This is a genomic window from Roseateles sp. GW821-FHT09G03 (assembly GCF_059416045.1).
In genome coordinates, this window is sequence record NZ_JBWKOK010000004.1 from 296978 (window position 1) to 517101 (window position 220124).

Annotated in this window: 225 protein-coding genes, 7 tRNA genes and 1 pseudogene (2 of these 233 running past the window's edge); 75 read left to right on the forward strand and 158 right to left on the reverse strand. The window is 67.4% G+C overall.

Features of this window, described 5'->3' with window-relative positions; genetic code table 11:
* Positions 1–154, forward strand: partial view of a hypothetical protein gene (locus AC07OZ_RS16785; RefSeq protein ID WP_495468232.1) — the end only. It extends 713 nt beyond the left edge of the window; the window shows 154 of its 867 coding nt (coding positions 714–867); its start codon lies beyond the left edge, outside the window; its stop codon occupies positions 152–154.
* Between the two features lie 73 nt (positions 155–227).
* On the opposite strand, the gene AC07OZ_RS16790 is transcribed toward AC07OZ_RS16785, so the two are convergent.
* Positions 228–953 (reverse strand): SDR family oxidoreductase, encoded by a 726-nt coding sequence (locus AC07OZ_RS16790; protein ID WP_495468233.1) that lies wholly within the window; start codon positions 951–953, stop codon positions 228–230.
* Positions 954–1163: 210 nt separating this feature from the next.
* Here AC07OZ_RS16790 and AC07OZ_RS16795 point away from each other — a divergent pair, with 210 nt between their 5' ends.
* The gene (locus AC07OZ_RS16795) at positions 1164–1790 is read left to right on the forward strand and encodes a TetR/AcrR family transcriptional regulator (protein ID WP_495468234.1); all 627 of its coding nucleotides are present in this window, start codon (positions 1164–1166) and stop codon (positions 1788–1790) included.
* 61 nt (positions 1791–1851) lie between these two features.
* Here AC07OZ_RS16795 and AC07OZ_RS16800 read toward each other — a convergent pair whose 3' ends face one another.
* The 6 genes from AC07OZ_RS16800 to AC07OZ_RS16825 form a co-directional block, all read right to left on the reverse strand.
* A complete protein-coding gene (locus AC07OZ_RS16800; RefSeq protein ID WP_495468235.1) occupies positions 1852–2772 on the reverse strand; it encodes an alpha/beta fold hydrolase in 921 nt (306 codons plus the stop codon).
* A gap of 226 nt (positions 2773–2998) precedes the next feature.
* Positions 2999–3418 carry an acyl-CoA thioesterase gene (locus tag AC07OZ_RS16805; RefSeq protein WP_495468236.1) on the reverse strand — a complete coding sequence of 140 codons (420 nt, stop codon included), beginning with the start codon at positions 3416–3418 and terminating at the stop codon, positions 2999–3001.
* Positions 3419–3431: 13 nt separating this feature from the next.
* Positions 3432–3989, reverse strand: a complete 558-nt coding sequence (locus AC07OZ_RS16810; RefSeq protein WP_495468237.1) for an isochorismatase family protein — start codon at positions 3987–3989, stop codon at positions 3432–3434.
* A 72-nt stretch (positions 3990–4061) separates the two neighbouring features.
* Positions 4062–5231, reverse strand: a complete 1170-nt coding sequence (locus AC07OZ_RS16815) for an epoxide hydrolase family protein (protein ID WP_495468238.1) — start codon at positions 5229–5231, stop codon at positions 4062–4064.
* A 171-nt stretch (positions 5232–5402) separates the two neighbouring features.
* Positions 5403–6614, reverse strand: coding sequence for a hypothetical protein (locus AC07OZ_RS16820; RefSeq protein ID WP_495468239.1), 1212 nt, complete (start codon positions 6612–6614; stop codon positions 5403–5405).
* 162 nt (positions 6615–6776) lie between these two features.
* Complete coding sequence (locus tag AC07OZ_RS16825; protein WP_495468240.1) at positions 6777–6986, reverse strand: hypothetical protein; 210 nt, start codon at positions 6984–6986, stop codon at positions 6777–6779.
* 467 nt (positions 6987–7453) lie between these two features.
* Here AC07OZ_RS16825 and AC07OZ_RS16830 point away from each other — a divergent pair, with 467 nt between their 5' ends.
* The 6 genes from AC07OZ_RS16830 to AC07OZ_RS16855 all read left to right on the forward strand — a co-directional run bounded on the left by AC07OZ_RS16830 (position 7454) and on the right by AC07OZ_RS16855 (position 13253).
* Positions 7454–7738, forward strand: a complete 285-nt coding sequence (locus AC07OZ_RS16830) for a hypothetical protein (protein ID WP_495468241.1) — start codon at positions 7454–7456, stop codon at positions 7736–7738.
* A 68-nt stretch (positions 7739–7806) separates the two neighbouring features.
* Positions 7807–9222, forward strand: a complete 1416-nt coding sequence (locus AC07OZ_RS16835) for a M20/M25/M40 family metallo-hydrolase (RefSeq protein ID WP_495468242.1) — start codon at positions 7807–7809, stop codon at positions 9220–9222.
* On the forward strand, positions 9219–10154 hold the full coding sequence (locus AC07OZ_RS16840; protein WP_495468243.1) for a LysR family transcriptional regulator: 936 nt from the start codon (positions 9219–9221) through the stop codon (positions 10152–10154). Before AC07OZ_RS16835 ends, AC07OZ_RS16840 begins: the two co-directional genes overlap by 4 nt.
* A gap of 68 nt (positions 10155–10222) precedes the next feature.
* A complete protein-coding gene (locus tag AC07OZ_RS16845) occupies positions 10223–11206 on the forward strand; it encodes a Bug family tripartite tricarboxylate transporter substrate binding protein (protein ID WP_495468244.1) in 984 nt (327 codons plus the stop codon).
* An 11-nt stretch (positions 11207–11217) separates the two neighbouring features.
* A complete protein-coding gene (locus AC07OZ_RS16850) occupies positions 11218–12456 on the forward strand; it encodes a CaiB/BaiF CoA transferase family protein (protein WP_495468245.1) in 1239 nt (412 codons plus the stop codon).
* Positions 12453–13253, forward strand: a complete 801-nt coding sequence (locus AC07OZ_RS16855; protein ID WP_495468246.1) for an enoyl-CoA hydratase/isomerase family protein — start codon at positions 12453–12455, stop codon at positions 13251–13253. Before AC07OZ_RS16850 ends, AC07OZ_RS16855 begins: the two co-directional genes overlap by 4 nt.
* On the opposite strand, the gene gcvA is transcribed toward AC07OZ_RS16855, so the two are convergent.
* Positions 13216–14154 (reverse strand): transcriptional regulator GcvA, encoded by a 939-nt coding sequence (gene gcvA / locus AC07OZ_RS16860; protein ID WP_495468247.1) that lies wholly within the window; start codon positions 14152–14154, stop codon positions 13216–13218. The genes AC07OZ_RS16855 and gcvA overlap by 38 nt on opposite strands.
* A 154-nt stretch (positions 14155–14308) precedes the next feature.
* On the opposite strand from gcvA, the gene AC07OZ_RS16865 reads away from it, so the two are divergent.
* Positions 14309–15082: an SDR family NAD(P)-dependent oxidoreductase gene (locus AC07OZ_RS16865; protein ID WP_495468248.1), complete on the forward strand. Its 774-nt coding sequence runs from the start codon at positions 14309–14311 to the stop codon at positions 15080–15082.
* Positions 15083–15163: 81 nt separating this feature from the next.
* On the opposite strand, the gene AC07OZ_RS16870 is transcribed toward AC07OZ_RS16865, so the two are convergent.
* The 3 genes from AC07OZ_RS16870 to AC07OZ_RS16880 form a co-directional block, all read right to left on the reverse strand.
* Positions 15164–15814, reverse strand: a complete 651-nt coding sequence (locus AC07OZ_RS16870) for a YceH family protein (protein WP_495468249.1) — start codon at positions 15812–15814, stop codon at positions 15164–15166.
* A gap of 16 nt (positions 15815–15830) precedes the next feature.
* The gene (locus AC07OZ_RS16875) at positions 15831–16613 is read right to left on the reverse strand and encodes an SDR family oxidoreductase (protein WP_495468250.1); all 783 of its coding nucleotides are present in this window, start codon (positions 16611–16613) and stop codon (positions 15831–15833) included.
* A gap of 178 nt (positions 16614–16791) precedes the next feature.
* Complete coding sequence (locus tag AC07OZ_RS16880; RefSeq protein ID WP_495468251.1) at positions 16792–17193, reverse strand: OsmC family protein; 402 nt, start codon at positions 17191–17193, stop codon at positions 16792–16794.
* 257 nt (positions 17194–17450) lie between these two features.
* Between AC07OZ_RS16880 and AC07OZ_RS16885 the strand changes: the two genes are divergently transcribed.
* A complete protein-coding gene (locus tag AC07OZ_RS16885) occupies positions 17451–19136 on the forward strand; it encodes an electron transfer flavoprotein-ubiquinone oxidoreductase (RefSeq protein ID WP_495468547.1) in 1686 nt (561 codons plus the stop codon).
* 88 nt (positions 19137–19224) lie between these two features.
* On the opposite strand, the gene AC07OZ_RS16890 is transcribed toward AC07OZ_RS16885, so the two are convergent.
* The 10 genes from AC07OZ_RS16890 to cysS all read right to left on the reverse strand — a co-directional run bounded on the left by AC07OZ_RS16890 (position 19225) and on the right by cysS (position 28094).
* Positions 19225–19476 (reverse strand): hypothetical protein, encoded by a 252-nt coding sequence (locus AC07OZ_RS16890; protein ID WP_495468252.1) that lies wholly within the window; start codon positions 19474–19476, stop codon positions 19225–19227.
* A 202-nt stretch (positions 19477–19678) separates the two neighbouring features.
* Positions 19679–20515: a hypothetical protein gene (locus tag AC07OZ_RS16895; protein ID WP_495468253.1), complete on the reverse strand. Its 837-nt coding sequence runs from the start codon at positions 20513–20515 to the stop codon at positions 19679–19681.
* 117 nt (positions 20516–20632) lie between these two features.
* Positions 20633–21277 (reverse strand): hypothetical protein, encoded by a 645-nt coding sequence (locus AC07OZ_RS16900; protein WP_495468254.1) that lies wholly within the window; start codon positions 21275–21277, stop codon positions 20633–20635.
* Positions 21278–21358: 81 nt separating this feature from the next.
* On the reverse strand, positions 21359–22000 hold the full coding sequence (locus tag AC07OZ_RS16905) for an FMN-binding negative transcriptional regulator (protein ID WP_495468255.1): 642 nt from the start codon (positions 21998–22000) through the stop codon (positions 21359–21361).
* A 132-nt stretch (positions 22001–22132) separates the two neighbouring features.
* Positions 22133–22225: transfer RNA gene (locus AC07OZ_RS16910), tRNA-Ser, on the reverse strand.
* A gap of 69 nt (positions 22226–22294) precedes the next feature.
* Entirely contained in the window at positions 22295–23566 is a 1272-nt protein-coding gene (locus tag AC07OZ_RS16915) for an aspartate kinase (RefSeq protein WP_067269429.1), read from the reverse strand.
* Positions 23567–23604: 38 nt separating this feature from the next.
* On the reverse strand, positions 23605–24996 hold the full coding sequence (gene tilS / locus AC07OZ_RS16920) for a tRNA lysidine(34) synthetase TilS (RefSeq protein WP_495468256.1): 1392 nt from the start codon (positions 24994–24996) through the stop codon (positions 23605–23607).
* A gap of 73 nt (positions 24997–25069) precedes the next feature.
* Positions 25070–26041, reverse strand: coding sequence for an acetyl-CoA carboxylase carboxyltransferase subunit alpha (locus tag AC07OZ_RS16925; protein WP_495468257.1), 972 nt, complete (start codon positions 26039–26041; stop codon positions 25070–25072).
* A 2-nt stretch (positions 26042–26043) separates the two neighbouring features.
* A complete protein-coding gene (locus AC07OZ_RS16930) occupies positions 26044–26697 on the reverse strand; it encodes a DNA-3-methyladenine glycosylase family protein (protein WP_495468258.1) in 654 nt (217 codons plus the stop codon).
* Positions 26697–28094, reverse strand: a complete 1398-nt coding sequence (gene cysS, locus AC07OZ_RS16935; RefSeq protein ID WP_495468259.1) for a cysteine--tRNA ligase — start codon at positions 28092–28094, stop codon at positions 26697–26699. Before cysS ends, AC07OZ_RS16930 begins: the two co-directional genes overlap by 1 nt.
* Positions 28095–28249: 155 nt before the next feature.
* On the opposite strand from cysS, the gene AC07OZ_RS16940 reads away from it, so the two are divergent.
* The 5 genes from AC07OZ_RS16940 to AC07OZ_RS16960 all read left to right on the forward strand — a co-directional run bounded on the left by AC07OZ_RS16940 (position 28250) and on the right by AC07OZ_RS16960 (position 31572).
* Positions 28250–28783 carry a tetratricopeptide repeat protein gene (locus AC07OZ_RS16940; protein WP_495468260.1) on the forward strand — a complete coding sequence of 178 codons (534 nt, stop codon included), beginning with the start codon at positions 28250–28252 and terminating at the stop codon, positions 28781–28783.
* A gap of 70 nt (positions 28784–28853) precedes the next feature.
* Entirely contained in the window at positions 28854–29429 is a 576-nt protein-coding gene (locus AC07OZ_RS16945) for a peptidylprolyl isomerase (protein WP_495468261.1), read from the forward strand.
* 12 nt (positions 29430–29441) lie between these two features.
* The gene (locus AC07OZ_RS16950; protein ID WP_495468262.1) at positions 29442–29945 is read left to right on the forward strand and encodes a peptidylprolyl isomerase; all 504 of its coding nucleotides are present in this window, start codon (positions 29442–29444) and stop codon (positions 29943–29945) included.
* The gene (locus AC07OZ_RS16955; RefSeq protein WP_495468263.1) at positions 29942–30781 is read left to right on the forward strand and encodes a UDP-2,3-diacylglucosamine diphosphatase; all 840 of its coding nucleotides are present in this window, start codon (positions 29942–29944) and stop codon (positions 30779–30781) included. The genes AC07OZ_RS16950 and AC07OZ_RS16955 overlap by 4 nt, the downstream gene beginning before the upstream one ends.
* Positions 30778–31572 carry a M90 family metallopeptidase gene (locus tag AC07OZ_RS16960; RefSeq protein WP_495468264.1) on the forward strand — a complete coding sequence of 265 codons (795 nt, stop codon included), beginning with the start codon at positions 30778–30780 and terminating at the stop codon, positions 31570–31572. Before AC07OZ_RS16955 ends, AC07OZ_RS16960 begins: the two co-directional genes overlap by 4 nt.
* Before the next feature lie 182 nt (positions 31573–31754).
* Here AC07OZ_RS16960 and clpA read toward each other — a convergent pair whose 3' ends face one another.
* Complete coding sequence (gene clpA, locus AC07OZ_RS16965; protein WP_495468265.1) at positions 31755–34079, reverse strand: ATP-dependent Clp protease ATP-binding subunit ClpA; 2325 nt, start codon at positions 34077–34079, stop codon at positions 31755–31757.
* Positions 34076–34444 (reverse strand): ATP-dependent Clp protease adapter ClpS, encoded by a 369-nt coding sequence (clpS, locus tag AC07OZ_RS16970; protein ID WP_088405224.1) that lies wholly within the window; start codon positions 34442–34444, stop codon positions 34076–34078. The genes clpA and clpS overlap by 4 nt, the downstream gene beginning before the upstream one ends.
* Before the next feature lie 177 nt (positions 34445–34621).
* Between clpS and AC07OZ_RS16975 the strand changes: the two genes are divergently transcribed.
* Positions 34622–34915, forward strand: a complete 294-nt coding sequence (locus tag AC07OZ_RS16975) for a cold-shock protein (RefSeq protein WP_495468548.1) — start codon at positions 34622–34624, stop codon at positions 34913–34915.
* A gap of 197 nt (positions 34916–35112) precedes the next feature.
* On the opposite strand, the gene AC07OZ_RS16980 is transcribed toward AC07OZ_RS16975, so the two are convergent.
* The 5 genes from AC07OZ_RS16980 to hemN form a co-directional block, all read right to left on the reverse strand.
* A complete protein-coding gene (locus AC07OZ_RS16980; RefSeq protein WP_495468266.1) occupies positions 35113–35982 on the reverse strand; it encodes an OmpA family protein in 870 nt (289 codons plus the stop codon).
* 32 nt (positions 35983–36014) lie between these two features.
* Positions 36015–36413 carry a hypothetical protein gene (locus tag AC07OZ_RS16985; protein WP_495468267.1) on the reverse strand — a complete coding sequence of 133 codons (399 nt, stop codon included), beginning with the start codon at positions 36411–36413 and terminating at the stop codon, positions 36015–36017.
* A 138-nt stretch (positions 36414–36551) separates the two neighbouring features.
* A complete protein-coding gene (gene icd / locus AC07OZ_RS16990; protein ID WP_495468268.1) occupies positions 36552–37805 on the reverse strand; it encodes an NADP-dependent isocitrate dehydrogenase in 1254 nt (417 codons plus the stop codon).
* Between the two features lie 109 nt (positions 37806–37914).
* Complete coding sequence (locus AC07OZ_RS16995; protein ID WP_495468269.1) at positions 37915–38637, reverse strand: urease accessory protein UreH domain-containing protein; 723 nt, start codon at positions 38635–38637, stop codon at positions 37915–37917.
* A 19-nt stretch (positions 38638–38656) separates the two neighbouring features.
* Positions 38657–40084 carry an oxygen-independent coproporphyrinogen III oxidase gene (gene hemN / locus AC07OZ_RS17000; protein ID WP_495468270.1) on the reverse strand — a complete coding sequence of 476 codons (1428 nt, stop codon included), beginning with the start codon at positions 40082–40084 and terminating at the stop codon, positions 38657–38659.
* Positions 40085–40428: 344 nt separating this feature from the next.
* Between hemN and AC07OZ_RS17005 the strand changes: the two genes are divergently transcribed.
* Positions 40429–41100, forward strand: coding sequence for a cyclic nucleotide-binding domain-containing protein (locus AC07OZ_RS17005; RefSeq protein ID WP_495468271.1), 672 nt, complete (start codon positions 40429–40431; stop codon positions 41098–41100).
* Positions 41101–41114: 14 nt separating this feature from the next.
* Here AC07OZ_RS17005 and AC07OZ_RS17010 read toward each other — a convergent pair whose 3' ends face one another.
* From AC07OZ_RS17010 to AC07OZ_RS17045, 8 genes are all read right to left on the reverse strand, one after another.
* Positions 41115–41387, reverse strand: a complete 273-nt coding sequence (locus AC07OZ_RS17010; RefSeq protein WP_495468272.1) for a hypothetical protein — start codon at positions 41385–41387, stop codon at positions 41115–41117.
* 49 nt (positions 41388–41436) lie between these two features.
* Positions 41437–42873, reverse strand: a complete 1437-nt coding sequence (ccoG, locus tag AC07OZ_RS17015; protein WP_495468273.1) for a cytochrome c oxidase accessory protein CcoG — start codon at positions 42871–42873, stop codon at positions 41437–41439.
* A 3-nt stretch (positions 42874–42876) separates the two neighbouring features.
* Positions 42877–43779 (reverse strand): cytochrome-c oxidase, cbb3-type subunit III, encoded by a 903-nt coding sequence (gene ccoP, locus AC07OZ_RS17020; protein ID WP_495468274.1) that lies wholly within the window; start codon positions 43777–43779, stop codon positions 42877–42879.
* On the reverse strand, positions 43772–43948 hold the full coding sequence (locus AC07OZ_RS17025; RefSeq protein WP_495468275.1) for a cbb3-type cytochrome oxidase subunit 3: 177 nt from the start codon (positions 43946–43948) through the stop codon (positions 43772–43774). Before AC07OZ_RS17025 ends, ccoP begins: the two co-directional genes overlap by 8 nt.
* Before the next feature lie 12 nt (positions 43949–43960).
* Entirely contained in the window at positions 43961–44587 is a 627-nt protein-coding gene (ccoO, locus tag AC07OZ_RS17030) for a cytochrome-c oxidase, cbb3-type subunit II (protein ID WP_495468276.1), read from the reverse strand.
* Positions 44588–44609: 22 nt separating this feature from the next.
* Positions 44610–46094, reverse strand: coding sequence for a cytochrome-c oxidase, cbb3-type subunit I (gene ccoN, locus AC07OZ_RS17035; protein WP_495468277.1), 1485 nt, complete (start codon positions 46092–46094; stop codon positions 44610–44612).
* A gap of 76 nt (positions 46095–46170) precedes the next feature.
* Positions 46171–46317 carry a cbb3-type cytochrome oxidase assembly protein CcoS gene (gene ccoS / locus AC07OZ_RS17040; RefSeq protein ID WP_331613852.1) on the reverse strand — a complete coding sequence of 49 codons (147 nt, stop codon included), beginning with the start codon at positions 46315–46317 and terminating at the stop codon, positions 46171–46173.
* A 13-nt stretch (positions 46318–46330) separates the two neighbouring features.
* Positions 46331–48703: a heavy metal translocating P-type ATPase gene (locus AC07OZ_RS17045; RefSeq protein WP_495468278.1), complete on the reverse strand. Its 2373-nt coding sequence runs from the start codon at positions 48701–48703 to the stop codon at positions 46331–46333.
* 35 nt (positions 48704–48738) lie between these two features.
* Here AC07OZ_RS17045 and AC07OZ_RS17050 point away from each other — a divergent pair, with 35 nt between their 5' ends.
* Positions 48739–49251, forward strand: a complete 513-nt coding sequence (locus AC07OZ_RS17050; protein WP_495468279.1) for a DUF192 domain-containing protein — start codon at positions 48739–48741, stop codon at positions 49249–49251.
* 141 nt (positions 49252–49392) lie between these two features.
* Here the strand turns inward: AC07OZ_RS17050 and AC07OZ_RS17055 are convergent, their stop codons facing one another.
* Both AC07OZ_RS17055 and xseA read right to left on the reverse strand, forming a co-directional pair.
* Positions 49393–49977, reverse strand: a complete 585-nt coding sequence (locus AC07OZ_RS17055; protein WP_495468280.1) for a superoxide dismutase — start codon at positions 49975–49977, stop codon at positions 49393–49395.
* A gap of 117 nt (positions 49978–50094) precedes the next feature.
* Positions 50095–51459 carry an exodeoxyribonuclease VII large subunit gene (gene xseA / locus AC07OZ_RS17060; RefSeq protein ID WP_495468281.1) on the reverse strand — a complete coding sequence of 455 codons (1365 nt, stop codon included), beginning with the start codon at positions 51457–51459 and terminating at the stop codon, positions 50095–50097.
* A 328-nt stretch (positions 51460–51787) separates the two neighbouring features.
* Here xseA and AC07OZ_RS17065 point away from each other — a divergent pair, with 328 nt between their 5' ends.
* The 7 genes from AC07OZ_RS17065 (at position 51788) to AC07OZ_RS17095 (ending at position 56588) form a co-directional block, all read left to right on the forward strand.
* Complete coding sequence (locus tag AC07OZ_RS17065; RefSeq protein ID WP_495468282.1) at positions 51788–52495, forward strand: MotA/TolQ/ExbB proton channel family protein; 708 nt, start codon at positions 51788–51790, stop codon at positions 52493–52495.
* Positions 52492–52905 (forward strand): ExbD/TolR family protein, encoded by a 414-nt coding sequence (locus tag AC07OZ_RS17070; protein ID WP_088405204.1) that lies wholly within the window; start codon positions 52492–52494, stop codon positions 52903–52905. Before AC07OZ_RS17065 ends, AC07OZ_RS17070 begins: the two co-directional genes overlap by 4 nt.
* A gap of 25 nt (positions 52906–52930) precedes the next feature.
* Complete coding sequence (lpxK, locus tag AC07OZ_RS17075; RefSeq protein WP_495468283.1) at positions 52931–53986, forward strand: tetraacyldisaccharide 4'-kinase; 1056 nt, start codon at positions 52931–52933, stop codon at positions 53984–53986.
* Entirely contained in the window at positions 53967–54170 is a 204-nt protein-coding gene (locus AC07OZ_RS17080; RefSeq protein ID WP_495468284.1) for a Trm112 family protein, read from the forward strand. The genes lpxK and AC07OZ_RS17080 overlap by 20 nt, the downstream gene beginning before the upstream one ends.
* Entirely contained in the window at positions 54167–54925 is a 759-nt protein-coding gene (gene kdsB / locus AC07OZ_RS17085) for a 3-deoxy-manno-octulosonate cytidylyltransferase (RefSeq protein ID WP_495468285.1), read from the forward strand. Before AC07OZ_RS17080 ends, kdsB begins: the two co-directional genes overlap by 4 nt.
* Positions 54926–55072: 147 nt before the next feature.
* On the forward strand, positions 55073–55726 hold the full coding sequence (gene adk, locus AC07OZ_RS17090) for an adenylate kinase (RefSeq protein WP_495468286.1): 654 nt from the start codon (positions 55073–55075) through the stop codon (positions 55724–55726).
* A 103-nt stretch (positions 55727–55829) separates the two neighbouring features.
* Positions 55830–56588 (forward strand): 3-hydroxyacyl-CoA dehydrogenase, encoded by a 759-nt coding sequence (locus AC07OZ_RS17095; protein WP_088405199.1) that lies wholly within the window; start codon positions 55830–55832, stop codon positions 56586–56588.
* 93 nt (positions 56589–56681) lie between these two features.
* Here AC07OZ_RS17095 and AC07OZ_RS17100 read toward each other — a convergent pair whose 3' ends face one another.
* From AC07OZ_RS17100 to tadA, 13 genes and pseudogenes are all read right to left on the reverse strand, one after another.
* Positions 56682–57932, reverse strand: a complete 1251-nt coding sequence (locus AC07OZ_RS17100) for a hypothetical protein (RefSeq protein ID WP_495468287.1) — start codon at positions 57930–57932, stop codon at positions 56682–56684.
* Positions 57933–58016: 84 nt separating this feature from the next.
* Entirely contained in the window at positions 58017–58448 is a 432-nt protein-coding gene (locus AC07OZ_RS17105) for an ExbD/TolR family protein (RefSeq protein WP_197507166.1), read from the reverse strand.
* A gap of 12 nt (positions 58449–58460) precedes the next feature.
* Positions 58461–58889: an ExbD/TolR family protein gene (locus AC07OZ_RS17110; protein ID WP_431265835.1), complete on the reverse strand. Its 429-nt coding sequence runs from the start codon at positions 58887–58889 to the stop codon at positions 58461–58463.
* Between the two features lie 28 nt (positions 58890–58917).
* Positions 58918–59769: a MotA/TolQ/ExbB proton channel family protein gene (locus tag AC07OZ_RS17115; RefSeq protein WP_067269348.1), complete on the reverse strand. Its 852-nt coding sequence runs from the start codon at positions 59767–59769 to the stop codon at positions 58918–58920.
* Between the two features lie 101 nt (positions 59770–59870).
* On the reverse strand, positions 59871–60509 hold the full coding sequence (locus AC07OZ_RS17120; RefSeq protein WP_495468288.1) for an energy transducer TonB: 639 nt from the start codon (positions 60507–60509) through the stop codon (positions 59871–59873).
* 588 nt (positions 60510–61097) lie between these two features.
* Positions 61098–61799: a 2OG-Fe(II) oxygenase gene (locus AC07OZ_RS17125; protein WP_495468289.1), complete on the reverse strand. Its 702-nt coding sequence runs from the start codon at positions 61797–61799 to the stop codon at positions 61098–61100.
* Between the two features lie 76 nt (positions 61800–61875).
* The gene (locus AC07OZ_RS17130; RefSeq protein ID WP_495468290.1) at positions 61876–64554 is read right to left on the reverse strand and encodes a TonB-dependent receptor; all 2679 of its coding nucleotides are present in this window, start codon (positions 64552–64554) and stop codon (positions 61876–61878) included.
* Positions 64555–65081: 527 nt separating this feature from the next.
* Positions 65082–67007 (reverse strand): ABC transporter ATP-binding protein, encoded by a 1926-nt coding sequence (locus tag AC07OZ_RS17135; RefSeq protein WP_495468291.1) that lies wholly within the window; start codon positions 67005–67007, stop codon positions 65082–65084.
* 13 nt (positions 67008–67020) lie between these two features.
* Positions 67021–68502: an ABC transporter permease gene (locus AC07OZ_RS17140; RefSeq protein ID WP_495468292.1), complete on the reverse strand. Its 1482-nt coding sequence runs from the start codon at positions 68500–68502 to the stop codon at positions 67021–67023.
* A gap of 55 nt (positions 68503–68557) precedes the next feature.
* The gene (locus AC07OZ_RS17145) at positions 68558–69541 is read right to left on the reverse strand and encodes an ABC transporter permease (RefSeq protein WP_495468293.1); all 984 of its coding nucleotides are present in this window, start codon (positions 69539–69541) and stop codon (positions 68558–68560) included.
* A complete protein-coding gene (locus tag AC07OZ_RS17150) occupies positions 69541–71853 on the reverse strand; it encodes an ABC transporter substrate-binding protein (RefSeq protein WP_495468549.1) in 2313 nt (770 codons plus the stop codon). The genes AC07OZ_RS17145 and AC07OZ_RS17150 overlap by 1 nt, the downstream gene beginning before the upstream one ends.
* Before the next feature lie 141 nt (positions 71854–71994).
* Positions 71995–73005: an LD-carboxypeptidase gene (locus AC07OZ_RS17155; protein WP_495468294.1), complete on the reverse strand. Its 1011-nt coding sequence runs from the start codon at positions 73003–73005 to the stop codon at positions 71995–71997.
* A 167-nt stretch (positions 73006–73172) separates the two neighbouring features.
* Positions 73173–73700: pseudogene (tadA, locus tag AC07OZ_RS17160) on the reverse strand (tRNA adenosine(34) deaminase TadA); the annotation flags it as partial.
* Between the two features lie 48 nt (positions 73701–73748).
* Between tadA and AC07OZ_RS17165 the strand changes: the two are divergent.
* Positions 73749–74882: a DUF72 domain-containing protein gene (locus AC07OZ_RS17165; RefSeq protein ID WP_495468295.1), complete on the forward strand. Its 1134-nt coding sequence runs from the start codon at positions 73749–73751 to the stop codon at positions 74880–74882.
* Positions 74883–74916: 34 nt separating this feature from the next.
* On the opposite strand, the gene AC07OZ_RS17170 is transcribed toward AC07OZ_RS17165, so the two are convergent.
* The 3 genes from AC07OZ_RS17170 to AC07OZ_RS17180 all read right to left on the reverse strand — a co-directional run bounded on the left by AC07OZ_RS17170 (position 74917) and on the right by AC07OZ_RS17180 (position 76537).
* Entirely contained in the window at positions 74917–75468 is a 552-nt protein-coding gene (locus AC07OZ_RS17170) for a 2'-5' RNA ligase family protein (RefSeq protein ID WP_495468296.1), read from the reverse strand.
* A 40-nt stretch (positions 75469–75508) separates the two neighbouring features.
* Positions 75509–75721: a hypothetical protein gene (locus AC07OZ_RS17175; protein ID WP_495468297.1), complete on the reverse strand. Its 213-nt coding sequence runs from the start codon at positions 75719–75721 to the stop codon at positions 75509–75511.
* Between the two features lie 75 nt (positions 75722–75796).
* Positions 75797–76537 (reverse strand): NIPSNAP family protein, encoded by a 741-nt coding sequence (locus AC07OZ_RS17180; RefSeq protein WP_495468298.1) that lies wholly within the window; start codon positions 76535–76537, stop codon positions 75797–75799.
* Between the two features lie 245 nt (positions 76538–76782).
* Between AC07OZ_RS17180 and AC07OZ_RS17185 the strand changes: the two genes are divergently transcribed.
* Both AC07OZ_RS17185 and AC07OZ_RS17190 read left to right on the forward strand, forming a co-directional pair.
* Positions 76783–76998 carry a hypothetical protein gene (locus AC07OZ_RS17185; protein WP_495468299.1) on the forward strand — a complete coding sequence of 72 codons (216 nt, stop codon included), beginning with the start codon at positions 76783–76785 and terminating at the stop codon, positions 76996–76998.
* 28 nt (positions 76999–77026) lie between these two features.
* Complete coding sequence (locus tag AC07OZ_RS17190) at positions 77027–77503, forward strand: type II toxin-antitoxin system VapC family toxin (RefSeq protein ID WP_495468300.1); 477 nt, start codon at positions 77027–77029, stop codon at positions 77501–77503.
* 351 nt (positions 77504–77854) lie between these two features.
* On the opposite strand, the gene guaA is transcribed toward AC07OZ_RS17190, so the two are convergent.
* Genes guaA through guaB form a run of 3 tightly spaced genes read right to left on the reverse strand, consistent with a single transcriptional unit; the run spans position 77855 to position 82284 of the window.
* Entirely contained in the window at positions 77855–79459 is a 1605-nt protein-coding gene (gene guaA / locus AC07OZ_RS17195; RefSeq protein ID WP_495468301.1) for a glutamine-hydrolyzing GMP synthase, read from the reverse strand.
* 51 nt (positions 79460–79510) lie between these two features.
* Positions 79511–80806 (reverse strand): MFS transporter, encoded by a 1296-nt coding sequence (locus AC07OZ_RS17200; RefSeq protein WP_495468302.1) that lies wholly within the window; start codon positions 80804–80806, stop codon positions 79511–79513.
* A 5-nt stretch (positions 80807–80811) separates the two neighbouring features.
* Positions 80812–82284 (reverse strand): IMP dehydrogenase, encoded by a 1473-nt coding sequence (gene guaB / locus AC07OZ_RS17205; RefSeq protein ID WP_495468303.1) that lies wholly within the window; start codon positions 82282–82284, stop codon positions 80812–80814.
* A gap of 63 nt (positions 82285–82347) precedes the next feature.
* Between guaB and AC07OZ_RS17210 the strand changes: the two genes are divergently transcribed.
* The gene (locus AC07OZ_RS17210) at positions 82348–82854 is read left to right on the forward strand and encodes a DUF4124 domain-containing protein (RefSeq protein ID WP_495468304.1); all 507 of its coding nucleotides are present in this window, start codon (positions 82348–82350) and stop codon (positions 82852–82854) included.
* A gap of 133 nt (positions 82855–82987) precedes the next feature.
* Here AC07OZ_RS17210 and AC07OZ_RS17215 read toward each other — a convergent pair whose 3' ends face one another.
* Both AC07OZ_RS17215 and AC07OZ_RS17220 read right to left on the reverse strand, forming a co-directional pair.
* Positions 82988–83311 carry an RnfH family protein gene (locus tag AC07OZ_RS17215; protein WP_495468305.1) on the reverse strand — a complete coding sequence of 108 codons (324 nt, stop codon included), beginning with the start codon at positions 83309–83311 and terminating at the stop codon, positions 82988–82990.
* Positions 83298–83762, reverse strand: a complete 465-nt coding sequence (locus AC07OZ_RS17220) for a type II toxin-antitoxin system RatA family toxin (RefSeq protein WP_495468306.1) — start codon at positions 83760–83762, stop codon at positions 83298–83300. Before AC07OZ_RS17220 ends, AC07OZ_RS17215 begins: the two co-directional genes overlap by 14 nt.
* Positions 83763–83919: 157 nt before the next feature.
* Between AC07OZ_RS17220 and smpB the strand changes: the two genes are divergently transcribed.
* On the forward strand, positions 83920–84384 hold the full coding sequence (gene smpB, locus AC07OZ_RS17225; RefSeq protein ID WP_067269311.1) for an SsrA-binding protein SmpB: 465 nt from the start codon (positions 83920–83922) through the stop codon (positions 84382–84384).
* A 25-nt stretch (positions 84385–84409) separates the two neighbouring features.
* On the opposite strand, the gene AC07OZ_RS17230 is transcribed toward smpB, so the two are convergent.
* Both AC07OZ_RS17230 and rimO read right to left on the reverse strand, forming a co-directional pair.
* On the reverse strand, positions 84410–85657 hold the full coding sequence (locus tag AC07OZ_RS17230; protein WP_495468307.1) for a PLP-dependent transferase: 1248 nt from the start codon (positions 85655–85657) through the stop codon (positions 84410–84412).
* A 78-nt stretch (positions 85658–85735) separates the two neighbouring features.
* Positions 85736–87163: a 30S ribosomal protein S12 methylthiotransferase RimO gene (gene rimO, locus AC07OZ_RS17235; protein WP_495468308.1), complete on the reverse strand. Its 1428-nt coding sequence runs from the start codon at positions 87161–87163 to the stop codon at positions 85736–85738.
* Between the two features lie 223 nt (positions 87164–87386).
* On the opposite strand from rimO, the gene AC07OZ_RS17240 reads away from it, so the two are divergent.
* Complete coding sequence (locus AC07OZ_RS17240) at positions 87387–89138, forward strand: sensor histidine kinase (protein WP_495468309.1); 1752 nt, start codon at positions 87387–87389, stop codon at positions 89136–89138.
* Between the two features lie 65 nt (positions 89139–89203).
* On the forward strand, positions 89204–89671 hold the full coding sequence (locus tag AC07OZ_RS17245; protein WP_495468310.1) for a GFA family protein: 468 nt from the start codon (positions 89204–89206) through the stop codon (positions 89669–89671).
* A 43-nt stretch (positions 89672–89714) separates the two neighbouring features.
* Here AC07OZ_RS17245 and phaR read toward each other — a convergent pair whose 3' ends face one another.
* From phaR to AC07OZ_RS17290, 9 genes are all read right to left on the reverse strand, one after another.
* Positions 89715–90305: a polyhydroxyalkanoate synthesis repressor PhaR gene (gene phaR, locus AC07OZ_RS17250; protein WP_495468311.1), complete on the reverse strand. Its 591-nt coding sequence runs from the start codon at positions 90303–90305 to the stop codon at positions 89715–89717.
* 105 nt (positions 90306–90410) lie between these two features.
* On the reverse strand, positions 90411–91415 hold the full coding sequence (locus AC07OZ_RS17255; protein ID WP_495468312.1) for a tripartite tricarboxylate transporter substrate binding protein: 1005 nt from the start codon (positions 91413–91415) through the stop codon (positions 90411–90413).
* 182 nt (positions 91416–91597) lie between these two features.
* Entirely contained in the window at positions 91598–92629 is a 1032-nt protein-coding gene (locus AC07OZ_RS17260) for a LacI family DNA-binding transcriptional regulator (protein ID WP_495468313.1), read from the reverse strand.
* Between the two features lie 71 nt (positions 92630–92700).
* Positions 92701–93072, reverse strand: coding sequence for a PIN domain-containing protein (locus tag AC07OZ_RS17265; protein ID WP_495468314.1), 372 nt, complete (start codon positions 93070–93072; stop codon positions 92701–92703).
* Positions 93069–93353, reverse strand: a complete 285-nt coding sequence (locus AC07OZ_RS17270) for a ribbon-helix-helix protein, CopG family (RefSeq protein ID WP_495468315.1) — start codon at positions 93351–93353, stop codon at positions 93069–93071. Before AC07OZ_RS17270 ends, AC07OZ_RS17265 begins: the two co-directional genes overlap by 4 nt.
* A gap of 14 nt (positions 93354–93367) precedes the next feature.
* Positions 93368–94000, reverse strand: coding sequence for a hypothetical protein (locus AC07OZ_RS17275; protein WP_495468316.1), 633 nt, complete (start codon positions 93998–94000; stop codon positions 93368–93370).
* Positions 94001–94016: 16 nt separating this feature from the next.
* On the reverse strand, positions 94017–95633 hold the full coding sequence (locus tag AC07OZ_RS17280) for a vWA domain-containing protein (RefSeq protein WP_495468317.1): 1617 nt from the start codon (positions 95631–95633) through the stop codon (positions 94017–94019).
* On the reverse strand, positions 95630–96874 hold the full coding sequence (locus AC07OZ_RS17285) for a toxic anion resistance protein (RefSeq protein ID WP_495468318.1): 1245 nt from the start codon (positions 96872–96874) through the stop codon (positions 95630–95632). The genes AC07OZ_RS17280 and AC07OZ_RS17285 overlap by 4 nt, the downstream gene beginning before the upstream one ends.
* Positions 96875–96897: 23 nt before the next feature.
* Entirely contained in the window at positions 96898–98022 is a 1125-nt protein-coding gene (locus tag AC07OZ_RS17290; protein ID WP_495468319.1) for a hypothetical protein, read from the reverse strand.
* A 249-nt stretch (positions 98023–98271) separates the two neighbouring features.
* Here AC07OZ_RS17290 and AC07OZ_RS17295 point away from each other — a divergent pair, with 249 nt between their 5' ends.
* Positions 98272–98799 (forward strand): Csu type fimbrial protein, encoded by a 528-nt coding sequence (locus AC07OZ_RS17295; protein WP_495468320.1) that lies wholly within the window; start codon positions 98272–98274, stop codon positions 98797–98799.
* Between the two features lie 86 nt (positions 98800–98885).
* Here AC07OZ_RS17295 and AC07OZ_RS17300 read toward each other — a convergent pair whose 3' ends face one another.
* The 5 genes from AC07OZ_RS17300 to AC07OZ_RS17320 all read right to left on the reverse strand — a co-directional run bounded on the left by AC07OZ_RS17300 (position 98886) and on the right by AC07OZ_RS17320 (position 103713).
* The gene (locus AC07OZ_RS17300; RefSeq protein WP_495468321.1) at positions 98886–100040 is read right to left on the reverse strand and encodes a GGDEF domain-containing protein; all 1155 of its coding nucleotides are present in this window, start codon (positions 100038–100040) and stop codon (positions 98886–98888) included.
* Positions 100041–100153: 113 nt separating this feature from the next.
* A tRNA-Val gene (locus tag AC07OZ_RS17305) sits at positions 100154–100230 on the reverse strand.
* A gap of 105 nt (positions 100231–100335) precedes the next feature.
* A tRNA-Val gene (locus AC07OZ_RS17310) sits at positions 100336–100412 on the reverse strand.
* Between the two features lie 115 nt (positions 100413–100527).
* Positions 100528–102801 carry a RelA/SpoT family protein gene (locus tag AC07OZ_RS17315; RefSeq protein WP_495468322.1) on the reverse strand — a complete coding sequence of 758 codons (2274 nt, stop codon included), beginning with the start codon at positions 102799–102801 and terminating at the stop codon, positions 100528–100530.
* A 45-nt stretch (positions 102802–102846) separates the two neighbouring features.
* Entirely contained in the window at positions 102847–103713 is an 867-nt protein-coding gene (locus tag AC07OZ_RS17320) for an alpha/beta fold hydrolase (protein ID WP_495468323.1), read from the reverse strand.
* Between the two features lie 48 nt (positions 103714–103761).
* Here AC07OZ_RS17320 and AC07OZ_RS17325 point away from each other — a divergent pair, with 48 nt between their 5' ends.
* The gene (locus tag AC07OZ_RS17325; protein WP_495468324.1) at positions 103762–104532 is read left to right on the forward strand and encodes a 3-hydroxybutyrate dehydrogenase; all 771 of its coding nucleotides are present in this window, start codon (positions 103762–103764) and stop codon (positions 104530–104532) included.
* 100 nt (positions 104533–104632) lie between these two features.
* On the opposite strand, the gene AC07OZ_RS17330 is transcribed toward AC07OZ_RS17325, so the two are convergent.
* Positions 104633–105370, reverse strand: coding sequence for an SIMPL domain-containing protein (locus AC07OZ_RS17330; protein ID WP_495468325.1), 738 nt, complete (start codon positions 105368–105370; stop codon positions 104633–104635).
* A 237-nt stretch (positions 105371–105607) separates the two neighbouring features.
* On the opposite strand from AC07OZ_RS17330, the gene ompR reads away from it, so the two are divergent.
* Positions 105608–106336 (forward strand): osmolarity response regulator transcription factor OmpR, encoded by a 729-nt coding sequence (gene ompR, locus AC07OZ_RS17335; RefSeq protein WP_067269272.1) that lies wholly within the window; start codon positions 105608–105610, stop codon positions 106334–106336.
* Between the two features lie 4 nt (positions 106337–106340).
* Positions 106341–107666, forward strand: coding sequence for an ATP-binding protein (locus tag AC07OZ_RS17340; protein WP_495468326.1), 1326 nt, complete (start codon positions 106341–106343; stop codon positions 107664–107666).
* A gap of 123 nt (positions 107667–107789) precedes the next feature.
* On the opposite strand, the gene ispF is transcribed toward AC07OZ_RS17340, so the two are convergent.
* The 3 genes from ispF to ispD are packed head-to-tail and all read right to left on the reverse strand — an operon-like array spanning position 107790 to position 109803.
* Positions 107790–108278, reverse strand: a complete 489-nt coding sequence (ispF, locus tag AC07OZ_RS17345) for a 2-C-methyl-D-erythritol 2,4-cyclodiphosphate synthase (protein WP_495468327.1) — start codon at positions 108276–108278, stop codon at positions 107790–107792.
* Between the two features lie 23 nt (positions 108279–108301).
* On the reverse strand, positions 108302–109057 hold the full coding sequence (gene map, locus AC07OZ_RS17350) for a type I methionyl aminopeptidase (RefSeq protein WP_495468328.1): 756 nt from the start codon (positions 109055–109057) through the stop codon (positions 108302–108304).
* Positions 109054–109803 (reverse strand): 2-C-methyl-D-erythritol 4-phosphate cytidylyltransferase, encoded by a 750-nt coding sequence (gene ispD, locus AC07OZ_RS17355; RefSeq protein WP_495468329.1) that lies wholly within the window; start codon positions 109801–109803, stop codon positions 109054–109056. Before ispD ends, map begins: the two co-directional genes overlap by 4 nt.
* A 78-nt stretch (positions 109804–109881) precedes the next feature.
* Between ispD and AC07OZ_RS17360 the strand changes: the two genes are divergently transcribed.
* The 6 genes from AC07OZ_RS17360 (at position 109882) to AC07OZ_RS17385 (ending at position 118466) form a co-directional block, all read left to right on the forward strand.
* The gene (locus tag AC07OZ_RS17360) at positions 109882–110952 is read left to right on the forward strand and encodes an RNA methyltransferase (protein WP_495468330.1); all 1071 of its coding nucleotides are present in this window, start codon (positions 109882–109884) and stop codon (positions 110950–110952) included.
* Between the two features lie 140 nt (positions 110953–111092).
* Positions 111093–114560, forward strand: coding sequence for a transcription-repair coupling factor (gene mfd / locus AC07OZ_RS17365; protein ID WP_495468331.1), 3468 nt, complete (start codon positions 111093–111095; stop codon positions 114558–114560).
* Between the two features lie 195 nt (positions 114561–114755).
* Positions 114756–115175 carry a hypothetical protein gene (locus tag AC07OZ_RS17370; protein WP_495468332.1) on the forward strand — a complete coding sequence of 140 codons (420 nt, stop codon included), beginning with the start codon at positions 114756–114758 and terminating at the stop codon, positions 115173–115175.
* Complete coding sequence (locus AC07OZ_RS17375; RefSeq protein ID WP_495468333.1) at positions 115162–115752, forward strand: PIN domain-containing protein; 591 nt, start codon at positions 115162–115164, stop codon at positions 115750–115752. Before AC07OZ_RS17370 ends, AC07OZ_RS17375 begins: the two co-directional genes overlap by 14 nt.
* A 97-nt stretch (positions 115753–115849) precedes the next feature.
* Positions 115850–116572, forward strand: coding sequence for a phosphoserine phosphatase SerB (serB, locus tag AC07OZ_RS17380; RefSeq protein ID WP_495468334.1), 723 nt, complete (start codon positions 115850–115852; stop codon positions 116570–116572).
* 55 nt (positions 116573–116627) lie between these two features.
* On the forward strand, positions 116628–118466 hold the full coding sequence (locus AC07OZ_RS17385; protein ID WP_495468335.1) for a putative bifunctional diguanylate cyclase/phosphodiesterase: 1839 nt from the start codon (positions 116628–116630) through the stop codon (positions 118464–118466).
* Between the two features lie 91 nt (positions 118467–118557).
* On the opposite strand, the gene rraA is transcribed toward AC07OZ_RS17385, so the two are convergent.
* From rraA to AC07OZ_RS17400, 3 genes are read right to left on the reverse strand one after another with little or no spacing between them, the layout of a single operon-like run.
* A complete protein-coding gene (rraA, locus tag AC07OZ_RS17390; RefSeq protein ID WP_495468336.1) occupies positions 118558–119094 on the reverse strand; it encodes a ribonuclease E activity regulator RraA in 537 nt (178 codons plus the stop codon).
* Positions 119095–119098: 4 nt separating this feature from the next.
* Positions 119099–119329 carry an RNA-binding S4 domain-containing protein gene (locus AC07OZ_RS17395; RefSeq protein WP_495468337.1) on the reverse strand — a complete coding sequence of 77 codons (231 nt, stop codon included), beginning with the start codon at positions 119327–119329 and terminating at the stop codon, positions 119099–119101.
* 36 nt (positions 119330–119365) lie between these two features.
* Positions 119366–121069, reverse strand: a complete 1704-nt coding sequence (locus AC07OZ_RS17400) for a thiamine pyrophosphate-binding protein (RefSeq protein ID WP_495468550.1) — start codon at positions 121067–121069, stop codon at positions 119366–119368.
* Positions 121070–121074: 5 nt separating this feature from the next.
* On the opposite strand from AC07OZ_RS17400, the gene AC07OZ_RS17405 reads away from it, so the two are divergent.
* The 3 genes from AC07OZ_RS17405 to AC07OZ_RS17415 all read left to right on the forward strand — a co-directional run bounded on the left by AC07OZ_RS17405 (position 121075) and on the right by AC07OZ_RS17415 (position 123537).
* Entirely contained in the window at positions 121075–122715 is a 1641-nt protein-coding gene (locus tag AC07OZ_RS17405; protein ID WP_495468338.1) for a recombinase family protein, read from the forward strand.
* Positions 122716–122740: 25 nt separating this feature from the next.
* Positions 122741–123169, forward strand: coding sequence for a hypothetical protein (locus AC07OZ_RS17410; protein ID WP_495468339.1), 429 nt, complete (start codon positions 122741–122743; stop codon positions 123167–123169).
* Positions 123170–123279: 110 nt separating this feature from the next.
* Positions 123280–123537, forward strand: coding sequence for a hypothetical protein (locus AC07OZ_RS17415; RefSeq protein ID WP_495468340.1), 258 nt, complete (start codon positions 123280–123282; stop codon positions 123535–123537).
* A gap of 146 nt (positions 123538–123683) precedes the next feature.
* Here AC07OZ_RS17415 and AC07OZ_RS17420 read toward each other — a convergent pair whose 3' ends face one another.
* From AC07OZ_RS17420 to AC07OZ_RS17530, 23 genes are all read right to left on the reverse strand, one after another.
* The gene (locus tag AC07OZ_RS17420) at positions 123684–124043 is read right to left on the reverse strand and encodes a hypothetical protein (protein ID WP_495468341.1); all 360 of its coding nucleotides are present in this window, start codon (positions 124041–124043) and stop codon (positions 123684–123686) included.
* Positions 124044–124253: 210 nt separating this feature from the next.
* Positions 124254–124766: a hypothetical protein gene (locus AC07OZ_RS17425; RefSeq protein WP_495468342.1), complete on the reverse strand. Its 513-nt coding sequence runs from the start codon at positions 124764–124766 to the stop codon at positions 124254–124256.
* Positions 124763–125176: a hypothetical protein gene (locus tag AC07OZ_RS17430; protein WP_495468343.1), complete on the reverse strand. Its 414-nt coding sequence runs from the start codon at positions 125174–125176 to the stop codon at positions 124763–124765. Before AC07OZ_RS17430 ends, AC07OZ_RS17425 begins: the two co-directional genes overlap by 4 nt.
* Positions 125177–125244: 68 nt before the next feature.
* Positions 125245–125946, reverse strand: coding sequence for a DUF4376 domain-containing protein (locus AC07OZ_RS17435; RefSeq protein ID WP_495468344.1), 702 nt, complete (start codon positions 125944–125946; stop codon positions 125245–125247).
* A gap of 2 nt (positions 125947–125948) precedes the next feature.
* Positions 125949–126929, reverse strand: a complete 981-nt coding sequence (locus AC07OZ_RS17440) for a hypothetical protein (protein WP_495468345.1) — start codon at positions 126927–126929, stop codon at positions 125949–125951.
* Between the two features lie 40 nt (positions 126930–126969).
* Complete coding sequence (locus AC07OZ_RS17445) at positions 126970–131079, reverse strand: phage tail protein (protein WP_495468346.1); 4110 nt, start codon at positions 131077–131079, stop codon at positions 126970–126972.
* Positions 131080–131502: a C40 family peptidase gene (locus AC07OZ_RS17450; protein ID WP_495468347.1), complete on the reverse strand. Its 423-nt coding sequence runs from the start codon at positions 131500–131502 to the stop codon at positions 131080–131082.
* Positions 131499–132380, reverse strand: coding sequence for a phage/gene transfer agent baseplate hub protein (locus AC07OZ_RS17455; protein ID WP_495468348.1), 882 nt, complete (start codon positions 132378–132380; stop codon positions 131499–131501). The genes AC07OZ_RS17450 and AC07OZ_RS17455 overlap by 4 nt, the downstream gene beginning before the upstream one ends.
* On the reverse strand, positions 132377–132973 hold the full coding sequence (locus AC07OZ_RS17460; protein WP_495468349.1) for a DUF2460 domain-containing protein: 597 nt from the start codon (positions 132971–132973) through the stop codon (positions 132377–132379). Before AC07OZ_RS17460 ends, AC07OZ_RS17455 begins: the two co-directional genes overlap by 4 nt.
* Positions 132970–135345 (reverse strand): hypothetical protein, encoded by a 2376-nt coding sequence (locus AC07OZ_RS17465; protein WP_495468350.1) that lies wholly within the window; start codon positions 135343–135345, stop codon positions 132970–132972. The genes AC07OZ_RS17460 and AC07OZ_RS17465 overlap by 4 nt, the downstream gene beginning before the upstream one ends.
* Positions 135342–135719: a hypothetical protein gene (locus AC07OZ_RS17470; RefSeq protein ID WP_495468351.1), complete on the reverse strand. Its 378-nt coding sequence runs from the start codon at positions 135717–135719 to the stop codon at positions 135342–135344. Before AC07OZ_RS17470 ends, AC07OZ_RS17465 begins: the two co-directional genes overlap by 4 nt.
* Positions 135650–135967, reverse strand: a complete 318-nt coding sequence (locus tag AC07OZ_RS17475) for a hypothetical protein (RefSeq protein WP_495468352.1) — start codon at positions 135965–135967, stop codon at positions 135650–135652. Before AC07OZ_RS17475 ends, AC07OZ_RS17470 begins: the two co-directional genes overlap by 70 nt.
* Positions 135968–135971: 4 nt before the next feature.
* The gene (locus tag AC07OZ_RS17480) at positions 135972–136736 is read right to left on the reverse strand and encodes a hypothetical protein (RefSeq protein ID WP_495468353.1); all 765 of its coding nucleotides are present in this window, start codon (positions 136734–136736) and stop codon (positions 135972–135974) included.
* Between the two features lie 23 nt (positions 136737–136759).
* The gene (locus tag AC07OZ_RS17485; RefSeq protein WP_495468354.1) at positions 136760–137194 is read right to left on the reverse strand and encodes a hypothetical protein; all 435 of its coding nucleotides are present in this window, start codon (positions 137192–137194) and stop codon (positions 136760–136762) included.
* Entirely contained in the window at positions 137187–137363 is a 177-nt protein-coding gene (locus AC07OZ_RS17490; protein ID WP_495468355.1) for a hypothetical protein, read from the reverse strand. Before AC07OZ_RS17490 ends, AC07OZ_RS17485 begins: the two co-directional genes overlap by 8 nt.
* Before the next feature lie 10 nt (positions 137364–137373).
* Entirely contained in the window at positions 137374–137682 is a 309-nt protein-coding gene (locus AC07OZ_RS17495; protein WP_495468356.1) for a head-tail joining protein, read from the reverse strand.
* A gap of 6 nt (positions 137683–137688) precedes the next feature.
* Positions 137689–138039, reverse strand: a complete 351-nt coding sequence (locus AC07OZ_RS17500) for a hypothetical protein (RefSeq protein WP_495468357.1) — start codon at positions 138037–138039, stop codon at positions 137689–137691.
* A 101-nt stretch (positions 138040–138140) separates the two neighbouring features.
* Positions 138141–140294 carry a phage major capsid protein gene (locus tag AC07OZ_RS17505; protein ID WP_495468358.1) on the reverse strand — a complete coding sequence of 718 codons (2154 nt, stop codon included), beginning with the start codon at positions 140292–140294 and terminating at the stop codon, positions 138141–138143.
* Positions 140295–140351: 57 nt separating this feature from the next.
* Positions 140352–141839 (reverse strand): SGNH/GDSL hydrolase family protein, encoded by a 1488-nt coding sequence (locus AC07OZ_RS17510; RefSeq protein WP_495468359.1) that lies wholly within the window; start codon positions 141837–141839, stop codon positions 140352–140354.
* Entirely contained in the window at positions 141836–143548 is a 1713-nt protein-coding gene (locus AC07OZ_RS17515; protein WP_495468360.1) for a phage portal protein, read from the reverse strand. The genes AC07OZ_RS17510 and AC07OZ_RS17515 overlap by 4 nt, the downstream gene beginning before the upstream one ends.
* Complete coding sequence (locus tag AC07OZ_RS17520; protein WP_495468361.1) at positions 143545–144126, reverse strand: hypothetical protein; 582 nt, start codon at positions 144124–144126, stop codon at positions 143545–143547. Before AC07OZ_RS17520 ends, AC07OZ_RS17515 begins: the two co-directional genes overlap by 4 nt.
* 4 nt (positions 144127–144130) lie before the next feature.
* Entirely contained in the window at positions 144131–146269 is a 2139-nt protein-coding gene (locus tag AC07OZ_RS17525; protein WP_495468362.1) for a phage terminase large subunit family protein, read from the reverse strand.
* A complete protein-coding gene (locus AC07OZ_RS17530) occupies positions 146166–146675 on the reverse strand; it encodes a MarR family transcriptional regulator (RefSeq protein WP_495468363.1) in 510 nt (169 codons plus the stop codon). Before AC07OZ_RS17530 ends, AC07OZ_RS17525 begins: the two co-directional genes overlap by 104 nt.
* 22 nt (positions 146676–146697) lie before the next feature.
* On the opposite strand from AC07OZ_RS17530, the gene AC07OZ_RS17535 reads away from it, so the two are divergent.
* Complete coding sequence (locus tag AC07OZ_RS17535; protein ID WP_495468364.1) at positions 146698–147312, forward strand: hypothetical protein; 615 nt, start codon at positions 146698–146700, stop codon at positions 147310–147312.
* A 118-nt stretch (positions 147313–147430) separates the two neighbouring features.
* On the opposite strand, the gene AC07OZ_RS17540 is transcribed toward AC07OZ_RS17535, so the two are convergent.
* The 6 genes from AC07OZ_RS17540 to AC07OZ_RS17565 form a co-directional block, all read right to left on the reverse strand.
* A complete protein-coding gene (locus AC07OZ_RS17540) occupies positions 147431–148027 on the reverse strand; it encodes a phage tail protein (RefSeq protein WP_495468365.1) in 597 nt (198 codons plus the stop codon).
* A gap of 297 nt (positions 148028–148324) precedes the next feature.
* Positions 148325–148795: a hypothetical protein gene (locus tag AC07OZ_RS17545; RefSeq protein ID WP_495468366.1), complete on the reverse strand. Its 471-nt coding sequence runs from the start codon at positions 148793–148795 to the stop codon at positions 148325–148327.
* Positions 148795–149124 (reverse strand): hypothetical protein, encoded by a 330-nt coding sequence (locus tag AC07OZ_RS17550; protein WP_495468367.1) that lies wholly within the window; start codon positions 149122–149124, stop codon positions 148795–148797. Before AC07OZ_RS17550 ends, AC07OZ_RS17545 begins: the two co-directional genes overlap by 1 nt.
* 278 nt (positions 149125–149402) lie before the next feature.
* Entirely contained in the window at positions 149403–152087 is a 2685-nt protein-coding gene (locus AC07OZ_RS17555; protein WP_495468368.1) for a VapE domain-containing protein, read from the reverse strand.
* Positions 152087–152455: a hypothetical protein gene (locus AC07OZ_RS17560; RefSeq protein ID WP_495468369.1), complete on the reverse strand. Its 369-nt coding sequence runs from the start codon at positions 152453–152455 to the stop codon at positions 152087–152089. The genes AC07OZ_RS17555 and AC07OZ_RS17560 overlap by 1 nt, the downstream gene beginning before the upstream one ends.
* Entirely contained in the window at positions 152410–152580 is a 171-nt protein-coding gene (locus tag AC07OZ_RS17565; RefSeq protein WP_495468370.1) for a hypothetical protein, read from the reverse strand. Before AC07OZ_RS17565 ends, AC07OZ_RS17560 begins: the two co-directional genes overlap by 46 nt.
* A gap of 140 nt (positions 152581–152720) precedes the next feature.
* Between AC07OZ_RS17565 and AC07OZ_RS17570 the strand changes: the two genes are divergently transcribed.
* Positions 152721–153293, forward strand: coding sequence for a hypothetical protein (locus tag AC07OZ_RS17570; protein WP_495468371.1), 573 nt, complete (start codon positions 152721–152723; stop codon positions 153291–153293).
* Between the two features lie 8 nt (positions 153294–153301).
* Here AC07OZ_RS17570 and AC07OZ_RS17575 read toward each other — a convergent pair whose 3' ends face one another.
* Entirely contained in the window at positions 153302–153733 is a 432-nt protein-coding gene (locus AC07OZ_RS17575; protein ID WP_495468372.1) for a DUF4902 domain-containing protein, read from the reverse strand.
* A 97-nt stretch (positions 153734–153830) separates the two neighbouring features.
* On the opposite strand from AC07OZ_RS17575, the gene AC07OZ_RS17580 reads away from it, so the two are divergent.
* The 10 genes from AC07OZ_RS17580 (at position 153831) to AC07OZ_RS17625 (ending at position 159566) form a co-directional block, all read left to right on the forward strand.
* Positions 153831–154574 carry an autoinducer binding domain-containing protein gene (locus AC07OZ_RS17580; RefSeq protein WP_495468373.1) on the forward strand — a complete coding sequence of 248 codons (744 nt, stop codon included), beginning with the start codon at positions 153831–153833 and terminating at the stop codon, positions 154572–154574.
* A gap of 21 nt (positions 154575–154595) precedes the next feature.
* Positions 154596–154775: a hypothetical protein gene (locus AC07OZ_RS17585; protein WP_495468374.1), complete on the forward strand. Its 180-nt coding sequence runs from the start codon at positions 154596–154598 to the stop codon at positions 154773–154775.
* Positions 154776–154905: 130 nt separating this feature from the next.
* Positions 154906–155175 carry a hypothetical protein gene (locus AC07OZ_RS17590; protein WP_495468375.1) on the forward strand — a complete coding sequence of 90 codons (270 nt, stop codon included), beginning with the start codon at positions 154906–154908 and terminating at the stop codon, positions 155173–155175.
* Entirely contained in the window at positions 155172–155420 is a 249-nt protein-coding gene (locus AC07OZ_RS17595; RefSeq protein ID WP_495468376.1) for a hypothetical protein, read from the forward strand. The genes AC07OZ_RS17590 and AC07OZ_RS17595 overlap by 4 nt, the downstream gene beginning before the upstream one ends.
* Positions 155413–155745, forward strand: coding sequence for a hypothetical protein (locus AC07OZ_RS17600; RefSeq protein ID WP_495468377.1), 333 nt, complete (start codon positions 155413–155415; stop codon positions 155743–155745). The genes AC07OZ_RS17595 and AC07OZ_RS17600 overlap by 8 nt, the downstream gene beginning before the upstream one ends.
* On the forward strand, positions 155735–156190 hold the full coding sequence (locus AC07OZ_RS17605; protein ID WP_495468378.1) for a hypothetical protein: 456 nt from the start codon (positions 155735–155737) through the stop codon (positions 156188–156190). Before AC07OZ_RS17600 ends, AC07OZ_RS17605 begins: the two co-directional genes overlap by 11 nt.
* 2 nt (positions 156191–156192) lie before the next feature.
* Positions 156193–158067, forward strand: a complete 1875-nt coding sequence (locus AC07OZ_RS17610) for a ParB/RepB/Spo0J family partition protein (protein WP_495468379.1) — start codon at positions 156193–156195, stop codon at positions 158065–158067.
* A complete protein-coding gene (locus AC07OZ_RS17615) occupies positions 158064–158537 on the forward strand; it encodes a hypothetical protein (RefSeq protein WP_495468380.1) in 474 nt (157 codons plus the stop codon). The genes AC07OZ_RS17610 and AC07OZ_RS17615 overlap by 4 nt, the downstream gene beginning before the upstream one ends.
* 109 nt (positions 158538–158646) lie before the next feature.
* The gene (locus AC07OZ_RS17620) at positions 158647–158910 is read left to right on the forward strand and encodes a hypothetical protein (RefSeq protein WP_495468381.1); all 264 of its coding nucleotides are present in this window, start codon (positions 158647–158649) and stop codon (positions 158908–158910) included.
* Positions 158907–159566 (forward strand): hypothetical protein, encoded by a 660-nt coding sequence (locus AC07OZ_RS17625; RefSeq protein ID WP_495468382.1) that lies wholly within the window; start codon positions 158907–158909, stop codon positions 159564–159566. Before AC07OZ_RS17620 ends, AC07OZ_RS17625 begins: the two co-directional genes overlap by 4 nt.
* Positions 159567–159647: 81 nt before the next feature.
* On the opposite strand, the gene AC07OZ_RS17630 is transcribed toward AC07OZ_RS17625, so the two are convergent.
* From AC07OZ_RS17630 to AC07OZ_RS17645, 4 genes are all read right to left on the reverse strand, one after another.
* Positions 159648–160172, reverse strand: a complete 525-nt coding sequence (locus tag AC07OZ_RS17630; RefSeq protein ID WP_495468383.1) for a YfbU family protein — start codon at positions 160170–160172, stop codon at positions 159648–159650.
* Positions 160173–160518: 346 nt separating this feature from the next.
* The gene (locus AC07OZ_RS17635; RefSeq protein WP_495468384.1) at positions 160519–160986 is read right to left on the reverse strand and encodes a hypothetical protein; all 468 of its coding nucleotides are present in this window, start codon (positions 160984–160986) and stop codon (positions 160519–160521) included.
* Positions 160983–161456, reverse strand: a complete 474-nt coding sequence (locus AC07OZ_RS17640) for a Panacea domain-containing protein (protein WP_495468385.1) — start codon at positions 161454–161456, stop codon at positions 160983–160985. The genes AC07OZ_RS17635 and AC07OZ_RS17640 overlap by 4 nt, the downstream gene beginning before the upstream one ends.
* Before the next feature lie 184 nt (positions 161457–161640).
* Positions 161641–162894 (reverse strand): MFS transporter, encoded by a 1254-nt coding sequence (locus tag AC07OZ_RS17645; RefSeq protein ID WP_495468386.1) that lies wholly within the window; start codon positions 162892–162894, stop codon positions 161641–161643.
* Positions 162895–162963: 69 nt separating this feature from the next.
* Here AC07OZ_RS17645 and AC07OZ_RS17650 point away from each other — a divergent pair, with 69 nt between their 5' ends.
* The 3 genes from AC07OZ_RS17650 (at position 162964) to AC07OZ_RS17660 (ending at position 165338) form a co-directional block, all read left to right on the forward strand.
* A complete protein-coding gene (locus tag AC07OZ_RS17650) occupies positions 162964–163815 on the forward strand; it encodes an AraC family transcriptional regulator (protein ID WP_495468387.1) in 852 nt (283 codons plus the stop codon).
* 12 nt (positions 163816–163827) lie between these two features.
* Positions 163828–164940 carry a quinolinate synthase NadA gene (nadA, locus tag AC07OZ_RS17655; protein WP_495468388.1) on the forward strand — a complete coding sequence of 371 codons (1113 nt, stop codon included), beginning with the start codon at positions 163828–163830 and terminating at the stop codon, positions 164938–164940.
* Between the two features lie 110 nt (positions 164941–165050).
* On the forward strand, positions 165051–165338 hold the full coding sequence (locus AC07OZ_RS17660; protein WP_495468389.1) for a late competence development ComFB family protein: 288 nt from the start codon (positions 165051–165053) through the stop codon (positions 165336–165338).
* Positions 165339–165514: 176 nt separating this feature from the next.
* On the opposite strand, the gene nadB is transcribed toward AC07OZ_RS17660, so the two are convergent.
* Complete coding sequence (gene nadB / locus AC07OZ_RS17665) at positions 165515–167128, reverse strand: L-aspartate oxidase (protein WP_495468390.1); 1614 nt, start codon at positions 167126–167128, stop codon at positions 165515–165517.
* 46 nt (positions 167129–167174) lie between these two features.
* The gene (locus AC07OZ_RS17670; RefSeq protein ID WP_495468391.1) at positions 167175–168155 is read right to left on the reverse strand and encodes a GlxA family transcriptional regulator; all 981 of its coding nucleotides are present in this window, start codon (positions 168153–168155) and stop codon (positions 167175–167177) included.
* Positions 168156–168291: 136 nt separating this feature from the next.
* On the opposite strand from AC07OZ_RS17670, the gene AC07OZ_RS17675 reads away from it, so the two are divergent.
* The 5 genes from AC07OZ_RS17675 to AC07OZ_RS17695 are packed head-to-tail and all read left to right on the forward strand — an operon-like array spanning position 168292 to position 172435.
* Positions 168292–168876 (forward strand): GNAT family N-acetyltransferase, encoded by a 585-nt coding sequence (locus AC07OZ_RS17675; RefSeq protein ID WP_495468392.1) that lies wholly within the window; start codon positions 168292–168294, stop codon positions 168874–168876.
* Positions 168877–168895: 19 nt separating this feature from the next.
* Positions 168896–169636: an iron-containing redox enzyme family protein gene (locus AC07OZ_RS17680; protein ID WP_495468393.1), complete on the forward strand. Its 741-nt coding sequence runs from the start codon at positions 168896–168898 to the stop codon at positions 169634–169636.
* Positions 169633–170958 carry an MFS transporter gene (locus AC07OZ_RS17685; RefSeq protein ID WP_495468394.1) on the forward strand — a complete coding sequence of 442 codons (1326 nt, stop codon included), beginning with the start codon at positions 169633–169635 and terminating at the stop codon, positions 170956–170958. Before AC07OZ_RS17680 ends, AC07OZ_RS17685 begins: the two co-directional genes overlap by 4 nt.
* Before the next feature lie 28 nt (positions 170959–170986).
* Positions 170987–172207 carry an aminotransferase class V-fold PLP-dependent enzyme gene (locus tag AC07OZ_RS17690; protein WP_495468395.1) on the forward strand — a complete coding sequence of 407 codons (1221 nt, stop codon included), beginning with the start codon at positions 170987–170989 and terminating at the stop codon, positions 172205–172207.
* Between the two features lie 9 nt (positions 172208–172216).
* Entirely contained in the window at positions 172217–172435 is a 219-nt protein-coding gene (locus AC07OZ_RS17695) for a hypothetical protein (RefSeq protein ID WP_495468396.1), read from the forward strand.
* Positions 172436–172512: 77 nt separating this feature from the next.
* On the opposite strand, the gene AC07OZ_RS17700 is transcribed toward AC07OZ_RS17695, so the two are convergent.
* From AC07OZ_RS17700 to AC07OZ_RS17715, 4 genes are all read right to left on the reverse strand, one after another.
* Complete coding sequence (locus AC07OZ_RS17700) at positions 172513–172887, reverse strand: response regulator (protein WP_495468397.1); 375 nt, start codon at positions 172885–172887, stop codon at positions 172513–172515.
* Between the two features lie 133 nt (positions 172888–173020).
* Complete coding sequence (locus tag AC07OZ_RS17705; protein ID WP_495468398.1) at positions 173021–173188, reverse strand: hypothetical protein; 168 nt, start codon at positions 173186–173188, stop codon at positions 173021–173023.
* A 112-nt stretch (positions 173189–173300) separates the two neighbouring features.
* The gene (locus AC07OZ_RS17710; RefSeq protein ID WP_495468399.1) at positions 173301–173918 is read right to left on the reverse strand and encodes a hypothetical protein; all 618 of its coding nucleotides are present in this window, start codon (positions 173916–173918) and stop codon (positions 173301–173303) included.
* Between the two features lie 153 nt (positions 173919–174071).
* On the reverse strand, positions 174072–175490 hold the full coding sequence (locus AC07OZ_RS17715) for an aldehyde dehydrogenase family protein (protein WP_495468400.1): 1419 nt from the start codon (positions 175488–175490) through the stop codon (positions 174072–174074).
* A gap of 129 nt (positions 175491–175619) precedes the next feature.
* On the opposite strand from AC07OZ_RS17715, the gene AC07OZ_RS17720 reads away from it, so the two are divergent.
* Positions 175620–176528 (forward strand): LysR family transcriptional regulator, encoded by a 909-nt coding sequence (locus AC07OZ_RS17720; RefSeq protein WP_495468401.1) that lies wholly within the window; start codon positions 175620–175622, stop codon positions 176526–176528.
* A 150-nt stretch (positions 176529–176678) separates the two neighbouring features.
* On the opposite strand, the gene paaZ is transcribed toward AC07OZ_RS17720, so the two are convergent.
* From paaZ to AC07OZ_RS17775, 11 genes are all read right to left on the reverse strand, one after another.
* On the reverse strand, positions 176679–178727 hold the full coding sequence (paaZ, locus tag AC07OZ_RS17725) for a phenylacetic acid degradation bifunctional protein PaaZ (RefSeq protein WP_495468402.1): 2049 nt from the start codon (positions 178725–178727) through the stop codon (positions 176679–176681).
* 82 nt (positions 178728–178809) lie between these two features.
* Positions 178810–179973, reverse strand: coding sequence for an ABC transporter substrate-binding protein (locus AC07OZ_RS17730; RefSeq protein WP_495468403.1), 1164 nt, complete (start codon positions 179971–179973; stop codon positions 178810–178812).
* Between the two features lie 117 nt (positions 179974–180090).
* Entirely contained in the window at positions 180091–180753 is a 663-nt protein-coding gene (locus tag AC07OZ_RS17735; RefSeq protein WP_495468404.1) for a TetR/AcrR family transcriptional regulator, read from the reverse strand.
* Between the two features lie 21 nt (positions 180754–180774).
* Entirely contained in the window at positions 180775–181854 is a 1080-nt protein-coding gene (gene paaE, locus AC07OZ_RS17740) for a 1,2-phenylacetyl-CoA epoxidase subunit PaaE (protein ID WP_495468405.1), read from the reverse strand.
* Between the two features lie 9 nt (positions 181855–181863).
* Positions 181864–182454 (reverse strand): 1,2-phenylacetyl-CoA epoxidase subunit PaaD, encoded by a 591-nt coding sequence (gene paaD / locus AC07OZ_RS17745; RefSeq protein ID WP_495468406.1) that lies wholly within the window; start codon positions 182452–182454, stop codon positions 181864–181866.
* 42 nt (positions 182455–182496) lie between these two features.
* A complete protein-coding gene (gene paaC / locus AC07OZ_RS17750; protein WP_495468407.1) occupies positions 182497–183270 on the reverse strand; it encodes a 1,2-phenylacetyl-CoA epoxidase subunit PaaC in 774 nt (257 codons plus the stop codon).
* Positions 183271–183280: 10 nt separating this feature from the next.
* Entirely contained in the window at positions 183281–183586 is a 306-nt protein-coding gene (paaB, locus tag AC07OZ_RS17755; protein ID WP_495468408.1) for a 1,2-phenylacetyl-CoA epoxidase subunit PaaB, read from the reverse strand.
* A 61-nt stretch (positions 183587–183647) separates the two neighbouring features.
* Positions 183648–184649 carry a 1,2-phenylacetyl-CoA epoxidase subunit PaaA gene (gene paaA / locus AC07OZ_RS17760; protein WP_495468409.1) on the reverse strand — a complete coding sequence of 334 codons (1002 nt, stop codon included), beginning with the start codon at positions 184647–184649 and terminating at the stop codon, positions 183648–183650.
* Positions 184650–184728: 79 nt separating this feature from the next.
* Positions 184729–186039 (reverse strand): phenylacetate--CoA ligase PaaK, encoded by a 1311-nt coding sequence (paaK, locus tag AC07OZ_RS17765; RefSeq protein ID WP_495468410.1) that lies wholly within the window; start codon positions 186037–186039, stop codon positions 184729–184731.
* Positions 186040–186086: 47 nt separating this feature from the next.
* The gene (paaI, locus tag AC07OZ_RS17770; RefSeq protein WP_495468411.1) at positions 186087–186554 is read right to left on the reverse strand and encodes a hydroxyphenylacetyl-CoA thioesterase PaaI; all 468 of its coding nucleotides are present in this window, start codon (positions 186552–186554) and stop codon (positions 186087–186089) included.
* Positions 186554–187417, reverse strand: coding sequence for an enoyl-CoA hydratase-related protein (locus AC07OZ_RS17775; protein WP_495468412.1), 864 nt, complete (start codon positions 187415–187417; stop codon positions 186554–186556). The genes paaI and AC07OZ_RS17775 overlap by 1 nt, the downstream gene beginning before the upstream one ends.
* A gap of 162 nt (positions 187418–187579) precedes the next feature.
* Between AC07OZ_RS17775 and AC07OZ_RS17780 the strand changes: the two genes are divergently transcribed.
* Both AC07OZ_RS17780 and AC07OZ_RS17785 read left to right on the forward strand, forming a co-directional pair.
* Positions 187580–188191: a phenylacetic acid degradation protein PaaY gene (locus AC07OZ_RS17780; protein ID WP_495468413.1), complete on the forward strand. Its 612-nt coding sequence runs from the start codon at positions 187580–187582 to the stop codon at positions 188189–188191.
* A 162-nt stretch (positions 188192–188353) separates the two neighbouring features.
* Positions 188354–189580, forward strand: a complete 1227-nt coding sequence (locus tag AC07OZ_RS17785) for a multidrug effflux MFS transporter (protein ID WP_495468414.1) — start codon at positions 188354–188356, stop codon at positions 189578–189580.
* Here AC07OZ_RS17785 and AC07OZ_RS17790 read toward each other — a convergent pair.
* On the reverse strand, positions 189558–190520 hold the full coding sequence (locus tag AC07OZ_RS17790) for a carbohydrate kinase family protein (RefSeq protein ID WP_495468415.1): 963 nt from the start codon (positions 190518–190520) through the stop codon (positions 189558–189560). The two genes, AC07OZ_RS17785 and AC07OZ_RS17790, sit on opposite strands and share 23 nt — an antisense overlap.
* A 169-nt stretch (positions 190521–190689) precedes the next feature.
* Between AC07OZ_RS17790 and moaA the strand changes: the two genes are divergently transcribed.
* Genes moaA through AC07OZ_RS17805 form a run of 3 tightly spaced genes read left to right on the forward strand, consistent with a single transcriptional unit; the run spans position 190690 to position 193059 of the window.
* Complete coding sequence (moaA, locus tag AC07OZ_RS17795) at positions 190690–191838, forward strand: GTP 3',8-cyclase MoaA (protein WP_495468416.1); 1149 nt, start codon at positions 190690–190692, stop codon at positions 191836–191838.
* Positions 191838–192512, forward strand: coding sequence for a molybdenum cofactor guanylyltransferase MobA (gene mobA / locus AC07OZ_RS17800; protein ID WP_495468417.1), 675 nt, complete (start codon positions 191838–191840; stop codon positions 192510–192512). The genes moaA and mobA overlap by 1 nt, the downstream gene beginning before the upstream one ends.
* Positions 192487–193059: a GNAT family N-acetyltransferase gene (locus AC07OZ_RS17805; protein ID WP_495468418.1), complete on the forward strand. Its 573-nt coding sequence runs from the start codon at positions 192487–192489 to the stop codon at positions 193057–193059. Before mobA ends, AC07OZ_RS17805 begins: the two co-directional genes overlap by 26 nt.
* Before the next feature lie 175 nt (positions 193060–193234).
* Here the strand turns inward: AC07OZ_RS17805 and AC07OZ_RS17810 are convergent, their stop codons facing one another.
* Complete coding sequence (locus AC07OZ_RS17810; protein ID WP_495468419.1) at positions 193235–193993, reverse strand: YceI family protein; 759 nt, start codon at positions 193991–193993, stop codon at positions 193235–193237.
* 187 nt (positions 193994–194180) lie between these two features.
* Here AC07OZ_RS17810 and AC07OZ_RS17815 point away from each other — a divergent pair, with 187 nt between their 5' ends.
* Both AC07OZ_RS17815 and AC07OZ_RS17820 read left to right on the forward strand, forming a co-directional pair.
* The gene (locus AC07OZ_RS17815) at positions 194181–194711 is read left to right on the forward strand and encodes an Mpo1 family 2-hydroxy fatty acid dioxygenase (RefSeq protein ID WP_495468420.1); all 531 of its coding nucleotides are present in this window, start codon (positions 194181–194183) and stop codon (positions 194709–194711) included.
* Between the two features lie 149 nt (positions 194712–194860).
* The gene (locus tag AC07OZ_RS17820) at positions 194861–195289 is read left to right on the forward strand and encodes a CBS domain-containing protein (RefSeq protein ID WP_495468421.1); all 429 of its coding nucleotides are present in this window, start codon (positions 194861–194863) and stop codon (positions 195287–195289) included.
* A gap of 12 nt (positions 195290–195301) precedes the next feature.
* On the opposite strand, the gene AC07OZ_RS17825 is transcribed toward AC07OZ_RS17820, so the two are convergent.
* The 20 genes from AC07OZ_RS17825 to tolB form a co-directional block, all read right to left on the reverse strand.
* A complete protein-coding gene (locus tag AC07OZ_RS17825; RefSeq protein WP_495468422.1) occupies positions 195302–195880 on the reverse strand; it encodes a nitroreductase family protein in 579 nt (192 codons plus the stop codon).
* A 22-nt stretch (positions 195881–195902) separates the two neighbouring features.
* Positions 195903–197618, reverse strand: coding sequence for a phosphonate ABC transporter, permease protein PhnE (phnE, locus tag AC07OZ_RS17830; RefSeq protein WP_495468423.1), 1716 nt, complete (start codon positions 197616–197618; stop codon positions 195903–195905).
* On the reverse strand, positions 197615–198430 hold the full coding sequence (locus AC07OZ_RS17835; protein WP_495468424.1) for a phosphonate ABC transporter ATP-binding protein: 816 nt from the start codon (positions 198428–198430) through the stop codon (positions 197615–197617). Before AC07OZ_RS17835 ends, phnE begins: the two co-directional genes overlap by 4 nt.
* A 15-nt stretch (positions 198431–198445) precedes the next feature.
* Positions 198446–199285, reverse strand: coding sequence for a putative selenate ABC transporter substrate-binding protein (locus AC07OZ_RS17840; protein ID WP_495468551.1), 840 nt, complete (start codon positions 199283–199285; stop codon positions 198446–198448).
* Positions 199286–199374: 89 nt separating this feature from the next.
* Entirely contained in the window at positions 199375–200244 is an 870-nt protein-coding gene (locus AC07OZ_RS17845; protein WP_495468425.1) for a putative selenate ABC transporter substrate-binding protein, read from the reverse strand.
* A gap of 185 nt (positions 200245–200429) precedes the next feature.
* Positions 200430–200525, reverse strand: a tRNA-Sec gene (locus tag AC07OZ_RS17850).
* A gap of 16 nt (positions 200526–200541) precedes the next feature.
* Positions 200542–202617, reverse strand: coding sequence for a selenocysteine-specific translation elongation factor (selB, locus tag AC07OZ_RS17855; RefSeq protein ID WP_495468426.1), 2076 nt, complete (start codon positions 202615–202617; stop codon positions 200542–200544).
* Entirely contained in the window at positions 202614–204152 is a 1539-nt protein-coding gene (selA, locus tag AC07OZ_RS17860; RefSeq protein WP_495468427.1) for an L-seryl-tRNA(Sec) selenium transferase, read from the reverse strand. The genes selB and selA overlap by 4 nt, the downstream gene beginning before the upstream one ends.
* A gap of 2 nt (positions 204153–204154) precedes the next feature.
* Positions 204155–205198 carry a formate dehydrogenase accessory protein FdhE gene (fdhE, locus tag AC07OZ_RS17865; RefSeq protein ID WP_495468428.1) on the reverse strand — a complete coding sequence of 348 codons (1044 nt, stop codon included), beginning with the start codon at positions 205196–205198 and terminating at the stop codon, positions 204155–204157.
* Positions 205195–205815 (reverse strand): formate dehydrogenase subunit gamma, encoded by a 621-nt coding sequence (locus tag AC07OZ_RS17870; protein WP_495468429.1) that lies wholly within the window; start codon positions 205813–205815, stop codon positions 205195–205197. Before AC07OZ_RS17870 ends, fdhE begins: the two co-directional genes overlap by 4 nt.
* A 17-nt stretch (positions 205816–205832) precedes the next feature.
* Positions 205833–206813, reverse strand: coding sequence for a formate dehydrogenase subunit beta (gene fdxH, locus AC07OZ_RS17875; RefSeq protein ID WP_495468430.1), 981 nt, complete (start codon positions 206811–206813; stop codon positions 205833–205835).
* A 9-nt stretch (positions 206814–206822) separates the two neighbouring features.
* A complete protein-coding gene (fdnG, locus tag AC07OZ_RS17880; protein ID WP_495468431.1) occupies positions 206823–209891 on the reverse strand; it encodes a formate dehydrogenase-N subunit alpha in 3069 nt (1022 codons plus the stop codon).
* 341 nt (positions 209892–210232) lie between these two features.
* A complete protein-coding gene (gene apbC, locus AC07OZ_RS17885; protein WP_495468432.1) occupies positions 210233–211336 on the reverse strand; it encodes an iron-sulfur cluster carrier protein ApbC in 1104 nt (367 codons plus the stop codon).
* Positions 211337–211484: 148 nt separating this feature from the next.
* Positions 211485–211560 (reverse strand) — tRNA-Lys (locus AC07OZ_RS17890).
* Positions 211561–211724: 164 nt separating this feature from the next.
* A tRNA-Lys gene (locus AC07OZ_RS17895) sits at positions 211725–211800 on the reverse strand.
* Positions 211801–211848: 48 nt separating this feature from the next.
* Positions 211849–211924: transfer RNA gene (locus tag AC07OZ_RS17900), tRNA-Lys, on the reverse strand.
* An 85-nt stretch (positions 211925–212009) separates the two neighbouring features.
* Complete coding sequence (locus tag AC07OZ_RS17905) at positions 212010–212822, reverse strand: tRNA threonylcarbamoyladenosine dehydratase (RefSeq protein WP_067269160.1); 813 nt, start codon at positions 212820–212822, stop codon at positions 212010–212012.
* A 63-nt stretch (positions 212823–212885) separates the two neighbouring features.
* Entirely contained in the window at positions 212886–213689 is an 804-nt protein-coding gene (ybgF, locus tag AC07OZ_RS17910; RefSeq protein ID WP_495468433.1) for a tol-pal system protein YbgF, read from the reverse strand.
* A gap of 15 nt (positions 213690–213704) precedes the next feature.
* Complete coding sequence (gene pal / locus AC07OZ_RS17915; protein ID WP_495468434.1) at positions 213705–214235, reverse strand: peptidoglycan-associated lipoprotein Pal; 531 nt, start codon at positions 214233–214235, stop codon at positions 213705–213707.
* A 274-nt stretch (positions 214236–214509) separates the two neighbouring features.
* Positions 214510–215835 carry a Tol-Pal system beta propeller repeat protein TolB gene (gene tolB / locus AC07OZ_RS17920; protein WP_495468435.1) on the reverse strand — a complete coding sequence of 442 codons (1326 nt, stop codon included), beginning with the start codon at positions 215833–215835 and terminating at the stop codon, positions 214510–214512.
* Positions 215836–216095: 260 nt separating this feature from the next.
* Between tolB and AC07OZ_RS17925 the strand changes: the two genes are divergently transcribed.
* Together AC07OZ_RS17925 and AC07OZ_RS17930 are read left to right on the forward strand one after the other, a co-directional pair.
* Entirely contained in the window at positions 216096–216974 is an 879-nt protein-coding gene (locus AC07OZ_RS17925) for a hypothetical protein (protein ID WP_495468436.1), read from the forward strand.
* Positions 216971–217570, forward strand: a complete 600-nt coding sequence (locus tag AC07OZ_RS17930) for a hypothetical protein (protein ID WP_495468437.1) — start codon at positions 216971–216973, stop codon at positions 217568–217570. Before AC07OZ_RS17925 ends, AC07OZ_RS17930 begins: the two co-directional genes overlap by 4 nt.
* Here the strand turns inward: AC07OZ_RS17930 and rng are convergent.
* The 3 genes from rng to rlmH form a co-directional block, all read right to left on the reverse strand.
* Complete coding sequence (gene rng, locus AC07OZ_RS17935; protein WP_495468438.1) at positions 217549–219042, reverse strand: ribonuclease G; 1494 nt, start codon at positions 219040–219042, stop codon at positions 217549–217551. The two genes, AC07OZ_RS17930 and rng, sit on opposite strands and share 22 nt — an antisense overlap.
* A 114-nt stretch (positions 219043–219156) precedes the next feature.
* On the reverse strand, positions 219157–219765 hold the full coding sequence (locus tag AC07OZ_RS17940) for a Maf family protein (RefSeq protein ID WP_495468439.1): 609 nt from the start codon (positions 219763–219765) through the stop codon (positions 219157–219159).
* Positions 219766–219772: 7 nt separating this feature from the next.
* Positions 219773–220124, reverse strand: partial view of a 23S rRNA (pseudouridine(1915)-N(3))-methyltransferase RlmH gene (gene rlmH, locus AC07OZ_RS17945; RefSeq protein ID WP_495468440.1) — the 3' portion only. Its footprint extends 119 nt past the window's final position; 352 of the gene's 471 nt are visible here — the last part of the coding sequence; its start codon lies off the right edge, out of view; its stop codon occupies positions 219773–219775.

Genomic DNA, 220124 nt, shown 5'->3' on the forward strand with positions numbered 1-220124 from the left:
TCACTTCTGCGACTTCAACTGGGATGCGCGCAGTGGCTCGCCGTCATTCGTCAGCGAGCGACCGGGCGACGGGATGCAGCGCCATCCGGAGGCGCTGCGGTCGACGCAGCAGTATGTGCAGAACGTGGCGCGGTGGCTTGGGGGCAAGGACTGACCCTGGGAGCTGGACGCCCCGGGGCGCGTGGCGGAAACGCCAAGGTCCGGTGTCGAGGAGCCGGGTCGGTCTCTCAGCCGCCGAGGTGCAGCGAGCGGTCCTCCAGCTTGCGGTTGTCCGTCGACCACAGCTGCTCAGCCTGTTGTGCCATCGGGTCCGGGAAGATGTACGCCTGCCCGTCGGCAATGCCCTTCACGATGTTGGCTGCGGCATGTTCCGGTGTCGCCTTGTCCGGATACGGCACGACCTTTGCAAGCTCGGTGGCGACCGGACCCGGATAGATGCCGAGGACTGTGACCTGGTGTTTCTCCATGCTCCCGCGAAGCGATTGGGTGAGGGAGTGCAGCGCCGCCTTGGAGGCGGAGTAGCCCGCCATCAAAGGAATGGCAGACAGACCGACCACGCTGACCACGTTCGCGATCGTGCCGGATCGCCGGGCGATGAACTGCGGAGCGAATGCACGCAGCACGCGCAGCGTTCCGAAGTAATTGGTCTGCATGTCGTCGTCGAAGGTCGTCCAACCGCTCTCCAGCAGGTTCCCGAATGCCAGCGACCCTGCGTTGTTGACAAGCACATCCACGTCCGTCGCTGCCGTCGCCGCGGCGATCACGGAGGCGTCGCTGCGGATGTCGAGCTGCAAAGGAACCACTCGCCCGTCGGCGAACGACGGCAAGGTCTTGGGGTCACGCGCGGCGGCATAGATCTTCCTTGCACCCGACGTCAGCATCTCGCGCACGATGGCCGCACCGATGCCGCGGTTGGCGCCCGTCACCAGGACAACCTTGTTTGAGATAGTCATCAAATTCTCCAGAATAAGCAGATCGCGTCAGTGGCCGGCCAGGGAACGGCCGGGAGGCCATGGCCAGCGGCACATCGCCAAAGCGTAAACGAATTCGTTTACTGCCCATGAACAGTAAACGAACACGTTTACATCGTCAACCGGGCGGGGAGTGGCGGCTTGTAAACGGATACGTTTACTCTGTGAATGAAATCTGCTATAACGGATCGCATGAACCATCCAGAGATCGGTGCGGCGGCGGCGGACATCGAGGTCTCGGGCAAGAAGCTCGAGATCGTGAGATTTGCTTTCCAGCGCTTCTACGAAGACGGCTTCCATGCGACGAGCATGGAGGCGGCGCTGGCTGGGAGCGGAATCTCCAAGCGCACGCTCTACAAGTACTTTCCGTCCAAGGAAGTCCTGATCGAAGCCGTGCTTCACCTCTACAGTGAGTCCGTGATCCAGGAGCTTTTCGATCCTGTCGCCGGCATCAGCGATCCGCGCGAGCAGATCGTCGAATTCTTCGACGTGCGCAAGATCACGGGCCGGATGCTCACGCGCGGCTGCCTCGGGATGAAGGCGGCACAGGAATTTGCCGGCAAGCACGACGACATCGTGAAGCTGGGCGTACAAGCCAATTCGCTTGGCGAGACCCGCTTCCTGGAGCTCTGCAAGCGCGCGGGCTTCGCGAAGCCGCAGATCCTGGCGAAGCAGCTCAACCTGATACTCCAGGGTGCACTGGCGCTTTCACACGCCACGGGCAACCCCTCCCCTTTCATGCTGGCAAAAGACACCGCCGCCGCAGTGCTCAAGAATGCCGCGCTCGCACCGCGCACGGACAGCAAGGGCAAGCATTAGGACAGGCGATGGACTGCCCCCTTCCACCCTGGCAAGGAGGCAGCAGCAACCGCATCCGGCGTCAGAGCACGCGTGCCAGGAAGGTATGCACCTGGCGGGCGATCTCTTCCCCCTTGTCAGCCAACGCACAGTGGCCGCTGTCGAGCAGATGGAGTTCGGCCTTGGGCAGCACGCCGAGGTACTTCTGCTGGTTGTCGCCGTTGAACAGGATGTCGTTCTTCCCGGTCACGATGAGGGTCGGCGGCTGCTGGGCCTTCAGATAGCCTTGCGCATTCTGGAGGACGGGACCGTTCGTGCGGATGTCATAGAGCAGGTCGAGCGAGGCGTCGGCGGCGCCGGGGCGGAGCAGCATCGCGTATTCCGACTGGTACTGCTCGGGGTCGATCGCGGACGGATCGCTGACGCCGTCGACATAGAGCCCGCGGACCACGTCGAGGGTGTGATAGTGCGCGGCCGCCTTCTGGCGGCTGTCGGCCGAACCGGTCTGCCAGTACGGCACGATGGGTCCAAACCAGGGACTTTCGGCAAAGAACAGCGGATTGTTCTGGGCGATCAATGCCTTCATGCGGTTTGGCGACTTCATTGCCACGCGATAACCGACGAGCCCGCCGAAGTCGGTCGCGTAGAGGGCGTACGCCTTGATGCCGACCTTGTCGATGAACTTGCTGATCACATCGCCGAGGCTGTCGAACGTGTACTTGAAGCTCGATCGGTCGGGAATGGCGCTGTTGCCGAAACCGGGATAGTCAGGCGCGAAGACGTGATAGTCGGCGGAGAGCTCCTGGATGAGATCGCGGAACATGGCCGATGACGACGGCCAGCCGTGCAGCATGAGGACCACCGGGGCGCCCGGCCTGCCGGCTTCGCGATAGAAGACCGAGACGCCGTCGACATCCACCGTCCGATAGCGCGTCGGGAATGCCGTGGTCTTGTTCGCGGTGGCGGCCCCGGCCTTGGCCGACGTTGTGTTGGCGACGACCATGGCCGCGGAACCAGCGAGCAAGGTCGCTGTGAAGGAACGACGCGTTGGCATGAATGCTTTCCTTTGGGAGTTGAACGGGGATGGCACCGTAGACCTTCCGTCAAAGGCTGGCCGATGCAGTAAACGATTTCGTTTACTTCCTGCGTTGTAAACGATGACGTTTACCGTGTCAACGAGTGCGTGCGCATCCGCCAGCGCTGGCCCCTTCAACCGTCCACGATTGCCGTCACTCGAGGTGCCGCCTCAACCACTCCGGCAACGGCACCGACTTCTGGATGGTGGCGTCCTGCCACACGGTCGTCGCACCGCCCGAGGCGTAGATGACGCCAGGTTCGTCGAGCCGCTCCAGTGTGATCCACGTGTCGAAGCTCGAGCGGCCCGGATTGGAGACGTAGTGCTTCGCCAGGATCTCGCCTGGATACGCGAGCTGCCGGTGGAAGTTGCAGAACGCGTTGACGATCACCGGCCCCTGGCCATCGGGGCTCGGCGGATGACCGAGGCTGTCCAGCCACTCCACGCGCACGATCTCGAGGTAGCGGAAGTAGACCGTGTTGTTCACATGACCCATCGCGTCCATGTCGCCCCAGCGGATCTGGATGCGGGTTTCATGGACGAGCTTCTTGTCGTCGGGGAGTTCGAATCGCATGCGCCTGACCGGTTCAGAGGAAGGTGAGCTCGTCGCACGACGCCACCCGGCTGATGCGCGGGAAGATGTGCTGGAACGCGAAGTCGTTCATCGCGGTGGAAAACGCGGTGGTCGCGTCGGAGGCCACGACGACGTCGTAGCCGTGCTCGTGAGCACTCCGGACCGTCGACTCCACGCCCATGTTCGTGGCGATCCCGGCCACGACAACGGTCTTGATGCCGCGTCGCCGCAGTTCCAGATCGAGGGACGTGCCGTGGAAGCTCCCCCAATGGCGCTTGGTCACGACGACGTCTTCGGCGGGCAAGGGCTCGTCGGGGAACTGCGAGAAGTCGGCCGGCCGCACGGACGAAGACGGCTGGTCCACGAGTCCTGGCGGCGAGAGATGGCCCTTGTCGCCAAAGTCGACTTTCACGCGGACGACCTGGCCGCCGGCGGAGCGGAGTCGCGATGCCAACTGGAGGCCTCGATCAAACACCTGCTGCCCGGTCCATGGCGCCAACGACAGGCTCAGGATGCCTCGCTGAAGATCGACAAGGACCAACGCGGTGGTCTTGGCTGAGAGTTCAATCATCGGTTGTCTCCAGGAAGCTTCGTCAGCACGCCGTCCAGCACCATTGGAATCGCAGTCCGCGTCCCATGCCAGTCATCCTTGCTTCAGTCGCGCGCGCAGCGGACGGAAGAACGCGCGGATCTCGGCGGCCATCAGCTCGGGTTGCTCCAATGCCGCGAAGTGCCCGCCACGCGGCATCACTTCCCATCGCTTCACGTCATACGCGCGTTCCACCCACGAGCGCGGCGGCGTCGGCAGCTCCTTCGGGAACAGCGCCATGCCCATCGGCGGCATCACGCGCTCGCCGGGCTCGAAGACATGCGGTCGCGCGCGGTTCTCCTTGTAGAGCCGCAGCGACGCCGTGATGCTGTCGTTGAACCAGTACAGCGAGATGTCGGTGAGCAGCTCGTCCATGGTCACCACGCTCTCGAGGTCGCCGCCGCAATCGCTCCACGAGCGGAACTTCTCGGCGATCCACGCCGCCAGGCCCACGGGCGAGTCCGCCAGCGAATACGCCAGCGTCTGCGGCTTGGTGCCTTGCAATGCGGCGTATGCGCCCTCCTCCGCGTACCAGCCGGCTGCCATCGTCTGGAAGGCGCGTTCCTCGTCCGTGACGGGCGCAGTCTGCTCGTCGACATGCGGCCGGAAACCGCCTGGGATGTAGTTCAGATGGATGCCGACGACGTCCTCCGGGAAGCGTCGCGCGAGCCATGTCGACACACCCGCGCCGATGTCACCGCCCTGCGCGCCGAAGCGCTCGTATCCGAGGCCTTGCATCAGGCCGTGCCACAAACCCGCGATCTCGCGCGAGCCGACGCCGGCGGTCTTGGGCGCGGGAGAGAAGCCGTAGCCAGGCAGTGAAGGCACGACAACATGGAACGCATCGGTAGGATCGGCGCCGTGCGCGGCCGGGTCAGTGAGCAGGCCGACGATGTCCGTCATCTCCACGACGGAGCCAGGCCAGCCGTGCGTCAGCACCAGCGGGAATGCGTTCGCGGAGGCGCTCTTCTGATGGATGTAGTGCACGTCGGCGCCGTCGACTGTGGCCATGAAGTGGCTGAGCGTGTTCAGCCGCTCCTCTTGCTGGCGCCAGTTGAAGTGATCGCGCCAATGCGTCACGAGGCGCTGCATGAAAGCGAGCGACGTTCCGTCCGACCAGCCTGCCTCGTCCAGCGACGCGGGCCAGCGAACGCGAGACAGTCGCTCGCGCAGATCGGTCAGGCGGTCTTCGGGGACATGGATCTTGAACGGAACAACGTGCATGGGATCTCCGAGCCAGCACCACGAAGTGGCAAGCTGATTGTGATGCCGATGCCGCTGGCTTCGCCGAAGGGATTGGGATGCTCAAGCTGCAGTCGATACTGAGATCCGCGACTTCAAGGGTCAGCAACGACTCTCGTAGCAAGACCTGACGCCGCCCCCAAGCCCAAGCGCTCAGGGTGGAACGCCAGTAACGGTCGCTCCCAAGCAGGGCGCAGTCGCCCCCTCCGCAGAGGTGATTGCTTCAAGCGCAAGCCGCCACTCTGGCGTCTTGACGAGTGCCGCGGCGTCATCGCTGGAGATGGACGTATGCGCCGTCACCGCCACGAACGCCGACTGCTTGGCCGCGACCTCCAGAAACGGCGCCGGGTGCCCTTGCCCATCTCTAACCGCGTCGATAGTCAGGGTCACCCAACCCTTCTCGCATTTCGGGTCATCCGACGCAGCCGGACCTGCCGCTGCGCGGAACGTCAGCCGCCTGGTAAGCCAAGACAACGCCTGGTCCGAGCGATTGGTGAACAGGATATCGGCGTGTATCGCGAGCACGCTTTCCTGCTTTTCGGCCTTTACCGATTCAACGCTCAGAGTCGGCGCCGTTGAACCTTTTGCAAGGCTGATGAGTCTTGTGGGAGCTCTGGCGCCGTGGAGAACAAGAACAAATCCCACCAGCGCGCACAAGATCAGCCAGGACCTGAAAGCAATCTTGCGTACCCGAGTCAGTCCCGACGTAGGCCCTCGAATGCGGAGGCTACGCAGGACAAAAAGGAGTGGACAAATGAAGGCTCCCGCGAGCAGTCCGATCGCGAGGCCGGCAGCGGTCACGATGACGACTGGAGCCGCGACCTGCGCTGGAATTCCAGTGGGATTCCACCACTCCAGCCAGTAGCTCAGCGCGACCAGGCTGAAGACCAAGACGAACAGGATGATGAACTGGGTTCCAAGCGCATAGGCGAGGCTTGGCATCACCAGGCGCGCCGATATCGTCCACGGTCGGGCCAGCAGGTGAGCGACGCCCGCCAACAAGAGTACGACGACCATCCCCGGAACCGCTTGGGCGACAACTGAAGCGAGCGAGAACTCTTTTCTAAGTGCATCAGTGACCTTGAGGCCAATTTCCTCGGCGAACCAGACCCAATCCAGTGGATTCGGTCCTGCGGTCTGCCCGAGCAGAGATAGAAGGAAGATGCCAACCGCCAAGTAGGTCAGTGGCAGCACGAACCTGGGTCGCTCGCGCCTGCGATCGGCGAGCAACTCGCGGATGCCTCGGCGCGGCCGAGTTGCAACTCGGAGCGTGGTGCTGAAGAGCCGTTGGAGGAATGTCAGAAGGCCTTCTACTCCTGTCTCGACGGCCTCGGCCACTCGAATCTTCTTCGCCTTCTTCGGCACCCGATATGAGGGCGCCCTCCTCAGACGAAGCGGCACCCGCAGGGCTGGATCAAGCTTGGAAGCCCCAGGAGACGGTCCAGTCTCAGCCGGGTCTGAGCTGCCTGCCGTCGTCGCTGGGGCCTCATCTGTTCTTGCGTCGGCGGCCTTTGGTTCGGCCATACGCTATGCATGCACCGGCGGCGGTGCGGGCGGCGTGATGTCGACGCCTATGCGCGGTTGTCCGCTCGCGTCCCAGGCGTGCATCACCGCGGTGACGAGCCAAGGAAGCCCGCCTTTCAGCACGAGGTACTCGCCGCGGCGGGGCAACTCGACAAAGGGCAAGTCGCCCAGGATCTGCCCCGTCGAGGCGTTGCGAATGGTGGCGGTGACCATTACCGCCCTACGGCTGACGCGGGTGAGGGCACGGTCACGAGTCGACCATAGCGGTCTACCAGAACGTCTGTGAGCATGCACACGCCAGGCTGGTCTTGCGACTTCTGACAGCCCTTCAGTTGAACGGCCTGGACATCCATCCGATTGCCGGCTGCATGCGCGGGTGCAATAGAAAAAGCGCCGTTGCCCTGTAGCAGAAGCAAGACGAGAAGCGTTGCGACGACGACAAGCAGCGCGTTCGTGAGACGCTGGGAATGCATGGCCTACTCCCTGGAGGCCCGATGCGCCTCCGTGTACGCCTTTTACTAGGTCGGGGCACAGCTCGCATCGTCAAGTTGGTGGACACGACGCGGATCGTCGCCATCGCGACCCGTGTCACGTCTCAACTTCACGGTCACTTCACCGCCAGCCTTCATGCTCCTCATCACCGCGCACGTGACCGTGCGTCCCGCACCGAGGAGCCGCCGATGAACCCTTCCACCCGCCGATCTCCGTCGTGGCGCCTTGCCCTCTGGGGCGGCGCGCTGCTCCTGCTCATGCTGCCCTGGGCGGCCATGCAGGTCACCGCCGAAGTCCGCTGGGACCTGGCCGACTTCCTCGTGTTCGGCGCCATGCTCGCCGCGGCTTGTGGCGCGTTCGAAGGGGCCGTGCGTCTCACCGCCGACCGGCGTCGCCGCGGGTGGGCCGGCGCCGCGATCCTGGTCGTCTTCCTGCTCGTGTGGGCGGAGCTGGCGGTCGGCATCTTCCACTGACAAGACCTGGCGTCTCCGGGTCGGGCGCGGGCGTATCCTTCGCGCGCCACCACCGAAGGGAGACGCTCATGACCCGTGCCTGGTCGACGCTCGCCGTCGCGCTCGCGATCCTGATTCCCCACGCCGCCGCGCTCGCCACGGACGCGACGCCGGCGCGCGAGCTGCGCCGCTTCCACGAGATCTTCAAGGAGCTCGTCGAGACCAACACGACGAACTCCTCGGGCAGTTGCACCGTCGCCGCGGAGGCGATGGCCCGGCGCCTCAAGCAGGCGGGCTACGCCGACGCCGACATGCAGGTCATCGTCCCGCCCGACGCGCCGACGAAGGGCAACCTCGTCGTGCGCCTGAAGGGCAGCGGCGAGAAGCGCCCGCTGCTGCTGGTCGCGCACCTCGACGTCGTCGAAGCGAAGCGCGAGGACTGGACGCGCGATCCCTTCAAGCTCATCGAGGAGAACGGCGTCTACTACGGCCGCGGCACCTCCGACGACAAGTCGCAGGTCGCCACGCATGTGAGCAACCTGATCCGCTACAAGGAAGAGAAGCTCGTCCCCAAGCGCGACATCATCATGGCGCTCACCTGCGACGAGGAGATCATCCCGTCGAAGTGGGACGGCCTGGACTACCTGCTCAAGCACCACCGCGCACTGATCGACGCCGAGCTCGCGCTCAACGAGGGCGGCGGCGGGACGCTCGACAAGGACGAGCGACCGGTCTCCTACAGCCTGCAGATCGGCGAGAAGGTCTTCGTCGGCTACGAGCTCGAAGTGACGCACCCCGGCGGACACAGCGCCGTCCCCGTGCGGGACAACGCCATCTACCGGCTCGCCGAAGGTCTGGCGCGGCTGTCGAAGTTCGACTTCCCCATCCAGTTCAACGACACGACCCGCGCCTACTTCGAACGCGTCGCCCAGCTCGACGGCAACAAGGACATCGCCACCGACCTGCGCGGCCTGCTCGCGAAGCCGACCGACACCGCGGCGCTGGAGCGGCTGTGGGCCAAGTCGCCGGTCTACAACTCGAGCGTGCGCACGACCTGCGTGGCGACGATGGTCGATGCCGGTCACGCGACGAATGCCCTGCCGCAGCGCGCCCGCGCCACGGTGAACTGCCGCATCCTGCCGGGCCAGCCGGCCGAGGAGGTGCGGCAGACGCTCGTGAAGGTGATGGCCGATGAGCGCATCACGGTGCGCGCCACCAACGAGGCGCTGGCCTCGCCGCAGCCGCCCATGTCGCCGCTCGTGATCCAAGCGGTCGAGAGTACCGCCGCGGAGTTCTGGCCCGGCGTGCCGGTGATCCCGACGATGCTGGTCGCGACGACCGACGGTCGCTTCCTCAACAACGCGGGCATCTGGACCTACGGCGTCGGCACCTTCTCCGGCGTGGAGCCCAGCGGCGTGCATGGGCTCAACGAGCACATCCGCGTGAAATCGCTGAACGACTTCCAGGAATTCATGTACCGGTTGGGGAAGAAACTCGCCTCATGACGCTGAAGCTCCCCGCACGCCCGCACTTCGACCTCACGACGGTGCACCTGTTCATCGCCACGGCCGAGCTCGGCAGTGTCACGCGCGCCGCGGAGCGCCTGCACATCGCTCCGGCCGCAGCGTCTCGGCGCATCGCCGAGCTCGAAGCGCAGTTCGGTCTGCCGCTGTTCCTGCGGCGCCCGCACGGCATGGCGCTGACCGACGCGGGCCGCGCGATGCTGGCCCACGCCCGCAACATCACCCACACCGTGCTGCGCATGCAGGACGACGCCGCGTCCTTCGTCGGCGGTGCGCAGGGCGTGGTCCGCCTCGCTGCGCCGAAGTCGGCCGTGCTGCAGTTCGTCCCCGCCGACATCGAGCGCTGCGCCGCCGCGTGCCCCGGCGTGAGCATCGACCTGCAGGAGATGAACAGCCTCAACGTCCAGCAGGCGCTCACGCGCGGCACCGCCGACATCGGCATCTTCGAAGCCTCGCTCGGAGCCGTCGACCTGCCGACGATGCCGTATCGCGGCGATGAACTCGTGCTGGTCGCACCGCGCGGTCATGCGCTGTTCTCGCACGCGCCCGCGACCTTGGACAACATCCTCTCCTGCGACGTCATCGGACTCGGTGAAGGCTCCGCCATCTCCGCGTTGCTCGAGAAACTCGCCAACGAGTCCGGACGCCTGCTGCGCATGCGCATGCGCGTCGGCGGCTTCGACAGCATCGCGGCGTTGATCGCACAGGGACTCGGCGTCGGCGTCATGCCCAAGGCCGTCGCGAAGACCGTCGCGGGCGACGCCCGCTTCCTGCGGGTGGAGATCCACGAGCCCTGGGCGCTGCGCCAGTTCGTGCTGTGCTGCCGCCCCGCCGCGAGCCTCTCGCCGGCGGCGGTGAGCGTCGCCGAAGTCTTCGCGCGTACGAATTTCACGAAACCTGCTCCGCCGAATTAGCGATGGCCGGCGGCCCCTCGTTGCTCAATAGTCGTCCCCACAGACCAACGACAACGACGGAGACAACGATGCGCCGCAGAACCTTCACCTGCGCCGGGATAGGCGCCCTCGCCCTGCCCGCGCTCACGCCCACCGCCCTGCGCGCGGCCCCGCTGCCCACCACGCCCGTGCGGATCATCGTCGGCTTCGCCGCCGGCGGCGGCACCGACGTGCTGGCGCGCGTGCTCGCGCAGAAGCTCAGTGTCATGTGGGGCACGCAGGTGCTGGTCGAGAACAAGCCCGGCGCCACCGGCGTCATCGCCGCGGACTACGTGGCCAAGCAGCCCGCGGACGGCACCACCCTGCTGATGGCCCACGTCAACAGCAACGCCATCGCGCCGGCGCTGATGCCCAACGTCAAGTACGACCCGCGCCGCGACTTCTCGCCCATCGTCATGGTCGGCGTCACGCCCAACGTGCTGACCTGCGTGGACACGCAGAAGGTGCGCACGGTGCCGGAGATCGTCGAGCTCTGCCGCAGCAGGCCGGGCCAGGTCTCCTTCGGCTCGTCGGGCATCGGCTCGGCGCAACACCTGGCCCTCGAGATGTTCATGCTGGCCACCAAAGTCAAGGCCACGCACGTGCCCTACAAGGGATCGTCCGCGCTGCTGGTCGACCTGATGGGCGGCCAGATCGACTTCGCCTTCGACACGATGACCGCGGCCACGCCGTTCATCAAGCAGGGCAAGGTCACGGCGATCGCGCAGACACGGATCAAGCGCGCACGGAGCTACCCCAACGTCCCCACGCTGGCGGAGTCCGGTTGCCCCGGCCTGGACGCGGCGTCGTGGTACGGCCTGGTCGGTCCCAAGGGCATGCCCGCCGAGATGGTCCTGCGCATGAACCAGGACGTGAACAAGGTTCTCGCGTTGCCCGAGATCGCCGCGAAGCTCGATGAATTCGGCGCGGAAGACGCCGGCGGCAGCAGCGAGAAGTTCGGCGCCTACATCCAGGCCGAGTGCACGAAATGGGCGAAGGTCGTGAAGGACGCGAACGTCCGCGTCGAAGCCTGAAGGGAGTACCGATGACTGCATCGACTGGATCCACGCGGCCGTTGCCGCTCAAGGGCGTACGCGTCCTCGACATCAGCCAGGTCATGGCCGGCCCGTATGCCTGCATGCTGCTGGCCGACCTCGGCGCCGACGTCGTGAAGATCGAGCCGCCCGAGGGCGACCAGACGCGCGGCGCCATGGGATTCAAGATGAAGGGGCCCGACAGCATGGGCTTCCTCAACATGAACCGCAACAAGCGCAGCGTGACGCTGGACCTGAAGTCCGAGGCCGGCAAGCAGGTGCTGCACCGCATGGCCAAGGAGGCGGACATCCTCATCGAGAACTACCGGCCCGGCGCGATGAAGCGGCTGGGCATGGACTACGAGACGCTGAGCGCGATCAATCCGGCGCTGGTCTACGTGAGCATCTCGGGTTTCGGCCAGTCGGGGCCGTGGTCGGAACGGCCGGGCTTCGACCTGATGGCGCAGGCGATGTCGGGCGTGATGAGCGTGACCGGGTATGCCGACGGGCCGCCGGTGAAGGCTGGCGTGCCGGTGGCCGACATCGGCTGCGCGCTGTTCGCGGTCTACGGCGCGCTGTCCGCGTACATCGGCGCGAAGGCCACCGGGCGCGGCCAGTACGTGGATGCGTCGCTGTTCGATTCGGCGCTGGCGTTCTCGGTGTGGGACACCTGCGAGTACTGGGGCACCGGGCGTGAACCGACGCCGCTGGGAACCTCCAACCGCATGAGCGCGCCGTACCAGGCGGTGAAGGCGTCGGATGGCTACTTCGTGATGGGCGCGACGAATCAGAAACTGTGGACGAAGCTCTGCACGCTGCTGGAGCGTCCCGATCTGCTGGCGGAGGAGCGCTTCGGCTCCGTGGCCTTGCGGCTCGCGAATCGCGAAGAGCTCATCGAGTCGCTGGAACGCAGCTTCGCGCAGGACACCACCGAGCACTGGATCGACCGGATGCTCGCTGCTGGCATTCCCGCGGGTCCGATCCTCACCTACCCGCAGGCGTTCAACAGCGAGCATGGCAAGCACCGCAAGATGCGCATCGAGATCGAGCATCCGAACGAAGGCAGCGTGCCCAACATCGGCTTCGCGGTAAAGCTGCTGGGCACGCCGCAGGAAGTGCGGCATCCGCCGCCGCTGCTGGGTCAGCACATCGACGAGGTGATGGCGGAGTACGGGATCGGAGCGACGGAACTGCGCGCGCTTGCAGACGCCGGCGCCTTCGGGGAGAAGCGCGCGAAGGCGAGCGCATGAGCGAGAGCACAAGCCAAGGCACCACCCGATTGAGCCGCGAAGGCTCAATCGCCACGATCACCTTCGACCGGCCCGAGGCGCGCAATGCGATGACATGGGAGATGTACGGGCAGCTCGCGAGTCACTGCGAAGCGCTCGCGCAGGATCGGGAGATCCGCGTCGTCGTGTTCCGCGGCACGGGCGGCCAGGCGTTCGTCGCTGGCACGGACATCGCGCAGTTCCTCGCGTTCCGGGACGGCGCACTCGGCGGAGACGACGGCGTCGCCTACGAGCAGCGTATCGACCACGGCATCCAGCTCATCGAGCAACTGCCGATGCCGACGGTCGCGGTGATCGAAGGCTGGGCAGTCGGCGGCGGGCTGGCGATCGCGACGGCTTGCGACTTCCGCATCGCGACGACGGATGCCAAGTTCGCCGTGCCCATCGCGAAGACCTTGGGCAACACGCTCTCAGCCGCCAACGTCGCGCGCCTGCAGGCCGCGTGGGGGCAGCAGCGCGTGCGGCGCATGCTGCTGCTCGCCGAGTCGATCCTCGCGGACGAGGCGCTCGCGTGCGGCTATCTGCAGGCGGTCTGCGCCGCGGGCGAGCTGGACGCTGCGCGGGATGCGCTCTGCGAGCGCTTGAGCCCGCTGGCGCCGGTGACGCAGGCGGTCAGCAAGGAGATCCTGCGACGCCTCACGTCAAGCAACCTGCCCGACGTCGACGACCTGATCCGGCAGTGCTACGGCAGCGCGGACTTCCGCGAGGGCGTGGGAGCGTTCACCGAGCGGAGGAAGCCGGCGTGGCGCGGGGAATGACCTCCGCCATGAGCCACGCCCGGAACGCCGCCACCTTCGGCAGCGCCGCGCACTCTCGGCGATAGACAACGAAGTAGGCGAGTTCCGACTCGAAGGCGATCTCCGGGAAAAGCCGCACCAGACGTCCGGCATCGATGTCGTCGCGCGCCATCACGCTGCGCGCAAGCGCCACGCCGTGTCCGTCGATCGCGGCCTGCAGCACGGCGGCGGAACTGTTGATCTTCATGCCGCGTTTGGCGGACACCTCGTTCGCCCCCGCCGTGCGCAGCCAGGCCGCCCATGAAGGAAAGCCGGCGTCGGTGTCCATCGAGAGATCATGGATCAAGGTCTCGTTCGCCAAGTCGGCGGGCTTGCGGAGTCGCCCCCGCTCACGCGACAGCATCGGTGAACGCACGGGGAACACGTCCTCATCCATCAGGTGCTCCGCCGAAAGCCCTGGCCATGAGCCCTTGCCGTAACGCACGCCGACATCGATCCGCTGTGCCGCGAAGTCCACGGGCTTGAGGCTGGTGTCCAGGCGCACGTCCAGGTCGGGCCACGCGGTCTGGAAACGATCGATGCGCGGCAGCAGCCATTTCGACGCGAAGGCCGGGCTGACCGTCACCGTCAGCACGCCGCCGGTCGTGTCTTCCTTGAGCCGTGCCAGGCCCGAGGCCAAGCGATCCAGGCCCAAGCGGATGTCGGGAAGCGCGCGCTCCGCCGTCTCGGTCGGAACAAGACGAGCGCGGCCCGCGCTGCCGCGCACGAACAGCGGCGTGCCGAGCCAGTCCTCCAGCGTCCGCACGAGCTGTCCCACCGCCGCTGGCGTGACGTGGAGCTCTTCGGCAGCCACAGAGAAGCTCTGATGCCGTGCGCTGGCCTCGAAGGCCCGCAGGGCGTTCAGATGGGCAAGAGACTTCATGACGGAAAAGTTTTTCTATCTGTCAGAGACACATTATCTGATTTGCCCTCATGGTGCATTAATCAAAGAATTCTCTCCACGCGCGGTCGGCCAAGTTTTTCTTCCTGATCGCTTCGTTCACACGATTCCGCCCGCGTGCGGATGGAGAGACTTCATGAGCCAATCATTCAACGGCAAGAAGCTGCTGGTCGTCGGCGGCACCAGCGGAATGGGACTGGAGACGGCGCGCGTAGTGCTCGCGGGCGGCGGCAGTGCCGTGATCGTCGGGCATCGGCCGGATAAGACTGAGAGCGCGCGCCGGGAGCTGGCGGCGCTGGGACCGGTGGCTGCGCTGACGTCGGATCTCACGAGCGACGAGGGTCGTGCCGCGTTGATCGCGGCCATCGACACGCAGCACCGCGACATCGATCTGCTCGTCAACGCCGCCGGGGTGTTCTTCCCCAAGCCCTTCCTCGAGCACGGCGATGCCGACTACGACCAGTACATGGCGTTGAACAAGGCGTTCTTCTTCGTCACGCAGAAGGTCGCCGCCGATCTGGTCGCCGCGGGACGTCCGGGCGCGATCGTCAACATCGGATCGATGTGGGCCAAGCAGGCCATCGCGGCAACGCCGTCGTCGGCGTACTCGATGGCCAAGGCGGGACTGCATGCGCTCACGCAACACCTCGCGATGGAGCTGGCGCCCAAGGGCATCCGCGTCAACGCGGTGTCCCCGGCCGTCGTGCAGACGCCGATCTATGAAGGTTTCATCCCGAAAGACGAGATCCACGGCGCGCTGCAGGGCTTCAACGGCTTCCATCCGATCGGGCGCATCGGGACGCCGCAGGATGTGGCCGAGACCATTGCCTTCCTGTTGTCGGACAAGGCCGGCTGGGTCACTGGCGCGGTGTGGGATGTGGACGGCGGGGTGATGGCGGGAAGGAACTGAAGGCTTCGGTACTTCCACCGCCGCCGGCCCTCACCCTACCCTCTCCCGCAAGCGGGAGAGGGAGTAAGAAGGGTGGCGCCGTCAGTCGGAAATACCGAGTTCCGATTGGATGCGGGCGACGATCGCCTTCAGTTGATCCACCTCGGCGCGCAGCGCGGCGATCTCTTCGTCGCGCGCGCTGTTGGATGACGAGCTTGAGCCGGAAGAGGACGCCGACGCCACGTACACCGGCACCGCCGGCTCACCGCTCAGCAGATGCGCCCATCGCGCCTCGCGCGCGCCGGGCGCCTTCGCCAGCTTCACCGCCAGCGCCGGTTCGCGCGCCGCGAGTTCGTCGAGGAATCCCTCCACCGACGACACATCCGCAAAGCGGTGGATACGTTCGCAGTTCAGCCGCAATTCCGCCGAGGTCTGCGGACCGCGCAAGATCAGCACTGTCAGCAGCGCCTCCGCCTGCCCCGGCACGCCCAGCACCCGCTTCATGTTGTGCTCGAAACGCGCCACGCGGCTGCCGCTCACCGTGTTGACCAGGCTCATCGCCTTCAACTCGTCCAGCACCGCGGCCACATCCGACTCGCTCGCGTTCATCACCGGATCGCGCGCGGTCTTCTGGTTCACGCCCAAGGTCAGGCTGTTCAGCGACATCGGGTAGCTGTCCGGCACCGTGGACTCCTTCTCCACCAGCACCGCCAGCACGCGCGCTTCCAGCGCGCTCAGTTCTCTCACAGCCATCGGCTCGCTTCTTTCCTCAAACTCCGAATCCGTCGTCCGCCTGGATGATCGCGCCGTTGATGAAGCGGCTCTCCTTCGCACACAGCATCAGCAGCGTCGTGTCCAGGTCCTGCGGCGTGCCCACGCGCTTGCGCGGCAGCAGCTCCACCAATTTGCGTCCCTGGTCGGTCTGCCAGTGGTGGTGGTTGATCTCCGTGTCGATGTAGCCGGGGCAGATGGCGTTGACGTTGATGTCGAACTTGCCCCACTCCAGCGCCATCGCCTTGGTCATGTGGATGACGGCCGCCTTGCTCATCGCATAGACGCCGATCTGCGACAGTACCCGCAACCCCGCCATCGACGCGATGTTGACGATGCGCCCGCCCGTGTAGGTGCCCGGCGCCGCGCCGCGCGCCCGCGCCAGCATGCGCTTGCCCACTTCCTGCGCGACGAAGAACGCGCCGCGCACGTTCGTGTCCATCACGAAGTCGAAATCCTCCGGCGACACGTCGACCAGCCGCTGCGTCGTGCTGACGCCGGAGTTGTTGATCAGGATGTCCAGCGTGCCGACTTCCGTCTCCGCCCGCGCCACCGCCGCGGCGATGCTCTCCAGGTCGGTGACGTCCATCTGCACCACGTGCGCGTCGCCGCCGCCGGCCTCGATCTCCGCGCGCAAATCCTTCAGGCGGTCCACGCGTCTGGCCGCCAGCACCACGCAGGCGCCCGACTTCGCCAGGGTCTTGGCGAACTGCGCGCCCAATCCGCTGGACGCGCCCGTGACGAGGGCCACTCGGCCCTCCAGATCGATGCTGTAGCTCATGGCAAGGTCTCTCGCAAAACTTCTCGTGTGACCGGACAGGTGCCGATCACGATAGCACGCAAGACCCGCCCCACGATGATCCTCTCGCGACAGCGCCCGTCGCCGAACCGATCGCGCGCCGGATGCACGCGACGCGTGCTGCCGGCGCCCCGATGGCTGGCGAGAGGATCGCCGCGATTCAGCCTGCCATCACGGTCTCGATCTCCGTCGTCACCTGCGTCATCAGCTTGTGCACCGGACACTTCTCGGCCACGGCCAGCAGCTGCTGGCGCTCCTCGTCGCTCAGGTTGCCGACGAAGGTCAGGGACGCCTTCAGCTTGTACACGCCCTGGCGCTCCTGCGAGTTGTCGCTCTCCACGTCCACCAGCACGTCCTCCAGCGCCATGCCCTTGCGCTGTGCGTACCAGAGCACCGTCAGCGCCTTGCAGGCGCCCAGGGCGGCGTCGTAGAGCTCGTGCGGATCCGGGCCCGCGTCTTCGCCGCCGCCCGACACCGGCTGGTCCGCCGTCAGCACATGGTTGCGGATGCTCACCGTCTGGCGCATCGGACCGGTCTTGTCGCGTTGGATGTGGAGGGTCATGGGACTGTTCCGTCAGGGAGATTGAATCGCGGCCATGGTACGCGCGCGTGCCGATGACGGCGGAGCCTCCTTCGGGTCGACCCGGACGGACATCGCGCTGTCGACCCGCCTCTCTATTTCATAAATAGCACGACCGTTCTTTTTTCAGATCACGCGGCTAGAATGCGCCGCAAACCGCCCCAGCCAGACAGCGAGCCGGCCCCCGCCGATCCGCGCGTGCACGGCCAGGACTCCGACTAGAACGAGCAAGGATGACCATGACCTCCGAAGAACTCATCGCCCAGTACGGTCCGCGCGACAGCATGGACTACGACGTGGTCGTCGTCGGCGGCGGCCCCGCCGGCCTCGCGACCGCGATCCGGCTCAAGCAGATCGCCGCGGAGAAGGGCCAGGAGATCTCGGTGGTGGTGCTCGAGAAGGGCTCGGAGGCCGGCGCGCACATCCTGTCCGGCGCGGTCATGGACCCGCGCGCGATCACCGAGTTGTTCCCCAACTGGAAGGAGCTCGGCGCGCCGCTGAGCCAGCCGGTCACCGGCGACCAGGTGTTGTTCCTGAGCGAGTCCGGCCACACCGACACGCCGCAGGCGCTGATCCCCCGCTGCTTCCACAACCACGGCAACTACGTCATCTCGCTGGGCAACGTCACGAAGTGGCTGGCGCAGCAGGCCGAGGCGCTGGGCGTGGAGATCTTCGCCGGCTTCGCCGCCGCCGAGGTCGTCTACGACGAGCAGGGTCGCGTGAAGGGCGTCGCGACGGGCAACGTCGGCCTCGGCAAGGACGGCGAACCGCACGAGGGCTTCCAGCTCGGCATGGAGCTGCACGGCAAGTACACGATCTTCGCGGAGGGCGCGCGCGGCCACCTGGGCAAGCAGCTGATCGCGAAGTACCAGCTCGACGCCGGCAAGGATCCGCAGACCTACGGCATCGGCATCAAGGAGCTGTGGGAAGTGCCGGCCGACAAGGCGCAGCCCGGCCTGGTGGTGCACACGGCCGGCTGGCCGATGGACAACTCGACCTACGGCGGCGGCTTCCTGTACCACCTCGAAGGCAACAAGGTGACGCTGGGCTTCGTGGTCGGCCTCGACTACCAGAACCCGTGGCTGTCGCCCTTCGAGGAAATGCAGCGCTGGAAGACGCACCCCGCGATCCGCAAGCACATCGAAGGCGGCAAGCGCCTGGGCTACGGCGCCCGCGCGATCACCGCCGGCGGCCTGCTGAGCCTGCCCAAGCAGGTCTTCCCGGGCGGCGCGCTGGTCGGCGACGACGCCGGCTACCTGAACGCCGCGCGCATCAAGGGCAGCCATGCCGCGATCAAGTCCGGGATGATGTGCGCCGACGCCATCGCCGAGGCGCTGGCCGCGGGCCGTTCGTTCGACGAGTTGAGCGCCTACCCGGCGGCCTTCGAGAAGAGCTGGCTGCGCGAGGAGCTGGATCAATCGCGCAACTTCAAGACCTGGTTCAAGAAGGGCACGATCGTCGGCTCGCTGATGACGGGCATCGAGCAATGGCTGCTGCCCAAGCTGGGCATCAAGAGCCCGCCGTGGACGCTGCACCGCGACAAGCCCGATCACGTGTTCCTGCGTCCCGCGTCGGAGATGCCGAAGATCGAGTATCCGAAGCCGGATGGCAAGCTGACCTTCGACCGGTTGTCGTCGGTGTTCGTGTCCAACACGAACCATGAGGAGAACCAGCCGGCCCATCTGACGCTGAAGGACAACAGCGTGCCGGTGCAGGTCAACCTGGCGAAGTACGCGGGTCCGGAAGCCCGCTACTGCCCGGCCGGCGTCTACGAGTTCGTGAAGACCGACGACAACGTCGAGCGCCTGCAGATCAACGCGCAGAACTGCGTGCACTGCAAGACCTGCGACATCAAGGACCCGACGCAGAACATCGTCTGGGTCACGCCGGAAGGCGGCGGCGGGCCGAACTATGTGAGCATGTGATCGAAGGCGGCTTCAAAACCGCCTCTCCCGACGAAGAGAAGGCCCGCTTGCAGCGGGCCTTCGTGCTTCTGGTCGACGCGTCTTCGGTTCAGGATCGAATCCGATCGTTTTCGCCATGGACCTTGCGACCGTCCAATCGTCGTTGCCGCCACGTCACGATCAAGGCTTCGAGGACGAGCACAGCACAACTGGCACCGCTCACTGCGAAGAAGACTCGCGGGTTCTTGCCCTCAAACAGCACCCAGGTCACGAACGCGTTGGCGAAGATCAGCCAAGCGCAACGGAGTGGAAGCGTCTTCCATAGTCGCTTGGGTGAACGATCCCGAACCTTGCCTGCCATGCATCCTGTCCTTGCTGATTTCGAGGAGCAAGGCTACGGCGACGTCAGTTGAAGATCACTGACCCAAAGTTGCTGGGCGTGTTCGGGGAAGTCCTAGCTGGCAGGCTGAGCACTATCAGGCAAGACCTGACCCCGTGAGTGCTTGCTTGTTCAGAAGAACGAGGGACAGGAACGCCAGGCGGGACTGCGAACACTTCGGCGCTCACGCGCCCGTCAAGATTTCGCCCAGCGGCTGCGCCAAGCTCGTGCACGCCACGCCACATACTTCCAGCACGGTCAGGTAGTAGCTCAGCGCCTCGATGAACGCGTCGCGACCCAGCCCTTGCCGGTACAGGCCGACGCCGTGTTCCAGGCGCAGTTCGAAGATCTCGTAGGCGTCGGCCACGATGCGGAAGAGCGCCTCGCTCTCGACCGCACGACCGGTGCCGATCAGGATCTTGACGTTCAGCGTCCACTGTTCGCCGAACAAGAGCTTCGGTTGCGCCAGCAGGCACAGGACACCCGTGTCCAACGGGATCGACAGCGACACCAGACGCTCTTTCGCATCCCAGCGGGGCGTCATGCGGGCGGACATCTCCGGCATCAGCGCGGCGGCCAATTCGCTCATCAGCTTCACCATGCCGCGGCCTTGCACCGCTGTCTCGAGCGGAGGCGGAAGCAGGTTCGGCAAGGCCGTCGCGATAAAGGAGGTTGCCATCCGCAGGCGCTGCGGCTTCATCACGCGTTCCCGGTAGTCGTCCCAGGAATGCGTCGAGCGCCAGCGTTGCTCCGCAGGACCGATCGGCACGCTGCCCGAGATCACGCAAGGCGCGGCAAGCACTCGATCCTGACGGTCGATCCGCAAGGTCGTCGCCCCGTTCCGGATCGCATCGATCAGCGGACTGCGCGACGTGGCCCCCTCGCCTGTCGCCGGGTTGTGGATGCCGATCCAACCGAAGGCCTCGCGACGGAAGGCGGCGTCGATGGCGAGGTCGATGTCGGATTGCGGGTCCCCGTCCGATGTGGCCAGGTGGAAGGGCAGCAGGCGGTGCGACTGCAAGCCGAGGCGATCGAGCGCTCGACAGGTCTCGTCTGCGAAGCGAGGAAATCCCGCCGCCATCAATTGGCCCAATGCCAGCCGACCGTCGACTCCCAGAACCGTCCGAACCGTCATCGTTCAGAAGTACGGCTGGTAGCCGAGAAACTTCAGGCGGTCGATCTCGCCCTCAAAGGTCAGCGAGCCGATGGACTGGTTGTCGACGCAGCTCGATCGCACGTGCACGCCGAAGTAGGTCGGACTTCCGAGCATCGCGGGAATCTTCGAGAGGTCGCCGATCGTCGACGGCGTTTTGGGTTGCCTCCGGCAGAAGAAGAGATCCCGTCCCAGAACCTTCTCGTTCAGCATCGCCGTCGCCTTGGGATATACCACCGCGAACTCCGCGGGCGTCAGACCCGTGGCCGAGACGTAAGAGTCGCTGCCTGGCTCAGGACATCCGTCGACGGCGACGGCCATGTGATCGGCCAACATCCGGCCGTGGTCAGTCCAATGGCCCGTCTTCGCGTCACGCATGGCCATGATCACGCGAGTGATGCAGACCTGACCCTCTCGCCGAGCGGCGAAATGGTAGAACTCGAGCGCATCAGGTGAGCCATCGTAGACGCACGATCGTCCGACCACCGCGTCCTTCACGGGATCGCTCGCCTGGGTCATGTCGACGACCGTGCAGACGATCGATCGGGAGAGTTGGCTGGCACGCGAAGGCACTGGCATGAGCGCCATCAAGAACAGCGCAGCCACGATGAGTCGAGCGAATTGAAGCATCACGAAAGTATCCGGATGCGATCGTGACAACACGCTGAGGATTCGATGACGGCCAGGCGCTCCCATGTCTGCCGTCGCGCATCAACGCGGCGCCAGCTCCCGCACCCATCTCGCGAGGATCTGCTCCTCCAGCGAGCCATGGTGCTCCTGATGCGCCAGGATGCGCTCGCGCTCGACGGCGCTGCGGTTCTGGCTGATCTTGGCCTTCATCGTCCAGCGCTCCACCGGCACGCGGAAGCCGACGATCGCGCCCAGCATCTTGCGTTGGAAGTCTTCCGGCAGACCGCGCCATTGCGCGGCGTAGTCGGGTTCCTGCGTCGCGATGAGGCGCTTGAGCAGCGCGTCCTTCGCGTGCTCCTCGTCGATGATCTGCACGCGGCCATGGACCTGCAGGGTCAGGTAGTTCCACGTCGGCACCGACAGCGGCGTGTCGTAGTGGCTCGGCGAGATGTAAGCGCCCGGACCGTTGAACTGCACGAGCACTTCGCCCAGCTCCGGCGACTTCAGCGCGGCCACATGCGGGTTCGCGCGCGCCAGGTGGCCTTCGAGCCACCAGCCCTCGCCGTCGGCGGGATCGGTCGGCGCGCCCCAGATCATCGGCACCGGCGTCGCCGACAGGCCGTGCGTCGGATCGATCAGCATCAGCGTCGACAGCGGATGCTCCTGGATCATCAGCCGCGCATGCGACAGGTCCGGCAGGTCGAAATGCTTGGGCGTGTACATGCGATGACTTTAGGACACATCCCCGGGAGACCGCTGAAAGTTTTCCTGACCTACTCCAGTAGTCTGAAATGCATTCAGCAATCCAGAATGCAAAAACCCTCGCAGCTTGCGCTGCGAGGGTTTGCATCTGGTTGGCGGAGACGGAGGGATTCGAACCCTCGATGCAGGTTTTGCCCACATACTCCCTTAGCAGGGGAGCACCTTCGGCCACTCGGTCACGTCTCCAACCGGAGAAGCAGCGACTATAGCATGGCTTTTCGCGGCTCCAAGTGAAACGCCGGCGTCATTCCTGCATCAGGCCTCGATGTCCTGGTCCAGATCGAACGCGCGATGCAAGGCGCGCACCGCCAGCTCCATGTACTTCTCGTCGATGACGACGGAGGTCTTGATCTCGCTGGTCGTGATCATCTGGATGTTGATGCCCTCTTCCGACAGCGAGCGGAACATCTTCGACGCCACGCCCACGTGCGAGCGCATGCCGATGCCCACGATGGACACCTTGCAGATGCGCTGGTCGCCGGTCACCTTGGCGGCCTGCACCGCCGGTCCCACGACCTTCTCCAGCAACTCCATCGCGCGCTGGTAGTCGTTGCGGTGCACGGTGAACGAGAAGTCGGTCTTCCCGTCCTGCGACACGTTCTGGATGATCACGTCGACGTCGATGTTGGCGTCGGCCACCGGTCCCAGGATCTGGAACGCGATGCCGGGCTTGTCCGGCACGCCGAGCAGCGTCACCTTGGCCTCGTCGCGGTTGAAGGCAATGCCGGAGACGACGGCTTGTTCCATTTGTTCGTCCTCTTCAAAAGTGATCAGGGTGCCGGACTTGGCTTCTTCGTCGATGTCGATGTCCCAGGGCGTGAAGCTGCTCAGCACGCGCATCGGGACGCGGTACTTGCCCGCGAATTCCACCGAGCGGATCTGCAGCACCTTGGAGCCGAGCGAGGCCATCTCCAGCATCTCCTCGAAGCTGATGGTGCTCATGCGGCGCGCCTCGGGCACGACGCGCGGATCGGTCGTGTAGACGCCGTCGACGTCGGTGTAGATCAGGCACTCGTCGGCCTTGATCGCTGCGGCGATCGCCACCGCCGAGGTGTCCGAACCGCCGCGTCCCAGCGTCGTGATGTTGCGGTCCTCGTCCACGCCCTGGAAGCCGGTGATGACGACCACGCGGCCGGCGTCGAGGTCGGCCTTGACCTTGGCGTCGTCGATGCTCTCGATGCGGGCCTTGGTGTACGAGTTGTCCGTCGACACGCCGACCTGCCAGCCGGTGTAGCTGACGGCGTCCATGCCCTCGGCCTGCAGCGCGATCGCCAGCAGGCCGACGGAGACCTGCTCGCCGGTGGAGGCGATCATGTCGAGCTCGCGCATCAGCGACGGCGACGAACTGCCGGGCGACAGCTCCTTGGCCAGGCCGAGCAGGCGGTTGGTCTCGCCGCTCATCGCCGAGGGGACCACCACCATCTGGTGTCCCGCCCGCGCCCATTTGGCGACGCGCTTGGCCACGTTGCGGATGCGGTCGGTCGACCCCATCGAGGTGCCGCCGTACTTGTGAACGATCAATGCCATGGGAGTGTCAGAGGCCTGCTGCGGGTGGATCGGCGATTCTAAGACGCGCCCTTGCCCGCAACGTCGCTGCCCATGCGGGATCCGCATGCCTCGGGCACCCATCGGAGCGCCATTTGTGCTTCATCGGTGGGCGCGATCCAGCGCGCGTCGATGCCCAGACCGGGCGCGAAGAGCAGCGTTCCATCGACGTAGATCAGCGGCCCTTCCCTCTGGACAGCGGGGATTCCGGCGGTCTGCCAGCATTTCCTGAGCGCACGCGCCAGGCCTTTGGCATGCGCCTGGAACTGCTCGCCGCCTTCGCGCGGGCGCAACTCGACATTGCTGAGCGCAGAAAGCGCGACGCCCCCTGTGGTCACGGGTTCGACATGGAAAGCGCCGCCCCACGCGGCCACCGGATGAAGTCCGGGCCGGGAGAGATCCATGCACAGCCGCAGATCGTCGCCGTCGGCCGCGGCGGCGGCGACACCGAGCCCCAGCAACGATTCCGGCAGCGCCTCCGCTCGAGCGGGACTACGCACCCGCGGTGGCGCCTGCACGAAGAGCCTGCCGCGATAGAGATGCAGTTCGGTGTCGCCCAGCGGCCAACGCGCCACGGTCGCGGCCGGCGCCTCCGCCATGAGGCGGCGGACCAGCGTCGCGGGCGCGGTGCGGCCCGCCTCGCGATGCAGCCAGGCGCGCAACGCGTTCGATGCGCGCGGCGCGCTGAGCGTGCCCAACATGGATTGAGACAAGCCATCAGCCTCGGACCAGCGGGCGAGGTCTTCCTCGGCGATCTCACGCTGGAGTTCGGCCGCCTCCTGCGCCCACGCGGCGGCCTGCGCCAACGCTGCTTCCGCGCCGGGGGTCTCCGCCGTCAGCGCGGACCAGGCGGTCAATCGCAGGCGATTGCGGGCGAAGCGCGCGTCGACGTTGCTGTCGTCCTCGATGAAGCGCAGGTCGTGCTCGGCGATGTAAGCCTCGATGGACTCGCGCCGACGATCGAGCCAGGGGCGTGCCCAGCACACCCCATCGCGCCATTGCATGCGCGGCATCGCCGACAGGCCTGCCACGCCGGCGCCGCGCATCGCCTGAAGCAGGAAGGTCTCGGCCTGGTCGCGCCGATGGTGCGCCAGCAGCAGCAGGTCGGCGCCCGCTTCGAGGGTCAGGCGTTGCAGCGCCTGGTGGCGTCCGGCGCGGGCCCAGGCCTCGATGCTGTCGCCGGGTCCGGGCGCGCTGCTCAGGCGTTCATGGACCAGTGACACAGGCAGGCCTTCGGCGGCCCAGCCGTCGACCTGCGCCTGCAGATGCGCCAGCCACGCGTCGGCGTGGACGCTCAGGCCATGATGGATGTGCAACGCCACCACGCGCAGTCCGAGCGGGCGGGCTGCAACAGCGGTGGCGTGGAGGAGCGCCGTCGAATCACGGCCGCCACTGGTGGCGACCGCAATCACGCGGCGGGTCAGATCGGGTCCGGCCGGAACGCCCGGATCAATGCCGGCATCAGCGCCTGTATCGGCGCCGGGATCACCGGCTCTTGGTGTCGCTGAATCGACCATAGGCCTGCAGTCGCTCGTAGCGGCGATCCAGCAGTTCCTTGGTCTTCAGATCGGAGACTTGGCGGAGCGCATCGCCCAGCGCGCGCTTCAGGCTGGACGCCATCAGCTTGGGATCGCGGTGCGCGCCGCCGACGGGCTCGCTGACGATCTTGTCGATCAGGCCCAGTGCCTTCAGTCGGTGTGCGGTGATGCCCAGTGCTTCAGCCGCTTCAGGCGCGCGCGCGGCGGTCTTCCACAGGATCGACGCGCAGCCTTCCGGCGAGATCACCGAATAGGCCGAGAACTGCAGCATCAGCACCTGGTCGGCCACGCCGATCGCCAGCGCGCCGCCGGAGCCGCCTTCGCCGATGACCGTCGCGATGATGGGCACTTCCAGCTGCGCCATCTCGAAGATGTTGCGGCCGATCGCTTCGGACTGGCTGCGCTCTTCCGCGCCGATGCCCGGGTACGCGCCCATCGTGTCGATGAAGGTGAACACCGGCAGGCCGAACTTCTCGGCCAGCTTCAGCAGGCGCAGCGCCTTGCGGTAGCCCTCGGGACGCGGCATGCCGAAGTTGCGCAGCGTGCGCTCCTTCGCGTCGGAACCGCGCTGATGGCCGATGACCATGCAGGCCTGGCCGTTGAAGCGTGCGAGACCGCCGACGATCGCGGCGTCGTCCGCGAAGTGCCGGTCGCCGTGCAGCTCCTGGAACTCGGTGAAGACCTCCGCGCAATAGTCCAGCGTCTGCGGACGTTGCGGGTGGCGGGCGACCTGGTAGACCTGCCACGGCAGGACATTCGAATAGATGTCCTTCGTGAGCTGCAGGCTCTTCTTGCCGAGGCGGTCGATCTCTTCCGAGATGTCCACCGCGGACTCGCTCTGCACGTAGCGGAGCTCGTCGATCTTGGTTTCGAGCTCGGCGATCGGCTGCTCGAATTCGAGGAAGTGTTTCTTGCTCATTCTCAGTAATCCACGGGTAGCGGATCGAGGCTCCGCCAAATGTACCATGTGGCCACCGAGCGATACGGGGCCCAGCCCTCGCCCAGCTCTCGGGCCTCCGCGCGCGACACCGGCTCGTCGCTGAAGTAGTGCTGGCTGATGCCTTTCAGCAGTCCCAGATCGTCCAGCGGCAGCACGTTCGGCCGCATCAGGTGGAAGATCAGGAACATCTCCGCCGTCCAGCGGCCAATGCCGCGGATGGCGACCAGCTCGTCGATGATGGCTTCGTCTTCCATCTGCGCCCACTGACGCACATGGACCTGACCGGTTTCGAAATGTTGCGCCAGGTCGCAGAGGTACTCGACCTTGCGCACCGACAGACCGACGGCGCGCAACGCCGTCTTCTCCAGGCCCAGCACCTCGGTCGGCTTGATGCGGTTGGAAGGTCCCGAGGTCAGCTCGGCGAACTTGTCCCACACGCTCTGCGCCGCCTTCACGGAGATCTGCTGTCCGACGATCGAACGCGCCAGCGTCGTGAACGCGTCGCCGCGGCTCTGCAGCCGCGCCTCGCCGAATTGCGGGATCAGCTTCTTCATCACCCGGTCGCGTTTGCCCAGGTGTCTGCAAGCCTCGTCCCAATAGTCCGGGGTCACCCCGGCGGTCGCCACACGCGCCATCAGGCCTGCTCTCCCACCTTCGAAACGCGAACCCAGGCCGTGCCGGACGGGGAATCCTTCAACTCGATGCCTTGGTCGGCAAGCGACTTGCGGATGCGGTCGGCCTCGGCGAAATCGCGGCCGGCCTTGGCAGCGGCGCGCGCGGCGATCTGCGCCTCGATCGCAGCCTCGTCCAGGCCCGCGCCCGCTTGCAGGAAGGTCTTCGGCGACTGCTGCAGCACGCCCAGCACGCCGCCCAGCGCCCTCAGCAGACCGGCGTCCTGTGCGGACCGGTCACGGTTGACCTGGTTGGCCAGCTCGAACAGCACGGCCAATGCGCCAGGGGTATTGAAGTCGTCGTCCATCGCGGCCTTGAATGCCGCGGCGGGACCTTGCGCCCAATCGATGGTCACGTCCGCCGGCGCCACGGCGTCCAGCGCCGTGTACAACCGGCGCAGCGCGGTGCGCGCATCGTCCAGGCTGAGGTCGCTGAAGTTGAACGGGCTGCGGTACTGCGTGCGCAGCATGAAGAAGCGGATCGATTCGCCGTCGAACTTCTCCAGCACTTCCTGGATGGTGAAGAAGTTGCCCAGGCTCTTGGACATCTTCTCGCCGTCGATGTTCAGGAAGCCGTTGTGCAGCCAGTAGTTGACGAAGTGGCCGAAGGCGCCCTCGCTCTGCGCGATCTCGTTCTCATGGTGCGGGAACTGCAGGTCCATGCCGCCGCCGTGGATGTCGAAGCGTTCGCCCAGCAGCGCGCAGCTCATCGCCGAGCACTCGATGTGCCAGCCGGGACGGCCCTCGCCCCAGGGGCTGGCCCACTTGGCCTCGACGGGCTCCTCGGCCTTGGCCGATTTCCACAGCACGAAGTCCAGCGGATCGCGCTTGCCGTCGTCGACCGCGACGCGTTCGCCGGCGCGCAGCTGGTCCGGCGACTTGCCGCTGAGCTTGCCGTAGCCGTCGAACTTGCGCACCGCGTAGTTCACGTCGCCGCCGCCGTCGGCCTGGTAGGCCAGGCCCTTCGTTTCCAGCTTGCCGATGATGTCCAGCATCTGCGGGACGTACTCGGTGGCGCGCGGTTCATGCGTCGGCTTGGCGATGCCCAGCGCGTCGAAGTCGCGATGCATCGCGGCGATCGTGTCGCTGGTGAGCTGGCCGATCGTGATGCCGCGCTCCAGCGCGCGGCGGATGATCTTGTCGTCGATGTCGGTGATGTTGCGCACGTACGTGACGTCGAAACCGCTGGCCTGGAGCCACCGGTAGACGATGTCGAACGCGATGTTCATGCGCGCATGGCCCATGTGGCACAGGTCGTAGACCGTGATGCCGCAGACGTACATGCGGACCTTGCCCGGCTCGATCGGTTGGAAATCCTGGAGCTGGCGGTCCAGCGTGTTGTAGATGCGCAAGGAAGACATACGGGGCTCGCGCCGCACCGGCGACGGGTCGCGAGGTTCGGCGCATTCGACGGTGCGGTGCGGGTGGGCCGGGGAGCCGGCCGGGAGGCGAGCGGACGACGAGCGAGACACGAAAGCTCGCTCTAGAATGCCTGCCAGTATAGCGGCCCGACCCCATGCCAAGACTTCCTGCCCTGATCCGCTTCTGCTGTGTCGCCCTGGCGATGACCGGCGCTACCCTGACGCACGCTGCGGCGCTCGACGACGCGCAAGGTCTCTGGGCTGCCGGCAAACGCGACCAGGCGATCCAGACCGCCGAGGCCGGTCTGAAGACCACACCCGACGATCCGCGCCTGCGCTTCGCGCTGGGCACGATGCTGCTCGAGCAGCAGCAGCTCGAGCGAGCCCGCGCGCTCTTCACCAGCCTGACCGAGGACTTCCCCGACCTGGCCGATCCCTACAACAACCTGGCCGTGATCCACGCGGCGCGGGGCGAGTACGAAGCCGCGCGCCAGTCGCTGACCCGCGCCCTGGACCTGCAGCCCGACCACGCGCAGGCGCAGGAGAACATGGGCGACGTGCTGATGCGCCTGGCCCAGCAGTCCTACGAACGCGCACTGAAGCAGGCGCTCGGCGACGACACCGCGCTGAAGGTCAAGTTGCAACGTGTCACCGCGTTCAACAACGCCAAGGGCGTCCAGGCGCGATGATCCCGGGCGGCGCGCCGACGGCGCGTCGTCGAACACCGCCTTCCCCTCCCCTCACACAGACATCAGGACCATGCGGACATCCAAATTCCTGCTCGCCGCCGGCGCCGCCGTGCTGGGCTTCGCCGCGTCGCTTGCCCAGGCCCAGGTCGTCAAGCTGAGCACCACCGCCGGCGACATCAAGATCAAGCTGGACGCGGAGAAGGCGCCGAAGTCGGTCGCCAACTTCCTCGCCTACGTGAAGGCCGGCCACTACAACGGCGTGATCTTCCATCGCGTCATCGGCGACTTCATGATCCAGACCGGCGGCTACACGGCCGACCTGAAGCAGCGCCCGACGCGTCCGCCGATCCCGCTGGAGGCCGGCAACGGCCTGATGAACATCCGCGGCTCGATCGCGATGGCGCGCACCAACGATCCGAACTCGGCGACCTCGCAGTTCTTCATCAACACCGTGGACAACCCGGGGCTGGATCCGGGCTTCGCGTCCGATGGCCGCGGCTACGCCGTGTTCGGCTATGTCACCGAGGGCATGGACGTGGTCGACAAGATCCGCGCGGTGCCGACCGCGCCGTCGCCGAAGAATCCGGCGTTCCAGAACCTGCCCAACACCCCCGTCCTGATCAAGCAGGCCACCGTCGAGAAATAAGGAGTTGACGACATGAGCAAGAAAGTCGAACTGCATACCAACCATGGTCTGATCACCGTGGAACTGGATGACGCGAAGGCCCCCAAGAGCGTCGAGAACTTCCTGGCGTACGTCGCCAAGGGCCACTACGACGGCACCATCTTCCACCGCGTGATCAAGGGCTTCATGGCCCAGGGCGGCGGCTTCGAGGAAGGCATGAAGCAGAAGCCGGCCGACGCGCCGATCCAGAACGAGGCCAACAATGGCCTGAAGAACGACAAGTACACGCTGGCGATGGCGCGCACGAACGCGCCGCATTCGGCCAGCGCCCAGTTCTTCATCAACACGGTCGACAACGACTTCCTGAACTTCAAGAGCGAAAGCCCGTCGGGCTGGGGCTACGCGGTGTTCGGCAAGGTCATCGCCGGCCAGGACGTCGTGGACAAGATCGAGAAGGTCAAGACCAGCCGCTCGGGCTTCCACGACGACGTGCCGGTCGATCCGGTGATCATCGAGCGCGCCGTCGCGGTCGAGTGAGTCCCGGGTCCGCCGTCCTTCCGCTGCCCCGCGCGGTGGTGCCGCTGGTACCGCTGCGGGCGGCGGCAGGCTGGCGGCGGATCGACCTGCTGTCCGACCTGCACCTGTCGCCGGACATGCCGGCGACGTTGGCGCGATTCCGCGCCCACCTGGCGGCCACGCCGGCCGATGCGATCTTCCTGCTCGGCGACATCTTCGAGGCCTGGATCGGCGACGACGCGCGCTGGCAGGCCGGGACCTTCGAGCAGTTCGCGCTCGATCTGCTGCGCGATGTCTCGTCGCGCAAGACCCTCTTCTTCATGCATGGCAACCGCGACTTCGCGCTGGGCGAGGCGATGGCGGCGGATGCCGGCATGCGGCTGCTGAACGATCCGACACGGCTGGAGGCGTTCGGGCGCTCCTGGCTGCTGAGCCATGGCGATCAGCTCTGTCTGGGCGACGTCGGCTACCTGAAGGCCCGCGCGATCGTGCGCCGGCCCGATGTGCTGGCAGCGCTGCGGGCGATGCCACTCTTCGCGCGACGCGCACTGGCGCGGCATCTGCGCGCAAAGAGCCGGATGCATCAGACCGATCCTTCCACCTGGGCGGACGTCGATGACGACGCGGCGCGCTCATGGCTGCGCGCGTCGGGCTGCGACACGCTGATCCACGGTCACACGCACCGACCCGCGACGCACGATCTCGGCAACGGGCTCACGCGCGCCGTGCTGTCCGATTGGGACTACGACCATGTCGGCCAGGGTTCCGGGCGCGGCGATGTCTTCGTGCTGGACACCGACGGCCTGCGCCGGATCGCCCCGATGACCTCGGCGACCGAGGTTGCCCTCGGCGCATGATCGGCGGTCTGCTTCAACGCTGGCGCGAACGCCGCGAGCGCAAGCTGCTCGACCAGTTCGCGATTCCCGACCCACTGTGGGAGCTCACACTCACGCAGTACCCCTTCATCGCCCGTCGCAGCGAGGCGGACCGCGCCGAGCTGCGCCGGCTGTGCTCGCTCTTCCTGGCGGCGAAGGAATTCCACGGCGTCAACGGCTTCGAGGTCACCGACGAGGTCGCGGTGGCGGTGGCCGCGCAAGCCTGCCTGCCGGTGCTGCGTCTGGGGCTCGAGTGGTATGACGGCTTCGTCGGCATCGTCATGCACGAGGGCGAGGTCGTCGCCGCGCGCGAGACGATGGACGAGGACGGCGTCGTCCACGAATACGACGAGACACTGGCCGGCGAGGCGATGGAAGGCGGGCCGCTGATGCTCGCCTGGAGCGAGATCGCGCCCGAAGCCGCCGATCGCGTCGAGGGTCACGACTCCGTCTACAACGTCGTGATCCACGAGTTCGCGCACGTGCTCGACATGCGAGACGGCGAACCCGACGGGGCGCCGACCATCGACGATCCGACGCTGCGCCAGCAGTGGGGTGCGACGATGGAAGCGGAGTGGCACTGGTTCTGCGATCAGGTCGACGCGGGCGTCGCGACGCTCATCGATCCCTATGGCGCGGAAGCGCCCGAGGAGTTCTTCGCCGTCGCGGTCGAGGCCTTCTTCGTCGCGCCGCGCGAGCTGCTCGTCGAACAGCCCCGGCTCTATCGGCTGCTCGCCGGGTTCTTCAGGCAAGACCCGGCACTCGAAGACTGAGCACCATCGGGAGAGCCCGGGCCCCGTCTCCTCCGTCTCCCTCCTTTGTCGGCCGCCCCGGCCGACAAATTCCCTCCTTAAGCTGCGGAGACGGGGCCCGGGCTCTCCCGATGCGAAACAGCGAGGTCCGCACCAATGAAAAAGCCCGCGTGAGCGGGCTTTGGGGTCAGGCGTTGCCGGGGTCAGTCCGCCGTGGCCGGCTCGGACTTGGGCTTGTTGTCCTTCTTGTTGGGCGTGATGTCCAACAGGACCTCGCCCTTGTCGTCGACGTCGACGCTGAGGCGGCCGCCGTCGATCAGGCGACCGAACAGCAGTTCGTCGGCCAGGGCACGACGAATCGTGTCCTGGATCAGGCGCTGCATCGGGCGGGCGCCCATCTGCGGATCGAAGCCCTTGGCGGCGAGATGCTTGCGCAGCGCGTCGCTGAAGGTGACCTCGACCTTCTTCTCGGCCAGCTGGCTTTCGAGCTGCAGCAGGAACTTGTCCACCACCCGCAGGATGATGTCCTCGTTCAGCGCGCCGAAGTTGACGATCGCGTCGAGACGGTTGCGGAACTCCGGCGTGAACAGGCGCTTGATGTCGGCCATTTCGTCGCCTTGCTCGCGCTTGGTCGTGAAGCCGATCGTCGACTTGTTCATCGCCTCGGCGCCCGCGTTCGTGGTCATGATGATGATCACGTTGCGGAAGTCGGCCTTGCGTCCGTTGTTGTCCGTCAGCGTGCCGTGGTCCATGACCTGCAGCAGCACGTTGAAGACGTCCGGATGCGCCTTCTCGATCTCGTCGAGCAGCAGCACCGAGTGCGGCTTCTTCGTGATCGCCTCGGTCAGCAGACCGCCCTGGTCGAAGCCCACGTAGCCCGGAGGCGCGCCGATCAGGCGGCTGACGGCGTGACGCTCCATGTACTCGGACATGTCGAAGCGGATCAGCTCGATGCCCAGGATGTAGGCCAGCTGCTTCGCGACTTCCGTCTTGCCCACGCCCGTCGGGCCGCTGAACAGGAAGGAGCCGATCGGCTTGTCCGGCTTGCCCAGGCCCGAGCGCGCCATCTTGATGGCCGCAGCCAAGGCATCGATGGACGGATCCTGGCCGAAGACGACGCTCTTGAGGTCGCGGTCCAGGCTCTTGAGCTTGCCACGATCGTCCGACGACACCGAGGCCGGCGGGATGCGCGCGATCTTGGCGACGATGTCCTCGACCTCCGCGCGGGTGATCGTCTTCTTCTGCTTGCTCTTCGGGAGCACGCGTTGCGCGGCACCGGCCTCGTCGATGACGTCGATCGCCTTGTCGGGCAGGTGACGGTCATTGATGTACTTGGCCGAGAGCTCCGCCGCCGCCTGCAGCGCGGTCAGCGCGTACTTGACGCTGTGGTGCTCCTCGAAGCGCGACTTCAGGCCCTTGAGGATCTCGACGGTCTGGTCGACGGTCGGCTCGACCACGTCGATCTTCTGGAAGCGCCGCGACAGCGCCGCGTCCTTCTCGAAGATGCCGCGGTACTCGCTGAAGGTGGTCGCGCCGATGCACTTCAGCTGACCCGACGACAGTGCCGGCTTCAGCAGGTTGCTCGCGTCCAGCGTGCCGCCCGACGCCGCGCCGGCGCCGATCAGGGTGTGGATCTCGTCGATGAAGAGGATCGCGCCGGGCTGGTCCTTCAGCTGCTTGATCACCGCCTTGAGGCGCTGCTCGAAGTCGCCGCGGTACTTGGTGCCCGCCAGCAGCGCGCCCATGTCCAGCGAATAGACCACCGCCTCGGCCAGCACGTCGGGCACCTGGCCCTCGGTGATGCGCCAGGCCAGGCCCTCGGCGATCGCGGTCTTGCCCACGCCGGCCTCGCCGACCAGCAGCGGGTTGTTCTTGCGGCGGCGGCACAGCACCTGCACCACGCGCTCGACCTCGAGCTCGCGGCCGATCAGCGGATCGATCTTGCCGTCGCGGGCCAGCTGGTTGAGGTTCTGGGTGAACTGCTCGAGCGGACTGCCCTTGCCGCCGCCCTGGCCCTGCCCGCCCTCGCCTTCCTCGCGCTCGGACTCGCCGCCGCTGCCTTCCGGACCCTTCGGGGGCTCGGGCGGCTCGCTCTTCTTGATGCCGTGGGCGATGAAGTTCACGACGTCCAGGCGCGTCACGCCCTGCTGGTGCAGGTAGTAGACGGCGTGGGAGTCCTTCTCGCCGAAGATCGCGACCAGCACGTTGGCGCCGGTCACTTCCTTCTTGCCGTTGCCGGTCGACTGGACGTGCATGATCGCGCGCTGGATCACGCGCTGGAATCCCAGCGTGGGCTGAGTGTCCACCTCGTCGGTGCCGCCGACGGTCGGCGTGTTCTCCTTGATGAACTGCGCAAGCGACTTGCGCAGGTCCTCGATATTCGCTGCGCATGCGCGCAGCACCTCTGCCGCGGACGGGTTGTCCAGCAGCGCCATCAGCAGGTGTTCCACGGTGATGAACTCGTGGCGCTGCTGGCGCGCTTCGACAAACGCCATGTGCAGGCTGACTTCAAGCTCTTGCGCAATCATGCGGCCTCCATAATGCACTGCAGGGGGTGACCGGCGCGCCGTGCGGCCGCCAGCACCATTTCGACCTTGGTGGCCGCGACGTCCTTGGTGAAAACACCGCAGACGCCACGACCGTCGTGATGGATCTTCAACATGATCTGGGTGGCCGTATCCAGGTCATGGCGGAAGTACTCCTGCAAGACCATCACCACAAACTCCATCGGTGTGAAGTCGTCATTGAGCATCAGCACCTGATACAGGCGCGGGGGCTCCGTCTTCTGAGCGACACGCTCCAGCGTGGTCGAATTCCCACCGTCCTCCGGACCCGGCGGCTGAGGGCCGGGCGGTGGTCCCGCGGGTGGGGGCTGTTGGGCAAACAATGGCATGAACCGATTCTATAAACAGCGGGAGCACCCTACATGGGGACAGGCTTCCGCCTGTCAATGCCCCGAGTTTGTCACCTTCGCGGCTCCGTACCCCGGGGAGTTCCTCAATTGACACTGACTTGACACGGATTTGAGAATCCGCCCCGGTGCGAGAAAGACACCGGGATGGAGAAGAACATGGCAACAGGCACGGTCAAGTGGTTCAACGATGCCAAAGGGTTTGGCTTCATTGAGCCCGAACAAGGCGGAGGCGACGTTTTCGCGCACTTCTCAGCCATTCAGATGGACGGCTTCCGGACGCTCAAGCAGGGCGGCAAGGTGAGCTACGAGCTGGTGCAAGGCCCCAAGGGCCAGCTGGCGCAGAACATCCGTCCGCTGGACGGCGGCGATGGCTCGGACGTCCCCCTGGACGCGCCGATCGGGATGCCGCTGATGGCGGACACCCACGCGGGGCAGCAGGCGGCGGCTTGAACATTCGCCGCTGATCTTCCTCGCACACAAGAAAGCCCGCGCAAGCGGGCTTTCTGCATTGCGGCCGCCAGATGCCAAGCCGCGTGACGACACGCAACGCTGTGGTCAAGAGGAAACAGCAGTCACGAATCGGTCAAGGAATCGATCGAGGGGTCGCACGGCAAGCCGGCCGATGCCCGGGACCGAGTCCCTCGCCGTCAACGCACGCCAGCAAACATGCCGCGTTCGTCGGAGAACACGATCTCCACACGCCGGTTCTGCTGACGTCCGGCGGCGTTGGCATTGGAGGCCACCGGTCGCGCTTCCCCATTGCCGCGGACATCGATCCGCTCGGCCGTGACGCCGCGCTTCACCAGCGCATCCCGCACCGACTCCGCGCGAGCGCGGGACAGGGCGAGGTTGGCTTCCGCTCCTCCGGTGCTGTCGGTGAAGCCCTCGATCAGGATGCGGCGTTCCGGGTGGTTGCGCAGCGCCGAGGACAGGGTGTCCAGGCGGCTGTAGGCGCCCTCCTTCAACGTCGCCCTGCCAGTGTCGAACAGGACGTCCTGCAGCATGACGACAAGGCCCTGCGGCGTCGGCTTGGCCTGGATCTCGGCGAGCTCACGCTGAAGTCGGTTGGCGCGATCGGAGGCCGCGATCGCCGCCGCTTCAGCGGTGGCCGCCTGGCCCTGCGCCACCTGAGCCTGGCCTTGCGCGACCTGGGCCTGGCGGGTGCGGACCTCGGCGCGCATGCGCTCGCGTTCGAGCCCGGCCGATTCGACCTTCGCGTCGGCGGCGCGTGCGGCCCCGAGGTTCAGCGCGGTCTGCGCGCGCTGGGAAGCGACCGTGGCGGCGCTGTCCACCTCGGACGGGTCCTTGCGTTCCCGCCAAGCGAAGTCGGCGCGGTCCAGGGACTCCCTGGCCTTCGCGAGTTCCGTCGAGGCATAGCGGCTGGTGTTGGGGTCACTGCTGGCCTGCGAGTAATCGCGCTTGGCCGCCTCCAGGCCCGCGTGCGGGACAGGGACGGACGAGCAGGCGGCCAGCGCCAGGGCCGTGAGTCCGCCGGCGATATTCCAGTATCGATTCATGGTGTCTCCTTGGAGTGGAAGTCGCTGACGGGTCAACGGGCAGGCGCGGCCGATGCCGGGCCTCGATTGAGTTCCTCACGCAGCGTGGAGAGGCTGCGATCCAGTTCGGCGGCGGCCTTCTCCGAACGGTCGCGCGCGGACTTGGATCTCGCCAGCGCGGCGGAGGCCTCGGCCTCGTCGGCCTTGCGGCGCGCGAGCGCGTGGTCGCCCTTCTTCTGGGCGTCCTGGGCTTCCGCCAGACGCGCGCGGGCCACGACGAGATCGGGTGAATCGCCGGCGCCGATGCTGGTCTGCGCGGCTTCGAGGGCGCCGCGGCTTTCGCCGAGCTGGGAGGCGGTCTCGACCTTGTTGGTCGAGCAGCCGGTCAGCGCGACGGCGGCAAAAACGCCGGCGACGATGAGGACGCTCCTGGAGAAGGGTTGGTGTCGCATGAACAGTCCTTTGATGTCTGGATGTCCATGGACTGGCAAGCGCGGGTCCCGCACCGCCCAGGAATGAAAAAACCCCAGGGCGCTCTCGCGCACTGGGGTTCTTGATCGCCGCCCGGGCCAAGCCCGGGCTGGCGGCGATCACATGTTCTCGATCATCACCTGACCGAAGCCCGAGCACGACACTTGGGTCGCGCCGTCCAGCAGGCGGGCGAAGTCGTACGTGACCTTCTTCGACAGGATCGACTTCTCGATCGACGAGATGATCAGGTCGGCCGCTTCGGTCCAGCCCATGTGACGCAGCATCATTTCAGCCGACAGGATCTCGGAACCGGGGTTCACGTAGTCCTTGCCCGCGTACTTCGGCGCCGTGCCGTGGGTGGCTTCGAACATCGCGACGGAGTCGCTCAGGTTCGCGCCCGGGGCGATGCCGATGCCGCCGACCTGCGCCGCCAGCGCGTCGGAGATGTAGTCGCCGTTCAGGTTCAGCGTCGCCACGACCGAGTACTCGGCCGGACGCAGCAGGATCTGCTGCAGGAAGGCGTCAGCGATGCTGTCCTTGACCACGATGTCCTTGCCGGTCTTCGGGTTCTTGAACTTGCACCACGGGCCGCCGTCGATCAGCTCGGCGCCGAATTCCTTCTGGGCCAGGGCATAGGCCCAGTCACGGAAGCCACCTTCGGTGAACTTCATGATGTTGCCCTTGTGGACGATCGTGACGCTCGGCTTGTCGTTGTCGATCGCGTACTGGATCGCCTTGCGGACCAGACGCTCCGTGCCTTCGCGCGAGACCGGCTTGACGCCGATGCCCGAGGTCTCCGGGAAGCGGATCTTCTTGACGCCGAATTCCTCTTGCAGGATCTTGATCAGCTTCTTGGCCTTCTCGCTCTCGGCTTCGAATTCGATGCCGGCGTAGATGTCTTCCGAGTTCTCACGGAAGATGACCATGTCCGTCTTGTGCGGTTCCTTGACCGGCGACGGGACGCCTTCGAACCAGCGCACCGGGCGCAGGCAGACGTACAGGTCCAGCTCCTGGCGCAGCGCGACGTTCAGCGAGCGGATGCCGCCGCCGACCGGCGTCGTCAGCGGGCCCTTGATCGAGACCACGTAGTCCTTCAGGACCTGCAGCGTCTCTTCGGGCAGCCACACGTCGGGGCCGTAGACCTTCGTCGACTTCTCGCCGGCGTAGATCTCCATCCAATGGATCTTCTTGGCGCCGCCGTAAGCCTTCGCCACGGCCGCGTCCACCACCTTGATCATCACCGGGGTGATGTCAAAGCCGGTGCCGTCACCCTCGATGTAAGGAATGATCGGGTTGTTCGGAACGTTGAGCGAGAAGTCGGTGTTGACCGTGATCTTCTGGCCGCCCTCGGGCACCTTGATGTGCTGGTACATGGAGTCGTCTCCGCGAGTCGCGTGGGTGGTTTGGGGTAAACCGGAAGCGCTGATTCTATGACAGCGAAACTTTCAATCGGCTGATGCCGGCGCCATGTCCCTAGGAGCTTCAGCCGCAGTACGCGCGGATCTGCGCCCACAGGCCGTGACCGAGCGCCCAGAGCGACCCCGCCGCCAGCATGGCGCCGGACAGACGGGTTGCGATTCGCACAGCGCCGCCGCCCGCCGGTGCGCCCGATCCGCCCCATCCGCCCAGGCGGGCCAGCAGCCAGGGCCCCGCGATCAGACCCGGCGAGGACCCGAACGCAAACGCCGCCATCACGCCGGCCCCCTGCCACGGGCCTTCCGCGAGCGCGGCGACCGTCAGCGCGGACTGCAGCAGCCCGCAGGGCCAGGCGAGCCACGCCAACCCGGCCAGGCCCGCGCCGGCCGTGCGCGCCGGAGACAGCGCGATGCCGCCTCCGCCCAGCGCGAGGACCGGGATGCCGGCCGCCGCCGGCGCCCGGGTCGTCCACAGTCTCAGTACCCAGCGCGGCGGCTCCGCCCGCCAGAGCAGGAAGGCGCCGAGCGCCAGCGCCGCCAGGTGCACCATCAGCCACAAGGGCCTCAGCGCCCCGGACGTCCCTTCCCATCGCAGCAGGCCGCCGACGCTGGCCGCGACGACGGCACCACCCGCCGCATAACCGACCAGTCTCCCCAGTTGAAAGGCCACGACGCCGCCGCGCCGACCTCCGGTCACCGCCGCGCAGGGCGCGACGCACATCGCCGCGCAGTGCAGGCCGCCGGCGGCGCCCATCACGAACGCAGTCCCGGCGAGCGCAAGCGACAGCATCCCTGTCCTTCCGCCGCGTTCAGAGGATGCGCGAGAAGCGCACCGGCGTTTCGGCCGACGCGGCCGGGACGCCGTCCGGCTTCAGATAGCGGTCGAACACCATCGCCACCGCCCGCACGAAGAACCACCCCATCGAGGTGACCTGCACGGCGCGCGGCTCGATCGTGACGAGTCCGTCCGCCGCCATCTGGCGCAGGCGATCGAGCTCCCTCGCGAAATACTCGGTCGCGACGATCCCGTGCGAGCGCTCGATCGGCTCGAAGTCGAGCCGTCCCTGGCACATCAGCGCCATGATCGCGTCGCGCCGCACGAGGTCGTCCTGGTCGAGCACCAGACCCCGCTCGACCGGCAGCCGACCTTCGTTCAGCGCGGCGTAGTACTCGGGCAGCGTCTTCACGTTCTGCGCGAACGAGGCGCCCACCTTCGAGATCGCCGAGACGCCCAGCGCCACCAGATCGCAGTCCGGCTGCGTGCTGTAGCCCTGGAAGTTGCGATGCAGCCGCCCTTCCCGCTTGGCGACGGCCAGCGGATCGTCCGCGAGCGCGAAGTGATCCATGCCGATGTAGCTGTAGCCGCGCGCGATGAAACCGGCGATGGCGCCGGACAGCATCTGGAGCTTGTCTCCCGGCGGCGGCAGCGCGGCAGGTTCGATGCGGCGCTGCGGCTTGAAGCGGTGCGGCAGGTGCGCATAGCCGTAGAGCGCGATGCGGTCCGGCCGCAGCGCGGCGACCTGCTCGACTGTCCGCGCGAACGAGGTCGGTGTCTGCAGCGGCAGGCCGTAGATGAGGTCGACATTGATCGAGCGGAATCCCAGGTCGCGCGAGGCGCCGATCAACGCGGCGACGCTCTCCAGGCTCTGCTCGCGGTGCACCGCGCGCTGCACGTCGGGATCGAAGTCCTGCACGCCGAAGCTCAGGCGATTGAAACCCAGCGTGCGCAGGTGCCGCAGACGCGCGACGTCGATGGTGCGCGGGTCCACCTCGATCGAGATCTCGGCATCCGCGGCCAGGCGGAAGTGGCGATGCAGCAGCGCCATCAGCATCGACAGCTCGCGGTCGGCGAGGAAGGTCGGCGTGCCGCCGCCGAAGTGCAGCTGCGACACCAGCGCCCGGTCGCCGAGCCGGCGATGCACCAGCCCCATCTCGCGCTCCAGCGCGTCGACGTAGGCCGCGGCGCGCTCATGGTGGCGCGTGACCACCTTGTTGCAGGCGCAGTAGTAGCAGACCGAGGCGCAGAACGGGATGTGCACGTAGACCGACAACGGCTGACGCGCCGCGGGGCCGAAGGCGCGCAGCGCCAGCATCTCGCCATGACGCTCGGCATCGACGCCCGCATGGAAGCGGTCCGCGGTCGGGTACGAGGTGTAGCGCGGTCCCGCGATGTCGAAACGGCGCAGCAGGTCGGCGTCGGGGATGCTGCAGCCCGAAGGGGTCAGGTCTTGGCACATGGACGCGATCCTCACCCTTTGTTGGCAAAGCGTCATTGATTGATGTCATTGCCGGCGTCGATGGCCGGACAAAGAATTCGCCGCTTCCTCGCATGCCCGACGAACCCATGCCGAGCGCCACCCTGACCACCCCCTCCCCTGCTCCCCCACTGCCCCCGCCACCGCCTGCACCGGTGGCTGCGGCCGAGGCGACCGCTCTGCCCGCTCTGCCCGCTCTGCCCGCTCTGCCCGAACTATCCGCTCTGCCCGCCCTATCCGCTCTGTCCGCTCTGTCCGCTCTGTCCGCCCTGTCCGCTCATTCCGCGCCGCCCGACTCGACCCGCATCACCTGCGCGACCTGCTCGGTGCGGCAGGTCTGTCTGCCGACGGGCCTGCCGGCCGCCGACGTCCATCAGCTGGAGCGGATGATCTCGGACCGACGGCAGGTCGCGCGAGGCACGGTGCTGTTCAAGCGCGGCGACCCGTTCGAGGCCCTCTACATCGTTCGCACAGGATTCTTCAAGACCTCGGCGTCGGCCGAGGACGGCCGCGACCAGATCACCGGCTTCCACATGGCCGGCGAGATGCTCGGCCTGGACGGCATCTTCAGCGGCGCCTACGCCAGCCAGGCGGTGGCCCTGGAGGACTCGCACATCTGCGTCGTGCCCTATGGCCGGATCGACGACATGACCCGCGAGGTCGACCGCCTCCGCCGCCAGTTCCATCGCCTGATGAGCCGCGAGATCGTCCGCGACCAGGGCGTGATGATGCTGCTCGGCGCGGTGAGCGCGGAGCAGCGCGTGGCCACCTTCCTCATCAACCTGATGCGGCGCTTGCGGGCGCGGGGCTTCTCGTCGTCGAGCGTCGTCCTGCGGATGACCCGTGACGAGATCGGCAGCTACCTCGGCCTCTCGCTAGAGACGGTGAGCCGTACCTTCTCGCGGATGCAGGACGACGGTCTGCTCGAAGTCCGGGCGCGTGAGGTGCGCGTGCTCAAGCCGAGACAGTTGCTGCAGCTGGTCCGGCGCTCGGCGTGACGCCGCCCGCGCGCTCAGCGTGCCTGTCCGCCGGTCGCCGCATGGTTGCGGGCCTTCATCGCGGGTGTCCTGGCGGCATCGGCGATCTCATCGGCGGCGACGCCACTGCGATCGACGGCACTGGTCGACTGCACCACGGGATCAGGATGCGTGATCGCCAGCGTCAGCGTCGCCATCGAGGCCACCACCACGAGGGTCGGCCCTCCGATCACCAGCCACATCATCGGATGCCGCCACCAGGGACCGCTGGTCGGCAGATCCGCCTCGCTCCAGCGCGTTGTCGTCATGTCCGTTCCTTGTGAAGAGGGAAAGCTTGAAGGATCGATCCGACCGCGCTCATCGCGGCACCACGAAAGTGGATTTCTCGAGCAGCACGCGTTCGGACGGCGCGGCGGATCCAGGCGGCTCGCCGGACGAGGCCACGCGTCGGATGGAGAAATGCATCGGATGCGCGCCGGAGCCCAGCGCCCGGGCGGCTTCCGGCGGCAGGCGCAGGGCGACCGTGACCCATCGGCCCTCGGCGGGCCCGAGCGTCAAGTCGCCAGAGGGCGACGCCACGCGCAGGCCCTCGATGCCCTGCACATCGAGGACGAAGCGCTGCGTCGATTCCGCGGCGTTCATGAGCTGGAGCCGATAGAGGTTCTCGACAACGCCGTCCTCGACCTCGCGCGCCAGGGTCGCACGGTCGCGCACGACGTCGACCTTGAACGGCGGACGGACGGCGAGGCTCCAGACCAGGCCACCCGACACCAGCAGCAGGATCGCGCCATAGACCAGCACGCGCGGTCTCAGCACACGACGCCACTGCTGCGCGGCAGTCCAGCGGTGGCGCATGCCGTTCTGCGTCGCGTAGCGGATCAAGCCACGCTCGTAGCCGAACTTGTCCATCACGTCGTTGCAGACATCGATGCATGCGGCACAGCCGATGCATTCGTACTGGAGGCCTCGGCGGATGTCGATGCCGGTGGGACAGACGTGGACGCACTGGTGGCAATCCACACAGGCACCAAGACCCAGGGTCGATGCGTCGACCTTCTTCGAGCGGGGGCCCCGCGGATCCCCGCGTGCGCTGTCGTAGCTGATGATCAGCGTGTCGCGATCGAGCATCGCGCTCTGGAAACGCGCATACGGGCACATGTACTTGCAGACCTGCTCGCGCAGGTAGCCGGCGTTGCCGTAGGTCGCCAGCCCGTAGAACAGGACCCAGAAGAGCTCCCACCCGCCGAGCGCGAGTGCCGCCGCATTCGCACCCAGCGCGCGGATGGGCTCGAAGTAGCCGACGAAGGTGAAGCCCGTCCACAGCGAGACCGCGAGCCACGCCGCGTGTTTGCCGCCCTTGCGCAGCAGCTTCTCCGCGGTCCAGCCGGCGCGGTCAAGCCGGATGCGCGCGGCGCGGTCACCTTCGGTGTGGCGCTCTATCCAGAGGAAGATCTCGGTGTAGACCGTCTGCGGGCAGGCGTAGCCGCACCACAGCCGTCCCGCCACGGCCGTGAAGAAGAACAGGCCGAAGGCCGAGACCACCAGCAGCGCCGTCAGGTAGATGAAGTCCTGCGGATACAGGATCAGGTCGAAGATCAGGAAGCGGCGCGCCTCCAGGTCGAACAGCACCGCTTGACGCCCGTTCCACTGCAGCCACGGCAGGCCGTAGAACAGCAGCTGCGTGGCCCACACCAGCGCCCAGCGCCACACGGCGAACCAGCCGTGGACGGCGCGGGGATAGATCTTCGCTTCGGCGGCGTAGAGCGAGACCGCCCGGACCTCAGGGTTGCGCATGGCTCAGGGCTGCTCGTGGGAGAGGCCCCAGACGTAGCCCGCGAGCACGCGGATCTGTTCCGGGCTCAGGCGGGAGCCGTGCTCGGGCATGTGGCTGTGCTTGCCGTTGTTGACCATCGCGACGATGGCGGACTCGCCCCAGCCGTGCAGCCAGACCTTGTCGGTGAGGTTCGGCGCACCCAGGGCCTGGTTGCCCTTGCCGTCCATGCCGTGGCAGGCCGCGCAGGCGCTGAACTTCGACTTGCCCAGCGCCGCCGCCACGGAGTTGTGCGGGCTGCCCGACAGGCTCAGCACGTAGTGCGCGAGGTTGCGCACGTCCTCGCCGTTGCCCACGGCCGCGGCCATCGGCGGCATCGTGCCCTCGCGCCCCTGCGTGATGGTCTGGACGATGGTCTCGCCATTGCCGCCGTAGAGCCAGTCGTTGTCGGTCAGGTTGGGAAAGCCCTTCGAACCCTTGGCGTCCGAGCCGTGGCAGGTCGCGCAGTTGTTGGCGAAGAGCCGCTCGCCGATCGCCCTCGCCTGCGGATCCGCGGCCAGCGATTCCACCGGCTTCCCGTCGAACCGGGCGTAGATCGTGTGCATGGCCGATCGCGCCTGGGCCTGCTCGGCCTCGTACTGCCCGGTGCTCGACCAGCTCAGCGATCCCGCATACGCGCCGAGGCCGGGATACAGCGCCAGATAGAGCCCCGAAAACACCACCGTCAGCACGAACAGCACCATCCACCAGCGCGGCAGCGGGTTGTTGAGCTCGCGGATGTCCTCGTCCCAGACATGGCCCGTGGAGTTGTCCTCGGCCATCACCTTGCGGCGGCTGGCGATGATCAGCAGCGCCAGGCACAGCGCCAGGCCGAGCACCGTCGCCGCGGCCACGAACAGCGACCAGCCGTTCGACACGAAATCACTCATGACGACCTCCTCGGGGCGCGCGCTCTTCGTCCGTCAGGACGAGCGCGCCCAGGTCTTCGAAACGTTCGCGGTTGTGCCGGGCATAGGCCCAGATCACGATGCCGACGAACACCAGGAGCGACACCACGGTCACCGCGGAGCGCAATGCATTCAGGTCCATGTCGGGCATGACGACCTCCGCTCAGGGCTTCAGCGCGGTGCCCAGCACCTGCAGGTAGGCGACGACCGCGTCCATCTCGGTACGGCCCTGGACCTCGTCGCCCGCCTGGGCGATCTGCTCGTCCGTGTAGGGCACGCCGACGGTCCGCAGCCCGCGCATCTTCGGCGCCAGTTCCTTCGGATCCAGCGTCGCGCCCGCCAGCCACGCATAGGCCGGCATGTTGGACTCGGGCACCAGGTCGCGCGGGTTGGTCAGGTGCAGGCGGTGCCACTCGTCGCTGTACTTGCCTCCGACGCGCGCGAGGTCCGGACCGGTGCGCTTGCTGCCCCACTGGAACGGGTGGTCGTAGACGAACTCGCCGGCCACCGAGTAGTGGCCATAACGCAGCGTCTCCGCGCGCAGCGGCCGGATCATCTGCGAGTGGCAGTTGTAGCAGCCCTCGCGGAGGTAGATGTCGCGGCCCGCGAGCTGCAGCGGCGTGTAGGGCTTCAGGTGCTCGACCGGCTGCGTCGTCGAGCGCTGGAAGAACAGGGGGACGATCTCGACGATGCCGCCGACGATCACCGTCAGCAGCACCAGCACGATCATCAGGAAGTTGCTGGTCTCGATGCGTTCGTGACCCCGGGGGTGGGCATGGGTGTCGGCCATGGAGTGCTCCTTGTCCGTGCGATCAGGCGGCGGCCGCGAGCGCGGCGCCGGGGATGGGATGGCGGGCCGGCCGGCCGGCGCGGACCGTCATCACGACGTTCCAGGCCATCAGGCACATGCCGCCCAGGTACAGCAGACCGCCGAGCAGGCGCACCACGTAGAACGGATAGGTGGCCTTGACGCCTTCGGCGAAGGTCCAGGTCAGCGTGCCGTCCGGGTTCACCGCGCGCCACATCAGACCCTGCATCACGCCGGCGATCCACATCGCGGCGATGTAGAGCACGATGCCCAGCGTGGCGATCCAGAAGTGCAGCTCGATGGCGCGCTTCGAGTACATCTCGATGCGGCCGTACATGCGCGGGATCAGGTGGTACAGCGCGCCCATCGAGATGAAGCCCACCCAGCCCAGCGCGCCGCTGTGCACGTGACCGACGGTCCAGTCGGTGTAGTGCGAGAGCGCGTTGACGGTCTTGATCGACATCATCGGCCCCTCGAAGGTCGACATGCCGTAGAACGACAGCGCGACGATCAGGAACTTGAGGATCGGGTCGTCGCGCAGCTTGTGCCAGGCGCCGCTCAGCGTCATCACGCCGTTGATCATCCCGCCCCAGCTCGGCGCCAGCAGCACCAGCGAGAACAGCATGCCCACGCTCTGCGCCCAGTCGGGCAGCGCGGTGTAGTGCAGGTGATGGGGACCCGCCCACATGTAGGTGAAGATCAGCGCCCAGAAGTGGACGATGGACAACCGGTAGCTGTAGACCGGCCGGTTGGCCTGCTTGGGGATGTAGTAGTACATCAGCCCGAGGAAACCGGCCGTCAGGAAGAAGCCGACCGCGTTGTGGCCGTACCACCACTGCACCATCGCGTCCTGCACGCCGGCGTAGGCCGAGTAGCTCTTCGTGAGCGAGACCGGGATCTCCGCGCTGTTGACGATGTGCAGCAGCGCGACGGCAATGATGAAGGCGCCGAAGAACCAGTTGGCCACGTAGATGTGGCGCACGCGGCGCACGCCGATCGTGCCGAAGAAGACGATGGCGTAGGACACCCAGACGACGGCGATGAGGAGGTCGATGGGCCATTCGAGTTCGGCGTATTCCTTGCCGGTCGTCAGGCCCATCGGCAGCGTGATCGCGGCCAGCACGATCACCAGTTGCCAGCCCCAGAAGGTGAACCACGCGAGCCCCGGCGCGAAGAGCCGCACGTGGCAGGTGCGCTGCACGACGTGGAAGGCCGTGGCCATCAGCACGCAGCCGCCGAAGGCGAAGATGACCGCGTTCGTGTGCAGTGGCCGCAGGCGGCCGTAGCTCAACCAGGGGATGCCGAAGTTCAGCTCCGGCCAGGCCAGCTGCGCGGCGATGATCACGCCGACAAGCATCCCCACCACGCCCCACAGCACTGCCGCCAGCGAGAACGCGCGGACCACGCCGTCCTCATAACTGGGTGCATCACCGGGCGCATCACTTGCCGTGATGGCGCGTCCTCCCTCCGACCTTGATTGGCTTGCCATGCTGGCTCCTCGAGGCGCTTGTTGCGCGAATGACGAGGATTGTTCGGCGCCAGGTCGAAGCGCGTGTTGATGCGCGTCAAGCTATCGCGTCGTCCTCGAGGATTCGTTGACCTTCCCGGTCCAGCGACTCGAGTTGACCGTCCTGCACGGCCCAGCCGAACACGGCCAGCACCAGCAGCACGAGCACCACCGACAGCGGGATCAGCAGATAGAGGATGTCCATGGGATGTCGTCCTTCAGGCGCGGTTGGGTGGCACCGCCGCCTCGCGTCCGAGCCGCGCGGCATTGGCGACGACGAGCAGCGAGCTCGTGGCCATGCCCAGGCCCGCGGCCCATGGCGGCAGCCAGCCGACCAGCGCCATCGGCACGCACACGGCGTTGTAGAGCGCCGCCCAGGCCAGGTTCTGGCGCACGACGCGACGCGTGCGTCGTGCCAGTCGCAGCGCAGCGGTGACCGCGTCGAGGCGGTCCGAGGTCAGCACCGCGTCCGCACGTGCTTTCGCGAGGTCGGCGCCCTGCCCCATCGCCACGGACACCTGCGCCCGGGCGAGCACGGGCGCGTCGTTGATGCCGTCGCCGATCATCAGCACGCGATGGCCACGTGACTGCAACGCGGTCACGTGCTGGAGCTTGTCCTCCGGTCTGGCGCCACCGCGCCATGCATCGATGCCTGATTCCTTCGCGACGGCTTCGACCCGCGCGGGCGTGTCGCCCGACAGGAGTTCGACGGTCAAGCCCATCGCGCGCCATCCGGCGATCGCTGCCGCCGCGCCATCGCGCAGGCCTTCGTCGACGTGCCACGCGGCGCGCGCGAGGCCGTCGCAGGTCAGGACCATCTGGGCGTCCGGCAAGGCGGCCGACACCGCCGAGGGTGTCCGCGGCGCCGCCTCCGCTTCGACCGTCCATTGAGGCGACCCGAGCCGCCATCGGCGTCCGCGCGCATCGAGGCCTTCGACGCCTCGGCCGCTGAACTCCTCGATCGTCCACCCGTCGCCGCCGGCGGTCGGTGCAGAAAGCGCCGCGGCCAGCGCCCGCGACAACGGATGCAGCGAGCCTGCGGCCAGCACAGCGGCTGCCGTCATGGCGTCGTCGTCAACGTCAACATCGGCATCGGCATCGGCATCGGCATCGGCATCGGCATCGGGAGCGTCGCCGGCATCCGGCGCGCGTCGCGATGCCGACGGTGCGTCAAGCCCCACACGGCGCAGGCGCGGCGCAGGCGCGGTCAAGGTCCCGGTCTTGTCCATCACGATGCGGTCGACCTCGGCCAGCGACTCGATGGCGTCGAGCCGCGACAGGAGCATTCCGCGTCGCGCAAGCCCGCCTGCGGCCGCGACCCAGGCCGCCGGCGCGGCCAGTGACAGCGCACAGGGGCAGGTCACGATGAGCACCGACACGGCCACCGCCACCGCCCGCGACGGATCGATATGCTGCCAGACGAGCGCGGCCGCGCCGGCCAGCACGAGAACCACAGCGAGGAACCAGCGCGCCACGCGATCCGCCGTGCGCAAAGTCGTCGGCCGGTCCTGGAAGGCTTGCGCCATCAATTGGCGGATGCCGGCGAGGCGGGTCTGCTCGCCGACATGGCGCACGCGCAGCGTGAGCACGCCGGCAAGATTCAGGCTGCCCGCGAGCACGGCATCGCCCGGCGCCTTCGTGACCGGACGCGACTCGCCGGTCAGCAGCGATTCGTCGACCGCGCCGGCGCCGGCGCCGGCGCCGGCCTCGACGATCGCATCGGCCGGAACACGCTGGCCCGCCGCGACGCGCACCCGATCGCCGACCACCAGCACCTCGATCGCCAGGCGGTCCACCGTGCCGTCCGGCCCGAGCCGCTCGACCTCATCGGGCAAGGCCTCGGCGGCCTGTTCGATCGCCGCCGCCGCGCGATACCGCGCGCGCAGTTCCAGATACCGCGCGCCGAGCAGGAAGGTCACGAACATCGTGATCGAGTCGAAGAAGACCTCGTGCCCGAATGGACCGCCCGGGTCCAGCGTCGCGCCGCTGCCGGCCACGAAGGCGACGGCCAGGCCGAGCGCCACCGGCACATCCATGCCGAGACGCCGTCCACGCAGTTGACCCAGCGCCGCGCGGAAGAAGGGCCCCGCGGCCAGCAGCATCACCGGCAGCGTCAGCACCCACTGGCCCCAGCGCAGCAGCGCGGCTTGATCGGGCGCCAGCTCGCCGGGCGCGGCGACGTAGGACGGCCACGCCAGCATCATCACCTGCATCATCAGGAAGCCGGCGACGAACAGCCGCCAGAGCGCCTGGCGATGCTCGCGCCGGCGCAGTTCGCGGGCCGGCCCGGCGAAGTCGGGCACGAAGTCGTAGCCCGCCGGCGCGAGCGCCTGTCGCAGCTGCTCGAGCGTCACGAGCCCGGGCCGCCATTCCAGCACCAGCGTCTGGGTCGAGGGCTGGACCTCAGCCGCCGTCACGCCGCGTTGCGCGTGCAGCAGGGACTCGACCAGCCCGGCGCAGGTCGCGCAGTGCAGGCCCGACAAGCGGAACCGGCCGTGCGTCAGCGCGGTGTCGGGACCGGGGCGATTGGCGCGTCCGGCGTCGGCACCTGCGGCGCCGGCCAGTACCGCAGCGGCTGGGGCGGGCAACATGGCCGCGATAATCCGCCAAACCTTGAGGTGACAACATGCTCAATATCAAACAAGCGGCATCGTCCGCCGTTCTTTCGACCGTCCGGTCCGCGGCCCTGTCGACGGTGTTGTCGGCCGTGGTGGCGATGGCGGCCCTGACGGCCGCAGGCCCGGCCGCGGCCCAGCAGATCCCCCAGACCGGCCTGCCGGTCGTCGAGCTGGGCGCCGGCATGCACCTCATCCACGCCGAGGTCGCCCGCACCGAGGAGCAGCGCGCCATCGGCCTGATGGCCCGCAAGGAGATGGCGCAGAACGCCGGCATGGTGTTCGTCTTCGAGCAGCCCTCGCAGCAGTGCTTCTGGATGCGCAACACGCTGATCCCGCTGTCGGCCGCCTTCGTCGCCGACGACGGCACCATCGTCAACATCGTCGAGATGCAGCCGCTCTCGGACGTCTCGCACTGCTCGACCAAGCCGGTGCGCTACGTGCTCGAAATGAACAAGGGCTGGTTCGACAAGCGCGGTCTCAAGGCCGGCTCGAAGCTGCGCGGCGGGCCGTGGCCCAAGTGATCCCGCGGCCGGCCTCCGGGCTGGCCACCGCGGCTGCAGCGGCTGCAGCCGCTGCAACGATTCGAACGCTGGAATGACAACGGCCCGGGAGCGATCCCGGGCCGTTCCTTCATCGGCGCCCGCGAGGCGGGCGCCAATGGGTCAGTTGCCGAAGTTGGCCTGGGCGAAGTCCCAGTTCAGCAGGCTCTTCAGGAAGGTCTCGACGAACTTCGGACGCGCGTTGCGGTAGTCGATGTAGTAGGCGTGTTCCCACACGTCGATCGTCAGCAGCGGCGTGTCGCCGGTCGTCAGCGGGGTGCCGGCGGCGCCCATGTTGACGATGTCGACCGTGCCGTCGGCCTTCTTCACCAGCCAGGTCCAGCCGGAACCGAAGTTGCCGACGGCGCTCTTCTGGAAGGCTTCCTTGAAGGCGTCGACGCTGCCCCACTTGGCGTTGATCGCGTCGGCCAGCTTGCCGGTCGGCGCGCCGCCGCCGTTGGGCTTCAGGCAGGACCAGAAGAAGGTGTGGTTCCAGATCTGGGCCGCGTTGTTGTAGATGCCGCCGCTGGAGGTCTTGACGATCTCTTCCAGCGTCTTGCTCTCGAACTCGGTGCCCTTCTGCAGGTTGTTCAGGTTGTCGACGTAGGCCTTGTGGTGCTTGCCGTGGTGGTACTCCAGCGTCTCGGCGCTGATGTGCGGCTCCAGCGCCTTCTTGTCGTACGGCAGTTCGGGCAGGACGTGTTCCATGAGGGACTCCTAATCGGTTGATGGTGGTGGGACGGGTGTCGCGGGCGATTGTAGGCAGCGAAATCATGCCCCTGACGGGAGCGCGCATACGGCGCCACAGAGACGCGCGGGCCGCCTTCAGACCTCTCGGCGAACGACGCGCCCGACCGTCAGATCGGCGTCGCCGTCGGCCAGCACGGCGCGCAAGGCCTGACCCTCGCGGAGCTGGTCGACCGAGCTCAGCGCCCGGCCCTGGCCGTCGTCCAGCCAGGCGTAGCCGCGGGCCAGTACCTGGCGGGGATCGAGCGCCTGCAGACGCGCCTCCAGCGCGTCCAGCCGGTGGGCGCCACGCTGCGCCTGCTGCGGCAGCGCGCGGTCGAGCCGCTCCGCGAGGTGTCTCAGCCGCTGCGTCTGCATCGCCGCGGCGCGCGGCGCGATCTGGTCCAGCCGTTGCTCCAGGTGCCGCAACCGTTGCGACTCCAGGGAGACGGTTCTTGGCGCCACCTGGCCCAGCCGCTGCGACAGCAGGTCCAGCCGGCGCCGCTGTCTCGCCAGCGCGTCGCCCGGCCGGGCGAGCCGCAGCGCCAGCCGGTCGAGCCGCTGCGCGGCCGCGTCCATCCGCTGCTCGACCCGGCGCAGCAGCTGGCGTTCCAGCGCCTCCAGCGTTTCCAGGCATTGCTGGCGGGACACGGTGGCCAGTTCCGCCGCCGCCGTCGGCGTCGGGGCGCGCAGGTCGGCGGCGAGGTCGGCCAGGGTGATGTCGGTCTCATGCCCGACGCCGCAGATCACCGGCAGCGGCGACTCGGCCACCGCCTGGACGACGCGCTCGTCGTTGAAGGCCCACAGGTCCTCCAGCGAGCCGCCGCCCCGCACGAGCAGCAGGACCTCGGCATCGGCACGTTCGTTGGCGGTCGCCAGCGCGCGGACGATCGCCGCTGGCGCCTCGCCCCCCTGGACCAAGGTCGGATAGAGGAAGACGCGGGCGTGGGGCGCTCTTCGGCGCAAGGCGGTCAGCACGTCCTGCAGCGCGGCGGCGCCAGTGGACGTGATCACGCCGATCCGGCGCGCGTATGGCGGTGGCTGGCGCTTGCGGTCGGCGTCGAAGTAGCCGAGTGACTCCAGCTTCCCTTTCAGCCGCAGGAACTGCTCGTAAAGCGCGCCCTCGCCGGAGCGACGCATCGCCTCGACGATGAACTGCAGTTCGCCGCGCGGGCCGTACAGGTCCAGCCGTCCGCGCAGCTCGACGGTCATCCCGTCCCGCGGGGCGAAGTCCACCAGAGACGCCGCCCGACGGAACATCGCGCAGCGCAGCATCGCCGGCTGACCCTCCGCGTCCTTCAGGCTGAAATAGCAATGGCCGCTGGCCGCGCGCGTGAAGCCCGACAGCTCGCCCTGCACCGCGATGACGGGGAATCTGGCCTGCAATGCGTCGGAAAGGGCCGTCAACAGGGCCGCCACCCCCCAGACCATCCGTGGTGATGCGGGTTTCGGGGCGTCAATCATGCGCAAACCCAATGCTGGCGCGGGTCCGGAACTCCACAGCCGCGTCAATGCTGGCTCCGCGGGCCATATTGGCCGTCATGCCCGCGTCACAGATCGATAAGCGCTTGTTTTTCAAAAGCTTTTTCCTGCCTTTTTTTGGAGCAGGCTAATCCTTGCCGTTTGGCGACGGGCCCTGGCGCGGTTCCGAGACCAGTTGCCCACAAAGTTATCCACAGGAACGGTGGATGTTTGTAAGGGCTTGTGATGAGGGTCCGGAGTGGTCGGCGCCGTCGTCGCGGGGCGCCATAATGCGCCGCCGGGCCAGAGATGCCCGTACGGAGGGATAGCCTTGTTTTCGATCATACAAGCCGCCGGCTGGCCGATCTGGCCCTTGCTGCTGTGTTCCGTCGTGGCCCTGGCGCTGATCATCGAGCGCGTCGTCAGCCTGCGCGCCGCGCGCGTCGCGCCGCCCAGCCTGATCGAGGAAGTGCTGGGCGTGACCCAGCTCCAGATCCCGAGCGGCGAAGTCGTCGGCAAGCTGGCCGAGAACTCGCTGCTGGGTCAGGTCCTGGCCGCCGGCCTGCGCACCTCGCAGGCCGATCCACGTGCCGGCGAGACCCGCCTGCGCCAGTCCTTCGAGCTGGCCGGCCGCCACGCGATCCACCAGATGGAGCGCTACCTCAACACGCTGGGCACGATCGCCGCGGCGGCCCCGCTGCTGGGCCTGCTGGGTACCGTGGTCGGCATGATCGAGATCTTCGGCAGCCAGAGCCCCGGTCCCGGCGGCAACAACCCGGCACTGCTGGCGCACGGCATCTCGATCGCGCTCTACAACACCGCCTTCGGCCTGGTCGTCGCGATCCCGTCGCTGATGTTCTACCGCTACTTCCGCGGCCGCATCGAGTCCTATGTCGTCGATATGGAACAGGCCAGCGAGCGCCTGCTGACGCACCTGGTGAACCGCGCGATGCCGCCTGTCGGACATGCCGCTCACGCCGGTCCGGTGACGGTGCCGCCGCCGGTCGCCGCGCCCGTTGCGGGGAAGGCCAAGGCATGAAGTTCCGCCGTCGCCAGGGCGAGGAACCGGAGATCAACCTGATCCCGTTCATCGACGTGCTGCTCGTCGTGCTGATCTTCCTGATGCTGTCGACGACGTACTCGAAGTTCACCGAGCTCCAGCTCACGTTGCCGACCGCCGACGCCCAGCAGCTCAAGGAGCGGCCGGCGGAGATCATCGTGGCGATCTCGGCGGACGGCCGCTACTCGATCGACCGCAACGCCGTCGAGGGCCGCAGCGTCGATCTGCTGACCGCCGCGCTGCAGCAGTCGGCACAGGGCAAGCAGGAGCCGGTCGTGATCATCTCCGCCGACGCGGCCACGCCGCACCAGGCGGTGGTCAACGCGATGGACGCGGCCCGCCGCGCGAACCTCACGCGACTGACCTTCGCGGCCAACAAGCCGCAATGAGGGTGGTCGTGGACCGGGACCGGACATGACCCGGCCGGCCCTGGAGGACCGGCTGCAACGCGCCTGGCGCGACGACGACCGCCTCGCCCACCTGCTGCGGCCGCTGGCCGCGCTGCACGGCGCGGTGCTGCGGCTGCGCGTCGCGCTCTACCGCTTCGGACTCAAGAAGAGCGAGGCGCTGCCCGTCCCGGTGATCGTCGTCGGCAACTGGGTCGTCGGCGGCGCCGGCAAGACGCCCACGACGCTGGCGGTGCTGGACACGCTCCGGCGCATGGACATCCGCGCCGGTGTCATCTCGCGTGGCTACGGCCGCGCGGATGACGCGCAGGTCCGTGTGATCGCCGACGGCGACCGGGCCGAGGACGTCGGCGACGAACCCCTCCTGATCAAGCTGCGCGCCGGCGTGCCGGTCGCGGTCGGCCGCGACCGCATCGCGGCGGCGCGCGCGCTCCTCGACGCCTGCCCCTGGGTCCAGGTGCTGGTGTCCGACGACGGCCTGCAGCACTGGCGGCTGCCCAGGCAGCTCAGCGTGCTCGTGTTCGACGAACGCGGCCTCGGCAATGGTCGCCTGCTGCCCGCGGGTCCGCTGCGTCAGGCCCGCGCGCTGCCGCCGCCGCCCGGGTCTTCCCCGGACACGCTGGTGCTGTACAGCACCGGCCGGCCCAGCACCGCCCTGCCCGGCTACGTCGGGACGCGGCACCTGGCGGGGGCCGTCGCGCTCGCCGACTGGTGGCGCGGGGAACCGGGCCGCCTGGAGCGGCTGCACGCGCTGCGCGGCAAGCCGCTGCTGGCCGCGGCCGGTCTGGCGCGACCGCAGCGCTTCTTCGACATGCTCGGCGAGCAGGGCCTGAACTTCCGCGCGCTGGCGCTGCCCGACCACGCCTCGCTGGACCCGCTGCCCTGGGCCCGCACCGACGAGGTCGTCATCACCGAGAAGGACGCCGTCAAGTTGCGCCCGGAGGCGCTGCAAGGCTGCCGCATCTGGGTGGTGGCGCTAGACTTCCGCCCCGAACCCGCTTTTGAAGAGGCGTTGCAGCGCGAGCTGCGGCGGCTGCTCCCCCATGGACCATCGACTGATTGAGATGCTGGTGTGCCCCGTCTGCAAGGGCCCGCTGGACGACCGCCGCAATGCCCCGGAGACCGGTCTGCCGGCCCATGAACTGCTGTGCCCGGCCGACCGCCTGGCCTTCCCGATCCGCGACGGCATTCCGGTCATGCTGGCCAACGAGGCCCGCTCCACGGACGCCGAAGGCGACACCGCGTGAGTTCCGGCTTCCACATCGTCATCCCGGCCCGGCTGGCGTCCACGCGCCTGCCCAACAAACCCCTGGCCGACATCGCCGGCGCGCCGATGATCGTGCAGGTGGCCAGACGCGCCGCGCTGGCGGGCGCGGCGCAGGTCGTGGTCGCGACGGATGCCATCGAAGTCCGGACTGCCTGCGAGGCCCACGGCATCCGCGCGCTGATGACGCGCGCCGACCACGCCAGCGGCAGCGATCGCCTGGCGGAGGCCGTGGAGCTGCTCGGCCTGCCGGATGACGCGCTGGTCGTGAATGTCCAGGGCGACGAGCCCTTGATCGCGCCGGAGATGATCCGCGCCTGCGCCGACCTGCTGGCCGCGAAGCCGCAGTGCGCGATGGCGACCGTCGCGCACGCGATCGACGACGACGCGGAGTTCGCCAACCCGAACGTCGTCAAGCTGGTCACCGACGCCCAGGGGCTGGCGCTCTACTTCTCCCGCGCGCCGATCCCGTGGTGGCGCGACGCGCCCGGCGGCGGCGCTCGCGTGAAGCCCGAGGCGGTACTGCGCCATGTCGGGCTGTATGCCTACCGCGCCGGGTTCCTGCGCCGCTTCCCGACCCTGGCGGTGTCGCCGCTGGAGCAGATCGAGGCGCTCGAGCAACTGCGCGTGCTGTGGCACGGCGAACGCATCGCGGTGCATGTCAGCGCCGAACGGCCGGGCCCCGGCGTGGACACGCCCGAGGACCTCGAACGCGTCAGAAAGCTGATGACAAGCTGAATCGCGGCCCGGCCCGACAGGGTTACACCGCAGTTCATTCGCCTGCCGCGTCAGCGGACCGTAGGCCAGCGCGTGCTATTCTCGCCCGCAGTTTTCGAGGGCGCGTCGACCCGTGCGACGCGCCCTCTCCCTATATCGAGGAGACCCATGCGACTGATTCTTCTGGGCGCCCCCGGCGCCGGCAAAGGCACTCAGGCCTCTTTCATCTGCAACAAGTTCGGCATTCCGCAGATCTCCACCGGAGACATGCTGCGTGCCGCCGTCAAGGCCGGCTCCGAACTCGGCGTCGCGGCCAAGAAGGTCATGGACGCGGGCGGCCTGGTCAGCGACGACATCATCATCGGCCTGGTCAAGGAACGCATCGCCCAGCCGGATTGCGCCAAGGGTTTCCTGTTCGACGGATTCCCCCGCACGATCCCCCAGGCCGACGCGATGAAGGCGGCCGGCGTGAAGCTGGATTTCGTGCTCGAGATCGACGTGCCTGACAGCGCCATCGTCGAGCGCATGAGCGGCCGTCGTGTGCACGTCGGCTCGGGCCGCACGTACCACACCAAGTTCAATCCGCCCAAGGTCGAAGGCAAGGACGACGTCACCGGCGAGGACCTGATCCTGCGCGACGACGACAAGGAAGAAACCGTCAAGAAGCGCCTCGAGGTCTACCAGGCGCAGACGCGTCCGCTGGTCGACTACTACTCGAGCTGGGCCGCCAGCGGCGACGCGCAGGCGCCGCAGTACCGCCGCATCGAAGGCATCGGCACGGTCGACGAGATCACCGGCCGCGCCCTCGCCGCACTGAGCTGAACTCACCCCGATCCGTGAGAATGGCGGCCCGCGTGGCCGCCATTTTTTCATCGACAATTGACGTTTACGTCAACGGCAACCAACAACTCGGAAGGAGACATCCATGGACATCGCGAACAAGGTCTTCATCGTCACCGGCGGCGCCTCGGGCCTCGGCGAGGGCACGGCCCGCATGCTGGCGCGCGAAGGCGCGACGGTCGTCATCGCCGACCTGCAGGTCGAACGTGGCGAGGCACTCGCCAAGGAGCTCAACGGCGCCTTCGTGAAGTGCGACGTCAGCCAGGAAGCCGATGCCCAGGCCGCCGTCGCCAAGGCGGTCTCGCTGGGCAAGCTGATGGGCCTGGTGAACTGCGCCGGGATCGCGCCGGCCGCGAAGACCGTCGGCAAGGACGGCGCGCATGCGCTGGCGACCTTCTCGAAGGTGATCACGGTGAATCTGGTCGGCAGCTTCAACATGATCCGCCTGGCCGCGGAGGCGATGAGCAAGAACGAGCCGGAAGCCACCGGCGAGCGCGGCGTGCTGATCTCGACGGCTTCCGTGGCCGCCTATGACGGCCAGATGGGCCAGGCGGCCTATGCGGCCTCCAAGGGCGGCGTCGTCGGCATGACACTGCCGATCGCGCGGGACCTGGCCCGCAACGGCATCCGCAACATGACGATCGCCCCCGGCATCTTCGGCACGCCGATGCTGTTCGGCATGCCGCAGGAGGTGCAGGACGCGCTGGCCGCCAGCGTGCCCTTCCCGTCGCGCCTGGGCCGTCCGGAAGACTATGCCAAGCTGGTCCACCAGATCGTCACCAACGACATGCTCAATGGCGAAGTGATCCGTCTGGACGGCGCGATCCGCATGGCACCGAAGTAATCCGACGAACCGGCCGCGAGATCGCAGCCGCCTCCACCAATGAAAAGGCCTCCCGGCGCGAGCCGGGAGGCCTTGTCGTTCATCGCGATGCGATCAGTGCTTCGCGCTGCGCGAGTACACGGTCCACAGGCCGGCCAGATCGGCCGAACCGTCGGTGCCCTTGACGGTGCGCCACGTGGCCTGCGCCTTGGCCTTGTCGCCGGCCAGGAACTGCGCCAGGCCCAGGTAGAGCTTGGCGTCGTCCGGACGCTTCAGGTTGCCCTTGGCGATGCCTTCCTCGATCAGCTTGATGCCGGCGGCGGCCTGGCCGCGCTGCACCTGCGCGAAGCCGACCTTCACCAGTTCGTCGCCTTCACGGGCGCCGCGGGCGGACTTCTCGGCCTCGGCAGCGCCGGCCTTGGCTTCGGCGATGCGCTTGTCCAGCAGATCGGCCAGTCGCTTCGGACGGGCGTTGTCGTCGGTCGGCTTCAGGACGCCGGCCGCGAAGCCCTTGTCCAGCACCTTCTTGCCTTCTTCCGGATAACCGGCGGCACCGGCGAGCTGCGCCAGCTCCATGTAGTCGTTGGCGCCTTGCATGTTGTCCGTGACCAGCTTCAGACGGAGCACGTCGACCTGGTAACGGCCGGCGGCGAAGCCCTTCTTGGCTTGCAGCGTACCCAGCGATTGGGCCCACAGCTTCTGCGTCGGGTAGTAGTTCAACAGCTTCTGGATCAGCACCGACTCCGTGCCGCTGTCGCCCTTCTTGTTGGCCGCCCACAGCGCCGTGTTCAGCTTGTCCTGCGACGGCGTGCGACCCGCCTTCTCGTCGGCGGAGATGTCGGCCAGCGTGTCCTTGAGGATCGTGGTGACGTCGCCCGAACGCAGCTGCGCCGCAGCCTGGACCTGCTTCATCGCCGGGCTGTTGCCGCCGGCGGCGTTGTACTTGTTGACCCATTCCAGCGCCTTGGCGCCGTTGCCCGCGCGCAGGTAGGTCCCGGCGATGGCTTCCATCGTCGGCAGCTTGTTGGCCGCGGGCATCTTGCCGGCCGCGCTCAGCGCGTCATAGGCCTTGACCATGCCGTCGGCATCGCCCAGGCGCGAGGCCGCGGACAGGCGCAGGCCTTCCAGCGTGTTGTTCTCGTCGGCGTTGCGACCGGGCACCGCTTCGGCTTCCCGGATCTTGGCCATGGCTTCCTGCGCCTTGCCTGCCTTCAGCAGGTTCGAGGCTTCCTGCAGCGGCTTGCCCGCGGCGGGACGCACCTGCGCGGCGGCCTGGGACAGGACGCTCAGGCTGCCTTCCGGCGTGGAGCCCAGCACCAGCGCGGCGGCGCCGACAGCGGCGGTTGCCAGCAGTTTGAATTTCATTTGCTTGCTCTCCAAAGAAGAAAAACGCGCCGCCCTTTCGGGCAGGCGCGTTCTGGTCAGACACCGATCAGGCGGTCATCCGGCTCAGTTCAGGAACTGTTCGTTCCCGACCATCGCCATTTTCTTGACGCCCAGGCGCTGCGCCGACGCCATCACATTGGCCACGTAACCGTACTCGGCCAGCTTGTTCGGCTTGATGTGCACTTCCGGCTGGTCCGGCATCGCGGCCACTTCGGTCATCTTGGCTTCCAGCGCCGCGTGGTTCGGCACCGCGGCACCGTCCCAGAACACCGTGCCGTCGAAGTCGATCGCCACTTCGTGGACGACCGGCTCGTTGGGCGGCGGATTGTTGTTCGGCGGCGGCATGTCCAGGTTGACCGAGTGCAGCTGGATCGGGATGGTGATGATCAGCATCACCAGCAGCACCAGCATCACGTCGATCAGCGGCGTCGTGTTGACGTCCAGCATGGTTTCCGGCTCGTCACTGCCGCTGGAGCTTCCAACGTTCATACCCATGTTTCAGCTCCTTCAGCCACCGCGAGCCGGCGGCTCGGTGACGAACTTGATGGACATGATGCCAGCGCGCTGGCACGCCACCATGACCTTGCCCACGTTCTCATAGCGCGACTTGTCGTCGCCGCGGATGTGAACTTCCGGCTGAGGATTCAGAACCGCCACCTTCTTGAGGCGCGTCACCAGCGTTTCCACGTCGGGAACCGGCTGCACGCCCCAATAGATGTCGCCATCCTTGGTCACCGCGATTTCGATGTTCTCCGGCTTGGTGACGCGGACGACGTTCGTCTCCTTCGGCAGGGTCACCCCCACCGACTGCGTCACCACCGGCACGGTGATCAGGAAGATGATCAGGAGCACCAGCATCACGTCCACGAGGGGCGTGGTGTTGATGGTCGAGACCACTTCGTCGTCGCCACCGGACGAACCTACGTTCATCCCCATATTGCGTCTCCGGAAACTGCGGTGCGGTTTAGCGGCCTGCGACCTTGCGGCTGCCCATAAGGACGCCGTGCAGGTCAGCAGCGAAGGCACGGACCTGGCCCATCACCGTCTTGTTGCGGTTGACCAGCCAGTTGTAGCCCAGCACGGCCGGAACGGCGACGGCCAGACCGATGGCGGTCATGATCAGCGCGGCGCCCACGGGGCCGGCGACCTTGTCGATCGAAGCCTGACCGGCAACGCCGATCTGCGTCAGCGCCTGCAGGATGCCCCACACCGTGCCGAACAGGCCGATGAAGGGGCTGGTCGAGCCGACGGTCGCCAGGAAGCCCAGGCCGCCTTGCAGACGCGTGTTGACTTCGCTCACGGCGCGGTCGATGTTCATCGTGACCCACGTGTTGTGGTCGATGTTCTCGGTCAGGGCGCCTTCATGGTGCTCCGAGGCTTCCACGCCGGTCTGGGCGATGAAGCGGAAGGCACCGGATTCGCTCAGGCTCTTCAGGCCTTCCTGCAGCGACGCCTTCTTGAAGAACGACGCGCGGACGTCCTTGGCTTCGCGCGAGATCTTGGAGGTGTCCCACAGCTTCGTGAACAGGATGTACCACGAGCCCATGGACATGATGGCCAGGATGGCCAGCACGGCCTGGTCGACCACGTTGCCGTGGGCGACGATGTTGCCCAGGCTGTACGGGTTGTCGACCGGCTTGGCGGCGGCCGGTTCGGACACGGCGGCGGGAGCGATGTCGGCAGGAGCGGGGGCGGTGTCAGCGGCGGAGGCGGCGGCCGAGGCAGCCTGGTCCTGCGCTTGGGCGGCCAGGGGGGAGACGGCCAGGGTCGCGGCGCACGCGACGGCCGCAAACAAGGCAGACAGACGAGAGATCATGGAGGGTGCTCCTACGAGAAAAGTCTTGAACTCAGGTTGAGAGGTCGGGGCGCGTCAGGCGCCCCGTGTTCGATCGATCGCGGGTGGGACAGTCCCGCGGATCATTCCATGTTGAACACGAATTCCTGTTCGAGGATCGCGTCCGTGCATTGGTACTCCGTCAGCGCCGCCTGGATGGCGTTCTTGAGCGCGCGTTCGGCCTTGCGGTCGTTGGCGCCGCGCAAGGCGGTGAAGGTCACGTCAGCCACCTTGCCGCCCTTGACGGTGAAGGTCGCCTTGTAGCTCGCGGTGCCGCTCCAGTTGAGGGCCGGCATCTCGGGCTTGGCCATCTTGGTGCAGTTGCCGATCGCCGACCGGGGCTTGTCCGACGGCGGAGCCGGCGGTGCCGGAGCCGGTGCTTGCGCCTGCGGCTTGAAGTCCGAGGGCGGAGGCGGCGTGACGGACTGCAGCACCGGGGCATTCGTCACCGGCGGCGGGGCCGTCACGACGACTTCCGGCGGCGGCACGAACGGCGGCGGGGGGGCCTTGATGTCCGGCGGGGGCGGCACCACCTTGTCGGGCGGCGGCGGCGGCTTGACCTTTTCCTCCACGACCTTGACGTCGATCGGGCCCTTGACGGCCTCCTTGATCTTGGTCGCCAGACCGCTCGCCAGCGCCCAGATGATCAGGACGTGGATGACGATGACGATGCCGATGCCAGTCACGCGCGATGACCCAGCTTTATCCTGCGCAAAGTTCATGCGCGCTCCTTCATCAAACTGCGAATTTCTTTCATCGAATCTACAAGGGGAGTTCGACTCAACACAGCGTCTGGTCGGATCAGGCGTTCGCGCCGCAACCTGGGGTCAGCAGCGCCTGTCTTGCCGGCTGTGCGAGCGACGGAGACGAACGATGCCACGCCGCCGAAGCGCCACGGACCGCCGCCCCGCCGAAGGCAGGAGGGACACACGAAGACTCGAAAACCCAGGGCACGATACGAACCCGACTCAACAAAAATGCCCGTCAGCTTGTGGCCGCGGGCGTCTCGAGGATCGGTCAGAATCCTGTAGCAAAACTACAGAATTCGACTACCTTTCACGACCTTGATCATAAACGACATGCACAAGCCGCAAGCCATGGGGTTTGCCCGAGCATGCGCGCATCGCCCATCGCACGAAGCACCAGCGGTTACAGCCGGTGCTGCGTTCAACGGTCGAGCCTGTCGACCCTGGTATTCTACTGGTATGGCTCCGAACCCCCTCCCCAGGAGGCCTAGGGCTAACCCGCAAAGCCGTTACCGGACGAACTGCACCGCGAACGAGGCAATCCTCGTGCCAACCCTGTCGATTTCAGGCGGCGATCAGCCATCCGGTGATCGCCTGGCGTTCCGCCATGGCGAATGGCGGCACATAGGAGACGAAATGTCGCTGAGGCACGGTGAACAGCGACAGTGAGTTGAAGTGCGGGAAGTAGGTATCCAGTACCGATCCATCCTCCGCCGTGAAGTGGAGCATCCCGCCCCAGTCCGGACGCCAGCGCCGGGTGAGGTTGATCACGTAGGCAATCCGGCGGTCTTCGCGGTCCACGTGATCGTCGTGGGTGGTCAGGAAGTTACCGCGCGAGTACATCGTCGCCTGGGCATAGACGCCATTGATTTCAGGGTCACCGCTCAGTTCCCGCATGCGCGACAGGAATTCGTCCCCCGCCATCCAGCGCATGAAACGCGCGAGCAGATCCTCGCGGCCGGCTTTGACCGCCTGCACCAGCGAGTCGGAGAAGAACGAGAACTGGAAGCTCTCCCGCGCAACCGAATGGATGCCTTCAGTCAGTTGCATGCGCTGCTGCGGCGTCAGCGCGCGCAGTTGATCGCCCGTGAGGCGCCGGTCGCCGTTCAGGTCGCGGTAGACGAGTTCCCAGTCGATCGCCTGCAGCGCCCGGTCGAGCGCGTCGGCCACCTCGGGTGCGAAGAAATCGCGGATCAGTACCCGTCCGTCGGCGCGCAGCGTGCGGCCGAGGGCGGCGTAGTCCAGCGTGGGATTCAGATAGTCCATGGAAGCCTTCTCTTGCCCGCCCTAACGAAAGCAGGCCCCGAAGGGCCTGCGGAGTCAGGTCAGGATACCCGCGGGATCAGAAGCGGTAGGTGCCGCGCAGATAGAAGGTGCGGCCCTTGACGTCGGCGTAGGTCGGGTCGAAGCCGACCTGGAAGTAGTCTTCCTGGACGGTCGACGGCGGCTTCTTGTCGAACAGGTTGCGCAGGCCGACCGTGAAGACCATGTTCTTCACGCCCTTGTACGTGCCCTGCAGGTCAGCCAGACCATAGGCCTTGACCTTCTTGACCTCGTCGTAGTCCTCGTAGCCGTTCTGGCGGTAGTAACGGGTGCTGACGCCCCAGTTGCCCATGTCCCAGTCCAGCGTGAAGGTCTGCTTGAAGCGGACGACCGGACCGCCCACGGCGTACTTGCCGAGGTTGTCGATGGTCTCGCCGGAGATGATGTTGGTCTCCGTGCTCTTCGTCAGGATCGTGCCTTCCCAGCCCGGCGTGAAGTTGCCGAACTCGGTCCGCACGCGGGTGCGGGCGTTCAGGTCGAAGCCGCTGACGCGAGCCTGGCCGACGTTCTCCAGCGAGGCGTTGACATAGTCCAGATAGCCGGTGACCGGATCACGGATCAGGCGGTTGGCGAAGACCGAGGAGCTGGTCGTCGGGCCGGTCTGGTTCTTGAACCAGTCCTTCAGGATGTCGTCGCCCGTCAGCGCCCGGATGCCGTTGGTGATCTTGATGTCGAAGTAGTCGATGCCGAAGCTCGTGTCCTTGATCATCTCGAAGACCAGGCCGGCGGTGAAGGTCTTGGACTTCTCAGGCTTCAGGCCCGGGTTGCTGTTGTTCACCGCGGTCAGCTGCGTGGAGCAGTGATCGGTGTTCGGGAACGCCGTGCAACCCCGGATCGAGTCATAGAACGGGTCGGTGTAGTTGCTGCCCGTGTTCGTGCCGGCGGACGGCGCGTACAGGTTGTCCAGCGCCGGAGCGCGGAAGCCCTTGCCGGCGGAGGCGCGGAACAGCAGACCCGCCATCGGCGTGAAGCGGACCGAGAACTTCGGGCTCGTGGCCGACAGGTTCGGCGAGCTGAAGGAACCGTCGCGCGAATTGCCCTTGGTGCCGCTGTACTTGTCGTAGCGGACCGCGGCGTTCAGTTCCAGCGACTTGAGCACCGGGAAGTTGGCTTCGGCGAACACGCCGCTGACGTCGCGCTGACCCGTGACCGCGCCGGCATTGCCGGAGCCGCCCACGATGTCGCCCGAGCCGGCGATGTCCGAGTAGCCGTCGGTGTACTTTTCCTTGCGGAATTCGCCGCCGAAGGCCAGACCCATGTTGCCGCCGCCGACGTTGAACAGCTCGCGCGACAGCGTGAAGTCGCCGCCCGTGTTGCTCGTCTTCGACTTGCGGTTGTTGCCCGACAGCTCGGCGCTCTTGAGCGCGGCCAGGCCGGCGGCGTCGTTCGGACCGAACGGGTTGATCAGGCCGGTCGCCAGCGCCTGCACCAGGCGGGCGTCGGAGAAGATCCCGCTCACGAAGTCGTCGCGGGCCTTGCCCTCGGCGTAGACGAAGGCGGCCTTGTAGTCGAAGCCGGCCAGGGTGCCTTCGGCGCCGGCGACGCCGCGCAGCACCTCGTTGGTCACCTTGTCACGGCGCTGGCCGCCGTCGACCATCCGCCAGGAGATCTGCAGCGGGCCGCGATAGCCAGGCTGCACGGCGTCCACGGCCGCGGTCGGGTACCACTTGCCGCCGCCGGGGTACAGGTAGGCGGGCTTGCCGGTCGTCGTCGACGGGGTCTGCGAGGAACCCAGCACGATCTCGTTGCGGCTGTAGACAGCCTCGGCGAAGAGCGTGTGGTCCTGCGACGGGGCGAAGGTGGCCTTCACCAGGGCGCCGTAGCGATCCTGCTCCGGCACGAGGTCGATGTAGTGCGTGTAGTCGTAGCGGCAGTTGGACGCGCCCTTGAAGCTGTCGGGCGGTGCGCACACCGGGTAGTTCGCGGCCAGCGGCACATAGGTGCCGGTGGACGGGATGACGGCATTGGCCGGGAAGGTGTTGCCGGAGTCCTTGATGATGCCCAGGTCCGGACGGTTGCCGGTGGACGCGTAGCCGCGGTCCATGGCGCGGATCGGGTCGTACTTCTGGTAGTTGAACGTGCCCATCACGTTGAACTTGTCCTTGTTCAGGTCGCCGACGCCCAGGCCGCCGGACAACGAGAACACGTCGCCGACCTTGTGCGGCGATTCCAGGCCGATCGACAGCTCACCGCCGCGCCAGTCCTTGCGGGTGATGAAGTTGATCACGCCGCCGATGGCATCCGAACCGTAGGTTGCCGAAGCGCCGTCACGCAGCACTTCGACGCGCTCGACGGCGGCCAGCGGGACCGAGTTCAAGTCGACGCCCTGGCCCGAGAACGGGTAGGTCGGCAGGCGGCGGCCGTTCAGCAGCACCAGGGTGCGCGCGCGACCCAGGCCGCGCAGCGAGGCGCCGGTCTGGCCGGTCGCGGAGGAGTCGCCGATCGACTGGCCCAGGGCGATACCGCCGCCGTTGTTGTAGCTCAGGCGGTCGACCAGTTCCTGCACGTTGGACGCGCCGCTCTTGTCGATGGTGTCGCGGGTGATGACGCTCACCGGCAACGCGGTCTCGGCATCAATCCGCTTGATCGAGGTACCGGTGATTTCCACGCGGTCGAGCTGTTGCTGGGCAACCGCCGGCAGCGCAATGGCGCCCAGCGCGAGGAGCGCGGCGGCGTTGATGCTCTTTCGTTTGAACATGAGGACTCCTTATCCAGAAACACTTGTGGCTTGTTCCCGGGAACACGGGCGGCCGAGGTTCGGCCAACGCCCTCCGAGCGGTGTTCCCGGGTCAGGGCCGGGCCAGTTTCTTGTCGGCGTCGGAAAGGAATCCCCCGTAATCTCCCTATGCAAGAGGTGACTAGCCTGTTTCTGGTGGGAAAACGCGGGTAAACACCAGAGTGCGCATTGCGACGCGCGTTGCGGCGGCGCGACGCGCGATGAGCGCCCGAAACAAGGTCTTGACCGTTGCAAATAGCCGCAAATTGCACCAATTGTGCGCACACAGCCAAAACACTGATCCGTCATTCGCCCTACAGCACAACAGACGTGCAAAGGATGGGTCGTACAGCGAGACCATCGCACGCCGTACGCGGAAACGTACCTTCACGAAACCACGCTCGGCACCAGAACGGTGCTGCTGCCAACGCCCGCCCGAAGCCAATGAAAAAGGGGCCGCAAAGCGGCCCCCGAAGACTCGGAACGGTCGGGATACCCACCCGACCGGATCAGGCGATCGCCCCTCGTTCGACGCGAGGAACGGCGGCGAGCAGTGTGCGGGTGTAGTCCTCCCGCGGGCTGCCGAGGACGACGTCGCAAGGGCCCGACTCGACGATGCGACCCGCCTGCATGACCGCCACCTCATCGGCGATGTATTCGACGACGCCGATGTTGTGGGTGATGAACAGGTAGGACAGGCCGCGGCTGCGCTGGAGGTCGCGCAGCAGGTTCAGGATCTGCGCCTGGACCGAGACGTCCAGCGCCGAGGTCGGCTCGTCGCAGACGATCAGGCGTGGCTCGACGGCCAGCGCGCGGGCGATCGCGATGCGCTGGCGCTGTCCCCCGGAGAACTCGTGGGGGAAACGGGCCAGCGCGTCGCGGCGCAGGCCCACCTGGTCGAGCAGATCGTGCAGCAGCGCCAGTCGGGCCGACGCGTCGAGTTCAGGCCTCAGCGCCAGCAGTCCCTCCTCCAGCACTTCCTGCACCCGCAGGCGCGGGTTCAACGACGCGAACGGATCCTGGAAGATGATCTGCACCTGACGCCGCGCCTCCCGCAGGGCCACGCCGTCGAGATGGAAAAGGTCCGTCGGCGCCCCGCCCTGTCCCGTCGGCGGATGGAGCAAGGCCTGACCCTCGATGACCGCGACGCGGCGCAGGAGCTGGACGATGGCCTTGCCGGAGGTGGTCTTGCCGCAGCCCGACTCACCGACCAGTGCCAGTGTCCGGCCTTCCTCGATCGAGAACGAGACGCCGCCCACGGCATCGAACCATCGCTTCGTGCCGCCGAAGAACCCCCGTGTCATCGGATACCGGACGTGCAGATCCTTGACCTCGAGCAGCATCGACGGCGACTGCTCGGCGCTGGAGGCGCCGGTGCCCCTTGGAGCGAATGCCGAGCGTGAGGAGGCGATTGAGCGGAGAGGGGCCCCGGCGCCTCCAGCGCTCTCCGTTCCTGGCACCGGCTCCTGGGGATCCGTGTAGAGCAGACACCGCACCTCATGCGCGACGGCGCCGCCGGTCACCGCGGCCAAGGCTGAACGTGTCGACCCGCAATGGACCATCGCCCGATCGCAGCGCGGCGCGAAGCGGCAGCCCTCGAAGGTCTGCCACAGTGGCGGGACGGTGCCGGGAATGGCCGCCAGCGGTTCGCCACGGCGCGCCGCGTCGGGCAGCGCGCGCAGCAGCAGCCGCGCATACGGGTGTTTGGGCGCGGCGAAGAACTCGGCCGCCGGGGCCACCTCCACGATCTGCCCCGCGTACATCAGCGCCACCTGGTGCGCCATGCCGGACACGACGCCCAGGTCGTGCGTGATCAGCAGCAGGCCCAGGCCGCGCTCGCGCTGAAGATCCTTGAGCAGGTCCAGGATCTGTGCCTGGATCGTGACGTCGAGCGCGGTGGTCGGTTCGTCGGCAATCAGGAAATCCGGTTCCGCCGCCAGCGTCATCGCGATCATGATCCGCTGCTTCTGGCCGCCGGAGAGCCGGAACGGGTACTCGTCGATGCGGTGCTCCGGCTCGGGGATGCCGACGCGGCGCAGCCAGTCGATGGCCTTCCTGCGGGCGGCCTCGCCGCGCAGCGGCGTGTGCGCCTCGATCGCCTCGACGATCTGGGCGCCGACCTTCATCACCGGATTCAGGCTGGTGCCCGGCTCCTGGAAGATCATCCCGATGCGACCGCCGCGCACGTCGCGCATGCGGGCTTCGCTCAGGTCGAACAGGTCCTGGCCGTCGAGGTCCAGCCGGCCGCCGGCGATGCGGCCGTTGTCCGGCAGCAGCCGCATCAGCGCGAGCGCCGTCATGCTCTTGCCGCAGCCGGACTCGCCCACCAGCGCGAAAGTCTGTCCCTGCGCCAGCGTCAGCCGCATGCCGTCGATGGCGCGCACCAAGCCGGCGTCGGCGTCCAGGTGGACGTGGAGGTCGTCGATCTTCAACATGTCGCAGCGTCCCTCACGAAACCTTGGCGGCCGGACCCGTGGGGCTCTGCGGCTCGGCGGTCTTGTTCTTCTTCAGCGACAGCACCATCGGCCGCAGCTTGCGCGCGCGCGGATCGAAGGCGTCGCGCACGCCGTCGGCGAACAGGTTGGCCGCCAGCACCAGGCTCACCATGAAGCCGAAGGCCGCCACGAAGCTCCACCACACGACCGGGTCGCGGCTCATCTCCGAGCGCGCCAGGTTGATCATCCCGCCGAAGCTGTTCATGCCCGGATCGACGCCGACACCGACGTAGGTCAGCACCGCCTCGTAGAGGATCAGGTCGGAGAAGTTGAGCACCAGCGAGATCAGCACCAGATGCATCACGTTGGGCACGATGTGGCGGACCATGATCGTCGTGTCGCGCACGCCGAAGGCGGTCGCGGCCTGGACGAAATCGGCCTCGCGCAGCTTGAGCGTCTCGCCGCGCACCAGCCGGCACAGCGTCGCCCAGCCGGTCACGCCGAGGATCACGCACAGCAGGAAGATCTTCAGGTCGGCGCGCTCCGCGCCGGTCTCGAAGGCCTCGGGATGCTTGTCCAGGAAGACCTGCACCATGAGCACGCAGGCGGCGATGAGCAGCACGTTGGGCACCGAGGTCAGCACCGTGTAGAAGTACTGGATGACCTCGTCGACCCAGCCCTTGAGGTAGCCGGCCAGGATGCCCAGCACCAGCGCGAAGGGCAGCGTCGCCAGCGTCGACAGCGCGCCGATGACGAAGGCGGTGCGGATGCTCTTGAGCGCCTGGTAGAGCACGTCGTTGCCGGTCTGGTCGGTGCCGAACACGTGGTAATGCCCCATCAGCGCGATCACCGGTCCGGCCAGCAGCGCGATCACCGACAGGGTCGCGAGCGCCGCGCGCCACGGATAGTGCGTGCGGTCGCCGAGCAGGTCCTTCAATCCCTGACGGAAGCCGCCGTGATGCGGCGCGAGGATCGCCGCCATCAGCAACGCCATCAGCGCCGACGCGACGGCACCGAGCACCAGTCCCGTCAGCGCGCGTCGCGCCAGGTCGCCGTGCCAGTCGCGCGCCGGGTCCTGCAGGTGGGCGCCCCCGAACGCCAGACGCGGGAACTCCCGCACCACCGCCTCGCCGTGCGCGACGCTGTCCAGCGTGAAGCCCTGGTATGCGAGCGGCGCCGAATAGCTGGTCTCGCGCATCTCGATCTGGCGCGCCAGCACCAGGTCCAGCACGGACTCGGTGCGGGTCTCGTAGAACTGCTGGCCGGCGGGGCTGTCGGCCAGCGCGCGGCGGAAGTGCAGGCTGTCCAGCGCGGTCACGCCGAGGAACAGCACCAGCACCATGCCCGCGCTCAGCGCGGCGGGATCGCGCAGCACGCGCTGCCAGTTGGCGCGCAGGTGCGGGCGGCGGATCAGCCGCACGATGTAGAAGACCAGCGCCGCGAACATCGCCCACAGCGCCACGTCGGTCCAGAGGAAAACGACCTTGAATCCCATGTCTGCTCTCGTGTCCTGTCTCGATTCCTGAACGCGCCGGAGTCGCCGGACGGCGTCAGGTCAGCCGCACCCGCGGATCGACCCAGGTGTAGACCAGGTCGATCAGCGCGTTGCTGGCGATGTAGAGCAGCGCGCCCAGAAACACCATGGTGCGCACGATGGCGAAGTCCTGCCCCGTGATCGCCTCGATGACGAAGGCGCCCAGGCCGGGGATGCCGAAGAAGCTCTCGAACACCAGGCTGCCCAGGAACACGTAGGGCAGATAGGCGCCGGCGCTGGTGATGATGGGGATCAGCGCGTTGCGCAGCACATGGCGCATCAGCACGATCGGCTCGGACAGCCCCTTGGCCCGGGCGGTGCGCACGTAGTCCTTGCCGACTTCCTCGAGCAGCATCGCGCGGTACAGCCGTGCCTCGCCGCCCAGGCGCGATAGCAGCGACAGCGCGATCGGCAGCGCCAGGAACTTGATCGCGTCCAGGCCCGGTTCGTAACCGTTGATCGGCACCAGCCGCAGGATGCGCGAGAAGAAGAACTGACCCACGATGATGTAGAACAGGCTGGAGATCGAGAGCATCAGCACGCACAGCACGACGCCCCAGAAGTCGATGCGCGAGTTGCGGAAGAAGGTGAGCAGCAGCGCGAAGGCCACGCTGACGATCAGCTGGAGCACGAAGATCGGCACCGCGAGCTGCAGGCTGACGCCCATCCGTGTCTTGATCTCATGCCCGATGTCGACGGCCTGGCGCGCGTCGGAGCGGCCGAACTCCAGCAGCATCAGCGAGACCGAGCGTTCCCAGAACACCGTGTGGGTCACGCGCTCCGCGCCGGCACGCGACGCGTCCCAGTAGAGCGGCTTGTCGTAGCCGCGCTCGGCCTTCCACTTGTCGATCTGTTCCTGCGAGACGCGCTTGCCGCCGATGTTCAGGCGGGCCATGTCGTCCGGCGTGTTGACCGTGAAGAACAGGAAGAAGGTCAGCAGGTTGACGCCGACCAGGATGGCGAGCCCGTAGGCCAGCCGGCGGGTGAGGTACTTGAACATCAGTCGGCTCCCCGAGGAGCGCTCGTGGCAGAGGAAGCGCCGATCGGCGCGGTCGTGCCGCGCGCGGTGGCGGTCTCGCGCTTCTGGAAGCTGCGGCGCGTCATCCAGACGATGGCGACGCCGCCGACGACCAGCACCAGCAGCGGCCACCAGACGGGCCGGTTCCAGTCGGTCTGCAGTTGTGCGCGCTGCTGCGGATCGATGCGGTAGTAGCGCACCGGATCGCGGATCACGATGCTGGGCTTGATGTTGTGGACCCAGCGCTGGTAGGCCTGCCCGGTCCAGGCCCAGTAGCCGAAGGCCCACGGCGCATCCTGCTGCGTGATCTGCACCATGCGGTCGATGACCTGCTGCTTCTCGGGACCGTCGTCCAGCACCTGCGCCTGCTTGAAGAGCCGGTCGAACTCGAGGTTCTCGTAGTTCGCCGAGTTCTCGCCTTCATGCAGCGACTTGCTGTTGGGGCCGTACAGCAGAAACAGGAAGTTCTCCGCGTCCGGGTAGTCGGCGAGCCAGCCCCACCAGAACACCTGGTGCTTGCCCTGGCGCAGCTTTTCCTGGAACTGGTTGTAGTCGGTGGCCCGCACGTCCAGCTGCACGCCGAGCTTGGCGAACTGCTTGACCAGCCAGTCGTTCTCGGCCTTCACCTCGGGCGTGACGGTGCGCATGAAGTCGTAGTTCAGCACCAGCGGCTGGCCGCTCTTCGCGTCGCGGCCGTCGGGATAACCGGCCTCGGCGAGCAACTGCTTGGCCTCCTCGATGGCGCGGCGCTGGATCTTGCCGTCGACGAGCTTGTGCGTCACCGGATTGAAGAACCCCGGCTGCGCCTCGCGCGAGCCGAACACGCCTGGCGGCACGGGCCCGTAGGCCGCCACGCCGCCGCGATTCTTGAAGATGCGGCCATAGCCCTCCTCCCAGTCGATCGCGATCGACAGCGCCTGACGCAGCTTGCGGTGGCGGGCCTCGTCCTCCGGTGTCTTCCCTTTGCCGATCACCGGATCCAGCATGTTGAAGCCGAGGTACCAGTTGTTGGGATCGGTCGAGCGCGGGAACGAGAAGCCGCGTTGCTTGAAGAAGGCGTCGGTCTCGGCGGAGTCGCTCGCATCGGCGAAGAACTCCACGCCCCAGTCGGCGCGCTCGAGGTCCGGCAGGTCGAGGTAGCCCTGCTTGAACATCTCCTTGCGCGGCACCCGTTCCTTGATCAGCGTGGCGACGATCTTGTCGATGAAGGGCATCGGCTTGCCGCAGTCGGTCAGCCGGCCGGCCGGACCGTCGTCGGGCATGCCCTCGCAGGGATAGAGGTCCTGGCGGTAGTTCGGATTGCGCGACATGACGTGGCGCCGGTCCTGCTGGTACTCCGTCATCATGTACGGCCCGGTGCCGACCGGCCACTGGTTCCAGGACATGCCGTGCTCGGCCATGCCGGGCTGCGAATAGAAGAGGTCGGCCTCCCATGGGATCGGCGACAGGAAGGTCGTCGACATCCAGTACGACCATTGCGGGTACTTGCCCATGATGCGCACGCGCAGCAGGTGGTCGTTCACCGCCTCGGCGCCGGCCAGCGGCCACTTGCGGAAGTCCAGGAAGGGCTTGTCGGGCGAGTTCTCGGGCAGGCCCTTCAGCAGCTTGGCGTTTTCCTCGCGGATCAGTGCGCCGTAGGCCTTCAGGCCGAGGACGTGCTCGGAGAACAGGCCGTAGATGGGCGCCTCGATGCGCGTGGTCGCGTGGCGCTTGAGCGCGAAGACGAAGTCGTCGGCGACGACCTCGCGCGTGCCCTGGTGGTCGAACTGCCAGGGCGAGCGCCTGTCGCCCAGGTCCTTGGCCGTCAGGTGGTGGTAGCGGTAGTGGCCCTGATCGTCCTTCGCGAACGCCGGGCTGGGCGCGTAGCGGACGCCGGCACGGATGGGCACGTCGTAGACGCTCTGCGCGATCTTGTCGGCGGGGGCGTCGTCGGGCAGACGCTGGCCTTGCGCGTCGAGGTAGTACGGCTTGACGACCGCGGCCGCGGCGCGCGGGATCAGTTCGTAGGGCCGCTTCAGGTAGTGGTACCCGTAGAGCGGCTCGGTGATCTGGTAGGTATAGACGGACTCGGGCGCCGTGTACGAGGCGGTCGGATCCAGGTAACGCGGCGAGCGCTCGTCGAAGGACAGGTACAGCGTGTTGTCCTTGGCCGCGCCGGCCGGGTACGGGCTGTTGTTGCAGGCGGCGAGCAGCACGGCGGCCAGCAGGCCCGCCATCCGGGCCGCCGGAGCCATCCACGTCCCGCGCCCGCCTTCAGCCGCGCGCAGCGACACGTTCCACAGCCCCGACGACATCGTCATCCTTCCAAAAAGCAAACGCCGCATCCTGAGGATGCGGCATTGCCAGATTGTTGCCAAGGCCGCGCCTCCCGCGGAGGCCGGCCGATGCCGGGGCGGATCATAGCGGCCCGGTTCGCGGGGCGCCTGTGACGTCAGTCAGTGGTCGTGAGACCCGTGGTCATGGCCATCGTGGTCGTGGTCGTGGTCGTGGTCGTGTCCATGATCGTGGCCGTGATGGTCATGGTGGTCGTGACCGTGACCGACATGGCCCCAGGCGACGATGACGTCGCGGCCTTCCACCATCATCTCGGCCTTCGCGCCGACCGGCAGGCAGACCTTGGTCGGCACGTGCCCGAACGGCAGGTCGGTGAGGATCGGCACCTTGACGCGCTCGCGCAGCGCCTCGACACAGGCCTTCATCGAATAGCCGCGGTCCAGCGGCGACTTCTTCCAGCCGCTGAAGCTGCCCAGCAGCACCGCCTTCTGCGCGTCCAGCACGCCGGCCTGCCAGAGCTGCAGCAGCATGCGCTCGACGCGGTACGGGTGTTCGTTGACGTCCTCTAGGAACAGGATGCCACCCTTGATGCGCGGGAAGTGGGGCGTGCCCAGCAGCGAGCACAACACCGCCAGGTTGCCGCCCCACAGCGTGCCGCGGGCCTCGACGCCGTCGAGTCCGGCCTCGGTGCGGAAGCCGATGGCTTCGAGCGAGCCGTCCATCGCCTCGAGGAAACAGTCGCGGGTGATCTCGTCGACGCCGCCGTCGGTGTCGGCGCGGCCGAAGTCGTCGCAGGCGAGCGGGCCCGCCCAGCTCGTCTGCTTCGTGTGGGCGAGCAGCCCCAGCTGGAGCGCGGTCACGTCGCTCAGGCCGACCCAGCGCGTGCCGCGCTCGACGCTGCGGGCGATCGTCGGCCAGTCGATGCGGTCCAGCAACCGCGTCAGGCCATAGCCGCCACGCGTGGCCAGCGCCACCGACGGGGCCGATTGCGCGACACGATGCAGCGCGGCCAGCCGCGTGTCGTCGTCGCCGGCAAAACGCTGATGCTTCGCGAGTGCCGCCTCGTCGATCGCCACCTCGAAGCCGAGCGCCGTCAGCCGCTTGGCCGCGCGCTTGAGTGCCTGCGATTGCGCCAGGACGCCGGACGGGGTGTAGAGGGTCAGGGAGCTCATCGCTGCGTGTCGTCCTGCATGTGGTCCTGCGAGGGATCGGGATTCATGGAAAGGTAGTGCGCGTCGCCGACGGGGATCTCGGGGAACTCCTGGACCTCGGGCAAGACGCTCAGCGTGTCGACGGCGTCGACATCGAGGCCCTCGCCCTTCGCCCCGCTTGCCCCGTTCTCGACGGCGGCGCGGCGGCGGGCCTCGCGCAGCTGGCGCGCCGCCTCGCGCCGTTCGGTGAAGAACTCGCGCAGCAGCCGCGACGACGCGTCCGCCAGCACGCCGCCTTGCAGCGCGGTGTGGTGGTTCAGCTGCTTCTGCCCGAACAGGTCCAGCACCGAGCCGGCGACGCCGGTCTTCGGATCGGGCGCGGCGAAGACGACGCGCTTGAGCCGCGCATGCATCATCGCCATCGCGCACATCGCGCAGGGCTCGAGCGTCACGTAGAGCTCGCACTCCGGCAGCCGGTAGTTGCCGAGCAGTTGCGCGGCGTGGCGCAGCGCGACGATCTCGGCGTGCGCGGTCGGGTCATGGGTCGTGATCGGACGGTTGTAGCCGGTCGCGATCACCTGGCCGGCCCGCATGATGACGGCGCCCACCGGCACCTCGCCGACGAGCCAGGCGTTCTGGGCCTGGTCGAGGGCGAGCCGCATCGCGTATTCGTCCGCGGGGTCGGCGGGGAGGATCTGGGGGGATTCGGTGGTCATGGCGGCACTCGCGCGGCAGTGTAGCCGCGCCCGCTATGCTGCCGGCCCATGCAACAGGAGTTCCCCGGCCAACAGGACGATCTCTTCGGCGAGCTGCTGCCGCCCGCGCCCGCGGCGCCGGCACGGCGGGTGGCGGCTCAAGACGAGGTCGATGGCGACGATGAAGACGGCGACCGTGACGGCACGCCCGCCGCCGGTGCCGCTCCAAAGCGCCGCCGCGCGGGCATCCAGGCGCAGCCGCCGGACGAGGCCCAGCTCGCGCTCGCGGCCGCGCTGTCGCCGAGGATCCATCTGGGCACCTCGTCGTGGAGCTACCCGGGCTGGCAGGGCATCGTCTGGGAGGGCCGGCACGGCGAGTCCAATCTCTCGCGCAACGGCCTGACCGCCTACGCGCAGCAGCCGCTGCACCGCGCGGTCAGCATCGACCGCGGCTTCTACCAGTCGTTGGCGGCCAGCCAGTACGAGCGCTACGCGCAACAGGTGCCGGAGGACTTCCGCTTCACGGTCAAGGCGCCGAGCGTGATCACCGATGCGCAGGTGCGCACCGAGGACGGCCGTGGCCGTCAGGCCAACACGGCCTTCCTCGATCCGCGGCTGGCGGTCGAGGAGTTCCTGGAGCCGGCGATGGCGGGTCTCGGCGCGCGCATCGGTGCGCTGGTGTTCCAGTTGAGCCCGCTGCCGTTGGCGATGCTGAATCGCATGCCGGAGCAGCTCGACCGCCTGCACGCGATGCTGGCCGCCCTGCCCTCGTTGCGCGATGTGGCGCCGGAGGCGGTCGTGGCCGTCGAGGTGCGCGATCCGGAGTGGCTGACGCCCGACTTCGTCTCGGTGCTGAAGGACTGCGGCGCGCGCTACTGTCTGGGTCTGCATCCGAAGCTGCCGGCGATCCAGGACCAGTTGCCGCTGCTGCGCGCGATGTGGCCGGGGCCGCTGGTCTGCCGCTGGAACCTGCACCGGATCCACGGTCCGTTCGGCTACGAAGATGCGGAGAAGAAGTACGGGGAGTACGCCGCGCTGATGGATCCCGATCCGGAGACGCGGACCGTGCTCGCGAAGGTGATCCGCGCGACGGCCGAGGCCGGCCATCCGGCCTACGTCACGATCTCCAACCACGCCGAGGGCTCCGCGCCGCTGACCCTGCGCGCCCTGGCGCGGGAGATCGTCAGACCCAGCGAGGCTTGACCGCAGCGGCTGACGGCGGGGTCCGTCGAGCCGCTCAGGCGAGCGGCCAGCGCGCGAGCTCGACGTGCGTGGACAAGCCTTGCAGGCTGTCGATCAGCATCACCTCCGTGGCCGTCCAGCCGGGGACGATGAACGGCTGCGGCTCGATGACCTTGTCGTCATAGAAGAGCGTCAGGTGGGGCGTGAAATGCGGATCGGTCCGCAGCCCGCTCGCATGCAGGCGATCACCCAGCGTAGCCCTCATCGACCGCACGGCGTCGAGGCAGTGGCCCCCGCTCAGCACGAGGGGCAGGTTCCGCCGCTTGCGGGTGAAGCTCAGGAGCTGATCGAAGTCCACGCGCACCGACCCGTGCCGCAGCGACGAGGCGGCGGCTTCGGCGAGGGGCCGCACCTCGGCCATGACCTCGGCCTGCTCGGTCTGATCGTCGTACCAGCCCAAGTGATGCAGCGTCACGTGCAGGCGCTCCGTGCGCGCCGCCTTCGCGCGCAAGCCGAAGCGGCGCACCAGCTCATCGGAGATCGCGCTCAAGCGCTGCGCCGTGCCCGGATCAGGCCGCAGGCAGAAGAAGAGCGCGTGGACGGTCATGGCGCGCTTGCGTCGTGATCACGGCGCGATCACGTCGCGCTCATTGCGCTTCCGAAGCGCGCTGCTCGCCCTGCTTCATCAGGTCCTGCACCTGACGGCCGACGGCCTCGGGCTGGGGCAAGCCCGACGAGGCCGCGGATGCCGCCGGGTCCGCCGAGGCCGGCGGCTTCATGGCCTGCATCTGCTTCTTCGCGGTCAGCATCACGATGGCCAGCACGATGACGAGGGCGAGGATGGACAGGGCGCTGCGCATGCAAGGACTCCGGAATGGAAACGGGGATGGCGCAAAGCATAGCGATACTCGACCGCAGTTCCGTCGCCCGACGGATCAGCGCGGCAGCGGGGCGATGCCCGGTCGCAATCTCAGGATCTGCGGCGCCCGTTCCTGCGCGTCGCGCCAGCGCGGCTCGAGCGCGCGCCAGGCCGGCGAATGCCGGCAGGCGCTCCAGCGGATGGCCCAGTCGTCGGCATCCGCGGCCCGGGTCATCCAGACGAAGACCTTCTCGCCCTCGCGCACCGGCAGACGCGGGAAGTTGTTGGCCGAACGCTCCGGCACGAAGCTGCCGATCACCGGCAGGCCGGCCGCCTCGATGACCGGCGCGACCTCGTGTTCGAAGAAGCGCGCGAAGCCGTCCTCGGGATCGGCCGGGTCCTTCCAGAGCGTGCAGAGATGCAGGATCACCAGCCCCGGCAACGCGCCTCGCCGGAAGTCCCCCGCCTCACGCGCCGCGTCGATGCGCGCCGGATGTGGCGCCGCTCCCGGGCTTCTCATCAGCAGCACGTTGTCGTTGTCGACGAGCAGCGGATTGGCCTCGTCACGATGGGCCTGCCACACCGGACCGAAGTAGAACTCGCCGAGCATGCGCTCGCGCGCGGCCATGTCGTCGAAGCCGCGGATCCAGACGAAACGGTCCGGGTCGTCGAGATCGGCGAACTGCCCGTACATCCGCATGCCGACGGCCTCCTGCGAATCGACGAACGCCGCGTCGAACAACCGCATGAAGCGCTCACGCTCGCCCTTGACGATCTTGTACTGGCGCAGCTCGTAGACGGGGTGGTCGTCGGCCATGGGGTCTCCGGAATGGTGGCTAAGCGATCCGACGATTCTGGACAGAGGCCCTGACATCGGGTGTCAGCACGGCGCTCTTCCTGAAAAGAACCCGAGGTGCCGAACGTCAACCACACATGCAAGTGGAAGCGATACCGATCGTCGGCATTGCGAACGCACCATCTACCGTTGGAGGCCGTGGATCAGCAAGAACCGAGAGCGAAGAATCACCCGCTTCTTGTTTCAAAGAACGCACTGGAGGTCACATGTCCCCACCCGTCATCACGATGTCCCCCGAGAGCCACATTCATCTGCCCGAAGAGCTTCGTCAACGCTATGACTGGAAGCCGGGTCAGTCGCTCATGGTCGTCTGCCGAGAGACCGGCGTGTTCATCTGCCCGCCCGTTCCTGTCGAAGAGGCGCACGGCATCGCCTTTGGCGCCAACACCGATTTCGACCCGGATGCCGCTCATTTCCTCTGAGCTGCAAGGCCACCCAGGAGCCCCACCTATGCATGAAAACCTGAGGGTCGTGGACACGTCCGCTTGGATCGAATGGCTGAGCAAAACAGACCTCGGCAGGCAACTCCATGCCGACTTCCCAATACCGGACTGCTGTCTGGTCCCTGCCTTGGTGCAATACGAGCTGGCGGCCTGGGCTCATCGCGAGCTAGACCGACACGAGCGCGAGCGGGTGATCGCATTCACGGAGAACTGCAGGTTCGCCCAGCTCACGCGTGAGACGACGCTGGCTGCGGCCGCGCTCCGTCTCGACAGGCGTCTTCCGACGGCAGATCGCCTCATCTACGCCACGGCAAGGAAACATGGCGTTGATGTGTTGACCTGCGACGCTCATTTCGAGGGGCTGCCTCATGTCGTCTTCTATCGGAAGACGGTTTCTCCAGCCGCGTCCGTCAGCGAGCCACGAGCCACGTACGCGAGCACTCGAACCCCGGAGGCACGGTGCTCATCGTCCATCCTCATGTGATCGGCACCGGCCCCTTTTTGAATGCCCAGAAGGCTCAATGACTGCACAGATTCCGACTCTCTCTGCCGCCCACCAGATCCAGATTCCCGACAAGCATCTGGAGCGACTGGAGTGGCGCGCCGGTCAACGCCTAGTCTGGGTCGAGCGCGGGCGTGGCTTACTCCTCCGTCGCCTCATCACCATCAATGAAGTGTTCGGACTGCCTCCGGGCCTGTACTCATTTGGCGAGCGAGATATCACCGAGTACTGCTGGCGTTGCGACCCGCTGGCGAGCCCAAGTACATGTCGGTGCGTTGAATGACAAAGAGACAAGGGCCCAACGGGCCCTTGTTTGCTGTCAGCGCGAAGCGCTCATTCCCATTCGATCGTCGCCGGCGGCTTGCTCGAGACGTCGTAGGTCACGCGGTTGATGCCGCGCACCTCGTTGATGATCCGGCCCGAGCAGCGCTTGAGCAGGCTGTACGGCAGCTCCGCCCAGTCCGCCGTCATGAAGTCGCTGGTCTGCACCGCGCGCAGCGCGACCACGTAGTCGTAGGTCCGGCCGTCGCCCATCACGCCCACGCTCTTCACCGGCAGGAACACCGTGAAGGCCTGGCTGGTCAACTCGTACCAGGTCTTGCCCGTCGCCTCGTCGCGCGTGTTGCGCAGTTCCTCGATGAAGATCGCATCGGCGCGGCGCAGCAGGTCCGCGTACTCCTTCTTCACCTCGCCCAGGATCCGCACGCCCAGGCCCGGACCCGGGAACGGGTGGCGGTAGACCATCTCCGGCGGCAGGCCCAGCGCCACGCCCAGTTCGCGGACTTCGTCCTTGAACAGCTCGCGCAGCGGCTCCAGCAGCTTCAGGCCGAGCTGCTCCGGCAGGCCGCCCACGTTGTGGTGGCTCTTGATCGTCACGGCCTTCTTCGTCTTCGTGCCGCCACTCTCGACCACGTCCGGATAGATCGTGCCCTGCGCCAGGAAGGTCGCGCCTTTGTGACCGCCGTCGCCGGCCTTCAGCTTCTCGGCTTCGGACTTGAACACGTCGACGAACAGGCCGCCGATGATCTTGCGCTTGCGCTCCGGATCCGTCACGCCGGCCAGCTGGCCAAGGAACAGATCGGCGGCATCGACGCGGATCACCTTCGCATGCAGCTTGCCGGCGAACATGTCCATCACCATGTCGCCCTCGTTCAGGCGCAGGAGACCGTGGTCGACGAACACGCAGGTCAGCTGGTCGCCGATCGCGCGGTGGATCAGCGCCGCGGCCACCGAAGAGTCCACACCGCCGGACAGGCCGAGGATGACCTCCTCGTCACCGACCTGCTCGCGGATCTTCTGGACCGCTTCCTCGATGTAGTCGCCCATGATCCAGTCGCCCTTGCAACCGGCGATCTCCCGCACGAAACGCTTGTAGATCGCGGCCCCCTGGACCGTGTGCGTGACCTCGGGATGGAACTGGAGCGCGTAGTAGCCCTTGTCCTCGTTGACCATGCCGGCGATGGGGCAGGTCGGCGTGGACGCCATCAGCTTGAAGCCCGGAGGCAGCGCGGTGACCTTGTCGCCGTGGCTCATCCACACCTTCAGCATGCCGTGACCTTCCGGCGTCGCGAAGTCCTGGAGGCCCTCCAGCAGCTTGCTGTGACCGTGCGCGCGGGCTTCGGCGTAGCCGAACTCGCGGTGGTCGCTCCACTCGACCTTGCCGCCGAGCTGCACCGCCATCGTCTGCATGCCGTAGCAGATGCCCAGCACCGGCACGCCCAGGTCCCACACCGCCTGCGGCGCGCGCAGCTCGTGGTCCTCGTAGGTCGACGCGTGGCTGCCCGACAGGATGATCGCCTTCGGCGCGAACGCGCGGATGAAGTCGTCGCTGACGTCGTTGGGATGGATCTCGCAGTAGACCTGGGCCTCGCGCACGCGACGTGCGATCAGCTGCGTCACCTGGGAACCGAAGTCGAGGATGAGGACTTTGTCGTGCATGGTCAGCTTCTGGGGATGCTTGGGGATTCTGGGAGGCTCAAGAGTTCTGGCTCAAGCCTTGGCCGCAGCGGCCTGCGCCGGCGGGTCCGAATTGAAGTGGCGCCACGCGAAGCCCAGCGAGGCCAGCTGCAGCAGCGCGCAGAGGTAGAACGGCGCGCCGATCCGCCAGTCGGTCTTGGGCAGTTCGGCGACCAGCGCCATCAGCCCCAGACCGGCGATCGGCGAGATCACCGCCATCAGGCTGTTGATCGCGGCCACCGCGCCCATGGTCTCGCCCTGCGTACGGGCGTCGGCGGCGTTGGAGATCAGGCTCTGCATCGCCGGGGCCGCGGCCACGCCGGCGATGTTCAGGAAGATCGCGCCGACCATCATCCAGGCCTCGGTCGACAGGCCCCAGATCACGTTGGTCAGGATCGAGGTCGTCAGGCCGATCAGCACCAGGCGCCGTGCGCCCAGCCAGCGCATCAGCGGCTGCAGCAGCACGCCCTGCACCACCACCGCGACCAGGCCCACGACGAACAGCGACAGACCGTTCTCGCGCGGGCCCCAGCCGAACTTGTGCTGGTTGTAGAGCACCCAGCTGGTCTGGATCACCAGTTGCGCCAGGCCGGAACACGCGATCACGTAGATCAGCGGTCCCACGCCGTTCAGCTTGCGCAAGCGTCCCAGCGCCGCGACCGGGTTGGCCTTGCGCCATTCGAAGGGTCTGCGGTGTTCGGGCGCCAGCGACTCGGGCAGCACGAAGAAGCCGTACAACCAGTTCAGCAGCGCCAGCGTGCCGGCGACGTAGAACGGCAGGTGCAGGTCGATGCTGCCGAGCAGCCCGCCCATCACCGGGCCGAGGATGAAGCCCATGCCGAAGGCCGCGCCCAGCATGCCGAAACGCTTGGCGCGGTCCGCCGGCGGCGTGATGTCGGCGACATAGGCGTTGGCGACGGCCGCGTTGGCCTGCATCGCGCCGGAGAACAGCCGGACCACGACCAGCATCCACAGCGCGTCGGCCAGCGCCGTCACGAAGAAGCTCAGCGCGAGTCCGCTGAAACCGATCAGCATCACCTTGCGGCGGCCGAAGCGGTCGGACAGCCCGCCCAGGATGGGCGAACCGAAGAAATTCGCGAGACCGAAGGCAAAGGCCACCGCCAGTTGCGCCAGCGTGTGCTGGGTCTCGCTCTGCGTGAAGGTTCCGACCAGCGGCGGCAGCACCGGAATGATCAGGCCGATCGACACCATGTCGATCAGCACCGCGATCAGGATGAACGACATGGCGGCCTTGCGGCCGCCATGCGTCGTCGTTGCTGCGTCGGCGTCGGGGCCTGGGCCCCGCGCCGCGTCGACGGGTTCGGACAAGGGCGTCACTCCAGACGGTAGTTGGGCGCTTCCTTGGTGATCTGCACGTCGTGGACGTGGCTCTCACGGATGCCTGCCGAGGTGATCTCGACGAACTCGGCCTTCTCGTGCATGTCCGAGATGCTGCCGCAACCGCAGTAGCCCATCGAGGCGCGCACGCCGCCGGCCATCTGGTGCACGATGGAGACCATCGAGCCCTTGTACGGGACACGCCCTTCGATGCCTTCAGGCACCAGCTTGTCCGCGTTGGGGTTGGTCGTCTCGTCGTTCTCCTGGAAGTAGCGGTCCGCCGACCCTGCCTTCATCGCGCCGATCGAGCCCATGCCGCGGTAGCTCTTGTAGCTGCGGCCCTGGTAGAGGATCACTTCGCCCGGGGCTTCCTCGGTGCCGGCGAACATGCCGCCCATCATCACCGTGCTCGCGCCGGCCGCGATGGCCTTGGCGATGTCGCCCGAGTAGCGGATGCCGCCGTCCGCGATCGCTGGAACGCCGGTGCCCTTGAGCGCGGTGGCGACGAAGTCGATCGCCGCGATCTGCGGCACGCCGACGCCGGCGACGATGCGGGTCGTGCAGATCGAGCCCGGGCCGATGCCGACCTTGACCGCGTCCGCGCCGGCTTCCACCAGCGCCAGCGCTGCGGCGCCGGTGGCGATGTTGCCGCCGATGACCTCGACGCCGGGATAGTTCTTCTTCACCCAGCGCACGCGCTCGATGACGCCGCTGCTGTGGCCGTGCGCGGTGTCGACGACGATCGCGTCGACGCCGGCCTTGACCAGCAGCTCTACGCGTTCCTCGGTGCCGTCGCCCACGCCGACCGCCGCGCCGACGCGCAGCTTGCCGTGCGCGTCACGGGCGGCGTTCGGGAAGTTGGTCTGCTTGGTGATGTCCTTGACGGTCATCAGGCCGCGCAGTTCGAACGCGTCGTTGAGGACCAGCACGCGCTCCAGCTTGTGCTTGTGCATCAGCGCCTTGCCGTCGTTCAGCGAGGCGCCTTCGGACACCGTGATCAGGCGCTCCGCCGGGGTCATGATCTCGCCGACCGGGATGTCCATGCGCGTCTCGAAGCGCAGGTCCCGGTTGGTGACGATGCCGACGACCTTCTGCCCCACCAGCACGGGGAAACCGGAGACGCCGTGGTGCTCGCTCAGCTGCTTGACCTGGCGGACGGTGGTCTCGGGCGTGATCGTGATCGGGTCGCGGAGCACGCCGGACTCGTAACGCTTGACCCGGGCCACTTCCGCAGCCTGCTGCTGCGGGGTCAGGTTCTTGTGGACGATGCCGATGCCGCCTTCCTGGGCGATGGCGATCGCCAGGCGCGCCTCGGTCACGGTGTCCATCGCGGCGGACACGAGCGGCAGGTTCAGGCGGATGCCACGCGTGAACTGCGTGGCCAGACTGGTGTCGCGCGGCAACACCTGGGAGAACGCCGGCACCAGCAACACATCGTCGAAGGTGAGGGCCTTTCCGAGTAGGCGCATGAGGGAAGCTCCAGACGCAAAGGCGCATTATAGAGAAGCCCGACGGTACACTCCACGACCATGATGAATCCCCCACTCTCGCGACGCCCGCTGGGCATGATCTGCGCGCTGGCGCTGATGGCGTTGACCTCGGTCGCGCACGCCCAATGGAAGTGGCGCGACGCCGATGGCCGCACGCAATACAGCGATCGTCCGCCGCCGCCGAGCGTGGCCGACAAGGACATCCTGCAGCGTCCTTCGAATGCGACGCGGGTGACCCCCTCGTCGGGCCAGGCGGCGCTGCAGAGCGCGTCGGCGGCGGCTTCCGCCGCTTCTGCCCCGGCCCGTCCGGCGAGCGAAGCGTCCTCGCGCGACAAGGTCGAGCGCGAACGGAAGGCGCAGGAGGAGAAGGCCCGCGCCGACGCGATGGCCGAGAACTGCCGTCAGGCCCAGAACCGCCAGCGCGTCCTGGAGTCGGGCGTGCGCCTGCGCAGCGGCACCCAGACCGGCGAATCGCAGCCGATGACCGAGCAGATGCGCCAGGAAGAGATCCGCAACATGCAGGTCGTGATCAGCGCGAACTGCAAATGAGGCCGGAACGAGTCCCGGAAACAACACTGGCGACCGCCCGCGAACACCGACGCGCAAGCCGGTCGTAAGTCCGGTGACCGCCGGTAATTCAAAAGGCCGCTGATGCGGCCTTTTTGCTGGGGGCACCCCGGTGTCAGGCCTTGCGTCCGAGCGGCCGATGCCGCGTGACGATGCGGCTGCCCGCGGCCTGGAAGCGCTGGCGGCGCGCTTCCTTCGGATCGACCGTCAATGGACGGTAGACCTCGACGCGATCCTGCTCGCGCAGCGGTGTCTCCAGCGGCGCGGTGCGCCCCCAGATCCCGGCCGTCAACGCGGCGATCTGATCCGGCTCGAACCAGGCGCTGGCCGCCAGGGCGTCGCGCAGCGTGCTGCCGGCGGGCAGGGTCAGTCGTTGTTCGCGAAGCTCGCCGCGTGCCGGGCTCCAGAAGAGCTCGATCGACAGCTCAGCGGGCGCCATGGACCTGCTCGGCGCGCTTCACGAAGCTGTCGACGAAGGTGTTGGCGATGCGGTCGAACACCGGGCTGACGACGGCCTCAAGCGCGAAGCTCGAGAACGCGTAGCGCAGCTCGAACTCGATCTTGCAGGCGTGCGGCTCGCCGTCGGCCGGCGCGCCGGGACGGTTCAGCGGCAGGAACTGCCAGTCGCCGTCGAGCATCGAGAACGGCCCGTCGACGAGCGTCATGCGCACGCGCCGGTTCGCCTCGTTCGTGTTGCGGGTGGTGAACGCATGACGCAAGCCGGCGTACTGCAGGGACAGCTTCGCGGTCACGCCGTCGTCGTGGCGTTCCAGGACCTCCGCGGACGAGCACCAGGGCAGGAACTCCGGATAACGCTCGACCTGGGTGACCAGGTCGTACATCTCGCGCGGCGAGTACCAAAGGAGGACAGTCTTCCGGACGTGCTTCATGGCGGTTCTTAGAATGGCGAGATTGTAGGCGGCCCGATCGACCCCATCTGGGCGTCACCTGGCCGCCATCCGGGCCGCCGCCGAACCACGCCCAAGCCGCTCTCAAGCGTTCTCAAGCCGTGTCGGCCCGCCCGCGACCCGCACAAGAAGAGTTCCCATGTCCATTGCAGAAAACCGTCGCGCCCGATTCGAGTACCACCTCGAGGAGCAGTACGAGGCCGGCATCGTCCTCGAAGGCTGGGAGGTCAAGGCCATCCGTTCCGGCCAGGTCCAGCTGCCGGACGGTTATGTCGTCATCCGCGACGGCGAGCTGTTCCTGATCGGCTGCCGGATCGATCCGCTGCGCACGGCGTCCACGCACGTCAGCCCGCTGGCCGACCGCACGCGCAAGCTGCTGATGAGCGGCGCCGACATCCGCCGGCTGATCGGCAAGGTGGAGCAGAAAGGCTTCACGCTGATCCCGCTGGATCTGCACTACAAGAACGGCCGCGTGAAGGTGCAGATCGCGCTCGCCAAGGGCAAGGCCCAGCACGACAAGCGCGAGACCGAGAAGAAGCGCGACTGGGAGCGCGAGAAGGGCCGCCTGATGCGGCACAAGGTGTCGGGACCTTCGAAGGACTGAGCGTCGGGGCGAGCCGCCCGCGCCCTCAATCGCTCAAGGTCTCGAACGCCTTCGCGAGGTCCGCGCGCAGGTCCTCGACCTCCTCCAGCCCGATCGCGAAACGCACCAGCGTGCCGCCCTCCTCCGCCGTCCACGGCAGCCCCAGCGACCGGCTGCGGCTGAGGTCGTAGGGCACGACCAGGCTCATCGGACCGGCCCACGAGTAGCCGATCCCGAAACAGGTCAACGCGTCCACGAAGGCGTCGACGCGGCGAGCGTCGAACGCGGGACGGAACACCGCGGAGAAGAGGCATCCGCCCGCGTCCGGAGACACCTGTTGCCAATGCACATGGCCGGGCGAGTCCGGCAGCGCCGGATGCAGCACCCGCGCCACCTCCGGCCGCGCGGCCATCCAGTGCGCGAGCTCACGAGCCGCGGCACCCTGCGCGCGGTAGCGCAGCGCGATGCTCGGCAGGCCGCGCAGCACCGCCTCCACATCGTTCTGGCCGACGCCATATCCGAGGTACTCGTGCATGGCCACCAGCTGGCGGTTGAGCGCGATGTCGCGTGTGCAGACCGCGCCCATCAGCAGATCCGCGCCGCCGGAGGGGAACTTGGTCAGTGCCTGCATGCTGATGTCGGCGCCGAGTCCGGGCGCGACGTCCGGCGCCACCTCGAAGGCATTGAAGGCCAACCCCGCGCCCCAGGTGTTGTCGAGCGCCGTGAGCACGCCGCGCGCGCGGCAGGCCTGCAGCAGTCCGATCAGATCGGGGAACTCCAGCGTGATCGATCCAGCGGCCTCGAGCCACGCCAGTTTCGTCCGCTCCGACAGCATCGCCTCGAAGGCCGGCACGTCGAGCGGATCGTAGAAGCGATGCGTGATGCCGAGCCGGGCCAGCAGGCCCTGGGTGAGGTGTCGATTCTGGCCGTAGACGTTGTCGGGCAGCAGCACCTCGTCGCCGGGCGTCAGGAAGGCCAGGCTGGTCAGCGTGACGGCGGAGACACCGCTGGGCGTGAGCACGCAATGATCGGCATGTTCCAGCGTCGCGATGCGCGCGGCCAGCGTGTAGGTCGTCGGCGTGCCCGGCAGGCCGTAGCGGTAGCTGACGCCATCCTTTGCGCGCGGCCGGTGCAGTTCGGCGGTGTTCTTGAACAGCACCGTCGACGCCTTGGCCACCGGGACGGGGACGGCGTCCCACCCCTCGGGCGCCCGGTACGGGTGGTGGATCTGTTCGGTGGACGGGCCGCGTTGGGTCACGAAGTCTCCTGGGAGGCGAGGAACCGGAGGGCTCATTCTGGAACATCGCTGCGGTTCTGGAAGCAGAAACGCCGGCGCGAGGGCCGGCGTTCTTCGGGGCGCTGACGCGCGCGATCAGATCGGCAGCGCGATCAGGTCGTGGCCCTCGACGCCGACGATGCGGGCGCGGGTGAATTCGCCGACGCGCAACTGCTTGCTGGCCTTCTCGGGCGGCAGCAGGCGCACGGTGCCGTCGATCTCCGGCGCGTCCGCGTAGGAACGGCCCACGCCGCCCTTGCGGCCGAGCGCCGGTGCGGCATCGACCAGCACCTGCATCGTCGCGCCGACGCGGCGCTGCAGCTTGGCGATCGACACTTCCTCGGCCACGGCCATGAAGCGGGCGCGACGCTCTTCGCGGACCTCGTCCGGCAGCGCGCCGTCGAGCGCGTTCGCCGGCGCGCCTTCGATCGGCGAGTAAGCGAAGCAGCCGGCGCGGTCGATCTGGGCCTCGCGCATGAAGTCGAGCAGGTACTGGAACTCCGCCTCGGTCTCGCCGGGGAAGCCGGCGATGAAGGTCGAGCGGATCACCAACTCGGGGCAGATCTCGCGCCAGCGCAGGATGCGCTCGAGGTTCTTCTCGCCGTTGGCGGGGCGCTTCATCCGCTTCTGCACGTCGGGATGCGCGTGCTGGAAGGGCACGTCCAGATACGGGAGGATGAGGCCTTCGGCCATCATCGGCACGATCTCGTCGACGTGGGGGTACGGGTAGACGTAGTGCAGGCGGACCCACGCGCCGTAGGGCTTGGCGATCTCGCCGAGCTGCGCGACCAGGTCGAACATGCGCGTCTTGACCGGCTTGCCGTCCCAGAAACCGGTGCGGTACTTGATGTCGACGCCGTAGGCGCTGGTGTCCTGGCTGATGACCAGCAGTTCCTTGACGCCGGACTCGAACAGCGCCTTGGCCTCGGACAGCACGTCGCCGATCGGGCGCGAGACCAGGTCGCCGCGCATGCTCGGGATGATGCAGAAGCTGCAGCGGTGGTTGCAGCCCTCGGAGATCTTCAGGTAGGCGTAGTGCTTGGGCGTCAGCTTGATGCCGGCGATGCCGCGGGCCTCGGGCACCAGGTCGATGAACGGGTCATGCGGCTTGGGCACGTGGGTGTGGACGGCGTCCATCACCTCCTGCGTCGCATGCGGGCCGGTCACGGCGAGGACGCTGGGGTGGATCTCGCGGACCATGTTGTCCGAGCTCGCGCCGGCCTTGGCGCCGAGGCAGCCGGTCACGATCACCTTGCCATTCTCGGCCAGGGCTTCACCGATGGTGTCCAGCGACTCCTTGACGGCATCGTCGATGAAGCCGCAGGTGTTGACGATCACCAGGTCCGCGCCGGCGAAGGTCTTGGACGTCTCGTAGCCCTCGGCGCGCAGCTGCGTGAGGATGAGCTCGGAATCGGTGAGCGCCTTCGGGCAGCCCAGGCTGACGAAGCCGATCTTGGGCGCAGAGCCGCTGCCTGCGCTGCTCGTCTTCGCTGCGGCGGTGGGGTCGTAAGTCGTTGATTCCATTTGGGTTCCGCCGGGCGATCTGGCTGAGGGCTGGGGCGGCATTGTAAGCGACGCGGCATTTTCCAGACAGGGTCCGGCCCATTGCGCCACGCGCGGCACCGTGGACGACTGCGCGTCGCACGAGCGGTAACGGGCCGGCATCGCTGCGTGCCGCGCCCGCGGGCCGCTCCGTGGATACTCGCCCCTCCGTCCTTTCCGTCACGCCACGCCTCGCCCAGCCTCGATGTCCGCCCCCTCCCCGCGCTCAGAGCTCCTGCCCTTGATAGGCGATCGCGCCTCGGTGGAAATCGCCGCGCTCGTGCTGCCGCCGGTCGTGGTCGCGAGCACGCCGGCCGGTAGCGCGGCTCCCTGGGCGTGGACCTGGGCGATCGCCTATGCGCTGAGTTCGATCGGCGTCGCCATCGCGCGCCGCCGCTTCCGGCGCGAGGCCGCGGTCATGAACCCCGACGCCTTCGTGGCGCGCTGGTCGCGACCGGTGGAGCGCATCGCGCTCGCCTTCGGCCTGCTGTGGGGTCTGCTGCCCGGGGTTGCCGCCGCCAGCGGCGTCTTCGAGCACGCGATCTTCCTGTACCTCGTGCTCGCCGGCACGACGGTGTCGACGGCGGCCTTCGCCGCCGCGGATCTCCCCTTCTTCGCCCGTTTCCTCGTGCCCGCGTGGACGATGGCGACGGTGGCCGTGCCCTTCGCCTTCCCCACGCAGTGGACGATCGTCCTGCCGCTGTGCCTGCTCTTTCCGTGGCTGGTGTGGCGCCACGCGCGGACGTCGAACGGCTTCCTCGTCCAGCAGTCGCGCCTGAAGCGCCAGAGCGAGGCCCTCGCGCTCGCCCACAAGGAGGCCCGCGATGTCGCGAAGGCTGCCTCGCGTGAGAAGAGCCTTTTCCTGGCCACCGCCTCGCACGACCTGCGGCAGCCGCTCTACGCGCTGACGCTGACCGCGCAGGCCGCGCTCCAGCGCAACCAGGACGCCGCCCTGCGGCCGCTGCTGGTCGACATCTCGCAGGCCGCCGGCCATGTGAACGACCTGCTGAACTCGCTGCTCGACGTCTCCGCGCTGGACAGCCGCAGCGCCGAACTCGCACTCCAGCCGCTGGCGCTGGCGCCGCTGCTGTCGGAACTGCATGAGCGCTTCCAGCCGGAAGCCCACGCGCGCGGCCTCGACTGGCGCATCCGCGGCCCGGAGGCGCCCGCCTGGGTCGTCGCCGAGCCGATGCTGCTGCGCCGCGCGCTCGCCAATCTGCTGCACAACGCGCTGCGCTACACGCCCGCGGGCGGCGTGCTGCTCGCGATACGGCGCCGCGCCGGCGACTGGGCCATCGAGGTCTGGGACACCGGCATCGGCATGGCCGCGCCCAAGCGCGATTCGCTCTTCTCCGAGTTCCATCGCGGCGACGACGCGGCGCGGGTCACCGGCGACGGCCAGGGCCTCGGCCTGTCGGTCGTGCGCGACTGCGTGCGGCGGATGCAGGCCGCGATCGATTGGCATTCCACGCCCGGACGGGGTTCCTGCTTCCGCATCACGCTGCGCGGCGCGGCCATCCCGGCGACGCCGGCGAAGCGGGCACCTGTGGGACTGCACGCGTTCGAGCCACTCGGCGGCCGCGTACTCGTGGTCGACGACGACCTGGGCGTGACGCGCGGCCTGTCGCACCTGCTGGGCGAATGGGGCATCGATTGCCATGTCGCCGGCGACGCGGCCCAGGCACATGCGGCGCTCGATGCCGACTTCGAGCCCGACGTCGTGATGAGCGACCTGCGGCTGCGGCACGACGACGGCGGCTACGCGCTGCTGCAGGACCTGCTGGACCGGCTGCCGCTCGCACGCGGCCTGGTGGTCACCGGCGAGTTCGACCTGCCCGACCTGCGCCGCGCCGAAGCCGACGGCTACCTCGTGCTGCGCAAGCCCGTGCAGCCCGGACCGCTGCACGCCGTGCTGCGGTCGCTGCTCCCGGCGCGGGCGCTGACGTCGCGGGACTGATCCAAGCCCCGTCGGCATGTTGGCATGCGCGTTGCCGGACACGGCGACCAAGGAGAGCATCCACCATGCACCTCGAAGGCTCCTGCCACTGCGGCCGCATCCGCTTCTCGGTCGACTCGACCGAGCCTTATCCGTTCCTGCGCTGCTACTGCACGATCTGCCGCAAGACGGCCGGCACCGGCGGCTACGCGATCAACATCGGCGCCGACAACCGCAGCTTCAAGCTGATCAAGGGCAAACGCGACCTGAAGGTCTACCGCGCCGTCCTCGACGGCAAGGAAAGCAGCGGCCAGCGCCATTTCTGCGGCCATTGCGGCACCGCGCTCTGGATGTACGACGACAACTGGCCCGACCTGATCCACCCGCATGCGAGCGCGATCGACACGCCGCTCCCGGCGCCGCCGGAGAACGTACACGGTCTGCTGGACTCCAAGGCGCCGTGGGTCCGGGTGGAAGGCAAGCCGGGCGACCCGCGCTTCGACCATTTCCCCGAGGAATCGCTGGCCGACTGGCATCGGCGGCACGGCCTCTAGGGCCCCGCGCCGCGGCGCCCTGTGCGGGCCGCGGCCGCGCCGCTCACTTCTTCGGCGGCTGCGGCGGAAAGCCCGGCATCCCAGGCACGCCGGGGAAGATGTTCCCCGCGCTCTGGAACTGCTCCTGCATCTGCAGGAACAGGTTCTTGGACTGCTCGAGGTAGTTGCCCATCAGGCCCTGCATCATCGGCGCCTGGCCGCTCATGAACTGCGACCAGAGCTGCGGATCGAAGCCCCCGCCCTTGCTCGGGTCGGCGAAGCGGCTCTGCAGCTCGGTGACCGCCTCGAGGTTCTTCTCGAGGTAGGCGCCCATCAGGCCCTGCATCGCATGGCCGTAGAAGCGGATGATCTGCGCCAGCAGCGGCGTCGAGAACATCGGCATCCCGCCCATCTCCTCTTCCAGGATGATCTGCAGCAGGATGGATCGGGTCAGCTCATCGCCCGACTTCGCGTCGCGGACTTCGAAGTCCTCGCCGCCGAGCACCATCTTCTTGACGTCCGCCAAGGTGATGTAGCTGCTGGTCTGCGTGTCGTACAGCCGCCGGTTGGGGTACTTCTTGAGCACCCGCGGCCCCTTGGGCTGCGCGGGGTCCTCGTTGCCGGTTGCGGTCTTGCCGCGTCGGGCCGTCGCCATGCTGTCTCCTCTGAGGGTCTTCGACCCATTCTAGGAGGCGCCCGGCAAGCGGCCCGCCGGGTGATTTCCCTTGCTGTGCGGGAGGCGGATCCGCCCTGGGTGCACTCAGTCCGGCTTGACGTTGCCGTCCTTGATCACCTTCGCCCACTTGGCCTGCTCGGCCTTCTGGAACTCGGCGAACTGCGCCGGCGTGTTGGGCGTGTACTCCAGGCCCAGCGATTCCATCTTCGCCTTCACCTCGGGCAGCGCGACGATCTTCTGCACTTCGGCGTTGAGCTTGGCCACGATGGGCGCCGGCGTGTTCGCCGGGAAGTACAGCGCCTGCCAGCTCGACACGTCGAAGCCGGGCACGCCGGACTCGGCCAGCGTCGGCACGTCGGGCAGCTGCGCGCTGCGCTTGGCCGAGGTCACCGCCAGCGCCTTCACCTTGCCCCCCTTGATCTGCGGCAGGGCCACGGTCACCGTCTCGAAGCTCATCGGCACCTGGCCGCCCATCACGTCCTGGATGGCCGGCGCGCTGCCCTTGTAGGGCACGTGCGTCAGGTCCGCGCCCGTCATCAGGCGGAACACCTCGCCCGAGAGATGCTGCGACGTGCCCTGCCCCGCCGAGGCGAAGGTGATGTCGCCGGGCTTGGCCTTCGCGGCCGCGATGATCTCCTTCACCGACTTGGCCTGCGATCCCGGCCCGATCAGCAGCACGTTGGAGATCTTGCCCAGCAGGATCACCGGCGCGAAATCGCGGTCGGCCTTGTACGGCATCTTGGGCAGCAGCGAGGGATTGATCGCGTGCGTCGCGATCGTGCCCAGCAGCATCGTGTAGCCGTCCGGCGCGGCCTTGGCCACGCTGTCCGCGCCCAGCACGCCGCCGGCGCCGGCCTTGTTGTCGACCACGATGGTCTGCTTGAGCGAGACCTGCAGCCGCGCCGCGATCTCGCGCGCCAGCACGTCGGACGTGCCGCCCGGCGCGAAGGGGACGATCAGCTTCACCGGCTGGGTCGGCCAGTTGCCGGCATCGGCGGCCTGTGCCGAGGTCATCGCCATCGTGCCCAGGACCACCGTCGCCGCCGCAGCGGCCAGGGCCCGCACGCGGACCCGCATCACCGAATTCATGTCGCTTGTCTCCATCCATGACGGCACGCGGCCCTCGTCGACATCGACTCGGTGCTGGCACCCTCTTCTCTTGATGATTGGAATGGTATCGGTACCATCCGACGCGTCAAGCTGGCGTTGATGAGGGATTCCACCGGGTTCTCGCATGCCATGACCACGGCCTGGGCGCCCTCAGTGAAGGCTCAGGCGCTGGCGCGCTGGACCAGCTCGAAACCGATGTCGACGGTCCGGCGTTCGACCGGGCCGCTGGCGCGGTCGAGGATGAATCGCGCCGCCTGCCGACCGATGGCGAAGCCGTCGATGCGCACGGTCGTCAGCGCCGGCTCCAGGTCCCGCGCCAGCGCCAGGTCGCCGAAGCCGACGATCGCGAGGTCCTCGGGGATACGCAGCCCGCGCGCCTGCGCTTCGATCAGGACGCCCAGCGCCAGCGAGTCGGAGCTGCAGAACACCGCGTCGACGCGGTCCGGATGCGCCAGCAGTTCGGCCAGGCCGCGGCGACCGCTGCCCAGCGTGGTCGGCGTGGCGACGGTGGCCACCGGCACGTCGGCGATGCCGAGCACGCCGGCCTGGTCCTGGAAGGCGCGGAAGCGCCGCATCGCGCGCTCGTCGTTGCCGGCCACGCCGGCCAGCCGGCGGTAGCCGCGCTCATGCAGGTAGGACGCGACCTTGCGGCCGACCTCGACGTGGGAAAAACCGACCAGCATGTCGATCGGATCCGTCGTCTGGTCCCAGGTCTCGACGACCGGGACGCCGGAAGCGCGCAACCGCGTGCGCGCCTGCTCGGAATGGCTGGTGCCGGTGAGCACCAGGCCGTCGGGACGGCGGCCGATCATCGCGTCCAGCCACGCCTCCTCGCGCGCGTTGTCGTAGCCGGTCTGGCCGAGCAAGACCTGGTACCCGGCCTCGAACAGCGCCTCGGTGAGGCTCTGCACGGTGTCGAGGAACACGGGCCCGGCGATGGTCGGCACGGCGACGCCCACCATGCGGCTCTTCATCGACGACAAGGCGCCGGCCAGCAGGTTGGGCACATACCCGGTCTTGCGGACCGCCTCCGACACCCGCTCGCGGACCTCGGGCGACACCTGAGCGGGGTTGTTGATCGCGCGGGACGCGGTGATCGGCGCCACGCCCGCGAGTTGCGCCACGTCGCGCAGCGTGACGGCGCCGCTGCCCTTGCGGCGGCGGGGACGGGGGAAGGTCTCGATGTCGGACATATGGCGGCTGATTATGGCGGGCGGGCGTCGGAGCGCAGGAGACGTTCGCGCGTCCGGCGCGTCCGGCGCGTTCAGCGACGGCCCTCGTAGGCCACCACGACATTGCGTCCCTCGCTGTCGATCCCGTCCCGGCGCGAGGTCACGAACATCAGCTGGTTGACGTTGGCCGTGGCCCAGGCGATCGCACGCGGATGGTCGAGCGACGGCGAGGCGAGCCGCAGCCGCAGCGCCTCGTCGGCGACGGCTTCGCTGATCGACAGGCGCTCGAAGGTGCGCAGGAAACCGCGCGTCGGCTCCAGCAGCTCGGGCGGGCAGCGCGCCATCACCGCCAGCCAGGTGAGCACGCTGATCGAGCGGTGCGCGCAAGCCTCCAGCGCCCGCGCCGCCGTCGGCACGCCGTTCAGGTAATCGAGCAGCACGTCCTCGTCGATGACGGCATTCATCGGCGGGTACTCCGCCGGGGCGCGCCACCACCGCTGCTGCTACCGCTGCCGGTGCCGCTGCCGTCGGGTCGGCCCGACCGGCCCGGTTCGCCCGCCGGGTCGACCGGAACGCCGCGCGGCGCCCACAGCCCGAAAGCCTCCGGGGTCACGTCGGCGTGGCCCTCCGCGAAGGTCGCCAACGCGCGCCGCACCGCTTCCGCGCGTGAGATGCCCATCAGCTTGCACAGGCGATCGATCTCGACGAGCTGCGCCGCGGGGATGTCGACGATGGTGCGGGTCATGGGGACCTCCGGGTTCAGCGCGCCAGGAAGTCGGGCTGGCGGAACTTCTCTTCGAGGAAGTGCCCGTTGGCGATCAGCGCCTGCGCGTCCTGCTTGGCAGTGTTCGCGACGATCTCGCGCATCTGGGTCTCGAGCAGCGACAGCTGCTCCGCGAGCAACTGCCGCGCAGTCTTGCCGTCCTTCAACGCATGGCTGACGCGGAAGGCTGGCGGCAGCGCGACGTAGTTCGCCAGCGTCTCCGGCAGGTAGCGCAGCACCGTCTGGCGGACGGTGAACAGGTCGTCGTTGTGCAGGCCGGTCGCGCGCAGCCGCGGCAGCACCTCGGCGACGGCGCCGCGGATCGAGGCCAGACTGGTCTTCACTTCCTCGGGCAGATGCGGCGCGGCGTGCGCGATGACCTCGTCCAGGCGCTGCATCGTCTGCTCGAACGTCAGGCTGTCCTCGATCGCGCGTTCCAGCTCGGGCTGGCGGCGGCCGAGCAGCAGGCCCGCGACGTACAGGCCCGCCGTGATCGCGAGCCAGCCGCGGTCGATGACGCCGGCGAACAGCAGCGCCGGTCCGATCAGCGCCAGCGCGCAGCCCAGGATGTTGCCGCTGCCGTAGAGGAACAGCAGCGCGCGCAGCTTCAGCGATCTTGATGCGGCCATGGCGTTCCCGGCGCGTTCACTGATAGCCGCGGATCTCGCGGAACACCTGTGCCAGGCGCGAATGGCGCCCGTCGAATTCGCGGCCGCCGGTCATCTGCGCGATCTGCTTCATCTCGTCGACGTTGCCCTCGCCGAAGAGGATGGGGAACACGCGCGCTGGCGCGCCCTGCCCGTAGCGGGAGCGGAAGGCGGCGAACGACATCCCGCTGTTGCTCTCGCCATCGGTGAGCAGCGCGACGCTGACGAAGCGGTCGGGATACTCGCGCGATTCCCGCGCGGCCAGCTCCAGCGCCGCGGACAGCGCCGAGTACACGGCGGTGCCGCCGCGTGGCCGCAGCTCGTCGGCGACGCTCGTGAGCCGCGCCCGCGCGGCGTCGATGCCGCCGGCGTCGAAGGGCACCAGCACCGGCTCGCTCACCCGGTCGTCGAACGGGATGAGGAACACGCGCTCGCGCCCCTGGAACGCGGTCAGGCGAGCGCTGGCCGTGGCCTGCGATGCGCCGCTGAGCACCTTGAGCGCCTCGCGCATCAGCTCGATGCGTTCGCCCTTCATCGACCCGCTGATGTCCAGCACGAAGATCGACGTCGACGGCTTGCGCCAGGTCGACTGGTAGGCCGACAGCACCGCGTCGATGACCTCCAGCCGGTTCGGGAAGGACAGCTCCGCGATCGCCGCCGTCGGCAGCGCCGCCGCGGTCGCGACCTGCGGATTCGCCGGCCGCAGGAAGGCCGGGCCCAGCGCGTCGCGCTGGAAGTCCGCCGCCTTCAATGCGGCGACCAGCTTGTTGTACGGCTCACGCCCCGCCTCGCGCAGCAGCATCAGCGGATAGTCGGCCGAGATCATCCCGTCGCGGGGATAGACCAGCGTCAGGCGCTGGTCCTGCGCCAGCTTCTCGTTGGCGCGCAGGATCACGGCCTCGTAGTTCACCATCGCGTCGATGGCGGCGGGGTCTTTCGTGAAGGCGTCCGCCAGCCAGCCGGAACTGCCGGCCGTCAGCCGCTGGCCGGACAGGAAGGCGGTGATGACCTTGGCATCGACATCGGACGCGGCCATGTCCTCGGTCTTGCCCGACGACGCGGCAGCCACAGCGAAGAGCGCGCTCATGCCCGAGTTCGAACTCGCCGCATTGGTCATCGCGTAGCGCAGCTTGCCGGTGCTGGCGGCCTTGGCGATGTCGGCCCAGGTCGGCGCGCGCTGGCCCCAGCCGAGCTCGGTCACCTTGGCCGCCTTCACGCCGAGCGCGATGCGCGAGTAGAAGAGCTTCTCTCGTGCCAGCGGCGGTGTCTGGAGCGCCAGCGACGGGTAGGCGCCGTTGGGCGGCAGGATCGCGTCGAAGCGATCGCCGGCGTTGATCCGCTCGACGATGTCGAGCGTGCCGGCGTAGCTCATTTTCACGGTCACGCCGGCGGCCCGTCCGGCCGCGACGATCGCCGGCTCCAGGTCCTTGACCTCGGAGCCTGCGAGCACGGTGAATGCAGCGTCCGTGCCGGCCGCCTTCGCCGCATCGGCCGTCGGCGCGTCGGCGTCACGCTTGCCGCAGCCGCCGAGCACCAGCGCCGCCGTCAACAGCGCCGTCGTCAACAGCGCGTTGCCCGCGAGCCATCCCCTCGCCGAACGGCGCGCGCCGCTCACAGCGACACCTCTCCCGACGCCTGCAGCGCCGCGGCGGACTCCTGGCGCCGCACGCGGTCCAGGTAGGTCCGGCTCTTGGCGACTTCGTCGGACAGCGTGTCCACGGTCGTCTGCATCGATGCCAGCGCCTTCGTCTTGAAGTCGGCGATGGTGTCCATGGTCTGGTAGATGTTGGTGAAGGCCAGCTGCAGCTTCGCGATCTCGATCGTGCTGGACGCGGCCTGCTGATGGATCGCGGCGCTCTGGTCGCGCAGCATCTCGCTGGTGCCGGCGATGAGGTTGCCGGTCGTGGTGTTCAGCGCGGAGATCTGGTCCAGGACCAGCTTCTGGTTGTTGAGCGCCTGGGCGACGATGACCGCCGTGCGCAGGGCCGACACGGTCGTCGTCGTCGCGCGATCGACGCCTTTCACCAGCTCCAGGTTGTTCTTGCGGATCAGGTCCAGCGCCAGGTAGCCCTGGATGTTCACCGCCTGCTGCGTCAGCAGGTCCGTCACCTTCTGGCGGGTGTAGAACAGCATCTCCTCGCGGACGACGCGCGCCTTCTCGCCGTCCGACAGCTCGAGCTCGCGCGCCTTCGCCTCGAGCTGCCCGTCGAGCGTGCGGCCGATGTGGATGTACTTCTCCAGCCGCTCCATCAGCGTCCAGAGGTTGACCTTCTCCTGCTCGATGGCGGCGTTGTCGCGCAGCAGCTCGTCCTTGCCGCCCTTGAGCGCCTCGATGATGCCGTTCAGGTGCGACTGCGAGGACTGGTAGCGGTCGAAGTAGTCGGCCAGCTTGTTGCCCAGCGGGATGAAGCCCAGCAGCTTGCGCGCCGAGAACAGGTCGCCCTGGCGCGACGGGTCGAGGTCCTCGACGGTGCGGCGCAGGTCCACGAGCGATTGCCCGATCTGCGCGCCCTGGTCGAGGAGACCGCTCTTCAACGACCCGACGGGCCGGTCCAGCATCCGGTTCGACGCGGAGGCAGCGGCCTCGATGTCCTTGCTGCCCATCGCGTGGATGCGCTCGACAGCCTGCTTGAAGGTCGGATGCTGGCTGTCGTGCGTCGTGATGTCGGCGATGAACTGGCGGACCTGGCCGTCGAGTTCGGCGACATCCTCCGGCTTGAGCTTCACCTTGCCGGCGGCGGTCTCGACGGGCACGACCTGCACCGGCGCCGGAGGCTCCAGCGTGAAGGACTGCGGGGGCTGGAGTTCGTCGAGCGCGACGTTCGTGGCCGGGATCGGGGTCTGGGAAGCGGTCATGCGGTCCTCCTCGGGATGAAGCGTCACTTGAACCGGGCCTCGATGCCCTGGATCATGCGTTCGAGCCATTCGTGGCTGGGCGGGTCGACGACGTCGACGAGCACCGGCGGCACCTTGACGCCGCGCTGGGCCCAGGTCTCCGGACCCTTCACGTCGCCGCCGGTGCGGAAGCCATATTCATGCGCGAGCTCGCGCAGCTTGGGGTCGGTGTCGAGCGCCTCGCCCAGGCGCGCGCCCTTCTCGTTGTAGGGCACCAGCACATGCTTCGAGTACACGGTCGGGCGCGGGTAGAGCACGACCATGTCGCCCTTGAGCCGGTCGGGATTGCGCAGCCAGAACTCGACCATCTGCGACTCGTAGGCGGCCAGCAGCGGCGCCTTGCCCATGCCCAGTGCCAGGTAGTCCTCGAAGGGGCCCGCGGAGCTCTGCTCCTGGAAGCCCTGGCGCAGGAACAGCGGCGCGACCAGCGGCAGCACCTTGTCGACCTCCTCCTGGCTCTGCACGATCTGCTGCTGGTTGGCCAGGTAGCTCGCCAGCGCCAGATACATCGCCGCAGAGTTGGACGTTCGCACGTCGGTGGAGTTCACCAGCACGGCCTTGCCGGTGGCGAAGGCCTCGCTCTTCTTGAGGTCGCGCCAGCGGGCGTTCTGCTCGATCAGCGTCATCAGGCGCTGGAGGTCGACGATGTAATAGAAATCGCCCTCGCGCTGCGCGATGCCGTTGGCGACGAGGATCTCGGCGATCGGCTTCCAGCTCGCGAAGACGATCGGCGTGTAGAACGGCGTGTAGACGTTGGCGGCCTTGGCGGCCACCTTCAACTGCTGTCCGGCGGGCGCGCCGGACGGGAAGCCGAAGTCGTACTTCGCCGCGTCGACGCGGTTGGCGATGGCGCGGGACCCGGCCTTCTCCACCGTGACCGTGAGCCCCCGGGCGGCCAGCGCCTGCTGGACCCGCGGGTCGTTGAAGAAGGCCTCCTTCTCGGAGCCGATCAGGCCGCGCAGCGTGACCTGGCGGTCCCGCACCTGCTGGGCGGTGACGGCGGCGACCTTGTCCTGGTCGAGCCGCGCGTTGGAGTACCAGACGCCGCCGCCCACGGCGGCGAGGAGCGCGATCGCCAGCACGGGGGCGACCAGTTTGCGAATGTCCAAGGTGACGAGCCCCTGAAGGCGCGTGGAAGGGTCACGCTGCGATGGACGATATCGCCGGGTGATGACGGAAATGTGTCACACGACTGTCATGAGGCGCGAAGGCAGCGAGCGCCCTCCCTTCCCCCACAGCTGTGGGCAGTTTCCCTACAGAGGCATACAGGCCCTGCCCGACCCGTGGTACCGCTGTCTCCTCCTGTCGGTCACTCGTCGTGAAAACGAAGATTCATCCATCGACAACAGGGGGCCAACATGAACACGATCTCGAAGCAAGCCAGCAAGTTCAAGCACATCGCCATCGGCCTGGGCCTGGCGGTTTCCGCCACGATGGCGGCCAACGCCAACACCGCGCAGAACACCTTCCAGGTGACCGCGACGATCACCAGCTCCTGCACGGTGTCGGGCTCGGCTCTGAACTTCGGCAGCGCGATCGACCCGCTGGCGGTCGGCGTGCCGCTGGACGCCTCCTCCACGCTGACCGTCACCTGCTCCAACACGACGCCCTACGCGGTGTCGCTGAACGCCGGCGCGAACGCGGGCGGCGCCTCCAACTTCACGTCCCGCACGATGAAGAGCGGCGCCAACACCCTGGGTTACCAGCTCTACCTGGATTCGGGCCGCACGACGGTCTTCGGCGACGGCACCGCCAGCTCCAGCACCAAGAGCGGCACGGGCACCGGCAGCTCGCAGTCCATCAGCGTCTACGGCCGCGTGCCGACGCTGGCCGGCGTGGTGCCGGGCGCGTACACCGACACCGTGACCGTGACGATCACCTACTGATCCGGGTCCGGGGCCAGGTTCCGCGCCGCCGCCCCGCAAAGAACCTCAGGCTCCGCCGACTGGCAGGCCCCTCCAGGAAGCCCCGATCACGCCCGCAAGGGCGATCGGAGCTTTCTCCGTTTCTTCTCTTCGTAGGACATGTTGTCCGCGACTTCCAGCAGTTGCTCGTAGCTCGCCTGCCCATCACCGACGGCGTAGCCGATGGACGCGCCCACGCTGACCACGCCGCCGTCGATCGCGATCGGCTCGGTCAAGGCCTGCAGCAGCCGCTGCCGGATCTGCGCCATCCGGAACTCGTCCGGCGCGCCGGAGAAGAGCAGCACGAATTCATCGCCGCCCACCCGCGCCGGGAGATCCCCGTCGCGGCATTGCGCCCGCAGCCGCTGGCCGACGGCCCGCAGCACCGCATCGCCGGCGGCGTGGCCGTGGCGGTCGTTGACCGGCTTGAAGTCGTCGAGGTCGAAGACGATGACGCTCATCGGCTGGCCGGCGAGTTCCTGCGCCCGCCGCTCCAGCGAGCGCCGGTTGGCCAGGCCGGTGAGGAGATCCGTGTCGGCCGTCGTCGCCAGTTGGGTCATGTCGCGGTCGCTCGCGCGAACCAGGCGGCTCGCGTAGCCGATCGTCCACAGCGTGAAGGCGATGAACAGCGCCGCGAGCGCCAGCGCCGATCGCTTCACCGACTGGAGTCCGCGCTGCTGTTCGGCCCGACGGGCCTCCAGCAAGGAGCGCTCGGCTCGCTCCATCGTGTCGAGCAGTTGCCGCAGGCGCTTCGATGAGTCGTTGGTGATCCGCGCATCCAGTCCGTGACGCAGCGCCTCGGCGCCGTCGCGATCGCCGATCACCGCGGACGACAGATACCAGCCGGTGATCTCCAGCGTCTCGGACCTCACCTCCGCCGCCAGACTCAACTGGGATGGGTTGTCCTGGACCAGCGACTCCAGCGTGTCCGCCGTCTGCCGGGCATCGCCCGCGGCGGCACGCAGCCGCTGCAGCGCCTCCCCCTGCGGCACCAGCGCGAAGTTGCGCAGCGCGATGCCGCCGCGCAGCAGGCCGGAGCGCAGCTGGTTCAGCTGATCGAGGACTTCATGGGTGTGGGCGACCAGATCGTTCGCGTCGCCGTAGCGGCGGGCGCTGTCGACCAGCACGCCGGCGGCACCGATCACCAGGACCAGCGCCACCGCCTGCGACAACTGCAGGACGCGCGCGATGCGCCGGAGCAAAGGGTTGGAGACGGTCGCCAAGAGCGTGTGCGGGTGCCGGGATCGAGGCATCCTAGCGCCGGGCAGCGCACAAAGCAGAACGCCCGCTGAGAAGCGGGCGTTTGCCGATGCGTCACTGAGGACGTCCTACCGTTTGGTAAGCGCGATTGGATTCGAACCAACGACCCCCACCATGTCAAGGTGGTGCTCTAACCAACTGAGCTACGCGCCTGAAATACTCGGCCAGTGGTGGTTAATCCACTGGTCCGTAAAACGAATCGCCCGTTGAAAGCGGGCGATTCGTTTGAGGTTGTCCCGAAGGACTGCCTACCAATTCTGGTAGGCGCGATTGGATTCGAACCAACGACCCCCACCATGTCAAGGTGGTGCTCTAACCAACTGAGCTACGCGCCTGAAGAGCCTCGCAGTATATGCCGGATTTTTGGGTCCGTCCAGGAAGTCGCAGCAAAAAGCACAGCAGTCGCACGACGTCTTCCGCGAGCCCGTCGATGACCTTCCCGCGATCGGCCTATCGACGCCGCGCGCTCCGGATACCCGAGACCTGCGACAGCGCCACCAGCGTCTGCTGCAGCCGCTGGGCATCGCTGACCTCGACGGTGAAGTTCATCCGCGACAGGTCGTTGCGCAAGGGCTTGCCCTTGCCGCTCTGCTGGTTCACCGAGACCACGTTGAGCTTGTCCTTCGCGAACAGCTCCAGGACGTCGCGCAACAGCCCCGGCCGGTCTGTGGCCTCGACGACCAGGTCCACCGGGTACATCGCGCCCTTGCCGGCACGGTCCGGCGTGGGCTCGCCCCACGCGACCGCGATCACGCGCTCCGGCGCCGACTGCGCCATCTGGCGCAGGTTGGCGCAATCGCTGCGGTGGATGGCCACGCCCTTGCCGCGCGTCACATAGCCCGTGATCGCGTCCGGCGGCGCGGGCCGGCAGCAGCGCGCCAGACTCGTCAGCAAGGAGTCCACGCCCACCACCAGCACGCCGCCCTTGGGCGTGCGCCCTTCCCCGACCGCGCCCTTCGTGTGCCGCTGGACGAGCAGTTCCTCCTCGTCCGCTTCCGGCACCGGCGGACGCAGCAGCGTCTCGATGTTGCGCAGCGAATACTCGTCCTTGCCCACGACCTCGAACAGCGCCTCCGCGCTCTTGAAGCCGAGCCGCCCTGCCAGGTCGTCGAGCTTGATCGCCGTCTTGCCCTCGCGCTGCAGCAGCTTCTCGACGAGCTCACGGCCCTTGGCGACCGTGTGCGTCTGCACCTGCGCGTTGAACCACGCCCGCACCTTGGCCTTGCTGCGCTGGCTCTGCAGATAACCGAGCTCCGCGTTGAGCCAGTCCATCGACGGACCGCCCTCCTTGAGCGCGACGATCTCCACCGTCTGGCCGCTCTGCAGCGGCGTGTTCAGCGGCACCATCTGGCCGTCGACCTTCGCGCCGCGGCAGCGGTGGCCCAGGTCGGTATGCACTGCGTAGGCGAAGTCCACCGCCGTCGCGCCCGCGCAGAGTTCGACCACATTGGCCTGCGGCGTGAACACGTAGATGCGGTCGTCGAAGTTCGAGTCGGTCTCGGCGACGTAGTCGCGCTCCCACGCCAGCAGTTGCCGCAGCACCGCCTTGCGGGCCTGCGCGACCTGTTCCTCGAACTCGCCCGCCGCGCTCACGCCGGCATAGCCCTTGGTGCCCGCTTCCTTGTAGGCCCAGTGCGCGGCGACGCCGTGCTCCGCGTGCTCGTGCATCGCGCGCGTGCGGATCTGCACTTCCATCGGCCGGCCGTCCGCCGCGATCACCACCGTGTGCAGCGACTGGTAGCCGTTGGGCTTGGGACGCGCGATGTAGTCGTCGAACTCGCCGTCCACCGGCAGGTAGCGCTCGTGCAGTTGCGCCAGCACGGCGTAGCAGTCCGCCACCTCCGGCACGACGACGCGCAGCGCGCGCAGGTCGAAGACGCGTTCCAGCGTCAGACCCTTGCCGCGCATCTTCTTCCAGATGCTGTAGAGATGCTTGGGCCGGCCCTGCACCTGCGCGGCGATGCCGTGTCCCTGCAGTTCGCGCTCCAGCGCGGCCCGCACCGTCTCCACCGACTGCTCGCGTTCGACGCGCTTCTCGTGCAGGCCCTTGGCGAGCTGGTGGTAGTTCTCGGGCTCCAGGAAACGGAAGGCCAGGTCCTCGAGTTCCCACTTGATCTGCCAGATGCCGAGCCGGTTGGCCAGCGGCGCGAAGACCTGCAGCGATTCCGCCGCCAGCTCGCGCGGGCACGGCGTCTTGCTCGCCGCGAACCAGCGAAGCGACTGCAGCCGCGACGCCAGCCGAAGCAGCACCACGCGCAGGTCGCGCGAGAACGCCAGCAGCATCTTGCGCACGAGCTCGGTCTGTTCCTGCCGGCGCTGTTCCTCGACGCGCGCCTCGCGCGCCGCGCGCTGGATCTGCACCAGCCGGCGCGTGTGCGCGACCAGGCTCGCGTCGCTTGCGCCGAAGGCCTTGGCGACGATCTCTTCCGGCTTGTTCAGATAGTCGCCGGCATACACCAGGTACGACGCCGCCTGCATCGACGGCGCAGCACCCACACCGGCCAGGATCGCCGCCACGCCATCCGCGTGGGCGAGCGCCGGCTCTCCGGTGCCCAGCAGATGATCGGCCAGCAGCGGCTCCGCGAACGCGCGGGCGCGCCGCACCGGATCCGCCGTCTCTTCGGCGCGCGGCTGCGCGGCCGGCAAGCGGTGAGGCAGGTCCCCGTCCAGCAGGGCCACGATGGGCGCCGCCTGGTCCTGCCGCAGCCCCAATTCCGTCTTCATTCGTCGTTCATCCGTGTCGTCAGGGGCGCATGCGCCCCCGGGACGTCATCCGCGGGCCAGGAACTGCTCCACCACGCGGATCTGTTCTTCATGCACCAGCGTCGGCGCATGGCCGACCCCGGGGAACTCATGCAGCTCGGCGCGCGGGCCGCGCTGCGTCATCAACTCCGCGGTCGTGCGCGTGAGCAGGTCCGAATCGCCGCCGCGCAGCAGCAGCGTCGGGCAACGCACCGCGTCGTAGGCGGCCCAGAGCTGCGCTTCGCCGGCCTTGGCCAGCTCCGGCGTCAAGCCCGCCAGGCCCTGGCCGATGCGCGGGTCGTAATGCAGCCGGCAGCGGTCGCCGTCCGGCTTGAACATCGCGCGTGACAACGCCAGCCACTGCTCGTCCGTGTGCGGTCCGAAGCCTTGCGAAATGCCGCGCAGGTAATCCGCGCCCTGCTGGCAGTTCTCGAACTGCGGCGCGCGGCCCAGGTAGCTCGCGATGCGCTGCAGCGCGACGAACTCGATCGTCGGCCCCACGTCGTTGAGGATCAGGCGCTTGATCGGGCTGGCCGGCATCGCCGCCAGCGCCAGGCCGATCAGCCCGCCCATCGAGGTGCCCAGCCAGTCCACCTGCGCCGGACCCAGACGGGCCAGCAGCGTGACCATGTCCGAGACATATTGAGGCAGCTGATAGTTGCGCGGATCGCCCAGCCATTCCGACTCTCCGCGCCCGACGACGTCGGGGCAGATCACCCGGAAACGGTCGCTCAGGCGCCGTGCGATCACGTCGAAGTCGCGGCCCTGCCGCGACAGCCCGTGCACGCAGACCAGCACCCGAGGGTTGTCGGCCTGCCCCCACTCCCAATACGCGACCCGGTGAAGGCCGCAAGGGCTCAGCGCCTGGACTTTTTTCAACAAGGGTTCAGACATCGCTCGTATCCTTTGCACCCATCCTAACAACCCTGAAGAGGACGCGGCATGTTGAAAGGCAAGACGGCGCTGGTCACCGGCTCCACGAGCGGCATCGGATTGGGGATTGCCCTGACCCTCGCCAAGGAAGGCGCGAACATCGTCCTCAACGGCTTCGGCGACCACGCCGGTCCGAAGGCGGAGGTCGAGGCGCTCGGTGTGAAGGTCGGGTACCACGGCGCCGACATGAGCAAACCCGCCGAGATCGAGGCCATGATGGCCTACATCGCCCAGGAATTCGGCGGCTGCGACATCCTGGTGAACAACGCCGGCATCCAGCACGTGGCCAACGTCGACGAGTTCCCGCCGGAGAAATGGGACGCGATCATCGCGATCAACCTCAGCTCGGCCTTCCACACCATGCGCCTGGCATTGCCGGGCATGAAGAAGAAGAACTGGGGTCGCGTCGTGAACATCGCGTCGACGCACGGGCTGGTGGCGTCGGCCGGCAAGTCGGCCTACGTCGCGGCCAAGCACGGCCTGGTCGGCCTGACCAAGTCGGCGGCGCTGGAGACCGCCCTCCTCCCCATCACCGTGAACGCGATCTGCCCCGGATGGGTGCTGACCCCGCTGGTGCAGAAGCAGATCGACGACCGCTCGGCCAAGGAAAAGCTCGATCCCGCCGAGGCCAAGCGCCAGTTGCTGGCCGAGAAGCAGCCCTCGCTGCAGTTCACGACGCCCGAGGAGCTCGGCGCGCTGACCGTGTTCCTGTGTTCGGACGCCGCGATCAACGTGCGCGGCCAGGCCTGGGCGATGGACGGCGGCTGGACCGCTCAGTAGTCCCTTCGGCTCCTTCATGGACAACGCCCGGGCTAGCCGGGCGTTGTTCGTTCAGGCACGCGTCTCAGGCACGTGCCGGTCACGCGCGATCAACGCGTGATCAACGTGTCATGACGACGTTGCCGTTCACGTTCACCGTGACGGTGGCCTTGCCGGACTCGGTCGGCAGTGCCTCGTCGGCAGACGCGCCCATCGTTTTCATGCGGGCCATCGGCGCCGCCATCATGGCCATCGGCTGGTCGGCGTTCACGCTGACTTCGCCGATCCGGTAGCCGGAATAACCGAACTGCTTCGCATACACGGCCGCCTTGGCCTTGTAGCTGGCGATGGCCTGCCCGACCACCTCCTCCTCGGCCTTCTCGCGGGCCTCGCGCGACAGCCCGTAGCTGACGTTGGCGATGGCCAGCGACTGGATGCGGCCGCTCAGCTTGGAGATCGCCTCGATGTCGCGGCCCTGCACGAGCAGCTCGACGCTGCCTTGCCAGCCGGTGATCTGCGGCCCGGCGTTGGAGCCCGCCTTCGGCTGGCCGTAGCGCGGATAGACCGACAGGTTGCCCGCCTGCAGGTCGACCTGCCCCGGCTTGGCGACCTTGCGGGCCTCGGTCAGCGCGGCGTCGAGCGCCTGCTTCAGCTCGTTCTGGACGGCGGCGGCCTCCTTGCCCTCACGCGTCGTGGAGAAGCGCAGCTGCAGCAGGTCGCGGGTGACTTCGGTCGTGGCCGAGGCGTTCAGCGAGAGCACGTCGGTCCGGGCAGCCTGGGCTTGCGCCATCGCGGGCAGGACCGCCACCGCGCCGGCGGCGATCAGGGTGCGGGCGAGGATCTTGGAGCTACGGATCATTCGGGTTCCTACGGAGAGTCCTGGTGGGAACCAGCATAACGCGTGAGGAAAGCGTCACGGTTGACCGGCGCCGGGCGCCGTTCATCCGCCTTTTTGAGTCATTCATCGACCTCGTCAGGGGGAATGGACCGCCTTGTTACAAAAGATGTAACCATTCAGTAAGGACTGATGCATCCCGCAAACAGGCCGAAAAACTGCCCTTACAGTCCCGCTGTTACAAATTCCGGAGTGGCCGCCATGCAAACCACAACCCGCCCCAACCGTGTCCTGGTCGTGGATGACGATGCCCGCATCCGTGACCTCCTTCGCCGCTATCTGGCCCAGGAGGGCTTCGAGGTCCTGCTGGCCGAAGACAGCAAGGCGCTCAACAAGCAGCTGACGCGCGAGACCGTGGACCTGATCGTCCTGGACCTGATGCTGCCCGGCGAGGACGGCCTGTCGATCTGCCGACGGCTGCGCGCCGCGGGCGACAGCACGCCCATCATCATGTTGACGGCCAAGGTCGAGGAAGTGGACCGGATCGTCGGCCTCGAGGTCGGCGCCGACGACTACCTGGCCAAGCCCTTCAACCCGCGCGAACTGCTGGCCCGCATCAATGCGGTGCTGCGCCGCCGTCCGCCGCCGGAAGCGCCGGGCGCGCCGTCCAAGGAGCCGATGACGGTCCAGTTCGGCCCGTTCGAGTTCGACCTCGCGCTGCGCCGCCTGGCCAAGAACGGCGACCCGGTGCCGCTGACCACCGGCGAGTTCTCGATGCTGAAGGCCCTGGTGCGCCACCCGCGCCAGCCGCTGTCGCGCGACAAGCTGGCGATGCTGGCCCGCGGCCGCGAGTTCGAGCCCTTCGACCGCAGCCTGGACGTGCAGGTCTCGCGCCTGCGCAAGCTGCTGGAAGAGGATCCGGCGCAACCGCGCTTCATCCAGACCGTATGGGGCGTGGGCTACGTGTTCGTTCCGGACGAGGCGGCCTGATCCCGTGGCTCCCCCGCGTCTGGCGCTGAACCTGTTCTGGCGCACGTTCGCGCTGCTGGCCCTGCTGCTGGCGGCGGGAGTCCTGGCCTGGCAACAGACCTTCAAGGCCCTGGAGGCCGAACCCAAGGCCCTCGAGGCGGCGCAGCAGCTGGCCGGCCTGGTGAACCTGTCGCGCGTGGCGCTGTCCAGCACGGACGCGATCAACCGCGTCGCGGTCGTCAAGTCGCTGGCGCGCAGCGAGGCCGTGTCGGTCGAGGTGGCCGAAGCCACCGACCGCTGGCTGCCCTACGAGAACTCGCCCTTCGCGCAGCGCCTGCGCAAGGAGCTGGTCTCGCGGCTGGGGCCGCAGACGGTGCTCGCGAGCGGCCTCAACGGCGTGCCCGGGCTGTGGGTGAGATTCGACGTCGGCCCGGACCAGTTCTGGCTTCAGACCAACGCGGCGCCGTTGCAGGCCAACATCTCCGGCAACTGGTGGTGGATCGCGATCGCGCTGGGCGCGTCGCTGCTGGGCGCCGCGGCCATCGCGCGGCTGATCAATCAGCCGTTGCGAGAACTGTCGATCGCCGCGAGCCGCATCCGCGAGGGCGAGTACGACTCGCGCCTGGACGAGAGCACGCTGACCAGCGAGATCCGCGAGGTCAACATGGGCTTCAACCGGATGGCGCGCGAGCTGGCCAAGATGGAAGAGGACCGCAGCGTGATGCTGGCGGGCATCTCGCACGACCTGCGCACGCCGCTGGCGCGGCTGCGGCTGGAAGCGGAGATGAGCGTCAACGACGAGCAGGCGCGGACCTACATCGCGCAGGACATCGACCAGCTCGACGCGATCATCAACAAGTTCATGGACTACGCGCGTCCGAGCGAGCTGCAACTGCAGGCGCTCAACCTGCGCGAGCTGGTGGAGCGCGAGGCGCAGGGCTTCCGCGATCCGCAGCAGATCCAGATCAGCGTGCGGCTGTCCGCGGCGCTGCGCATCTGGACCGACCCGACCGAGCTGGGCCGCATCCTGCTGAACCTGTTCGAGAACGCGCGGCGCTATGGCCATCACGGCGATGAGCCCACGCGCGTGGTCGTCACCGCCGAGGCCGACAGCGCCTGGGTGCTGCTGACGGTGCGCGACCACGGGCCGGGCGTGCCGCCGGACAAGCTCGCGAAGCTGACGACGCCGTTCTACCGCGGCGACACGGCGCGCACGGCCGCGACCGGCGCGGGCCTGGGCCTGGCGATCGTCGAGAAGTCGGTGCAACGCCTGGGCGCGCAGTTGCGGCTCGCGAACGCCGACGACAGCGGCTTCGTCGCGCAGCTGAGACTCAAGCGCGCCAGCGTCTGACCGCAGTCCGCGGTCCCTGCCTCGCGGTCAGCGTGTCTCACCGGGCCTGGAACAGGGCTTGAGGGTCCTGGAGGGAGCCCTCATGCCCTGTGATGGGCCGCGCTCGACGGTGATGGGGATTCTTCAGTCTCCGCGGACCAGCAGGCAGACGGCTCGCGCCTCGATGGCCTTGAGCTCGCCGACCGGTCCCATCTTCTCGGCCGTCTTGGCCTTCACATTGATCTGACCGGCGTCGATGCCGAGCACTTCGGCGAGTCGCGCGCGCATCAGCGGGATGTGCGGCGCCATCTTGGGCTGCTGCGCAATGATGGTGCTGTCCAGGTTGCCGATCACCCAGCCCAGTTCCTTCACGCGGCGATAGGCCTCGGCGAGCAGCACCATCGAATCGGCGCCCTTGAACTCGGCGGCGGTGTCGGGGAACAGCTTGCCGATGTCGCCCAGCGCAGCCGCGCCGAGCAGCGCATCCGTGATCGCATGCGCGAGCGCATCCGCGTCCGAGTGGCCCAGCAGGCCGTGCGTGTGCGGGATCGTGACGCCGCCCAGGATCAGCGGGCGGCCGGTGACGAGCTGGTGGGTGTCCCAGCCTTCGCCGATGCGGATATTCAGAACCATTGCGTGATTGCCTTGAACTCGAATCAATGCGGCAGCGCGTTCGTGACGACGAGCGGCCCGTTGCGGGTGACGATCATCGTGTGTTCGAACTGCGCGGACAGGTTGCCCTTGACGCCGGAGAGGGTCCAGCCGTCGGCCTCCTCGTCGACCCAGCGGCTCTTGGTCGACAGGAAGGGCTCGATGGTGATGACCATGCCCTCGGTCAGCACGCGGGTGTCCTTCTCGTCGTAGTAGCCCGGGATGCTCTTGGGCTCTTCGTGCAACGAGCGGCCGACGCCATGGCTGCAGAGGTTCTCGATGATCTTGAATTTGTGCGCCTTGGCGACGCGCTCGATCGCGTGGCCGATGCGGTTGATCTTCGCGCCCGGTCTCACTTCCTTCATCGCCTGTTCCAGCGCGTACTGCGCGGCGAAGACCAGCTGCGTCTTGGTCGGTGTCGTCGGGGGGACGATGCGCGTGCCGCCCGTGTCGCCGAAGTAGCCGTTCAGCTCCGCCGACACGTCGACGTTGACCACATCGCCCTTCTGGATCACGCGGTCGCCGGGGATGCCGTGCGCGGCCTGCTCGTTGATCGAGATGCAGGTCGCGCCGGGGAAGTTGTACATCACGCGCGGCGCGGACTTCGCGCCGAACTCCGTCAGCCAGCGCTCGCCCATCTGGTCGAGCTCCAGCGTGGTCATGCCGGGCCGGATCGCGTCCAGCATGCGGCGCAGCACGGTGGCCACGGCTTCGCCGGCGGCCTTCAGGCCCTGGATATCGTCATCGGATTCGACAGTCATGCGCGGCTCCTGAGCAGGCGTTCGGCCAACGCGAAGTCGGCGGGATAGGTGACCTTGAAGTTTTCCATGGAAGCCTCGACCAGACGCGGCGCATGGCCGAGGGCCTCGATCGCGCTGGCCTCGTCGGTGATGCCGTCCAGCGGACCCGCCAGCGCGGGCATCAGCAGGCCCAGGCGGAACATCTGCGGCGTCTGCGCGGCCCACTTGCCGCGGCGGTCGACGGTGGCGGCGACGCGCGTCGACGGCGATGCGCCGGGGTCGGTGCCGGGGCTCGCGAGCACCGCGTCCTTGAGCGTGTCGGCCACGGGCAGCGCCAGCAGGCCGCCGACCTCATCGTCGTCGCAGGCGTCGATCAGCGCGTCGACCCATTCGGGGCGGAGCAGACAGCGGGCCGCATCGTGGACCAGCACCCAGTCGTGCGGCTGGGCGCCGCGCTCGCGCAGCGCCTGCAGGCCGGCGGCGACGGTGTCGGCGCGCGTCGCGCCGCCGGTGCGCGCGATCCAGCCGCGCTCGCCTTCAAAGCCGGGCACCGCGGACTCGAACTGGTCGTCGTCGGGCGAGAGCACGACCAGCGTGGCCTCGACACGCCCGACGGCGCCCAGCGCCGCCAGCGTGTGCGCGATCATGGCGCGGCCGGCGAGCGGGACGTACTGCTTGGGGCGGTCGGCGCCGGAGCGGCTGCCGACGCCCGCGGCCGGCACCAGCGCGAAGCAGCGCGGGCTCAGACCGATGGGAAAGGAACTCATGGGGCGGGATTGTAGGGAGCGCGAACGATGCCGTCGCGCCGGACCGATCGGCGAAAATCGGATCTTCCTCTCCTCCCGGTGCTTCATTCCGTGTTCGCCATCGCCGACATCCACCGCCGCCTGACCGCGCTCGGCGCCAACGAGGCGCACGTGGGTCGCGTGCTGCGCCACTGGGTCCAGGCCCGGCCGCTGACCGAGGGCCGGCGCAAGCTCGAGCACTACCTGCCGCAGGCCGTGCGCGACGCGCTGCCGGCGCTGATGGACGAGCTGCATGGCCTGGCGACGCTGGTCGAGCGTCATCCGGGCGAGGACGGTTCCGCGCGGCTGCTGGTGCGGTTGCAGGACGGCCAGACCGTCGAGAGCGTGCTGCTGCCGCGCGACGGCCTGTGCGTGTCGAGCCAGGTCGGCTGCGCCGTGGGGTGCCGCTTCTGCATGACCGGCAAGGACGGGATGCTGCGGCAGGTCACGAGCGCCGAGATCGTCGCGCAGGTGGCGCTCGCCCGGCGCGAACGACCGGTCAAGAAGGTCGTGTTCATGGGCATGGGCGAGCCCTCGCACAACCTGGAAGCGGTGATGGAGGCGATCGGGCTGCTGGGGCTCGAAGGCAACCTCGGCCACAAGAACCTGGTGTTCTCGACGGTCGGCGACCTGCGCGCGTTCGAGCGGCTCGCCGCCGGACCGGTGAAGCCGGCGCTGGCCTTGTCGCTGCACACGACCAAGCCGGAACTGCGCCGCGAGCTGCTGCCGCGCGCGCCGCGACTCACGCCGCGCGAGCTGGTCGAGGCCGGCGAACGCTACGCCCGCGAGACCGGTTATCCGATCCAGTACCAGTGGACCTTGATCGAGGGCGTCAACGACGGCGAGGACGAACTCGACGGCATCGTCGAGCTGCTCAAGGGCCGCTACGGCGTGTTGAACATGATCCCGTACAACAGCGTCCCGGAACTGCCCTACGTGCGGCCGGACTGGGACAAGGCGCGCGACATCGCCCGCCGGCTGCACCAGCGCGGCGTGCTGACCAAGCTGCGGGATTCGGCGGGCCAGGATGTCGAGGGCGGCTGCGGACAGTTGCGGGCGCGGAGCCTGGACACGGCGCCCACATCGATGCGCGAGGCGCGCCGCTCGATCCTCATCGCTCCGGCGGACTGAGCGCCGGCGGACCGGCCCGCCGCCGCCACCGCCACCGCCGGGTACGCCGGCTGCTCTTGTCGCTCCTGTCACGCCGTGTCGCGGCGGGCTCCCTACAATTCCCCCGAGCCCCTTCCCGGGGCTGTTCTCATTTGTGCGCCATGCAGCTGTCCACGATCTCCCCCGGCAAACGCTTCACCCTGCCCCGCCCCACCGGCTCCGCCGACGCGCTGCTGCTTGCCCGCTTCGCGCGTCAGCAGCAGGCCGCCGGCCGTCTGACGCTGATCGTCACCGCCGAGCCCGGCGACACCCAGCGCCTGGAGGACGAGCTCAAGTTCTTCGCGCCCGAGTTGCGCGTCGCCGTGTTCCCCGATTGGGAGACCCTGCCGTATGACAGCTTCAGCCCGCACCAGGACCTGATCTCCGAACGGCTGGCCACGCTGTGGCGACTGCTGCAGGCCAACGGCAAGCCGGTGGCGGAACGCGACCTCGACGTCGTGCTGCTGCCCGCGACCACCGCGCTGACGCGGCTGGCGCCGCCGTCCTTCCTGGCCGCGACCACCTTCAACTTCCGCCAGAAGCAGCGCCTGGACGAGGCCGGCCTGAAGCAACAGCTGACCCTGGGCGGCTACCAGCACGTCAGCCAGGTCGTCTCGCCGGGCGAGTACGCCGTGCGCGGCGGCCTGATCGACCTGTACCCCATGGGCTCGCTGGTGCCTTACCGCGTGGACCTGTTCGGCGACGAGGTGGACTCCATCCGCGTCTTCGATCCGGACTCGCAGCGCTCGCTGTACCCGGTGCCCGAGGTCCGCCTGCTGCCCGGGCGCGAGTTCCCGATGGACGAGGCCTCGCGCAAGGCCTTCCGCGCCCGCTGGCGCGAGAAGATGGACGGCGATCCGACCAAGTCGCGCATCTACAAGGACATCGACACGGGCCTGGCCACCGGCGGCATCGAGTACTACCTGCCGCTGTTCTTCGACGAAGTCGCCAGCGTGTTCGACTACGTGCCCGCCGAGGCGGGCCTGGTCCTGCACGGCGAGGTGGACGAGGCGCTGCAGCGCTACTGGACCGACACCCGCGAGCGCCACCGCTTCCTGCAGCACGATCCGGACCGCCCCATCCTCGCGCCCGAGGAGATCTTCCTGCGGCCCGAGGAGTTCTTCACCGCCACGCACCGCCACGCGGTGCTGGCGGTCCGCGGTCACGAGGCCGTCGACTACGCGCGCCCGCTGCCGGACGTCAGCGTCGAGCGCGGCGCGCAGGAGCCGCTCGCGCGCCTCGCCGCGCACCTGAAGTCCACCGACTTCCGCGTGCTGCTGCTCGCCGAGAGCGAAGGCCGCCGCGAGAGCCTGCTCGAGCTGCTGCGCGACAACAAGATCGATCCGCCGTCGGTGAAGGACCTCGCCGAGTTCGAGGCCAACAAGGACGAACGCTTCGCGATCACCGCCGCGCCGCTGGCCGCCGGCTTCTTCTGGTTTGAGCCCGACGAAGGCCGTCAGATCCAGCTCTTCACCGAGACCGAGCTCTTCGCGACCACGCCCACCACGCGCCGGCGCCGCAAGCAGGAGCAGGTCAGCGACGTCAACGCGCTGATCAAGGACCTGTCCGAGCTGAAGGTCGGCGATCCCGTCGTGCACACCAACCACGGCATCGGTCGCTACCTGGGGCTGATCAACATCGACCTGGGCGACGGCCCCAGCGAGTTCCTGCACCTGGAGTACGCCGACAAGGCCACGCTCTACGTGCCGGTCGCGCAGCTGCACCTGATCAGCCGCTACACCGGCGTCAGCGCCGAGGAAGCGCCGCTGCACCGGCTGGGGTCGGGCCAGTGGGACAAGGCCAGGCGCAAGGCCGCCGAGCAGGTCCGCGACACCGCCGCCGAGCTGCTCAACCTCTACGCGCGCCGCGCCGCGCGCGAGGGCCACGCGTTCCGCTACTCGCCGCACGACTACGAGGCCTTCGCCGCCAGCTTCGGCTTCGAGGAGACGCCCGACCAGCGCGCCGCGATCCACGCCGTCATCCAGGACATGATCAGCCCCAAGCCGATGGACCGGCTGGTCTGCGGCGACGTCGGCTTCGGCAAGACCGAGGTGGCGCTGCGCGCCGCCTTCGTCGCGGTGATGGGCGGCAAGCAGGTCGCGCTGCTGGCGCCGACGACGCTGCTGGCCGAGCAGCATTACCAGAACATCGCCGACCGCTTCGGCCGCTGGCCGGTCAAGGTCGCGGAGATGAGCCGTTTCCGCTCCGCCAAGGAGATCAAGGCAGCGATGGAAGGCCTGGCCGACGGCTCGATCGACATCGTCATCGGCACGCACAAGCTGCTGTCGGCGGAGGTGAAGTTCAAGCGCCTGGGGCTGCTGGTCATCGACGAGGAGCACCGTTTCGGCGTGCGCCACAAGGAGGCGATGAAGGCGATGCGCGCCGAGGTGGACGTGCTCACGCTGACCGCCACACCGATCCCGCGCACGCTGGGCATGGCGCTGGAGGGCCTGCGCGACCTGAGCGTCATCGCCACCGCGCCGCAGCGGCGCCTGGCGATCAAGACCTTCGTGCGCAGCGAGACCAGCGGCACCATCCGCGAGGCCATCCTGCGCGAGCTCAAGCGCGGCGGCCAGGTCTACTTCCTGCACAACGAGGTCGAGACCATCGAGAACCGCCGCATGAAGCTCGAGGAGCTGCTGCCGGAGGCGCGCATCGTCGTCGCCCACGGCCAGATGCCCGAGCGCGAGCTGGAGCGCGTGATGCGCGAGTTCGTCGGCGGCAAGCACAACGTGTTGCTGTGCTCGACCATCATCGAGACCGGCATCGACGTGCCCAGCGCCAACACCATCGTCATCAGCCGCGCCGACAAGTTCGGCCTGGCGCAGCTGCACCAGCTGCGCGGCCGTGTCGGGCGCTCGCATCACCAGGCCTATGCCTACCTGATGGTGCCGGACGTCGAGGGCCTGACCAAACAGGCGGCGCAGCGGCTGGAGGCGATCCAGGCGATGGAGGAACTCGGCTCCGGCTTCTATCTCGCGATGCATGACCTGGAGATCCGCGGCGCCGGCGAGGTGCTGGGCGAGCACCAGAGCGGCAACATGATGGAGATCGGCTTCCAGCTCTACAACGAGATGCTGTCCGAGGCCGTGCGTTCGCTCAAGGCCGGCCGGGAACCGGACCTGCTCAGCCCGCTGTCGGCCACGACCGAGATCAACCTGCACGCCCCCGCGCTGCTGCCCGACGCCTACTGCGGCGACGTGCACCAGCGGCTGTCGCTGTACAAGCGGCTCGCGACGGCGGACCGCGCCGAGCAGATCGACGCGATGCTCGAGGAGATCACCGACCGCTTCGGCAAGCTGCCGGCGCAAGGTCAGACGCTGTTCGACACGCACCGGCTGCGCGTGCTGGCCAAGCCCTACGGCGTGATGAAGATCGACGCGGCGCCCAGCGTCATCAACATCAACTTCCGGCCCAATCCGCCCATCGATCCGATGCGGGTGATCGAGCTCGTCCAGAAGAACCGCAACATCAAGCTGGTGGGCAACGAGAAGCTGCGCATCGACAAGGCGCTCACCGATCCGAAAGACCGCGCGCAGGCCGTGCGCGAGGTGCTGCGGCTGCTCGGCGCGCCGGTGGCGCAGGCCTGATCGAAGGACTGATCGAAGGCCCGCTTTGCAGTGGTGAAACGGCGGCCTCGGTCGCCGTTTTCAATTGCAATCCACAGGAGTGATTGGCCCTCACTTGAACTGCTGGAAGACAACCGATATATCCACCAGTTCAGGTCAATGACCGCGGAGGAACCGCTTCCTAGACTGACGGCTTCTCAACTTCTGGAGATGCCGATGCATCAACACCTGACCCCTTCAACGACGGTTCAACCCATCGAATCGGTAGCGGCCCGCCTCGCGCGGGAACAAGCGGAAGACGACGCCTGGGAGGCCGCGCGCGATGCGGAAATCGCGGGCAAGTACCGGGGGCGCGAGTACGCGAGGACCTGCCTCGCATGCCCGCACCTGCCGCCCGATTATCTGGATGTCGGGACGGACCCCCTCAGCCTGTGTCTGCGCGAAGCCCGCCGGATCAGCCGCCTGGAAGTGCATGCGCGCGAGGGGTGCGACACCTGTCCCTACCTGCCCGAGAACTACGGGAAGCCGGTCCGGATGCGAGTCCTCGGGCTGGACGATTGGGGGGACGGACCGGAGGAGGACCTCATCCGCCGCGTCCGCTTCGAAGCCTGGGAGGCCAGTCATGCGTCCCGCTGAACCGTTCTACATGCTCGACACGAACATCGTCAGCTGCCTGATGCACCCGCCGGACAAGGCGAGCCGCGTCTACTGTGACGAGCGATTCGCCGCGCTCCAGGGCCGGATCGCCATCAGCGTCGTGGTGCAGGCCGAAATCTTCTACGGCCTTGAGAAGACCCATTCCCCGCGCAGGGAGTTGCGCCTGCGGGAACTGATGCGCCGCATCCGGGTCGAGTACCTCCACGACGGTCTGTGGTTCTCCGATCTCTACGGGTGCATCAGGACCCAGGTGGAGCGTATCGGTCGGGGTCCGGGAAAGCTCGACATGGCCATCGCCGCTCACGCGATGGCGCTAGGCGCAACCCTGGTCAGCGACGACAAGGCGATGTCCCACATCGAGGGTCTGAAGCTGGAGGCCTGGGACGTTCCCGAGATCGCCCAGCGTCGACGTGCTCCTGGCGTCGCCGAACCCGCGGCGAAGTATTTCGCCCATCGAGGTATCAAGGGCGCGACCCTAAACGATCTGGCCCCGCCACCGGCAGCGTGGATGTCGCATGCACGGACCGCCCGCTACACCGTGACCCATGCGCGCTGAGGCCCGCTCCGGCGAGTGCGCTAAGCTCCCGCCCGTCCCCGCCGACTGATCACCGTGATCATCGGCGGGGACCTTTCGCATTCAAGACTCCGCCCGCATGACCTCCTCGTCGACCTCCCCGGCCCCGCTCTCCCCGCTCGTGCTGCAAGGCTTCACGCCGCCGCTGGCGCTGAGCGACTTCAAGCTCGCCGCGTTCGACATGGACTCGACGCTGATCTCGATCGAGTGCATCGACGAGATCGCCGCCGCCGCGGGCCGCAAGGCCGAGGTCGCCGCGATCACCGAGGCCGCCATGCGCGGTGAGATCACCGACTTCAAGGACAGCCTGCGCCGCCGCCTCGCGCTGCTGAAGGGCGTCGGCGAGGACGCGCTGGCGCAGGTGCTGCGCGAGCGGCTCACCTTCAACCCCGGCGCGCGCGAACTCTGCGCCGCGCTCAAGGCCGCCGGCCTGAAGCTGGTGCTGGTCTCCGGAGGCTTCACCTACTTCACCCGTTTCGTCGCCGCGGAACTGGGCATGGACTTTGTCCGCAGCAACGAACTGGAGATCGTCGACGGCCGCCTGACCGGCGGCCTCGTGATGCAGGACTGGGGCGACATCTGCGACGGCGAGGAGAAGCGCCGCATGATGCTGGCCTGTGCCGAGCGCGTCGGTGCGACATCCGCGCAATGCATCGCCGTCGGCGACGGCGCCAATGACCTGCCCATGATGGGCGCCGCCGGACTCTCGGTCGCCTACCACGCCAAGCCCAAGGTCCGCGAGCAGGCGATGGTCGCCATCAACGACGGCGGACTGGACCGGCTGCTCGACGTGTTGCGCTGAGGTTCTTGCCGACAGGCGTCCGGCCTGCGATGCTTCCGGTACACAGGGAGCAGCGATGCGAGAACAGCACGCGACAAGAACCGACGAGCAGGCCGACATCGACCACCTGCAGCGCGACGTGCTGGAAGCCGTCGCGCTCGGCCGCCCACTGGCGGCGGTGATGGACCTGCTGTGCCGAGGCGTCGAAGCGCTCGCGCCGGAGGTGATCTGCTCCGTGCTGACGGTGGACGAGGACGGGCGCGTGCACCCCTTGGCCGCCCCCAGCCTGCCCACGACCTTCAGCGGCGCGCTGGAGGGCTTCGCGATCGGTCCGCAGGCCGGCTCCTGCGGCACGGCGGCCTGGCGCCGCCAGCCCGTCGAGGTCACCGACATCGACAAGGACCCCTTGTGGGCGGACTTCCGCGAGCTCGCGCGCTCGCATGGACTGGCCGCCTGCTGGTCGACGCCCATCCTGCTGGGCACCGACCAGGTCGTCGCGACCTTCGCGCTGTACTACCGCGAGCCGCGCGCCGCCGCCCCCTTCCACCGCCGCATGGTGCTGGCCTGCACGCAGCTGTGCCAGATCGCGTTCATGCACGACCGCCACCAACGCGAGATCGAGCGCCTGGCCTACTTCGACGGCGTCACCGGCCTGCCCAACCGCACGCTGCTGGCCGACCGCGCCCGGCAGACCCTGATGCAGGCCTCGCGCACCGAGACGTCGGCCGCGCTGCTGCTGCTGGACATCGACCGCTTCAAGACCGTCAACGACTCGCTCGGCCATGCCGTCGGCGACCAGGTGCTGAAGCACATCTCCGCACGGCTGCTGGGCGCGCTGCGCGACAGCGACACGCTGGCGCGACTGGGCGGCGACGAATTCGTCGCGCTGCTGCCGGGCTGCTCCGCCGAGGACGCGATGCACGTCGCCGGCAAGCTGCGCGCGGTGCTGGAGGCGCCGATCCCGCTGGACGGCAGCCACGCGCGGGTGCAGATGACGGCCAGCATCGGCGTCTGCGCCTATCCGAGGGACGGACTCGACCTCGACCAGTTGCTGAAGAACGCCGACATCGCGATGTACGAGGCCAAGCGCGCCGGCCGCGACTGCGCGCGATTCTTCCTGCACGCGATGAACCAGGCGCTGGATGAGCGGCTCGACATCGAGGCCGCCCTGCGCCACGCGTTGTCCAACCAGTTGCTGCAACTGCACTTCCAGCCCAAGGTCCGGTTGACCGACCGCGCGCTCGTGGGCGTCGAGGCCCTGCTGCGCTGGCACGACGCCGAACGCGGCTGGGTGCCGCCGGACCGCTTCATCCCGGTCGCAGAAGAAAGCGGCCTGATCAACGCGCTGGACGCCTGGGTGCTGGCGCAGTCCTGCGCGCAGCTGGCGCGCTGGCGGGCCGAGGGGATCGCCGTGCCGGGGATGTCGGTCAACATCTCGCCGCAGCGCTTCCTGCAGGACGACGTCGCCGCCCATGCGCGGGCACTGCTCGCCAAGCACGGGCTGGCGGCGAGCGACCTGACGCTGGAGGTCACCGAGCGGCTGATGCTCGACGACACCAGCCGGCCTCGCGAGCAGCTGCAGCAGTTGCACGAGATGGGCGTCGGGGTGTCGGTGGACGATTTCGGCACCGGGTATTCGAGCCTGAGCTATCTGAAGCGGCTGCCGGTGACGGAGCTCAAGCTCGACAAGAGCTTCGTGCGCGACCTGGAGCAGGACGCCGACGACCGAGCCCTGTCGAGCGCGGTGATCGGCATCGGGCGTTCGCTCGGGCTGACGGTGGTCGCGGAAGGCGTGGAGACCGAGGGGCAGCGCGACATCCTCGTGAAGATGGGCTGCGACGCGGCGCAAGGCTGGCTGTTCGGAAGGCCGATGGCGGCGGAAGCGCTGGCGGGATGGATCGCCGGGCAGGGTTGACGCGGCGCGCAACGCGCGCTGGACGGAGGGAGGGACCGACGGAGGGACGGACGAGATGCACCGCACCCGACGCCGCCGGCGCGAGCGCCGCTCAGCCTGCCGCGTGCACCGCCTTCGGCGTGATGACGACACCGTCCTCGTCGGCGTAGAGCCAGTCGCCCGGGCGGATCCAGAGGCCTTCGATCTGGACCGGCACGTCCGCGAGGCCCTGCTCGCGGCGCTCGGTCGGCATCGGCACATGGCCCAGCGCGAAGATGCCGACGGTGGCCGCGCGCAGTTCCTCGAGGTCGCGCACCGCGCCGTGCACCACCACGCCGGCCCAGCCGTTCTTCGCCGCGCTGACGGCGAGGTTGCCGCCCAGCAGCGAGCGCCGCAGCGAGCCGCCCCCATCGACGACCAGCACGCGCCCGGCGCCGAAGCTCTCGACGGCCGCCTTGACCTGCGAGTTGTCGTCCAGGCATCGCACCGTGGCCACCGGCCCGGCGAAACGCGCATGCGCGCCGTAGCTGCGGTACAGGCTGCCCGGCAGCCAGCGCGTGTCGCCGCTGGTGTCGGCCTTCAGCGAGTCGCAGAGGTCGCAGGTCGAGAAACGGATGGCGGCGCGGGTCGCGGCGCTGGGGCTGGTCATCGGGTCATTCCTCCGGGTCGTTCAGGATCTCGATGCGTTCGCCGTTGAACTCGACCACCTGGCCGGCGCGGATCTTGGCGGTCTTGCGCAGGTCGACCTGACCGTCGACGCGCACCTGGCCCTCGGAGATGAAGTGCCGGGCCTCGCCGCCGCTGCTGGCCAGCGAGGTGGCCTTGAGCAGCTTGTCGAGTTCGATGTATTCGCCGCGCAGAGCGAAAGGAATAGATTCAGACATGGGCCGATTCTCCGTCAGAGGCGGCAGCCGTCGATGTCACTGGGACTTCCGCTTCAGCGCCGCCTCACGGATGCTGCTGAGCGTCGCACGCGAGGTGGAGATCTCGACCGGCAGCTTCAGATGGATCAGTGTCGGGACCTGCGCCGAGAGCGCCTGCCGCAGCGCGGGCTCGACGTCCTCGGTGCGGGCCGCGCTGAACGCCAGCCAGCCATAGGCGCGGGCGAGCGCGGCGAAGTCGGGGTTGTGCAGGTCGCTGCCGCTGACGCGGCCGGGGTACTCGCGCTCCTGGTGCATGCGGATCGTGCCGTAGCTGCCGTTGTCGACGACGAGGCAGATCAGCCGCCGCGCGCCGTGGGCCATGGCGGTGGACATCTCCTGGCCGGTCATCAGGAAGTCGCCGTCGCCGGCGATGTTGACGACCCAGCGCTCGCGCTGCAGCAGCGCCGCCGCGACGGCGGCCGGGAAGCCGTAGCCCATGGCGCCGCTGGTCGGCGCGAGCTGCGTGCGCCCGCCCTGATGCAGCGCCGTGTAGCGATGGAATCGGTGCAGCCAGCCGCTGTAGTTGCCTGCGCCATTGGTGAAGATGGTCTCCGCGGGCAGCAGCCGGTCCAGCAGGTGCATGACCTCGGCGAGGTCCATCGGCCCGACCGGCAGCGCCTGCTGGTTGCGCTGGTAATCCGCGTGCGCGTCGCGCGACCACTGCAGCCAGGGCAGCTCCTCCAGATCGACCGGCGGGCGCAGCTGCTGCAGCGCCAGCGCGGCGCCGCTCATGCTGGCCTGGATCATCTGGTCGGCCGCGTAGACGCGGCCCAGTTCCTCGGACCCGGCGTGGATGTGCACCAGTTGCTGCGCGGGTCGCGGGGCCTTCAGCAGCGTGTAGCCGCCGGTGGTCATCTCGCCCAGCCGCGGGCCGATCGCGATGATCAGGTCCGCTTCGCCGATGCGCTTGGCGAGCGCCGGGTTGATGCCGATGCCGACATCGCCCGCATACAGCGGATCGCGGTTGTCGTAGAGGTCCTGGAAGCGGAAGGCGCAGCCGACCGGCACCTGCCAGGCATGGGCGAAGTCCTGCAGCGCGGCGCAGGCCTCGGCGGTCCAGCCGCCGCCGCCGGCGATGACGAAGGGCCGCTGCGCGCCTTCGAGCCGCGCCTGCAGCTCGACGAGATCCGCAGGTGCCGGCCATGCGACGGCGGGCTTCGCGCGCGGCAGCACCGGTGCGTCGGTGAGCTGGGTGAGCATGTCCTCGGGCAGCACCAGGACGACCGGTCCGGGGCGCCCCTGCATGGCGGTGTGGAAGGCCCGTGCGACGTATTCGGGCAGGCGATGGGGGTCCTGCACCTCACCGACCCACTTCGCCATGCCGAGCGTGCCCGGGCCGAACATCTGGCGGTAGTCGACTTCCTGGAAGGCCTCGCGGTCGCGTTGGTCGGAGGCCACCTGCCCGATGAACAGGATCATCGGCGTCGAGTCCTGGAAGGCGGTGTGCAGCCCGATGCTCGCGTTGGTGGCGCCGGGTCCGCGGGTGACGAAGCACACGCCGGGCCGGCCGGTCAGCTTGCCCTGGGCATCGGCCATGAAGGCGGCGCCGCCTTCCTGCCGGCAGCCGATGAAGCGGATGCGTTCGCGGTGCTCATGGAAGCCGTCGAGGACCGCGAGGTAACTCTCGCCCGGCACTCCGAACGCTATGCCAATATCATTGGCGACAAGCGCCTCGACTAGCGCATGCCCAGCAGGACGCATAGACCGTGAACTCATCTCGCTCCTCGAAGAAAACCACAGAGCCGCAGGGCCTCGTCTACAGCTACACGCGCTTCAGCGACCCGCGGCAAGCATCGGGTCACAGCCGTGAGCGACAGCGTGCCTACGCGGCCAAATGGGCCGAGGAGCACGGGCTGCAGTTAGACGAGACGCTCTCCATGGAGGACAAGGGGCTCTCAGCCTACCACCAGCATCACGTTCGGCACGGCGCTCTCGGGGCGTTCCTTGAAGCTGTTTCGCAGGGCCGAGTACCTCAAGGGTCAGTTCTTGTCGTCGAAGGGCTAGATCGGCTGTCCCGGGCCGAACCGCTCCTCGCGCAGGGGCAGCTTGCACAGATCATCAATGCAGGCATCACGGTCGTCACGGCGTCAGACAACCGCATGTACAGCCGAGAGCACCTGAAGAAGAATCCGATGGAGCTGATCACATCGCTCGTCGTGATGATTCGCGCGCATGAGGAGTCGGAGACGAAGTCACAACGCATCAAGGCTGCGATCCGACGGCAATGCGAGGGGTGGATAGCGGGGACGTTTCGCGGCCGAATCCGCAACGGCACAGACCCGTCTTGGGTCAACTGGGCGGCCGGCAAGTGGGAACTTCTTCCCGAACGCGCAGAGGCCGTCCGCCTGGTCGTCGACCTGTATCGGAAGGGGCTTGGGGCTACACGGATCTCGGCGCACCTAAAGAGTAAGGGGGTGACTCACACCGGGCGTCCAATCGACGTGCTGCAGATCTACCGCCTGGTGCGCTCGCCCGGCCTGATTGGCACGAGGGACTTCGACGTCGGCGGCGACCATTACACCCTAGAGGGGTACTACCCAGCCGTCCTGACAATGGAGGAGTGGCAGGATCTGCAGTCGATCGCCTCTCGTCGCGAAATTCGCCAATCGCGGGTCGGTCTGCCCAACCTGGTCACCGGACTCGGGATGACGCGGTGCGGCTATTGCGGTGCCGCCATGATCAGCCAACACATTCAAGCTCGCCCCAGATCGGACGGGAAGCCGCCACGCTCGTCCAGCCGGCGCATCATGTGCTCGGCTGGACGCCGCACCGGCACTTGCTCTCATCCGGCCTCACGTTCAATCGTGCCGATCGAGCAGGCCATCGTTTCCTACTGCTCAGACATGCTGAACCTGCAGGCGCTGTACCAAGGAGACCGGACTGCAGCCCCGAGAGAGCGATTGGCTACTGCGCGCCGCGACGTCGACGAGGTCGAACGCCAGTTGCGGCGGGTCACTGAGGCGCTGCTGACGTCCGATGATCCGCCAACCGTCTTCCTGCAGAAGGCTCGCGACCTGGAAGGACAGAAAGCCAAAGCCACTTCGGCAATCGCGGCGGCAGAGCGTGAACTGGCCTCGCTGGCGAGAAGTGATCTCCACGGGGTCGACGAAAAGTGGCGGGCAATTGCAGAAGGCGTAATCCACCTCGACGCCGAGGCCCGGGCCCAAGCACGACTACTCGTGGCCGACACGTTCGAGCAGATCACCATCTATCTGCACGGCCTAAGGCCAGCATCAGACAGCGACGTTTATGACGTCGTGCTCGTCGCGAAAGGTGGCGCGTCGCGCGTCCTTCGGATTGACAGCGAAGGAAACTGGGTTTCAGGCGACCAAGTTGAGCAAGTCTAAATGTGCTGTATAAATATACAGCATCATGCCAATCAACCCGCTCATCGACGACTCCCGGCCTTGCGCCGTCTGCCATTGGTTCGGCTACCTGATGGCCGAGAACCCGCACGGCTACTGCGTCAAGCCCAGCAACTCCCCGATGATCACGATCCCGGAGAGCGGGTGCGTCTTCTGGAGCCGGGACCCTGGCATTGATGCCCACACGCCACCGCGACTTGTGAAGGGCGATCCGGCCCGCGTGGCGATCGAGCGCGAGCGCGCCCGCCTGGAAAGGATCCAGAGGCTCGGCGAACGCGCCAGACTCCCACATGGTGCATACGCCGAGGTCGGCTTTCGCGACGGAATGCTGGTGCTCAGCTCGACCCATCCTTCCCACCAAGTCGACCGCAAGGCGCTCGAAGCCGAGATCGAACGAATTGGCGTTAACGCAGCGATCCGGGCGAGAAGACTCTAGCGAGCACACGCATCCGCGTGTATCGCCTCCCCAGGGCCGCGGCTAGGATCTGCACAAGACGCCCGCCAAGGGCGCGCAACCAGGCGCCATAGGCGCGGGAGGGATCCACCTTGAAGAAGCTCTATGCGGCCGCAATGACGGCCATCCTCGGAATGTCGGCAGCTGCGCTTTTTGCTGGCTCCGGTGAGGACTACAACCAAACGGATGCATGGGCCGATGCCCAGTCTCACGTCGATCGCTGCTGGGAAGCAGAGGCCAGAGGGGGCTACCTGCCTGAGGTGGGCCGCGCCACCAGAGAGCGCTGCAGCTCGATGGAAGCCCAGATAAAGCAGGCTCGGGAGAAGGTCACCCCTTCGGCCACGCATTGACCAGGCGAAGCAACTGCCGCCGGCAATCTTCGGCAGCAGCTTCGCGGCGAATCGCGACTTCCACGAGCTGCCCCGCAAGCACCTCTTCGCCTTCGGGCCAGTCGGGCCCAGCGTCGCAAGGAGCCGCCAAGTTCGGCGGGGGCGCTTCAACTTCCGTCCGGCAAGTCGCCGGCGCGGCGCAGCCGGTCAAGAACGTCACCAGGCACAGGCACAACGCCAAACTCCAGCTCGCCCGACGGCGGGCAGCGGACAGGGGTCCGCAACGATGCATCAAGACCATCCAGGGCCTCCTCTAGTTGGGCTCGGGAAGCGGTTCGTTCGCGCTCCCGAGCCATCGACTCCTCTTGCATGGTCCGGCGAACGCGGCTCGCCAATACAGCCCGCCCGCGCTCGCTTGCCAGTTCGCTCGCATCCCACTTCGCCTGGACATGCTCGGCGCCGAACCACCAGCTCGTGGCCAGACCGACCAGCACGACGCCACTGATTGCGATCAGCTTCAGCGACATCGCTCAGTCCCTGCAGGTCGGAGTACGACGGAAGCACCCGCCGCCCATCGACTCATAACCGACCCTTGCCTCTGCAGTCGTGGGCTTACGAAACGGGCACTCGACGTGCGAGCACTCGGCCGTGAGGCGGCGGGTACAGACGGCGCATTGCGACACTGGCGGGGCCACGCGCCGCCCGGGATCCTGTTCCTTATCGGGCATGGCAACTCCTCAATGGGTCAGCGCCTGGACAGCCAGGCGGTAGTTCTCGGGCCATTGGTCGGGATGGGGCTTCCCGGGCCGCCAGGTGCGGAGGTAGTACAGCCAGGCGGATTCGACCTGCCCGATCTCAGGCAACGGCGACGGATCTGCGTACAGGATGAGACGGGCGAATGCGGCCGCGAGGATGTCGTCATGCTCCAGCTCGGACCAGACGAGCGACGCAACGGGCTCGACGCGCCGGCTGGCACATACCCTCTCAGCGAACTGACGGGTCACAGGGTGCTCCAGGACCCCGCGCACGCCACCGCCGCGCTCGTTCTGCCAGAGCCCACGTGCAGGCCCCTTGCCGCCGCCGGAGACGATCTGCGCGCGCTCGAGGAGCTTCGACTCCTGGAACCCGATCGCGAGCATGATCACCCGCGCCGGCAGCGCGTCCATGGCCTTCGGCAGCAGCGCAAGCGCTGGCTCGATAGCCTTTGCGAGAATGCGTTGCGCGCGAACGGCGCGATCATCGGCGGTCATTGCGCACCTCCTGTGAAGTCGCGGCGCACGTCACCGATCAACTCCCCGAAGTCTTTGTCCTTGCGCTTCTCCATCCACTTGAACGCGGAGCGCACCAGCAACCAGCCGGGAAGGCCGCAGAAGAAGACAAGGCCCAGGAGCGCGACCAGCGCAACGTAGACCTGCTCCTTCGGCCCGTTCACCACAAAGCGCAGCAGGTCGAAGTACAGGATGGTTGCGGCACCCAGGGTGCAGCTGGATAGCGCCGTGCTGATCAGGGCGACCGCGATCTCTCGGAACGTCTTCGGCCAGGTCATCAGCATGACGACAAGGGCCGAGAGCGTCATGCCGCCCGCCGCAATGCCAGCGACTCCACCAATCAACTTCCAGCCGGCAACGCCGGCCACTCCGCTCGAAGCAGGTTCTGCCATTCAGTTCTCCAAATGAAAAAGCCCGCGTCTCGCGCGGGCTTGGGTTGGCTCGTAGGTCAGATCTTTGGCTACTGGGTGGGCGCCTCCTCGTTCGGAGACGGAGCAAGAGGTGCAGGCGTCTGCACAGCCGGCGGCCAGACGACAGCCGCCACTTCCTCCGGCGTACTCGCGGCCTCGATGAGCACGCGCAGCTCGCGTGACTGCTGATAACAGGCGTCCACGCGCGCCATAATCGCGGCGCCGAGTTGGCGAAGCTCCTCAAGCGTCAAAGTGCGAACCGAGTTGTCGAACAGCGTCCACGCGATCGACGTCGCGCCAGAGATCTCCATGCCTTGAATGGCACCGCGGACGTTGTCCACTGACTTCGCGTCGGCGTCGTAAAGCACACCGGCAACGTTGATCGGCTGCGTCGCGGTGTAGTCGCGCATCTGCTTCATCTGAGCCCACCGAAACACCTTGAGCATGTCAAGGTCGGTCGGCAGCGGCGCGATTGATCCACCGAACATCAACCCGTCTGGATCGTTGACCAGCGCTTGCTCGCAGTCGTCGAGGAACCCTTCTCCCCGCAGACCAGCGAGCGGAATCGTGAAGGTGAACTGGTGGGTGAAGCCCAGTCCCGAAAGCGCAATGAAGTCGTCGACCGTCGGCCAGCTTTGGACCTCCAGCACAACGACGTTGTGCGCGTCGAGAAAACCTACGGCGCCCCGTGCGATTCGGTGCCAGGTCAGAGAAGCGCCGCCCTGGCTTTTGATGGACTTGATGATCGGCATATTCAATAGTTGCTGATGTTGACGACGATCGCGTGAGCCTGCGGGTTCTCGCCCTGGTTCACGTCGTCGAAAGTGGGTTCCGGGTGATTGACGAGCATGAGCGTCGCCCTCAGGAGGTTCGACCCGTCAAGCGCCCAGAAGGCCGCGTAGTGCTTGACGTCGATGGGCCGCGGCTCCTCCTCGATCTCGTCGCTGTAGCGCACCAACACCTGAAATCCGCGTGGTGCGCCGCAGATGCCGAGCGTCATTCCTCCCGGCATCGCCGCCGGCGTATCGCGCGTCACCGCCACGAGCCGCACTGGATAGAGCAGATTGGGTCGGCACAGATCCCACGCCTCGTTCTGGTTCGAGTCGTAGATGACGAACTTGCTGTCGTTGCTACTGGACGCAACGCGCGCGAAGCAGCACACGATCGGCGCAACCAGTGCCCCCCAGTTGGAGCCGGCCGGTGCAGCAAAGGCCTGCACCGAGATAACCCAGCGATTTGGAATCGACGGGTGCGCCGCGACGCCCAGCACCGAGACGTATTGCCCCGGCACCAGCTGGGCCACCACGGTTGGCGGCTGCGCGCTATCGAAGATGTACTGGCCGTAGCCGAGACCTCCGGACTCCTGATTCCCCCAACTCGGCACGAAGCCTGCGAACGTCGCGCGGCCGACGAAGTGCAACCCGAAGGTCTCAGGGCCGAGCGCGATCTGCCCACTCGGCGTCGCCGCGTTGATCCCGCTCGACGCCGGCATGGTCCTGGCACCGTAGATCCAGAGCGTCGCGAATTGCGGGTAGGCGCCTTGCGGCGTCATGGTCACGGTCGGCACTCCACCTGGGTAGGACACAGCGGCGTCGGAGGCATAGCCTCCCCCGATGCTCGACATGGCCAACAGCGAGCAGCCAGTCAGCGAGGGGAACGACTTCGTGTTGAAGGTCCCCTGCTGCGCTGAGAGCGTCCCGATGCACACCCCCTGGTCCATCAGATCCGTGTTCAAGATGGGCGTCTGGTTGATATCCCATGTCAGGACTGGCATTTCACGGCCTCATCTCAATGCTCTTGGTGCCATTCCCACGGATGAACCGCTGGGTGTTCTGCACCAGCTCGATGTACCCGCCGGCGAAGGAGCCACCGTTCCATGCCGTCGAAATCTGCTGCACCGTCAGGCCCTGGATGTGTCCCGCACGAATAAAAGCACTTCCATTCATCACGATGTCGAACGATTGCTGGTTGAAGACGCCGTTCAGGTTCTGGCCGATCGTTGCGCCGTTGGTGGCGTTCAGTTCGCCCGAGTAGCCAAGACTGCGCACGGAGCGCAACGGGCCGGCCGTGTATGCCGAGGACTCCGCCTGCTGTGGTGACGCCTTGGCGAAGAACGGCCAGAACATCCAGAGCCAGCTGTCGTTTCCGGAAAGCTGCGGCCCTTTGCGGACGTAAAACGTCGCCCTGGCTGCGCCGGCTGGAGCGATACCGAAGACGGTCAGGCGGTCGGCGGCACTGGTAGTTGGGAAACCGCTGTTGTTGTCTCGCGCTGCGTTGACGAACCGCTCATTCCAGCCGCCCACCAGATTGCCCGAAGCGTCGAGGAATGCCATGCCCAGCCCATAGCCACCACGATGCGAGAAGAACGAGGCGCTGAACTCGTACCTTTCATTGGGCACCACAGGCTGGTCTTCGGCGACGCCGATATCAATGAAGCCCGTCTGCCCGGCCGTGTTCATCGTGAGGCCCAGAACGCCACGAGGCATCCACGAACCATCACCCCAAATTCGGTCCGTCCGATTGAACGTGCCGATCGGGTTGTTGTTCTGGTTCCAACGGATGTACCAGCCCGCCTCCCATCCGTCGGCGAGATCCGAATTCGGGATTCGGTTCCCCGCGTTCGTCGGCACCCTTTCGTTGAGCCAATTCGGCGCGGGGGTAACCCAACTGGCGGGCAGCGAAGCCTGGTAGCTGGCCTTGGTACTGAAAACGACATTGCCCGTCAGTTCGTCGATGAACTGGGCACCGCGCGCCACCAGGTAGCCGTCTGGCGAAACGACAAACTTCCCTCCACCGATATTCATCTCGCCAGCGTTGACGCTGCCCAGATCCGAAGAGATCGCGCTCAGCTTCCCGACGCGCCACGTCGCCAAGTACGGCGCACTCCATGTGGTCTTGTTGGTCGTAGGACTGAAGACGCCATTCGAGACCATCACTGCCTCATCGGCGCCGTAGGACGGCACAGAGCCGCCCCAAGTCTCCGCCCGACCCCAACTATTCGCCGGCGGGAACGATGCGCTGCCATCCGTCTGGACCTGACCCGTGCCGATAGTGGCACCGGTCACCTTCGCGTATGCAATGCGGTAGCTGGCGCCGGACTGCCCGGCGGCGCCTGACGTGCCCGAATACCCCACCGCAGCAACGGCGGACTCCACCCACCGGACCTCCGTTGTTGGCGTGCTCGCAGCATCCTGCAGACGCACGCTGGCCTTGAAGAGAGTCATGCCCGGCGATGCCGATGCACCAGGTGTTGCGGCCCACCCATCGGGCACCGAACTCACAGACCCTGTGGCCCACGTGTAAAGCGCTGTACCTTGCAGCGGCGGCAGCGATGGCAGGTTCGCGCCCCACGCATACGCGACCGCTTCAGACGTCTGCACACCCTCGCCATTCGATCCCACGGCCGCGATCGCGGCGTCCTCACCCCACGCAATCATTGTGGTCAGCGTGCCTCCGGTTGCGCTGATCTGCTTGGACGCGGACCAGAGGCGAAGGCCGACGTTCCCCGGGTTGTTGGGAATTCCGATCTGCCAGTTTCCACCGCCCGTGTACGTCTCCTGCAGTCCCGTCGCCCACGTCCATTTGCTCTGGCCGCTCGGTGCGGCAGGACGCACGGGTGCCCACTGGTACAGCGCCACGAGCGTGAACTTCGAGCCATCCGCGCCGGCTGCGCCCTCGTCACCATCGGACACCACGAGCAGCGTCACCTCGTCGCTGTAGGTGGCCAGCTCATCGACCAAGCTCACACGGATCCGCGCCGGCGGCACGATCGTCGACGCGTCAACGGTACGCAGAAGTCCCGCCCCCGAAAGCGTGGCTTCGCCGTCGACGACCTCCCACTCCGGCACGCCCGTCAGTGTGCCGCGCAGTTCAACTCGGAGGTCGACGGCTGTCGGCGTGCGCCCACCCGCCTCGCCCTGCTTCACCGTCAGGGCGGAGGCCTTGAGAGCAAGGCCGCGGCCTCCGATGCCGGGCAAGGCCTTGGCAAACACGCCGGTAACGTCATAGCCCAGCTCATCGACTTCCGCGAGCGACTGCTCCGCCCCTCCATAGAGGTTGAAGCTCGTGAGCTTGAACCAGATCCGCTTGCCGATATAGCTCACATCGAGTCCACCGCTCCTCGCGATCGACTCGTCAATCCGGATGAATCGATCGCCGGCTGCGTGGACCGACGCCGGCGTGTTGTAGGCCCCGCGCACCAGCCCACCCAGGCGGTACGAGCCTGCGCCCAGCAGCATCGCCGACTCATAGGCCAGGTACTCCGGCTGCTCGCCGAGGATCACAGAAAGCGTCGTGAGCGCGGCCGCGTCCTGCGCACTTGCTCCCACCAGTTGACCGCTCACGTCGTGGAGCGTGACTTCGCCCGACGACACCGAGTCAGCCAGCAAGCCCATTCGAGAAGGGCCTTCGATCCGCGACACCGCGCGATAGGTCACCCCATCGAGACTGACGTGAACCGTGCATCCACCCCAATTCGGCCCGGGGCTCTTAACGGCTGCCCAGACTTCGAGACCCGCTCCCCCACCAGCCATCGCCGCCGGAGCCTCAAAGAATGCGGCCTCTTGCACAGAGCCAGGAGACACGAAAGCGTCCTCGGCGAATCCTGCAGGTGTCTGGACTGGATAGCGCGGCGCCGAGGCAACCCCGGCGGGATAGTCCTCACAGATGACCTGCAGCTCGAAGTCGCTCTCCTCGGTGATCTCCTTCACCCGGACCGGAACGTCCTCGAGCAAGAGGACCGAGTCAGTCAACGTGATCAGGTCCATCGGCTCCATGAACGCGAAGTTGATCGGCAGCTTGAAGGTGTAGGTTCCCAGCACCAGCAAGGAACGCTGCTTCTTCAGCTCCGCCACCATGCGCGCCACTGCACCTTCCGTGATCCAGTGGGCGGAGATCGTGTCCATCGGACGAACGCCGTTGGCCGAGATATCTGTCAGGTCCTTCGCCGTGACGATCGCCTCGTTGTATGCGTTCGAGCGATCCTTGTAAGAAATCGACACCTGGTTGAAGCAATCCGACGGCGTCTTGAGGCCACGCTTGACCGGAGCCTCGTTCGATGCCGCCAAATAGCACGTGTCGTCGAGCTGATACACCGGCGTGGTGTCAGGGATGAACGTGCGGCCGTAGCGCGTGACCTGCTGATCCCCATACGGCCTCATCTTCAGCGTGCCACCGCTCCACACGATGGCCGTGTTGGTCAGGTCGGCCGCAGTCTCCAGCAGCTCCGACGCATCGACCTGCGTGTCAAGGAGCGGGGACATCAGCAGACCGGACGCGATGCAGTAGTTGCTCCACTCCGTCCAGTCAGCCACGATCGCCGCCGGCATCCCGGCGCCTTGCAGTTGGTTCAGCATCAGCTCACGCACTGCGCCTGCCGGGTCGACGTCGGCAATCGACGCGTCGACGGAGAAGGCGCTCGCATGGCGGACCTCGAAAGAGTGGTTCTCCAACGAGGGGCTATCACCCAGCTCGTAAGCCTTCACCGCGACCCCGGCCAGGCCGGAGTAGCCGATAGCTTCCGCACCCTTCCCGACCAGGCCGCTCCACACGGGCTGTCCGACGCCGCCGCCGAGTCGAGTGATTCCGAGCGAGCCCAAGGTCGTGCGGCTCTTCCCCTTCCACACCGACGGAATATCAGCGACGGTTCCGTGGCAGAGCCCCATCACCATGCTTGCGGAGTAGGTGTAAGTGGTGCTCTTGCCGCCGCCGCCCTTACCCCCCTGCTTCTGAGTATGGGCCGTCGCCTTGAAGTCGCCGTACCACAGCAGATTCCCGGGCAGGCGATGCATGCCGCGCAGCCAGGCGATCGTCGCGCCATAGGTGGAGCTTTGCAGCGTCAGTGCCTCAGCCCTGGTCGCGCTCGTGTTGACCGACTTGCCGCCCATCTAGAACAGACTCCAAAACGTGACGTCTCGCCCCAGCAATGGCTCCTCATCCAGTCGAGACCGGATGACGCCGAGGTTGACGTATGCATGAATGAAAAAATCGCCGGCGCAGATGGCGCTATGACTGAACGTCCGCCCGAAGCGGAACATGGCGATATCGCCCGGTGCAGGCGTCTGCACGGGCTGTGCTCCCGCGCAACGCAGCCAATCGATGTAGACCTCTTCGCCGCGATGCAGATGCCATTGCGTGCTGTACTGACCGACGTCGAGCGGCGGCGCGAGGCCCAGCTCGTCGCAGAAGATAGCGAGCAGGATCTGTGCGCAGTCGACGCCAACCCCCTTCACGCGACCGTGGTGGTGATATGGCGTGCCGAGCCACGTCATGGCCTCGTCGACGACGCTCTGCCGGTTCTGCGCGATCACAGGACCGTCTCCGCCTGCGGGATGTACGGTTGACCTTTGAACCGGACCAGGTTGTTGAACTTGCCGCTGCAGGTCGCCTGCAGGCCATCGCAGCCAGGCACAACAACGAAGGCATCGCCGGGGGCGACGGGCGCCGGCAGCGGGGACAGGAGGACGACTTGGCCGCCGACGTGGGACTTCACCGTGCGGGCCGCTCCAGCGTTCGCGCCCGTGGTCCACGTCAGGGTTCCGAGGTCGAAGTACCCCTGCACCTGGTTGAGCGACGACTGGAAGGTTGTGCGACCAACCGTACTCGCGCCAGTCGCCTGCCCGGCGGCCTGGAAGGCGACCGCCTGCAGGCCGCACTCTGAGTCGTAAACCGTGCGCAGACATTGGCTCTGGTACAGCTCGCGCGGCACCTGCACGTTCAGCAGTTCAAGGTCGCTCTTGACCTGGACCTGTGCACCGTAACGATCGACCTCGGGCACGTCGGCAACGCGCCCACTGAACCACAGCAGGGCCCCTGTCGGCGCGATGCTTCCTTCCGCCCAGAAGATTCGGTCAAGCTGCACTCGGGCCCTGCCGAACCCGCCGCGGCTGATGTACGCGAATAGCGGCGTCCCACCGACTATCACCGGCCTGGCCTCGTCGGTGGTCAGGGTCAGTTCCATCGTGTCGACGGACACCCCGATGCTCCACTTCACTCGCGTGCGCTCGATGCCGGGCCCCAGACTCCACTCCTGGCCATTCGCGCGAATGGCGCGATCTGCGCTGGTCCATCGCAGCATCTGACCGTTGGCCAACGTGATCGTGTAGAGGTCCGCCATCTCAAGCGGCGCGCCACTGTTGAGGAGCGCGGCGAGGGCGCCCTCAGCCGTTTCCCATAGCGGAGTTCTCATAGCGGTATCACCGTCACCAGTTCGACCTTCTTCGCTTCGTAGAAGGTCGTGTAGTTCTTGACGAAATCGAGCGTGTCGGATGCAAACCGAGCCCGGAGGAAGAAGTCGCCAGTCCAACGCAGCGCGACACCAGCGGCGGGCGGCGCCGCGAACGTCACGACGCCGGTCGCGCTGACGGCCTGCGGCGCGACGACGATGCCGTTCGCGGTGATCACCGGGGCTCCGTTGGGCCCGTACACCGGCTCAAGGTAGCCACCAAGACTCCGCGCCAGTTGGAACGATGGCGACTGGCCATCGCCGATCGCGAACAGTTCGTTGCTCGCGTGGTTGTCTTCGATGTCGTCGAATAGCCAGTCGTCAAACGTGCCGCCGACGCGCTCGAAGAAGCCGCGCAGGGTCTGGTACTCCTGCTGCGCTTGACTCACCCTCAAGAACTCGAAGGCGAGCGTCAGCTTGTGCCGCACGATCCGACTGGATCTGAAGCGGAACTCACGCTGACTCGGGGTCTGCTTGATCGTCACGGGCGGAGCGATGATTTGCCGAGTCACCGGCCACGTAATCCCCGGCAACGTCGGGAAGATCAGTTGGCTCATGGCTTGATCACCCTATCGCGTCGCAGTTGATTGATCGCTGCCGCCAGGTCATCGCGATGCATCATGAAGAATCCGCCACGCATCGGAGTTCCGACAATCTGTACAGGCGTCTGCACGCCGCCAGAGGCCACGCCCCCAGCGTCCGCCAGCCCACGGATCACATCCGCATGCTTGGCGGGCAGAACCATCTCTTTCTCATGTAGCTGGGTCATCGGATTCACGCCGGCCGGGATGTCGTAGCCGCCCTCGGCCGACATGACCTTGCCCGCCAGTGCCGCCACGCCCGCAAACGTCGCTGCTGCAGCCGCCACGGCGAGCGCGGGACCAACGACGGGGATGCCAGCCATGGCTTGCCACGCGGCGGCCATCGCGGCCCACGCATTGGTCATGATGGTTTTTGCGGCGGTTGCGGCCCAAAGCAGAACACTCTTGGCAGCCGCCGCGATCTCCACTGCACCGCGCATGGCGGTGCCGGCGCTGGTCGCGCCAGTCTTCGCCGTTTCGCCGAACAGCCACTGCACAACCATCGGCTTCACGACGGAGTTGGCGAACCAGCCAGCCAACTGCGCGCCAACCGCGCGAGTCGCGCCTTGCCACGTCAGCGTGCCGTTCATCATCGCGTTGACGCCCTGGTCCCAGAGACTCGATACGCGGCCGGAAAGGTCCTGCCACGTCTTCCCCTGTGCCTGCGCCGTCGCAAGCACGGCCTGGTTCCGGATCTGCTGCAAGCGCTGCTGATGCGCCAGCTCAAGTTCCTGGATCTTGGCGTTGGTCTGCTCCACTTGAACCGGATCGCGTTCGGGGTCCAGCATCGCCTTCTGCGCGTCCAGCGCGGCCATGCGGATCTGCTGCTTGCGGATCTCGAACTGCTCCTCCAAAGCCAGCAGTTGCTGCTGTGTGAGCTGACCCAGCGCTTGGCGTGTCCTTGCGTCCTCCTCGTCGATCGCGACCGAAGCGAGCAGCCGCGCCTCCTTCGAAGAGATCTCAACGCGCGCGAGATCCTCCGAGGTGCGAGCCTCTTCCTTGAGGATCTCGATCCGCAGCTCAGTGGCCTTCTTCTGAACGGCGACCTGGTCGCTGCTCGTCAGCTTCGCCGCCTCGAGGAGCGAATTCCAGAACGCCAGCTCCTGCTGCTTGCTCATCCCATGGATGGCGTCGCGCTGACTCGCGAGCGTCTTCTCCTGCTCCAAAGCCAGCTCGTAATACTTCATGAAGGACGGATCGGCCTTGGCCTTCTTCTCGTCCTTGAATTCGCCCTGCTGCTTTCCGCCGCCCTTGTTGACCTTCGCGTCGGTGCCTTTCCCCCAGATGCGATCCAGGTCGCCCCCGAAGCCATCCACCGCCGATTGGTACCCCTCGACGAACGATTCACCGAGGTTGCGGCCAGTGGACTTGAATCGGTCGATCCACGCGCCCGCCGCCGCGACAGCGCCTCGAATATCTCCAGTCAGGATCGACGAAAAGAAGCCGCTCATGTTTCTGAGCTGGTCGATCAAGGTGCTGAAGAGTTCGAAGCACACCCGGGCCACCAGCTTGACCGCAGCTTCGATGGCTCGAAAGACCAACAGCAGGCCGGTGAGCGCCCCCTTGAAGACGGCCACCATGGTGGGGCCCGTGGAGGCAAAGTAGTTCGCCAGGTCGGTAAACACGGGCATGACCGCCTGGCCGACGGCATTGGTCACCGCAGTCAGCACGTCCCCGACGTCGTTCATCGCAGCCTTGTAGGCCTTCGTCGCCGCCAGGTTCTCATTCGTGATGGTGAGCCCGAGGTCCTCGTTCTTCTTTCGGGCGTCGTCGAGCACGTCGTTGTTGAGCTTCTGCAGCTTCATGACGTCGTCGACGCCCTTGCCAAAGAGCTGCATCGCTGCAGTCGTCTGGTCGAGCCCCGGCTTGTACTGCCCAACCGTCGCAAGCGCCTCGCGGAACAAGTCGTTCGAGTTGCGCAGATGACCGTTGGAATCACGCGTCTGCAGGCCCATCTCCTGCAGACCAGACTCATTGGTCTTGATCTGCTTGGCGAACTTGTCGAACGCGCCGATATACGTTTCGCTGTCCGAGTAGATATCGCCGAGCGCGGTGTTCAGCGCCGACGCCTCAGCAGTCGTGAGGTCGAACCGCTTCGCCAGCCCGCCCACCTCTCCGGCGAGTTTGTTCGACTCGGCGATGGCCGCCTTGAAGAAGGCTCCGCCCGAGACGATTGCTGTAATCATCAAGAGGCGGCCTTGCACCGCCTCGAAAGCCTTCCCGACTCCATCGAAGCGGGACTTGATGCCGGAAGACGCATCCGCCGTGGCACGCGCCGCGCGCTCCATGGCGGACACGAAAGAGGACGCGTCACCGCTGATCGTGTAGTTGACTTCTTTGTTGCTCATTCGCTTGACCTCTCGGCCTGGCTTGCGAGCCAGGCGGAATCGTCGATCGCTGGCACCGTGCGCAACGGAGCGCTGCCGAGCATCTCGGCCAGCTCGCCGGTGACCTCGGTGTCGGCGTCGATCATGATTCGCGCCGCCGGCGGCTCGTACTGCAGATAGGCCGCTGCCAGGATGTGGACCGGTGGGTGCTGGCGCCAATGGCGCGTCAGCGCGTATAGACGATGGAGGTCAAGCTGCTGCTCAACCTCCATCCACGTCCAACCGGTCGCGTGAATGACGAAGGCAAAGATGCCGTCCCAGTCAATCAGGTCGACGGGTTCGGCGTCCCCCGCGTCTCCCCCGGCTTCGTCTCCGGGATCGAGGCGCCGAAGCAAGCCGCAAAGACCGCGCCGAAGTTCTCCAGGTCGACGATGTTGGCGACCTGCTCCTCGGTGATGTCGGCATCGACCCGCTTCGCACATGCATGCGCGAGCGTCGTCGTCAGCTCCAGCATCTCGATCGGCTCGAGCTGCTGCAGCTGGGCGGCCTTGATCTGATCCTTGTTGTCGCGCATCGTCGCCGCGAGCAGCGGACCCAGCTTGATCTGGCTCGGAGTGCCTTTGAAAAGAGTAATCACGTGCATGCGTTTACTCCGTCAGGGCAAGATAGCCGATGATGCCCAGCGGGTCACAGAACGCGCTGAAGTCGAAGCCCGCCAGCATGAAGTCGTCCTGCTTGGGCTCGAAGCTGAGCTTCTGCGAGACGCACTGCGGGAAGCGCCAGACCGCGCTCTTGCCCTGGTACTTCATCGCCAGCTCGACGCCGAAGATCGGCGTCGCGCCCATCTCCTGGTTCTGCAGCACGATTTGCTTGGCACCCGCGACCGCGGCTTCATAGCCGTAGCTGATGAACACCATCTTGCCGGTATCGGCCGCAGCAAACGTGTAGGTGCCGTTGGAGACGGTGTATTCGCCTGCGGCGGGCGCCGCCGCCACGCGTTGCATCGGCAAGCCGTTCGCGTCCTGGACGCCGAGGTTGCGCTTCCAGGTGCCAGACACCGGCGGCGCGACCACCAGCTGATAGGGATTTGCGGGAATCGGTGCGCCGGTGAGGTCGTTCTGCACCGCCTGCAGCGTGCCGGTCTGAAGTGCCTGGCCGAAGTACAGGTCATTGAAGACGCGGGCGGACATGCGCGCGAACTTGGCCTTGAAGTCGTACTTCTGCTTGCCGCCGGCAACCGCAACGGGCATTGCGTTCTGGCCGTACAGGACCTTGAGGTCGCGTTGGAAGTCCAGGCTCATGTCCTGGAGTTCGCCCAGCTTGATCGGCGTCGGCTGCGCGATCGTGTTGCCTTGGGCATCTTGGGTCGCGGTACCGAACAACGTGCCGGTACCGAAGCCGTATTGAGACATGGTCTCTCCTTCAGATGGATGGGTCAGGGGGCGCGGGTTGGATCGCCGCGCCGCGTGAGGAAGACAGCCCGGTAGCTGACCATCAGCACGCCGGCTGTGCGATCTGCCTCGGCCCCGTCGGGAGCGGCGCCGATGCGCCGCAGACTCGATGCGAGAAGTTCGAGCTGCTCGTCGCTCGCAATCGCGCGGTGCGTCAGGACGTCCGCTTCGGCGGCCAGCTTGTCCCAGGGATCGCCGCGAACGACATGCCCGACGAGGATCTCCGCTTCGTGCTGGTCCGTCTCGTCGCCGAACGACTTGGTAGCGACCGAGCCCAGCAGCACCATGACGGAGGGGGACACCTCTCGCTCCAAGGCCTCCTCGCGCGAGCGGAACACCTCGTATGGCGCCGGCAGGCGTTCGATCAGCAGCGCCTCGAAGCGATCAACGATGCGGTCAAGCAGCGACTGCTCAGACATCGCCGTCGGTGGCCGCCTCGTCCGGTGATTCCACCGGGGTGGGATCGACCTTGCCCGCATGCAGCCGCAGAGTCTCTTCGTCCAGCTCGATCGTGCCGGAATCCAGCACTTTGCCGTCGGGCATGCGGAAGCTCGCGCCCGGCAGGATTCGATACTTCTTCGTGCTCATGCACGTTCTCCTATTTCGTGAGGGTGAGGATGGCGAACACGCCGTCATCGATGCGACGAGGCGGACCGCGAACGACGAACACCGTGAAGGCGCCCGTCGCATCGACGTCGACCTCTATGGCGCTCTTGTCCTTGAGAGAGGCGGTCGCCAGCAACGACGCAAGGACGGTCAACGTCCGCGTCGAGCTGTGAACCCCAACGCCGCCGACGTCGATCAAATCGTCAGGCGTGTCGAGGATTCCGAGGAACTCGACGCCGCTGCGCCTGCAGGGCTTGCCGAACTCCTCGAGGAAGACCCCGGCGTCGTCGCTGAAGTCCATGGCGGCTTAGCTGCCGTTCTGTGCAGGCGTCTGCACTTGCTCTTCAGCCGGCCGGATCGCGGCCACGATCGCCGCCGCCATCTCGGTTGCCATGGCCTTGACCAGCGCCATCGACTCGGGCGTCAGACCGAGCGACGCGCCGGGAGTCTCGGCCATGACCTTGCTGTTGAGGAACTCGCCGGCCTCGCGATCCTTGAACGCTTCGAGCTTGTGGAGGTGCTCGTTGGCCTGCTCCTCATTGAGTTCGACCAACTGGCCGGCGTAGTAGGAGTTGGTCTGCTTCTCGAACTTGCCATCCGAGACTTCGACCATCGTCACCAGATGGACGACGAGACCCTCGCGGACTTTGAATTTCATGATGTGCCTCAGAAAAAAATGGCCCCGCCGTCAAACGAAGGCGGGGCCGAACGGGAGCGAACTCCCGAGGAGACAACCGAAAGGTTGCAAACTGGGTTGGGTTAGAAGCCGGGCGTCAGGGCGTCCGACATCACGGAGAAGCTGGCACCGTGGCGCACGCCGGTGTCGCAGGTCTGCAGCGCACGCAGCAGAACGTCGCCGTTGGCGAAACCCGTCTGGTCGTACGGGTTGAGCATCAGCTCCGTCACACCCCACTGCGCGATGAACAGCTCCTGCCAGTTGCCATAGACGCTCTCGCTGCAGATGCCGGCGCTCGTGCCCTTGGAGAGGTTGCTGCGCAGCTGTTGGCTCTCGGCATAGGGGGAGCCCTTCACCCGATCCGGGCTGCCAGCCACCAGGCCCCCCTGCGGGTCCCAGAGGTACTGACCGGTGGTGGACTTCTGCGTCGACAGGTAGCCGATGGCCTTGCTGTTCAACGCAAAGCCAGCGGACGACTGCGGCGCGTTGGCGAACTTCGTCGCGTACTTCATCTGGATGAGGTGATCGAACGTCAGGTTCGCGCCGTTGGTGCCGCCGATCACGCTCGCGACGCCCGCCTGGTTGACGATGCCGGTGGGCGTGTTGCCGCTGCCGCTTCCACTGATCGCCGCCAGGTCGATCGCCAACGCCAGGACCGAGACCAGGTCCAGACGCGCCAGCATCTCGATGGCCGGAGTCGACTGCAGCAGCATCAGACGCGTCATGCGGCTGAGCGCCGTAATCGTCTTCGGTCGCAGCTGCACCTTGTCGAAGGTTGCCTCCGCCTGAGTCGCGCCGCCACCCTCGCCGACCCAGTTGGTCGCCGTCTGGCTGGCTTGACGCGGGATGTCGACGTTGCCGGTCAGGCCCGTGAGGTAGCGGGCACCGAGGATCGCAGTCACGATCTGATTGCGCAACACCTCGATGAAGCTCTCGGACATGAGGTTGGTGGCGACCAGGTTTCCGCCCTGACCCGCCGTCCCCACGTTGTACGTGGCGCGCAGCTGTGTCTTGCCCTGCGTGGACAGCATCTCGTACGCACGCTGATGCTCGACGGTGGGCGCGAACGGCAGATCATTCGGGAAGAAGAAGCCCGAAGCGCTGGCCTCCTTTCCCATGCGCTTACCGATGTCTTGGGACACCTCGCGCTCGAAGCCGGCCTTGTCCCAGTTGTTCGTCGCCATCGCCTGCAGGGCACGCAGGTAGGAGTAGGCGCGCTTCTCCTTGTCGGTCATGTCGGGCTGCATGCCCGAGCCGAGGCTCGCAACCGGCGACTGCCCGCCGCTGAGCTGCATCTCCAGGATCTCGCCACGCGCCGCGGCGAGGTCGATGCCCCGCGCGATCATGTCGTGGACCTTGTCCATGCCGATGTTGTGGCGGCGCCCCAGCGCGGTCAGATCCTCGAAGCGCTTGCGCTCTTGCTGCACCGGATCGACGGCGGCAGGGGCCGGCGCGGTGCCGGTGCTGGTGACGGCGTCCGCCGCTTGGCAGACGGGGGTGCGACGGAATTTCATGTCGTCTTGGTCCTCTTGGGTTGCGGGAATTTGCGAGGGTTGGGTATCGGACGCGCGAGTGGCGGCCGGCGGGGAATGCGCGGGGCGGGCGGAGCCAAGCTCCACCGTCACCTCGCGCGCTTCTTCGGGGGCCGAGCGCCCGACGCCGATCGACTGATCTGCGGGAACGCTCAGCAGGGAGATCTCCATGCACGACCACTTCACGGCCCGATAGATAGCGTCGTCGTCGTAGTACGGGTCCTCTTCGTCCGACTCGATGACAAACTTGTCCACCCGATACATGAAGCTGACGTTCCGCAGAACGCCTTGCGCAACCAGCGACAACGCCTGGTCGCCGCTTTCGCTCTTTGCGAACCGGACGATCGCGTGGCCTCGCTTGTCAGCGTCAATCCAGGCCTTCTCGACGACGCCGATCAACGCGGCCATGTCGTACGTGTTGTGGCCCCACAGCAGGGGCCCACCGTCGTTCAGCCTGCTCAGATCTGCGCACTCGGGCTCGTGGCTGAGAACCTCGTTGCCGAACCAACGTGATACGGGCAGCTCGCTGGAGAACGTGAGCTTCAGCGTTCGGGCCTCGAGGTCGAGTCCCTCAATCCCTGTACCCGGGTTCAGCGAGTTCTCTTCGGTCGACGCCGCGCGAGGCAGCGTGAAGTTGCGTGCGATTGGCGCGAGAGTCGCCCCGTTCTTCAACGGCCTGCGCTCTTGAATCGCGGCGTTTGGCATGGGATCTCCAGAATTAAAAAAGCCCGCCGAAGCGGGCAAATCACGCGGCGCGTCTGATCACGACGCCGCGACTACCTTCTCCAGCGTCCAGCCGTTGACATCGATGGTCACGTCTCCGCCGGGCGCGACTTCAATCGAGACGATCACGTTCACGTCGCTGGGTGCCGAGTTCAGCGGATCGATGGCACAGAGCCTCACGTCATACGGGCCAGGCGGGAACACTGGTTGACTCGTTCCCCCAGCCAAGCCCTCCTGGTTGGACTTCGCGAGGCCCGAGATGTTCTGCGCCACGGTCGCCACGTTGTATTGAATCGCCAGGTCATGGCGCCGAAGCCCGGCCGCGTTGACGATCGAGAGGCTAGCCGTCGCGCGGGCGATATCGTTTTGCAGCCAGCCGCCGGCCTGGGCCGCGATGCTCGTCAGCTGGAAGCGCACGACAGTCGCTGCGCCATTGCCGTTCTGAACCCGCAGCCGTTGGCTCCGGGCCTGCTTGGCACCCTGAGTCGCGGTGACCACGACACCGGCCTGGTTCGTCGCGATCGAGACGTTGCAGTTGCTCGCGATCGTTCCGTTGATCACCCCACCGTTGGCCGTGGCGGTTCCAGCGGCGCCGCTCAGATCCGGCAGGGTATAGACAGACGTGGCCCGGTGTCGCGGCTTGAGCGGCAGCGAGCGAATGAACGATTGCACGGGTCCCTTGCCCATGAGGTAGGCACCGAAGCTCGTCAGATGAATGCCATCCACCGCAACCGTGGTGTTCGGCATTGCCAACCCACTGACCGGATCGGCCGCGATCGCGGAGTACAAATCGATGAACGACACGTTGCCGAACTCTGCTGCCAGCGCCTTGTACCCGGCATTGACAAGCGGGATATCGGCGCGACGCGCAGAGGCTCCGGAGATCGAAGCCGCATCCAGCGGCGTTATCGAGCAGAGAGCCACGCGAGGTTTGCTCGCGGCGAGGGTCAGCAGGCGGCGCATCCGACTGACGATCTCATCGACGCTGGGAAGCGTCGCATCAATCGCCGGATTGAGGTTGTTCACCCCGGCCTGAATCCACAGCACGTCCGTGTTGTCGGCCATCGCAGCGGGCAACTGCTCTGCAATCGCCAGGTCGATCGTCTTGCCCCCAACGGCGCGGTTGATGAGCCGCGGCATCTGCCCCGCAAGAGCGAATCCCCACGCCACGCAGGATTGCGACGTCGGCCCCGTAGTAGTTGCCGCGCCGCCGGCTTGGGTGGAATCCTGGTAGGCGGCGGTGCTATCGCCAATCAGGGTGATCGATGCGTACCCGCCAAAGGATGCGCCGCCCTGCACAGCAATGGGCGTCCCATCGCCAGCGACAAGCGCTCGGGAAACAGGATCCTGTAATACGGGGAGCAGTGCCGCCGGCGCCGAGTCAGCGTAGGCTGCCACTCGACGATTCACCAGGTCATCGGCGAGGCCGTCAGCGACAGTCCACGGGTTGCCCGCTGCGGTCATCAGGCCAACTCCTGCCCCTCCGACGACGCCGGCGGACCCGAGCATATTGATTCGTTTGCTCATTCGTTGTCCTCATCATCTGTTGTGCCGTTCTCAGAAGCGTCCTTGTCGCCGTCGGCCTCCACATCTGTCGGCAGTTCCTGCGGGTCCTTGCCACTTGAGGCGGCCGGTGCAGACGTCTGCGCTTGCCCCTTGTCCGAGACCAACCCAGGATCGGTCTCAAGCGTCAGATCGAGGTCCTTTGCCATGTCGATCTCTCGTCGACGCTGGCGGAACACGTCTTCCCAATCACCGCCCTTCGCCGCGACTACGTCCGCGACCGTCGTGAAGCCCGCCCTGACTGCGGCCTTCGCTGCAGCGACCTCCTTCATCGGATCGACCCAATCCCACCCGCGAGGCATCCAGCGGACTGCCTGGTAGATCTCGGGATAGTTCTCGTATGAAGGGAGGTTGAGTTCCCCGCACAGCGTGGCTTGATCGAGCCAGACCTCGAAGACCTCTTGCAGGAAGCTCTCGATGAACCAGGCCTGCAGCACGCGCCAGTTGTCGCGGTCGTCAAGCAGTGCCAGGCGGCTGCTGCTGTAGTTCGACTGGCTGTAGTCGCGGCTGAAGCTTTCGTAGCTCATGCCTACACCAGCAGCTGCACTTCGCAGCATGTAGCGCAGGAACGGATCGAGCGCCGCGTTGGCAGTGCTGGGGTTGAAGCCGCTGAACTTCTCGCCGGGACCCAATTCGCGAATCGTTCCTGGCGCCATGTCCCAGACGCGCTCGCCTTCGTACTCGTCGTCCTCGACGCCCGACGAGTCGTCGACATCGGGGATATCGGACTCGTCGGATTCGATGAAGCCCATGACCGCAGCGCTCGCACGCGCTCGAACGATCTCCGCCTCTTCCGCACCCGCGATGTGGCGCAGTTTCACCATGGCGGCGTGGAACCAGGGAACTCCACGGGTCAGGTTGGTGCGCTCGTCCCATCGCGCGATGTGGATGATTTCGCCGGCTGGCACGCGCTGATACTCGTTGGTCTGCGGGACGCCTGTGGTGAAGTTGTCGCCCGGATGGCGAGGGTAGAGCCAGTAGGCGACCGGGCGGAGCCACTCGTCCACCTCCACGCCCATTCGGACCTCGTTGCCGTTGGTGTGGCGGAACGAGACGTTGTCGGCCAGCTGGTCGGGCTCGATGATCTCCAAGGCGAGCGGCACCCGACTATCCGAGAAGCGCCGCTTGACCAAGCGCACCAGCATCTCGCCGCCTTGGACGCAGCCGCTGATCACAAGCCGCTGAATCTGTTTGAAGCTCAACTTCCCTGCGGTGTGGCAGCGCCGGGCCCGCGACCATCGAGCGAAGGATGCCTCGATCGCGTCGTTGACCTGTTCATTCAAGCGCCCACCGCGCTTCATCACTTCGGACTGAAAGCCGATACCAACGCCGACGACGTTGTTCATGATGACGCGCAAGCCTTGCTTGGCGTGCTCGTTGTCGCGGCAGAGCTGTCGGGAGCGATTGCGCAGAGTTCGCAGACTGCCCCAGACCTCCGAGTCCGCGCTCGTGCTGAGCGTGACCCAGTCGGCCGTCGTCCGCCCCATGTTCGCGCCGGCATAACTGCGCCGGGCTTTGCCCCAGCCGCCGGCCTGCGCGAGCCCTCGCTCGCGATTTGCCCGCACAGTCTCGGGGCCATGATGACGGCGCCAGTCGTCGAGCACGCTCGCCTGCAGCTGCAGTCCGCGCTGAGTCGGCATCGTGCGCCGTTGAGGATGCAATGTTGCGCTCATGAAGTGAACCTCACACCGAGGCTTCCAGGGTTGCCGCCACCGTTCTTCATGGCTTGGGCCTTGCGCTCGTTTCGGACGAGCTTCCGGTAGTGCCGGCGTAGATCGAGCAAGACCTGCAGCGGCTCCTTCTTCAGGCTGCGGGAACCGATCGTGTACTCGGCGACCAAGTCCTTCTTCGCCCGAGCGTCGATCTGCTTCTCGACAGATTCCAGCGCCTGCTCGTTCTTCGACCTGCCGTCGAACGCACCAGGCAAGTCCGCCAGGTTGGGAAGCACAAGCAGTCGCCCGGCACCGGCTGTGGCTCGTTCAGCGCCGCGAGTCGCGTAGGCCGACCAGAACCACATGACCTGAGCGACGCCGGTGTTGAGCGCCGCGCTCTGCGCACCGGTCATCTGGAATGCCCAGCTCGTGCCGCGTGCTTGCCCGTCTAGGTCCAGCTTTGCCGCAGCGATCGGGCCGCGGATGCTGAACCGCAGCTGATACTCCGGCGCCGCGATGGACCTGCCCGTCGGGACGACAAAGGAAAGTTCGGTCCAGTCGACCTGGTCGCCGGCGGTAATTCGTTGTGGGATGCGCATAGGCCTAGAAGTTGTTGACGAAACCGCCGCCCCTGCCGCCCCGCCGCGCCTTCTTTCTCTTCGGCGCAGGTGGGGGCGGCGCAGCTGGTGGCCGAGGCGATGCTGGCGGCGCAGCAGGTACTGCTGCAGACGTCTGCACTGGCACGCTCACAGCCTCTGCCGTGCCTTCCTCTCCCTGAGGTTCTTCGTCCTGCTCGTCCCGTTCGACCGGCTCGTCATCCGTCGCCTCGTCGAGCAGCGACCGCTGACGCAGCCGCTCTTCAAGCGCTGCCCAGTGCGCCTCCTGCAGCAGGTGCGTCTTGACGGACCGCGCTGCGTGCAGCGCGTAGACCTCGCAGTCGAGCGCTTCGTTCCGAGCGCCGCCCTTCTTCTGCCAGACCTTCCGCGTGCGGTTGATCTTCCCGGGCACCTTCACTTCGCTCGTGAGCTGCTCGAAGTAGTCGGCCCGGACCGACGCGTACCAGTGCATGCGACCGGGACCGTTGCCCGTCTGCTTCACTCGGTTCTCGAGGATGAGATCCTTGGCGCGGTGCGTACCCACGATGTGCGTCTCGACACCGCGCTTCATCGGCTTGTTCTTGCCGTTCAGGTCTGGCCGGCGAGGAGCGCTGTAGATCTCGCGTTTGTCGTTGGTCTGCTCCGATGCGCCCTTGATCTCCATATAGCGGCGCGACAGCCGCTTGCGCACATACTCGCGAACGATTTCCGTCCGGTTGCCGTCCGAGCCGTCGATCGACGCGGCGGAGATCTTCAGCATCGCGCCACAGCTGTGCGCGAACTCGCGCGTCAGCAGCTTGTCGAGATCAGCCCACGCGCCCTGCCCGGCGATCAACGTCGAGCCGAAGATCTCGCCCCAGTAGACGAGCCAGCTCTCCTCGCCTCTCCCCCAAGCGCGGATGATCACCGCGAGTCGATCGTGCTGGACGTCGACACCTGCGGTCAGGATCAATCCGCCCGAAGGAACGGTCAGCTCCGCATACCCCTCCGCACGCACCATCAGGTCGGTCGACGCGGGGACGTCCGACTTGTAGGCGTAGGGCAAGCCTTCCGTGTTGTTCCGGAAGGACCGCATCTTCGTGTCGTCGCCCTCGGCCGCCAGGTGGTGCTGCGCCGTCAGGTACTTCCGAAGCAGCTCGGGCATGCGCGAGCCGGGGAACGGCGAGTAAAGCTCGTTGATGTAGAAGCCGGCGACGCCGCGATAGGGCTGCGTGGCGCGCCAACCGTGGCCCTTGGCCTCAGCGTTGCGCACCGCCAGATTCTTCTCGGCATCCGTCCACAGCGCGCCACAGTGCCCGCAGCAATAGCGCGCGGACTGCAGATTCGCACGACCCAAGATCTCGTGCTCGTCCTCAGCGTTGTCCTCCCATTTCACGTTCTCCCACATGAGCACTTGCGGCTCATCACAGTGCGGGCAAGGAACGTAGAAGTGGCGCTGGTCGCTGCCCTTGAACGCCGCCTGAATCTTGCTCAAGCTCTCAACGGTGGGCGTGCCGCCGAACACCATCTTGCGTCGCGCGTAGCTCTTCATCCGCTCTCGCAGGATGGTGACCGCGTCGCCCTGGTCCTTCACGTTGGAGTTCGTGTCGTCCGGCTCTTCAACGATGACGACTGGCGCCGGCGTTGTCTTCGCCGAGCTGGGGCTGTTCGAGCTGACGAACTTGAGGAAACCGCCGGTGAAGTTCTTGAAGAGGCCGCGGTTGTCCTTGTGGCGCTGCTTGTCGACGGGTATCTTGGCCGCGAGCACGGGCGTGCTCTCCACCATCGGCGTGAACTTCTCGTCGTTGAATTCCTTGGCTGCCCCCTCCTTCGGGAACATGATGATGATGGGACAGGGCGAGATGTCGATCCGTTTCCCAACGTAGTTGAGGATGACCCCGTCCGTCCACGCGACCTGCGCGCTCTTCATGCAGACGATCTCGAAGATCTCCGGATCGTCGAGCGCCTCGTGCATCCCCTTGACCCAGGGTGTGCGCTCCACTTTGTAACGCCCGGGCTTCGCCGTCGCCTTGGCGCTAAGGAAGCGCCGTTGCACAGCCCATTCAGTCGTCGTCAGCTTCGGCGTCGGACGCACCACTAGCCTCAGCCGTGCCATCAAGGAGGTCACCGCTTCCGGCGTCTCCAGCAAGGTGGGCAAGGGCTTCACGGGTGTGGGCGGCGATCACTTCGAGTTCCACGTCGATACCGTAGAGCTCGTCGAGTTCTTCTTTCAGCTTGTCGTCGCGCGACTCCAGCTCGACCCGGAAGGCCATGTACTGGCGAGCTAGCGCGGGCTCCAGCTCGGCGACGTTGATGAGCTGGCCCTTCTTCTCGGCCAGCGTGAGTTGCTTCAGCTCGCGGTCGACCTGTTCCGTCAACGCCCGTTCGCGAGCTAGGTCGATGCCGTCAGCTGATCGATGCCCCGCAGCGACACCGCGCAGATGCGCGAGGTACGTCAAGCGGATCTGATCCATGCTGGCTGCCTTCCAGTCGAGACCAAGCGTCGCCATGTGACGGCTGACCTCCGACTGGTTCATGCCAAGATGCTGCGCAATTTCAACTTGAGTAGGCATGACGCCTCTGAGGGAGTGATCGATGACACAACAGGTTTTCCCGGACCCGTTCTCTCTTATGGAGTGGGTACGGCTGCTGGCGGGACCCACATTGACCGGGCTGCTCGCGTTCTTTGGCGTACTGGCCGGCGGACGGATTAGCAGGCAGACCACGCTGGCGGTAATGGCTGCGCAGCAGGAGCGCGAAGAGCATCAGACCAAAGAGGAGGCCAGACTCAAACGCGGGGAAATTCTTCGGGAGAAGGTTGAAGAACTGCTAGAGCTGATGAACACGGTGTACGTCCATTCCAAGAAGTCGAGCTATCACGTCAGAGAGGTCGCCGAAGCCCTTGAGAAGAACGAAAAGGCTCCAGACTCGGACGACCCGATGAACAACATGGAGCTTGAGCGGGCCGGCAACATTGCGTTGTTCTACTTTCCCAATGCGACCGAGGCGTTGGACGCGGCGGTCGACGCGTTCCACGCGGCCGATATGGCGGACATGGAGGACGTCATTAAGTTGCTTGACTCACCAAAGGATGGTGAGCTGCGGGAGCAGATCCAAGACCGCTCCTATCTGAGAACGCAATCTCGCGCCGAGGCGATGGACCGGCTGATAGACGCACTGAAGGTTGAGCTTCACGAGTCCATGCCCTGATATGGCCCCCCATGGGTTCCCGTCAGTAGAGAAATTTCGCGGTCTTCGTGCCCGCTGCGATGAGACCCCAGGAGGGACCCGCCCTAGGGGTGGGGTGCAGACGTCAGCCCCCCACCCCTCAACCACGCCCTCGCTTCTCCAGCCAGGCGCTCTCATGTTCAAGGAGCTTCGGATACTTGTCCTCGACCAGTTGGGCTAAGGCCTGCTGCACCTCAGCGTTTGCCACACCATCAGGTACCGAGGGACCGAACAACTCTTCGATGGGCAGTTGATGCCACCGCGTCTTGCCACCCTTGGTGACTTTCACGTGCTTGCCTTCACCCTGCCGGACGTACACACCTCGGTGCCCGGACGGCATCGTCGCGATGAACGCCTCGGAGATGACCTTCCGCCCCTTCAAGACGTTGACAGACACGCCCTTGCTTGTCTGCCGAGCGCTGTAGTTGATGAGGGGCACTGGGCGTCCACTCGCAACCACGACCACACGCAGATTCCCTGCTGAGGCGCGCCTCAAGCGCAACCCCTTCTTGATCACTGCTGCCTTGAGGTTGTAGCCCACACGCCGCACCTCTCGTGACATGCCAGTCACGACCTGCTCACCCATCTTGTTGAGCGCGCGGACAGTGGCCTTGTCCTTCATATCCAGCGCTGCCGCCCTGAACTCCATCGCGATGAGCGAGGCGTTTCCGCTGACCTTTATATCGAGTCCGGGCATAGCTCTGACAGCGTGCGTTTGCAAAGGGCTCGGTCCAACTCCACGACGTAGCAAGCGCGCATGGCGAGTCGGTTTCGCGGTGCTGGCTTGAGCAGATGCTTCAGCGCCTGCACGTTGGCGAGCAGGTCGCAGCAACTCCAGCGAAAAGCAATCTCGGTTGACGTCATTGAGCGGGCCCAAAGAAAAGGCCCGGCAGTGTGAGTGCCGGGCCTTGCCGCTGAATCACACCAGGGAGGTAGGTGCGCTTCGTTCAACGTGCCCGAAATGTACCGATTTCCGAAAATCCCTAAAACCCGGTCATCCACGGCGCCACTCCCGAGCCTGCTTCATTTGCTCTACGAACGTGTCATCAGAAACATCGCCCTTGGGTCTTGCCCGCTGCTGGGCGGCCTCGTCGACGATCCTCCTCTGCTGCCTTCTGCCCGCCAGGTCAGAGAGATACGACTGGATGAGCGGATGCGCACGGCCGATACGGTTCCGGACAGTCGGTTCCGTGCAAGCGAGGCGACTCGCCTTCTCCGCCATGCCGCCGCCCATCACGTAATACACCTCGACCGTCGCCCTCAACTCGCTCGGGAGCGCCATCACTGCGTCGTCGGTGTCCTGGGCCTCGCAGTCGTTAGTCGGCACGATAGGCCCGACCTGCTCGCCTCCGTCGACACGCATCATGCTGCGCACGCGCGCGTAGCCCAGGCCTCCAGCGCCGGCCCCATGCTTCCAGCGTCCCCAGTTCTGCAGCCGACGCTCGATGTCCTCGATGCGCGCCATCAGATCGCTCCCGCCGCGATGCCTCTACGTCGGGCATTCAGATCGACCGGCAGAGGAAGCGGGGCAAGCAGAAGCAGCGTGCCGGACCGCGCTTGCTCGCATTGCTCCATCGCTCCGAGAACAGTCCCGGGCCGTGGCTCGAACGGCACGCCGATGCTGATTCCTCCCTCGCGAGCAAAAAACCAGTTCGGCTCCTGGCCCACCACCCCTCGCCGCCAGCACTCATCGATGTGAGCCCCTTCGCCAAGTTGGCGGTACTCGCGAAGCATCGCCACCGTCAGCGGCATGTGCTCCTCGACCCAAGTCCAGCTCTTCTTCCTGTCCATCATGTCCTTCCTCTTTCCATGAATCGTGAGAAGGTGATCGCGTTCAGGCGCGCGCGTCTGCCCGCACCCGCCCCCACCCGCCTGATTCCGCACCAGGACACATGGACCGCATTTCGGGCATAGCTCCGCCAAGGTCCCCGGTACTGGCTTTGCCAGAAAGCCGGAGACTCTCGAAATGCACACGGACGTGACGGACAGCCAGGTGCGCCTGGTCGCGGGGTCACTACATACGGTCGCCTCGGCCGCCCATGACCTTTTCCGGCGCGCTCACCGATCGCTGGTCAAACTGGGCAGCCATCTGAGGCCTCCGCGTTGAATGCGCCCTGCGCAGGGCGCGATTGAGAATGGCTGGCGCCGTGCTCGGCCCTTTCGGAGCGAGACGGCGGCGGCCGGTGATATAGACGAGGTCGCATGCCGTCGGCCTGCTCCCCCGCACGAGATCCGATTTCCCATCCGAGGCGAGCCAGCGCCGAGCTGGCCTGCTTCACCACGCTGGGCGTCTGCTTATCGATGGCATAGCCGATCCGATCCAGCAGGTCCTTCATGCTGATGCGCGCGACCTGCGTGCCCTTCACGCCGTTCATCGGCAGACGTTGCTCGTCGTCATAGAGGTAGGCTCGAATCGCCGAGTCCACCGCGTTCTCGACGACGCGCTCACCCTGCTGGGGATCAAACAGCGCACGCTGCTCGGCCGGCGTCGGGAAATACCGTTCGCCTTGATCGAGCAACTCCAAGGCTTCGGCGAGCAGTTGATCGCGGTTGATGCGCAGCCAAGCCAGATCTGCGGGCTGCTGCAGCTTCACCGGCCAGAAGCGGCGATTTCCGGTCAGGTCGGTGAGGTAGTGCTCCTCATTGGTGGTCCCGACGAAGACGACCTGGCGCGGATAGTCTTTGGGCCTGCGATCGAACGTCGCGCGGAAGCGATCCTTGGGCGACGCGACGAACTGCTTGACCTTGGTGACCTCGGCCTTTGCCATCGAGTCGAGTTCGCCCCACTCGTAGAGCCAGATGCCCTGGATGTTCTGATAGCTGTCCTTCTCACCGAGGATCAAGCCCGTGTCCGCAAAGAAGTCGTCCCCAGCCAATACCTTCGGCAAGGTCGATTTACCCCAGCCCTGCCCGCCTTCGAACACCAGCATGTAGTCGAACTTTGAGCCCTTGCCTTGATACAGCTCGCCATTGGGCTTACGCAGCTCCGGCAGCACGCGCGCGCACATCGCCATCACGAACCAAGTGCCGACCCGCGCCAGGTACTGCTGTAAAGGCGCCTTGTCGTCGTACTCGCCCTCGACCATGCACACGCGCCGCAGCCAGGTTGCGAGTCGAGGAGTACCGTCCCAGGTCCCCCGCAGCCCCTCCAGTTGCTGCCGCACTGGGTGGTATTTGTGGCGCTTGGCGATCATGAGCACCGCCTCTTCAAGCGTGCCGCGCGGCATCGGCGGCAACCACAGTTCGCGCGAGAGCCAGTTGCCAAGCTCCAGCTCGTCCTCTTCAAGCCACCGCCCCGCCTCGGTTCCCCAAGGCGGGGCTTTCAGCTTCATCACCTCGTTGGTGAACTCGTTGAAGGCGATCACGCCCTGCAGGCGCTCATCTCCGGCGAGCCCAAGCTCAGGCACACCGTCGCAGGCCAGCACAACGTTCTCGCGGCATGCCTTGATCGCGCCCGAGCCGGAGGTGAAGAGCTTCGAGCGCCAGCCGTCCGCCTCCCCATCGTCGCCAGCGCCAGCGTCGGAAGGGGTCGCCGCGGCCTTCGCGCGCGCCTCATCGTTGGTGCTGCTAAAGGGAGCTGCGGCGCGGATGAAGTCGCACAGCTGCTCATCGTTCCATCCCTCGTCGATCGCGTCCGCGATGTCCCAACCAGGTGGACGATCGCCCGGCTTGCCGATGCGCAGGCAGATATAGACCGTGCATCCGTAGTCCGCCTGCAGCTTGGTGCCGATGTCCACCATGGCGCGATACCCAGGCTGCTTTGCCAATGGCAGCAGCGGCTTCGTCGATGGATCAACGCCATCCGCCTTCTCTTTCGCAGAGAGCCGCTCGTGCTGAGCGTCGGCGTCGGGCCACAGGTAGACCGTCCGCCCCTGCAGCAACGACCAGTTGGCGTAGGACCAAACCTTGCATCCGCCTGACCAACTGACGAAATCGAACTCGGCGCCAAGGCGCTCATGCCCCGCCTCAGCGCACTTCTCGCCCTCGACCACAACGACGGGCCGAGCTTCGTCGGCGCGTAGGGTCTTGGCTGGCACATACAACGGCCGAGGGGCATCCCATTGCTTCCAATGCCACTGGCACAGGCCACGGTCGTCGGTGTTGTCGATGCACCAGGTGTAGGGCAACGTGTCCTTAACCAGCGCGCCTTCACTGCTTACGCGCTCGAATCGAGCCACGAAGCCGTAGAGGCGCCCTTCCAGCTCGTACCGCCACGCGCGCGTCGCCAACTGTTCGATCCAGGCGCCGCCCTTGGTCTTGTCCTTGTAGCCGAACCTGAACACGCGCGGCTCCGGGGCATGGCTTGGCACCGGGACGATGGCCGTCCAGCGCTGCTTCTTCCGCTCCGGCTTCACCCCGTCCTCGGCTGGCGCGGGCGGAACCTCGTCGGCTTGTGGAGGCTGTGCAGACGCCTGCACGCGTTCCTCGCGAGGTTTCCGAGGCGGCGACGGGTCATAGTCGCGATCAGCCCACCCCAGCTCCTCCATCAGCCTCTGCGCCGCCTTGGCGTTGTTCAGATTGTTGATCCGCGCGTAGAGGCTGATGAGGTCCCCGCCTCTGTCGCCTTCGTATCCGTTATCGATCCACTGGCCGGTGTCCATGTTGACGTTGGCCGACTTACCGGGCGAACCATCGAAGTCGCCGACGTACCAGCGGCCGTTGTGCTCCTCGCCATTCGGAAGCCAGTTCGCGAGCAACCGATCGACGCGTTCAAGCAGCGCCTCGTTGAGGCGCACGTAGTCAATCTGCTTGGACATCAGAAGGCCGTGACCCAGCCGTGCATCACGCTGCCAAGCTCATCGCGTTTACTGCCCGACATCCATCCATTCGCTCGCGCGTACGTCGACATGGCGCGCCGTGAGCCCGGGACCACCCGGGACCCCACCTTCTTCACCTGAGCAGCCATCGCCATGTTCTCCACGGTCTTTCGCACCAACTTCAGCTCCGCTGGTGCATCGATGTTGATTAGTTCGCGCTGATGCAGCGCAGCCGCCACATCGCGCCACGTGACGGCATCCTTCTCGGCTTCAGGAATGCACCCCTCGACCGCCTGCCTGAACTCCCCCCTCGGCCGCACGGCTACTCTCCCGAGTTGCTCTGCTGCGCGGCCCGATGCTTGCGCCACCGCGCTGCATCCACCACGTTCTGGTGGTGACGGCCGAGCACGTCAGGCCATTGCGACAACGCAGACTGCGTGATGCCGAGCTGTGCAGCCGCGAGCGACTGCGTCGGGCCAAGCTCTTCGATCACTGCCGCCTTCGTTTCCGGGACCTCGTGGACTACGGTCCCACCTGTTTGGGTGATAGCGTGAGGGGTGGTCATCAATCCATATTAGCACGCTTACCTCATAAATAAGCTCGTTTACCTGTAAGCCCGCTAAACTTCCCCGCATGGAGCTGGATCTGAAGGCCCGACTAAGGGCCGTGATGGATGAAATGAAATGGACGCGCGCGGACTTGGTCCGTGAGGCGGAAGTTTCATCGCCCCTTGTCTCCCAGTGGCTGGGAAGCGGCTCCAATCCCGTGACCGAGATGAAGAAGCTCGATCCGGCGGTGCGTCTTGAGAAGAAGACCGGCTTCAGCGCCCTTTGGATCGCGCAAGGAATCGGCCCACGTCATGTCGATCGTGACAGTCCGGCGGCGCAGCAGTTCTCCGCTGGTGGCGAAGCCCCAGCGTGGCCGTTTCAGAATATCGACCCGTCGACCTGGTGGGGCTTGGATCCCGATCTGCGCCGGCGTATCGAGGCGATGATTGAGGGCGCGATTGCGGTCAATCCAACGCTGCCCTCGACGCCGACGCCGACAAGTCACGCAGCATGGACCGGGATGGCCATGCAAATCGCTCGGGGCGTCGACGCGGTGACCGGCAGTGATCAGTTTCGGAAGTTCGTCCAGGCAGTGGACAACTCATTCGACTCAGATCCGAACGCATCTAGCACGAAGCCTCAGTCGCCTCGCAATTGAGCGCTGAGTCAGGCCTCGATGGCCTTCAGGACCGAAGCCTGCCACTCGATGCCGCACAACGCCCGCGTGAGCACGATTGTGCTGCGCATTCGGTCTAGGTAGACCCGGCCCTGAGGCTCGTCGGAATACAGCCGCAGGTTCGAACGGATCGACATCGGGTCACGAAGGTCAAGCCGGCCTGAATCGTCGAAGGCCCGCGCCCACTCCCAGGTGAGGTGGATCGCCACATCGGCATTCATCGCCGCCCAGGTCGTTGTGCCAGCAGGCGAAGTGCCCATCGGGGAGGTAAGCGGGCTTCCCTGCACCGACAGGACGTGCATGAAGCGAAGACGCGGCACCCCGACCCATTCCCATGGGACCGGTAGCCACACCCCACCTCCCAGTGGGCCGCTGACCTCCCTATGGTCAGCATGTTTATCTTTTGTTTCTGGCGACAGCATGAAGCGGCCGACTATCGGTGAACTTTTGCGTGTGCGCAAGCGAACGGACCTGTAAGTCCTTACAGGGTGCAACAGTGTGTTGCATAAGCACGCTTATATGCCGACAATCAGCGCCCTAGGGAGAGTGAAGAAAATCATGAATAGAGCGGAGTTCACGGACGTTCTGGGTGCGCGCACGGAGGCGGATCTCCTGCAGCACCTGGTGCGCCTGTCCCATCGTTGGGACTTCGGCAGCTGCGATGCCACAGCCTTCATCCAGGGCAATGACAGCCCGCACAAGACCATCATCGTGGACAACCTGCCCAAGTCCGACGAGTGGCGCTCTATCGATCCAGCACTCTTCCCGCTCTGCCCGGTAATGCAGCACTGCAAATATCAGTCAACGCCTATTGCCTGGAATTCCGATACGTATTCATCGCGAGGCTTGAGCCGCGTATTCGATGCCTTCTCGATATTCGGCCTTCGGTCCGGGATATGCGTCTCGGTACACCTCCCCCACCGTCGCTTTCTGCAGGTCTCCCTTCACTCCCACTCCGACCGCCCAACGCGCGCTTACTCTGCATTGCTCCCGGAGCTCCAGAGCTTTGCGGCGCATGCCATCGCGCCGGCTGTTGAGATCTTCGGCCTCAGCACGCTGGGGGACCACATCCCGCAACTCACGTTCATCGAGAAGGAAGCTTTGCGATGGGCTGTTGATGGAATGACTGTGAGTGATATTGCAGATCGATTGCACATTGGTGAATCTACTGCTGCTCATGTTCTGCAAATCGCTCAAGAAACACTTGGTTGCCCCAACGTAGAATCGGCCGCATTCCGCGCTTTAGGGTTGGGTATTATTTAGCCTCTTTTTTGGAGGTATGAGATGGGAAACGCAGAGAGCAACAAGGACAGCAACGAACTGAAGGAGCTGTCCCTCGATGACCTGAAGCACGTGGCCGGCGGAGTGGGCATCGAACCGAAGATCAAGCCGCTGTCCACCAACGGCGGCCCCCTGAGCGAATCGGGTGGCGATGACACTCCCGGCCCACTGCCGGGCAACTAACGCAGCGCCGCCCCGCCGTTAGCAGAACCCGCTTCGGCGGGTTTTTTTACGCCCATCAGGTAAGCCGCTTTACTTTGATAGATAAGCGCGCTAATCTTCGCCCCGTCGCAACTTATAGACGGAGGCCCAAGTGAGAAGCGTGATAGCTGCGTGCAGGCGTCTGCACCGTCGTTTCAAGGCCAGGAGCATCGCGATCGAGGTCGCATCGGTTGATCGAAGGATCGAGCAGCTTCGCGAGGACATCGCCATCGATGACCGCCTGGCCGCCACCATGCGGAAGCTCTACGAAAAGAGCCCCACCCTGCAGCACCGCCGCGCTGAGGATCGAAAGGTTCTCGCCGCGCTGCTGCAGCACCGCCAGGCGCTCTACGCCCGCCTGCCCCATGGGGAGGCGACATGAAGACGGCCATCGCCTTCGACGTCGATACGGAGAGCCTCCCTCACATCAGTGACGAATACCTCGCGCAGCTGTGGCACGTCTCCCAAGCAAACCACGCGCCCTATGGCGACAAAGCCGCCTGCGAGTTCGCCGAGTACGTCGCCCGCGAAATCGTCCGTCGGTGGGTGTCGGCCCAGCCGCCCGCTCTGTGGCATCACCAGGGTCGGCATATCGAGATCCGCCAACGCGAGGACGGCCATGTCTAGCCCGGTGCAGATCACCGGCGAGCTGGCCGCTGATGCGGAGCTGCGTTTCACGGCCGGCAACGCCCCTCGCGCGCTGCTGCTTTTCAGCATCGCCACCGCCGCTGGGCATCCCTTCTCCGGTCGGCAGGACTGCGGCGCCGATCCCGCTCATTTTGCTGCCGCGCAGGCCAAGAGCCGGCTGCTGCGGCGCGGGATGACCGTGACGGTCTACGCCAAGGGTGCCTTCCCCAGAACCGACCACGGTCACGCCGTTCTCTGCCTCGAAGGCGTCACCGACGTCATCCCATCTTCGATCAATCCCAGGGAGCCCACCCATGTTCAATGAGCAGCAAGTTATCGACCGGAAGGGCCGATACGCGATCCTCAGCCAGGTTCAGGAGTTGTGCCTCCGCGACGGGTCCCTGACCAAGTTGCATATGGTCCACGTCGAGGGCGAGCCCGAGCCGTCGCGCTTCCTCCGTGCGATCGCCAACGACATCGCCGGAACGTTCATCTTCAACGTCGCCGACATCGATGAGGACCTCAACATCGAGATCCGCCAGCTTCCAGATCGTGACCGCATGGGCCTGATCTCCATGGCCCTACGCCAGAAGTGCCTGACGGCGGCTCAGCTGCGCTGCACGGTCATCGAGAAATGCCTCGTCTCCTTCCGCGACAGCCCATCCCAGTCCGAGCGGACGGGCCAGCGCAAGAACAACTTTCACATCTCCACCGGTCACGTCGACTTCTTGAGCGACGGCGACCGGCGCTTCACCATCTTCGGAGCCTGACCATGACCACAGAACAAGTCGTTCAACTTCCCATCGCCGACCTGCACGACAGCCCCACGAATCCCCGGCTGCGCTACAGCGAGGTCTATCTGGCCGAACTCGCCGCCGACATCAAGTCGCACGGTCGAGTATTGCAGCCGATTGTCGTCCGGCCGCGTGTACCCGCCCTCTTTCAAGGTACTGACGATCCCGATGCCGCCGTGGGCTGGGAGATCGTCTTCGGCCACTGCCGTCGGCGCGGTGCGGAGCTGGCAGGCATGTCGATGGTGCCAAGCATCATTCGCAGCATGTCGGACCTGGAGGTCCGCCGCGCGCAAATCTCGGAGAACCTGCAGAGAAAGGATGTGCATCCGTTTGAGGAGGCCGAAAGCTTCCGCGCGCTTATGACCGAACACGGCGAGACTGCGGAATCCATCGTGGAGAGCACCGGCAAGAGCCGCAGCTATGTCTACGGACGTCTCAAGCTGCTGCAGGCCTGCCCCGCCGTTCGCGACGCATGCCTCGACGGCACCTTTGGGAGCGAGGTCGCCCTGCTGATTGCCCGATTGCGCGAGACGAAGCTGCAGGAACGCGCGCTCAAGGACATCAAGGGCAGGTGCATCAACATCGCCGATGGTGGCAACGAAAGTTTCCGCCGCATGCGCGACCTGCTCGTCGAACGCTACACGCTCGACCTTGCAAAGGCGCCCTTCCCCGTCGAGGATGCTGCGCTACTTCCCGATGCTTCGCCGTGCTCCAGTTGCCCCAAACGCTCCGGGAACGCGCCCGAATTCGAGGACGTCACCACGAGCACCAAGCGCAACCAATGGAGCGTCGCTCCCGTTGGTGCGGACGTCTGCACCGACCCGGATTGCTTCGCCGCGAAGAAGGCCGCGCATTTCAAACGAGAGGCGACCGCGCTGGCCGAGAAGCACAAGGGCAGCCGCGCAATTCTGGATGGCAACAAGGCGAGGTCCGCGATTGGGGCCGATGGCAAGGTCAAGGGCGCCTACGTCGCGCTCAGCGAGGTGAAAGCGCAGGTGGCCCAAGCCAAGGCTGCCGCGCAGAAAGACTCCAAGGTCGTTCCGCCCCTGATCACGATCATCCAGGACCCCAGGAACGGGAAGACCGTCGAGGCCGTGAAGATCAGCGAGCTCGTCGCCGCTGGCGTGCGAAAAGAGACAGTAGCCTCCAAGAAAGAAGCGGACACCTGGGAGGAACGCCAGAAGCGCGATCGAGAGGAACGTAAGCAGCGCGAGGACAAGGCTAAAGCAAAGACAGCCCAGCACGTTGAGTTGCTGCGCCGAGTCAGGAATGCAGCGGACGCGCGCCCACGCGATGCAGAGGATTTGAAGCATGTGACGTTCGCTGCCATGAGCGGCGTGGACCACTCCGACCGTGAGACGCTCGCCCAGCTCTGGGAAAAGAAATCCTTCGAAGCGCTGCGCCAGACCGTGGGATCGATGCCCATCGAGCAACTTCACGTGCTGTTGCTTGACTGCGCGCTCATCCAGGACGTTACCGCGTCGGCATACCGCCTCGACGAAAAGCCCAAGACGCTGCTCGCCACCGCAAAGCGATACGGTGTGCCGGTTGATGCTCCGAATGACGCCCCACCCCCTTCCAAGGCTGCGCGCGCGGCAGGGGAGGCGAAGGCGGCTCCGCCGGCGAAGAAGGCCAAGACGGAGGCCGGAACCACTTCCAAGGCTGCGCCGGCGAAGAAGGCAGCTAAGCCTGCGGCAACGGAACTCAACCCCTCCGTCGTGACTTCGCAGGCACCGGAGGCAATGCATGACCAGGCCGGCTCCGCCGGCGAAGGGAATATGGAAGCCGACGGCTCCGCCGCCGGCACGAGCACTGCGTCGGCGGCCGTCGAATCGGAAGGGGCCGCGGCATGAGCGGCACGAAGCGCCGTCGCGTGAAAGGCAAGACGGAGCTACTGGCTCGCCTCCTGCCTGCTCTGCGGCCGCAGCTCACGGCTGCGGATCGCGTATCCCTCGGCATCTGCCACATCGAGACGCTCGACGCGATCGCTACCGGCGCGGCCGACGTCGCGCTGTTGTGGGATTGGATTGAGACCACCCTCACCTGGCTGAAGGCTGCAGAGCTAGTGCGCCAAGGCGTGCCCGAAATGCTCGAGCAATTCGACCTGGTGATTCGCGTGTCCGAACGCCAGCAGGCGACGCAACGGATCCTCTTCACCGGCCCGGATTACCAGCTTGCGAAGGCCGGCGTCGAGGTGATGGATCAACTCGCCCTCGTCACCGACAAGGCGAACTTCGCAATTGCAGGTGCGTGGGCTGCGGCCAAGACTCGTGCCATGCAGGCGGAGTCCGTTCCACTGGAACTGGATGAGGTCCCAGCGTGAGCCTCCCCATTCTGATTCTCATCGGCACGCCCGCACTGTGCCTAGCCCTGCTGGGCCTGGTCCGCATCCTCTGCGGCCCGCTGGCCAGCGATTCCACTCGGGAAACCAAATGATCGGACAACAACCTACCGGTACCGTCGACGGCGTGGTGATCAGCGCCGTATCCCACGAGGGACTCACGGTCACGGTCGACGGCCGCCCCGCGCGCCTGGCCGTTATCACGGACGACGGCCAGGTCATCGCCGCCGGCATCCAAGTCGCCCGCGAGGCCGAAGCCGTCGCGGTCAACAGCTACCGACAGACCCTGCAGGGCAAGGGCTTCCTCCGCGTAATGAGCAAGCCGCTGCAGGCAAACCAGGGAGTTCAAGCATGAGCACCAAGCCACAGGCTTTACCGTCGCTCGCAGACCGGCTGCGCGCCATCCTGCAGGGCATCGACGCGCAGAAGTCCGTCGACCAGCGCGGATGGTGGGAAACGGAGGAGGGAGCCGCCTTCGGCGCAACCAAGCTCGCCGAGATCCTCGCGGTGGTCGACGTCACGCCGATTGCGCCCGAAGGGTGGCCCACGCAATCAATGGTCGCTGCAGGTCGCCAGGCTGCGGAGGGCATGGGCGACCAGCTCGGCACCGAGGCCGGGCTATGGGTCGTGTTCCAGGCGATGCTGAACGCTGCACCGTCGACGCTCGACGGCTGGCAACTGACTCCAGCCGAGCCCGATCATCGGATGCTGCAGGCTGGCGCCGTCGCCCTTGGCGCATCCCGTCGACCGTCATTCGACGGAGTTGCTCGAGACGTGTTCGCCGCAATGCTCGAGGCCGCCCCGCAGCCCAAGCCGGCGTTCTGGCGCCGGCACATCATCAGCGAGCGCGACTGGAGCAACGTGATCAACACTGCGCACATCAGCATGTCCGATGCGCCACATGTCGTCGTCTTCAAGCTGCAGCGCTCGCTCGCCGCCGTCGGAAAGTCGACCCCGCCCGGCGACACGCTGGAGCGCATGGCCGCGCGATTCGTGCATCTGATTGGGTAAGGCACACCGAAGCCGTAAACAGCGCACGCCGACGCGCAGCGCTCCACGCAAGAGGCCCGCAATCGCGGGCCTCTTGCGCTTCTACCGATTGCTCGGATGGATTTGAGCGTCAAGCAGGGCCAAGATAGTTTCTTTGGCGAGCGGGTACCTGGGGCTCCCCAGCTTTACCCAACACTCCACCATGCGGCCATAGACGTCGCGCATTGGAATATGCGAATTCCGAGCGTCATCGCCAACCGTGGTGCTGAAGTTTCCGTTCGCGGAGAGCGCGGCGGTGAAATGCAAGAACTCGCCCTCATTGTTGCCGTCGTAGCCTGGGAAGATCACTGCATTCGGATCGATTCCGGACTTGTCGGCCAGCTTGTCGAAGCTGTCCTTGAGGTCGCTATAGATGCCGAGAATCGCCAGCACCTCCCTCGACGCCTCGTAAGAAAAGTCGTCACTCAACTGGTTCCGAATCTTCTCGGAATAAATCCACTGATGCCCGTCACGTAGGTCGCGTGCGAGTCGACCCAAGTCATCGTCCTTTTGAAGCAGGCCCAAGATCTCGTACTGATTGGCGAGCATCAACCGCTCGACAGGCGTGAGCATCACTCGTTCAGCCATAAACCCTCCCAGGGTAAAGAGAAGCACTGTAGATCGCGGAGTCTTGTGCAGCCGTCTGTACACCTACGAGCAAGCTGCGCATCGACCGCCGTTCTGGACAGCATGCGCAAACTTCCGCTACGCTATACATCGCATATCGCTCGGAACCCCGAAGACCTCGGTGATGCCTTGCTCGATCAGGGCCTCGACGAGGACGTGCCCGGCGGGGCGGCTGACGGTGCGGTGCTGATCCATGACGGACGACTGTAGCGAGCGCCTCCGCCATTGCAAGCGGGCGGGATGTCCCCTGTTGCGGCGCGGATGCGGGTTGCGCGATCCAGGGGTTCGGGGTCAAGTGTTGCCCGGGTTACTTCTTCGGTTCGAACACGCGCTCAAGCGCATTAGTGAACTTGTCTGTGACCGTCGTATAGACGGTGTCCGGCAGCGGTTCCCGCTTTGGCGATGCCGTTCGGAGGATGGCGATCAGCAATACGGTCGGCACGGAGAACAGGGCCAGCATCACGCCTGCGACACCGTGCCAGCCATTGCCTTGAATCATCGGATTCGTGCACTCCATGATGCGCGCGAAAGAATCCGTGATCTCCGCCATCGGCGAGCAGTTGAAAGGCCAGATGGTCATCAGCTTCAAGACCACCAACACCCCGACAAAGTAGAGGCTACCGGCGACGCTGAGGCCACCGAAGGTGCTCGCGCGTTTGATCTTGTAGTCGAGCACTTCCGAATCAAACTCCTGGAGTTCCCCCGCCGCCGGTGGGTCGACCGGCGGAGCCGGCATCGGGGGCGGCTCGGCAATCGATGGTACCGATTCATTCATTGCAGCTTCTCCCGATAGAAGGAGCGGATGCTTTCGTCGGGAATGATCGCCTGCTTCGCAATGCGCGTCGTCGCCCACGGACCGCCGGGCTCATGTCCAAGCGTCGACAGCTGTGACGCGGTGAAGCGACCATACCGATCCATCACCTGATCGAGAACACGCCAGAACGTCTCGTCCTCCGTGGATGGCATCAGCGTCTGATACACATTGGTCCGCGTCTCAACGGTCTCGATGTATTGATCGATGGCCTTGTGGCCGAGGTTCTTCAGCCGGTGAAAGAGCGTTTCAAACACCGGACCGTATTCCCACGCCTCAGGACGCTCAGCGACTGCCGGAAGGCCCTGTATCGCGAGGCGCCAGGCGTGAATGAAGAAGATCAGCTTCTGCAGCTTCAGATGGCTGATGGTGATGCCGCGCTGCTTTGCGCGATAAAGAACGGCGTTGGCAACAAGTGCGGGTGGGTAGGCCATGGTCGGATCACTCCTGAGCCAATGACTCTAGAGCCGCCACATGCCGCTGCAAACGAAGGTCGCCGCACTGTTGCGCCTGCGACGCGATGCAAGCTTTTGGACCAGCCTCAATCGCTATGCCGACCTCGGATGACCACACATCCCAGTCATCCGACACCTCGTATTGATTTCCCTCCGAGGTGTGTCAGCGCTTCCCCTGCCGCACCAGGCTCGCCGCTCCGATGCCCAGCAGCAGCGCGAGCGACGCGCCGAAGAACACGGCGTTGTTCCAATGGCGGTCCATCAGCGCGCCGAAGATCGGCGCCGCGACCGCGAAGCCCGTGTCCAGGCCGGAGTACACCGTGCCGTACACGCGTCCCGTCGCTCCGGGTGGCGCGGCGCGCTTGATCAGCATGTCGCGCGACGGGCCCGCCAGGCCGGTGCCGAAGCCCGCCGTCGCCGCCGCGATCAACGCCGCCGTGGCCGGCAGCCAGCCCGTGGCCGTCAACGCCAGCAGCGCCGCCGCGACGAACATCGCGCCGGCGATGTTGCGCTCCAGGTTCTGCGACTTCGCCACCAGGAAGCCGCCCACGATCATCCCCGCCGCGCCGGCCAGCATGTAGCCGGTCACGACGAAGGCCGTGCTCGCCAGGCTCACGCCATACATCGCCGACAGCGCCGGCGACGCGAAGCTCTGGATCGCGCTCAACGCCGAGGTCGAGAAGAAGAAGAACGAGAAGCACAGCCACACCGACGGCAGCTTCAGGAAGGCCATCGGGTGCTCGTCGACCGGTGCCTTCGCCGCGCCGGCCTTCTCGTGGCCCCACGAGCCTTGCGTGTCGTCGATCGCGTCGCGCTTGAAGACCAGCAGCGCGATCACGAACAGCGCCCACGCCGCCGTCGCGACATAGCCCAGACGCCATTGACCGGTCGCCTCGTGCATCGAGATCAGCAGCACCGGCGCCACGGCCCAGCCGAGATTGCCGGTGATGCCGTGCACCGAGAACGCATGGCCCAGCCGCTGCTGCGACACCCGCTTGTTCAGGATCGTGAAGTCCACCGGATGGAAGGGCGAGTTGCCCAGCCCGGCCAGCGCCGCCGCCAGCGCCAGGCCTGCAAAGCCCTGCGCCGTGCCCGCCGCCAGCGACGCCAGCACGAAGCAGCTCAGCGCCGCGAACAGCACCGGCCGTGCGCCCGTCTTGTCGACCAGGAAGCCCGACAGCGCCTGCCCCACGCCCGAGATCACGAAGAAGATCGTCACCAGCAGGCCCAGCTCCGAATAGCTCAGCCCGAACTCCCGCATGAACACCGGGAACAGCGGCGGCAGCAGCATGTGGAAGAAGTGCGAGGTGCCGTGCGCCAGACCGATCAGGCTGATGGTCTGGATGTCTCGTGTCCTGCTCTGTTCGGGGCTCGGCGCAAGGCCGGCCGCGTCGGCGGTGGTGGTGGCGGTGTTCATGAACGGCATGGTGACAGGGCCTTCACGTCGGAATTACGATAGCCGGACAAGTTCTGTCGAGTTTCCGCCATGCCCCCTCCGACACCGACATCGACGACCATCCCTCATCCCACGCCGACCCTCACCCGCCGCACCAGCCTGCCGCCGCTCGATCCGCGCCGCTACGCGCCCAGCGCCGAGCGCCCGGTGCGCGCCAAGTCGCGCAGCCTGGACGGCTACATGGACATCCAGGCGCACCACCACACCTGGGGTCAGTTCGTGTTTTCGGTGACCGGCGTCGTGCGCGTCAGCACCGACCGGGCGACCTTCCTCGTCCCGCCGTCGCGCGGCGTCTGGATTCCCGCCGGCGTGGTCCACGCGGTGACCGCCGTCGAGCGCTGCGAGCTGCGCACGCTCTATCTGTTGGAGCCGCCCGACGAGGGCGATGTGTGGACGGAGAACCGCGTCCTCGAGGTGTCCCCGCTGCTGCGCGAACTGGCGGTGCAGCTCGCCCGCGACGAGATCGAACCCGGCGATGCGGTCGCGGACCGCGAGGGCTGGATCGGCAAGCTCATCCTCGACGAGATCCGCCGCGCGCCCAGCCTTCAGCTCGGCGTCGCGCTGCCCACCGACAAGCGCCTGCGCCGCCTCTGCGAGGCCGTGCTGGCCGAACCGATGCGCCATGCCAGCCTCGACGACTGGGCGGCGGAAGTCGGCGCGAGCGCGCGCACCGTCTCGCGCCTGTTCCGCCAGGAGTTGGGCAGCAGCTACGCGCAATGGCGCCAGCAGGCGCTGCTGGCCGAGGCGCTGCGGCTGGCCGCCCACCGCAAGCCGATGCAGGTCATCGCCGCGGAGCTCGGTTACGCCAGCGCCAGCGCTTTCACCGCGATGGTCACAAGGACGGTCGGCATGCCGCCGAGCCGGTTTTTCGGCCAGACCTAGAATTCCTCCCCTATGGAACAGGTTCTCTACGACTTCGCCCGCCAGGACGCGGACGGCGCCACCTGCACTGCCCATGCGTGGGCCAAGGTGCCGGCACCGCTGACGCCCAGCCAGCGCTCGCAACTCAAGGCGCGTGCCGCCGAACTGCTCAAGGCCAAGGGGGCGGTGCTCGTCGCCCATTACTACGTCGACGGCGACCTGCAGGACCTCGCGCAGGAAAGCGGCGGCATCGTGTCCGACTCGCTGGAAATGGCCCGCTTCGGCCGCGATCACGCGGCGCAGACGCTGGTCGTCGCCGGCGTCAAGTTCATGGGCGAGAGCGCCAAGATCCTCAGCCCCGAGAAGCGCGTGCTGATGCCCGACCTGGACGCGACCTGCTCGCTGGACCTGGGCTGCCCGGCCGACGACTTCGCCGCCTTCTGCGACGCGCATCCGGACCGCACCGTCGTCGTCTACGCCAACACCAGCGCCGCGGTGAAGGCGCGCGCGGACTGGATGGTCACCAGCTCCTGCGCGCTGGAGATCGTCAGCGAGCTCAAAGCCCGCGGCGAAAAGATCCTCTGGGCGCCCGACCGTCACCTGGGCCGCTACATCCAGGAGCAGACCGGCGCCGACATGCTGATGTGGAACGGCGCCTGCATCGTCCACGACGAATTCAAGGGCCTCGAACTGGAGCTGCTGCGCGAGCAGCATCCGGACGCGATGATCCTCGTCCACCCGGAGTCGCCGGCCTCGGTGGTCGCGCAGGCGGACGTGGTGGGCTCGACCTCGGCGCTGATCAAGGCCGTGGTCGAAGGCACCGCGCGGGAATACGTCGTCGCCACCGACAACGGCATCCTGCACGCCATGCGCCAGATGGCGCCGGGCAAGGTGCTGATCGAAGCGCCGACGGCGGGCAACAGCGCGACCTGCAAGAGCTGCGCGCACTGCCCGTGGATGGCGATGAACGGCCTGCAGGGGCTGGTCGACTGCCTCGAACGCGGCACCGGTGAAATCTTCGTGGAGGAGTCGATCCGCGTCGAAGCCAAGTCGTGCATCGACCGCATGCTGGACTTCACCGCGAAGCTGAAGGCGAAGAAGGCGGCGGAAGCCGGCGCGATGGTGCCGGGCATCGGCGCGGCCTGACCGTCCTTCGACGTCCGCCCCGCGCGAACGAGTGTCCGCGGGGGCTTTCCATTCACGCGAGCGTCGGCCTATGCTGTGGCCATTCCAGCTGCCCGTTGCAGGACCCGCTCATGGACTTCACCTCGCTCTACAACCATCACGAACGCGAAGTGTTTGCCGCGGTGATGGAGAACGCTCCGCAGTTCCCCGAGATCCACCGCGAAGCCGAACTGCTGGCCGACGTGGCCTGCGTCGCGCTGAACCGGCTGCCTCCGCGCTACATCCGCCACGCCGTCGACTACTCGTTCTACCTGACCGAGCAGGAGCGGCTGGACGTCGATGCCGCGATCAAGGAAGCGGTCAGCTACGCCTACAACTTCGTGCAAGCGCGCAGCGTCCTTCGCACGAAGCAGCGCTGAGCGCCAACGCAAGCTCCGGCCAGGGCTCAGGCCCACGGCGGCCAGGGCTCAGGCCCATGGTCCAGCAGGCTCACTGGGGCCGGAATGGGGCTTGGGGTCCCTGGAGGGGCGCCCCATGCCCCGTGGAGAGCCCGGGCTGGACGACGGCAGGCGTCGTCGACGTCAGCGGGCCTTGATCAGCGCGTATTCCCGTTGCGCACCAACACGGTCGGCAGGCTCGCCGGCAGGGTGCGCGGGTAGTCGCGGCTGTAGTGCAGCCCGCGGCTCTCGTGCCGCAGCAGCGCCGATCGCACGATGAGTTCCGCGCAATCGACCAGATTGCGCAACTCCAGCAGATCGCGGCTGACGCGGAAGTTGGCGTAGTAGTCGTCGATCTCCGCGCGCAGCAGGTCGATGCGGTGCAGCGCGCGTTCCAGCCGTTTGGTCGTGCGCACGATGCCGACGTAGTTCCACATCAGCGAGCGCAGCTCATCCCAGTTGTGGGCGATGACCACCTGCTCGTCCGCGTCCTCGACCTGGCTTTCGTCCCAGGCCGGCAGCGGCGCGGGCGGCAGCACCTCCTGCGCCAGGATGTCAGAAGCGCAGCCGCGGCCGAGCACGACGCATTCCAGCAGCGAGTTGCTCGCCAGCCGGTTGGCGCCGTGCAGGCCGGTATGGGCGGTCTCGCCGACCGCGTAGAGCCCAGGCAGATCGGCACGGCCCTGCAGGTCCGACACCACGCCGCCGCAGGTGAAGTGCACCGCCGGCACGACCGGGATCGGCTGGCGCGCGATGTCGATGCCCAGTGCGAGGCAACGCGCGTGGACCGTCGGGAAGTGTTCCTTCAGGAAAGCCTCGCCGAGGTGCGTGGCGTCGAGCCACACGTGATCGAGGCCGTGCTTCTTCATCTCGAAGTCGATCGCGCGGGCGACCACGTCGCGCGGCGCGAGCTCCAGACGTTCATCGTGCGCGGCCATGAAGCGCGTGCCGTCCGGCAGCTTCAGATGACCGCCCTCCCCGCGCAGCGCCTCCGTGATCAGGAAGCTGCGTTCCTGCGGGTGATACAGACAGGTCGGGTGGAACTGGATGAACTCCATGTTGGCGATGCGGCAGCGCGCGCGCCAGGCCATGGCGATGCCATCGCCGGTGGAGGTGTCCGGGTTGGTCGTGTAGCGGTAGACCTTGCCGGCGCCGCCGGTGGCCATCACGACGGCGCGCGCCGCGATCGCATCGACGCGCTGAGCATCCATGTCCAGCGCGTAGATGCCGTAGCAGCGCGACGGCTCGTCGCGCTGCACGTGGCGCGAAGTGATCAGGTCCAGCGCCATCCAGCGCTGGCGCAGTTCGATGTTCGGATGGGCGTGCGCCTTGGCCAGCAGCGCGTCGTGGATGGCCTTGCCGGTCGCATCGGCGGCGTGCGCGATGCGGCGCACCGCGTGGCCGCCCTCGCGGGTCAAGTGCAGGCCGAGCGGCCCCTGCTCGTCGAGCGTGAACGGCACGCCCTGCTCCACCAGCCAGCCGACCGCGTCGGCGCTGCGTTCGGCGATGTAGCGGGCGGTGGCCTCGTCGACGAGGCCGGCGCCGGCCTCCTGCGTGTCGCGGACGTGGCTCTCGATGCTGTCGTCCGAGCCGAGCACCCCGACGATCCCCCCCTGCGCCCAGGCGGTGGCGGCCTCGTTGAGTTCGCGCTTGGCCAGCACGATCACCGGCACGCGGTCGGCGAGGTGAAGCGCCACGGTCAATCCGGCCAGGCCGGCACCCACGATCACCACCGGCGCCAGCGCGGCGTCGGTCCGAACAGCTGCTGTCATCGTCATCGCCCGGTCATCGGGGCGTCATCGCTTGGGAGTGGGGATTCTAAGCATCGGGCTGCAGCGCGCCGCCGCTTCGTCGCAGCAACGAGGGCGGCAGGCGCTCGTGCTTGTTCCAGTTGGCGCGGAAGGCCTGCACGCTGCTGTAGCCGCAGGAGGCGGCGATGTTCTCCAGCGACAGCCGGGAACTGGTCATGAGCCGCCGGGCCAGGTCCATGCGCAGCGCGATCTGGTACTGCTTGATGCTCACGCCGGTCTCGGCGAGGAACAGCCGGGCCAGGTGACGCTCGCTCAGCCCCGCCTGCGCGGCCAGTTCGTCGATGGTGACGCGTCCATGCAGGCGCGCGGCGATCGCGTCCTGGATCGCGTGGATGCGCTGGTTGCCATGGGCGCGATGGCGCGTCGCGGCGGACAGCTCGGGATCGGCGCCGAAGCGGCGGAAGTGCACCACGTTCTCGCGCGCGACCTGGATGGCGACGTCCTCGCCGAAGGCCAGCGACACCAGGTGCAGCGCCAGGTCGATGCCGGAAGTGACCCCGGCGGACGTCAGCAGATCGCCGTCCTCGACGAACACGCGGTTCTCCAGCACCGTCGCCCCCGGACTGGCGGTGCGCAAACGCGCGATGAAGCGGTGATGGGTGGTGCACAGCCGGCCGTCGAGCAGGCCGGCCTCGGCCAGCAGGAAGCTGCCCGAGCACACGCCACAGATCCGCAGCCCGTCGGGCCGCTCGCGTCCCAGCCGCGCCAGCCAGTCGACCGACTTGCGCCACGCCGGCGAACGCATGAATGCCGGCGTCAGCTTGCTGCCGATCACGAACAGCACCGAGTCCGGCGGCAACGCGCGCGGCAGCGGGCGGATGTCGGTCAGCGTCAGCGGCTGGAAGGCGCCGACCGAGACCTCCGGCCCGATGCAGCGCACGTCGACGGTCCCGGCGCCCACCTCGCCGACCGAATGGATGACCTGCAGCGGCCCGGCCAGATCCAGCAGATGCGTCGACGGGACCATCAGGAAGTAGACATGCTTCATCGCCAATCGGTTCCTCAGGATTTCTCCTCACCGATCATGTCCGATTTCTTGTCCTTCTGAGCGCGTTTGTTGCTGTGCAGCAAGCAGGTCCCTGGTTAATCTGATTTGAACAACAGATTGCCCCGGGAGGAGGACCATGAGCGCATGGCATGCAGGCACGGCCAGTCACGACTGGCCCGATCAGATCGATGATCGCGTCGCCGCCGAGTTGATCACCTTGCTGAACAGCACCGTCGCCGACGGCGGCACGCTGGGCTACGGGCAACCCCTGACCCCCCATCAGGAAGTCCAGTTTATTGCTGGACTGCGGGTCGGCATCGCCGCCGGCCGCACCCATCTGCTGCTGGGCCGCGTCGACGGCCGCCCGGCCTTCATGGCGCTGCTGCATCTCAACGGCATGGCCAACTGCCGACATCGCGCGGAACTGGCCAAGGGCGTCGTCCATCCGGACTTCCGCGGCCTGCACCTCGTGCCGCTGGCATTGCGCGAAATCGCGCGGCTCGCCGAGCGGCTCGACATCGAGCAGCTGGTGCTCGACGTGCGCGAGAACACCCGCGCCCACCGCCTCTGGCAATGCTTCGGCTTCGAGACCTATGGCGTGCTGGAGGACTACGCGCGCGTCGGCGGCGCGGTCCATCGCGGCCACTTCATGGCGCAGGAGGTGCGATCGCTGCGCCGCCGCCTCGGCCTCGGCCTCATCAACGCCCCCACCGCTCATTGACTCTGGAGAGGACCTTTCCATGCCGCAATCCAAGGCCGCCTTCAAGGAACAGCTGCGCTCGCTGCTGAACAGCCATCTGACGATGGCGCACCCCATCTTCGACCGGCTGATGGATCCGCACGCGAAGGACATCGTGCTGCTGCGCCAGGTCGCGCTGCAGGGCTATCAGCTGACGAAGCATTTCCTCGGCTACGTCGAGCACCTGTTCTTCCACTGCCCGTTGCCGGCGTTCAAGCGCGGCCTGCTGATCAACGTGTACGAGGAAGAGACCGGTCGGCTCTCGAAGACCGACAACCACGTGGTGCTGATGCAGCGCTTCATCCGCGCGCTGGGCATCAGCGACGAGGAGCGCGACGCCGCGGTCCCGCTGCCCGCCACGCAGGACCTGATCGACTACCGGCTGCATGCGGTGCGGGGACGCGGCAGCTATCACATCGGCGCCGCCGCGGTGATGATCGCCAGCGAGGGCCAGAACCTGGAGGTCAAGGCCGGCGAGGCCCGCCACGAGCTGCTGGGCAAGGTCTACGGATTGAAGGAGGAGGACCTGCTGTTCTTCTCCGTCCACCAGGCCGAGGACGTCGGCCATGTCGAGCAGGGCTTGAACCTCGTTGCCGAACTGTGCGACACCGACCGGCTGCAGCAGGAGGCGCAGCACGCCGTCGATCACACCTGCCGGCTGTTCTACGCCATGTACGACGGCATGTACCGCGAGTACTGCCGCCCGCTCGCACGCCGCGGCGTGACGGGGGTGGTCGCATGAAGCCGGCCGTGTCGTCGTCCTCGTCGTCCTCGTCGTCCTCGTCGTCCTCGTCGTCCCGGAATCTGGTCTACAGCCTGGTGGCCGTCGGCTTCCTCGTGATGTTCGTCTCCACCAGCGTCAAGAGCGTCTACCAGGTCTACTTCGCCGACCTGGCGATCCACTTCGGCCGCGGACGTTCGGACTTCGCCTGGTCTGGGTCGGTGTTCATGCTGGTCACCGGGCTGGTCTCGCCGCTGGTGGGGGCCCTGAGCGACCGCCACGGTCCGCTGCGCACCGTGGTCATCGGCTGCCTGGCCGCCGGTGCCGCGCTCGCGGGCACCAGCCTGTTCGACGGTTCGCTGCCGGTCTTCGTCCTCGGCTACGGACTGCTCGCGGCCTTCGGCCTGGCGGCCATGACCTACGTGCCGATGGGCGTGCTGGTCGATCGCCTCTTCGAGCAGAAGAAGTCGGGCCTGGCCTTCGCGGTGGTCACCAACGGCACGTCGATCAGCTTCATCGTGCTGTCGCCCTTCTGGCTGTGGCTGGCGCCGAAGGCGCCGTGGGAGACCACCTTCCTGCTGACCGGTGCCTTCCTGGCGCTGCCGCTCGCCGGGCTGGCCTGGTTCGCCGCGGCGAAGGCCAAGGCGGCCGGTCTGGATGGCGCCAGCGCTCCGTCCGGAACGAACGAGGCGACAAAGGCTGGGGAGGCGACAGCGCCCCCACCCCGCGCCTGGTCGACGCTGCGGCGCGACAGCGGCTTCTACGCGCTGGCGATCGGCTTCATGGGCTGCGGCGCGAGCATGGCCTTCATCGATGTCCATCTGGTCGCGTTCTGGCAGGACCACTCGACCCCGCGCGGCCTGATGGGCGTCAGCCTGAGCCTGCTCGGCGTGCTGGAGCTGATCAGCGGGCTGCTGACCGGCTGGCTGGCGATCCGGTGCCCCAAGCGCGCGCTGTTGGGCGCGTTCTACCTGCTGCGGTCCTGCGCGGTGCTGCTGCTGCTCGGGGCGTCGGAGGATCTGCGCACCCTGGGCTTCGCCGTCGTGTTCGGCGCGACCTACCTGGGCACGGTGGTGCTGACCTCGATGTTCTGCATGGCCCGCTACGGCGCGGCGATCAAGGGACGGGCCTTCGGCTACCTGTTCCTGGCGCATCAGCTCGGCGCCTTCGCATCGGTGCAGCTGGGCGCGCTCAGCCACGACCTGTGGGGCAGCTACCAGCCCTACATCGTCGGCCTGGCGGCGCTGACGGCGCTCGGCGGGCTGACGAGCTGGCTCTTCCTGCGGGATCCGCGCACCGGCCCGGAACCGCGCTCCGAACTGCAGCCGCACCCATCCGCCTGACGCGTCCGCCTTCAAAGGAAAGCTTCCCTTGGATCACCAACCCTTCACCACGGCCATCCGCACCGGCCAGTTCCAGGACCTGAGCGACGCGCATTGCGAGCCGGTCGCGATGACCTCCGCCTATGTCTTCGCCTCGGCGGCGGACGCGGCACGCAAGTTCAGCGGCTCGGCGCCGGGCAACGTGTACTCGCGTTTCTCCAATCCGACCGTGCAGGCGCTCGAGCGGCGCATCGCCGCGATGGAGCGCGCGGAAGCGGCGGTCGCCTTCGCGTCCGGCATGGCGGCGATCGTGGCCATGGCGCAGGCGTGGGTGGCGACGGGCCGGAACATCGTCTGTTCCCGCGACGTCTTCGGCACGACGCTCACGGCCTTCCGCCACCACTTCGGCAAGCTGGGCATCGAGGTGCGTGTCGTCGACCTGACCGATCTGGCGCAATGGGACGCCGCGATCGACGATCGCACCGCCTTCGCGTTCATGGAGACGCCGTCCAACCCGCTGCAAAACGTGGGCGACATCGAGGCCGTCGCGCTGCTGGCCCACGCGCGCGGCGCGCTGCTCGCGGTGGACAACACGCTGCTCACGCCCTATCAGCAGCACCCGCTGCGGCTCGGCGCGGATGTCGTCATCCATTCCGCCGGCAAGTACATGGACGGTCATGGCCGCGTGGTGGCCGGCGTCGCGGTCGGCGCGGAACGGCTGATGGCGGACCTGCGCGGCGTGCTGCGCGTGACCGGCGCCTCGCTGGGCGCGATGGATGCATGGCTGCTGCTCAAGAGCCTGGAGACACTGCATCTGCGGATGGCGGCGATCTCCGCCAGCGCGATGCAGCTGGCGCGCTGGCTGAAGGCCTCCCCGAAAGTCTCCGCCGTCATCTACACCGGCCTGCCCACGCATCCGCAGCATGCGCTGGCGGTGTCGCAGCAGTCGGGATACGGTGGCGTCGTGGGCTTGCGCGTCCCGGGCGGCCGCCTGGGCGCGTGGTCGGTCGTGGACGGGCTGCGTCTGATCTCCATCGCCACCAGCATCGGCGATACGCGCAGCATGATCACCCACCCCGCCTCGACCACGCACGGCAGGCTGTCGGCGGCGGAGCGCCGGCAGTCCGGCATCGGCGAGGACCTGCTGCGCTTGTCCGTCGGTCTGGAGAACGTCTCCGACCTGATGACGGACCTCGATGTCGCGATGGCCGGACTGCCCGATCACGAGCCGGTCGGCGGGACCTTGCACGACGTGGCGGCGGTGGGCTGAGCCGTGACCATGGACACCGCCCTGCACGGCTTCCTGACCGCGTTGTTCATGCTCGGCGTCGGCGCGCCATTCCTGATCTCGGCCTGCCGGCCGCAGCCGCGCGCGGCGCGGGCGCTCCGCGTCGGCCTGGGCGCGCTCGTCATGGCGGCGTCGCTGGCAGCAGACCCGCTGTCCGTCGCGCTGCTGCATGTCGACGGCGTGATGGCCATGGCCGGCTGCGGCTCCTGAGCCGTCGCCCTCGCCACGGTCATGGCGCCGACGACATCCACTGCGTCCGCCGGGGTGGTCGCGACGACCGCGGCGCCCTAGAACAACGGCTTCTCGCCCGCCAGGACGCGCAGGTCGTCGAGCAGTTGCAGCTGCTCATGCGCCTTGTCGTAGAAACCGTCGGCGCCATGCTTCTCGCACAGCGAGCGGTAGAAGTCGGGGTCGCGGCTGCTGAGCACCCACAGCTTGCCGGTGTAGCCGCCGGCGCGCGCGCGCCGCAGCACGTGCATGCCGGAGCCGACCTGCAGGTTCAGGTCGAGCAGCACGACGTCGGGCTTGAGCACCGAGATCGCCTGGACGGCGTCTTCCTCGCTGTCGGCGTAGCCCACCACTTCCACGAATTCCAGCCCCTCGAACAATCGCAGGAACTGCTCGCGAACAAACTCGGAATCCTCGACGAGCAAGACGCGCATGCCCTTCCCTTCCTCTCACTGAATCGTCCGCCACATTCTGGCGCGGCGCCGAATCACGTGCGGACGTCAGGGGTGTCGACTTCGCAACGGAGCGTAAATCAGGCGCCGCTCGCGTGCGCTCTGCGTGCCGGGCTCAGACGACGGCCGCGATCGCCGTGCACACGCCGCCCAGTCCCGCGGCGGAGGCGAGGAAGGTGACGTCGCGGCGCTCGCTGCCGCCCTTCCACGCCATCAGCGCGACGAGGGCCAGGGTCCCGGTGAACAGCAGGCCGGCGATGACGGGGGTGGTGAGGATGTCCAAGGTCGCTCCAACGCGGGAATGGCGAAAGTCCGCAGTGTGGCCAAGCCCTCGCCCCCCGCCAACACCGGACAACCAGCCGCCGGGTTCGGTTTTGGCGCACGCGCGTTCGCGTTCAGGCGATGAGCGTCGCTTCCTTGAAGCCCTTGATCATGGCCTTCGCGAAGTTGCGCACGTACGGCAACGCCGGCTCCGTGGGCGTGCCCTTGGGCTGCCAGCCGCTGCGGCTGTCGACCTCCATGGCATGGAGCTCCTGCCCCCGGGCGCCGCGGATGGCCACGCGGACGGTCATCGTGCAGTGGCCGCCCACCACGCTCACGAGCCCACGCGTCGGCGTCAGCACGATGAGGTAGGGGCTGCCGTCGGGCACGCCGGCGCTCGACAACTCCTGCGTCGCGAACGACGGCCCGTTGGCGCGATACAAGGCCAGCAGCGCGTCGATGTAGTCGCGGCCGGTCTGCTGCTCCGCCAGCGTCGGGTTCTTGTCGATCGCGTAGCGGCTCGTCGTGTATTCGATCTCATAGGGGATCGCGGGCGGATCGCTCCACAGGACGTGCGCCGCGGTCAGCTTGAAGTTGGCCGGCTTCACGCCGCGCGCTTCGGCGGCCGCGACGCTGCCCGCCTTGATCTGATGCGCGACCAGGAGCGGCACGCAGCCCTGCAGGCTGGCGAGCGCCGCGCCCGCGGGCACGGTCGCCAAGGCCGCCAGTGCGCGGCGGCGGTGGATGGTCATGGGGGTTCCCTCGATGCGCGACGCGCCTCCGATCCCTCCTGAGGAGGCGGTGCGCGCCGTCGTTGAACGTGTGTCCGGCCGCACGTTAGCGAAAACCGCGCCAGGCAGCGTCAAAGCCGCGTCAAGACCCACGCCGGGGAGATCCCCACTGTCTCAAGCCGACGTCACTGTCTTCGGCTCGAGGAAAGTCTCCATGCCCGCCACGCCGAATTCCCGGCCCACGCCCGACTGCTTGACGCCGCCGAACGGCGCCAGCAGATCGGGTGCGACCCGGTTGATCAGCACCGTGCCCGCCTGCAGGCGCGCGGCCACGCGCCGAGCGCGGTCCGCATCGGCGGAGAACACGTAGGCCTGGAGCCCGTACGGCGAATCGTTGGCCGCCTCGATCGCTTCGTCCTCCGAGTCCACCGGCAGGACGGACAGTACCGGGCCGAAGATCTCCTCGCGGGCGATGTCCATGTCGTTGCGGACGTCGGCGAAGACCGTGGGCCGCACGTACCAGCCGCGATCGAGTCCGACCGGCCGTCCTTCTCCGCCGGCGATCAGCGCCGCGCCCTGATCGATGCCGCGGCGGATGAAATGCTGGATGCGCTCGAACTGCGCGCGACTGACCATCGGACCGATGGTCGTCGCCGGATCGCGCGGGTCGCCGACGCGCAGCGCGGCGACGGCCGACCGGATCCGTTCGACGACGTCGGCCATCCGCGCGCGCGGTACCAGCAGCCGCGTGCCGGCCACGCAGGCCTGCCCGCTGTTCATGAACGCCGTGCCCAGCGCGAGCGGGAACGCGGTCGCCAGGTCCGCGTCATCGAGCAGCAGCGAGGCCGACTTGCCGGTCAGGGCGAGGCTCACGCGTTTCATCGTGTCGACCGCGCCGCGGGCGATCAGCTTGCCAGTGGGCGTCGAGCCGGTGAACGACAGCTTCACGACACCCGGATGCGTGCCGATCTCGGCGCCGACATCGGCACCGCGACCGGTCACGATGTTGACGACGCCCGGCGGCAGCTCTGCCGCATGGATCGCGCGGGCGACGACATGCGCCTGCCACGGACTCAGCTCGCTGGGCTTGATCACCGTCGCGCAGCCGGCGGCGATGGCGGCCGCCAGTTTGCTGGCCATCGTGCCGGCGGTGCTGTTCCAGGGCGCGAAGAGGCCCGACACGCCGACCGGTTCCATGACGACGGTCGAGCCGCCGACGCGGCGCTCGAAGGCGTAGCTCGACAGCGCGCTCGCCGCGTCGCCGAAACATTGCGAGGCGTAGTTGGCGACCCATTGCGCGCGGGCGATGGGGCCGCCGTATTCGGTGATCGTCGCGTCGAGGATTTCCTCGGCATGCCCCAGCATCGCCGCCTTCAAGCGCTCGAGCATCGCCACCCGTTCCGCGATGGAGGTCCGCCCGAAGGCCGGCTGAGCGCGCATCGCGGCTTCGACGGCGCGCCGGGCATCGTCCCGATTCGCGAGCCGGGCCTGGCCGACCACGTCCTCGGTGGCGGGATTCACGATGTCGACGACCTCGTCGCCGGTCACGGCGGCGAAGGCACCGGCGATGTAGTTCTGGTCGAAGGTCCGCATGGCTTGTCCTTTCAGCGTGTGCCCCGGCGAAACGTCGTGGCTCGATGGGACGAATGTAGGCAGCGGCGTTCGTTTCGATAAGCCGGTCAATGATGGACGACCCATCCCGATTCCAGGAACAATGCACGCATGCAGAAGGACAGCCTGACCGAATTCGAAGTGGTGCTCGCCGTCGCGCGCCGGCAGGGATTCCGACCTGCCGCGGTGGAGCTGGAGATGTCGACCTCCGCCGTCAGCAACGCGGTCGCGGGGCTGGAGGCGCGCATGGGCGTGCGGCTCTTCCATCGCACGACGCGCAGCGTGTCGCTCACGGAGGCGGGGCGGCGCTTCGTCGACCGGATCGGTCCAGCAGTGACCCAGATCCAGGAAGCCGTCGCGGCGGCCGACGATCATGCAGGCGCGCCTTCCGGCACCTTGCGCCTCAACAGCTCGCTGGGCGCGGCCCAGATGGTGTTCCGTCCGATCCTGGCGGAGTTCCTGCGCCGGTATCCGGGCGTCACGCTGGATGTCGTCACCGAGGGTCGGCTGGTCGACATCGTCGCGGAAGGCTTCGACGCGGGACTTCGGCTCGCGCCGCAAGTGCCGCGGGACATGATCCGCGTGCCGATCGGTCTGCCGCTGCGGATGGCGGTGGTCGGATCGCCCGACTACTTCGAGCGGCACGGCACGCCGTCGACGCCCGCCGAACTCGCGCGCCACGCCTGCATCCGCGCCCGGATGCCGAGCGGTCTGCCCTCCCCCTGGGAGTTCGCGCGGGCCAAGCGCGGCAAGGCCTCGCCGAGCGAGGCGCTCGGCGTGCCCGGTCCGATGGTGCTGGATTCGCCGCTGCTGATGCTGGAGGCAGCGCGCGCCGGACTCGGACTCGCGCAGGTCGCCGAGTGGTACGCCGCCGAAGACATCGCAAGCGGACGCCTCCGCCGTGTGCTTGACGACTGGGCAGCACCGCTACCGGCGCTGTGCCTGTACTACTCGGGCCATCGGCACATTCCGTCGACGCTGCGCGCGTTGATCGAACTCATCCACGAGATCAATCGCTGAGGTCCGCGAGAGACCGCCCTCCTGCACCATTCAGGGCGCGGGCCCTCCCAGGGCATGGGGCGTCCCGTCCGGGAACCCCAAGCCCTGTGCGGACCCCACACGAGCACCGCCTTGCCACGGTCTGATGCTCGCTGCCTGCGGGCCTGGGCGTCAGCCCTTCTTCGCTACCAGCGTCAGGATGTCGTAGCTCGCCACGAGTTCGCCGCGCTGGTTGGTGACCTGCACGTCCCACGCGACGACGCCCTGCGGCGGCTGGTCCGGACGATTGCCGCGATCGATCCGGCGCTTGCAGGTGAGCCTCGCCTGGATGGTGTCCCCGATGGCCACGGGGTTCACGAAGCGCAAGGTGTCCAGCCCGTAGTTGGCAAGGACCGGCCCCGGCGCCGGCGACACGAACAGCCCCGCCGCCGCCGACAGCACGAAGTAGCCGTGCGCGATGCGCTGGCCGAATTGCGTGTCCTTGGCGGCGACCTCGTCGAAGTGCATGTAGAAGAAGTCGCCGCTGATGCCGCCGAAGTTGACGATGTCCGCCTCGGACACCGTGCGGCGATGCGTCAGCAGCGAGTCGCCGACCTGGATCTCTTCGAAGTGCTTGCGGAACGGATGGATCGCGTCCTCGGTGACCTTGCCGCCGCGCACGTACTCGCCGGTGATGGCGGTGAGCATCGTCGGCGAGGCTTGCACCGCGCAGCGCTGCAGGTAGTGCTTGACGGCGCGGATGCCGCCGAGCTCCTCGCCGCCGCCCGCACGGCCCGGGCCCCCGTGCTTGAGCATCGGCAGCGGGGAGCCGTGGCCGGTCGATTCGCCGGCCGCGTCGCGGTCCAGCACCAGCAGCCGGCCGTGGAAGGCGGCCGCGTGATAGACGGCCTGCGCGGCCAGCGCCGGCGTCTTCGTGACCACCGAGCCCACCAGGCTGCCGCGGCCCTTGGCAGCGAGCGCCAGCGCCTCGTCGAAGTCGCCGTAACTCATCAGCGTCGAGACCGGCCCGAAGGCCTCGACGTTGTGGACCGCCTCGTTGTTCATCGCGTCGCGGCACAGCAGCAGCGTCGGCGCGAAGAAGGCGCCGTCGCCGACGCCCTCGCCCACCGGCGCGAAGCCGTCGCGCTCGCCGTAGACGACCTCGTTGCCCTGCGCGAGCTGCGCCAGGCGCTCGGCCACGTCGGCCTGCTGCGCCTTGGAGGCCAGCGCACCCATGCGCACGCCCTCGACGGACGGGTCGCCGATCTTGATCTTTGCCAGCCGCTCGCGCAGCGCCGCGGCGACCGCGTCGATCTGCGCCGCCGGCACGATCGCGCGGCGGATGGCCGTGCACTTCTGGCCGGCCTTGGCGCTCATCTCCCGCATCACTTCCTTGACGAAGAGGTCGAATTCGGGATCGCCGGGCACCACGTCCGGCGCCAGGATCGCGCAGTTCAGGCTGTCCGCTTCCGCGTTGAACGGCACCGAGCGGCGGATCAGGTTCGGATTGACGCGCAGTTGCGCCGCCGTGTCCGCCGAGCCGGTGAAGGTGACGACGTCCGTCTCCTCCAGCCGGTCCAGCAGATCGCCGGAACCCCCGATGATCAGCTGCAACGCGCCGGCCGGCAGCAGGCCGGACTGCTCGATCAGGCGCACGCAGGCTTCGGCGACGTAGCTGGTCGCGGTGGCCGGCTTGACGATGCAGGGCATGCCGGCGAGGAAGCTCGGTGCGAACTTCTCGAGCATCCCCCACATCGGGAAATTGAACGCGTTGATGTGCACGGCGACGCCGCGCTTGGGCACCAGCACGTGCGTGCCCATGAACTGGCCGAGCTTGCCCAGCGCCTGCGCCGGTCCTTCATGGACGATGTTGCTGGACGGCAGCTCGCGGCGGCCCATCGACGCGTAGGCGAAGAGCGTGCCGAAGCCGCCTTCGATGTCGATCCACGAATCGGGCCGCGTCGCGCCGGTGTGCGCGGAGATCGCGTAGAGCGATTCCTTGTGTTCCTGCAGATAGGTCGCGAGCGCCTTCAGGATCGCGGCGCGCTGCTGGAAGTCGAGCGCCAGCAGCGCCGGCAGCGCCTGCTTGCGCGCGAAATGCAGGCTTTCGCCGAAGTCGATCTCCTCGGCATGGGTCTGCGTCACCAACCGTCCGTTGACGGCGCTGTGCAGGCCGCGCGCGGCCGTGGAGCCGATCCAGCGGCCGGCGATCAAGCTCTGAAGGACGGGGGTGGCGCTCATGACTGTCTCTCTTGAACTTCTGTTTGAACTTCTGAAATGAACGAGGGCGGGACGTTGTGCGTCCCGCCCTCAGGTCAAAGGCTTACGGCTGATATTTCCAGGTGCCGTTCTCGATCTTGACCATGACGCGGGCGCGCTGGTCCAAGCCGAGATGGTCGTTCGGGGACATGGTGAACACGCCGTGCGCGGCCGGCAGTTCCTTCACGCCTTCGAGCGCATCGCGCAGCGCCGCGCGGAACTGCGGCGTGCCCGGCTGGGCCTTCTTGATCGCTTCGGGGATGGCCGCCTGCAGCAGCAGGCCCGCGTCCCACGCGTGGCCGCCGAAGGTCGACACGCTGCCCTTGCCGTACGCGCCCTCATAGGTCGTCACGTAGGCCTTGGCGCTCTTCTTGGCCGGATGGTCCGCGGGCAGCTGGTCGACGACCAGCACCGGGCCCGACGGCAGGAAGGTGCCCTCGACGTCCTTGCCGCCGACGCGCAGGAAGTCGTTGTTGGCCACGCCGTGGGTCTGGTAGTACTTGCCCTGGTAGCCGCGCTCCTTGAGCGTCTTCTGCGGCAGCGCCGCCGGCGTGCCGCTGCCGCCGACCAGCACCGCGTCCGGCTTGGCCGCCATGATCTTCAGCACCTGCCCGGTCACCGACGTGTCGGTGCGGTTGTAGCGCTCGTTGGCGACGATGCTCAGGCCCTTGCTGGCGGCGACCTTGTTGAACTCGCCGTACCAGCCTTCGCCGTAGGCATCGGCGAAGCCGACGTAGGCCACCGTCTTCACGCCCTGCGCCTGCATGTGGCTGGCGATGGCCAGCGCCATCATGATGTCGTTCTGCGGCGTCTTGAAGACCCACTTCTTCTTCGCGTCCATCGGCTCGACGATGCGGGCCGAGGCCGCCATCGAGATCATCGGCACCTGCGCTTCCGACACCGCGTCGATCATCGCCAGCGAGTTCGGCGTGACCGTCGAGCCGACGACCACGTCGACCTTGTGCTCGGTGATCAGCTTGCGGGTGTTGGCGACGGCCGTCGTCGTGTCCGACGCGTCGTCCAGGATGATGTAGTTGACCTTCTGTCCGGCGATGGTCTTGGGCATCAGGGAGAAGGTGTTCTTCTCCGGGATGCCCAGCGACGCGGCCGGGCCCGTGGCCGACACGGTCACGCCGACGTTGATGTCCGCCCAGGCGCTGCCGCCCGCGCCCATCAGCGCGGCACCCGTCATGGCCATGGCCAGCAGGGTCTTCTCGATGCGTTTCATGTTGTCTCCTTCGGAATGTGTTTTTCAGGAACGCAAGGTCAATGAGGTACTGCTACTGCGATGACTGCAAGCACTGCAAGGAATGCATGTCGACGGCGATGGTCCTCTCCGAAGCCTTCATGAGACTTGCGGCGCCGCCGGGTCGAGTTCGTTGCGCTCGTGGCGCGCCGAAGGATCGGTGAGTTCGGTCCGCACCGCGCCGAGTCCGCCGAAGAACAGGTCCGCCACCATGGGCGCGACCGCCTCGTAGGTCAGCGCGCCGTCGGGCCGCAGCCAGGTGAAGGTCCAGTTGATCATGCCGAACAGCAGCATGGTCAGCGGCTTGTGCAGATGCGCGCCGCGCAGCTCCGGCCGCACGGCGGCCACCGCGTCGGCGAAGCGGCCGACGACCTGGCGCTCGACCGCGACCATGCGTTCACGGTGTTCCTCGTCGAGGAACTTCAGGTCCTCGGTCAGCACGCGGTGCTCGTTCTGCGCCTCGCCGTAGGCCTGCACGAAGCGGTGGATCAGCGCGCGCAGGTGCTCGGGCGGCGGCAGCTGCAACGCGGCGACTTCGTCGACCAGGTCGACCAGGTGCTGCAGGTGGTTCTGGCAGATCTGCGCAAGCAGCTCATGCTTGTCGCGGACGTAGTGGTACAGCGTGGGCTTGCTGACCGCGCAGGCCTCGGCGACCTGGTTCATCGAGGTCGCGGGGTAGCCCTGGTTGGCGAAAAGTCGGGCAGCCTGCGCGAGGATCTCCTCGCGGGTGGCATCGAATCCTGGAGCTCGACCTCGGGCCATGAATGGTGTTTTCCTTGTGAATCAGCGTTCGTCGAACGAGATCACGACGCGGGGGGTCAAGGCGTGAGCCTGACAGCTGAGGATGAATCCCGCCGCCACTTCGTGCTTCTCGAGGGCGAAATTCTTATCCATCCGGACCTCCCCCTCGATCAACTTGCAACGGCAGGTGGAACACACGCCGGATTTGCAGGAGAACGGGACGTCCATGCCGGCCCGCGCCGCGGCGTCGAGCAGGCTGGGATCGCTCTTGCGGAACTCGATCTCGCGCGAGACGCCGTCGCGGATCACGACGACCTTCGCAGCTTCCGCGTCCTCCTCGTGGACCTCGTGCGGCGCCGGACGGCCGGTCTGCATCTCCGGCGTGCCGAAGCGCTCGATGTGGATGCGTTCCTCGGGGACGCCCGCCGCGCGCAGCGCGGCCTCGGCCTGCTCGTTCATCTCGAACGGGCCGCAGACGAAGACCTGGTCGATGCCGGCCGCAGGCACGGGGCCGCTGAGGAAATCGCTGAGCTTGGCCTGGTCCAGCCGGCCCGCCATCAGCGGCGAATCGACATGCTCGCGTGAGAACACGTGATGCAGCGTCAGCCGTGTCATGTAGCGGTTCTTCAGGTCCTCGAGTTCTTCCTTGAACATCGTCGTCGCCGGCCGGCGGTTGCCGTAGATCAGCGTGAAGCGGCTCATCGGCTCGCGGGCGAGCACGCTCTTCATGATCGACAGGATCGGCGTGATGCCCGATCCGGCTGCGATGCCGACGAAGTGCCGGCCCGTCGCGGGCTCCAGCGGCACATGGAAACGGCCCTGAGGCGGGAAGACCTGGATCTCGTCGCCGGCCTTCAGGTGCCGGTGGACCCAGGTGGAGAAGGCCCCGCCGTCGACCTGGCGCACGCCGACGCGCAGCTCGCCGTCGTCCACACCGGCGCAGATGGAATAGGACCGGCGCAGGTCCTGGCCGTCGACGTCGCCGCGCAGCGTCAGGTACTGGCCTTGCGTGAAGCGGAAGGTCTCGCGCAGCGCTTCGGGCACGTCGAAGCACAGCACGACGGCGTCGTCGGTGTCCTGGTGCTTGGCGCGCAGGCGCAGCGGGTGGAAGTGCAGGCTCATGGCGATGGCTCAGATCGGCTTGAAATGTTCGAAAGGCTCGCGGCAGGCGACGCAGCGATACAGCGACTTGCAGGCGGTCGAGCCGAAGGCCGACAACTGCTCGGTGTGCGTGCTGCCGCAGCGCGGGCAGGCGATGGCTTCGCGGCGGCGGACGATGCGGATGGGAACGCCCTGCCCTGCGTCCACCGGTCCCGGCGGCGCGATGCCGTACTGGCGCAGCTTCTCGCGGCCCTCGTCGGTGATCCAGTCGGTGGTCCAGGCCGGCGCGCGGCGCATGGTCACGGTCACGGTGCCGAAGCGCGCGAGCGCATCGCGGACGCTCTGCTCGATCGCTTCGGTGGCCGGGCAGCCGGAGTAGGTCGGCGTCAGCACGACCTCGACACCGTCGGCGGTCTCGACCAGGTCGCGCACGATGCCGAGCTCGACCAGCGACACCGCCGGCACCTCGGGATCCAGCACCTGCGACAGCACCTCCCACGCGGCGGACAGGCGTCCGCAGCCGAGGTCGGTCGCACCGGCGTCGGACGACGGCGCGCGCGGTCCGGCCGGCGTCAACGACGACAGCCAGTCGAGGTGCGAAGGCATCGGGGCGGCATTCATGGCGTGTTCATGGGTGTTTGCGGCGCTCGCGCGTTTCCGCGCTCACCACACTCCACCGGGGTAGCTGCGTTGCAGCGATTGCATCGTCGCCAGCATGTGACCCATGTGCTCGCTGTGGACGCCGCGCACGCCGGTGTAGACATGCGGTGTGTCCTTCGGCCGCGCGAGTTGCGCTTCAGCGAGGACCTCGTCCATCGCCGCGTCCCAGTCGGGCTTGAGCGACGACCAGGCCGGGCCCAGGCCGCTGGCTTCGGCGGCGGCATCGATCTCGTCCGACGCGAACAGCTCGTTGACGTAAGGCCACAGCTGCGCGAGCGCGGCCTTCATCCGCTGTGCCGACTCGTCGGTGCCGTCGCCCAGGCGCACGACCCACTCGGCCGCATGCTGCTGGTGATAGCGGACTTCCTTCACCGCCTTCGCGGCGATGGCGGCGACCTCGGCGTCGCTCGACGCCTGCAGCCGCGTCCACATCGGCATCAGCCAGCAGGCGGCGATCAGGTTGCGGGCCTGCGTGAAGGCGAAGTCGCCGCGCGGCAGCTCCATCATCACGGGGTTCAGGTAGTGGCGCTCCTCGCGCAGGTAGGCGAGCTGGTCCTCGTCGAGCGGCTGCTCGTTGAGCTGACCGGCGCGCGTCAGCAGCGCGCGCGACTGGCCCAGCAAGTCGAGCGCGATGTTGCCCAGCGCGAGTTCCTCTTCGAGGATGGGCGCGTGGCCGATCCATTCGGAGATGCGGTGCGACAGCACCAGGCAGGCGTCACCGACGCGCAGCAGGTACTGGACCTCCGCGCGCTGGCCGGGTTGGACGGAAGCGTTCATCGTCCGGTCCTCACATGTGGTCCAGCGATTCGGGCAGGTCATAGAAGGTCGGGTGGCGGTACACCTTGTCCTCCATCGGGTCGAAGTACATGGACTTCTCGCCCGGGTCCGACGCGACGATCGCCGACGACGGCACGACCCAGATGCTCACGCCTTCCTGGCGGCGGGTGTAGACGTCGCGGGCCATCTGCAAGGCCATCTTCGAGTCCGGCGCATGCAGGCTGCCGCAATGCTTGTGGTCCAGGCCCGCCTTGTTGCGGACGAAGACTTCCCACAGGGGCCATTCGTTGGCGCCGGTCGCTTGGTTGATGCTCATGATTCGGATGCTCTGAACTGTTCGTGGCGGAGGCGGCGATCGCGATCGGTGATCGCCGGGATCAAGCCGCCTTGGCTTCGGTGGCGCGCTTCTTCGCGTGGGCGAGCGCGGCGTCGCGGACCCAGGCGCCGTCGTCCCACGCCTTGACGCGGGTGCCCAGGCGCTCGGTGTTGCAGGGCCCGTTGCCGCCGACGACGCGCCAGAACTCGGCCCAGTCGATGGCGCCGAAGTCGTGGTGGTCGCGTTCAGCGTTCCACTTCAGGTCGGGGTCCGGCAGCGTGATGCCGAGCAGTTCGGCCTGCGGCACGGTCGCATCGACGAACTTCTGGCGCAGCTCGTCGTTGGTCAGGCGCTTGATGCCCCAGCGCATCGACTGCTCGGAGTTCGGCGAATCCTTGTCCGCCGGACCGAACATCATCAGCGACGGCCACCACCAGCGGTTCACCGCGTCCTGGACCATCGCCTTCTGCGCGGCCGTGCCCTCGCGCATCATGACCAGCAGGCTCTCGTAGCCCTGGCGCTGGTGGAAGGACTCCTCGCGGCAGATGCGGATCATCGCGCGGGCATACGGGCCGTAGGAGCAGCGGCACAGCGGCACCTGGTTCATGATCGCCGCGCCGTCCACCAGCCAGCCGACCACGCCGATGTCGGCCCAGGTCAGCGTCGGGTAGTTGAAGATCGAGCTGTACTTGGCCTTGCCCGTGTGCAGCGCGTCCAGCATCTGGTCGCGGCTGGTGCCCAGCGTCTCGGCGGCGGAGTACAGGTAGAGCCCGTGCCCGCCCTCGTCCTGCACCTTGGCCAGCAGGATCGCCTTGCGCTTGAGCGTCGGCGCGCGCGTGATCCAGTTGCCTTCCGGCAGCATGCCGACGATCTCCGAATGCGCGTGCTGGCTGATCTGGCGCACCAGCGTCTTGCGGTAGTGCTCCGGCATCCAGTCCTTGGCCTCGATGAAGTCGCCCGCATCGATGCGGGCCTCGAAGGCCTCGTTGCGCTGCTGCTCTTCGGCGGTCTGCAGCTTGGTCGCCTGGTCCTGCGGACCGACGCTCATGGCTTGCGTGTACATGGATGCTCCTTGCTTCCTGCTTCGAAGCGGCGTCCTTGTGGGACACCGCCGCGTGGCCGTCGGATCGCCGTCCGACGGGTTACGAGTTCTTCGGTCTCTGGTCCACGACGCGGCGGGCTTTTCCGACCAGCGTCCGTTCAATCGAATCCGGCGCTCCAACCGTCACACGCGTCGACACGCCGATCAGCGTCTTGATGCGGTGCTGCAGCGACTTCGACATCGCCTGCACATCGCCACCGCCTGCAGCGGACAACTCGCAGCGCACCTCGACCTCGTCGAGGTGGCCGTCGCGGCTGACGACGATCTGGTACTGGCCCGAGAGGCCAGGCTCGGCGAGCACCAGCTCCTCGATCTGCGTCGGGAACAGGTTGACGCCGCGGATGATCAGCATGTCGTCGCTGCGGCCGACGATCTTGCCCATGCGCCGCATGCTGCGCGCCGTCGGCGGCAGCAGGCGCGTGAGGTCGCGTGTGCGGTAGCGGATCACCGGCAGCGCCTCCTTGCTCAGCGAGGTGAACACCAGTTCTCCCTCCGAGCCTTCCGGCAGCACCTCGCCGGTTTCGGGGTCGATGATCTCGGGATAGAAGTGGTCCTCCCAGATCACCGGACCGTCCTTGGTCTCGATGCATTCGCTGGCAACACCTGGCCCCATCACCTCGGACAGGCCGTAGATGTCGACCGCGTCGATGCCGGCCTTCTGTTCGATCTCGCGGCGCATCGCCTCGGTCCAGGGCTCGGCGCCGAAGACGCCGGTCTTCAGCGAGGACGCGCGCGGGTCCAGGCCCTGGCGCACGAACTCCTCGACGATCACCTGCATGTAGCTCGGCGTGACCATGATGACGTCGGGCTTGAAGTCCTGGATCAGCTGGACCTGCTTCTCGGTCTGGCCGCCCGACATCGGGATGACGGTGCAGCCCAGCCGCTCGGCGCCGTAATGTGCGCCCAGGCCGCCGGTGAACAGGCCGTAGCCGTAGGCGATATGGACGATGTCGCCCTTGCGCGTGCCCGCCGCGCGCAGCGATCGCGCGACCAGGTCGGCCCAGGTGTCGATGTCACGCTGCGTGTAGCCGACGACGGTCGGCTTGCCGGTGGTGCCGGACGACGCGTGCACCCGCACCACCTGCTCGCGCGGCACCGCGAAGAGGCCGAACGGGTAGTTGTCGCGCAGGTCCTTCTTCGTCGTGAACGGGAACAGGCGCAGGTCGGCCAGCTCCTTCAGATCGTCCGGATGGACGCCCTTCGCGTCGAACGCGGCCTTGTAGTGCGGCACGTTCTCGTAGGCGTGCTTGAGCGACCACTTCAGGCGCTGCAGCTGCAGCGCGCGCAGCTCGTCCTGGCTGGCGCGCTCGATGGGCTCGAGGTCTTCGGGCTTGAAAGTCTTCACCGTCATGGGTCGTGTCTCCTGACCTGTCCTGTCGTTCCGGGAAGCCGGCGCGCTCAGCGCGCGGCCGCCAGTTCCGGCACCACGGGCTTGCCCTTGATGCGATAGGAACGTCCCCGGAAGACCGCGATCAATTCGTCGCGTTGATTGGTGATGCGGATGTCGTAGACGCCGGTGCGGCCGGCCAGCGAGATCTCGGTGGCGCGCGCGCTCAGCACGTCGCCGAGCCGGGACGGCGCGACGATGTCGATCGCGAAGCCCGAGGCCACCGTCACCTCGTTGTGCGAGTTGCAGGCGAAGGCGAAGCACGAATCGGCCAGCGTCGTGACGAAGCCGCCGTGGCAGATGTCGAAGCCGTTGAGCATGTCCTCGCGCACCGTCATCGACAGCGTCGCCGTGCCGGGGCCGATGGCGTCGATGCGCATGCCCAGGCCCTTCGAGGCGCGGTCGTTGGCGAACATGGTGTCGCGGACCGCTTCGGCCACGCGCTGTGCATCCAAACGGGGATCCAGGGGCTCGCTCATCAACGGTCCTTGAAGGTCGGTTGACGCTTGGTCAGGAAGGCCGCGGCGCCCTCGAGGTAATCGTGCGCGTAACCGAGCTGGCTCTGCAGCCGGGCCTCGAGCTTGAGGGCGTCCTCGAACTCCAGGTCCATCGAGGCATCGAGCGCCTCGCGCGTCTGCACCAGCGCCTTGGTCGGCATCTTCGCGAGCTTCTGCGCGGTGGCCATCGCCTCGCTCTGCAGCTCGGCATCGGCGACGCAGCGCGCGATCAGGCCCCAGGCCTGCGCGTCCGCCGCGGGCAGCTTGTCGCCGAGCAGCGCCAGCTGCATCGCGCGGGCGCGGCCCACGAGGCGCGTCAGCAGCCAGGTGCCGCCGCAATCGGGCACCAGCCCGATCTTGGAGAAGGCCTGGATGAAGGAGGCCGACTGGCCCGCCAGCACGAGGTCGCAGGCGAGCGCGAAGTTCGCGCCCGCGCCCGCGGCCACGCCGTTGACCGCGCAGACGGTCGGCACCGGCATGCTGCGCAGGCGCAGCGCCAGCGGGATGTAGTAGTGGTCGAGCAGGTTGCCGATGTCCTTGGCCTTGGGCTTCTTGTGGGCATCGACCTCGCCAGCATGCTCGTCGAACTCCGGCTTGATGTGGGGATCCGACAGGTCCTGGCCCGCGCAGAACGCGCGGCCGGCACCGGTGATGAGCACCGCCCGCACGGTCTCGTCGTGCGCCGCCTCGTCGAGCGCGATGCGCAACTGGCCGAGCAGGCCGGTCGTGAACGCGTTCAGCGCCTGCGGCCGGTTCAGCGTGAGGACGCGGACGGCGCCCTCGGTGCTGATCAGCAGCGGACTGTCTTCGGCAGCGGTGGATGGGGTCGTGGTGGCGGTGCTCATTCGGCTTGTCTCCTCGGCCGTCGATGGATTCAGCTTTTCGCGGTGTCCCGCAGCTTTTGTTGATCGGTTTCTATTTACCGACCGGTCGGTAGATACTACGAGCCATCGCCGGCCAAGACAAGCCCGGAAACCTGGGGTTACTACCTAGAAAGGAGCCATTCCATGCCCTGCTATGCCATCGACGGCCTGTCGCCCGTCGTCCATCCGAGCGCCTACGTCCACCCGACGGCGGTGCTGATCGGGGACGTGATCGTGGGTCCCGGTTGTTATGTGGGGCCTTGCGCCTCGCTGAGGGGGGACTTCGGGCGCATCCGGCTGATGGCGGGGTCCAACGTGCAGGACACCTGCGTGATCCACGGCTTCCCGGAGTCGGACACCGTCGTCGAGACCAACGGGCACATCGGCCACGGCGCGGTGCTGCATGGCTGCGTGGTGCGGCACGATGCGCTGGTCGGCATGAACGCCGTGGTGATGGACGAGGCGGAGGTCGGCGCGTACAGCATCGTCGCGGCCTGCGCGTTCGTGCGCGCGGGGCTCAAGCTCCCGGAGAAGTCGCTCATCGCGGGCCTGCCCGCGAAGGTGATGCGCCCGCTGACCGACGACGAGATCCGCTGGAAGCGCGTCGGCACCGAGACCTATCAAGACCTGGCGCGGCGCTGCCATGCGAGCCTGGTCGAGGTGACCCCGCTGTCCGAGGAGGAAGCCGACCGCCCTCGCCTGCAGGTAGGAGGGCCGAAGACCCTCGTCGCGACGAAACGCGACGGCGAGGGCTGATCGCCACGACACGACGTTTCGAGACTCCGCAAGGCAAGGCAAGGAACGGGGACGAAATGCAGCGCCGAGCTGCGCCCGCGCACGCAGTACGCGAGCGTCGCTCGCACGCGGGATCCCCCGTGAGTCCCCGGGGAGAGCGCCGGGCTGAAAGAATCGATCGCCATGACGTCCGCCGCCGCTCCGTTGCCTCTGCCCCGCCCGGAGGTACCGCTGTGGCTGCCGGCCTTGTTCATGGTCAGCAGCACACTGGCGATGCACATCTTCGTGCCGGCCCTGCCGCTGGCGGCGGCTGCGCTGGGTGCCACGCCGCATGCGCTGCAGCTGACCATCGGCCTGTACATCGCCGGGCTGGCCGTGGGCCAGCTGGTCTACGGGCCGCTTGCGGACCGCTTCGGCCGTCGGCCGGTGCTGCTGGCCGGACTGTCCCTGTACACGATGGCCGGCGCGGCCGCGGCCCTGGCACCGACCGTCGAATGGCTGATAGGCGCGCGGCTGCTCCAGGCGCTCGGCGGATGCGCGGGCATGGTCCTGGCGCGCACGATCGTGCGCGACACCTCGGCGCTGTCGGACGCCGCCAGCCGGTTGGCCTCGATGAACCTGATCGTGACCGTCGTGCCGGGCATCGCGCCCATCGTCGGCGCGGCGATGGCGCCGGCGCTCGGCTGGCGCAGCATCCTGATCCTGCTGACGGTGCTCGGGCTCGTCGCGATGACGGTCGCCTGGCGGCAGTTGCCGGAAACCGGCCGCCCCGCCCAGGCACAGGACCTGCGCGGACTCGCGCGCGCCTACGGCGGCCTGCTGCGCTCGCCGGTGTTCGTCGGCTACAGCGTGGGCGGCGGGTGCGCGACGGCCGCGATGTACGCCTTCATCGCGGCCGCGCCCTTCATCTACATCGACCGCCTGCACCAGCCGCCGCAGGTCGTCGGCTGGTGCCTGGCGATGCTGGTGTCGGGGATCTGGATGGGCAGCGTGCTGGCGACCCGGCTGCTGCGCCGCGTGCCGATGCGGCCGCTGCTGATCGCCGCGAACGGCGTCAGCGTCGTGGCCGTGTTCGTGCTGCTGGGGCTCGTGCTGGCGGACCGGCTGTCCGTGGCGGGCACCGTGGTGACGATGTTCCTGTTCACGCTGGGCTCCGGCCTCTCGGCACCGATCGCGTTGACGCAGGCGATCAGCGTCGATCCGAAGGTCACCGGTTCCGCCTCGGGGCTCTACGGATGCACGCAGATGGGGGTGGGCGCGATCTGCACTTCGGTGGTCGGCTGGGGCGCGGACCCGGCGCTGGCCGCGGCGCTGGCGCTGTGCACGGCCGGCCTGATCGGTCAGACGGCCTTCTGGATCGCGGGCCGGGCGAGCCCGGCGAGCACGGTCAGGCCAGTTCGGCCTTCCTGATCTCCACGCGGTCGATCAGCCCGCTCACCAGCCCCGACGACAGACCGTCCACGCCTGCGCCGGCACAGGCCGCCGCGCCGGCGGCCACCGCCCAGCGCAGATGGTCCTCGGGGTCCTGCGTGCCGCCGTTCATCAGGCTGTAGAGCAGCCCCGCCATGGCGGCGTCGCCCGCGCCGATGGTGTCGACGACGTGGTCGAGCGGCGGCGGCGCGGCGCTGAGGTCGGCCTTCGGATGGAACAGCTGCGCGCCGCGTTCGCCGAGCGTCAGCATCACGATCGCCCGCGGGTTCCAGGCCGCGATCTGCGCCAGTCCCAGGTGGTGGTCGCGGCTGCGGAACAGGCCGCGGAGGTCTTCGTCCGAGACCTTGATGACGTCCGCCAGCCGGCACATGCGTTCGAGCGTGCGGTCGTAGCGGGAGTCCATGGACATGCGGTAGTTCGGGTCGTAGCTGATGCGCACGCCCTCGTCCTTGAGGGACTCGGCCAGCGCGATCAAGCGGGCCGCGAGCGGTTCGCGCGTCAGGCTGATCGATCCGAAGTGGGCCCAGCGCAGCGCGCGGCGCCAGCCGGCGGGCAAGGCATGCGGGCGGAAGTGCAGGTCGGCGCTGTCGTCGCCGACGAAGGCGTACTCGGGCGGATCGACCTGGTGGACGTAGGCCACCAGCGGCGACTTGGCGAACTGCTGGATGAAGCGCAGGTCCAGGCTGGCATCGGCGCTGGCCTGCCAGATCGCCTGGCCGAACGCGTCCTTGCTGATGCCGCCGGCGAAGGCGCTGAGCTGGCCCAGGCGCGACATCGCGATCGCGACGTTCCAGGGCGAGCCGCCGCTGCGGCTGCGCCAGTGGTCGGGGCCGACGCGGATCATGTCGGTGAGAGCTTCGCCGAAGGAGACGAAGCTGGCCAGGTCCGCATGGACCACGGTCGTGGGGGTCAAGCTCATACCGCGATTCGACCCCCACCGGCCCTGTCGTGCAAGTGACAGGTCCTACAGGGTGACGACGGGCGTTTCGGATGTGTGGCGCACAACCCCGCCCCTCGCGGAGGAGCACAGTTGCTCCCCGAAGGGCCTCCACGGGCGCGGGCGGGCTGGCGGCGGCACAATCCGGTCCATGACCGATGGTGTGATTCCGCTGCTCGATCTGCGCCAGATCGGGCGGACGCCTCCCGTGCCGCATCCGCTGCCGCCGCCCCGCAGCGGCCCGTGGCTGGATGCGCGTGGCCGGCCGCTGCGCGACCTGCGGATCTCCGTCACCGACCGCTGCAACTTCCGCTGCAGCTACTGCATGCCGAAGGACGTGTTCGACAAGGACTACGCCTTCCTCCCCCACCGCGACCTGCTCTCCTTCGAGGAAATCGCCCGCCTGGCCCGCGTCTTCGCCCAGCTCGGCGTCCAGAAGCTGCGCCTGACCGGCGGCGAACCGCTGCTGCGCCGCAACCTCGAGGCGCTGATCGCCCAGTTGGCCGCGTTGCGCACGCCCGAGGGCCTGCCGCTCGATCTCACGCTCACCACCAACGGCTCGCTGCTCGCCCGCAAGGCGCAGGCGCTCAAGGACGCCGGCCTGAACCGCGTCACCGTCAGTCTGGACGCGCTCGACGACGCCATCTTCCGGCGCATGAACGACGTGGACTTCCCCGTCGCCGACGTGCTGCGCGGCATCGAGGCCGCGCACGCCGCAGGCCTGGCGCCGATCAAGGTCAACATGGTCGTCAAGCGCGGCACCAACGACGACCAGATCGTCCCCATGGCGCGCCACTTCCGCGGCACCGGCGTCGTGCTCCGCTTCATCGAATACATGGACGTCGGCATGAGCAACGGCTGGCGCATGGACGAAGTCCTGCCGTCCGCCGAGGTCCTCGCCCGCCTGCGCGAAGACGCCGAACTGCGCGCCGACCTCGTCCCCCTCGCGCCCACGTCCGAAGGCGAGACCGCCTCCCGCTGGGGCTACGCCGACGGCAGCGGCGAGATCGGCCTCATCTCCAGCGTCACGCAGGCCTTCTGCGGCGACTGCAACCGCGCGCGTCTCTCGACTGAAGGACGGCTCTACACCTGCCTCTTCGCCGGCGACGGCCACGACCTGCGCGCGCTGCTGCGCGGCGACGCCACCCACGACGCGCGCACCGACGACGAAATCGCCGCCGCGCTCGGCGCGCTCTGGACACGGCGCAACGACCGCTACTCGGAACTCCGCGCCAGCCTGCCCGCGGCCACGGAATCCGGCCCGGCGCGCCGCGTCGAGATGCACTACATCGGCGGCTGATGCGCGCCACCGCGCTCCTCCTCTGCGGCGGGCGCGCCACGCGCATGGGCGGCGTCGACAAGCCGCTCCAGCCCTTCCGGGGCCGGCCCCTCGTCGAGCATGTGCTCGACCGCGTCGCCCCGCAGACCGGCGGCCGCGTGCTCATCAGCGCCAACCGCCACCTCGACGAGTACCGCCGCCTCGGACATCCCGTCCTCGAGGACACGCTGCCAGACTTCCCCGGACCGCTCGCCGGGATCCTTGCCGGTCTCGAGGCGATCACCGACATCACCTCCGCCGCCACGTCGTCGACGACAGCATTCCCCTCTGCGGCGTCTGCCGCCGCCCCGGCCGGCGACGACTGGCTGCTCGTGGTCAGCGGCGACAGCCCCTGGCTGCCCGAGGACCTTCTCGCCCGTCTTGCTGCCGGCCTCGGCCCCGACAAGACGGCCGCCATGGCGCTCGGTCGCGAGGCCCCGGGCGAGCACCTGCGCAGCCAGCCACTCGCGAGCCTGATCCACGCGAGCCACCGGGCCTCGCTCGATGCCGCGCTGCGCGCGGGCGAACGCCGCGTCGAGGGCTGGCTGTCCGGCCTGCCGCTGGCGCGCGTCGCCTTCGACCGGCCGGACGACGACCACGCCTTCGCCAACATCAACGACAGGAGCGAGCTTGAGCGACTCGAACGACTCCGATAGCGTGCACGTCGACGCGCACGCTGGCGCCATCACGCTGCGTTTGCTGACCGACCGCGACCTGGTCGCCTACAAGGCGCTGCGCGACGCGATGCTGACGCGGCATGAACAGGCCTTCACGTCCGACGCGGAGACGGAGCGCGCCCGCGAGGCTGCGAGCTACCGCGTGCGACTGCATCCGCAGGCGGGCGGCAAGTCGCTGTTCACGCTGGGCGCATGGCGCGGCGACGAGTTGGTCGGCGCGCTGACCTGCGAGCACGAGAACCGCAGGAAGGTGCAGCACATCGCCCACCTGATCGGGATGATGGTGGACGACCGTTTCCGCGGACGCGGCATCGGCAAGCGTCTGTTGCAACAGGCGCTGGCGCTGCTGCGCCGCGAGCCTCGCCTGGAGACGGTCACGCTGAGCGTGACGGCCGGCAACCAGGCCGCGATCACGGTGTATCGGCAGGCGGGCTTCACCCGTTACGGCCACCTGCCCCGCGCCATCCGCCTGTCCGACGGCCGTTACTACGCCAAGGACCTGATGAGTCTCGACCTGCGCCCCTGACCCAAAAAAAGCCAGGCCCGCACACCAAAAGTCCCAAGGCCCGATCGCAGCGAGCCTCACTGGGGCCGGAATGCTGCGGGGGGTTCCCGGAGGGATGCCCCCTGCTGCGTGGAGTGCCCGCGCCCGGCCTCCCGCAGGCGGCGTCAATCGCAAGCGGCATCAGGCGCCGGCGGTATCAATCGCAGGCCGCCGCCGGCCGCGCCGCCACATCGACGTCGACCGTCAGTTCATCCTGGATGGCGAGCAGCCCCCCGAAGACGGAGAACGGCGTGATCCCGAACTCGCTCTGCCGCAGGACGAGCGCGCCTTGGGCGCGCAGCGGCGCATCCCCTGAAGGCCGGACGACCCGCACGGGCACGTCGATCTCGCGGACCTGCCCGTGCCACCGCACCGCGAGCTTGACCGCCAGGACGGGGAACGCCCCTCCCACCGCCGAGCTCCGCATCGAGATCGCCGGGAAGCGTTCGCCGTCGATGGCGCGGAGCATGTTGGTGCGGGTGCCGGCGACGTCGGAGGCCGTGGGCACGCTGGCGAATTCGGGGCCGAGGCCGGCGCGCCATTCGGGCTTGTCGATGCCGATGTCGTCGAGGCGGAAAGCCAACTCCACGCCGGCGTCCGCGATCCCGTCCGAGGGAACGAAGACCTGGCCGTCGAGCCGCTCGACGCCGAGCACGTGGTTGTGCCCGACCTTGGCGAGCCGGCCGGCGCGGAAGACGTGGATGCGGACCTGAGACCCCGCCGCGTCGACGCGATAGAGCCGCCCTTCGCCGCGCTGCTGCGCCGCGAGCCAGGCGGGACACGACGACGGTGGGGGTTCGACGCCCGGCGTCGAGCCCGATGCCGCCGACGCGGCGGGCGGGCCGCTGGCCGTCGCCGCATCCGCCTTCGCCGCGATTGGTGCACTGCCGCATCCCGCGACCGACAGCGCCGCCACGGCGATCGCCGCGACGGTCGCCCCCCTTGCCCACCGGGTCCGCAGAACCGGAGGCACCTCGCTTGCCCGCGTCAACACTTGCATAGGGGTAAACCAAGAGTGGTCAGACTTGCATTCTGAACGGCACAAACAAGCTGGTCGCACTAGCATTGCGACATCACGACGACACCTCGCACGGAGGACTGCCATGGCACGCCAAGCCAACGACCTGATGGCGCAGTACGCCGCCTACCACCGCGACCGCCGCAACATCGCCACGCACTTCGTCGGCATTCCGCTGATCGTCTTCGCGATCGGCGTGCTGCTGGCGCGGGCGCAATTCCACGTCGCCGACTGGACCGTCTCCGCCGCCTGGGTGGTCTGGGGCGCCGCCACCATCTGGTACCTGACCCGCGGCAACTTCGTGCTGGGCCTGTCCACCGCGATCGTCAACGCGGTGCTCATGGCGCTGGCGCATCCGCTGGCGGCGGGCTCCCTCGGCGGCTGGCTCGCCTGGGGCCTGGGCAGCTTCCTCGTCGGATGGATCATCCAGTTCATCGGTCACTATTACGAAGGCCGCAAACCCGCCTTCGTCGACGACCTGATCGGCCTGCTGGTCGGGCCGATGTTCGTCGTCGGCGAAGCGCTCTTCGCGATGGGCTGGGGCCGCGACCTGCTCGCAGAGATCGAACGCCGCGCCGGTCCCACCCATCTGCGCGACTTGACCCACCCCGCCTGAGCCACGCGGCATCAGGGCATCACGACCTCGCTCCTTTGGGGGTCGGGTCTTGATGGGGCTTGCGGTGCGCCGCCAAGGCGCTTATCTTGGGGCGTCCGAATCCCTCAGCGGTTCGCCAGATCCAAGCCAGGATGTCGCCAGGAGGCCCCATGAAACCGGTGTCCGAACTCTTGAAGAACCGCGGCCCGAGCGTCTGGCGCATCACGCCGGAAGCGACGGTGTTCGATGCGCTGCATCTGCTCGCGCAGCATGACGTCGGCGCGCTGCTGGTGATGGAGGGCGAGCGGCTGCTCGGCATCTTCTCGGAGCGCGACTACACCCGCAAGATCGCGCTGCAGGGCCGCGATTCGCGCAGCACCCAGGTCAAGGAGGTCATGACGCCCAACGTGTTCGTCGTGAAGCCGAACACCGAGTGCCGCGAGTGCATGAGCCTGATGAGCCAGCGCAAGATCCGCCACCTCCCGGTGGTCGAGGGTGCGACCGTCGTCGGCATGCTGTCGATCAGAGACTTGATGGACAACATCATTGCCGACGATGAACTCACGATCGCCCAGCTCCAAAGCTACATCTACGGCTAAAGGCTCGCTGCCCTAGCCACCCCAGAACTGCAGCGCGCGGTCGGCGCCCTCTTTCGCCGCGCGCGCCTTGGGTGGTTTGTCCGACGGCGCGGGCGTGCCCATCGCGATCCAGCCGAGCAGCGTCTCGCCCGGCTCGCAGAACGCGGCGATCAATCCCGGATCGCGCGCCTTCGCTCCGCTGAGCATCTTGCCGCCGAAACCGAGCGCCTGCGCGGCGTTCAGGAAGTTCGTCAGCGCCCCGCCCACGCAGGCCCACTGCTCGTGCGCCGGCACCTGGGGATGGCCCATGTCCAGCCGGGCCACCACGGCCACCGTCACCGGCGGCCGTAGCGCGCGTTCCTCGTCCATCGCGAGGCCGGCGGCGTCCTTGCCCGCGCGGCGGGCAGCGTCGGCGAAGAGCGTCGCCATCGAACGTTTCGCCTCGCCGCGCACGACCTTGAACCGGAAAGGCACAAGCCCCGCATGGTCCGGCGCATGCAGCGCGGCCTCGACCATCAGGCGCAGATGCTCGTCGTCGGGTCCGGGTTCGATCAGGTACTTCGGCCCGACCGAAGCACGCGTCAGCAGCAGCTTCAGGGCTTCGTCGTTCATGGCGGTTCTCTTCAATGGCTCTTCAACGATTCAACTTCCGGCGCGCCGCATAGGAGCAGGCGTCGACCAGCATCACCAGCGCCAGCATCGCCAGCAGCACGGTGCAAGTCTCGCGCATCTGGAACAGGCTGAGGTGCAGGCTCAGCATCTGCCCGAGGCCGCCGGCGCCGACCACGCCCAGCACCGTCGCGGCGCGGATGTTGTTCTCCCACCGGTACAGCGTGTAGCTGAGCAGTTGCGGCGCCGCCTGCGGCAAGGTCGCGAACGCGAACACCTGCCAGCGCGAGGCCCCCGCCCAGCGCAGGGCCTGGGCGGTCTGCGGCGGCGCGTTCTCGAGCGCCTCCGCCATCAGGCGGCCGAGCACGCCCGTCGTGTGCAAGGCCAGCGCGAGCGTGCCCGGCATCGGACCCAGGCCGGCGGCGACCAGCAGGATGGCCGCCCAGACCAGTTCCGGCACGCTGCGCAGCGCGTTCAGCAACAGGCGCGAGCCCCAGCGCAGCAGGCCCGGCGGCCGGCTGGCCAGCAGCGCGATCGCGAGCCCGGCCACCGCTGCCAGTCCGCTGCCGAGCGCCGACATCGCCAGCGTTTCCAGCGCCCCCTGGCCGACGCGCGCGAGGAAGGCCGGCGCCCATTGCGGCGGAAAGAACTCCGCGATGAAACGCCCCATCTGCGCGAGCGCGCCGGCGCCGAGCAGTTCGCCCCAACGCAGCGGCAAGGTGACGAAGCTCGCGATCAGGAGCGCCAGCAGCCCGAGCAGCAGGCCCCGCACACCCCAGCGAGCCGACGGCCGGCCGGCGCGCCGCGGCGCTTCCGCGCCCTGCCCGTCCTCGCGCGCGGGACGCAGCCACGCGCTGACCCGGTCCGCCATCGCCACGAGCGCGATGAACACCAGCAGGATGGTCGCGACCTCGCCGCCGGCGAACATCTTGGTCGCGTTGTCCAGTTGCTGGCCGAGCCCGCCGGCGCCGACGAAGCCCAGCACGACCGAGGACCGGATCGCGCATTCCCAGCGGTAGACGGTGTAGCTGACGAGCTCGTCGGCGCAGCCGGGCAGCGTGCCGAAGAGCAGCGCCTGCAGCCGCCCGGCGCCGCCGCGCAGCAACGCCTGCGTCGGCGCGGCGTCGGCGCTCTCGAGGATTTCGGCATAGACCTTGCCGAGCATGCCGCCATAAGACAGCGCGATCGCCAGCACGCCCGCGCCGGGCCCGAGGCCGATCACGCGGACCAGCATCAGCGCCCAGACCAGCTCCGGCACCGAGCGCAGCACGATCAACACCAGGCGCACGATCCCGCGCAGCGCCGCCGGCACCGGGCCCATGCGGCCGGCGACCGCGGACACCGACAGCCGCGCCGTCGCCAGCAGCGCCATCGGCACCGCGATCACCCAGGCGAGCGCCAGCCCCACCGTCGCCATCGCCACGGTGCGCCACGTGTCGACCGCGATCATCGTCAGGAATTCGCCATCGACGCGCGGCGTCAGGAACTGGGCGCCGAAACGCATCGTCGCGCGCAGGCTGCGCGGGTCGAGCAACTCCCACGGCCGGAACTCGCACCAGACCAGCAGCGGCCACAGCAGCACGAGCAACGCGACGGCCAGACCGAGACGACGTGCGGCGGCCGGATCGCGGCGCCACGGGGCGGCGATGGCCGCCGTGGAGAGACCGACGGCCACGGCGGAGCCGCTCGTGCCGCTCGTGCCGCTCGTGCCGTTCCAGCCGTGCGGGCGATCCGCGCTCATCGACACATCGCCTGAGGCACCGATGCCGGCAGCACGGTGTCCTCCGCCGCCATCGGCGGCTCGTTCAGCAGATCCGCGTAGATCTCATCGAGCTGTCGTGCGCCGAGGTCCCGCGGCGGACCGTCGTAGACGAGACGTCCTTCGCGCAACGCGATCACGCGCGGAAACACCCGGCAGGCCAGATCGACCTGGTGCAGGCTGCAGACCAGCGTGCGGTCCTGCGTGCGGGCCGTGTCGCGCAGGACCTCGAGCACGCGCTGCGCGCGCTGCGGGTCCAGCGCCGACAGCGGCTCGTCGGCGAGCCAGAGCCGCGCCTTCGACACCAGCAGCCGCGCGACCGCGACGCGCTGGCGCTCGCCGCCCGAGAGCTGATCGACGCGCGACCAGAGCCGGTCCCCCAGTTCCAACCGGTCCAGCGCGTCGAAGGCGAGCCGCGCCTGTGCCTCGGTCGGGCTGAACAGCATGCGCAGCGTCTGCGCCATCGACGCGCCGGGCAATTGCCCGGCCAGCACCGCAGTGACCACGCGCTGCCGCGGCGGCAGCGGCGGATGCTGGGGCGCCAGCATCAACTCGCGACGCAGCCAGTGGCGATCGCGCGACGACAGGCGCCAGGCGTCCTCGCCCGCGAGCCGCAAAGTCCCCGCGACCGGCGCCAGCGCCAGCGCCATCGCGTGCAGCAGCGAGGTCTTGCCCGCCCCCGACGCGCCGATCAGCGCGACCTGCTCGCCAGTCTCGATGCGCAGCGTCAGCGGCTCGATCAGCGTGCGAGCCCCGGCTCGCAGATGCAGGTCATCCAGTTCCAGCAGACGCATCGCGATCGCCCCGGTTCATTTCAACAGGCCGGCATTCTCGGCCGCGGCCTTGAGGCGCTGGTAGTTCTCCATCCGCGACGGCACATACCGCGTCGCGCTCTGGAGTTCGAGGATCTCCCGCCCTTCCGGCGTCGACGCGTTGAGCTTCAGGAACGCGGCCCTGATCGCGTCACGGGTCGCCCGCGGCATGTCGGCCTGAACACTCCAGCTGGCGTCGTTGTAGGGCGGCGTGGTGAAGAACACGTGGACCGCCGAGGCGTCGACCCGCCCGCCGACGACAAGCCGCTCCCAGACATGGATGTTCAACGCACCGGCATCGGCCTTGCCCGAGGCCACGGCGGCGACGGTGGCGTCATGCGCGCCGGTGAAGAAGACCTGCCGGAAGTCCGCATCGGGCCGGACATTCGCCCGCAACAGGAAGGCGCGCGGCATCAGGTGCCCCGACGTGGACAAGGCCGGGCCGAAGCTGAAGGTCTTCCCCTTCAGGTCCTCGAGCCGCGCGATGCCCGAGCCGGCCCGGGTGATGAAGACGGAGCGGAACTTCTCGTCCTCCTCGCGCTGGACCAGCGGGATGATCCGGCCGCCTGAACGCTCATTGGCCAGCAGGAGCGTGAAGCCGCCGAGCACCGCGAGATCGACCCGCTTGTCGACCATCGCGTCGACGACGGCCGCGTAATCGGCGATCGGCGTCCACACGATCCTCATGCCGAGTTCCTTCTCCAGGTAGAGGCCGAGCGGCGCGAACTTGCGGGTGATCTCGGTGGGCGACTCGCCGGGAACGATGGTCACGCGCAGGACCTCCGGCGTCTGCGCCCGCGCGGGTCCGGCAGCGCCCGCCGCCAGAAGCGCCGCCATGAGCGCCACCACCCACACCGCGACGGCGAGCGACCGCATCACTGGACGGCGGTGTCGCAAGGCGTCGGGCATGGCGGCCTCCGCTCAGCTCACTTCAGCAGGCCGGCGTTCTCCGCCGCGGCCTTGATGCCGGCGTAGTTCTCCGGCTGCGTGGGCACGAACTTGGTCGCGCGCTGCAGGTCGAGGATCTCCTTGCCTTCCGGCGTCGACGGGCTGAGCTTCAGGAACGCGGCCTTGAGCTTCTCCTTCGTCGCGGCCGGCATGTCGGCATGGACGCTCCAGTTGTAGTCGTAGTAGGGCGGCGTCGTGAAGAAGACCTTGACCTGGGCGGTGTCGACCTTCTTCTCGGAGACCAGCTTTTCCCAGACGGAGATGTTCAAGGCGCCCGCGTCGACCTTGCCCGAGGACACGGCGGCGACGGTGGCGTCATGCGCGCCGGAGAAGGAGATGCGCTTGAGGTCGGCGTCGGGGTTGATCTTCGCGGCCAGCAGGAAGGACCGCGGCATCAGGTGACCCGAGGTCGACGACGCGGAGCCGAAGCTGAGCGTCTTGCCTTTCAGGTCCTCGAGTTTCGTGATGCCCGACTTCGCATCGGTGATGAAGACGGAGCGAAACTTCTCGTCCTCCTCGCGCTGGACCAGCGGGACGATCTTGCCGCCCGAGCGCACGTTGGCCTGCACGAAGGTGAAGCCACCGAACCAGGCCAGGTCGACCTTCTTGTTGACGACGGCCTCGACGGCGGCGGCGTAGTCGGTGACGGGCGTCCACTCGACCTTCACGCCGAGTTCCTTCTCCAGGTACTTGCCCAGCGGCGCGAACTTGCGCGATAGCTCGGTCGGCGACTCATCGGGGATGGCGGTCACGCGCAGCACCTGCTGCGCCATCGCCGGGCCGGCGATAAGCGCCGCGGCAACGATTCCCTGCAGCGCACGGCTGACTTGTCGGAAGAGGCTAGGCATCGGAGGCTCCAGTCAAAACGGTCGCAGTCAATGAAATTGCCGCCCCTAGGGCGGCCGCACGAACCAGCGACGTCGGATGGCCGAAGCGAGCGGCCCGAGGTTGCGCCGAGGCGCGCAGCCGTACTTCTGTACGGCGAGCACCACAGGCGCAAGATCGGGCCGCGCAGCCGGCAAGCCTATGTTGCTGGCGGAGAGACATGGGAGTCGAACCCACCCGGCGATGCGTGGCATCGCCCACCGGATTTGAAGTCCGGCCGATCCACCAGGATCGTTGTCTCTCCATTGATCGTTGCGCGTTCATGCGGTCTCGGCGGTGTCGACGCGCGTCGCGCCACCGCCCTCATGATCGTCGATGAACAGGCGGCTGTCGGTGCGCAGCCGGTGCGCGTCGCCGACGCGCCGCAGCACGCCGACCTTGTCGAAGAATTCCAGCACCTGGATCGCGCGCTTGCGTCCGAGGCCGCTGCGGTCGCGGAACACCGCGGCCTTCACGTCGCCGCCGATCGCCGAGGCCCGCGCGATGCGCGCCAGCTCGTGGACCGCCGCCGGCGCGTAGTACAGGTCCTTGACGACCTGGAACAGTTCGCCGCGCTGCGACAGCCGCGCCAGCATCGTGCGCACCAGCGCCTCGGGCTCGTGCGCGTCCTTGGCCAGGTCGCGCGCCCAGACGCCCTCGAAGCCCGCCGACAGCAGCCGCGGCATCACCTTCTGCGCGAGGCGTTCGTCGAGCGCCGACAACTGGACGCCGTGCGCCGGCAGATGCGCCGACGCCCCGCTGATCGTCACCTGGCCGGCCGACGCCATCCGCCGCACGAGCGCCTGCCACAGCGGCTCCGCCATCCGCGGCGCGGCGAGCCGCCGCCAGCGGGCGAGGTCGGGACCCAGCTCCTCGGATTGCTCCTCGTGATAACGCGCCAGCCGTGCCAGCGCGGTGGCTTCCCACTGCGCCGTCTGCGCGGCGCCGAGCGCCCAGACCGGTCCGTCGGCGCCGGGCACGATCGTCGACGCGCCGGTGTCCCCCAGCAGCGCGACGCGCGCATCGCCCGACACCCCCTGCCCCGCGGCGAATCGCGCGAGATCGACGCCCATCGGTGCCTGCGCCAGCAAGCCGGCCAGCCGTCGCGCGGGCGAGTCCGCCGTCAGCGCGATGAGTTCCACAAGCCGCTGCGGCGTGCGGCGATACCGCGCCGGCGCCTGCGGATCGAGCACGACACCGCCGGCCAGCGCGCGCGTCGCGGACGCGTCGCGCAGCACCACGCGGTCACCGGCCCACGCACCGATCGGTCGATGCAGCACGAGTTGGACGAAGCCCTCCGCGCCGGGCTGCAGCGCGTCGAGCGCCGCACCGTCGAGGCCGCCCAGCACCGCCACGGATCCGGTGACCTGCTCCGCGCCGACATGCACATGCACCGGCGCGCCGCCGCGCAGCGCGCGGGCTTCCCCGGGCCAGAGCCGCAGGCGCGCGTCGAAGCGGTCCGTCCACTGCGCGACCTCGGGCGCGGCCAGCCACTGGCCGCGTTCGACCTCGTCCTTCTCCAGCCCGGCGAGGCCGATGGCGACGCGCTGTCCGGCCCAGGCCCGCTCCGCCGGCTCGTTCTGCGCATGCAGGCTGCGCACGCGGCCGCGCCGCGGCGACTGCCCGGACGCGGGCGGCAGCAGCACGAGTTCGTCGCCGATGAGCACCTCACCCGCGTGCGCGGTGCCGGTGCAGACCGTACCGACACCGGCAAGGCTGAACACCCGGTCCACCGCGAGCCGGAAGGCCCGTCCGACGACCTCGCGCGGCGGCAAGGCCTTCGCTTCGGCGATCAGGTGCGCGCGCAACTCGCGCACGCCCTCGCCGGCGGTCGCGGCGACCTCGAACACCGGCGCGTCCGCCAGCGGCGTGCCGGCCACCAGCGCGCGGATCTCCTCGCGCCGCTGCGCGCGTGTCGCCGCGTCCACGCGGTCGCACTTCGTCAGCGCGATCGTCCCGCGCGGGATCCCGAGCAGCGTCAGCAGCGCCAGGTGCTCGCGGGTCTGCGGCATCACGCCGTCATCGGCGGCGACCAGCAGCAGCGCATGGTCGATGCCGGTCGCGCCGGACAACATCGTGTGCACGAGGCGCTCGTGTCCCGGGACGTCGACGAATCCGATGCGCAGCCCCTGTCGTCCATCGCGCTCGCGCTGGCCGTCACCTTCATCCCGGTCGTCGTCCTTGCCGGCGACGGTTTGCGCGTCAGCACTCGCCCCCGCGTCCAGGAACGCGTACCCGAGCGCGATGCTGATGCCGCGCCGTTTCTCCTCCGGCAAGCGGTCCGTGTCGACGCCCGTCAGCGCCTTCACCAGCGTCGTCTTGCCATGGTCGATGTGGCCGGCGGTTCCGACGATCACGCGAGCCTCTCCTTCAGCTGCGCGAGCTGCTCGATGAAATCGGGCTCCTCGCGCGCCTCGTCGAGGCAGCGCAGATCCATCCAGAGTTCATCCGCCTGCACGCGCGCGATGACCGGCAGCGGCAGCGCGCGCAGCGCCGTGAGCAGCTCGTCGAGCGCGCGCCCGACGCCCCGCCTGCCCGGCAGCCGCGGCGTCAGCACCAGCCCCGCCGACGGCAGCGTCTCCACCGGCAGCGAGCCCGAGCCGATCTGCCCGCGCATCGCGCTCACCCGCGCGTCGAAGCGCGGCGCGACGGCGTCTTCCACGCGCGCCAGCAGCCGTTCCGCCTGCGCCTCGATCTGGTCGACCGGACGCGTCAGCAGCCGCAGCGTCGGCAGGTCCTGCGTCAGCCGGTCCGGCTGCAGGTACAGGCGCAGCGTTGCCTCCAGCGCGGCCATCGGAAGCTTGGACAGGCGCAATGCGCGCTTCATCGGGAACTTGCGGATCTTCTGCACCAGGTCCCTGCGCCCGACGATGAGCCCGGCCTGCGGCCCGCCCAGCAGCTTGTCGCCGCTGAAGGTCACGATGTCGCAGCCGTCGGCCAGCATTGCCTGCGGCAGCGGCTCGGCCGGCAGCCCCCATTGCGCCAGGTCGACCAGCGAGCCGCTCCCGAGGTCCGTCATCAGCGGCACGCCCGCGGCCTTGGCGATCGGGGCCAGCTCGGCCTCGCTCACCGACGAGGTGAAGCCCTGGATCGCGTAGTTGCTGGTGTGGACCTTCAGCAGCAGCGCGGTGTCCGGGCCGAGGGCCGCCTGGTAGTCCCGCGCATGCGTGCGGTTCGTCGTGCCGACCTCGACCAGCCGCGCCCCCGCCGCCGCCATCACGTCGGGCATGCGGAACGCGCCGCCGATCTCGACCAGCTCGCCGCGCGACACGACGGCTTCCTTGCCGCCGGCCAGCGCGGCGATGCCCAGCAGCACCGCGGCGGCGTTGTTGTTGACGACGGTCGCCGCCTCGGCGCCGGTGATGTCGCACAGCAGCGATTCGACGAGGCTGTCGCGGTCCCCCCGTTCGCCGCGCGCGAGATCGAACTCCAGGTTGTTGGGCGAGCTCATGCAGGCCAGCACATGGCGCAGGGCCTCGTCGGCGAGCAGCGCGCGGCCCAGGTTGGTGTGCAGCACCGTGCCGGTGAGGTTGATCACGCGGCGCATGCGCGGCGCGAGGCGCTCGACGCAATGGCGCTCGAGCTCGGCCGGCAGGTGGTGGAGCTCATCCACCGTCAGCGTGCCGGCCAGCGCGCGCTCGCGCGAGGCTTCGAGCAGCCGGCGCGCCTCGGCCGCCACGAAGGCATGGCCGTGTCGCGCCATCAGGTGGGTCACCGCCGGATCGCGCAGCAGGCGATCGACGGACGGCAGATCCTTCGGGGCCGCAGCCGCGGCGCGCGGCGCGGCATGCCCGCGCGAGGGAACGGAGCGATCGTCGAGCGCGGCCGGGTCGTTGCTGCTGACCGGGGAGCCTGCCGTCGGACCATGAACCATGGATGCCTCGGGCTTCATGCTCAGTGTCCTCCGGGATCGGGCGGCGCCGCGCCGGCGTTGCCCCGCGGCGCCCCGTCGCTCGAGGCGTCGGACTCCCCGAGGATCAGCAGCGGATTGAAGCCCTGCCGCACCAGTCCCAGCTCGCCGACCAGCAGGTCCAGCGTCAGCGTCGCCAGGTCGTCGGCCAGCGGCTCGACCTGCAGGTCCTTTTCCATGTGGACCTGCTTCAGGTAGTGGCCGCAGGTCCCGCAGCACTCCGCCGCGACGGCCTCCGACTTGTTGCCGTCGGCGTCGACGAGGCTCTGGAAGGTGATGCCCTTCGTGCCCTGGCAGTGCGTGCACTTGATGCGCACGTAATGCCATTGCGAGCCGCAGAGCGAGCAGGCCAGGAAACGCAGCCCGGACTGCTCCGCCGCGATGCGCGTGATCGAGGCCACCGGCCGCGAGCCGCAGCACGGGCAGACCGTTGGGTCGTCGATCATGCCGAAGGGCGCGACGTGCTCGCCCTGGTCGCTGCCGTCGTAGCGCGCCTGCAGCTGCACGACGAGCCGCGCCCAGTACACCTGCAGGGCCGCCGCGATCAGCGGCGCCGCCGCCGGGTCCAGGCCCAGCGCGCCGCCGGCGAGCAGCGCCGACGCCTGCTGTTCCAGCCAGGCATCGTCGGCGTCGCCCAGTTGCTTCACCAGCGCCTTCGCCGGATCGGGGATCGCGGCGCTGCCCATCGCGCGCAGCAGCGCGCGGAGTTCCTCGCGCCAGACCGGATCGCGCGGGTAGGTCGCCACGTCCAGCGGCGGCAGCCCGCCGACCATCGCGCTGTTGACCAGCACCTCGGCCGGCAGATTCAGCGCGTCGGACCGCTGGAAGCGCTCATGCTGCGCCTGCGCCAACGCCGCCACGAACAGCAGGTAGTCCCGCATCGCATGCCCCTCGGCCAACTGCCTCAGACGCAGCGCGCGCTCGGCGAAGAGGCCGGGCTCCGGCACCTTCACCGGCGCGGCGCGCGCGCCGGCGTTGACCGCGATCTCTTCCGGGGTCATGACCCGGACGGGGCTGGGGGATGTCATGCGCGGGGCCGCTCCTTCGCTTCCTTGTGCCACAGCGGGTGATGGTGCGCGGCCCAGGTGTCGGTGACCGTACCACGGGTCATCGCCCGGAACGAGCCCTTGACCCAGATTGCCGCGTAGACATGGATGATGATCGTCAAGATCAGGATCGTCGCCGAGATCGCGTGCAGCAGCACGGCGATCCGACGCAACATGATGTTGCCTTCCGGGAACCAGGCGTGCCAGAACATGAAGCCGGTGACGAGCAGGATCATCAGCGTGACGACCATCACCCAGAAGACGATCTTCTGGCCGGCGTTGTACTTGGCCGCGGGCTGGACGCCTTCCTTGCCGGCGCCGGTGATCATGGTCGGGCTCTGCCGCATCCATTGCGAGTCGGCGCTGATCCAGAGGTTGTCCCGCCACATCCGCGCCGCGAGGAAGGCAAAGGCGATCACCATGCCCAGGCCCAGGTAGGGATGCAGCACGCGCGTCCACGGCCCGCCGCCGAAGAGATTGCTGAGGAAGAAGAGACTCGGGTGGAAGAAGGCCAGGCCCGAGAGCCCGGCGCACAGGAACAGCAGCACGATGAGCCAGTGGTTGAGCCGCTGGCTGTCGCGATAGCGTTGCAGCAACATGAGGATCTCCCGGTGGATCAGAGGCCGCCGCTCGGCGGGGTGTACGAGGTGCGCCGCGGCTCGCCGCCCGGCGGAACGTCAGGCCCCTCGCCGTGTTTGGCGCGCTCGTAGGCCAGTTCCTCCTCGGGGTCCGGCTCGTCGTGCGCCGTCTTCTGCGGGCCGACCTTCATGTAGTGGAAGAAGCCGGCCACCGCCGCGCCGACCATCGCGGCCACCGCCAGCGGCTTGGCCGCGCCCTTCCACAGCGAGACCAGCGGACTGATCTGCGGATCCTTCGGCAGCCCGTGATACAGCGTCGGCTGGTCCGCGTGCTGCAGCACGTACATCACGTGCGTGCCGCCGACGCCCTGCGGGTCGTACACGCCGGCGTTCTGGTAGCCGCGCTCCTTCAGGTCGACGATGCGCTCGGCGGCGAACTCATGCATGTCCTCCTTGGAGCCGAAGCGGATCGCGCCCGTCGGGCAGGCCTTCACGCAGGCGGGTTCCAGGCCCACGCCGACGCGGTCCGAGCACAGGCTGCACTTGTAGGCCTTGTTGTCCGCCTTGCTGATGCGCGGCACGTCGAACGGACAGCCGGTCACGCAGTTGCCGCAGCCGACGCAGTGCTCCGAGATGAAGTCGACGATGCCGTTCTGGTACTTCACGATCGCGCCGGGCGCGGGACAGGCCTTCAGGCAGCCGGGGTCGTCGCAGTGCATGCAGCCGTCCTTGCGGATCAGCCACTCCAGCTTGTTCTCGACGACCTCCACCTCGGAGAAGCGCATCACCGTCCACGACTGCGGGGTCAGGTCGCGCGGGTTGTCGTAGGTGCCGTGGGTCTCGCCGACGTCGTCGCGCAGGTCGTTCCACTGCATGCAGGCGACCTGGCAGGCCTTGCAGCCGATGCACGAGGAGACGTCGATCAGCTTGGCGACTTCCGTCGTCGTGCGCCGCGCGTCGGGGCTGGGCAGCGTCGTCGCGGAGCGCTTGGCGATGTCGAGGGATTGCAATGAAGACATGAGCCCTCCTCAAGCTTTTTCGATGTTGACGGTGAAGCTCTTGAACTCCGGCGTCTGGGTGTTCGCGTCGCCCACGAAGGGGGTCAGCGTGTTGACCAGATAACCGGGCTTGGCCACGCCGACGAAGCCCCAGTGATTCGGCAGCCCCACCGTGTGGACCCGCTTGCCGCCCACATCGAGCGATGCCACGCGCTTGGTCACCACCGCCACGGCCTTGATGAAGCCGCGGTTGGAGCTGACCTTCACCTGATCGCCGTTGCCGATGCCCTTCTCCTTCGCGAGTTCCTCGCCGATCTCCACGAACTGCTGCGGCTGGATGATCGCGCTGGTGCGCACGTTCTTGGTCCAGTAGTGGAAGTGCTCGGTGAGCCGGTAGCTCGTCGCCACGTACGGGAACTTGTCCGGCTTGCCGAACTGCTCGCGGTCGGCCTTGAACACCCGGCCGGCCGGGTTGTTCATCGCCTTGGCGTTGTTCGGATGCAGGGGGTTGACCGTGAGCGGCGACTCGAAGGGCTCGTAGTGCTCCGGCAGCGGACCGTCGACCATGCCGCTGGGCGCGAACAGGCGCGCCACGCCCTCGGCGGTCATGATGAAGGGCCGCACCGCGTCCTCGTCGTTGGGGTTGGCGTCCGGACGGATGTCCGGCACGTCGGAGCCGCCCCACTTGTCGGTGTAGCTGATCAGGCGCCGCTTCGGATTCCACGGCTTGCCGCTCGGATCGCAGGACGCGGCGTTGTAGAGCACGCGCCGGTTCGCCGGCCAGGCCCAGGCCCAGTTCAGCGTCTGGCCGATGCCCCACGGATCGCTGTTGTCGCGCCGGGCCATCTGGTTGCCCGCCTGCGTCCACGCGCCGGCGTAGATCCAGCAGCCGCTGGACGTCGTGCCGTCGTCGCGCAGCAGCCCGAAGCCCGACAGCTGCTCGCCCGCCTTCGCCAGCACCTTGGTCGCGTCCTTCGGATCGGTCACGTCGGCCAGCGCCTTGCCGTTGAACTCCATCGCCAGTTCCTCGGCCGAGGGGCTGTTCGGGATCTTGTACGGCCAGCTCAGGTTGACGATCGGATCGGCGTACGCGCCGCCTTCCTTCACGTACATCGCGCGCAGGCGCAGGAAGATCTCCGCGATGATCTCCGCGTCGCCCTTGGCTTCGCCCGGGGGCTCCGCGCCCTTCCAGTGCCACTGCAGCCAGCGGCCGGAGTTGGTCAGCGACCCGTCCTCCTCCGCGAAGCAGGTGCTCGGGAAACGGAACACCACGGTCTGGATCTCTTCCGTCTTCACGTCGTTGTGCTCGCCGTAGTTCTTCCAGAACTCGGCGGTCTCCGTGTTGAGCGGATCGATGATCGCGAGGAACTTCAGCTTCGACAGGCTCTCCACCACCTTCTTCTTGTTGGGGAAGGAGCCGACCGGGTTGAAGCCCTGGCAGATGTAGCCGTTGACCTTGCCCTGGTGCATCAGGTCGAAGGCCTGCAGCACGTCGTAGCCCTTGTCCCACTTCGGCAGGTAGTGGTAGGCCCAGTCGTTCTCCTTGGTCGCGGCCTTGCCCCACCACGCCTTCTGCTGGCTGACGAAGAACTTCGGATAGTTCTGCCAGAAGCTCATCTGGTTGGGACGCAGCGGCTTGAGCGCCTTGGTCTTGTAGTAGGTCTCGAGGTCCTGCTCCGAGTCCTTGGGCAGCGTCATGTAGCCGGTCAGCGAGGTCGACAGCAGACCCAGGTCGGTCAGGCCCTGGATGTTGCTGTGACCGCGCAGCGCGTTCATGCCGCCGCCGGGCTGGCCGATGTTGCCCAGCAGCAGCTGCACCAGCGCGCCGGTGCGGATGATCTGCGAGCCCTGGCTGTGCTGCGTCCAGCCCAGCGCGTACAGGATCGTCATCACCTTGCCGGGGACGGCGGTCTCGCCGATCTGCCGGCAGATCTCGACGAACTTGTCCTTGGGCGTACCGGTGATCTCGCTGACCTTCTCCGGCGTGTAGCGCGAGAAGTGGGTCTTCATGACGTTGAGCACGCAGCGCGGGTGCTGCATCGTCATGTCGACCTTGGCGAAGCCCTTCTCGTCCATCTCGTAGGCCCACGACGCGTTGTTGTAGGCGCGCTTGGCCTCGTCGTAGCCGGAGAACAGGCCGTCCTCGAACTTGTAGCCCTCATTGATGATGAAGGGCGCGTTCGTGTAGTGCCGGACGTACTCGGTCTGGATCTTGTTGTTGCTCAACAGGTAGTGGATGACACCGCCCAGGAAGGCGATGTCGGACCCCGCGCGGATGGGCGCGTAGTAGTCGCTCATCGCGGCCGAGCGCGTGAAGCGCGGGTCGACGACGATCAGCCGGGCCTTGTTGTGGTGCTTGGCCTCGATCACCCACTTGAAGCCGCAGGGATGCGCCTCGGCGGCATTGCCGCCCATGATCAGCACGAGATCGGCGTTCTTGATGTCCACCCAGTGGTTGGTCATCGCGCCGCGTCCGAACGTCGGGGCCAGACTGGCCACCGTCGGTCCGTGTCAAACGCGGGCCTGGTTGTCGAACGCGAGCATCCCCGTCGAGCGCATCGCCTTGTGGGTGATGTAGCCCGATTCGTTCGAGGACGCGGAAGCGCAGATCATGCCGGTCGAGAGCCAGCGGTTGACGGTCTTGCCGTCCGCGTTGGTCGCGATGAAGTTGGCGTCGCGGTCGGCCTTGAGCAGCTTGACGAAGCGGTTCATCGCCTCGTCCCAGCTGACGCGCTTCCACTCCTTGGATCCCGCCTCGCGGATCTCCGGGTACTTCAGGCGGTTGGGGCTGTGGACGAAGTCCAGCAGGCCCGCGCCCTTCGGGCACAGGGTGCCGCGGTTGACCGGATGATCGGGGTCGCCCTCGATGTGGATGATCTCGGAGGTGACGTTCTTCGCCTTGTCTCCGAGCGAGTACATGATGATCCCGCAGCCCACCGAGCAATAGGGGCAGGTGTTGCGGGTCTCGGTCGCCCGGGCAAGCTTGAACTGGCGCGTCTCGGCCAGTGCGGCAGTCGGGGAGAAGCCCAACGCCACGAGGCTGGAGCCCATCACGGCCGCCCCGCTCACCCGGAAGAAATGCCTCCGGTTCATGTCCATCTTGTGCCTCCTGGGCTCGCCCTTCAGGCGACCTGGGTGAAATGCACGACCGTCACGCGGCCCGTTCGAGCATTTCGGCACAAAGCCATCGCTTTGTCCAATGAGGACTCACCCTCTCACGAGAGGAAGAACCGCAGGGCGCACCGCGATTCACGATGGCTTTTTCTGCGGGGGCTTCTTGTGCGGTGCAGCGGACGGTGCGACCCGCCGCGCAGGCCGGTCCCCCTCTCCGCTCAATCTCCTCCTCGCCGCTCGGAATTCGCTCCGAGGGGGACCGGCCTGCGCGGCTCCCGTTGCAGTGCAGCACTGCGTCGAAGATGCAGGAGGCGGGTCGGGTGGGGTCAGGTGTTTTTCGAGATGGTGATCGTCGGGAATTTCGACGAGTAGTCCTTCGCCTGGCCGGCCAGCTTCACGGCGATCTTGCGCGCGATCTGCTTGTAGGCCTGGGCGTGCACGCCGTCGGGTTCGGCAACGACCGTCGGCTTGCCGCTGTCGGCCTGCTCACGGATAGACAAGGCCAGCGGCAGCGAGCCGAGCAACTCCTGGCTGTACTGGTCCGCCATGCGCTGGCCGCCACCGCTGCCGAAGATGTGCTCGGCATGACCGCAGTTGCTGCAGATGTGGATGGCCATGTTCTCGACGATGCCCAGGATCGGCACGCCGACCTTCTCGAACATCTTCAGGCCCTTCTTCGCGTCGATCAGCGCGATGTCCTGCGGCGTCGTCACGATCACCGATCCGCTCACGGGCACACGCTGCGACAAGGTCAGCTGGATGTCGCCCGTGCCCGGCGGCATGTCGATCACCAGGTAGTCCAGGTCGCGCCAACGCGTCTGGCGCAGCAGCTGTTCCAGTGCCTGCGTCGCCATCGGACCGCGCCAAACCATCGCCTGGTCGTCCTCGACCAGGAAACCGATCGACATCAGCTGCAGGCCGTGCGACTCCAGCGGCTCCATCGTCTGGCCGTCGGTGCTCTCCGGACGCCCGTGGACGCCCAGCATCAACGGCAGGCTGGGACCGTAGATGTCGGCATCAAGCAGGCCGACCGTCGCGCCTTCCGCCGAGAGCGCCAGCGCCAGGTTGGCCGCGGTCGTGCTCTTGCCGACGCCGCCCTTGCCGGACGCCACCGCGATGATGTTCTTCACCCCGGGCAGCAGTTGCACGCCGCGTTGGACGGCATGCGCGGTGATCTTGGTCGTCACGCCGACGCTGACGTTGCCCACGCCCGGCACCGAGCGCGCCGCCTCGACCAGCGCCGCGCGCAACGCGTCGATCTGGCTCGCGGCCGGATAGCCCAGCTCGATGTCGAAGCTGACCGCGTCGCCCTGCACCTTGAGGTTGCGGAGTTGCTTCGTGGAGACGAAGTCGCGCCCGGTGTTGGGATCGACCACCTGCTGCAGGGCCTGCTGCAGTTGCGCTTCTTGGATCTGGGGAGCTTGGGACATGGGCGGAGAGGATCGTGGCGATCGGAGGAATGTCGGCGGGCAGTCTAGCCGAGCGGCCAAAACCCGATACTCGAAGGCGGATGCCGGAATCAGTTTCCGGAGCAGAAAAGACAAAAGGGGTTGCAGCACTGCTGCAACCCCTTTGTTCTGGTGGGCCCTGAAGGATTCGAACCTTCGACCAACGGATTAAGAGTCCGCTGCTCTACCAACTGAGCTAAGAGCCCGAAATTCTTTTCGTCTTGCGAGTTTCTATCGAAACTTGCGAAGCCGAGATTATGTCAGATATTTTGATCTCGTCACACCAGATCCCCGCTGACATCGTTTCATCATCCGTGAATCGCACGCAACATCTTGCGCCGTTTCGCTCTGACGATCCGACAAGGATCGGTGGTGGGCCCTGAAGGATTCGAACCTTCGACCAACGGATTAAGAGTCCGCTGCTCTACCAACTGAGCTAAGAGCCCCCGAGACATTCAACTGCCAGTCATTCCACTGACAGCCATCTGAAGCGATGGTGGGTCGTGCAGGATTCGAACCTGCGACCAACGGATTAAAAGTCCGCTGCTCTACCGACTGAGCTAACGACCCGAAGCTGCTTCAAGCAAAGAAGGCCAAGTTGCCCGGGCCTTCGCTGCATTGCTTCGAGGTGTTTGCCCCTCAGCAGAGCCTCACATTATAGGACGGTTTTTTGCGGTCGCGCAAGCGCCTTCAGATACCGTTTCACCAGCTCCGCCGCACCGACCATGCCGAAGCCGGCGGTGACCGCCACGCTCGATCCGTAGCCGTGGCAATTCAGGTTGCCGTCGAGGTCGCAGGCGTCGACGCCTTCCGGCCGCGTCACCGGTTCGCGCGAGAACACGCAGGTCACGCCCATCGCGCCTTGGCGTGGCGCCGCGTGGAACTTGCGCAGCCGCTGGCGCAGATTGGCCAGCAGCGGGTCATGCGTGGTCTCGGAGAGGTCCAGGATCTCGACGTCCTGCGGGCGATGCTTGCCGCCGGCGGCGCCGATGCAGATCTGGGGGAGCTTGAGCGCCCTCGCCCAGGCGGCGATCTGCGCCTTCGCGCGCACCTGGTCGCAGGCGTCGACAATGCCGTCGACCTGCACGTCACCAAGCAGCGAGGGCCAGTTCTTGTCGTCGACGAAGTCCTCGATGGTGACGACCTCGCAGCCGGGGTGGATGTCCGCGATGCGCTGCTTGAGCGCCTCCGCCTTGGCCATGCCCAGCGTGCTGCCGAGCGCCTGCACCTGGCGGTTGATGTTGGATTCGGCGACGTGGTCGAGGTCGACCAGCACCAGCCGGGCGACGCCCATGCGCGCCAGCGCTTCGACGACCCAGGAGCCCACGCCGCCCAGCCCCACGACGCAGAAACGCGCCGCGCGCAGCCGCGCGTAGTCCCGCTCGCCATGCAGGCGGCGCAGACCACCGAAGCGGCGCTCCGCGTCCGCTTCCAGATCGAGGGGGCCGTGCCCGGTCTCCAGACTCAAGATCGTTGCGCGCCGGAGCGCGTCCTCAGCAGGTCAGCAGGTCAACCTAGATCGGCGCACGGATCAACGCAGTCCGGCCGCGCGTTCCTTGGCCGCCTTCGCGGCCTCGCTGCCGGGATAGGCCTTCTGCAGGTCTTCCAGCGTCTTGCGGGCGCTCTTGGTGTCCTTGAGCTCGATCTGGCAGTTGGCGATCGCCAGCAGGCTCTCGGCCGCGCGCGGGTGGTCCGGGTTCGCGGCGACGAAGGCCTTGAAGGTCGCGATCGCGCCCTTGTAGTCGCGCTTGCCGTATTGCGCGTTGCCCAGCCAGAAGCGCACCGAGTCGGAGAAACCGCTCGCCGGGAAACGCGTCAGGAAGGACGTGAAGGCGGAGGTCGCCTCGTTGAAGTCGCCGCGGCGGATCAGGCCCATCGCGGCATCGAACTGGCGCTTCTCTTCCGGATCGGCCTGGAATTCCTTGCCGTCCAGCGATACCTTCTGCGGCTCCAGCGGGCGCAGCCGGTTGTCGAGCGTGGCCGACTGGTCGGTCACCTTGCGCTGGGTTTCGGACAGATCGCGCGCCAGCTGTTCGTTCTGGCCGCGCATCTTGGCCAGGTCCGACTTCAGCGCCTCGATCTGTCCGGACAGATCCAGCAGGCCGCGTCGCGCGACCTCGAGCTGGCTCTGCAGTTCCGTGACACGGGCACGCTGCGCCTCATCGTTCTGCGCCATCTTGGTCCGCAGGTCGAGGATGGCCTTGCGGGCCTCGTCGTCCTCGAACAGGGCCGCCCGCGCGGGGCCGGCGGCGCTCAGGGCCATCAGCACGCCGATCAGCGCGGCCTTGGCCGCCGGGATCGGCGCGAAGGGGAAGGAACGAGGGAATCGCAGCATGCTCATGTCACCGGATCACTTGTCGCGCAGTTCGACGCGACGGTTCTTGGCCCACGCCTCTTCGTTGTGGCCCGTGTCGGTCGGACGCTCCTTGCCGAAGCTCACCGCCTCGACCTGGCCCGAGGACACGCCCAGCAGCGTCAGCGACTTGGCGACGGCTTCAGCGCGCTTCTGGCCCAGGGCCAGGTTGTACTCGCGGCCGCCGCGCTCGTCGGCGTGACCTTCGAGACTCAGCTGCAGCGCCTTCTTGTTGTTCAGGCGCTTGGCGTGGTTCTCGATCAGGCTGCGGTACTCGTCCTTGACGACGAAGCTGTCGAAGTCGAAGAACACGACGCGCTGGTTGGACACGGCGGCGTCCAGCTGGGCGCCCAGGTCGACGGTCTCGACCTTGCGCTGGCTGTTCGTGTTGGTGTCGGGCGCGGTCGGCTGCTGGGTGACGACCGGGGTCTTGTTTTCAACCTGGGCCGGTTCATCCAGCTTGGTCGAGCTGCAGGCGGACAGGGCTGCGGCGGCCACCAGGCCAAGCATCAGTTTTTCGAATTTCATGGGCATACGCTCCTAGAGGTCAAGCGGGCGGGAGTTACGGTCTGGACATGGCGGTGGACAGCGCCGCCGGTGAAGCCGCGGGGAACAGCAATTGTGAATCATCGGCTAACACATCCGTGGGGCAGGCATGCCCGCGCGGAAGGCCGGCCGGATCGTCACGATCACGCTTCGCACGGGACGGGCGAAGCGCGACGCCAACGTAGGCAATCCATGTGCCCGGCGTTGCGAAATCCTTCAATTTCTCGAACGGACGCAAGGTCGGCCCCTGGAACGCTCAGTTGCCGAAGGGGCCCCAGGCGGGCTCCCGGATGTCCGAGACACCCGGCGTGGCCAGCTTGGCCTTGACCTTGCCGTCGAGCGTGGTCGTCATCAGGACGTCGCGGCCGCCGGCGCGGGTGGCATAGACGATCAGCTTGCCGTTGGGCGCGAAGCTGGGGCTCTCGTCCTCGGTGGTGTCGGTGATCTGCTGGACCTGGCCGCTGCCGAGATCCATCACGCACAGCTTGAAGGTGCCGCCGCCCACGCGCGTGACGTAGGCCATCGTGCGGCCGTCGGGACTGATCGACGGGCTGATGTTGTAGCTGCCGTTGAAGGTGACCCGTTCCGCATTGCCGCCGCCGGCCGGCATGCGATAGATCTGCGGCGCGCCGCCGCGGTCGCTGACGAAGTAGATCTGCGCGCCGTCGGGCGAGAAGGTCGCCTCGGTGTCGATGGCGGAGGTCTGCGTCAGGCGCTTGGCGCCCGAGCCGTCCTTGTTGATCAGGTAGAGCTGAGAGCCGCCTTCGCGCGACAGCGTCACCACCAGCTGCTGGCCGTTGGGCGAGTACGACGGGGCGCTGTTGGTGCCGCGGAAGTCCGCGACCTTGCGGCGCTTGCCGGTGCGCAGGTCCTGGATCCAGACCACGGCCTTGCGCGACTCGAAGCTGACGTAGGCGACCTCGTTGCCGTCCGGCGACCAGGCCGGCGAGATGATCGCCTCGGGGCTGTTGAGCACGGTCTGCTCGCCCTCGCCGTCGGCGTCGGAGACGCGCAGCGAGTACCGCGGGCCGGCCTTGTTCACGTAGACCAGCCGCGTCGCGAAGACGCCGCGCTCGCCGGTGAGCTTCTGGTAGATCGTGTCGGCGATCTTGTGCGCCGCCAGGCGCAGGTCGCCGGCGACGACGGGGATGCTCTCGCTGCCCAGGTCCGAGCCCTTGACGACGTCCCAGAGCCGGTAGCGCACGTCGAAGCGGCCATCGGCCAGGCGCGTCGCGGAACCGGCGGACAGCGCGTCGGCGGCACGGGCGCGCCAGTCGACGAACTGGGGCTGGGAGGTCTCGCTCATGCCGGTCTGGCCGGGCACGATGCTGAACTGGCCACTGCGCTCGAGGTCGGCGCGGATGATCGCCGCCAGCGGCTGGCCAGTGGCCGATTCATTGTTGAAGTCGCTGATCGCGATCGGCAGCCGGGTGGCGCCGACGCCGGCGATCTCGACCCGGAACTGCGCGAGCGCCGGCATCGCCAGCCCTGCGGCCATGCCGCCGAGCAGTCCACGGCGCGTCAACGCGCTGATGCCGGCAGGAAGAAGAGCGGAGGGGGTGGCAATCGTCTTGGTGCTCATCGGCTTGCGGAACGAATGGAGGCCTGATTGTGCCCGAGGCCCGGACGGGTGTTACGCGACAGCGAGGTTACAAAGGGCAAGGCCGACGGCAAGCGGCGCGCCACCCTGCTTGAACAAGTCGGTCGCTGACCCGAACCAGTCGGTTTCGACTGCATGTTCAGTGAGTTCCAGTCATAGCGTTGAATCAGCCGATTTCCCAGAATCACTCCTTTCGCCGGCGCGCCCCGCACCGTCCCCAGCGCGGCCACAGAAAGGAAGTCATGCCCGACCCGACGCCCGACCCGCCCGCCCCGCCCGCCCCGCACGTCAATCGACCGCCCTCCCGATCCTTCCTCGACGGCCGTCTGCGTCTGCCGCGCATTGGCGACGCCGCCCGACCGTGGCTGATCGCGATCGCCTGGCTGATGTGCGCCGGACTCTTCAAGGCCGCGCTGGCCCAGACCGCCGACAGGTTGCCCGACAGGTTGCCCGAGGCCTCGACGGACGCCGGCGCGCCGTCGGCGCCCTCCTTGACACTCGTGATCCCGTTCAGCGCCGGCAGCGGACCGGACCACGTCGCGCGCACGATGGCGCGGGTCTGGACCGAGCGTTCGGGCCAGGCGGTCGTGGTGCACAACCTCCCGGACCGCGAGGGTTACCGCGCCGCGCGCGAGGTGGCGACCGCGCGACCCGACGGGCAGGTCCTGCTGCTGACCTGCAGCCCTTTGCTGGAGCGTCCCGCGCGCCTGGTCGACGATCCCTTCCAGCCGCCGGCCGCGTCGGCGGAGGACTTCACCCCGATCGCGCGCGTCGGCCAGCTCCCGTTCGTCACCGTGTTCCCGCGGGGCATGTTCGGTCGATGGCTGACGCCGCTGTCCCCGCCCCCGTCCTTGGCCAGCCTGGCCGGCGCCCTTCCCGCCTCGAGGGTCGACCGGTCGGCGTTGACCGATCCGCCGGACCGGGCGGACTTCGACGCGCTCGACACCCGCGACACGCCCGCCTGGAACGCGTTGCTCGCCCCACCGCGCCTGCCGCGCGAGCTCGCGGCCCGGCTGCGGGCGGACTGGGGTCAGGTCGTGTCCGACGCCCGCGTGCGGCTCGCGCTGGCGCAGAGCGGGGCCGAACTCTGGGAACGGATTCCCAAGGAGGCCTCGCGATGACCGGCAGTTCCTTCAAACACGTCGTCGCGGCGACGGCGCACTTCCACCGCCTGGTCCGCGCCCGGCTGGTGATCGAGGACGGCCTCGCTCACGCACAGACGCAGATCCTCGGCGCGGCGAGGCTGGCCGGCCTGCTGATGTTCCGCAGCTTCCGCGTCGACATCGCCGCGCTCGCGCCGGGCATGCGCCTGCCGTCGGAAGAGGCCGAGCTCCACGGCGCCCGGCTGCGCGAGGTGCTGATGGCGACCCTGCAGCAGCTCGGCCATGCGCTGCATGTCGACGATGTCGATCACCGCTGCAAGACCGGGGCCCTGTCGCGGCTCGCGTTCATCGAAGTGCACGAGCGCCTCACCCCGCCGGCCCTGGCGTATCTCGAGCAGTCGCCGATGGGCGTGCGCGATGCCGCCGTGGCCGCGGCCACCGCGACCGCCGGCTTGATCCATGACCATGCGCCAGCGATGCCCGCGCACCAGGCCACGGCGCTCGCGCTCCATGGCTTCGAGGAAGGCCTGACGACGGTGCCCTGGCCCCTGGGGGCGACCAGCGCCGCCATCTTCGGCCAACCCTCCTGCGCCTACATCAGCACGATGTCGTAGTGCTCGGTCTGGTTGGTCGGCTCGGCGGTCAGCGAGATCGGCTTGCCGATGAAGTCCGAGAGGCCGGCCAGGTGCTGGTTCTCCTCGTCGAGCAGCATCTCGACGACGTTGGCCGCCGCCACCACGCGGAACTCCTTCGGATTGAACTGCCGCGACTCGCGCAGGATCTCCCGCAGGATCTCGTAGCAGATGCTGCGCGCGGTCTTGACCTGACCGCGGGCGTCGCAGGTCGGGCACGGCTCGCAAAGCATGCGGGCCAGCGACTCGCGGGTGCGCTTGCGCGTCAGCTCGACCAGCCCCAGCTGCGTGAAGCCGCCGATGGTGACCTTGGTGCGATCCCGGCTCAGCTGCTTGCGGAACTCCTGCAGCACGGCGGTCTTGTGCTCCTCGCGGGTCATGTCGATGAAGTCGACGATGATGATCCCGCCCAGGTTGCGCAACCGCAGTTGGCGCGCGATGGCGCCGGCCGCCTCGAGGTTGGTCTTGAAGATCGTGTCGTCGAAATTGCGCGCGCCGACGAAGCCGCCGGTGTTGACGTCGATCGTCGTCATCGCCTCGGTCTGGTCGATGATCAGGTAACCGCCCGACTTCAGGTCCACGCGCCGCGCCAGCGCGCGGGCGATCTCGGCGTCGATGTTGTTCAGGTCGAAGATCGGGCGCTCACCCCGGTACAGCTCCAGCTTGGCGGTCGCCGCCGGCATGTAGGTCTCGCCGAACTGGCGCACCACGTCGTACTGGAGCTTGGCATCGATCCGGATCGAATTGGTCCGGTCGCTGGCCAGGTCGCGCAGCACGCGCTCGACCAGGCTCAGGTCCTGGAACAGCAGGCTGCCGGGCGGCAGGGTCAGGGACTTGTCGCGGATCGAGTTCCAGGTCTTGCGCAGGTAGCCGATGTCGGCGCCGATTTCCTCGTCGCTGGCTTCCTCGGCATTGGTGCGCAGGATGAAGCCGCCCGTGTTGCCGTCCTGCACGCCGGCCGACACCAGCGCCTGCATGCGCGCCCGCAGCGCGTCGCGCGCCTCGGGCGAACCGATCTTCTGCGAGATGCCGATGTGGTTGTCCTGCGGCAGGTGCACGAGCAGCCGGCCGGCGATGGAGATCTGCGTCGACAGCCGCGCGCCCTTGGTGCCGATCGGGTCCTTGATGACCTGCACGGTCAAGGCCTGGCCCTCGTAGACCTGGCGCTCGATGGGCACGGCCTGGGCGGAGTCCCCGTGCGGGCCGTGATGGCCGCGGGGATTCACGCCGTTCAGGTGCAGGTCCGCGACGTGCAGGAAGGCCGCGCGCTCCAGCCCGATGTCGATGAACGCGGACTGCATGCCCGGCAGCACCCTCGCGACCTTGCCGAGATAGACGTTGCCGACGAGGCCGCGTTCCAGCGTCCGTTCGATGTGCAGTTCCTGTACGGATCCGTTCTCGACCACAGCCACCCGCGTCTCCTGCGGGGTCCAGTTGATCAGGATGTCTTCCATGTTCTTGTACTCCAGCGCTCTCGTCAGCCTCGGGGCTGGCGGCAACGCTCGAGTCGCCTTCCGGAAAGCTTTGTCGGTCCAGGGTCCGCTGCTGCTCCGCTTTCTCGTCCGTGGTCAGACTGGGAAACCGGCCTCCCGCAACAGCTCAGCCGTTTCAAACAACGGCAGGCCCATGATGCCCGAATAACTGCCGGCGATGTGTTCGATCCAGGCGGCCGCCTGACTTTGTATCGCATAGGCGCCGGCCTTGCCCATGGGTTCGCCCGAAGCCACATAGGCGCGCAGGCGTTCGTCGCCGATCACGGCGAAGCGCACCAGCGACACGTTGACCGCGCTCAGTCGGCGGCCGTCCGGCAGGCCCACGGCAACGGCCGTCAGCACGCGGTGCTCGCGGCCGGACAGGCTGGCCAGCATCGCCGACGCCTGCGCGGCGTCGTCCGGCTTGCCGAGGATGCGATCACCCAGGGCCACCGTCGTGTCGGAACACAGCACGGGCGCGAGCGGCAAACCGCGGCGTTCGCGACGCTGCAGCGCAGCATCGAGCTTGGCGACGGTGACGCGGCGCACGTAGTCGTCGGGGGACTCGCCGGCGATCACGGCTTCCAGCGCCTCGGCGTCTTCGTCGGCGCCGGGCAGCAGCAGTTCGTGACGAACGCCGATCTGCTCCAGCAACTGTCGCCGACGCGGACTCTGCGAGGCGAGGTACAGGAAATCTGCGGACATCGTCAGCTCACTCGCGGTGGTACGGATGGCCTTCCATGACCGACCACGCCCGATAGAGGCCTTCGGCCAACAGCACGCGGACGAAGGCGTGCGGCAAGGTCAGGTCGGACAGGCGCAGCTTCTCGTCGGCGCTCGAATTGATGCTGTCGTCGAGGCCGTCCGGTCCGCCGATGAAGATCGCGACGTCGCGCCCGTCGCCGCGCCAGAACTCGAGCCGCTGCGCGAGCTGCTTCGAAGTGACGCGCTCGCCGCGCTCGTCGAGGATGACCCGCCGGGCGCCCTTGGGGCAGGCGGCGTCGAGGCGCAGCGCCTCGGCCGCCATCAGCTGCTCGGTCGACTTGCCGGTGGTGCGCGGTTCC

What these genes read in the sequence shown, in the direction of transcription:
- AC07OZ_RS17215 (WP_495468305.1), bottom strand. Translation starts at nt 83,311, where the DNA reads ATGGCGCCCGCTGAGCTGTCGATCGAGCTCTTCTGGAGCCCGGCACGC.
- AC07OZ_RS17930 (WP_495468437.1), top strand. Translation starts at nt 216,971, where the DNA reads ATGACCGGCAGTTCCTTCAAACACGTCGTCGCGGCGACGGCGCACTTC.
- AC07OZ_RS16975 (WP_495468548.1), top strand. Translation starts at nt 34,622, where the DNA reads ATGGCAACAGGCACGGTCAAGTGGTTCAACGATGCCAAAGGGTTTGGC.
- AC07OZ_RS17670 (WP_495468391.1), bottom strand. Translation starts at nt 168,155, where the DNA reads ATGAAGCATGTCTACTTCCTGATGGTCCCGTCGACGCATCTGCTGGAT.
- AC07OZ_RS17070 (WP_088405204.1), top strand. Translation starts at nt 52,492, where the DNA reads ATGAAGTTCCGCCGTCGCCAGGGCGAGGAACCGGAGATCAACCTGATC.
- AC07OZ_RS17210 (WP_495468304.1), top strand. Translation starts at nt 82,348, where the DNA reads ATGAATCCCCCACTCTCGCGACGCCCGCTGGGCATGATCTGCGCGCTG.
- ccoG (WP_495468273.1), bottom strand. Translation starts at nt 42,873, where the DNA reads ATGCGCAACCCTGAGGTCCGGGCGGTCTCGCTCTACGCCGCCGAAGCG.
- AC07OZ_RS16880 (WP_495468251.1), bottom strand. Translation starts at nt 17,193, where the DNA reads ATGACCCTCCACATCCAACGCGACAAGACCGGTCCGATGCGCCAGACG.
- rng (WP_495468438.1), bottom strand. Translation starts at nt 219,042, where the DNA reads ATGGAAGACATCCTGATCAACTGGACCCCGCAGGAGACGCGGGTGGCT.
- AC07OZ_RS17585 (WP_495468374.1), top strand. Translation starts at nt 154,596, where the DNA reads ATGGGAAACGCAGAGAGCAACAAGGACAGCAACGAACTGAAGGAGCTG.
- AC07OZ_RS17615 (WP_495468380.1), top strand. Translation starts at nt 158,064, where the DNA reads ATGAGCGGCACGAAGCGCCGTCGCGTGAAAGGCAAGACGGAGCTACTG.
- AC07OZ_RS17625 (WP_495468382.1), top strand. Translation starts at nt 158,907, where the DNA reads ATGAGCACCAAGCCACAGGCTTTACCGTCGCTCGCAGACCGGCTGCGC.
- paaZ (WP_495468402.1), bottom strand. Translation starts at nt 178,727, where the DNA reads ATGAGCGCCACCCCCGTCCTTCAGAGCTTGATCGCCGGCCGCTGGATC.
- AC07OZ_RS16850 (WP_495468245.1), top strand. Translation starts at nt 11,218, where the DNA reads ATGACTGCATCGACTGGATCCACGCGGCCGTTGCCGCTCAAGGGCGTA.
- phnE (WP_495468423.1), bottom strand. Translation starts at nt 197,618, where the DNA reads ATGAGCGCGGATCGCCCGCACGGCTGGAACGGCACGAGCGGCACGAGC.
- AC07OZ_RS16835 (WP_495468242.1), top strand. Translation starts at nt 7,807, where the DNA reads ATGACCCGTGCCTGGTCGACGCTCGCCGTCGCGCTCGCGATCCTGATT.
- AC07OZ_RS16985 (WP_495468267.1), bottom strand. Translation starts at nt 36,413, where the DNA reads ATGCGACACCAACCCTTCTCCAGGAGCGTCCTCATCGTCGCCGGCGTT.
- AC07OZ_RS17245 (WP_495468310.1), top strand. Translation starts at nt 89,204, where the DNA reads ATGCACCTCGAAGGCTCCTGCCACTGCGGCCGCATCCGCTTCTCGGTC.
- paaD (WP_495468406.1), bottom strand. Translation starts at nt 182,454, where the DNA reads ATGAATGCCGCCCCGATGCCTTCGCACCTCGACTGGCTGTCGTCGTTG.
- cysS (WP_495468259.1), bottom strand. Translation starts at nt 28,094, where the DNA reads ATGTCTTCCTTGCGCATCTACAACACGCTGGACCGCCAGCTCCAGGAT.
- AC07OZ_RS17870 (WP_495468429.1), bottom strand. Translation starts at nt 205,815, where the DNA reads ATGTTGCTGCAACGCTATCGCGACAGCCAGCGGCTCAACCACTGGCTC.
- clpA (WP_495468265.1), bottom strand. Translation starts at nt 34,079, where the DNA reads ATGATTGCGCAAGAGCTTGAAGTCAGCCTGCACATGGCGTTTGTCGAA.
- AC07OZ_RS17420 (WP_495468341.1), bottom strand. Translation starts at nt 124,043, where the DNA reads ATGTCGCTGAAGCTGATCGCAATCAGTGGCGTCGTGCTGGTCGGTCTG.
- AC07OZ_RS17240 (WP_495468309.1), top strand. Translation starts at nt 87,387, where the DNA reads ATGTCCGCCCCCTCCCCGCGCTCAGAGCTCCTGCCCTTGATAGGCGAT.
- AC07OZ_RS17820 (WP_495468421.1), top strand. Translation starts at nt 194,861, where the DNA reads ATGAAACCGGTGTCCGAACTCTTGAAGAACCGCGGCCCGAGCGTCTGG.
- AC07OZ_RS17320 (WP_495468323.1), bottom strand. Translation starts at nt 103,713, where the DNA reads ATGTCTGAACCCTTGTTGAAAAAAGTCCAGGCGCTGAGCCCTTGCGGC.
- AC07OZ_RS17170 (WP_495468296.1), bottom strand. Translation starts at nt 75,468, where the DNA reads ATGACCGTCCACGCGCTCTTCTTCTGCCTGCGGCCTGATCCGGGCACG.
- gcvA (WP_495468247.1), bottom strand. Translation starts at nt 14,154, where the DNA reads ATGAAGTCTCTTGCCCATCTGAACGCCCTGCGGGCCTTCGAGGCCAGC.
- AC07OZ_RS17055 (WP_495468280.1), bottom strand. Translation starts at nt 49,977, where the DNA reads ATGGAACACGTCCTGCCCGAACTGCCGTACGACAAGAAGGCGCTGGAG.
- AC07OZ_RS17255 (WP_495468312.1), bottom strand. Translation starts at nt 91,415, where the DNA reads ATGAATTCGGTGATGCGGGTCCGCGTGCGGGCCCTGGCCGCTGCGGCG.
- AC07OZ_RS17150 (WP_495468549.1), bottom strand. Translation starts at nt 71,853, where the DNA reads ATGTCGTCGGGGCTGTGGAACGTGTCGCTGCGCGCGGCTGAAGGCGGG.
- AC07OZ_RS17610 (WP_495468379.1), top strand. Translation starts at nt 156,193, where the DNA reads ATGACCACAGAACAAGTCGTTCAACTTCCCATCGCCGACCTGCACGAC.
- AC07OZ_RS17520 (WP_495468361.1), bottom strand. Translation starts at nt 144,126, where the DNA reads ATGCGCATCCCACAACGAATTACCGCCGGCGACCAGGTCGACTGGACC.
- paaC (WP_495468407.1), bottom strand. Translation starts at nt 183,270, where the DNA reads ATGAACGCTTCCGTCCAACCCGGCCAGCGCGCGGAGGTCCAGTACCTG.
- AC07OZ_RS17835 (WP_495468424.1), bottom strand. Translation starts at nt 198,430, where the DNA reads ATGCGTCTGCTGGAACTGGATGACCTGCATCTGCGAGCCGGGGCTCGC.
- AC07OZ_RS16830 (WP_495468241.1), top strand. Translation starts at nt 7,454, where the DNA reads ATGAACCCTTCCACCCGCCGATCTCCGTCGTGGCGCCTTGCCCTCTGG.
- AC07OZ_RS16980 (WP_495468266.1), bottom strand. Translation starts at nt 35,982, where the DNA reads ATGAATCGATACTGGAATATCGCCGGCGGACTCACGGCCCTGGCGCTG.
- AC07OZ_RS17185 (WP_495468299.1), top strand. Translation starts at nt 76,783, where the DNA reads ATGTCCCCACCCGTCATCACGATGTCCCCCGAGAGCCACATTCATCTG.
- AC07OZ_RS17455 (WP_495468348.1), bottom strand. Translation starts at nt 132,380, where the DNA reads ATGAGAACTCCGCTATGGGAAACGGCTGAGGGCGCCCTCGCCGCGCTC.
- AC07OZ_RS17155 (WP_495468294.1), bottom strand. Translation starts at nt 73,005, where the DNA reads ATGAGCTCCCTGACCCTCTACACCCCGTCCGGCGTCCTGGCGCAATCG.
- paaB (WP_495468408.1), bottom strand. Translation starts at nt 183,586, where the DNA reads ATGAGCATCAACCAAGCGACCGGCGCCAACGAATGGCCCCTGTGGGAA.
- AC07OZ_RS17600 (WP_495468377.1), top strand. Translation starts at nt 155,413, where the DNA reads ATGTCTAGCCCGGTGCAGATCACCGGCGAGCTGGCCGCTGATGCGGAG.
- ispF (WP_495468327.1), bottom strand. Translation starts at nt 108,278, where the DNA reads ATGGTTCTGAATATCCGCATCGGCGAAGGCTGGGACACCCACCAGCTC.
- AC07OZ_RS16930 (WP_495468258.1), bottom strand. Translation starts at nt 26,697, where the DNA reads ATGGCGCGTGTGGCGACCGCCGGGGTGACCCCGGACTATTGGGACGAG.
- ccoP (WP_495468274.1), bottom strand. Translation starts at nt 43,779, where the DNA reads ATGAGTGATTTCGTGTCGAACGGCTGGTCGCTGTTCGTGGCCGCGGCG.
- AC07OZ_RS17660 (WP_495468389.1), top strand. Translation starts at nt 165,051, where the DNA reads ATGGACTTCACCTCGCTCTACAACCATCACGAACGCGAAGTGTTTGCC.
- rraA (WP_495468336.1), bottom strand. Translation starts at nt 119,094, where the DNA reads ATGACCAGCCCCAGCGCCGCGACCCGCGCCGCCATCCGTTTCTCGACC.
- AC07OZ_RS17270 (WP_495468315.1), bottom strand. Translation starts at nt 93,353, where the DNA reads ATGACCCGCACCATCGTCGACATCCCCGCGGCGCAGCTCGTCGAGATC.
- ccoO (WP_495468276.1), bottom strand. Translation starts at nt 44,587, where the DNA reads ATGGCCGACACCCATGCCCACCCCCGGGGTCACGAACGCATCGAGACC.
- guaA (WP_495468301.1), bottom strand. Translation starts at nt 79,459, where the DNA reads ATGCACGACAAAGTCCTCATCCTCGACTTCGGTTCCCAGGTGACGCAG.
- AC07OZ_RS17505 (WP_495468358.1), bottom strand. Translation starts at nt 140,294, where the DNA reads ATGCCAAACGCCGCGATTCAAGAGCGCAGGCCGTTGAAGAACGGGGCG.
- AC07OZ_RS17570 (WP_495468371.1), top strand. Translation starts at nt 152,721, where the DNA reads ATGGAGCTGGATCTGAAGGCCCGACTAAGGGCCGTGATGGATGAAATG.
- AC07OZ_RS16960 (WP_495468264.1), top strand. Translation starts at nt 30,778, where the DNA reads ATGATCGGCGGTCTGCTTCAACGCTGGCGCGAACGCCGCGAGCGCAAG.
- AC07OZ_RS17580 (WP_495468373.1), top strand. Translation starts at nt 153,831, where the DNA reads ATGCCGACAATCAGCGCCCTAGGGAGAGTGAAGAAAATCATGAATAGA.
- AC07OZ_RS17715 (WP_495468400.1), bottom strand. Translation starts at nt 175,490, where the DNA reads ATGCGGACCTTCGACCAGAACTACATCGCCGGTGCCTTCGCCGCCGTG.
- nadA (WP_495468388.1), top strand. Translation starts at nt 163,828, where the DNA reads ATGGAACAGGTTCTCTACGACTTCGCCCGCCAGGACGCGGACGGCGCC.
- AC07OZ_RS17645 (WP_495468386.1), bottom strand. Translation starts at nt 162,894, where the DNA reads ATGAACACCGCCACCACCACCGCCGACGCGGCCGGCCTTGCGCCGAGC.
- AC07OZ_RS17180 (WP_495468298.1), bottom strand. Translation starts at nt 76,537, where the DNA reads ATGGCCGACGACCACCCCGTCTACGAGCTGCGCCAGTACAAGATCGTC.
- AC07OZ_RS17100 (WP_495468287.1), bottom strand. Translation starts at nt 57,932, where the DNA reads ATGAAATTCAAACTGCTGGCAACCGCCGCTGTCGGCGCCGCCGCGCTG.
- AC07OZ_RS17775 (WP_495468412.1), bottom strand. Translation starts at nt 187,417, where the DNA reads ATGAGCACCGCCACCACGACCCCATCCACCGCTGCCGAAGACAGTCCG.
- ompR (WP_067269272.1), top strand. Translation starts at nt 105,608, where the DNA reads ATGCAAACCACAACCCGCCCCAACCGTGTCCTGGTCGTGGATGACGAT.
- smpB (WP_067269311.1), top strand. Translation starts at nt 83,920, where the DNA reads ATGTCCATTGCAGAAAACCGTCGCGCCCGATTCGAGTACCACCTCGAG.
- AC07OZ_RS17730 (WP_495468403.1), bottom strand. Translation starts at nt 179,973, where the DNA reads ATGAAACGCATCGAGAAGACCCTGCTGGCCATGGCCATGACGGGTGCC.
- AC07OZ_RS17080 (WP_495468284.1), top strand. Translation starts at nt 53,967, where the DNA reads ATGGACCATCGACTGATTGAGATGCTGGTGTGCCCCGTCTGCAAGGGC.
- AC07OZ_RS17135 (WP_495468291.1), bottom strand. Translation starts at nt 67,007, where the DNA reads ATGTTGAAGATCGACGACCTCCACGTCCACCTGGACGCCGACGCCGGC.
- AC07OZ_RS17720 (WP_495468401.1), top strand. Translation starts at nt 175,620, where the DNA reads ATGCAGAAGGACAGCCTGACCGAATTCGAAGTGGTGCTCGCCGTCGCG.
- clpS (WP_088405224.1), bottom strand. Translation starts at nt 34,444, where the DNA reads ATGCCATTGTTTGCCCAACAGCCCCCACCCGCGGGACCACCGCCCGGC.
- AC07OZ_RS17620 (WP_495468381.1), top strand. Translation starts at nt 158,647, where the DNA reads ATGATCGGACAACAACCTACCGGTACCGTCGACGGCGTGGTGATCAGC.
- AC07OZ_RS17535 (WP_495468364.1), top strand. Translation starts at nt 146,698, where the DNA reads ATGACACAACAGGTTTTCCCGGACCCGTTCTCTCTTATGGAGTGGGTA.
- paaA (WP_495468409.1), bottom strand. Translation starts at nt 184,649, where the DNA reads ATGTACACGCAAGCCATGAGCGTCGGTCCGCAGGACCAGGCGACCAAG.
- AC07OZ_RS17700 (WP_495468397.1), bottom strand. Translation starts at nt 172,887, where the DNA reads ATGCGCGTCTTGCTCGTCGAGGATTCCGAGTTTGTTCGCGAGCAGTTC.
- AC07OZ_RS17780 (WP_495468413.1), top strand. Translation starts at nt 187,580, where the DNA reads ATGCCCTGCTATGCCATCGACGGCCTGTCGCCCGTCGTCCATCCGAGC.
- AC07OZ_RS16890 (WP_495468252.1), bottom strand. Translation starts at nt 19,476, where the DNA reads ATGGCAGGCAAGGTTCGGGATCGTTCACCCAAGCGACTATGGAAGACG.
- AC07OZ_RS17530 (WP_495468363.1), bottom strand. Translation starts at nt 146,675, where the DNA reads ATGCCTACTCAAGTTGAAATTGCGCAGCATCTTGGCATGAACCAGTCG.
- AC07OZ_RS16945 (WP_495468261.1), top strand. Translation starts at nt 28,854, where the DNA reads ATGCGGACATCCAAATTCCTGCTCGCCGCCGGCGCCGCCGTGCTGGGC.
- AC07OZ_RS17685 (WP_495468394.1), top strand. Translation starts at nt 169,633, where the DNA reads ATGAAGCCGGCCGTGTCGTCGTCCTCGTCGTCCTCGTCGTCCTCGTCG.
- AC07OZ_RS17510 (WP_495468359.1), bottom strand. Translation starts at nt 141,839, where the DNA reads ATGAGCAAACGAATCAATATGCTCGGGTCCGCCGGCGTCGTCGGAGGG.
- AC07OZ_RS17940 (WP_495468439.1), bottom strand. Translation starts at nt 219,765, where the DNA reads ATGTCCGCAGATTTCCTGTACCTCGCCTCGCAGAGTCCGCGTCGGCGA.
- icd (WP_495468268.1), bottom strand. Translation starts at nt 37,805, where the DNA reads ATGTACCAGCACATCAAGGTGCCCGAGGGCGGCCAGAAGATCACGGTC.
- AC07OZ_RS17115 (WP_067269348.1), bottom strand. Translation starts at nt 59,769, where the DNA reads ATGATCTCTCGTCTGTCTGCCTTGTTTGCGGCCGTCGCGTGCGCCGCG.
- xseA (WP_495468281.1), bottom strand. Translation starts at nt 51,459, where the DNA reads ATGATTGACGCCCCGAAACCCGCATCACCACGGATGGTCTGGGGGGTG.
- mfd (WP_495468331.1), top strand. Translation starts at nt 111,093, where the DNA reads ATGCAGCTGTCCACGATCTCCCCCGGCAAACGCTTCACCCTGCCCCGC.
- AC07OZ_RS17325 (WP_495468324.1), top strand. Translation starts at nt 103,762, where the DNA reads ATGTTGAAAGGCAAGACGGCGCTGGTCACCGGCTCCACGAGCGGCATC.
- AC07OZ_RS17650 (WP_495468387.1), top strand. Translation starts at nt 162,964, where the DNA reads ATGCCCCCTCCGACACCGACATCGACGACCATCCCTCATCCCACGCCG.
- AC07OZ_RS17500 (WP_495468357.1), bottom strand. Translation starts at nt 138,039, where the DNA reads ATGAAATTCAAAGTCCGCGAGGGTCTCGTCGTCCATCTGGTGACGATG.
- paaE (WP_495468405.1), bottom strand. Translation starts at nt 181,854, where the DNA reads ATGAGCCTGCACTTCCACCCGCTGCGCCTGCGCGCCAAGCACCAGGAC.
- AC07OZ_RS17595 (WP_495468376.1), top strand. Translation starts at nt 155,172, where the DNA reads ATGAAGACGGCCATCGCCTTCGACGTCGATACGGAGAGCCTCCCTCAC.
- AC07OZ_RS16875 (WP_495468250.1), bottom strand. Translation starts at nt 16,613, where the DNA reads ATGAGCTACAGCATCGATCTGGAGGGCCGAGTGGCCCTCGTCACGGGC.
- AC07OZ_RS17680 (WP_495468393.1), top strand. Translation starts at nt 168,896, where the DNA reads ATGCCGCAATCCAAGGCCGCCTTCAAGGAACAGCTGCGCTCGCTGCTG.
- rimO (WP_495468308.1), bottom strand. Translation starts at nt 87,163, where the DNA reads ATGGAATCAACGACTTACGACCCCACCGCCGCAGCGAAGACGAGCAGC.
- hemN (WP_495468270.1), bottom strand. Translation starts at nt 40,084, where the DNA reads ATGTGCCAAGACCTGACCCCTTCGGGCTGCAGCATCCCCGACGCCGAC.
- AC07OZ_RS17190 (WP_495468300.1), top strand. Translation starts at nt 77,027, where the DNA reads ATGCATGAAAACCTGAGGGTCGTGGACACGTCCGCTTGGATCGAATGG.
- AC07OZ_RS17175 (WP_495468297.1), bottom strand. Translation starts at nt 75,721, where the DNA reads ATGCGCAGCGCCCTGTCCATCCTCGCCCTCGTCATCGTGCTGGCCATC.
- AC07OZ_RS17845 (WP_495468425.1), bottom strand. Translation starts at nt 200,244, where the DNA reads ATGCCTAGCCTCTTCCGACAAGTCAGCCGTGCGCTGCAGGGAATCGTT.
- AC07OZ_RS16800 (WP_495468235.1), bottom strand. Translation starts at nt 2,772, where the DNA reads ATGGTCGTCGCCAACACAACGTCGGCCAAGGCCGGGGCCGCCACCGCG.
- AC07OZ_RS17695 (WP_495468396.1), top strand. Translation starts at nt 172,217, where the DNA reads ATGGACACCGCCCTGCACGGCTTCCTGACCGCGTTGTTCATGCTCGGC.
- lpxK (WP_495468283.1), top strand. Translation starts at nt 52,931, where the DNA reads ATGACCCGGCCGGCCCTGGAGGACCGGCTGCAACGCGCCTGGCGCGAC.
- AC07OZ_RS17275 (WP_495468316.1), bottom strand. Translation starts at nt 94,000, where the DNA reads ATGGCCGCATCAAGATCGCTGAAGCTGCGCGCGCTGCTGTTCCTCTAC.
- AC07OZ_RS17485 (WP_495468354.1), bottom strand. Translation starts at nt 137,194, where the DNA reads ATGTCTGAGCAGTCGCTGCTTGACCGCATCGTTGATCGCTTCGAGGCG.
- AC07OZ_RS17025 (WP_495468275.1), bottom strand. Translation starts at nt 43,948, where the DNA reads ATGCCCGACATGGACCTGAATGCATTGCGCTCCGCGGTGACCGTGGTG.
- AC07OZ_RS16855 (WP_495468246.1), top strand. Translation starts at nt 12,453, where the DNA reads ATGAGCGAGAGCACAAGCCAAGGCACCACCCGATTGAGCCGCGAAGGC.
- AC07OZ_RS16925 (WP_495468257.1), bottom strand. Translation starts at nt 26,041, where the DNA reads ATGAGCAAGAAACACTTCCTCGAATTCGAGCAGCCGATCGCCGAGCTC.
- moaA (WP_495468416.1), top strand. Translation starts at nt 190,690, where the DNA reads ATGACCGATGGTGTGATTCCGCTGCTCGATCTGCGCCAGATCGGGCGG.
- apbC (WP_495468432.1), bottom strand. Translation starts at nt 211,336, where the DNA reads ATGTCCCAAGCTCCCCAGATCCAAGAAGCGCAACTGCAGCAGGCCCTG.
- AC07OZ_RS17285 (WP_495468318.1), bottom strand. Translation starts at nt 96,874, where the DNA reads ATGACCGCTTCCCAGACCCCGATCCCGGCCACGAACGTCGCGCTCGAC.
- AC07OZ_RS17515 (WP_495468360.1), bottom strand. Translation starts at nt 143,548, where the DNA reads ATGAGCGCAACATTGCATCCTCAACGGCGCACGATGCCGACTCAGCGC.
- AC07OZ_RS16845 (WP_495468244.1), top strand. Translation starts at nt 10,223, where the DNA reads ATGCGCCGCAGAACCTTCACCTGCGCCGGGATAGGCGCCCTCGCCCTG.
- AC07OZ_RS17375 (WP_495468333.1), top strand. Translation starts at nt 115,162, where the DNA reads ATGCGTCCCGCTGAACCGTTCTACATGCTCGACACGAACATCGTCAGC.
- fdxH (WP_495468430.1), bottom strand. Translation starts at nt 206,813, where the DNA reads ATGTCTTCATTGCAATCCCTCGACATCGCCAAGCGCTCCGCGACGACG.
- AC07OZ_RS17295 (WP_495468320.1), top strand. Translation starts at nt 98,272, where the DNA reads ATGAACACGATCTCGAAGCAAGCCAGCAAGTTCAAGCACATCGCCATC.
- tolB (WP_495468435.1), bottom strand. Translation starts at nt 215,835, where the DNA reads ATGAGCACCAAGACGATTGCCACCCCCTCCGCTCTTCTTCCTGCCGGC.
- serB (WP_495468334.1), top strand. Translation starts at nt 115,850, where the DNA reads ATGACCTCCTCGTCGACCTCCCCGGCCCCGCTCTCCCCGCTCGTGCTG.
- AC07OZ_RS17640 (WP_495468385.1), bottom strand. Translation starts at nt 161,456, where the DNA reads ATGGCCTACCCACCCGCACTTGTTGCCAACGCCGTTCTTTATCGCGCA.
- AC07OZ_RS17710 (WP_495468399.1), bottom strand. Translation starts at nt 173,918, where the DNA reads ATGACCATCCACCGCCGCCGCGCACTGGCGGCCTTGGCGACCGTGCCC.
- AC07OZ_RS17120 (WP_495468288.1), bottom strand. Translation starts at nt 60,509, where the DNA reads ATGAACTTTGCGCAGGATAAAGCTGGGTCATCGCGCGTGACTGGCATC.
- AC07OZ_RS17330 (WP_495468325.1), bottom strand. Translation starts at nt 105,370, where the DNA reads ATGATCCGTAGCTCCAAGATCCTCGCCCGCACCCTGATCGCCGCCGGC.
- AC07OZ_RS16995 (WP_495468269.1), bottom strand. Translation starts at nt 38,637, where the DNA reads ATGCTGTCGCTTGCGCTCGCCGGGACTGCGTTCGTGATGGGCGCCGCC.
- AC07OZ_RS16790 (WP_495468233.1), bottom strand. Translation starts at nt 953, where the DNA reads ATGACTATCTCAAACAAGGTTGTCCTGGTGACGGGCGCCAACCGCGGC.
- AC07OZ_RS17130 (WP_495468290.1), bottom strand. Translation starts at nt 64,554, where the DNA reads ATGTTCAAACGAAAGAGCATCAACGCCGCCGCGCTCCTCGCGCTGGGC.
- AC07OZ_RS17430 (WP_495468343.1), bottom strand. Translation starts at nt 125,176, where the DNA reads ATGGCAGAACCTGCTTCGAGCGGAGTGGCCGGCGTTGCCGGCTGGAAG.
- AC07OZ_RS16795 (WP_495468234.1), top strand. Translation starts at nt 1,164, where the DNA reads ATGAACCATCCAGAGATCGGTGCGGCGGCGGCGGACATCGAGGTCTCG.
- AC07OZ_RS17230 (WP_495468307.1), bottom strand. Translation starts at nt 85,657, where the DNA reads ATGAGCCCTCCGGTTCCTCGCCTCCCAGGAGACTTCGTGACCCAACGC.
- AC07OZ_RS17315 (WP_495468322.1), bottom strand. Translation starts at nt 102,801, where the DNA reads ATGAAGACGGAATTGGGGCTGCGGCAGGACCAGGCGGCGCCCATCGTG.
- nadB (WP_495468390.1), bottom strand. Translation starts at nt 167,128, where the DNA reads ATGACAGCAGCTGTTCGGACCGACGCCGCGCTGGCGCCGGTGGTGATC.
- AC07OZ_RS17385 (WP_495468335.1), top strand. Translation starts at nt 116,628, where the DNA reads ATGCGAGAACAGCACGCGACAAGAACCGACGAGCAGGCCGACATCGAC.
- AC07OZ_RS16915 (WP_067269429.1), bottom strand. Translation starts at nt 23,566, where the DNA reads ATGGCATTGATCGTTCACAAGTACGGCGGCACCTCGATGGGGTCGACC.
- guaB (WP_495468303.1), bottom strand. Translation starts at nt 82,284, where the DNA reads ATGCGCCTACTCGGAAAGGCCCTCACCTTCGACGATGTGTTGCTGGTG.
- ccoN (WP_495468277.1), bottom strand. Translation starts at nt 46,094, where the DNA reads ATGGCAAGCCAATCAAGGTCGGAGGGAGGACGCGCCATCACGGCAAGT.
- paaI (WP_495468411.1), bottom strand. Translation starts at nt 186,554, where the DNA reads ATGAGCGAGCCCCTGGATCCCCGTTTGGATGCACAGCGCGTGGCCGAA.
- AC07OZ_RS17095 (WP_088405199.1), top strand. Translation starts at nt 55,830, where the DNA reads ATGGACATCGCGAACAAGGTCTTCATCGTCACCGGCGGCGCCTCGGGC.
- AC07OZ_RS17435 (WP_495468344.1), bottom strand. Translation starts at nt 125,946, where the DNA reads ATGCCGATCATCAAGTCCATCAAAAGCCAGGGCGGCGCTTCTCTGACC.
- AC07OZ_RS16865 (WP_495468248.1), top strand. Translation starts at nt 14,309, where the DNA reads ATGAGCCAATCATTCAACGGCAAGAAGCTGCTGGTCGTCGGCGGCACC.
- AC07OZ_RS17110 (WP_431265835.1), bottom strand. Translation starts at nt 58,889, where the DNA reads ATGGGGATGAACGTAGGTTCGTCCGGTGGCGACGACGAAGTGGTCTCG.
- mobA (WP_495468417.1), top strand. Translation starts at nt 191,838, where the DNA reads ATGCGCGCCACCGCGCTCCTCCTCTGCGGCGGGCGCGCCACGCGCATG.
- selA (WP_495468427.1), bottom strand. Translation starts at nt 204,152, where the DNA reads ATGAAGCCCGAGGCATCCATGGTTCATGGTCCGACGGCAGGCTCCCCG.
- AC07OZ_RS17400 (WP_495468550.1), bottom strand. Translation starts at nt 121,069, where the DNA reads ATGCGTCCTGCTGGGCATGCGCTAGTCGAGGCGCTTGTCGCCAATGAT.
- AC07OZ_RS17635 (WP_495468384.1), bottom strand. Translation starts at nt 160,986, where the DNA reads ATGAATGAATCGGTACCATCGATTGCCGAGCCGCCCCCGATGCCGGCT.
- AC07OZ_RS17815 (WP_495468420.1), top strand. Translation starts at nt 194,181, where the DNA reads ATGGCACGCCAAGCCAACGACCTGATGGCGCAGTACGCCGCCTACCAC.
- AC07OZ_RS17555 (WP_495468368.1), bottom strand. Translation starts at nt 152,087, where the DNA reads ATGTCCAAGCAGATTGACTACGTGCGCCTCAACGAGGCGCTGCTTGAA.
- AC07OZ_RS16810 (WP_495468237.1), bottom strand. Translation starts at nt 3,989, where the DNA reads ATGATTGAACTCTCAGCCAAGACCACCGCGTTGGTCCTTGTCGATCTT.
- AC07OZ_RS17460 (WP_495468349.1), bottom strand. Translation starts at nt 132,973, where the DNA reads ATGAGCCAACTGATCTTCCCGACGTTGCCGGGGATTACGTGGCCGGTG.
- AC07OZ_RS16805 (WP_495468236.1), bottom strand. Translation starts at nt 3,418, where the DNA reads ATGCGATTCGAACTCCCCGACGACAAGAAGCTCGTCCATGAAACCCGC.
- AC07OZ_RS17105 (WP_197507166.1), bottom strand. Translation starts at nt 58,448, where the DNA reads ATGGGTATGAACGTTGGAAGCTCCAGCGGCAGTGACGAGCCGGAAACC.
- AC07OZ_RS17675 (WP_495468392.1), top strand. Translation starts at nt 168,292, where the DNA reads ATGAGCGCATGGCATGCAGGCACGGCCAGTCACGACTGGCCCGATCAG.
- AC07OZ_RS17145 (WP_495468293.1), bottom strand. Translation starts at nt 69,541, where the DNA reads ATGTTCAAGTACCTCACCCGCCGGCTGGCCTACGGGCTCGCCATCCTG.
- AC07OZ_RS17540 (WP_495468365.1), bottom strand. Translation starts at nt 148,027, where the DNA reads ATGCCCGGACTCGATATAAAGGTCAGCGGAAACGCCTCGCTCATCGCG.
- AC07OZ_RS17545 (WP_495468366.1), bottom strand. Translation starts at nt 148,795, where the DNA reads ATGGCGCGCATCGAGGACATCGAGCGTCGGCTGCAGAACTGGGGACGC.
- ispD (WP_495468329.1), bottom strand. Translation starts at nt 109,803, where the DNA reads ATGAGTTCCTTTCCCATCGGTCTGAGCCCGCGCTGCTTCGCGCTGGTG.
- AC07OZ_RS17550 (WP_495468367.1), bottom strand. Translation starts at nt 149,124, where the DNA reads ATGATGGACAGGAAGAAGAGCTGGACTTGGGTCGAGGAGCACATGCCG.
- map (WP_495468328.1), bottom strand. Translation starts at nt 109,057, where the DNA reads ATGACTGTCGAATCCGATGACGATATCCAGGGCCTGAAGGCCGCCGGC.
- AC07OZ_RS17140 (WP_495468292.1), bottom strand. Translation starts at nt 68,502, where the DNA reads ATGGGATTCAAGGTCGTTTTCCTCTGGACCGACGTGGCGCTGTGGGCG.
- AC07OZ_RS16840 (WP_495468243.1), top strand. Translation starts at nt 9,219, where the DNA reads ATGACGCTGAAGCTCCCCGCACGCCCGCACTTCGACCTCACGACGGTG.
- AC07OZ_RS17735 (WP_495468404.1), bottom strand. Translation starts at nt 180,753, where the DNA reads ATGGCCCGAGGTCGAGCTCCAGGATTCGATGCCACCCGCGAGGAGATC.
- AC07OZ_RS17475 (WP_495468352.1), bottom strand. Translation starts at nt 135,967, where the DNA reads ATGCACGTGATTACTCTTTTCAAAGGCACTCCGAGCCAGATCAAGCTG.
- pal (WP_495468434.1), bottom strand. Translation starts at nt 214,235, where the DNA reads ATGAAATTCGAAAAACTGATGCTTGGCCTGGTGGCCGCCGCAGCCCTG.
- AC07OZ_RS16950 (WP_495468262.1), top strand. Translation starts at nt 29,442, where the DNA reads ATGAGCAAGAAAGTCGAACTGCATACCAACCATGGTCTGATCACCGTG.
- AC07OZ_RS17825 (WP_495468422.1), bottom strand. Translation starts at nt 195,880, where the DNA reads ATGAACGACGAAGCCCTGAAGCTGCTGCTGACGCGTGCTTCGGTCGGG.
- AC07OZ_RS17220 (WP_495468306.1), bottom strand. Translation starts at nt 83,762, where the DNA reads ATGAAGCACGTCCGGAAGACTGTCCTCCTTTGGTACTCGCCGCGCGAG.
- AC07OZ_RS17925 (WP_495468436.1), top strand. Translation starts at nt 216,096, where the DNA reads ATGCCCGACCCGACGCCCGACCCGCCCGCCCCGCCCGCCCCGCACGTC.
- AC07OZ_RS17045 (WP_495468278.1), bottom strand. Translation starts at nt 48,703, where the DNA reads ATGTTGCCCGCCCCAGCCGCTGCGGTACTGGCCGGCGCCGCAGGTGCC.
- AC07OZ_RS16825 (WP_495468240.1), bottom strand. Translation starts at nt 6,986, where the DNA reads ATGGTCACCGCCACCATTCGCAACGCCTCGACGGGGCAGATCCTGGGC.
- AC07OZ_RS17425 (WP_495468342.1), bottom strand. Translation starts at nt 124,766, where the DNA reads ATGACCGCCGATGATCGCGCCGTTCGCGCGCAACGCATTCTCGCAAAG.
- AC07OZ_RS17495 (WP_495468356.1), bottom strand. Translation starts at nt 137,682, where the DNA reads ATGGACTTCAGCGACGACGCCGGGGTCTTCCTCGAGGAGTTCGGCAAG.
- AC07OZ_RS17465 (WP_495468350.1), bottom strand. Translation starts at nt 135,345, where the DNA reads ATGAGCAACAAAGAAGTCAACTACACGATCAGCGGTGACGCGTCCTCT.
- fdhE (WP_495468428.1), bottom strand. Translation starts at nt 205,198, where the DNA reads ATGACATCCCCCAGCCCCGTCCGGGTCATGACCCCGGAAGAGATCGCG.
- AC07OZ_RS16885 (WP_495468547.1), top strand. Translation starts at nt 17,451, where the DNA reads ATGACCTCCGAAGAACTCATCGCCCAGTACGGTCCGCGCGACAGCATG.
- AC07OZ_RS17785 (WP_495468414.1), top strand. Translation starts at nt 188,354, where the DNA reads ATGACGTCCGCCGCCGCTCCGTTGCCTCTGCCCCGCCCGGAGGTACCG.
- paaK (WP_495468410.1), bottom strand. Translation starts at nt 186,039, where the DNA reads ATGACGGTGAAGACTTTCAAGCCCGAAGACCTCGAGCCCATCGAGCGC.
- adk (WP_495468286.1), top strand. Translation starts at nt 55,073, where the DNA reads ATGCGACTGATTCTTCTGGGCGCCCCCGGCGCCGGCAAAGGCACTCAG.
- AC07OZ_RS16900 (WP_495468254.1), bottom strand. Translation starts at nt 21,277, where the DNA reads ATGCTTCAATTCGCTCGACTCATCGTGGCTGCGCTGTTCTTGATGGCG.
- AC07OZ_RS17165 (WP_495468295.1), top strand. Translation starts at nt 73,749, where the DNA reads ATGCAACAGGAGTTCCCCGGCCAACAGGACGATCTCTTCGGCGAGCTG.
- AC07OZ_RS16815 (WP_495468238.1), bottom strand. Translation starts at nt 5,231, where the DNA reads ATGCACGTTGTTCCGTTCAAGATCCATGTCCCCGAAGACCGCCTGACC.
- ccoS (WP_331613852.1), bottom strand. Translation starts at nt 46,317, where the DNA reads ATGGACATCCTCTATCTGCTGATCCCGCTGTCGGTGGTGCTCGTGCTG.
- AC07OZ_RS17125 (WP_495468289.1), bottom strand. Translation starts at nt 61,799, where the DNA reads ATGGACTATCTGAATCCCACGCTGGACTACGCCGCCCTCGGCCGCACG.
- AC07OZ_RS17480 (WP_495468353.1), bottom strand. Translation starts at nt 136,736, where the DNA reads ATGTCTCAATACGGCTTCGGTACCGGCACGTTGTTCGGTACCGCGACC.
- AC07OZ_RS17575 (WP_495468372.1), bottom strand. Translation starts at nt 153,733, where the DNA reads ATGCTGTCGCCAGAAACAAAAGATAAACATGCTGACCATAGGGAGGTC.
- AC07OZ_RS17010 (WP_495468272.1), bottom strand. Translation starts at nt 41,387, where the DNA reads ATGACGACAACGCGCTGGAGCGAGGCGGATCTGCCGACCAGCGGTCCC.
- AC07OZ_RS17445 (WP_495468346.1), bottom strand. Translation starts at nt 131,079, where the DNA reads ATGGGCGGCAAGTCGGTCAACACGAGCGCGACCAGGGCTGAGGCACTG.
- AC07OZ_RS17630 (WP_495468383.1), bottom strand. Translation starts at nt 160,172, where the DNA reads ATGGCTGAACGAGTGATGCTCACGCCTGTCGAGCGGTTGATGCTCGCC.
- AC07OZ_RS17370 (WP_495468332.1), top strand. Translation starts at nt 114,756, where the DNA reads ATGCATCAACACCTGACCCCTTCAACGACGGTTCAACCCATCGAATCG.
- AC07OZ_RS17410 (WP_495468339.1), top strand. Translation starts at nt 122,741, where the DNA reads ATGCCAATCAACCCGCTCATCGACGACTCCCGGCCTTGCGCCGTCTGC.
- AC07OZ_RS17260 (WP_495468313.1), bottom strand. Translation starts at nt 92,629, where the DNA reads ATGTCCGACATCGAGACCTTCCCCCGTCCCCGCCGCCGCAAGGGCAGC.
- ybgF (WP_495468433.1), bottom strand. Translation starts at nt 213,689, where the DNA reads ATGCTGCGATTCCCTCGTTCCTTCCCCTTCGCGCCGATCCCGGCGGCC.
- AC07OZ_RS17605 (WP_495468378.1), top strand. Translation starts at nt 155,735, where the DNA reads ATGTTCAATGAGCAGCAAGTTATCGACCGGAAGGGCCGATACGCGATC.
- AC07OZ_RS16940 (WP_495468260.1), top strand. Translation starts at nt 28,250, where the DNA reads ATGCCAAGACTTCCTGCCCTGATCCGCTTCTGCTGTGTCGCCCTGGCG.
- AC07OZ_RS17050 (WP_495468279.1), top strand. Translation starts at nt 48,739, where the DNA reads ATGCTCAATATCAAACAAGCGGCATCGTCCGCCGTTCTTTCGACCGTC.
- phaR (WP_495468311.1), bottom strand. Translation starts at nt 90,305, where the DNA reads ATGGCGACGGCCCGACGCGGCAAGACCGCAACCGGCAACGAGGACCCC.
- AC07OZ_RS17265 (WP_495468314.1), bottom strand. Translation starts at nt 93,072, where the DNA reads ATGAATGCCGTCATCGACGAGGACGTGCTGCTCGATTACCTGAACGGC.
- AC07OZ_RS17790 (WP_495468415.1), bottom strand. Translation starts at nt 190,520, where the DNA reads ATGAGCTTGACCCCCACGACCGTGGTCCATGCGGACCTGGCCAGCTTC.
- AC07OZ_RS17395 (WP_495468337.1), bottom strand. Translation starts at nt 119,329, where the DNA reads ATGTCTGAATCTATTCCTTTCGCTCTGCGCGGCGAATACATCGAACTC.
- AC07OZ_RS17840 (WP_495468551.1), bottom strand. Translation starts at nt 199,285, where the DNA reads ATGGCGGCGCTTCTGGCGGCGGGCGCTGCCGGACCCGCGCGGGCGCAG.
- AC07OZ_RS17490 (WP_495468355.1), bottom strand. Translation starts at nt 137,363, where the DNA reads ATGAGCACGAAGAAGTATCGAATCCTGCCGGGCGCGAGCTTCCGCATG.
- AC07OZ_RS16905 (WP_495468255.1), bottom strand. Translation starts at nt 22,000, where the DNA reads ATGTACACGCCCAAGCATTTCGACCTGCCGGACCTGTCGCATGCGCGG.
- AC07OZ_RS16870 (WP_495468249.1), bottom strand. Translation starts at nt 15,814, where the DNA reads ATGGCTGTGAGAGAACTGAGCGCGCTGGAAGCGCGCGTGCTGGCGGTG.